Here is a 224,554-nt window from a genome sequence, read left to right as displayed (position 1 = left end):
TCGTCCATGAGGTAGATCGACGGATTGCGTACCAGGGCGCGCCCGATTGCCACGCGCTGCATCTGGCCGCCCGAGAGGCGGGTCGCCGGGTTCTTCAGTTTGTCGTGGATCCGCAGCATTCGAGCCACTTCCTCCACCTTGCGGCGCACTTCGTTCTCCGGAAGGGGACGCAACGGAGAGCGGAGCGGAAAGGCAAGGTTGTCATAGACGTTCAGGTGCGGATAAAGCGAATACTGCTGGAAGACAAACGCCACGTCGCGCAGCGCTGGCGCGATAGCCGTGGCGTCGCGCCCGCCGATCGAGATGCGGCCCGCATCCGGCGTTTCGAGGCCGGACACCAGCCGCAGCGTGGTGGTCTTGCCCGCGCCGCTGGGGCCGAGCAGCACGAAGAACTCGCCGCTTGGCATGTCGAGCGTCAGCCCTTCGATGGCCCGCACGGCGCCGAAGCGCTTTTCGACGTTGGCGAGGCGAAGCTCAGCCATGGCGTGCTCCCTGCCGGCCGCGCTGCGGCGTCTCGTCGCGGGCGGTGCGCAAGGCTCGGCCCGATGCGGCGTCGAAGAGCGATATCACCGATGCGTCGAAGGCGAGCCCGACATGATCGCCGCGCGCGACCGGCAGCGTGACATCCACTTTGGCGCGCACCGTGGCGCCTTGTGCGGTGGCGAGCGTGACGACGGTGCGGGTGCCGAGGTATTCGGTCCCGAGCACCTCCGCGCGCAAGGTCGAAGCATCTTCGAGACGCAGATGCTCCGGCCGTATGCCGCAGAGCAGCGGGCGCGGTGCGACGTCTTCACGCAGTGTGGGCACTTCGATCTGCGTGGGTCCGATGCGGATCGCCTGTTCGCCGCTCGCGAGCCCCGCCTCGAAGGGCAGGAAGTTCATCGAAGGCGCGCCGATGAAGTCCGCGACGAAGACACTCGCGGGCCGCTCATACACCTCCAGAGGCGCACCGAGCTGCTCGATCACGCCTTCGTTCATGACGGCGATCACGTCGGCCATCGCCATCGCTTCCATCTGGTCATGCGTGACATACACGGTGGTGGCGTGCAGCCTGTCGTGCAGTGCGCGCAGCTCCTGGCACATCACTTCGCGGAATTCGGCATCGAGCGCGCCGAGCGGTTCGTCCATGAGAAAGGCCTTTGGCTGGCGCACGATCGCACGGCCGAGTGCCACGCGTTGCCGATCGCCGCTCGACAACTGCGACACCGGCTTGTCCAGAAGATGCGTGATGCGCAGCGTGCGTGCCGCCTTCTCGACCTCGCGGCGGACCTCCGCGCGCGCCATGCCTTGCGACACCAGCGGAAAACCGATGTTGCGACGCACGTTCATGTGCGGATAGAGGGCGAACATCTGGAACACGAAAGCAATGTCGCGTGCCGATGCCCGCTTGAAGCTGACGTCTTCGTCGCCGAGGAAGATTCGGCCCGAGGTCGGCAGCTCGAGGCCCGCGATCATCCGCAGCGTGGTGGTTTTGCCGCAGCCCGATGGGCCGAGGAGGCAGAAGAAATCGCCGTCCCGCACGGTGAAGCTGGAGTTCTTCACCGCCGTGAAGTCGGCGAAGGCTTTATGCAGCTGATGAACGCGTATCTCTGCCATGGCTCACTCGGGAAACTTGGAGACGACCATGAACAGCGCGGTGCCGAACAGCGTCGTGGTGAACGACCACGTGAACAGCGCCATTGCCAGCGGTTGCAACATCATCACGAGCCCGGCGGTGATCACGAGGCAGGCGACGATTTCCATCGGTCCGCGGCGCAGCCAGCGCGGCCAGCGGCGCCGATCGGGTGAGGCGGGGGAGAGCGAAGAGGCGGTCGGCATGTCTGGCATTCGTGCACTCCTACTTGCGCACCGCGCCGAAGGTGATGCCGCGCAACAGGTGCTTGCGCAGAAGGATCGTGAAGACCAGGATCGGCACCAGGAACAGCGTGGTGCCGGCGGCAACGGCCGGCCAGTCCTGCCCACCTTCGCCAATGATGATCGGGATGAAAGGCGGCGCCGTCTGTGCGGTGCCCGAAGTCAGCAGCACCGCGAAGGCGTATTCGTTCCACGCGAAGATCAAGCAGAAGATCGACGTCGCAACAATGCCGGTGGTGGCTTGCGGCAACACCACCTTCCGAAAGGCCTGCAGGCGCGTGTAGCCGTCGACCATTGCCGCTTCTTCGTATTCGCGCGGGATCTCGTCGATGAAGCCTTTCAGCAGCCAGACCGCGAGCGACACGTTCACGGCGCTGTAGAGCAGGATCATCCCCAGCCGCGTGTCCGACAGCCCGAGTTCGCGGTACATCAGGAAGATGGGGATCGCCACCGCGATGGGCGGCATCATCCGCGTCGACAGGATGAAGAACAGGAGATCGTCCTTCAGCGGCACGTTGAAGCGCGAGAACGCATAGGCCGCCATCACGCCGATGCCGACCGACAGCACTGTCGAGCCGAAGGCGATGATCAGCGAGTTGACGAATCTCGGGATGTAGTTGGACCTGCCGGCGACCACCATGTTGTCGCCCCGCGCGACTTTGTCGCACACATCGCTCGGCGGTGGCAGCGCGGCGATGTATTCGGGCGTCTGGCGCGAGCGCGTCGTGAAGAGGTTGCAATAGCCCTGCGGCGAAGGCGTGAACAGGATCTTCGGCGGATAGCTGATCGAATCCGTCGGCGTCTTGAAGCCGGTCAGGATGATCCACACCAGCGGGATCATCGTGACGAGCGCGTACAGGACGACGACGGCGCCCGCGACCCGCCGTGTGCGCGAACTCGGCTCAACGACCGAGTGCGCTGTGCTGATGCCCATGCTGGTGCTGGTGCTCATGTGCGTCCTTCAGCGGTTCTTCACGTGGTTGAGGGCCTTGACGTAGATGTTGGCAAGGCCGAACACCGCAACGAAAAGGATGATGGCGAAGGCCGACGAATACCCGGTGCGCCATTTCTCGAAAGCCTCGCGCTTGAGCGTGATCGAGGCAAGCTCGGTCGCCGAGCCGGGCCCGCCCGAGGTCAGCAGGTTGACCATGTCGAACATCTTGAAGTTCTCGATGCCGCGGAAGAGCACCGCCAACATGATGAAGGGCAGCACCATCGGCAGCGTGATCGACCAGAACTGACGCCACTTGGAGGCGCGGTCGACCTCTGCGGCCTCGTAGATGTAGTCCGGAATGGAGCGCAGACCCGCAAGGCAGATCAGCATCACGTAGGGCGTCCACATCCAGGTGTCGACGATGACGATGGCCCAGGGCGCAAGCTTGACGGAGCCGATCATCTCGAAAGACGACGCCGGCACGCCCGACAGGTACGAGACGGCGTAGTTGAACAAGCCGGTCTGCGGTTGGTAAAGGAAGGCCCAGAAGTTGCCAACCACTGCGGGCGACAGCATCATCGGGATCAGGATCATCGTGGTCCAGAAGCCATGGCCGCGAAACTTGCGATCGATCAGGTAAGCCAGTGAGAAGCCAATGAGCACCTGCAGGAAGATGGTCCAGAAGAGAAAGTGCGCCGTTGCCTGCATCGCCAGCCAGATGTCGGGATCGGTCAGCACCGACACATAGTTGTCGATGCCGACGTCGACCACGGCTGCGTTGGGCCGGTTGGCCCGGTAGTTGGTGAACGACAGCTTGATCGTCCAGATCAGCGGAAAGATGTTGATCGCCAGCAGCAGCAGCATCGTCGGGCCGACGAACAGCCATGCGATGGCGCGGTCGGAGAGCCCGCGCATCCGCACCGCCACGCTGGGCGGTGTGGCTTGCGCGGCGCGCACGACGATGAAGGGCGGGTTTTGCATGCCGGTTCCGCGTGTGCTTCCCGTACTACTTGGCCTTGCCGTCGTCCTTGAAGACCTTCTTCCAATCGACCACCAGTGCATCGAGCGCCTCCTTGGCAGTACCCTTGTCGGCGACCACATAGTCGTGCACGCGCTTTTGCATCGACAGCAGCAGTTGCGCATACGAAGGCTCGGCCCAGAAGTCGACGACCATGTTCATCGAGTCGAGGAACGGCTGCGCGAACGGCGAGCTCTTCGGGTATGCCGGGTCGTTCAGCACGGCCTTGGCAGCCGAAGAGCCGCCGATGGCCTGCCACTTCTTCTGCACGTCAGGGTTCGCGAACCACTTGATGTATTGCAGTGCCTCATTGCGATTGGGCGAGTATGAAACCACCGAGATCCCCTGGCCGCCGAGCTGCACGCCCTTGGTCTTGTCGGACGGATTGACGAAGAAGCCGATCTTTTCGCCGCCGACGTTCGGGTCCTTGTAGAGGCCCGGGAAGAAGGCGAACCAGTTCATCATCATCGCAACCTGGCCCGATTTGAAGGCGTCGAGCCCTTCGGTCATGTAGGCATTGGTCAGCCCGGGCGGCGTGCTTCCCTTGTAGAGCGCCTTGTAGAACTCCAGGCCGCGCACCGCGTCGGGCGAGTTGACGAAGCCGTCCATGGCATACGGCTTCTTCGGGTCTTCGTACTTGAAGCCCATCGGGTAGAGAACGTTGGTCACGCCCATCGTGATGCCCTCCGAACCGCGCTCGGTGAACAGGTAGGCGCCATAGACCTTCTTGCCGTCGATCATCCGGCCCTGGAAGAACTCCGCCACTTCCTTGAACTCGCCCCAGGTTTTCGGCGGCGCGAGGTCGCGGTTGTACTTCTTCTTGAACTCGGCCTGCAACTCGGGCTTGGCGAACCAGTCCTTGCGATAGGTCCAGCCCACCGCATCTGCCATGGCGGGCAGGGCCCAGTAGTTGGGCGTGTTCTTCGGCCACTCCGCATAGCCCACCACGGTGGCGGGCGCGAAGTCGGTCATCTTGATGCCTTCCTTGTCGAAGAACTCGTTGAGCTTGACGTACTGGCCCTGCTCGGCCGCGCCGCCAATCCACTGGCTGTCGCCGATGATGAGATCGCACAGCTTGCCCTTGGAGTTGAGCTCGTTGAGCATGCGGTCGGCAAAGCTCGTCCACGGCACGAACTCGAACTTCATCTTGATGCCGGTCTTGGTAGTGAAGTCCTTCGAGAGTTCGACCAGCGCATTGGCCGGGTCCCACGCGGCCCAGCAAAGGGTGATGGTCTTGTCCTGGGCACGGACGTCCACGGGGGTCAGGCTGAGCACGGTGGCAGCGGCGAGGGCGATCACCCCCGGGAGCATCTTCGACATCGATTTCATGAGCTGTCTCCAAAGATTTGGGTTCAGGGGCACATACCGGGCGTCCGCTCAATGAAGGTTCTCGGCCGTCAGGATCTCGATGCGCGGCTGCACCACGTTGAGTGCACCGCGAACGTTCTCGCACAGCGCGCGCAGAACGCGCGCCGCCGTCAACACGCAGTAATGGATGTCCTGGTGCAGGACGTAGGAAAGGGCGTCCGCGCTCAGCAAAGAGGCGTGCGCGTCCGTGAAGTCATGGGCGACCACGCCAACCTGCGGCGCGAGGCCGCTTTGCGCCATGGCCCGCGCAACCCCGGCGGTGCCGGAGCCGACGTTGTAGATGCCCGCCACCCGTGCCGGATCGATGTCGTCCTTCAGTGCTTGCAGCAGTGCGTCGCAAGCGCCATCGTCGTCGGCCGGCAGATCGGGCGTGCGCATCAGGCGCAGCCTGGGAAAGCGCTCTTCGAGGACATGCGCGAATCCGATGCGCCGTTCGATTTCCGCCGAAAGGCGCGTTGCCTGCGAGGACAGCAGCAGCGTGTCGCGGCGGCTGTCGTTCGACATCCGTCCGAGCAGCAAGCCCGCGGTGCGGCCGGCGGCGCGGTTGTCGGCTCCGATGCAGGTTTCGCGCATCGAGCCGGCGACGTCCGAGAAGAGGGTCACGACATGGACGCCGGCGCGCACCAGTTCGTTGATCGCGCGTTTGATCGGCGGCAAGTCCGGCGCCAGCACGGCAACCCCCTCGCAATTGCCGACTTGCGCCAACTCGTCGGCAAAGCGCGCGGGATCGGTAGCGTCGATGCGATGCGTGACCTCAGTGATATGGGCATGCCGGAAATCGCCTGCCGCCTGGGCAATCTGCCTCTCGACCAAGTCCAGGAACGGTGAGGCATCGGCCGGCAGCACATAGGCGAAGCGCGAATTCGCGGCCCGTCGCGGCCGTCCCGGTTGCTGCGGCGCGCCGAGTTCTTCGACCACCTGCATCACGCGCTGAACGGTTTCGGCATTGACGCCCGGGCGCCGGTTGAGCACGCGATCGACAGTGGCCGTCCCCACACCAGCGGTGCGTGCGATGTCTGCGATGGTGGGCGCGGAGGACATGGGCGATGTCTTTATGACGGAGTTGATCGTATTTACATCTCTAATTAAATCAATCAGGGTTTTGGAGCATCCAAGACAGCCCCGAGCCGACGCCTCGGATGCCGCCCAGCGCCTCTGGCAGAGCGTCCGCGCTGTCCTGCAACAAAATGACATGGTTTCCGGCAGCCATTCAACTGGCACCTTCTCGATAAAGAACACAGTTGAAGAGAAGAAGAAGGAGATCCCGATGCACTTGCCGGTCAACAGAATGCCGACCGTGATCGGTGCGTCCGCCGCGATGGCTGCGATTGCGCTCGCTTCGGTCACCGCGGCGCAGTGGCTGCGGGTGCGGCACTCACTTCGCACGGCCCGCACCACGTGGGCGGTCGATCACCCCTACCAGTGCAAGCCCGAGCAGCCGTCGGCGCGAGTCCTGGTGCTGGGCGACAGCACCGGTGTGGGGCTCGGCGCCAATCTGCCGGACGAATCGATCCCGGGAATGCTCAGCGCGGACCATCCGCAGGTCGAGATCACGAACCTGGCCGTCAGCGGCGCGCGATTGGAGGACGTTCGCAATCAACTCGACGCGCTGCCGGCCGGCGCTGCGGAGCCTGCCTACGACCTGATCCTCTTGATGGTGGGCGGCAACGACGTGCTGCGCCTGACGCCCACGGCGCGCCTTGCCCTGGATGCCGATATCCTGCTGCCCGAACTGACCCGGCGCGGCACGAAGGTGCTCTGGCTGTGCAGCGCCAACCTGGGACTTGCACCGGTCTTCATGGCGCCGTGGTCATGGTGGGCGAGTTCGCGGACCTATCGGGTGTGCATGCTCTTCGAGCGAATGGCCGCGCGGCACGGCGTGCGCTTCATCAGCGTCTTCGGTGAGCGGCGAAAGGAACCGTTCTCGAGCGAGCCTTCGATCTATTTCTCGCCCGATGGCGTCCATCCCAGCAGTGCCGGATATCGCGCCTGCTATGAGCACCTGCGGGAGGCGGCCTGCCTGAATGAACTGATTCAGGATGCGCAAAGGCGCAACGCCGCCACATCCATGCTCGATGTGACTGCGCCTGTCGCCGCCACGCATGCAGCGTCTTTGCGCGTGGCGTGCGACGGGGGCGCCGTGTGAGTCAGCTTGCCGAAAGGCAACGGCTCATACTTGCAGCACGGCCTGCAGAGCCGACAGGAGACAAGCCCATGAGCCGCTATGCGGAGTTCTATCGCCGTTCCATCGATGCGCCCGAAGCGTTCTGGGCCGAGCAGGCCGAGTTGATCGACTGGAAGACGCCGCCGAAACAGATCCTCGATGCGAGTTACCCGCCTTTCGCGCGATGGTTCGCAGGCGGCACGACGAACCTTTGCCACAACGCGGTCGACCGGCATCTTCCTGAGCGCGGCGATCAACGGGCGTTGATCTTCGTGTCGACCGAAACCGGCGTCGAAAAAAGCTACACCTTCCGCGAACTGCACTCTGAAGTGCAGAGGATGGCCGCAAGCCTGATCGAACTCGGTGTCGGCAAAGGCGATCGCGTGCTGATCTACATGCCGATGATTCCGGAGGCCGCCTTCGCGATGCTGGCGTGCGCACGCATCGGGGCCATCCATTGCGTCGTCTTCGGCGGCTTTGCGAGCGGGTCGCTGGCATCGCGCATCGATGACGCCGCGCCAAAGGTCATCGTCAGCGCCGACGGAGGATCGCGCGGCAACAAAGTGCTGGCCTACAAGCCGCTGCTGGATGAGGCGATCCGCCTGTCGGCGCACAAGCCGTCCGCCGTGTTGCTGGTCGACCGCGGCCTCGCGCCGATGGCACTCACCGAAGGGCGCGACCATCTTGCGGCGCCGCTCCTCGAAAAACTCCGTGACACGGCTGTGCCATGCACCTGGCTGGACGCCACCGACATCAGCTACACCATCTATACCAGCGGCACCACCGGCAAGCCCAAGGGCGTGCAGCGCGACACCGGGGGCTATGCGGTGGCGCTTGCCGCGAGCATGAAGCACATCTTCGACGGCCGCGCCGGCGAGACGTATTTCTCGACCAGCGATATCGGCTGGGTCGTCGGCCACAGCTACATCGTCTATGGCCCGCTGATCGCCGGCATGGCAACCATCATGTACGAAGGCCTGCCAACGCAAGGCATCGACCGGCAACCTGATGGCGGAATCTGGTGGCGGCTGGTCGAGAAATACAAAGTCACGGTGATGTTCAGCGCGCCGACCGCGGTTCGCGTGCTCAAGAAGCAAGACCCCGCATTGCTCAAAAAATACGATTTGTCGAGCCTCCGGGCGCTTTTCCTGGCCGGCGAGCCACTGGACGAACCCACCGGCCGCTGGATCGGCGAGGGCCTCGGCGTGCCGATCATCGACAACTATTGGCAAACCGAGTCCGGTTGGCCGATCCTCACCGTGGCGAATGGCGTCGAGCCCACACCCAGCAAGCCGGGCAGCCCCGGCATCCCCATGTACGGGTTCAAGGTCAAGATCGTCCACGAAACCACCGGGGAAGAGCTTGTCGGCGCAGGCGAAAAGGGCGTCGTCGTCATCGAGGGCCCCACGCCCCCAGGTTTCATGCAGACCATCTGGAAAGACGATGCCCGCTTCATCGATACCTACTGGAAAAGCATTCCCGGAAAGATGGTCTATTCGACCTTCGACTGGGGCATCAAAGACGAGGACGGCTATTTCTACATCCTCGGCCGCACCGACGATGTCATCAACGTCGCCGGCCATCGCCTGGGCACCCGCGAAATCGAAGAAAGCATCTCCGGCCACCCCAACGTCGCCGAAGTCGCCGTGGTCGGCGTCGCCGACCCCCTCAAAGGCCAAGTCGCCATGGCCTTCGTCGTCCCAAGGAACGCGGCCGCCGATGCCGATTCCGCATTGCGTCTCGAAGGAGAAATCATGAAACGCGTCTCCGACGACCTCGGCGCACTCGCCCGTCCCGCCAGAGTCCGTTTCGTCACCGCCTTGCCCAAGACCCGCAGCGGCAAGCTCCTCCGCAGAGCCATTCAGGCCGTCTGCGAACACCGCGACCCCGGCGACCTCACCACCATCGACGACCCCTCAGCCCTCCACCAAATCACCAACTCCCTTTAACCGCCCGCCGCCCCAATTCGCGAAGTACCGCGGAACCGGCTTAGCCGGGCCGCTGGTATTGCCCCCGGTGGGGGGGGCTGAGCGACACGAAGTGCGCGAGCCTGGGGGCGAGCAACAGTGAACAGTGGCACAATGCGGCGGTACTCAGGCCCTTCCCCAGCCACAGTCGCATCCGCCAACCGGTTCAGCCGTGTCGCGGAAGGTTTCTTAAACCAGCTAGTGCTTCCTTCAGGGAAGCGAAGGTCAGCGGAATATGAGCGATTCCTCGTCGACGTCTTCGTCCGTCTACAGCGCCTATCAAGGCAACACCTACCTCTTCGGCGGCAACGCGCCCTATGTCGAAGAGATGTACGAAAACTACCTCACCAATCCCGGCAGCGTGCCCGACAACTGGCGCTCGTACTTCGACGCGCTGCAAAACGTCCCGGCCACCGACGGAACCAATGCCAAGGACGTACCGCATCTGCCGGTCGTCAATGCTTTCGCGGAACGCGCCAAGCAGGGCACGTCGAAGGTCGTCGTCGCCACTGGCGCTGATTCCGAACTCGGCCGCCAGCGCACCGCCGTCCAGCAACTGATTGCCGCCTACCGCAACGTCGGCGCCCGCTGGGCAGACCTCGATCCCCTCAAGCGCACCGAGCGCCCAGCCATCCCTGAACTCGAACCATCGTTCTACGGTTTCTCCGACGGTGACCTCGAGACGGTGTTCAACACGAGCAACACCTTCTTCGGCAAGGACACAATGTCCCTGCGCGACCTGCTCAACGCCCTGCGCGAAACCTACTGCGGCACCATCGGCGCCGAGTACATGTACATGACCGACCAGGCGCAAAAGCGCTGGTGGCAGCAGAAGCTCGAAAGCGCCCGCACCAATCCGAAGCTCACCCCGGACGAGAAGAAGCGCGTGCTGGAGCGCCTCACCGCGGCCGAAGGCCTCGAACGCTTCCTGCACACCAAGTACGTCGGCCAGAAGCGCTTTTCGCTCGAAGGCGGCGAAAGCTTCATCGTCTCGATGGACGAACTCATCGACCAGGCCGGACGGCGTGGCGTGCAGGAAATCGTCATCGGCATGGCGCACCGCGGCCGCTTGAACGTGCTGGTCAATTCGCTGGGCAAGCTGCCCGCGGACCTCTTCGCCGAGTTCGACCACACGGCCCCCGAGGACCTGCCAAGCGGCGACGTCAAGTACCACCAGGGCTTCAGTTCCGACGTGTCGACGTCGGGTGGCCCGGTTCATTTGAGCCTGGCCTTCAATCCTTCGCACCTCGAAATCGTCAATCCCGTCGTCGAAGGCTCGGTGCGCGCGCGCATGGACCGCCGCGCCGATCCGCTCGGCAAACAGGTTTTGCCCGTCATCGTGCACGGCGATGCGGCCTTTGCAGGGCAGGGCGTCGTCATGGAAACGCTGGCGCTGGCGGAGACGCGTGGCTACTCCACGGGCGGCACGGTTCACATCGTGATCAACAACCAGATCGGCTTCACGACCAGCGATCCGCGCGACAGCCGCTCGACGCTGTATTGCACCGACATCGTCAAGATGATCGAAGCCCCCGTGCTGCACGTGAACGGTGACGATCCCGAAGCGGTGGTGCTCGCCACGCAACTCGCGCTCGACTTCCGCATGGAATTCCAGAAGGACGTGGTCGTCGACATCATCTGCTTCCGCAAGCTCGGCCACAACGAGCAGGACACGCCGGCGCTCACGCAGCCGCTGATGTACAAGAAGATCGCGCAGCACCCCGGCACGCGCAAGCTGTATGCCGACAAGCTCGCCGCCCAAGGCATGGGCGAGACGCTCGGCGACGACATGGTCAAGGCGCAGCGCGCCGCATTCGACGCCGGCAAGAACACGTCGGACCCGGTGCTCACCAACTTCAAGAGCAAGTACGCGGTCGACTGGAGCCCCTTCCTCAACAAGAAGTGGACCGACGCCGGCGATACGGCGATCCCCACCGCGGAGTGGAAGCGCCTCGCGGAACGCATCACCAAGGCGCCGGACAACTTCACCGTGCACCCGCTCGTCAAGAAGGTGCTCGACGACCGCGCCGCGATGGGTCGCGGCGACGTCAACGTCGACTGGGGCATGGGCGAACACATGGCTTTCGCCTCGCTGGTCGCCAGCGGCTATCCGGTCCGCCTGTCCGGCGAAGACAGCGGGCGCGGCACCTTCACGCACCGTCACGCGGTGCTGCATGACCAGAACCGCGAGAAGTTCGACGAGGGCACCTATGTGCCGCTCCAGAACGTGGCCGAGAACCAGGCGCCGTTCGTCGTCATCGACTCCATCCTGTCGGAAGAGGCGGTGCTTGCGTTCGAATACGGCTACGCCTCGAATGACCCGAACACGCTCGTGATCTGGGAAGCGCAGTTCGGCGACTTCGTCAACGGTGCGCAAGTCGTGCTCGACCAGTTCATCGCATCGGGCGAAGTCAAGTGGGGCCGCGTCAACGGCATCACGCTGATGCTGCCGCATGGGTACGAAGGCCAGGGCCCGGAACACAGCTCGGCCCGCCTCGAGCGCTTCATGCAGCTGTCCGCCGACACCAACATGCAGGTCGTGCAACCCACCACGGCCAGCCAGATCTTCCACGTGCTGCGCCGCCAGATGGTGCGCAGCCTGCGCAAGCCGCTGATCATCATGACGCCGAAGTCGCTGCTTCGTAACAAGGATGCGACTTCGCCGCTGTCCGAGTTCACCAAGGGCGGTTTCCAGACGGTCATTCCGGACACCAAGGACCTGAAGGCCGACAAGGTCAAGCGCGTGATCGCGTGCTCGGGCAAGGTCTACTACGACCTGGCGAAGAAGCGCGAGGAGAAGGGCACCGACGACGTGGCGATCATTCGCGTCGAGCAGCTCTACCCGTTCCCGCACAAGGCTTTCGCCGCCGAACTGAAGAAGTACCCGAACCTCGTGGACGTCGTGTGGTGCCAGGACGAGCCGCAGAACCAGGGCGCCTGGTTCTTCGTGCAGCACTACATCCACGAGAACATGCTGGAAGGCCAGAAGCTGGGCTATGCCGGCCGTGCCGCCTCGGCGTCGCCTGCGGTGGGCTATTCGCACCTGCACCAGGAACAGCAGAAGGCACTCGTCGACGCCGCCTTCGCAAAACTCAAGGGCTTCGTGCTGACCAAGTAAGAAGAACTCGATTCATTCACAAGAAACACGAAGCTGGAACTACATAAAAATGTCCATCGTTGAAGTCAAAGTCCCCCAACTGTCCGAGTCCGTGGCCGAGGCCACCATGTTGCAGTGGAAGAAGAAGGCCGGTGAGGCCGTCGCCGTCGATGAAATCCTGATCGAGATCGAAACCGACAAGGTCGTGCTGGAAGTGCCCGCACCTTCGGCGGGCGTGCTGGCCGAAATCGTCGTGGGAGACGGCGCCACCGTCGTGGCCGATCAGTTGATCGCCAAGATCGACACCGAAGGCAAGGCTGGTGCTGCTGCGCCTGCGCCGGCTGCCGCTCCGGCGGCGGCTCCCGCGGCGGCTGCAGCCCCGGCCGCTGCTGCGGCAGCGACCGGCACCTCGAAGTCCGACGTCGCCATGCCCGCTGCAGCCAAGCTCCTGGCGGACAACAAGCTGAGCACCGGCGACGTGACCGGCACCGGCAAGGACGGGCGCGTGACCAAGGGCGACGTGCTCGGCGCAGTCGCTGGCGGCGCGACCGCCAAGGTGGCGGCGCCCGTGCCTGTCTCCACTGGCGCACCGAAGACGGCGTTGCCGCAAGTCGCAATGCCGGCCGGCCTGTCGAATCTTGGCGACCGCCCTGAACAGCGCGTGCCGATGAGCCGCCTGCGTGCACGCATTGCCGAACGCCTGCTGCAGTCGCAATCGACCAACGCCATCCTGACCACCTTCAACGAAGTGAACATGGCGCCCGTGATGGAAATGCGCAAGCGCTTCCAGGAAAAGTTCGAAAAGGAGCACGGCGTCAAGATCGGCTTCATGAGCTTCTTCGTGAAGGCCGCGGTGCACGCGCTCAAGAAGTACCCGGTGATCAACGCATCAGTGGACGGCACCGACATCGTCTACCACGGCTACTTCGACATCGGTATTGCCGTGGGCTCGCCCCGCGGACTGGTGGTGCCGATCTTGCGCAATGCCGATCAGATGAGTTTTGCCGACATCGAGAAGAAGATCGCCGAATACGGCGCCAAGGCGCGCGACGGCAAGCTGGGCATCGAAGAGATGACCGGCGGGACCTTCTCCATCTCCAACGGCGGCGTGTTCGGTTCGATGCTGTCGACCCCCATCATCAACCCGCCGCAATCTGCGATTCTGGGCGTGCACGCCACCAAGGACCGCGCGGTCGTGGAAAACGGTCAGATCGTTGTTCGCCCGATGAACTACCTCGCGATGAGCTACGACCACCGCATCATCGACGGCCGCGAAGCGGTGCTTGGCCTGGTAGCCATGAAGGAAGCGCTGGAAGACCCGGCGCGCCTCCTGTTCGATATCTAGCTCGCCCCCAGGCTGCGCGCACTTCGTGTCGCTTCGCCTTCCCCCTGCCGGGGGCAACACCGGCGGCCCGGCAAAGCCGGTTCCGCGGTGTTCGCGGATGAGATGCGAAGGCCGCGCGCTTCAAAAATGAAACGGAATAATCAATGAGCAAACAATTTGACGTCATCGTCATCGGTGGCGGCCCCGGCGGCTACATTGCCGCCATCCGAGCGGCGCAGCTTGGCTTCAACGTGGCCTGCATCGACGAATGGAAAAACGCCAAGGGCGGTCCGGCATTGGGCGGCACCTGCACCAATATCGGCTGCATTCCCTCGAAGGCGCTGCTGCAATCGTCCGAGCACTACGAGCATGCCGGGCACAGCTTTGCCGACCACGGCATCAAGGTCGAAGGCCTCGGTCTCGACCTGGCGAAGATGCTGTCGCGCAAGGACACGGTCGTGAAGCAGAACAACGACGGCATCGTGTATCTGTTCAAGAAGAACAAGGTCGCGTTCTTCCACGGCCGCGGCTCGTTCTCCAAGGCTGCGGACGGCGGCTACGAGATCAAGGTCGCGGGCGCTGCCGAAGAGAGCATCGTCGGCAAGCACATCATCGTGGCGACCGGCTCGAATGCCCGTCCGTTGCCGGGCGCGCCTTTCGACGAGGAACTGGTCCTTTCGAACGACGGCGCATTGCGTATCGGCGGCGTGCCCAAGAAGCTCGCGCTGATCGGCTCCGGCGTGATCGGCCTTGAAATGGGGTCGGTGTGGCGCCGCCTCGGTGCCGAAGTCACTGTGCTTGAAGCATTGCCGACCTTCCTCGGCGCCGTCGACGAGCAGATAGCCAAGGAAGCCAAGAAGGCTTTCGACAAGCAGGGCTTGAAGATCCAGCTCGGCGTCAATGTCGGCGAAGTCAAGCCAGGCAAGAACGGCGTCAGCATTGCCTACACCGACGCCAAGGGCGAAGCGCAGACGCTCGAAGTGGACAAGCTGATCGTCTCGATCGGGCGCGTGCCGAACACCAACGGCCTGAACGCCGAAGCCGTGGGCCTGAATCTCGACGAGCGCGGCGCGATCGTGGTGGACGACGACTGCAAGACCAGTCTTCCCAATGTCTGGGCCATCGGCGACGTGGTGCGCGGCCCGATGCTCGCGCACAAGGCCGAGGAAGAGGGCGTTGCCGTGGCCGAGCGCATCGCCGGCCAGCATGGGCACGTCAACTTCAACACGATCCCGTGGGTGATCTACACCTCGCCCGAAATCGCCTGGGTCGGCGAGACCGAACAACAGCTCAAGGCGAGCGGCCGTGCCTACAAGGCCGGCACCTTCCCCTTCCTGGCGAACGGGCGCGCCCGTGCGCTGGGCGATACGACCGGAATGGTCAAATTCCTGGCGGACGCGGCGACGGACGAGATCCTCGGCGTCCACATGGTGGGCCCGATGGTGAGCGAATTGATCTCCGAAGCCGTGGTTGCCATGGAATTCAAGGCCAGCGCCGAAGACATCGCCCGCATCTGCCATGCGCACCCGTCGCTGTCGGAGGCGACCAAGGAAGCGGCTCTGGCCGTCGACAAGCGCACGCTGAACTTCTGACCAGTGGGAGTCGTCAGGCAGGCCTATGACGCGGAGTTGGCCTCCCGGGGTTTCGCGAGCGACCCCGCGCAGCTCCGCGCCATCGATGCGCTCGATCGCTGCGCGAGCGAATGGGCGGACTTCAAGGCCCAGCGCTCGAACGCGTTCAAGAAGCTGATCAATCGGCCAGAAATCCCGCGCGGGGTCTACATGTATGGCGGCGTCGGACGCGGCAAGAGCTTCCTGATGGATTGCTTCTTCAACGCCGTGCCGCTGCGCCGAAAGACACGCCTGCACTTTCACGAGTTCATGCGCGAGGTGCATCGCGAGTTGGCCGAACTGCAGGGCACCGTCAATCCGCTGGATGAACTCGGACTGCGCATCTCCAAGCGATATCGGTTGATCTGCTTCGACGAGTTTCACGTCGCGGACATCACCGACGCCATGATCCTGCACCGGCTCCTGGTGGCGCTGTTCGAAAACGGCGTGGGCTTCGTCACGACGTCGAACTTCAAGCCCGACGACCTGTATCCCGGCGGTCTGCACCGAGATCGCATCCTGCCGGCCATTGCCTTGCTGAACGAGCGGCTCGAAGTCATCAGCGTCGACAACGGCACGGACTACCGGCGCCGCACGCTGGAGCAGGTCCGCCTGTATCTCACGCCCAACGGCGCCGCCGCCGACAAGGAGATGCGCAAGGCTTTCGAGCGCTTGGCCGAAAGTGCCGACGAGAATCCGGTGCTGCACATCGAGTCGCGAGAAATCCATGCGCTTCGCAAAGCCGGCGGAGTCGTCTGGTTCGATTTCAAGACGCTGTGCGGCGGACCGAGATCGCAGAACGACTACCTCGAGATTGCCAGCCAGTTCCACACGGTGCTGCTGTCCGACGTGCCCTACATGCCGGTGCGCATGGCCTCGGAAGCACGCCGTTTCACCTGGTTGGTCGACGTGTTTTACGATCGACGCGTGAAGCTGATCATGTCCGCCGAAGTCCCCCCCGAGGCGTTGTATACCGAAGGCCCGCTGGCCCATGAATTTCCGCGCACGGTTTCCCGGCTCAACGAGATGCAATCGGCGGAATTCCTGGCGCTCGATCGCCGCGTCGTGGACACACGCCTGACATGAAGAACACTGTCGCCGCCATGTTGCTCGGATTGGCTGTCTTGCCGCTCTGGGCGCAGACATCCGCCACAACCGCCAACGCCGACCTCGACGCCGAACGCGCACGCCTCAGTGACGAGCGAAAGGCCGTGGAGACCCGATTCGCGGCGGAACAGGCCGCTTGCTACAAGAAGTTCGCGGTCGAAGGTTGCCTTCAGGACAGTCGCCGCCGTCGCCGTGCCGATACTGAAGACATCAAGCGGCAGGAAATGGCGATCAACGACTTCGAGCGCAAGCGCCGCGGCGCGGCCGAACTCGACAAGCTCGAGCAGCAAAAGTCGCCTCAGCAAGCGAAGGACGCGGACGCGAAGCGCGAGCAATCGCTGGAGTCGCAAAAGGGACGCGAGCAACGTGCCGCAGAGCATTCCGAGAGCCGCGCCCAGACGGCCGCTGGCGAAGCGGAGCAGAAGCGGCAGTTCGAGAACAAGCAGCGCGCCCATGCCGAGGAGCAGGCCAAGGCGGCAAATCGGAGGGCTCAGGCTCCGGCCGAGCGAGCCGACTACGAGGCCAAGTTGAAGAAGGCCGAAGAGCATCGCGCCGACCTGGAGCGGCAGAACGCAGCAAAGACCAAGCCGAGATCGGCGCCGTTGCCGGCACCCGGCGCGGCGGCACCAGCGCCTGCTGCCCCTGGCACTCCGACTAGGCCTTGAGGCGAGGCGCCGCGGAGCCTTGGCGCTTCAATGCTCAGGCTTCGACCGGAAGCGGCTCGAGTTTCAGCACGACGATGGAGATGTTGTCCCCCGTTCCTCGTGCACGGCGGCGCGCTTCGGCCACCAGCAATTCGACAGCGGCCCGCGGAGGCTGATCGGACAGCAGCGCACCCATCTCTTCGGGCGTGAAGTAGTGCCACAGGCCGTCGCTGCACGCCATCAGCACGTCGCCGGTCACCATGCGCGGGATGAAGTGGATATCGACCGGCGGCGGCGTCGACTTCATGCCAAGGCACCCTAGGAGGATGTTGCTCTGCGGGTGCAGATTCGCTTCTTCATCGTTGATCTCGCCGCGGTCGACCAGCACCTGCACATACGAATGGTCCTTGGTGCGCTTGACCAGCCGACCTTTGTGAAAGTGATAGATGCGCGAATCGCCGGCATGGACCCACGCGCAGTCGCCTTCGGGATTCATGAGGAAAGCCGCCAGCGTGCTGTGCGGTTCCTGTTCGCTCGACACTGCGGTGAGCTTGATCACCGTGTGGGCGTCGTCGAGTATTTGCCGCAACACGGCGACAGGTTCGTCCCGGCCCGGCTTGTAGCGTCCAAAGAGCTGGCGCGCCGTCATCAGGACCTGGTCGGAGGCCTTGCGCCCACCGCTGCGGCCGCCCATGCCGTCCGCGACGACGCCCAGCACGCAGCCGGACACCCGCGGATGGGTCATGATGAGGACTTGGTCTTGCTGGTAGGGGCGATCGCCTTGGTGGAGGCCGGTAGCGGCGGCGAGTCGAAAGCTTCGGGTCATGTGGGCGCTGAGGCGCCGACGGCGCGATCTCTCATGTTTTCGTGCGAGCTGGACGAAGACGTATTATCGAGTGAACGCAAGCAGCGGAAGAGCCGCGAAAATGCGCCGTTTGTGAATTGCGCACGTTGGACTCCAATCTTCACTCTATTTCGCGACAGTTGATCGAGCTTCGGATCGAACACGCCGACCTCGACGCCTCTATCGACAGGCTTGGGGATGCAGTTCCGCGCGACGAACTGCTGTTGCGACGCCTCAAAAAGCGGCGACTGGGGCTGCGTGACGAGATCGCGCGCCTGGAACGCGCTCTAGATCCCCAAGAGCCAGCCTGATGTCCCTCGAGCAAGAAGTGCGCGAGGCCTTCGCGCAGGATGGCGTGCTCTCGCAGGCGGCCGAACAATTCCGCGAGCGCGAAGGGCAGACGCAAATGGCGCTCGCGGTTTCGCGGACCATCGAAGAAGGCGGCGTGCTCGTGGTCGAGGCGGGGACCGGCGTGGGCAAGACATTTTCATATCTCGTGCCTGCGCTGCTGAGCGGAGAGAGGGTGCTCTTGTCGACCGCCACCAAGACGCTCCAGGACCAATTGTTCGGCCGTGATCTGCCCCGGCTTGTTGCGTCGCTCGGGTTGCCGGTGCGCACCGCCTTGCTCAAGGGACGCGCAAGCTATTTATGTCTGCACCGGCTCGACCTCGCGCGCCATGACGCATCCATGCCTGAACGCGCCACCTTGCGCACCCTTGCGAAGATCGAACAGTGGTCCAAGTCGACTCGCACGGGTGACCTGGCTGAACTTCCGGGCCTGGATGAGCGCTCGCCATTGATTCCCCTGGTGACTTCCACGCGTGAAAACTGCTTGGGCGCGCAATGTCCCCAGTTCAAGCCGTGTCACGTGAATCTCGCGCGACGCGAGGCCATGGCGGCTGACGTCGTGGTCATCAATCACCACTTGTTTTTTGCCGATCTGGCCGTGCGCGAGTCGGGCATGGCGGAGTTGTTGCCAACCGTTCGGGTCGTGGTTTTCGATGAAGCCCATCAGTTGAACGAGACGGGCGTCCAGTTCCTGGGTGTGCAACTCGGTAGCGGACAGGCGCTCGATTTCGCCCGCGATTTACTGGCCGCAGGACTCCAGCATGCGCGCGGGCTGGTCGACTGGCAGCAAGTGGTGGCCGCGGTCGAGCATGGCTCGCGCGAGTTGAGGTTGTCCGTCGGCAAGCAATACCCGGGCACCAAGCTGCGCTGGTCCGCCGAATCGCCTGAAGGCGTCGGTGTGGACGCCTGGCAGGGCGCGCTCGATGCTTTGCAGCAAGCTTTCGAGGCGGCTGCGCGTGCGCTTGATACCGTGAGCGAGCTTTCCCCCGACTTCGTGCGTCTGCATGACCGCGCGCAGCAACTTTCCGAGCGCGCAAAACGCTTTGCCAAGGTTTGTCCCACAGGCTCCGTGCGATGGGTTGACGTCGGCTCGCAGTTGCGGCTGGTCGAATCCCCGCTGGACATTGCCGAGGCGGTGCGCACGCGCGTGCTCAAGACCGACGCGGCCAGCCCGGAGGACGATGGGCGTGCGTGGATATTCACATCCGCCACGCTCGGCGACGATCCCAGGCTGAAATGGTTCACCGAGCCTTGTGGCCTTGACGATGCCGAAGTCCTGCGTGTTCAAAGCCCGTTCGACTACGCACGCCAGGCGGCTCTGTATGTGCCGCGCGCTTTTCCCAAGCCCAACGACCCCGCTCATGGCCAACGCGTCGCCGGTCTTGCCGCTCGGGGTGCCATTCAACTGGGTGGCCGCACCTTGGTCCTGACGACGACCCTGCGCGCATTGCGCACCATCGGCGACGTGATCCGCCAGGAATTCGAGACCGTGGAGCCGGCGCTGCGACCTGAAGTGCTGGTGCAAGGCGAGCTGCCAAAGCGCACGTTGATGGATCGATTCCGAGAGGGCGCCACCGAGGGCCGAAGTGGTTGCGTGCTGGTCGCATCGGCGTCGTTCTGGGAAGGATTCGATGCCCCTGGCGATGCCCTGCAGCTCGTCGTCATCGACAAATTGCCCTTCCCGCCGCCCAACGATCCATTGGTAGAGGCCCGTTCCCAACGCCTTGAATCTCAGGGACGAAGCGCCTTCAGCGACTATTCGCTACCCGAAGCAGCCGTCGCCCTCAAGCAGGGCGCCGGCCGCCTGATCCGTCGGGAGACAGACATGGGCGTCCTCGCCATCTGCGACACACGACTCATCGCCATGGGCTACGGCCGTCGTCTGCTGGCTGCGCTCCCGCCCATGCGAAGAATCGAAACCGAAGAAGATTTCGACACCGCCGTAGCCAACCTGGCAAGCAGCCGACAAGTTTGATCCACCACCGCCGTCCCGCCGCAAGGCGCCGTACCTTCCCCTCGGGGGGTGGAGTTACATGAAGCGAAGCGAAGTGAAAAGCCGGGGGGCCAATCCACCGGCCGCCGCCGGGCCGCCCCAAGGCGGCCGGGCCTCCCCCTTGGGGGGTGGAGTTACACGAAGCGATAGCGGAGTGAAAAGCCGGGGGGCTTACGAGCTACCAAAGCTTCCACCAAGGATCATCCTTGGAGCGGAAGCCGCGCGCCATGTATGTGCTCTGAGGGTAATTCTTGGTCAGCACGCGCTTCGCGTCGTCACGAAGATCGGTGAGCCCGAGCTTGTCGTAGGACATGACCATGATGTAGAGGGCTTCTTCGAGTGCGGGAGCGTCCCGGTAATCCGCCACCGCCGCTTGAGCGCGGTTGATGGCCGCGAGATAGGCGCCTCGTTCGTAGTAGTACCTGGCGACGTGCACTTCATACTGCGCGAGCGAATTCACGATGTAATTCATGCGCGCACGCGAATCCGGCGCATAGCGCGACTCAGGGAAGCGGGTCACCAGATCCTTGAAGGACGCGAACGATTCCTTGGCTGCCTTCTGGTCGCGTTCGGACAAGTCCTGGCGCGTCATGAAAGAGAAGAGGCCAAGGTCGTCGTTGAAGTTGATCACACCCTTGAGATACAGCGCGTAGTCGAACGCCGGACTCGCGGGGTGGAGCTTCATGAAGCGGTCGAGCGTTGCAACCGCCTGCACCTTGTCGCCAGCCTTGTACTGGGCATAGGCCTTGTCGACCTGGGCTTGCTGCGCCAGCGGCGTCCCGGCGGCGCGGCCTTCGAGCTTTTCGTAGAGCGGCACGGCCTTGTCGTACGCGCCGGAGTCGGCCTCATCCTTGGCTTCGGAGTAAATCTTGTTGGGACTCCAGTTCGCCGTCTTATCTTCCTTGGTGGATGAGCAGCCGGCCACCAGCCATACCGCTGCACACAAGGCCAGCCAACCAGGGACAACCGATAATTTGGCGCGAAACATCAAAGAAGGCTTTCGTGAAACAGTTGCCGTCAATTATATCGGCCGGCCCCTCGGGCAACCCCTCGGAGGCGGCCGAGCACGAGGAGGCCGGTGACCTGTCCGAAGCCAGCGAGATTCGCAATTTCCTGATCGGCGAAGCCCAGCACGGGCAGCGACTCGACCGTGCGCTCGCGGCGCTGGTGCCCGAGTTTTCACGCAGCTACCTGCAGCAATTGATCGAGGCCGGTGTCGTCGAACTCCAGGGACGGGTGATCACCAAGCCGTCCGCTTCCGTTCATGCCGGCGAATCGGGGCGCGTCGAACTGCGGCCAACGCCGCAAAGCCAGGCGTTTCGGCCTGAGGCCATTGATATCGAAGTCCTTTTCGAGGACGAGCACCTCCGGATCATCGACAAGCCGGCAGGATTGGTCGTTCATCCGGCTCCGGGAAATTGGAGCGGCACTTTGCTCAACGGGCTTCTGGCGCTCGATCCGAAAGCTGCATTGCTTCCGCGTGCCGGCATCGTCCACCGGCTCGACCGGGACACGAGCGGCTTGATGGTGGTCGCGCGCAGTAGGGCAGCCATGGACGCCCTGGTGGCGTTGATTGCCGCGCGCGAAGTGAAGCGCCAGTACCTTGCGCTCGCGCACCGGAGCTGGCAGGGCACCCGGGCACGGCACGTGGACAGCGCAATCGGCCGCGATCCGCGCAACCGCCTTCGAATGGCGGTCGTCGACCTGGAGCGGCATTCGGGCAAACCGGCGCGCACGCTGATCGAGTTGCTCGACACGAACGATATCGGCTGTGCAGTGCGGTGTACCCTGGAGACGGGGCGCACGCACCAGATTCGCGTGCACATGGCGTCCATAGGGCATCCCCTCGTCGGCGACGGGCTTTACGGCGGGGCCGATGCGGCCGGGTTGACGCGGCAGGCGCTTCATGCGTTCAGGCTCGGATTCGTGCACCCGATGACCGGCGAAGCGATGGAGTTTCTGTCGCCGCCGCCGCCGGATCTCGTGCACGGTCTGTCGGACTGGGGGCTGGATTACAATCGCGCCTGACGGTCCCGAGGGCCGCGCCGGCGACCTGATGCCGGCCTCGCGCTGCGAATGCCGCGTGCCTGCAGCGCCTTCTTCCATCCATCTGAACAAGCGTCCTCGAGGCGCCTTTTCCCGGATAACGCGAACCATGAATACGGCGGATGCCAAGCGCATTCTCGAAACCGCCTTGATCTGTTCGACCCAGCCGTTGCCGGTGCGCGAACTGCGCGTGCTGTTCGACGACGAACTGGGCGCCGACACGATCAAGTCGCTGTTGATCGAATTGCAGGAAGACTGGTCGCAGCGCGGCCTTGAACTCGTGAGTGTCGGCAGCGGCTGGCGCTTCCAGAGTCGCCCCGAAATGCGCGACCACCTTGACCGCATGCATCCCGAGAAGCCGCCGCGCTATACGCGAGCCGCCCTCGAGACGCTGGCGATCATTGCCTATCGCCAGCCCGTGACGCGCGGAGACATGGAAGACATCCGAGGCGTCACCATCAACTCCCAGATCCTGAAGCAACTCGAAGATCGCAACTGGATCGAAGTCATCGGCCACCGCGAGACTGTCGGGCGGCCGGGGCTCTACGCGACCACCCGGCAGTTTCTCGACGATCTCGGCCTCGCCTCTCTCGATCAGTTGCCGGTGATCGAATCTCCAGCACAGCAAGGCACGCTCATCGATGCCCTGCAGCAGGCGGCTCGCGGCGACGGCGACCAGCCGGCCTTGCCGATCGAAGAGCCCTTGGCCGATCCCGAGCCGGCCCCAACGGCGGAAGCCGAAGTTGCCGTTGTTGCCGATCCTGCAGAGCAGCCGCAGCCCGAGACCGTAGCCCGCGAAATCCGCGAGCTCGACGACACGTTCGTCAGCTTCGGCGAGGCCGCGCAGACAAGTGCCGAGCCCGAAACGTCCCCATCCTCCTCTCCCGTCGACGCAGAAGCAGCGCCCGATGAGGCCGACACCACCGCCGTCCCTTCCGGAACCCGACCATGAGCCCCAAGAATCCCGAAGACGCAGCCACTCTGCCGACCGAACCCGCTATCGAGGAGCGAGGGGATGTCGCGCCAAGCCAACCTGCGGAAGGAGCGGCCATCCCCACGACCGACGAAGCCGCCGAGGCCCCGCGCAAGCGGCGACCACGCCGGCGGAAACCGGTTGGCGAAACGCCCGTTGAAGCCGTATCCGACGAGGCTGTGACGTCCGGCGAGTTGCCGGTGCAGGTTGCCGAGGAGCGTCCGGCAGAGCAGGCCGAGGAAGCGAAGCCAGCGAGGCCAGCAAAGCAAGCAGAGAGGGAACTCCCTGCAGCAGCGGATGAATCCTCGTCTCATGACGAAGTGGAAGAGGATGAAGATTACGAGCCGGACGAGGAAGAGGACGATCTCGACCGCGCCCGCCGTGCTGCCGAGCGTGAGCAGCGGAATGCGCCACCCCCCGAACCCATCCGCTTTGCGGACGTGATTTCGGGCCAGTTCGACGCTGATGAGGAAAGCCCCGAGGTTCCGCCGCTCAAGCGAGTGCTCTTGCCGGAAGCCGATTCGCCGAAGCTGCACAAGGTGTTGGCGCAGGCCGGACTGGGTTCGCGTCTGGAAATGGAGCAACTCATTCTCCAGGGTCGCATTTCGGTCAATAACGAGCCGGCCCACATCGGTCAGCGTATTCAATATGGCGATCAGGTCAAGCTCAACGGCAAGCCGATTCGCTACCGCATCGCGCCACCCCCGGCGCGCGTGATCGCCTATCACAAGCCCGTGGGCGAAGTCGTCACCCACGACGATCCGCAAAACCGTCCGACAGTATTTCGCAAGCTGCCGCGCCTGCAGCAGGGCAAGTGGCAGTCCGTCGGCCGGTTGGATCTCAACACGGAAGGTTTGCTGCTTTTCACGAGCTCAGGCGAGTTGGCCAACCAGCTCATGCATCCCCGCTTCGGCCTCGAACGCGAATATGCCGTTCGGGTGCTCGGCGCGCTGAGCAGCGAAGAGAAGCAGCGCCTGCTCGACGGAGTTCGGCTCGACGACGGCATGGCGCAGTTCGGCACCATCGAAGAAGGTGGCGGCGAAGGCTCCAACTGCTGGTATCGGGTGACGATTTCCGAGGGGCGCAATCGTGAAGTGCGACGGCTTTTCGAGTCCGTCGGACATGCGGTCAGCCGCCTGATTCGTATCCGCTACGGCGCCATGGTGTTGCCGCGCGGTCTCAAGCGGGGCGCCTGGATGGAGCTCGACGAACGCGACATCCGAGCCTTGTTCCAGGCCGCCGGCGGCGCTGCGGAGCGGCCCGGACGCGCCAACGGAAACGGGAGCGGCAAGGGCCCCAGCCAGGACGGCGGCGGGCGCAACGGCCGCAATCGCAAGCGGCGCGGCAACCGCAACGGCGGCAGTCCACAGGGAAATGACCGCGACACGCCGATCCCGAATCCGCTGGCACATGGTCCTGGCGCGAGATCCGAGCGGGCTGACCGGGGAATGGGCGGAGGCAAGGGGCCACCGCAAGGACGTCGCAATCGCGGCGACCAGCAAGGGCAGGGGCAAGGCCAGCAGGGCCGGAATCGCCCAGGTGAGGATCGCCATCCCAGCGGTGCCAATCAGCCCGACCCGATGAAGACATCACTCGGCTATATCGGCGCCGACAGCTTTTCGCGCCAGCGCAAGGAGCAACGCCAGGGGCCGCGCCGTGGCGGTCCATCGGGCGGCGGCTTCGGCGGGCAGGGCGGCGGTGGCGGCGGTCGCCGTCGCGGTCGCTGATATTCGATTCGGCGGCAGTCTTTCGCTCGCTACTCGCGGGTTGATGCTGTCTCGCCGGCTAAAATCATGGGCTTTGTCAAGCGCCGCAATGTCAGCATTTCGGCACTGATGAATTCCATTCAAATTCAAGCACTCAGGAAAGCACTTCAATGGCCATCGAACGCACCCTCTCCATCATCAAGCCCGACGCCGTTGCAAAGAACGTCATCGGCAAGATCGTTTCCCGCTTCGAGGCCGCCGGCCTCAAGATCGTGGCCGCCAAGCTCGTGCACCTGTCGCGCAGCGAAGCTGAGCAGTTCTACGCTGTCCACAAGGAGCGCCCCTTCTTCAAGGACCTCGTCGAATTCATGATCTCGGGCCCGGTATTCGTTCAAGTGCTCGAAGGCGAAGACGCCATCGCCAAGAACCGCGACCTGATGGGTGCCACGGACCCCAAGAAGGCAGCCGCCGGCACCATTCGCGCCGACTTCGCCGACAGCATCGACGCCAACGCCGTGCATGGCTCGGACGCTCCTGAAACAGCCAAGAACGAAGTCGCCTTCTTCTTCGCCGGCCTCAACGTCTACGCGCGCTGAAGGTCGCCCCACGCCCCGACGCAATGACTACGGCCAATCTGCTCGACTTCGATCTGGAGGGGTTGGCCGCGTTTTGCGAACGGCTGGGTGAAAAGCGCTTCCGCGCGACGCAGCTGTTCCGTTGGATCCACCAACGGGGCGCCAGCGACTTCGCGCAAATGACCGACCTCGCCAAGACGCTGCGCGAGAAACTCGCGACCACCGCACGCGTCGAGGCGCTCCCGGTGATCACGCAGCATGAATCAACCGACGGGACCATCAAGTGGCTCTTCGATGTCGGCGACGGCAATGCGGTCGAGGCCGTGTTCATTCCCGAGGACGATCGGGGAACGCTGTGCGTTTCGTCGCAGGCTGGCTGCGCCGTAGGCTGTCGCTTTTGTTCGACGGGCCATCAGGGCTTCAGCCGCAACCTCACGACCGGCGAGATCGTTGCCCAATTGTGGTTTGCTGAGCATTTCCTGCGAAAGCATCTCGTGCGCGGCGAGCGAGTCATCTCGAATGTCGTGATGATGGGTATGGGCGAACCCCTGCAGAACTACTCTGCGCTGGTGCCGTCCTTGCGCACCATGCTCGACGACAACGGCTATGGCCTCTCGCGCCGGCGTGTCACGGTTTCGACTTCGGGCGTGGTGCCGATGATCGACCGCCTGGGGGCGGATTGTCCCGTTGCCCTCGCCGTATCGCTGCACGCGCCGAATGATCCGTTGCGCAATGACTTGGTGCCGCTCAACCGAAAGTACCCCATCGCCGAACTGCTGGACGCCTGCAAGCGCTATCTGGCGCATGCGCCGCGAGATTTCATTACCTTCGAATACTGCATGCTCGATGGCGTGAACGACCAGCCTGAGCATGCCCGTCAACTGATTGAGGTTGTGCGGTCGCAGGGCGTTTCATGCAAGTTCAACCTGATTCCTTTCAATCCTTTTCCCGCGTCCGGGTTGCTGCGTTCGCCGCAGCCCCGTGTGCTGACTTTCGCGAAGATCCTCAGCGAAGCCGGCATCGTGACCACGGTGCGGAAGACCCGTGGTGATGACATCGACGCCGCCTGCGGCCAACTGGCCGGCGACGTGAAGGACCGCACCCATGCCGCGGAGCGCATGGCGCAGCGGCGCACGGTCATCTTGCATCCGGCCCGGGCCGGAGCATCCAAATCCAAAGCCGAGGAGCAATGACCCGATGAGCAAGGCCTTTCCGACACTGCACGGACGAGCAATGCGAGCGCTCCTGGGCCTCGCCGCCGTCTTCGTGCTGGCATCCTGCGTAAGCACCAAGAACGCGAGCTTGCCATCGAATTCCACGGCCAATGCTGCAGCCATCGTGACGGAGTCCGACGAAACCAACGCCCGCAAGCGCGCCAAATTGCGCGTCGAACTCGCGATCGGGTATTACCAGCAAGGGCAGACGACGGTCGCTCTGGACGAAATCAAACAGGCGGTCGCGGCGGACCCCACCTTTGCCGACGCCTACAACCTCCGCGGCCTGATTTACATGCGGCTCGATGATCCGGCCGGCGCGGAGGACAGCTTCCGCCGTGCCATTGCCTTGGATCCGCGAGATCCGAACGTGCTTCACAACTACGGGTGGCTGCTTTGCCAGCAGAACCGCTATGCCGACGCCCAGCAGCAGTTCACGGCGGCCTTGTCCGTCCCGTCCTATACCGAACGCCCCAAGACGCTCATGACCCAGGGCCTGTGCCAGCTCAGGGCCGGCCAGAAGGCCGAAGCAGAGCGCAGCCTGACGCAGGCTTACGAACTCGAAGCCGGCAACCCTGTGGTTGCCTACAACCTGGCAGCACTTCTGGCGGGGCGCGGCGAATGGTCGAGGGCGCAGTTCTACATCCGACGCGTCAACAACAGTCCAGCGGCCAGCGCCGAGACGCTGTGGCTGGGCATCAAGATCGAACGCCAACTGAACAACCGCGAGGCGAGCACTCAGTTGGGCGGGCAATTGCAGCGTCGTTTCCCTGACTCCAAGGAAGCGTCGGCATACGACCGCGGGAATTTCAATGATTGAGCGTGCGAGCGAGTTCGGGGCATCCGCGGCGGTGCCCCTGGTGGGTGGCGACAGTACGCACATGACTGCCGGGGACATGCTGCGCGAAGCAAGGGAAGCGCACGGCCTGCATATCGACATGGTCGCCGCTGCCCTGAAGGTGTCGCCGCAAAAGCTGGTCGCGCTCGAAGCCGACGACATCGAGTCGTTGCCCGATCCGGTGTTCGCCCGTGCTCTTGCGGCCAGCGTCTGCCGGGCGTTGCGCATCGATCCCGCCCCGGTGCTGGCAAAGCTTCCAGGCGCACAACGCCCCGGGCTGGCCGACGCGGACCGCGTCATCAGCAAAAGCCTGCGTTCTTCGTCACCGCGTTCGGGTGGCGGTGCCGGGGGACTGCCGTCTCGCGCCTTGTTGACGGTGGTTGTATTGCTGTTGATTGGTGCCGCGGTTCTGTTCTGGCTTCCGCAGTCGCTTTTCGACGAACTCGGCGCATCGATTTCCCGCTGGACGACACGCGACACGGCGACCGAACAGGCCGCCGTGGCGCCCAAGGCGGAGCCCGCCGCGCCAGGCGCGGTGAACGAAGCCGCCCCCCCGCCGACGGCGATGGTCGTCCAACCTCCCGCCGAACCCGCGGTGGTGGAGGAGCCCGCTCCCGCGGCTGCCGTCCCGAGCAATGACCTGATCGTCTTCGTCGCGCGCGACGACACCTGGGTCAGCGTGACCGAAGCTGGCGGCAAGCAATTGCTACATCGCACGGTCAAGGCCGGCGAAACGGTCGGATTGAACGGCAAGTTGCCACTGACCGTGGTGGTGGGGCGCGCAGCCGGCCTGCAGGTTCAAGTGCGCGGCAAACCTTTCGACCTTGCGCCGCTCACGCGTTCCGGAGGTGTGGCACGCTTCGACGTCAAACCTTGAGCGACACATCATGACTGAAGCCCTCAGCACCATCGGCTGCCTGCCGATCGAACCCGCCGCGCCCAAGGCAAGGCGCTCCCGTCAAGCCAGCGTGACCTGGGGGGCTCGCACGGTCACCGTTGGCGGTGATGCGCCGGTGCGTGTCCAGTCGATGACGAACACCGACACGGTCGACGCGATCGGCACCGCCATCCAGGTCAAGGAACTGGCGCTCGCCGGCTCCGAGATGGTCCGGATCACCGTCAATACGCCCGAGGCCGCCGCGCAGGTGCCGTACATCCGTGAGCAGCTCGATCGCATGGGCGTCGATGTTCCGCTCATCGGCGACTTCCATTACAACGGCCACCGCTTGTTGACTGATTACCCGGCCTGCGCCGAAGCGCTCAGCAAGTACCGCATCAATCCCGGCAACGTCGGCAAGGGCGACAAGCACGACCGTCAGTTCGGCCAGATGATCGATGCGGCGATGCGGTGGAACAAGCCGGTTCGCATCGGCGTCAACTGGGGCAGTCTCGACCAGGAACTGCTCGCCAGCCTCATGGACATCAACAGCCAGCGCGCCGAGCCATGGGACGCGAAGCTGGTCATGTACGAAGCGCTCGTGACGTCTGCCATCGAATCCGCGCGGCTCGCCGAATCGATGGGGATGGACGGGCGCCAGATCATCCTCAGCTGCAAGGTCAGCGGCGTGCAGGACCTGATCTCGGTCTACCGCGAACTCGCGAAGCGATGCGACTATGCCTTGCACCTGGGCTTGACCGAAGCCGGCATGGGAACGAAAGGCACCGTCGCTTCGGCCACCGCGCTTTCAATCCTGCTGCAGGAAGGCATCGGCGACACCATCCGCGTTTCTCTCACGCCCCAGCCCGGTGAATCGCGTACCCAGGAAGTGATCATCGCCAACGAGATCCTGCAGGCACTGGGGCTGCGGGTTTTCGTCCCGAGCGTCACAGCGTGCCCAGGCTGCGGCCGAACCACCAGCACCACGTTCCAGGAACTCGCCAAGCAAATCGACGACTATCTGCGCATGCAGATGCCGGTGTGGCGCACGAAGTATCCCGGCGTCGAGACCATGAAGGTCGCGGTGATGGGATGCATCGTCAATGGCCCAGGCGAAAGCAAGCATGCCGACATCGGCATCAGTCTGCCCGGCACCGGCGAAGCCCCTGCTGCCCCCGTCTTCATCGACGGCGAAAAGGCGCTCACGCTGCGCGGCGACAACATCGCCAACGAGTTCCATCAACTGGTCGAAAAATACATTGAAAAGCGTTTTGGCAGCGCCGATGCTGCGCAACTCGCCTGATCTCATCCATGGCTGAAAAACTCAATGCCGTCAAAGGCATGAACGACATATTGCCGCCCGAATCGGCGCGCTGGGAGTGGCTCGAATCCACGGTCCGCGAACTGATGGGGCGCTATGCCTATCGCAACATCCGCACGCCGGTCCTCGAACACACGGCGCTGTTCGTGCGGGGCATTGGTGAGGTGACCGATATTGTCGAGAAGGAGATGTACTCCTTTCACGACCGCTCGGACAAGTATGGCGACAACGATCACCTGACGCTCCGGCCCGAGAACACGGCCGGCGTGGTGCGCGCCGTGATCGAGCACAACATGCTGTATGACGGCGGCAAGCGCCTCTGGTACATCGGCCCGATGTTTCGTCGCGAGAAGCCGCAGCGCGGCCGTTTTCGGCAGTTTCACCAGATCGGCGCAGAGGCGCTCGGATTTGCCGGCCCCGATGTTGATGCCGAACTCATCCTCCTCGCGAATGCGCTATGGAAAGTCATCGGCCTGACGGACGTCCGCCTTGAACTCAACAGCTTGGGGCAGCCCTCCGAGCGCGCGCTGCACAGGGCCGAGTTGATCGCGCACTTCGAAAAGCACGCCGACCAATTGGACGAAGACGCCAAGCGCCGTCTGCACAGCAATCCGCTGCGCATCCTCGATACCAAGAACCCCACCATGAAAGCCGTCGTCGAATCGGCTCCGAAGCTGATTGACTTTCTTGGCGCCGAATCGCTCGCGCACTTCGATGGACTCAGGGCCATCCTCGATGCCAACGGCGTCGCCTACACCATCAATCCCCGCCTGGTGCGCGGGCTCGACTACTACAACCTGAGCGTGTTCGAGTTCGTGACCGATCGGCTGGGCTCTCAGGGCACCGTGTGTGCCGGCGGCCGCTATGACGACCTGATCGTGCAGATCGGCGGCAAGCCTGCGCCCGCTGTCGGTTGGGCCATTGGCGTGGAGCGAGTGCTCGACCTCATGAAGGAGCAGGGCACGCCTATCCCGGCTTCCGTGCCCGACGTCTATGCCGTGGTTTCTGATGCCGCGGCAATGCCGATCGCCCTGCGCACGCTGCAACAGTTGCGTGACGCAGGCGTGCGTGCCCAGATGCATGCGGCCACCGCAGATGGGCTGGGGAGCTTCAAGTCCCAGTTCAAGAAGGCCGATGCCAGCGGTGCCACGTTCGCCCTGATCTTCGGAGCCGACGAACTCGCCCGTGGCGAGGTCACCGTGAAGGCGCTGCGCGACGGGACCGGTGCCCAGTCGACCCGCTCTTTGACCGATCCGGCCGCTTGGGCCGCCACCCTACAATCCTCCGCTCCCAACAACTGACAGCGCATGGCCACCCATCTCGATCTCGAAGAACAGGAACAGCTCGACCAGCTCAAGCATTTCTGGAACACCTATGGCACCTTGATCACCTGGGTCGTGCTTCTCGCGGCCGGTGCCTTCGTGGCATGGAACGGCTGGCAATACTTCCAGCGCAACAAGGCCGCCCAGGCGTCCGCGCTCTATGACGAGGTCGAACGCAGCGCGCAGGCGGGCGACACTGCCCGCATCGAACGGACCTTGGCCGACATGAAGGACAAGTTTTCCGGCACCGCGTACGCCCAACAGGCTGGCTTGCTGGCTGCGAGGGCGCTCTACGAAAAGGGCAACGCCGATGCATCGCGCTCCGCGCTGGGCTGGGTGGCCGAACATGCAGTCGACCCCGGTTACCAGGCGGTCGCCAGACTGCGGCTTGCTGCCGAGTTGCTTGACGCAAAGTCCTATGACGAAGCCCTCAAGCAGCTCTCCGGCGATTTCCCGAAGCAGTTCGAAGCGCTGGTCGCGGACCGCAAGGGCGATATCTATCTCGCTCAAGGCAAACGCGATGAAGCCAAGGCCGAGTACCAGAAAGCCTGGACGGCTTTTGATCCGCGCACCGAGTACCGCCGCCTCGTCGAGATCAAGCTCAACGCTGTCGGCGTCGACCCGAAGAGCCTGGCTTCCACCGCCAGCGCTGCATCCCCTGCGAAGACCACACCATGAATTTCAAGCGTTTCCTGCCTTCAGCGCCCATCCTGCGCACCGGGGCTGCCGTGGTTCTGATTGCCGCATTGGCGGCGTGCTCCGGCACATCGAGGCCGAAGCCCGCCGAACTGGGCGCCAATCCTGGGCTGATGAGTGTTCGCCAGGCGTGGAACGTCAAGATCCCGGCCGTCGAGTTCCCGTTGTCGGTGGCTGTGAGCGGCGATCTTGTCGCTGTCGCTGCGAGTGACGGCACGGTCGCCATGATCGATGCACGAGCTGGGCGCGAGGTCTGGCGCGCGAGCGTCGGCGAGCCTCTGCTGGCTGGCGTCGGCACTGATGGTTCCGTGGCCGCCGTGGTGACGGCCAACAGCGAACTCGTTGCGCTCCAGAGCGGCAAGGTCCTGTGGAAGCAGCGCCTGACGGCGCAGTCCTTCACGGCGCCGCTGGTCGCTGGCCGCCGGGTGTTCGTGCAGACAGCCGACCGCACCACCAGTGCCTGGGACGGCCAAAGCGGCCGTCGCCTCTGGTCCCAGCAGCGCACTGCCGAAAACCTCGTGCTGAAGCGCTCCGGCGTCATGCTGGCCGTGGGTGACACGCTGGTCGTCGGCGTCGGCGGGCGGCTCGTCGGCATGAATCCCGCCAATGGAACGTCGCGCTGGGAGGCGCCGATCGCAGCCCCGCGCGGCACCAATGATGTGGAACGCCTCGTCGATTTGACCGGCAGCGTGAGCAGGGTGGGCGACAGTGTCTGCGCCCGTGCGTATTCGGCCACCGTTGGCTGTGTCGATACGACCCGCGGTTCGCTGGTCTGGAGCAAGCCCGCGGCTGGCAATGATGGCGTAGGCGGAGACGATCGCTTCGTCTATGGCACCGAAGAAAACGGCGCCGTGATCGCTTGGCGCCGCTCCGATGGCGAGCGCGCCTGGCAGCAAGCCGACCTGTTCAAGTACCGCACCCTGACGGCACCGCTCGCCGTGGGCCGGTCGCTGATCATCGGCGACACCGCAGGACTGCTGCACTTCCTGTCGCGCGACGACGGCTCCGCACTGAACCGCGTCACGCCCGATGGATCCGCCATCGTCGCAACGCCGGTCCTGGCCGGCAACACGGTCGTGGTCGTCACCCGCAATGGCGGCGTGTTCGGCTACCGGCCGGAATAACGTGATGGAAGGACGCCTTCGATGAAGCCGGTCATTGCGCTGGTCGGGCGTCCCAACGTGGGCAAGTCGACCTTGTTCAATCGGTTGACGCAGACGCGCGACGCCATCGTCGCCGACTTCGCCGGGCTCACGCGCGATCGCCACTACGGCAACGGCCGCCAAGGCAAGCATGAGTTCATCGTGATTGACACCGGTGGTTTCGAACCCGACGCGGGCAGCGGCATCTTCAAGGAAATGGCCAAGCAGACCCGGCAGGCCGTTGCCGAGGCCGACGTGGTCATTTTCGTCGTCGACGCGCGCGAAGGTTTGTCGGCCCAGGATCACGACATCGCCAACGAATTGCGGCGCCTCGGGAAGCCTTGTGTGCTGGTCGCCAACAAGGCCGAAGGCATGCACGACGGCACGAAGCTGGTCGACTTCTACGAACTCGGGTTCGGCGAGGTATACGGCATCTCCGCGGCCCACGGACAGGGAATTCGTGGCCTCGTCGAGTTGGCACTCGAACCGCTCCAACTGCCGGAGCCGGAGGACGACGGGGAAGACGACGTCAACAAGCCGATCAAGCTCGCAGTCGCAGGCCGTCCCAACGTCGGCAAATCGACACTGATCAACACCTGGCTCGGCGAGGAGCGGCTGGTCGCCTTCGACCTGCCCGGAACTACGCGTGATGCCATCGTGGTTCCCTTCGAGCGCAACGGCCAGCGCTTCGAGCTCATCGATACGGCCGGGCTGCGCCGCAAGGGCAAGGTGTTCGAAGCCATCGAGAAATTCTCGGTCGTCAAGACGCTGCAGGCCATCGAATCGGCCAACGTGGTGCTGCTGTTGCTGGACGCGACGCAGGGCATCACCGACCAGGACGCCCACATCGCAGGCTACATTCTCGAGAGCGGCCGTGCGGTGGTGATCGGGGTCAACAAGTGGGACGCGGTGGACAGCTACCAGCGGGAGCAATTGCAGCGGCAGATCGAAACGCGCCTGCCCTTCCTGAAGTTCGCTTCATTGCATTTCATCTCAGCCGCCAAGCGCCAGGGGCTTGGGCCGCTGTGGCAATCGATCGTGCAGGCTCACAAGTCGGCAACACGGAAGATGTCGACGCCTGTCCTTACGCGCCTGCTGCTCGAAGCCGTGCAATTCCAGGCGCCCAAGCGATCCGGGATGTATCGACCCAAGATGCGCTACGCCCACCAGGGTGGGATGAATCCGCCGGTGATCGTGATCCACGGCAATTCGCTTGAGCACGTCACCGATGCGTACAAGCGCTTTCTCGAAGGACGATTTCGCAAGGAGTTCGATTTGGTCGGCACGCCCTTGCGTATCGAGCTCAAGACCTCGCACAATCCATACGTGGACAAGGACAATTGATCACGCCGTTCCGGTCTTTGAGAATCGTTATTTTTCCAAGGCCATTGGCGTTTTTTGCTGCAGCGCAGAATCGCTGTGTTAAGGTGACCGGCTCAACAACAACTCTTGAACACGGAGAATATCGTGAGCAATAAAGGGCAACTTTTACAAGACCCATTTCTGAACACCTTGCGTCGTGAGCACGTGCCGGTTTCGATCTATCTGGTCAACGGCATCAAGCTGCAAGGTCAGATCGAGTCGTTCGACCAGTACGTCGTGTTGCTTCGCAATACGGTGACCCAGATGGTCTACAAGCATGCCATCTCCACCATCGTGCCTGGGCGGGCCGTCAACTTCTCGGCTGCCGAGAACGAAGACGCAGCCGCCTGAACGGCACGGAGCGCGGTGGTTCGTCCACCGCGCTTTTCCCAATGTGATACCGATTGTCTGAACCCATTCCCCGCAAGGAAGGCGCCGTCGTTCTTGTCGGCGTGGATTTTGGCCTGCCCCATTTCGACGGCGAACTCGAGGAACTCGGCCTCCTTGCACAAACCGCCGGACTCGAACCCGTCGCGCGTCTCGTGTGCAAACGCAAGGCGCCTGATGCCGCCCTTTTTGTGGGAAGCGGCAAGGCCGACGAAATCCGAGAACTCGCCGAACTGCATCGCGCCAGCGAAGTCATCTTCGACCAGGCGTTGAGCCCGGCGCAGCAGCGCAACCTCGAGCGTCAACTCGGTGTAGCGGTCTATGACCGCACCTTTCTCATACTGGAAATCTTCGCCCAGCGCGCCCGATCGCATGAAGGCAAGCTGCAGGTCGAGCTTGCCAGGCTGCAGTACCTGAGCACTCGGCTGGTGCGCCGCTGGTCGCACCTTGAGCGTCAGCGCGGCGGCATCGGAACGCGCGGCGGCCCAGGCGAAACGCAGATCGAGTTGGACCGCCGAATGATCGGCGAGGCGATCAAGCGCACGCGCGAGCGGCTCGGCAAGGTGCAGCGCCAGCGCGGCACCCAGCGGCGCCAGCGCGAGCGCCGCGACACATTCAACATTTCTCTGGTCGGCTACACGAATGCCGGCAAGTCCTCATTGTTCAATGCACTGGTCAAGGCGCGAGCCTATGCGGCCGACCAGTTGTTCGCGACGCTCGACACGACCACTCGCCAGCTTTACCTGGGCGATGCGAGGCGCAAGGTCTCGCTGTCCGACACCGTCGGCTTCATCCGCGAACTCCCGCACGGCCTGGTCGATGCCTTCAAGGCCACGCTGCAGGAGGCCGTCGACGCCGATCTGCTGCTCCACGTCGTCGACGTCTCCAATCCCAACCACCCTGAGCAGATGGCCGAAGTGCAGACCGTGCTCGAGGAGATCGGCGCCGACACGGTGCCTCAGCTTTTGGTCTTCAACAAGCTGGATGCTCTTGAAACCGGCCAACGACCCCTGCAGATGTGCGATGAGATGAACGTCGACGGGGTCCAAGTGCCCCGCATTTTCGTGAGCGCCCACACGGGGGAGGGCATCCCTGCATTGCGAGCCGAGCTGGCACGCAGATCCGGTCCGCCCGATGAGGGCATGACCCCAGACACCGCCGCCGAATTGCACAATGCCGCGAATTGAATTGGGCACAATCACCTTCACTGACTAAAGAACAGAACCGAATGAATGCAAAGCCAGTGTGGAGACGGTTTTCCGGCATGTTCAACCTGAACGACGGCCGATGGGGCCGGGGCGACGATTCCTCGTCAAACGGTGATCGACCCTCCGGTAACCGGCCGGACGGCGAGCCTCCCTCGCCACCCCCGGGAAACAACAACAACCGTCCGCGCGGCCAAGGTCCCAACCAAGGACCACCGGACCTCGACGAACTCTGGCGTGACTTCAATCGCAAGCTGGGCGGTCTGTTCGGCGGCGGGCGCGGTGGCGACAACCGCCCTGGCGGCGGCAACGGCGGTGGCCTCAAGCCCGACATGAAGAACGCGGGCTTCGGCATCGGCCTCGTAGCCGCGGTCGCTGTCCTGATCTGGCTGGGCACTGGCTTCTTCATCGTCAATGAAGGCCAGCAGGCAGTGATCACGCAATTCGGTCGATACAAGACGACCGTCGGGGCGGGCTTCAACTGGCGCCTGCCTTATCCGATCCAGCGCCACGAGCTGGTGGTGGTCACGCAGATCCGCTCCGTGGATGTGGGCCGAGACACCATCGTTCGTTCCACGGGCCTTCGCGAGTCGGCCATGCTGACCGAAGACGAAAACATCGTCGAGATCAAGTTTGCCGTGCAGTACCGCCTGAGCGATGCGCGGGCGTTCCTGTATGAAAGCAAGTCGCCCAGCGACACTGTGGTGCAGGTCGCCGAAACCGCGGTCCGCGAAGTGGTCGGCAAGATGCGCATGGATGCGGCACTCGCCGACGAACGCGACCAGATCGCACCGCGCGTGCGTACCCTGATGCAAACCATTCTCGACCGCTACAAGGTCGGGGTCGAGATCGTGGGCATCAATCTTCAGCAGGGCGGCGTTCGACCCCCTGAGCAAGTGCAGGCCGCTTTCGACGACGTCCTCAAGGCTGGACAGGAACGCGAGCGCACCAAGAACGAAGCGCAGGCTTACGCGAACGACGTGGTGCCGCGCGCCACCGGTACGGGCTCGCGCTTGAAGGAAGAATCCGAAGCCTACAAGGCCCGGATCATTGCGCAGGCGCAGGGCGATGCGCAGCGCTTCAGCTCGGTGCTGACCGAATACCAGAAGGCGCCGCAAGTTACGCGCGACCGCATGTATACCGATGCGATGCAGCAGATCTACAGCAGCACGACCAAGGTGCTGATCGACTCCAAGCAAAACTCCAATCTGCTCTATCTTCCGCTGGACAAGCTGGTACAGCAAAGCGCCCAGAACAACGCAGCCACTCCGTCTGATGCCGCGAGCCCCAACGTCGCAGGCACGGCACCGCCGCAGTCGTCGGTCATTCCCGTTGCGCCCAACATAGGCGATGCCCGTGCACGCGATGGCCGCTCACGTGACCGCGACGTGCGCTGAGGACAGAACCCATGAACAGAATCGGATTCATCGTCTCTACGATCCTCGTGGTGCTTGCACTGGCGAGCTCGACACTCTTTGTCGTTGACCAGCGCCAATTCGGTGTGGTCTACGCCCTCGGGCAGATCAAGGAAGTCATTACCGAGCCGGGCTTGAATTTCAAGCTGCCGCCGCCTTTCCAGAACGTGTCGTACATCGACAAGCGCCTGCTGACCTTGTCGAGCATCGATCCCGAGCCCATGCTGACGGCCGAGAAGCAGCGCGTCGTCATCGATTGGTACGTACGCTGGCGCATCACCAACCCTTCGGAATACATCCGCAACGTCGGCCTCGACGAGAACGCCGGCGCGGTGCAGCTCAACCGGGTCGTGCGCAATGCGTTCCAGGAAAACATCAACAAGCGCACGGTGCGCGACCTGATTTCCGTGCGTCGCGAAGCCCTGATGGCTGACGTCCAGCGCGAGGTCCTGGCGGTGGTGAAGGGTGCCAAGCCATGGGGCGTCGACGTCGTCGACGTCCGGATCACGCGCGTGGACTATGTCGAGGCGATCACCGAGTCGGTCTATCGCCGCATGGAAGCCGAGCGCAAGCGTGTCGCCAACGAGCTGCGCTCCACGGGCGTTGCCGAGGGCGAGAAGATCCGCGCAGATGCCGATCGTCAGCGCGAAGTGATCGTGGCAAACGCCTATCGCGACGCACAGAAAATCAAGGGCGAGGGCGATGCCCGTGCCGCAAGCCTGTATGCCGAGGCCTTCGGGCGCGATCCGCAATTTGCGTTGTTCTACCGAAGCCTCGATGCCTACAAGCAAAGCTTCAACAAGAAGAGCGACGTGATGGTGCTGGATCCGTCCTCCGATTTCTTCCGATCGATGCAGAGTTCGGGATCGACCTCGAGCGCACCGCGTCGGTAGCTGAGACGCGCGCCCCGCTTGACCGAAATCTGGGTTCCACGTGGACACTGACACGTTCTGGAGTGCGCTGGCGCTCGTCCTGGTGATCGAAGGGTTGCTGCCCTTTCTTTCGCCAGGCGGCTGGCGGCGTGGCTTCAGCCAGTTGATGCAGTTGCGAGACGGGCAACTGCGCTTCTTCGGGCTCTGCAGCATTCTCCTTGGCCTGTTTCTGCTCTGGGTTTTGGGCTGACGCGCTGCCGGTAGAATCCCGGTTTAACCACGCCCCCGATCCCCATGTCCGCCTGGGTCCTTCCGGATCACATTGCCGATGTGCTGCCTTCCGAGGCCCGCCACATCGAAGAACTTCGACGCGAACTGCTCGATACCGCCCGTGGCTACGGGTACGAGTTGGTCATGCCGCCGTTGCTCGAACACCTCGAATCGCTGCTTTCCGGTACCGGGGAGGCGCTCGATCTTCAAACCTTCAAGCTGGTCGACCAGCTCTCGGGCCGCAGCATGGGTTTGCGCGCGGACACCACGCCCCAGGTGGCGCGCATCGATGCACACCTTCTCAATCGGGCCGGGGTGACACGCCTTTGCTATTGCGGCCCCGTCCTCCACACGCGCCCTGATCGCCCGCACGCCACTCGGGAGCCGCTTCAGTTCGGCGCCGAAATCTACGGCCACGCAAGGCTCGAGGCCGATACGGAAATCCTTCACCTGGCGCTGGACTGCCTGTGCGCCGCCGGGTTGGCGGGCCATGCGCAGGCGCCTGTCATCGTCGACATGGCGGACGCGCGCATCGTTCGTTCATTGTTTGCTGGTGTGTCGGTCGACGCTGCCGCCATCGCCCGCGTGCATGCGGCGCTGGCCGCCAAGGATTCGAGCACCCTGCGCAGTCTCACGGCCGCATTTCCAGCGTCCGCGCGCGAAGGCCTCCTGGCGCTCGTCCAGTTGTATGGCGATGCCGCAGTTCTCGACGAAGCCGCCAAGGTTTTGCCCGACAGCGCAGGCGTGCGCGCGGCCTTGTCCGACCTGAAGCAACTCGCCGCTCACATTGAAGGGCCTGAAGGGGCGCGCGTGACCTTCGACCTCGCGGATCTGCGCGGCTACGCTTACTACAGCGGCATGCGCTTTGGCATCTACACCGAAGGTGCCAGCGACGCCCTGGTGCGCGGTGGCCGTTACGACGAAGTCGGCGCCGTTTTCGGGCGCAACCGTCCGGCTGTTGGCTTCAGCCTCGATGTGCGTGAACTGGTCGGGGTGCTGCCGGCGAGGCCCTTGCGTGCCGCAATTCGCGCGCCTTGGAGCGATGCCGAGGTGCTCAACAAAACCATTGCCGAATTGCGCAGCAAAGGCGAAACCGTGGTGTGCGTATTGCCTGGCCATGACAGCGAGATCGACGAATTCCATTGCGACCGCGAGCTCGTCGAGCACGGCGGGCAATGGCGCGTGCAACCCATCTGAATCCTCTGAAGCGAAACATCATGAGCGTAACCACCGGAAGAAACGTGGTCGTCGTCGGCACCCAGTGGGGCGACGAAGGCAAAGGCAAGTTGGTCGACTGGCTGACCGAGAGCGCGCAGGGAGTCGTCCGATTCCAGGGCGGGCACAACGCGGGCCACACACTGGTGATCAATGGCGTGAAGACAGCCTTGCACCTGATCCCGAGCGGCATCATGCGGCCAGGCGTCAAGTGCTACATCGGCAACGGCGTGGTGCTTTCGGCTGCCAAGCTCTTCGAAGAGATCGAAGGACTTGAAAAGGCAGGCGTCGAGGTGCGTTCGCGCCTTCGTATCAGCGAAGCGTGTCCGCTCATCCTGCCCTTCCACGCGGCCCTCGACATCGCTCGCGAGGCCTATCGCGAGAAGGGCGGCATCGAGAAGATCGGCACGACCGGCCGGGGCATCGGCCCCGCCTATGAAGACAAGATCGCCCGTCGCGCCTTGCGTGTGCAGGACCTGAAGCATCCTGATCGTTTCGCCACCAAGCTGCGCGTTCTGCTTGACCTGCACAACCATGTGCTGACCCAGGTGCTCGGTGCTTCCGCCATCGACTTCGACGTGGTCTATGACGAAGCCATGCGCCATGCCGAACTCCTCAAGCCGATGATGGCGGACGTGTCGCGCGAACTCAACGACGCGAACAAGGCGGGGGCCAATCTGCTGTTCGAAGGCGCGCAAGGCACGCTGCTCGACGTCGACCACGGCACCTATCCCTACGTCACCTCGAGCAACTGCGTGGCGGGCAACGCGGCCGCAGGTTCGGGCGTCGGGCCGGGCATGCTGCACTACGTGCTCGGCATCACCAAGGCCTATTGCACGCGCGTTGGCGGTGGGCCGTTCCCCACCGAACTCGACTGGGAAAAGCCCGGCACGGTGGGCTACCACCTGAGCACGGTCGGGGCCGAAAGAGGTGTGACCACCGGACGCAGCCGTCGCTGCGGCTGGTTCGACGCGGCGCTGCTGAAGCGCTCGGCGCAGGTCAACGGCCTGAGCGGACTCTGCATCACCAAGCTCGATGTGCTGGACGGGCTGGAAGAATTGCAGCTGTGCACCGGCTATGAGCTGGACGGCGAATACACGGACATCCTGCCGATGGGCGCCGACGAGATCGAACGCTGCACACCGGTCTATGAAAAGCTCGAAGGCTGGAGCGAAAGCACGGTGGGCGTGACGCAATACGACAAGCTGCCGATCAACGCGCGGCTGTACTTGCAGCGCATCGAGCAGGTCACGGGCGTGCCAATCCACATGGTGTCGACGAGTCCCGATCGCGATCACACGATCATGATGCGCCATCCCTATCTGGCTGATTGACCCACCCGCAGGAGACGATTTTCATGTTGACCGAAGACGGCAAACACCTTTACGTGAGCTATGACGAGTATCACAACCTGATCGAGAAGCTCGCGATCAAGGTGTACCAGTCGGGCTGGCAGTTCGACACCATCCTGTGCCTTGCTCGCGGCGGCATGCGCCCCGGCGATGTGCTGTCGCGCATCTTCGACAAGCCGCTGGCGATCATGTCGACCAGTTCCTATCGCGCGGACGCCGGCACCATCCAGGGCCATCTCGACATTGCTCGCTACATCACGACGCCCAAGGGCGAGATCGCCGGCAAGGTGCTGCTGGTCGACGACCTTGCGGATTCGGGCCACACGCTGCATGCCGTGGTTGAAATGCTCAAGAGCAGCTACAAGCCCATCACCGAACTGCGAAGCGCCGTGCTCTGGACCAAGGCGCTGTCGACCTTCACGCCCGACTATTCGGTCGAATTCCTGCACACGAATCCCTGGATTCACCAGCCCTTCGAAGGCTACGACTCCATGGGCGCCGAGAAGCTGATGGAGAAGTGGTCGGTCTGACCGGCCAAGGTCTCCTGGCGGCTAGCCGCTCAGTCGCACGTAGGTCGACAGCAGGGCGCTCTTCGTCACCACGCCGAGCAGCACGGGTCGTTCCTCGCTCTCGATCACCGGCAGCCGCTCGCCGCGGTGCTGCAGAAAGCGTTCGAGAGAAGCGCTCAGGCCCATGTCCGCAGTGATCGCCTGGATCGACTCCGACAGCAAGTCTGCCGCGCGTGGCTGTCGGTTCGCCTGGCTCTCGGGCAACGCTCCCAGCGCCGACAAGGGGACGACCCCGAGATAGCGCTGCTCCACGTCGACGACATAGAGATACTTGACCGGGTATTGCAGAAACAGACGACTCATCGTTTCCCGGTCCGCATCCGGGCTGATGACTGTATCAGCAGGCTCGACCAGATCGCGTGCGCACAGGGCGCGCAGCCGAAGCTGTTCGTCGTGCTGCTCGCGGCGATGCACGGTGATCTCGTACATGGAGCCGGCATCGGCCGAGCGGGCCACGAAGTACGCAATGACGCTGGCGGCCATCAACGGCAACATCACCTGGTAGCTCAGCGTCATCTCGAAGATCATCAGGATCGCCATCAGGGGAGCCTGGCTGGCCGCCGCCAGGAACGCGCCCATGCCGACGATCGCGTAGGCAAAAGGTGCCGAAGTGGCAAGCGGCCAAAGCGCGTGGGCGGCTTGGCCGAAAAGCGCGCCGATCATGCAGCCGACAAACAGTGACGGTGTGAACACGCCGCCGACCGCGCCGGAGCCTGCCGTCGCCAAGGTTGCGATCGTCTTGCCCGCCAGCACCAGCGCGATCGTGACCCAGGGCCAAGGCGAGTGCAGCACCGCGTTGACCACGCTGTAGCCATTGCCCCAAGCCTCCGGCAATGGCACCGAAATCAGCCCCACGACAAGGCCGCCCAGCGCCATCCGCCAGGGCAGCGCCATGGGCAGGCGCGCAAAGAGCGCACGCGATGCGCCGAGCGAACGCAGGAAGCCGACGGAGGCAAAGCCGAGAAGCACGCCCAGCAGCGCGAAGAGCAACACCTCCGCGCCATGGACGAGGGGGAAGGGCGGCATTTCGTACGGAGCTTGATAGCCCGGCAGCGCCCGCATCGTGATGTTGGCAACCACCGATGCAATGATGATCGGGCCAACGCTTTCCATGGCAATCGAGCCCAGGACGATCTCGGCCACGAAGAAAGCGCCGGCGATCGGCGCGCTGTAGGCGGCCGTGAGCCCCGCCGCAGCGCCGCAGGCGACCAGCAGCCGCAACCGCTCCACCGGGAGCCGCAAGGCGCTGCCCAGGAGAGACGCGCTCAGGGCGGCAAGCTGGACCATCGATCCTTCACGACCAATCGATCCGCCGCTGGCGATGCTGACCAGCGATGACGCGCTGCGCGTCAAGGTTTGTCTTGCCGGGATGCGCCCATCTCCCAGGACGATGGCCTCCATGTAATCGGAGGTCGACTTCTGCACCGCCGCTCGACGCGCCCAGACCAGCAGCAGCCCAGCGACGAGGCCGCCGGCGGTGGGCGTGAGGATGCGCGCCCACCAGGGCAGGCTGTGCGCGATCTTCACCAGCCCGCCGCTCTGCCCGAGCAGCAGAAGTTCCAGACCGTAGAAGGCCGCGCGGAAGAGTTCGGTGGCGAGCGCGCCCAGTAGTCCGGCCACGATGGACCACAGGAGCATGGACTGCCAGGCGGTGACGCCGAAGGCGCGTTGCAGGGCCGCGCGGGCGCTCAAGAGGACAGTCGCGACACGGGTCATGCGGATGCTGGCTTCAGTGGACAAAGGGACGATGTTAGCCACGCGCAGCTGGGTCGTGCGCAGCCTGACCCAGTCGACTAGCATGGCGGGATGCGAAAGCCCATCACCGACCTGATCCACCATCCGTACATCCCGCCCGCGAATTTCGCGGCGCCGCAAGCGGGTGTCTACAAGGCGTCGACTGTGTTCTTTGCCGATGTCGCCGCCATGCGCGCGCGCGACTGGAAGACCAAGGCCGGCTACACCTACGGTCTGCACGGCACGCCGACCACCTTCACTCTCGAAGAGCGTCTTGCCGCTCTCGAAGGCGGCACCGAATGCCTGCTGCTCCCGAGCGGGCTCGCGGCGATCTCGCTGGTGTGCTTTGCGCTTCTGAAGACCGGCGACGAGGTGCTCATCCCGGACAACGCCTACGGCCCGAACAAGGCGCTCGCGAATGGCGAACTCGCCAATTTCGGCATCACCCACAAGCTCTACGACGCGATGAATCCGGCGGACCTCGCGGCCAAGTTGTCCAACCGCACCAAGCTCGTATGGGTGGAGGCGGCCGGCTCGGTCACGATGGAATTCCCCGATTTGCCGGCCCTGGCCGGCGTCTGCCGTGCGCGCGGGATCGATGTCGCGCTCGACAACACCTGGGGCGCCGGACTCGCCTTCGCGCCCTTCGACTTCAACGGCAGCGGACAGGGCGTCGACATTTCCGTGCATGCGCTTACCAAATATCCGAGCGGTGGCGGCGACGTGCTGATGGGCAGCGTGATCACCCGCGACGAGCGCCTGCACAGGGCGCTCAAGCTGACCCACATGCGGATGGGCATCGGCATCGGCGTCGGCGACGTCGAGACGCTGCTGCGATCGCTCCCGAGCATTGCATTGCGCTATGCAGCTCACGACCGCAGCGCGAGAGAGTTGGCCCGCTGGTTCCAAGACCGTGCCGAGATCGTGCAGGTGCTGCATCCTGCCCTCGAAGGCTCGCCAGGGCACGAGCATTGGCTGCGCCTCTGCGGTGCATCCGACCTCGCGGCCGGCCTGTTTTCGGTGGTTTTCGATGCACGCTACGGCACGGAACAGATCGATCGCTTTTGCGACAGCCTGGCACTTTTCCGGCTCGGCTACTCGTGGGGAGGCCCCATCAGCCTGGTGGTGCCGTACGACATCGGCCTGATGCGCGATCCCGCGGTTGCGCCGTGGCCGCACAAGGGAACACTGGTGCGCTTCTCCATCGGCCTGGAGGACGTCGAAGACCTGCGCGCCGACCTGGAACAGGCTCTCGGGGCACTCTGAACCGGCGCGGATATCGCGTACAGTCCGATCAAGCGCAGTCAACCTGACTGCCTCGCCCGAAGGAGAAGCAGTGGCAACACCCAACTATGGCTATGAAAAGCGCCAGAAGGAACTGGCAAAGAAAAAGAAGAAGGAAGAAAAGGCAAGGGAAAAAGCCAGCCGCAAGCTTTCGCCCAGCAGCGATGGGTTGGCCCCGGGTGATCCGGAAACCGACGTGGCCTCGCTTGAACGCGACCCACCGACCATTCCCGAACTGCCCACCAAGAACGGCTGAGTCGATTGCCACCACCCAACAGAAAGCCGCCGCAGGCAAGCGCCCGCGGCGGCTTTCTTGCTTTTTCGTTTACTTCGGCAGCATCTTCCGCAAGGGCGTCCACACGTTGTCGAGCATGCGGGGCTGCGCAACCGCTGTCGGATGAATGCGGTCCGCCTGGAACAGCATGGCCGCGTCGGGACTGTCCGCCACCCCTTTCAGCAGGAAGGGCACGATGGGTGCCTTCGTTGCGCTGGCGATCTTCGTGAAGATCGCCTCGAAGCGCCGCGTGTAGTCGCTGCCATAGTTGGGCGGCACCTGGATGCCCACGATCAGCACCTGCGCGCCGGTGGCCTGCGCGGCCTTGGTCATCTGCAGCAGGTTGTCTTCAGTGCTTGCGAGCGGCAGCCCCCGCAGCGCATCGTTGGCGCCCAGTTCCAGCACCACGAGCGTGGGTTGGTGCTGAGCGAGCAGCCCCGGCAACCTGGCGCGGCCGCCCGAGGTCGTGTCGCCGCTGATGCTGGCGTTGATCACCGTGGCGGGAATCTTCTGCTCGGCCAGGCGCTTCTCCATCAGCGGCACCCAGCCATCGCCACGCTTGAGTCCGTATTCCGCAGAAAGCGAGTCGCCGACCACCAGGATCACGGGTTGTTTGCCCGTCGCGGCCAGCGCTTCGAGCGACAGGGATGCCCCCGCAGTGCCGGCCAGCGTGCCGCTCAAGATAAAGTGACGTCGATTCACTTCGCGAAATCCTTTCAATGTCCTCAATCCGAACCGATGGTCCACCCGAAGCAATTGTTGCGGTCGAACATGTCTACAAGTCAGTCACCGATTCAACCGGAACGCTGGACATTCTGCAGGACATCGATTTCACGCTGGGCGCGAAGGAGACTGCCGCCATCGTCGGCGCGTCGGGTTCGGGCAAGAGCACGCTGCTGTCGATCGTCGCGGGCCTGGACACGCCCACCCGTGGCACCGTGAAGCTGGCCGGGGAGGATCTTTTCGCCATCGACGAAGACGATCGTGCGGCCCTGCGCGCCCAGAAGGTCGGGTTCGTGTTCCAGAGTTTCCAGCTGCTCGGCAACCTGAGCGCGCTCGAGAACGTGATGCTGCCACTCGAACTCGCCGACCGCAAGGACGCCCGCAAGGCCGCGACCGAAATGCTCGGCAGGGTCGGTCTCGGCCAGCGGCTGGGCCACTACCCCAAGGTGCTGTCCGGCGGCGAACAGCAGCGCGTGGCGCTCGCCCGTGCGTTTGTCGTGCAGCCGGCATTGCTGCTGGCCGACGAGCCCACGGGGAGCCTCGACTTTGCGACGGGCGAGCAAGTCATGAAGCTGATGTTCGATCTCAATCGCGAACTCGGCACGACGCTGGTGCTCGTCACGCATGACCGCAGCATCGCCGATCGTTGCGAACGGCGGATCACCATCGAGGCAGGCCGCGTGGCGCTCGACGGACACGCGCCCGAGCGCACGTCGTTGGCGGCTCGATAATCGCCCGATGTCTTCTCCCAAAGTGATCTTCGGCTTTCATGCCGTGGGCGTGCGCATCAAGACCGCACCCAAGTCGGTGATCGAGGTGCTCTTCGATGCAAGCCGGCGCGACGCGCGAATGCGGCAGTTCATCGCGCGCGCGCAGGAAGCCGGCGTGCGGCTGATCGAGGCTGACGGTCTGCGCCTTTCAAAGCTGGCCGGCAGCCACGGCCACCAGGGCGTGGCCGCGCGCGTGGAGCCGGTCGCCCAGACGCATTCGCTGGACGAACTGCTCGAAGGCCTCGAAGCCGCCGGCACCATGCCGCTGCTGCTGGTGCTCGACGGCGTGACCGACCCCCATAACCTGGGTGCCTGCCTGCGCGTTGCAGACGGCGCGGGCGCCCACGCGGTGATTGCTCCGAAGGACCATGCAGCCGGCATCAACGCCACCGTCGCCAAGGTTGCGAGCGGTGCGGCCGAGACGGTGCCGTACTTCATGGTGACCAATCTTGCGCGAACCCTGGGCGAACTCAAGGAACGCAACATCTGGTGCGTAGGCACGAGCGACGATGCCCCCGGCACGCTCTACCAGTGCGACTTGAAGCGTCCGCTCGCGATGGTGCTGGGCGCCGAAGGCGAGGGCATGCGACAGCTCACGCGCAAGACCTGCGACGAGCTGGTCAGCATTCCGATGGCGGGCACGGTCGAGAGCCTCAATGTGTCGGTCGCAAGCGGCGTGTGTCTCTACGAGGCCATGCGCCAGCGGCTCGTCTGACGCTTTTCTCCCAGCAATCCGTGCAGCCGACGCTCACGTACAACCCCGAGCCTTCCACGCCGAAGCTGCGCCTGCCGCCTGGCGCTTGTGACGCGCATGTGCACGTGTTCGGCCCGGCAGCGCGCTTCCCGTTTGCGGCGCGCCGCAGCTTCACGCCGGCCGATGCGCCCAAGGAGACGCTGTTCGCGTTGCATCGCCGCCTTGGTGTCGATCGCTGCGTCATCGTGCAGTCGCTGTGCCACGGCCATGACAACCGCGTGGTCGAAGACGCGATCGCGGCGGGCGGCGGACGCTACCTGGGCGTGGCCCTGCTGCCGCTCGATGTGGACGATGAAGAGCTTTCGCGGCTTGCCGATGCGGGCTTCAGGGGCGTGCGCTTCAATTTCACCAAGGATTCGCAGGACGATTTCGATGCCCGGCGTGTCGTTGATTTCACTCATCGGCTGGCGCCTCTGGGTATGCACCTGCAGGTGCATTTCGATCGCGGGCTAATTCATGCGTTGGAGGCGCCGCTTGCGGAAAGTGCAGTTCCCGTCGTGGTCGACCACATGGCGCGCGTCGATGCCTCTGCGGGAACGGCGCACGCCGACTTCGTTGCGCTCCACACGCTGATGAAGAACCCGCTGTTCCGCGTCAAGGTCAGCGGCATCGACCGCATTTCGCGCATTTCGCGCGAACTCGGCTACACCGACGGCATCGCCATCGCCCGCGCGCTCGTGCATGACTTTCCGGATCGCTGCTTCTGGGGCACCGACTGGCCGCATCCGCTGCACGATCATGTGCCGGACGACGGCGTGCTGGTCGACGCGCTGTCGCAGATCGCGCCTGAAAAGGCATTGCGAGAGCGCCTGTTGGTCCACAACCCACAAGCCTTCTACCGCTTCGATGCCTGATCCGGCAACGCCAGCTATTTGGCGGGCCGGCTGACGGTCGCACCCGGATTGTTCTGCGCACCTTCAGGACTGGCGTGCTCCTGGCCCGTCGGATCGGCAATTTGCATGACCTTGCCCTGCTGCCAGGCGCCGGCGCCTTCGGCAATCTCGGGCGCACCGATCGATTCACGGTCTTTCTTCTTCTCCGCGCTGTCGATGCCGAAACGCTTGTCACGCCCCGCGACCATGTCAGCGTTCGTCTGCCCGTCGGCAGTGAATCCCATCATGAGCTGCGGCACACCAAGCGGCAGTTCCTTGTGGCGGTCCGTGTGCCAGGTATGCCAGGTCTTGCCGTAGGTGCTGATGATCTTCTTCATCAGTTCGTGCTCCGCAGCCTGCGGAATCCCGGGAGCGATGAGCTGGCCTGACTTCACTTCATGGACGTGGCTGTGCCAAAGGGACTTTTCCTCAGCCGGGAGGGTCTTGAAAAGCCGCTCGCTGATGATGTATTCGACCCCCATGATCTTTGCGTCCTTGACGTTGCCGTCATAGATTACGCACTGGATCAACTCATCATTGAGGATCGTGCAGTAGTGATGGGCCTCCATCTGGCCCTGCGGATTTCCGTTGTAGAAGTGAAATCCGTCTAGGTAGGTGTTGATCGCTTCGATCGGCGGCCTGTCCTGCATGGCGGCGGCGCCTGCCTCCAGCGCCTTGGTCTTGCCGGCCTCTTTGGCGCCTGGCGAATCAACGTTTGACGCGGTGTTGCTTCCACCGCATCCCGCGGCAATGGTCGTCGCGGCAAGGACAGCGAGAAAAGCGGTGCGCATGGGACTCTCTCATGGCCCGACGCGCTGGTAGGTGCCCTTCGGCAGGCATTTGCTGGCTCCGGTCACTTCGAGCTTCGTGAACTGGAAGTCGGATTCGATGGTGTAGTCCTTGCCCTTGTCCTTGCCCTTTTTCGAGTGACTGGCGTGAGTACGGGGCCTGAATTTCTTGTCCGGACAGAGGCTCGACACGAATTCGTTCCCCAGGCGCCCGCCCGCACGCCATTCGATACTGACGGGTCCGCTCGCGTAGGTGCCTTCGAAGTCATCGAACGCCAAGGCGCCGAAAGATGTGGCACAGAGCAGGATCGCAAGAACTGGTCTCTTCATGTGGCTCCTTGAGCAAGAAGGAAACTCGGCCAAAATATTTTGCCCTTTTTTCGGGATGGCAAGCCTGCCACTTTTCTTTGAGAATCGCGGGCTCTACCACTGCGGTCAGCGAGCACGATGATGGTCCCATTGCAAGGTTGCTTTCGGCGAGCATTGCTGCCGTCCCTTGAGATGGGCATGGCAATGGTCATGCTGCTGGCCCTCGGCGCCTGTACGACCTATGGTGTGGTCCAGAACGTGCCGCTCAATCCGGCCGACCCGAGCCCCGTCTATGCCTTGAGTGGATTCGCCAAGAATCCGCGCCTTCACTCCTCCGAATTGATGCTGGCCGTTGCCTTCTCGGGCGGCGGCACGCGCGCCGCGGCGTTGTCCTATGGCGTCTTGCAGGAACTGCGCGACACGCGAGTGCGGATGAACGGCAAGGACCAGAGCCTGCTGGACGCCATCACCGTCATCAGTTCGGTTTCGGGCGGCAGCTTTACGTCGGCCTACTACGGCCTCTATGGCAATCGCATCTTCGCGGACTATGAAGATCGGTTTCTGCGCAGCGACGTCGAGGGCGCACTGGTGCGCGGGTTCATGGATCCCGCCCGCTGGTTCAGCAATCAAGGCCGCACCGAAATGGCGGTGACCTACTACCAACAGACGCTTTTCGGCAACGCAACCTTCGGCGACCTGATCAAGGGTGACGGCCCGATGATCCTCATCAACAGTTCCGACCTGAGTTCGGGTGGCCGCTTTTCCTTTGTCCAGGAATATTTCGACCTGATGTGTTCGGACCTGACGAAGTTTCCGCTGGCGCGCGCGGTTGCTGCGTCCAGTGCCGTGCCTGTGCTGTTCGGGCCCGTGGTGCTGGAGAACTACAGCGGCTGTGCCCCGGGAATCCCCCCGTGGTTGGCGGCCGCGCAGGCACGGGATCGGGATAGCGACTACCTGACCATGGTCGTACACGACGACCTCTCCTACCGGAACAAGGTGGCCCACAAATACGCGCAACTGGTGGACGGCGGCATCACCGACAACCTGGGTCTGCGCGCGTTGCTGGCGGCGGTGGACCTGGCAGGCGGTGCGGAGAAGTACATCCAGTCGCAAGGCATGGCAACGCCGCGACGCCTCGCCATCATTTCCGTCAATGCTGCGGCCGATGCCGTCGGTGGCATCGGAGAGACCAGCCGGGCGCCGACCTTCGAGCAGACGATGAACGCCGTGACCAACGTGCAATTGCATCGCTACAACGTGGCGACCCTCGAGCAGACGCGGCAAAGCCTGATTGAATGGACGCGCGATCTCTCGACGCCCCAGCGACCGGTGAGTTCGTATTTCATCCCGCTGAGCTTCGAAGACGTGCCGAACGTGCAACTGCGCCGTTTCCTGAATGAGATCCCGACCAGCTTCGTGCTGGACAAGGAACAGGTGGCGCGCTTGATCCAGACCGGACGTGAATTGCTGCGCAGCAATGCCGACTATCAGCGCCTGCTCGCCGGACTGCGTGAGTAGAAGAAAAAAAGCGCGCAGGACTCTCGACCCGCGCGCTTTTCCAACGTCTACAGGCGTTCAGGCGGCTCAGGCGACTTTCACGTCGATGCGTCGCGGTTGTGCATGCTCCGCCTTCGGAATGCGCAGCGTCAGCACGCCTTGCGCCAGTTCCGCGGTGACCTTCTGCGTGTCCAGCTCCTTGCTCAGCGTGAAGCGGCGGTGAAAGCGGCCGAGGCCGACTTCCGTGTGGTGCGACTGCAAGCCCTCGGGCACGGTCAGCGCCGATTCGGCATCGATGGTGAGCGTGTCGGCCTCCACTTGCAGGTGCAGCTTGTCTCTCGAAACGCCCGGCAAGTCGGCGTAGAGCGTGATGCCGCTCGCATCCTCGATCACGTCCACGGGCGGCGTGAGCGCCGCGTCGGCATAGTTCGCTTCGTCCTTGCGGGCCATGGCCTTGCCGGAATCGGACTTCACGGTGTCGATGTCGTTCATGGTCGTAGCTCCTTCTGTCACTGGATGGCGATGCGTCGCGGCTGCGCGGAGGCGCGGCGCTTGATGGAGATGTGCAGCATGCCGTCGGTGTACTTCGCGTCCACAGCGTCGGGATCGGCATCGTCCGTCAGGGTCAGCACGCGGCGGAAGCTGCCTGCGAAGCGCTCGTTGATGTGCACGCTCGATTGCTCGTTGTCGGGCAGTCGGCTCTCGCGCTTGCCGGCGATGGTCAACAGGCCGCGGTCGAGATTGACTTCAAGCGTGGACGGATCGATGCCGGGTGCAAAGGCATAGATTTCGACCGATTGGGGCGTGCCGCCCACATTGAGGGCCGGAAAGCCGCTGCGGCCGATGCCGCGGATGGTGGGAGACAGATCGAAAGCCTGCTGCATTTCGCGTTGCAGGCGATCCATCTCGGCGAAGATGTCGCGCGGGAACAAGGATCGATACATGGCGAATACCTCCATTCGGTTGAATAGAGCGCCGGAGACGCCTCCGGCGCTTCCGAGACGAAATTAGGAGCGCCGAAAGCGAATTCAAGAGTGGCGACGAGCACCCGAACGGGTGTCGGCCCACGCCCTACACGAGCGTGAAGAAGCGCATCACCACCTGGGCCGGGTGCCGCACGCCGACGCCGACGAACATGCGTTCGCCGATCCATTTCAGCGCGGGCGAGGCGGTCTCCATCCGCGGGCTGCAGCGGAAGTAGATCTGCGCCGGATTGACCGGCTCGCCGCGCAGGAGCTTGGCCATGACCTTGGCCGGCGCGGCGCGCACGGCGTGGTTCTGCACGTAGATCAAGTCACCGGCGTCTGTCTCGAGGCCGTAACGCGCATCGAGTTCGGACAACGTGTCGCTCACGATCAGCTGGAGATCCGTGCCGCCCGGCAACACCCGCGCCGTCCAGCCATTGCCCTTAGCCGTGCCCCCCGTGATCGGCACCAGCCGCCGCATGCCGCGCGGCCCGGTGCTCAGCACTTGCGGCACGCCGACTTCGACTTGCAGGTCAGCGAAGTATTCGAGAGAGGGCGGGGCGAGCGGATCGGTCGAACTCATCCTCAAGCTTCCGCGCTGGCTGCGTCGAGCGCGGCGATGATTTCCGGCGGCAGCTGGAGGTTGGCAGCGGCGGTCAGTTCGTCCAGCTGCTTGACCGAAGTGGCACTCGCGATGGGTGCGGTGATCGAGGGTCGGGCAATTTGCCATGCGATTGCCACCTGCCCCTGGGTTGCGTCGGTGGCCTTGGCTGCCTTGTCGAGCGCATCCAGAATGCGCAGGCCGCGCGGATTCAGGTACTTTTTGGTCGTGTTGCCACCGCGTGCGCTCTTCGCCGCATCGGCCTCACTGCGGTATTTGCCCGTGAGAAAGCCGGCCGCAAGCGCGTAGAAGTTGATCACGCCGATGCCGCGCTCGACGCACAGCGGCTCCAGGTCTTTCTCGAAGACGGCGCGGTCATACAGGTTATAGAGCGGCTGAAGGCTCTCATAGCGCGGCAGCCCCTGCTTTTCGGCCACGTCCAGCGCCTCGGCCAGCCGGGGGGCGGTGAAGTTCGATGCGCCAATCGCTCGCACCTTTCCTGCCTTGATGAGTGCGGCAAAAGCCTCGGCCGTGTCGGACAGCGGTGTTTCAGGATCATCGTCATGCGACTGGTACAGGTCGATGTGATCGGTCTTCAGGCGCTTGAGCGAAGCGTCGACGGCTTCCTTGATGTAAGCGGGAGCCAACCCCTTCTTGCCTTCGCCCATCGGCTTGCCGACCTTGGTCGCCAGCACCACCCGGTTGCGCTTGCCGGTCTGCCGCAGCCACTTGCCGATGATGGTTTCGGATTCGCCGCCGCTGTGGCCGGGCACCCAGCTTGAATAGACGTCGGCGGTGTCGATGAAGTTGAAGCCGGCGTCCAGCCATGCATCGAGCAGGCGGAACGACAGGGTTTCATCGACGGTCCAGCCGAAGACGTTGCCGCCGAAGGCCAGGGGCGAGACTTGCAGGCCGGAACGGCCGAGGGGTCGAAGTTGCATGGATGTTTTCCGTAAGGTCGGAGGGTCAGACGAAGCCGACGGCGCCGAGGATGGCACCGGCACCGAGCAGCCACAGCAAATGGAAGCGCGTGCGCCATACGATAAAGGCCGCTGCGGCCGTGAGCAGCCACAGATGCCATGCAGGCGCGCTGCCGGTGTGGTTACCTGTTGCCAGCACCCAGCCGGTGGCGATCAGCAGGCCCACCACCACCGGCGCCATGCCTTGCTTGAAAGCACGCACTTCGCGCCTTTGGCGATTGCGATGGCCCCAGCGCGTGGCGAAGTAGGTGAGCGTGGTGCTGGGCAGCATGATGCCGATCATCGTCACCGCCAATCCGAGCAAGCCGAGCAGCCAGGCCTGCGGTCCCGCGCCGATGCCGCCGCCCGCATTGAGGCCCACGTTCCAGCCCATGAGCGCCACGAACAGCACGTTGGGTCCCGGCGCCGCCTGGGCGATGGCGATCGACGAAGTGAACTGTGCATCGGTCAGGAGGCCGTGCTGGCCGACGAGATAACGGTGCATGTCGGGCACGGTGGTGATGGCACCGCTGATCGACAGCAGCGAAAGCAGGAGGTATTGACCGAAGAGCGACAGCCAGTCGTGCCAGTTCATCACGACCGTCATGGCGCGATCCTTCGCCACGTGCGGACGCAGGCGGTGCCGCCCACGACCAGCAACACCCATCCGAGCGGAACCCGGCCCAGCGCGATGGCGGAGAACACCAGCGCGACGATGACGAGGCATGCGGTGAAGCCCAGCGGGTGCCTGCGAAGCGGCGGGATCAGCTTGATGCCCGTTGCCGCGATCAGCCCGCCGGCCACTGCCCCCATGCCGCGCAGCGCGCCGGCCACCAGTGGGTTGGCGGCGTATTGGGCATAGAGCACCGCGAGCACGAGGATCACGCAAAGCGGCACGGCCAGCATGCCGGCCAGCGCCGCCATCGCGCCACGCAGTCCGAAGGCGCGGTCGCCGATCATGAGCGCGAGATTGATGACGTTCGGGCCCGGCAGGACCTGCGCGACCGCCCAGTCTTCGAGGAACTCGTCAGGCGTCAGCCATTGCTTCTTTTCGACGACCTCTCGCTGGACCACGGCCAGCACACCGCCGAATCCCTGGAGCGCCAGCCAGGTGAATGAAAGGAACAGATCTCGGGGGGACTTGGGACGCGGTCGGTCGGTGTCCGACGCCGCGCTGTGAAGGGGCGGATGCATTGCGGCCGATTATCGTAGGCCGCTGCATGGCGCGCACAGCACGCCGTCCGACTTGCGAAGCCGCGGCATGCTGCGAAACTCCGCGCATGAATGCCGTCCGCGCGCTTTTGGATCTCTGCAAGCAAACCTTCGCCTCGTGGCGCGCCGACTACGCTCCGAGCATGGGTGCGGCGTTGGCCTACTACACGGTGTTCTCCGTGGCGCCGCTGATCCTGATCGTGATCTCTGTCGTGGGCCTGGTGTTCGGGCGCGACGAGGCACGCGGCGAAATCTTCGAGCAGATCTCCGGCCTCATGGGCGCAGACGGCGCGCGCGCCGTGCAGGGAATGCTTGAAGCCCTCAACAAGCCAAGACAGGGCATCGTCGCGACCGTGGTCGGCCTGGCGCTGCTGGTCGTGGGCGCGACGACGGTGTTCGGCGAGCTTCAGGATGCCTTCGACCGCATCTGGCGAGCGCCCGCGCGACTGACCAACAACGGCATCATCGATTTGTTGCGCGCGAGGCTGCTCTCATTCAGCATGATCATGGGCATCGGCTTCCTGCTGATGGTGTCCTTGATCGTCAATGCGGCGCTGGCGGCGCTCGGCGAATGGTGGGCCCCCTTCTTTGGAGGCTGGGCCGTGATCGCTCAGGAGGTCAATTCGGTACTGGGCTTCGTGATCGTGACCGTCGGGTTCGCGATGATCTTCAAGATCATGCCGCGCGTGAGGGTGCAATGGCGCGACGTGTGGATCGGCGCCGCGGTGACGGCGGTGCTGTTCACGGTCGGCAAATACTTGATCGGCCTTTACATCGGCAAGACCGGCATCGCCTCGGGCTACGGCGCGGCCGGGTCGCTGGTGGTGGTGCTGGTGTGGGTCTACTACTCGGCGCAAATCTTCTTGCTGGGTGTCGAGTTCACCTGGGTGTATGCCCATGAATACGGATCGTTGAAGCACTCGCCTCGCCCGGGTGCACAGGCTTCACCAACGCGTCCCGATCAGCCGGCCGCGTTCAAGCCTAACCCTTGAAGCCCCCCGCATCGAGGAACTCGCGTTCCTCAGGCGTGGTGTCTCGCTTCAAGACCGCATTGCGATGCGGAAAGCGCCCGAAGCGCGCGATGATCTCGCGATGATGCGCCGCAAAACGCCGTGTATCGGCGTCGAGTTCGGCGTTGAGGGCGACCGATCGCTCCTGCTGGGCCAGTGATTCGGCGTGCATGAACGGCAGATAGAAGAAGCGCCGGAGCGCCGGGTCAACCTGGCGGTCCAGTCCGGCGTCGACGGCGGCCGATGCGACCGCCAGCGCCTTGGCGTCGGTCGCATACGTGCGTGCGCTGTCGCGCCAGGCGTTTCGCGGGAACTGGTCGAGCAGCACCAGCAACGCCAGTGCGCCCTCGGCGTGGGCGGCCCACGCGTCTAGCGCGCCGGTCGCCGCGGCATCGTGCGCCGCTTCGAAGCGCGATTTGAATTGGGCATCGAAGGCCTCGTCCTTGGCGAACCAGCGTTCAGGGCCCGCTTGCGTCCAGAAATCGACGACTTCTCGTGAGGAGGGCAGGGTGTTCATGTGTGGAAATGATGCCACTGCCATCCGCAAAACGGGTTGGTGGCCGACAGCGTGCGGCCTCGAGGCTGCCTATGCTGGGGAATTCACGAACTGCTGGAGATTCCATGAACCGATATGGCACCAACTTGCGCATGGCCCTCGTGGCCGGCGTGGCGACCGCGGCCCTTGCAGGCTGCGGAATGATGTCCAAGTCCAACACCGCCAGCTTCAGCGGCGCGATGAATGCGGCCAGCGAAGTGCCGCCGAACATGACGCGCGGCAGCGGCTTGGCTGAAGCGTCGCTGAACAAAGAGACGAACGTCCTCAAGTACAAGATCACGTACGACGGCTTGAGCGGTCCGGCCACCGCGGCGCACTTCCATGGACCGGCTGCGTCGGGCACCAATGCGCCCGTGGTGCTGCCTTTCTCGTCGACGGCCAGCCCCATCGAGGGACAAGCGACCCTGACACCGGCGCAGGCCGCCGATCTCATGGCGGGGAGGTGGTATGCCAACGTGCACACCGCGGCAAACCCGGGCGGGGAGATCCGCGGACAGATGCTGCCGAAGATGTAGCCGGCGGCCGTCACTCGCATGGTGTCCAATGGCGCGATGCGAGACCCCCGGAAAACGACGCTTTCAACCGCCCACACCACCGTTCCCCGAGTCGACATCGCCAGCGTCAAGAAGGCGCTGGTGCTGCAGGGAGGCGGTGCGCTGGGCGCCTATCAAGCCGGCGTGTATGCCGGCGTCTTCGAACGACATCGGGCGCTCGACTGGGTTGCCGGCGTATCGATCGGGGCCGTCAATGCCGCGCTGATCGCCGGCAACGCCCCGGAGATGCGGGTGCAGCGCCTGCGCGAGTTCTGGAACCTGGTCTCTTCGGGCCCTGCGCAGCGCGTGCCTGCATGGTGTTTCGACCGGTCCGCGTTCAACCAGTGGAGCGCGGCCACCACGGCACTGTGCGGAGTGCCCGGCTTCTTCGAGCCGCGCCGCACGCCCGCGCTGCTTCTGGGGCTGGCCGCACCGGTGCCGAGCTACTACGACACCGCACCGCTGAAGGCCACCCTGGAACGGCTGGTGGATTTCGACCGCATCAATCATCCCTCCGTGCGCTTCAGTGTCGGCGCGGTGAATGTGCGCACCGGCAATTCGATCTACTTCGACAACACAGTGCAGCGCATCGGGCCGGAGCACATCATGGCCAGCGGCGCGCTGCCTCCGGGCTTTGCGCCGGTGCACATCGACGGCGAAGACTACTGGGACGGCGGCATCGTCTCCAACACGCCCCTGCAATACGTGCTGGACACCCATCCGCGCAGCGAGCCGCTGCTGGTGCTGCAAGTGGACTTGTTCTGCTCACGCGGCGCCATGCCGGGCACCATCGCCGAAACGCTGGAGCGACAGAAGGACATCACCTATTCGAGCCGCACCCGCATGAACACCGACGCGCTGGCGTCGAACTTGAACCTGCAGCAGGCCATCGCGGACCTGATCAAGAAGCTGCCGCCGGCGCTGCGCAACGACCCGAGCGTGGCCTCGGTCAGCGCCCAGCTCTCGCACAAGCCCATCGAGATCGTGCACCTGATCTACCGCGACAAGCCCTATGAACTCGAATCGAAGGACTACGAGTTTTCGCGCGCGTCAGTCGACGAGCACTGGGAGGCCGGTCTTCGCGACATCCGCAACACGCTCGATCACCCCGAATGGCTGCAGAGCGCGTCTCAGACCAATGGCGTCACCACCTTCGACCTGACCGACCCCAATGCTCGGCGTGTCCGCCGCCCGATGAAGCTGCCGACGATTCCCGCTGGCCAATAGCCGCGCCATCAGGTTTGCCTTAAGTCGCGGCACGCAGATTGCACTCTCCTCTCACTCATCCCCCTTCAAGCAAAGGAAACTTCATGCAGCTCAAGGACAAGGTCGCTTTCATCACTGGTTCTGCCAGCGGTATCGGCAAGGAAATCGCCATCGTGTTCGCCCAGGAAGGCGCAAAGATCGTCATTGCCGACCTCAACAAGGAAGCCGCCGACGCGACCGCCGCCGAACTCAAGGCGACCGGCGCGCAAGCCATCGGCGTTGGCGTCGACGTCACCAATGAAGACCAGGTCAACGCGTCCGTCGAAGAGGCCGCGAAGGCTTTCGGCGGCATCGACATCCTGATCAGCAACGCGGGCATCCAGATCGTCCACCCGGTGGAGGAATTCACTTTCGCGGACTGGAAGAAGATGCTGGCGATCCATCTCGACGGCGCCTTTCTCACCACCAAGGCTTGCCTCAAGCACATGTACGCGCAGGGCCGTGGCGGCAGCGTGATCTACATGGGTTCGGTGCATTCGAAGGAGGCGTCGCTGCTCAAGGCGCCCTACGTCACCGCCAAGCACGGCCTCATCGGGCTGGCAAAGACCGTGGCCAAGGAAGGCGCCAAGCATGGCGTGCGTGCCAATGTGATCTGCCCGGGTTTCGTGCGCACGCCGCTGGTCGAAAAGCAGATCCCCGAGCAGGCAAAGACGCTGGGCATCACCGAAGAGCAGGTCGTGAAGAACGTGATGCTCAAGGACACGGTGGACGGCGAGTTCACCACCACCGACGACGTCGCCCGCGTCGCGCTGATGTTTGCGGCTTTTCCAACCAACGCGCTCACTGGCCAGTCGCTGGTCGTGAGCCACGGCTGGTTCATGCAGTAGTCAGCTTGAGCTCCCAGGTTTCGCCCACAAGCTTCTGGCCGAAACCTTCGTAAGGCTCCGACTTGACGAGCTTGAAGCCGCGCGCTGCGTAGATGCGGCGCGCGGCGGTCAGGCAACTGTTGGTCCAGAGAACCATCTTCTTGTAGCCCTTGTTGCGCGCGAAGGCAATGCATTCGTCCGTCAGGCGGGCTCCAAGGCCCATGCCCCGCGCCTTGGGGCTCAGGATCAGCATGCGAAGCTGCGCGGTCGCGGCCGATTTGCGAACGAGAAAGACGGCGCCCACCCGCTCGCCGTCCAGTTCGGCGATCCAGCAGCGTTCCCAGCCTGGCTGGAACTTGCGCAGGAACTGGCCGGCAATCTCGGCGACGAGGGCTTCGAAATCGCTGTTCCATCCGTATTCGCGCGCGTAGATTTCCCCGTGCTGCTGGACGACCCAGCCGATGTCGCCAGGACCGGGGTCGCGCAGCACGACCGTGCGTTGCGGACGAGGCTCGGCGCCGGGATCGAGCAGCGCCTGGACCGTGCTCATCGCGTCGATCAGCTTGTGCCGCTCCGATGCGGCCAGCGGTGCGAGCAGGGCGGCAGCTTCGTCGCGGGACTTCTGCTGCAGCGGCGCGAACGCCCGGTAGCCCGCCTCGGTCAGCCGCAGAAGGCTTTGCCGAGCATCCCGCGCGTGGGGCTCGCGCGTGAGCCAGCCCCGTGCCTCGAAGCGGCGCAGGATGCGGCTGAGATAGCCGCCATCCAAATGCAGGTCTTTTCCAATTTCGCTGGCCACAGGCGTTTGGCGATGCGCCAACTCGTAGAGAACGCGCACGTCGGTCAACGAAAGATCGCTGTCCAGATACGGGTCGAGCACGCCGATGCGACGCGTGTAGAAGCGATTGAATTGGCGGATTGCCTTCACCGCCGCTGCCTCGTGACCGAGGGAGGAAGTCGAAGCGGGAGCCGATGCGGGAGAGATTGTTTCGGTCGACATGCTTGCCATTGTCATCAAAGTACTTGACCAAAGCAATCAAATGCCTCGCTCGAACCAGACAGTTCGCATTGCCTTTGAGGCGACAAACCTACTCGGAAACCCTAAAATCGCGGGTTGCCCACAACGGGCCCACCCGGCCCGTAGGCCTCCAAGGCGGCATTGCCACCCATCGCCGCCCATACCCTGATGAATGCCCCCGTCGACGTCTCCTTTTTCACGCGCGCCGCCAAGCCGCTGACCAGCTACCGCAAATATTGGGCGGCACGATTCGGCACGGCCAAGTTTCTGCCGACTTCGCGCGCCGAAATGGACGCCCTCGGCTGGGACAGCTGCGACATCATCGTGGTCACCGGCGACGCCTATGTCGACCATCCCAGCTTCGGCATGGCCGTGATCGGCCGCATGCTGGAGGCTCAGGGCTTCCGTGTGGGCATCATTGCGCAGCCCGACTGGCAAAGCGCGGATCCCTTCAAGGTGCTCGGCAAGCCGAACCTGTTCTTCGGCGTCACGGCCGGCAACATGGATTCGATGATCAATCGCTACACGGCCGATCGCAAAATCCGCAGCGACGACGCCTACACGCCTGGCGACGTGGGCGGCAAGCGGCCCGACCGCGCGGCCATCGTCTATTCGCAGCGCTGCAAGGAAGCCTGGAGCGACGTGCCGATCGTTCTCGGCGGCATCGAAGGGTCGCTGCGCCGCATCGCGCATTACGACTACTGGCAGGACAAGGTTCGCCGCTCGATCGTGGTGGACGCCAAGTGCAACCTGCTGCTCTACGGCAATGCCGAGCGCGCCATCGTCGAGATCGCCCATCGCCTCGCCGCGCGCGAGCCGGTGCACCAGATCACCGACGTGCGCGGCACCGCCTACGTCCGCCGCGAAACGCCCGAAGGTTGGTTCGAGATCGACTCGACCAGCGTCGACGAGCCGGGCCGCGTCGAGGCGCACGTCAATCCCTACTTGATGGTGTCCGAACAGGCCAAAGCCAACGGCGCGACCTGTGCCAGGGAAGACGAGGCCGAAGCCGTGGCAGCGGCTGCCGAAGCGGCGGTTTCGGTCAACACGGCCGTCAATCCGGCCATCAAGCCGCTGACTTTCGTCCCCAATCCCGCGTTGCAGAGCCGCTCGCGTGTCAAGGTTCCGCCGCGCGACCGATCGGTGATCAGGTTGCCCTCGTACGAGCAGGTACGCGCCGATCCGGTGCTCTACGCCCATGCCAACCGCGTGCTGCACCTTGAAACCAACCCCGGCAACGCACGCGCGCTGGTGCAGGCTCACGGTGAAGGCACCACCGCACGCGACGTGTGGATCAACCCGCCGCCGATCCCGCTGACGACGGCCGAGATGGACCATGTATTCGATCTGCCCTACGCGCGCAGTCCGCATCCGCGCTATGCCGACGAGCATGGAAGCCACGACGGCGCGACCAAGATCCCTGCCTGGGAAATGATCCGCTTCAGCGTCAACATCATGCGTGGCTGCTTTGGCGGCTGCACCTTCTGCTCGATCACCGAGCACGAAGGCCGCATCATCCAGAGCCGCTCGGAAGATTCGATCATCAAGGAAGTCGAGGCGATCCGCGACAGCGTGAAGGGCTTCACGGGCACCATTTCCGACCTCGGCGGCCCGACGGCCAACATGTACCGCATCGGCTGCAAGTCGCCCGAGATCGAGGCGGCCTGTCGCAAGCCGAGCTGCGTATACCCAGGCATCTGCCAGAACCTGAACACCAACCACGATCCGCTGATCAAGATCTATCGCCGCGCGCGTGCGCTCAGGGGCATCAAGAAGATCCTGATCGGCTCCGGCCTGCGCTATGACTTGGCCGTGCAGTCGCCCGAATACGTCAAGGAACTGGTGCAACATCACGTCGGCGGCTATCTCAAGATCGCGCCCGAGCACACCGAACAAGGTCCGCTCACGAAGATGATGAAGCCCGGCATCGGCAGCTATGACAAGTTCAAGCAGATGTTCGAGAAGTTCAGCGCTGAGGCGGGCAAGAAGCAGTACCTGATCCCGTACTTCATTGCCGCGCACCCGGGCACAAGCGACGAGGACATGATGAACCTCGCGGTCTGGCTCAAGAAGAACGGCTTCCGTGCCGACCAGGTGCAGACCTTCTATCCGTCGCCCATGGCGACCGCGACGGCCATGTATCACACCAACAGGAATCCGCTGCGCAAGATCACTCGCGAGAGCGAGACGGTCGACATCGTGCGCGGCGACAAGCGCCGCCGCCTGCACAAGGCGTTCTTGCGCTATCACGATGCCAACAACTGGCCGCTGCTGCGCGAAGCCTTGAAAGCCATGGGCCGCGCCGACCTGATCGGCAACGGCAAGCATCACCTGATCCCGACATGGCAGCCACTGACCGACGGCACCTACCAGAGCGCGCGCCGCAAGAACTCGACGCCGGTCGCATTGACGCCAGTGAAGCCTGCCAAGGGCCGCATCCTCACGCAGCACACAGGGCTGCCGCCGCGCGATACCGGGGCAGGGCGCCCGAAGCCTTCCGCCGGCAAGCCGATTCGCAAGGGGCGATAGAAGCGCATCGAGGGGCGAAGGCGCGGCGGTTGTTGTAGGGTGTTGCCCATGAACAAACTGCCGGCAGCGATTCTTCTCCGCATCGGACTTTGGCTCTTTCTCAGTGTCATCTCGATGGGCGCGCACGCTGCGCTCGATGCGGGGTCGGCAGAGGCCATGCGCGAACTTCATCGCAGGCTCGGCGACCAGCTGGCCAACAGCCCCTTGAAACGCCCGATCGTCCTCGATTCGAAGGAAACCGACGGCGGCCTTCAAGGCGACGTCTACGGCGTCATCGATGACTCCATCGACGATGTTCGTCGCGCGCTGGAGCGGTCTTCACAGTGGTGCGACATGCTGGTGCTGCACATCAACAATCGTCGCTGCCGAGCGGCTCGCACGCCGGGCGGCGAGACAGTCACGCTGAGCGTTGTGCCGAGCTACGACAAGCCCATCGACCAGGCCTTCGAACTGTCATTCATGCATCGGGTCGTGCACGACTCGCGAGACTATCTGTTGGTCGACCTTTCCGCAGAGTCAGGGCCCATGGGCACCAGCCACTACCGCGTCCTGCTCGAAGCCATTCCCCTCGGCGAGCACCAGACCTTCCTGCACTTTGCGTATGCCTACGACCACAACATGATGGCGAAGCTCGCCACACAGGCCTATCTCGCCACCTTCGGCAGCAACAAGGTCGGATTCACGGTCGTCGGCAAGACAGCGGATGGCACGCCCGAGTACATCCGGGGGCTGCGCGGGCTGGTGGAGCGGAACGCGATGCGCTATTTCTTCACCCTTGATGCCTACCTCGACGGCCTTTCGGTGCCCGGGCCGGAGCGCGAGCAAAAGCGCCTGAACAGCTGGTTCCAATCGGTCGAGCAGTACCCGACCCAACTTCACGAAATCGACCTCGCCACTTATCTTGCGATCAAGCGCGAAGATCGCCAGCGCGACGCGCAGACTCCACGCTAGGGCCGCAGGATCAGCACCGGCGTGTGCGAATGCGTCAACACATGCAGCGTTTCGCTGCCCATCAGCACCCGCGTGATTCCACGCCGGCCGTGCGAGGCCATCACGATCAGATTGCAGTCGTGAACGCGGGCGCACTCGATGATGGCTTCGGACACCAGCTCCGACTGCATCACGACGGCTCGCGCGCTCTTGACGCCCCGCGCCTCGGCCTTGAGCTTGACCGCGTCGACCACGCGCTGCGCCTCGGCATCGGCCTCGTCTCGCAGCCGGGAGACTTCTGGCTGACTCAGAAGGAGCGAGCCTTCGAAATAGCTGGCCGGGTAGTGGTGAACCACCTTGACGACGGTGAGTTGCGCGCCCGTGAGGACGGCCAGCTCGATGGCGCCGTGGACGGCCAATTCCGACAGATCGGAGCCGTCGGTGGCAACGAGGATGCGTTCATACATGGCGAACTTCCTTGGGCGGGAGACGCCCGCCCCGCAATGATCAGATTAGTTCGCCGCGAGCCGGCCGGCAAGGTGCGCAGATACGTCTAGACGCAATTGCCTAGCGGCTTGGCGGCAACTCCGGCGGTGCACGGCCCCGGTCTGGTGCGAACCCGGTGCAAACCCGGTATCTCGATGCACCGAAATTAAGTAGTCTCTCCATGAAAATGTAGAAGTGACTTACTTATCGCTGGCATGGTTTCTGCACATCACTGCCGTCCAGCGACCTGCCGAAGAAATTTCGAGGACAGTACATGACCGCCTACGCCTACAACGCCTGGTACCCCCTTGCATGGTCTCGCGACGTCGGACGCGACATCGTCGCGCGTCGGGTTCTCGAGGAGGATCTCGCCGTCTATCGCACCGAGGACGGCATCGTCGCCGCGCTGGACGACGCGTGCCCGCACCGGCTCGCACCGCTGTCGATCGGCCGGCTGCGCGGCAATGCCATCGAATGCGCCTACCACGGGCTCACTTTCGACTGCGCCGGTCAGTGCGTCGCCGCGCCGGGGATGGCACGCATACCGCCCAGCTTTCACGTGCGCAGCTATCCGACTGCGGAGAGCATGGGCATGGTCTGGGTGTGGATGGGAGACCCGGAGCGCGCCGACCGCAGCCAGGTCTTTCATCTGCCGGAGTACGACGACCCCCACTACAGCGTGGTTGAAGGCGATGCGCTGCTGGTACAGGCCAACTACCTGAGCCTGGCCGACAACCTGTGCGACCCGACGCACGTCGTCTATGTGCATCAGACCACTTTGGCGAGCGCCGGCCGCGAGGAAACGCGGGTACAGCACGAGCGCCAGGGCAACAAGGTCGTGACCTGGCGCTGGGTGATCGATGGTCCGCTGATCCCACTGTTCGAAGGCCTGAAGGATTTCGGCGGGAACGTCGACCGCTGGCACTACTACCACTATCACGCGCCGAGCATCGCCGTCATCGACTTCGGCTCCGCGAAGACCGGCACCGGTGCACCCGAGGGCAAACGCGAGGACTGCATCCAGATGTTCGCGTGCCACTTCATCACGCCCGTCGATCAACGCACTTGTGTGCAGCATTGGCTCTGCTTGAAGAACTCACCCTCGGACCCCGTCATCGACGAGCGCCTGCGCAGCAACCTGCGGCTCGCCTTCAATGAAGACAAGCACGTGCTGGAAGCCATCCAGCGCAACGAAGACAAGCCGCGCCAGTGGCACCGCATCCAACTCGGCCTGGACGGATCGTCCATCAAGATGCGGCGCATCGTCGAGGAAATGGCTGCCGGAGACCGTTGAGCCGCGCAGCGTTCTGCTTTACGTCCTGCTTCATGTCCTGAATTCCCCCCCGAAAGGATCCCGCGATGAAATCCGTCATTTCCGCCGCAGCACGCGTCGTGGCTGCCAGTATCTGCATCGTCGGTGCGCAGGCCGGCGCCCAAGGGACGATCAAGATCGGCGAGATCAACAGCTACAAGGCGCTGCCGCAGAATCTGGTGCCCTACAAGCAGGGCTGGCAGCTGGCGCAGGACGAGATCAACGCGGCCGGCGGCGTGCTCGGCAAGAAGCTTGAGACAGTGTTCCGGGACGACAACGCCAACCCGGGCGATGCGGTTCGCGTAGCCGAAGAACTCCTCGCGCGGGAGAACGTGGACATCCTCGCCGGCGTGACCTTGTCCCACGTCGGGCTCGCGTTGACCGACTTCGCCAAGCAGAAGAAGGTCTTCTTCCTGGCGTCAGGGCCGCTGAGCGACAAGGTCGTCTGGGACAACGGCAACCGCTACACGTATCGCCTGCGCTCCGGCACCTACGCGCTCGCTACCTCGGTGATCGGCGAGGCAGTGAAGCTGCACAAGAAGCGCTGGGCGCTGGTCTACCCCAACTATGAGTACGGCCAGGCGGCAGTAGCGGCGTTCAAGGAGAACATGAAGAAGGCGCAGCCTGACATCGAGTTCGTCGCGGAGCAGGCGCCGCCGCTCGGCAAGGTGGACGCCGGCGCGGTTGTGCAGGCTCTCGCGGATTCAAAGCCAGACGCGATCTTCAACGTGCTGTTCGGCAGTGATCTCACGAAGCTGGCCAGAGAAGGCAAGACGCGGGGCCTCTTCGACGGGGTCGAAGTGGTGAGCCTCCTCACGGGCGAGCCCGAGTACCTCGATCCACTCAAGGGCGACGCGCCGGACAACTGGATCGTGACGGGCTACCCCTACGCCAACATCGATACACCCGAGCACAAGGCCTTTCTTGCGGCCTACCAGAAGAAGTACAACGACTATCCGCGTCTGAATTCGATCGTCGGCTATGCGACAGTGAAGGCCATCGCAGCCGGCGTTCAGAAGGCGGGCTCGACGGATACCGAGAAGCTCGTCGCGGCTTTCAAGGGACTGCAGTTCACATCGCCTTTCGGGCCCGTCGTGTTCCGGCCGCAGGACAACCAGTCGACATTGGGCATCTACGTGGGGCGCACGGCGGTCAAGGACGGCAAGGGCGTGATGCCTTCGGGCACTTACTTCGATGGCGCGAAGCTGCAGCCGTCCGACGAGCAGATCAAAAAGCTGCGCAATCCCTCATGAGCGCAGTGCTTCCACCGATCGGCTGCAATGGTCGGGGCGCGCAGGCGTCATCGATGGACGCGCCTGTTTCGCTCATGGAGGCATCCGTCGAAGAGCAGTTCAGGCTCGTGCGGGAGGCTGGCGCTTTCGACTTTTTCGATCGGCTCCCAATGCCAGGGCAGATCGACGAGTATCTGCGCTGCGCCGAGCGCTATCGGCTGCCGGTTCATACCGCCAGTTGGTTCTATGCGTTGGAGCGCGACGAGCCGCTGCTGGCGGAAAAGCTTCGGCTTGCGGCGGCGGTGGGCGCAAACACGCACAACATCATGCTGTATTGGCACGATGCGAACGGCCGTCCGATCGACAACGCTCGGGTGGTCGACTTCTATCTGCGAGCCTACGACGAAGGCATGAGGCTGGGGATCGAACCGGCTTTCGAGTTTCACGTCAACATGTGGAGCGAAGACCCGCGGCGGGTCGCGCCGGTTGCACGTGCGGTGAAGGACCGAGGCATTCCGTTCAACTTCACGCTCGACTACAGCCATGCCATTTTCAAGATGGGAAATGCTGAGGAATTGGCGATCTGCGGGTTGACTGACGATGTCGCTGCCGGACACGCAGTGCTCGACCCATTTCAACCCGGCAACTTCGTCGACCAGTGGCTCGAGATGGGCATCGTGCGTTGGCTCCAGGTGCGCAGCGTGGCGCCGAACGGGCCGCGCAACCGATGGTCGATCAGTGATCCGGCCGAAATGGTGGCGGCGGTGCCCGATCACTCGATCTTTCCTTATCGAAGTGGCGAGCCCGGGCGCGGCATTCTCTATCCTTTCACCGCGCCGGCCGAAGGCGAATGGCATTCGCCGTGGGACGAGAAGCAGCTCGACTGCACCAAGGAGGTCGTGCGCAAGGTGTTGGCCTACCACCGCAGTCATGAAGACTCGCCGCTGCGCTGGATCACGACCGAGATGATCAACCTGCCCGACTACGCGCACAACGCGCGCTTCTCGTTGATCGGCCAGAACGCCGCGATCGCGCGTTTTGTTCGCGAAGCCTGGGCGCAGTCGGACGCCTGATTACTTTGCGTCCGACGCCGGCTTCTTCTTCGGCTTCGCGGTCTTCTTGGGCTCTGGTGAGGCGCCGTCGGCAGGCGCCAACGTCGCGAGTGCGGGCTGAGATGCCAGCATGGTCAGCACCACGTCGCAGATGTGCGTTCGCCAAGCGGTGCGGCGCGGGCGGCTCATCAAGTCCGCGCCGAGCCACGCCGAACAGGTGTACTGGTTCGACAGATAGAAAAAGCCGAGCGACATGATCGTCATCAGCACGTGTTCGGATGACACGTCGCGGCGAAACACGCCCTTGGCTTGTCCACTCTCGAGCAGGGTCTGAACCGTTTCGACGAGAGGGAGGGTGACGCGTTCGACCTGAAGCCACTGGCGGATGTGCTTGCCGCGCAGCAGGTTTTCGTTCATGAGCAAACGCACCAGGTTCGGGTGCGACAGGTAGTGGTCCCACGAGTGAAGAACCAGTTGGCGAATCCCTTCCACGGGGTCTTCGGGGGAGACGAACTCGCGTTGCGCGCCGATCATGCCTTCGTAGATCTTGGCGAGCACCGCCTGGTAGAGCCGCTCCTTGTTGCCGTAGTAGTAGTACAGCATGCGGTCGACCGTGCCTGCGGCGGCGCTGACACGCTCGATGCGCGCGCCCGCGAAGCCATGCTCGGCGAATTCCTCGATGGCCGCATCGAGGATGCGCGTCTCCAGGAGATCGGTGCGCTCGCGGCGCAGGCGCCGGCGGGTGGGTCCGCCTTCCGCGGCGGGAGGCGCATCGTCCGCCCGCACTGCGCGGCGGCCGCTGCGAGCGGCTGAAGGTGATCGATCTGACACGCTGGGTTGCTCCCGTCGTCAAGGCACATGCACATGCACGGCGCTCATTCTCTCGCATGCATGCGACCGTACCCCACCTTCGGCATACATCGCAATTTAAGGTTTGCTGAAGGATTGCTTAAGCATTTCTTAGCGGCGCGCCAAGGCTTGGATTCCTAGACTTCTTTCCCAGCAGGAGGGCGCATGGGGCGCCTCCGCTGAACCGGAATGAAGGACTCTCATGAACATCGATCCGCGCGAAATGCGCCAGGTCGCGGCGGTCTCGGAACCCCGCGTCGATCTCTACGTCGGCATCCACAAGGCATTGCGTGCGCTGATGGCCGACAACCTCCTTGCACTCGGCCGCATGGACTGCGACGATGATCTGGAGCTTGCGCAAACCACACAGCGCCTCCTGCAACTGCTGGAGATCTGCCGTTCGCATCTGCAGCACGAGAACGATTTCGTGCATGCCGCTCTCGAAGCCCGCGCGGCCGGCTCCAGCGCTCAGATCGCGCACGAGCACGAAGAACACGTTCAAGCCATCCACGCACTGGCTCGGCAGACCACCGCACTGCTGCAATGCGACCCGGCCCGCCGCGCCGAAGGCACGCTTGCGCTGTATCGCGCGCTGTCGGTTTTCATCGCGCACAACTTCGAGCACATGCACGTGGAAGAAACAGCGCACAACGCCGTGCTCTGGGCGCGCTACACGGACGCCGAACTCGAGCAGATCCACGGCGCGCTCGTCGCCTCCATTCCGCCCGAAGAGATGATGTTCATCGTGCGCTGGATGGTCCCCTACATGAACCCTCGCGAGCGCGTCGTGATGCTGAGCGACATGCGCGCGCACGCGCCGGCACCCGCCTTTGCCGCAGTGCTCGACGTGGTGCGCCCGCACCTGACCGAGCGCGAGTGGGCGAAGCTCGGCGCCGGCCTCGGCTTGCCGGCCTGAATGTCAGCCGGCGATCTCCGTGAGCGCAACCGGCCGCTCGATCCGCAGGCTGAAGCGGCCGCGGCCGGTTTTCTCGATCCGCAGGTGAGGGCTGTTTTCCGCAAGCCGGCGTTGAAGCAGGACCAACCGCGCTTCGAGGTTGTCGGAAAGATCAGGCAGCTTGATGGCGGGATCGAGGCGGAGCTCGCGATTGGTGAAGTCGGTGCGGCCCTGCTGCGCATATTCGCGCAGCAGCTTGCCGAGGATGGCGCCCGCCACGCCCTTGATGAGATAGCTGTCGCCGATGAAGACGCTGTTGTTGGCCAGGTAGTGGCGCACGGGCGTGGGCGCGCCGCTGGCGGAAGGCGAAGGGGCGGGCACGGGCTCTTCCGAGGCAGCGGCCGGCTCGTCCGCGGCGCGCAAGAGTTCCAGTGCCGCGCCGAGATGGCAGGCGATGGCGACCAGCGCGTCTTCGTCGTCGAAGCCGAAGCGCATGTCCAGCGGGCTTTCGACGAACAACGCCCCCAGCAGCCGCCCGCCCGAGACGATCGGAACAGCAAGCTGGCTGTGCGGCTCGGCCAGGCCCGGAAACGGAATCTCCGTGTCAAGCACGATGCCCGGCTCGATTTCGCGCATGCTGCTGCGCACGGCATGGCTGTAGCTGGCCGCATGGGTCACGTGGCTGATGCGAACCGGTGTGCGCTCACGCGCGGCCACCCCGATCACACCATGACCGACCTCGATTTCCGAGCCGACGCCGGAAGTCGCGTAGCCGCAACTCGCCACGGTGTAGAGGCGCTGGGTTGCAGCGTCCAGCATGAGCACCATGGCGTGGCGCACGTCCAGGTTATCGTTCAGCGCCGCCAGTGCGGTCTGCAGCAAGTCATCGGTGGCGCTGCAGGCGGCGAGCCGCTCGGCCGCCCGGCGAACTCCGGCCAGAAGTCCGGGCCTCGGCGGCGAGGCCGCCACACGTTCGCCTTCAAGGCTTTCGATGGCTTCGACTTCGTACACGTCGGACCCGCGCAACTGGAAGACGCCCGCCATGCCCGAATGCGACGCGATGCCCGCGAGTTGTGCCTTCATGCGCTCGAACAGCGGACCGCTGGTTTCGGTTCGCAGGTAATGCAGGTGCAGCCGGTGGTATCTGGCAGTTGCAGGGTCGATCAGCAGTACGCTCGCGTACGGGTTCGCGAGGATGTTCTGCCTCGTCTTGTTGAAGAATTGAAAAGACAGCGCGACATGTCGCTCGTCCACGTAATAGACCTGCGAGATGTACGCGACATTGGGTGTGCCGTCCTCCGCGCACGTCGACATGATGGCCGGGATCGCCCCTTCGAAGCACGATCGGATCGCATGCAGCGACGGTGAAGGATTCACCGCGTTCATGGCGTGGCGGTCCCGGGCAGTGCGGTACCAGCCTTCGGGCCGGGCGTCTGGTCGAAGGCTGCATCGGGGCTGAACTGCACCGCCACCAGCTCGTCGAGCTTGAACGCCAGAAGCGTATGCACGAAGGGCAGGTCGCAGCCGACCAGGCTCAGCTCGTGTTCCATGGATTGCCCATAGCGCCGAAGCACCGGCAAATCGCGTTCCTCTGCGGCGCGGAGTTCAGCCTTGCTTGCCTTCACCTGCACGGTCCGGTGACTCACCGGCTCGCTGAAGACAACGGCGACTTCGCCGGTTGCCGCGATGTCCTGCAGAAGCTGCCGCGCATGACTGCGCGACACGAACACGGTAATTTCGGTCCCGTCCTGGGAAATGCTGGCGCCGACCGCGCGCATCACGCTGGGGCGAAGTGCGGCGTTGCGCGACGCGACGTTGGCTGATATGCCCTTGTCGATCAGCGCGATGTGCTCGGGGCTCAGCAGCGGACGGGAAAGTATGTCGGCCATGGGAGAGGATCGGCGGAGACCGGCATTTTGATGCAAAAGTTTGCGTTCCGGCGGAAGATGATGGGTCGCGAGCCAGCCCGGTTCGTCAACGCAGGAGGCTTCGATGGTCAGGCATCACTCCCTCGATCGCACCCGCCGCTCGCTGCTGGGCGCCGGCGGCGCATGGGTCGCTCTCGCGGCGTTGAAACCGCATGCCGCGTCGGCGCAGGCCGCGGCCGGCCTGCGCATTGGTGTCATCGGCTCGGGGCACATCGGCGGAACGATCGGCGGGCTCTGGGTCAAGGCAGGCCATCCGGTGATGTTCTCCTCGCGCCATCCGGAGGAACTCAAGGGCCTCGTCGGGGAGCTCGGTTCGCGCGCCAGCGCGGGCACGGTCGAGCAGGCGATCGCCTTCGGGGACGTGCTCTTCATCGCGGTGCCCTATGGTGCGCTGCCGCAAATCGGCAAGGACTATGGCGCTGCGCTCAAGGGCAAGGTCATGCTCGACGCCTGCAACGCCGTGTCGTCGCGCGACGGCACCGTGGCTGACGAGGTGGAGCAGGAAGGCATTGGTGTGGTGTCGCAAAAATACCTGTCGGGCGCTCGCCTGGTGCGTGCGTTCAACACCATGTCCTACATGATCTTCGCGCGCGAAGCCCATCGCCCTGATCCGAAGCTGGCGGTCCCGATTGCGGGCGACGATCCCGAGGCAGTGAAGATTGCTGCCGGACTGGTGCGCGATGCGGGCTTCGATCCGGTCGTGGTCGGCAAGCTGGCCGACGCCCGGAAGTTCCAGCGCGGCGGCCCCGGCTACGGCCAGTCGGTCACGGCGGCCGAACTCAAGCAGAAGCTGTCGCTGGCGCCATGACGCCGCTCCAGCGCTGGCTGCGGCGGGCGGTTCCTGCGACCCCGCAGGAACTGGCGGCGGCGCTCTGGTCCTTCGGCTATTTCTTTGCGCTGTTGGCGGGCTACTACGTGTTGCGGCCGTTGCGCGACCAGATGGGCATCGCCGGCGGCACGCGCGCGCTGCCATGGCTCTTCACGGCGACCTTCGTGACGCTGCTGGCCGCGCAGCCGCTCTACGGCGCCTTGGTGGCCCGGCTGCCGCGGGCGCGCTTCATCCCGATCGTCTATCACTTCTTCGTACTCAACCTGGCGGTTTTCTGGCTGCTGCTGGAGCTTGGCATCGCACCGGTGATCGTGGCGCGCGTGTTCTTCGTGTGGGTCAGCGTCTTCAATCTTTTCGCGGTGGCGGTGTTCTGGTCGTTCATGGCGGACCTGTTCACCAGCGAGCAGGGCAAGCGGCTCTTCGGCTTCATCGGCGCTGGGGGCACTGCCGGGGGATTGCTGGGGCCGGTGATTACCATCCTGCTGTCGGTACCGCTCGGCCCGCACAACCTGTTGATCGCGGCCATCGTCTTCATCGAGGTCGCCGTGTTCTGTGCCTACCGGCTGGAACGCAGCGCGGGTTCGCCGCAAGGGGCCCGGCGTGAAGATCGTCGCGTGGGTGGGAGCGCCTTCGCTGCGCTCTCGGGGCTGGTGCGGTCGCCGTACCTGCTGGGCGTTGGAGCGTGGGTCAGCCTGCTGTCTTTCGGCGCGACCATCCTGTATTTCGTGCAGGCCAACGTGGTCTCGGCGGCCGTACACGGGGCGGGCGCGCAAACACGGATCTTTGCCAGCATCGATCTCATCGTCGGCCTCCTGACGCTGGCCACGCAGGTCTTTGCTACGGGCCGGTTCATGCAACGATTCGGCACCGGGATCGCGGCGGCCGCATTGCCGGCGGTGTATGTCGTCGGCTTTCTCGTGCTGGCCTGGATGCCGGGCCTGATGGTGGTGATCGTCTTCCAGGTCGCCCAGCGGTGGATGAATTTCGCCATCGCCAACCCGGCGCGCCAGGTGTTCTTCACCGTGGTCGGCCGGGAGGAAAAATACAAGGCGAAGAACATGATCGACGTGGTGATCTATCGAGGCTCCGACGCGCTCTACGGCTGGGTCTTCGACAGCTTGCAGGCGATCGGACTCAAGATCGGCGCCATCGCGTTGTGCGCGGTACCGGTGGTGCTCGCGTGGCTGCTTCTGTCGACGGCGCTGGGCCGTACGCAGGAGCGGCGCGCATCCTTGCAGGGCATCCGCGCGCAAGGGGATCTGCAATGACGACAGGACTGACACGGCGAGGTTTTTCGGCGCTTGCAGCGGCGGGTCTGCTGCCTGAGGCCACATTTGCGCAGGACAAGCAGGGTCCAATCATCGAGAGGGCCATTCCGAGCACGGGTGAACGGCTCCCGGCGGTGGGCCTCGGCACCGCAAATGTGTTCGACAGCGACGACGCCCGCACGCGCGACGCCGCAACGCAGGTCGTTCGGACTTTGCTCGACGCTGGCGGAAGGCTCGTCGATACGTCTTCTGTCTACGGAGATGCCGAGCAGGTGCTGGGGCAAGTCATGTCGTCCGGCAGCTGGCGCGACAAGATATTCGTCGCGACCAAGCTCGAAGAACCGGACGCGGCGGAGCTCGAGCGCTCGCAAAATCGCCTCGCGACGCGAAAGATCGATCTGCTTCAGCTGCACAACGTGCGCGATCCGCGCCAGTCGCTCGCCCGGTTCAAGGCGTGGAAGGCGCAGGGCGTTTGCCGCTACATCGGCATCACATCGACTTCACACCGCGACTTTGCGGCCATCGAAGCGGTGCTGCGGCGCGAAAGGCCGGACTTCGTTCAGATCGGCTATTCGCTCGATGACCGCGAAGCCGAAGTGCGCATCCTGCCGCTGGCGGCGGAGGTCCAAGCTGGCGTGCTGACCGCGCTGCCATTCGGCCGCGCGCGGCTGTTCCGGGCAGTTCGCGGCAAGCCGGTTCCCGACTGGGCGGCGGAGTTCGCGGGCAGTTGGGCGCAGTTCTTTCTCAAATACCTGCTTGGCGACGAGCGCGTCACGGCAGTGATTCCGGGCACTTCCGATCCGGCGCACATGGCTGACAACCTCGGCGCCATGCGGGGGCGGCTTCCCACTGCCGAGCAGCGTCAACGAATGGTTGCTTTTGTCCAGAACCTCTGACGTGAAATCCTGAAACTCGCAGGCGTCAGCCGAAGTCGAACATGGACTTTCGGCGGAGGTTCGCCATGAAGCGTCTCGCACAGGCCTTGATGATCGTCGCCATGGCTGGCGTCACGACGACGAGTCTTGCCTTCAACGGCATGCAAGCAGGCGGTGGATTTCACGGCGGCGGCCGGGGCTGGGCGCCGGCTCGTGCTGCGCCGGGGGGCTTCGCCGGTGGTAACTTTGGCGGACAACGCGCTGTCGTCGTGCGCCCCGGCTTTTCGGGTCACCCTGGGTTCGCTCATCCGGGTTTTGCGCGCCCAGGCTTTGCCCGCCCGGGCTTCGTTCGTCCTGGTTTTGCTCATCCCGGGTTCGTTCATCCAGGCTTCGTTCACCGCGGCTATCCGTTCCGGGGCGCAGTGATCGTCGGCGGTCCGGTGTTCTTCGGCCCGCCACCCGTGGTTTTCGTGAGCGGTGTCCCCGCTCTCTGGTATTGCCAGAACCCCCCCGGCTATTACCCGACCCTTCAGGACTGCCCGGTGGGCTGGATCCGGGTGCAGTAGTCAGCCCGATCGCGACCGAGCACTTCTCTTCGGCGGGGCTTCCGCGCCCATCGCATTCGCCTGGTCGAGCCATGACAAGGTGTCGACGTACGCCATGAAGCGGTTCAGGTACTCCGGCGACAGATCGCGCATCAGGGTGAGCGATCGATGCACCAGGTGATGCGAGTTGAGGGGTCCGGCGTTTTCCGGCACCTTTGCCAGTGATTGCGTGAGTCGCCGATCGGCGCTCAGCTTCGACCAGGTGCTCCTGAAGTAGCTGAGGGTCTTCAGTTCGGAGGAAGCAGGAATACCGTGCAGCGTTTGGGCGTCACCTTCGCCTTGCGATGCCGCATGCCGTGCGATGTGCTCGACTAGGGCCGCAAGAGGGCCGCGGGCGGGGTGGTGCTTGTCCGCCGGTGGCGCAATGTCCTCTGCAGGAGCTCGCGCCTTTTCGACGTCGTCGCCGTACGCTGCCAGCAGTTTCGCAATCTTGTCGTCAAGGATTTGCCGAGCATCACCTTCGTGCGCCGCCGAGCGCTTGACCATCGCTTCGATGAGCCGGAAGCGCACGGGGTCGAGGCGATCGTCGCCTCGCTGCCGCCATGTATCGATCATCGCGATGGGATCGCTCACGGTGCCTTCGCGCTAAGGCTTGCGTTGGTCCGCTTGGGCGTCGGCGCCATCTCCACGCGGCGATTTTTCGAGCGCCCCTCGGGGTCGGAATTCGAGGCCACTGCCTGCTCGGAACCAAACGCCGCGGCAAAGACGGAGGACGATGGAATGCCTTCCTCGATCAATGCGCGCGTCACGGTGAGCGCCCGTTGCGCCGAGAGCTCCCAGTTGTCCGCGAACTGGCGGTTGCCGCCCCGTACCTGACGATCGTCCGTGAAGCCGCTCACCATCAGGATTTCTTCGCGAGACTGTAGATAGGCGGCGAGCGGCCCCGTGAGGGTCTTCAACAGTTGCCGTCCCTCCGGCTGCAATTCGGCGGAGTTGACCGCAAACAGCACGCTGCCGCTGATGCCGATGCGCCCGTTGTTCAGCGTGACCCGGCCTGCCGCCAAGGGGCCGGCCAGGGCCTTTTCGAGCGCCTGCAGCCGTTGCGCTTCCACCTGCTTCTGCTTGAGTTCGGCTTGCAGCCTGGACGTGAATTCAAGCTGCATGCCGATCGCGCAGACGAGGATCAACACGAAGGCGCCCAGCAACCCCGACATCAGGTCGCCGAAGACGGCCCACACGGGCACCGTCGGCTCCGCGCCGGCGTCGAGATCGTCCACCATCACGCTTCGCTGCCCACGGCCGAGCGGCTGCTCGCGATCTGCTGCAGGTCCTCGACGATCTGCTTCTGCGACATGATGCTCAGGTCGATGACTTCGCGCGCTTGCGCCACGTAGTAGTCGAGCTGTTCGTCACTGCGCGCAATCGACTTGCCGAGGGCGCCTTCGATGCGCTGCAGATGCGCCACCAGCTTGTCGTTCGACTGGCTGAACAGTTGCACCGCGAGCCCGAACGCCTCCCCCAGGCTCGCCACTTCGACGGCGCTGCCGGTGATCTGCGCGGCGACGCCGGTCATCTTGTCGGTCTCGGCTTCGATCTTGTCGGTGAAGCGGGTGCCGACGCGTTCCAGCAGATCGGCTGATGCGCCGACCAGCGCGTCGATGGCCGCGCGCTGTTCGGTGGAAGCGTGGTTCACGGCGCCGAGCAGCGTCTCCAGCGTTTCGAGGATGCGGCTGCGTTCGTCCAGCATCGCGTTGTCACGGGCCATGCTGTCCGACAGCTTCTGGCGCAATTCGGCGATCACCTCCGCTGCGGCGCGAGGCGCTTCCGAAGCGGCTTGCATGAGCTGGGCGATTTCGGCGATGGTGTTTTTCGCGTGGGCTTCGGTCTGAGCGGAGATGCCGATGGCGGTGTCGGCCAGCGTCTTGGAGATATCTTGTTGCTGGCGTTCGGTGCGCGCGCCCGCTTGCTGCCACTCTTCCTTCAGCGACACGGCAATGGCTTCGAGTGCATCGCTCCAGGCGGACAGCCGTTGCTGGTCGTGCGACGCCACTTCCGTCTGCAAAGCCGTGTGCGCCTGCGCGACGGTTTGCAGGAGTGAAGCCGAATGCTGCTCGAAGGTGGCCGCCGCCGTGGTCAGCGCGCGCCGCGTCTCGCTCGACACATCCTGGCTGACGCGCTCGTGTTGTTCGAGAGCGCTTCGCCAGTTGTTGGAGACGCCGTCGACCGCGGCTTCGAGGCGGGCGGAGACACCTTCGACCAGCGACGCCGAGCGCTGCTCGAAAGTCTCGGCGAACTGATCGAGCGAGATGCGCAGATCCTTCGATTGGGCCTCGCTCGCTCGCTGATGCTCGACGAGCGCCGATTTCCAGATGTCGGCGACAGTGGTCGTGCTGGTTTCGAAGCGGCTCGACAGCCCGTCGAGCTGACGCTGGACGCTTTGCTCGATGGTCGCGTGCAACGAAGCCGCTTCACGCGCGATGCCCGCCATGGCCGCTTCGACGACAGGTTGAAACGTCGCTCCGGCCACGCGAGCGCTTTCGGTCAGGCTCTGCTCCAGAGAGCGGCCCACCGACGACGCCAAGCCTGCATACGCAAGCTCTGCCTTGCCATGGAAATCGTCCTGCCCTGAGATGAGGCGCTCGTTCAGGGCCTGGCTTTGCCTTTCCATCGTCGCCATCATCAGTTGCAGCCGATCGACGAGTGCCGGCATCGCATGGCTCTGCTGCTGCAAGAGCTTGAACGACTCCTCGCGTTGATGCGCCAGCGAGAACGCACGCAGCGTGGTCGCGATGCGAGTGTCGAGAATTTGCGCGGCTTGCAGGCGATCGCGTCGGCAGAGCGCAGACAGAAGGCCCAGCATCGCGGATGCGGCCACGCCGGCGACTGAAGTGCCGAACGCCAGCCCCAGGCCCTTGACGGGCGCGGCTAGCGAAGAGCGGATGGCTTCGAGGTCCGTCGCGCTTTCCAGGGCCGAGCCGGTGCCGTTGAGCGTCACCACCATCCCGAGAAAGGTACCCAGCATGCCCAGCAGGACGAGCAGGCCGGCGAGGTAGGGCGTCAGCGCAGGGCCGGGCAAGCCGACGCGCTCGCCTTCGATGCGCAGCCGTACCGCGTTGCGCAGGGAGGGGTGCAGCGTGCCGAGCCACTCGCCGAGGTCGGTCGGCGCTTGCGGCATCTCGGTCACGGCATGCGTCAGCGTGGCTGTTGCTTGATGAAAACGGCGCAATTCGAGCGCGCCCATGAGGTAGAACGCGCCGACCAGCAACGTGATCGCCAGGGCCAAGGGATTGGTTCCGATGTACCCGGCGCCGACCCAGCACACGGCGGCCAGGCCCACGAGGAAGACGGCGTAAGAAAGATATCTGTTCATGTCGGCTTGGTTAGCTCGATCGAAGGGCTTCCAGCAGCCCTTCGATCGGTTGAAATCGAATTTCCAGTTCGGCGAGCAGCACGGCTTGCATGTTCTTGCGGAAGGCGTCCTGCCACGCGTCCGGCTGCGCTTCGTCCTCGGAAACCGGCGCCTGTGCCTGTGACTGTGCAAACTGCCGCAAGCGCTTGAAGTGCTTTTCGAGCAGTCCCGGCACCGTTGCCAGCAAACGGTGCTCGTGTGGATCCAGGGCTTGCTCCATGACGGCGTCCACGGCGGCGAGCCGGGAGAGTGACGGTGACCTGGCTGCCAGCTTGGCGCGCAAACGGCCACGCAAAGGGCCGATGGCGACTTCCATGGCCTGCTGCCTTGAGAGATACCGCTGCTTGTACGGCGGGAAGTCGGCCCCGCTTGCGCCGCCTTCAGTGATCGCGTTGACCAACGACGCGCGAATGCGGGCGCATTCCGCTTCTTCGGCGCTGGACGATCCGGAGGCTTTCGCAGGCGCTGCCGCGGGAGCACCATTGAGCACTGCGGAGAGCGAGATGGCGTCGGTCCAGCTGACCCAATGACTCAATCGATCCGCGAAGGCTTGTCGGGATTCAGGAACGTCGATGTCGGTCAGTCGAGCGAGCAAGCGAGTGAGCGCCGAGCCGGTGAAACCTGTGCGCCGGGACACTTGCACTTGCACCATGCTGCCAATTGGAAAAACCGAGCAGTCTACACTGCCGCGTCACCCGGGAAGGGCCGCCCAGAGTGCCAGCACGGCGAATTTCTGTATCAATTCTGTTGCGGTTCAATCGCCCAGGGTGAGCAGCGGAACATCGCGTTCGCGGGCCATGGTTTCGAGGTCGGCGCGCGTGCGAGAGCCGATCCAGCGGGTAATGGCTTGGTGCGTTTCGGCGGCGGCCATGTCGGACGAAGCGGGCAGCCCGGCGGCTTCGCTCAAGCGTGCCGCGAAGTGCGGTTCGAGCGCGGCGACAGCCACGCGTCCGTCGGCGCAGCGATAGACGCGATAGCCAGCGTGAGCGCCGCCGACCGCGCCAGTCGGCTTCGTCAGCCCCCAGGTGTGCGGCAGCGCCAGCCAATCGGCAGCGGCGTTGAGGGCCACTTCCAGGCAGATTCCCGGCGCGTGCGGGCCGCCGGCGCGCAATGCGGATTTCAGCACGGCCTCGCTCGCCAGGAGCGCGCCGCCCATGTCCGCGTACAGCGTCGGCGGCAACTCGGTGCCGGTGACCAGGCCGGCTTCAGCGAGGTAGGTGAGGTCGTGGCCGGGCTCTTCGGCGCGTTCGCCCGGTGCGCCGACGATCGCGACCTGCGACAGCCGCGGATGGCGTGCGTGCAGCGTGGTCCAGGCCAATCCGAGCTTGGCGAGCGCGGAGGGCCTGAACGATGTGAGCAGGACGTCGGTGTTCTCGAGCGCCGCGTGCAGGTGTTGCTGCCCGGCTTCGGTCTTGAGGTCGGCGACTTCGACCGCGACGCCTTCATGCAGCGCCGCATAGGCCGTGGGGTTGTAGTGGCCCATCGGATCGCCCGATGGCGGCTCGAGCTTGGTGCAAGTGGCGCCCATCGCACGGCACCGCATCAGCGCGGCCGGCCCGGGGAGGTTGAGCGCAAGGCTCAGCACGCGAACGCCGGCCAGCGGCGCGAAGGCTTCGGGGGATTCGGGGGACGAGTTGTTGGACATGGATTGATCCTTGATGGGTCCTCGGCAAGCCTTGGTGATGTCGCATTGGAGCTTACCGGCTTGTCGCGTCCGTTCTACGATGCGCGTGGCACAGCCCGTTTCGATTCAATCCCTAAGGAGACACGCATGTACCAGTCCGATCTCATGGCCGGCCAGCGCATTCTGGTGACCGGCGGCGGCACGGGCCTCGGCCGCGCCATGGCCGAGCGCTTTCTGGGTCTCGGCGCCGACGTGGCGATCTGCGGCCGACGGCAGAGCGTCTGCGAAGAAACCGCCGCCGAATGGCGCACGCAGTTTCCGGGGCGGCGCATCGACACCTTCGGCGTCGACATCCGCAATGCGCAGGTGGTGGACGAGATGGTCGAGAGCCTTTGGCAGTCCGGCGGGCTGACGGGGCTCATCAACAACGCCGCGGGCAACTTCGTCTCGCCGACAGAGGCTCTTTCGCCGCGCGCTTTCGATGCGGTCGCGAACATCGTTTTTCATGGCAGTTTCTATGTCACCCAAGCCGTGGGCAAGCGCTGGGTTGCCGAAGCGAAGGAAGGCAAGTGGAAGGCCGGCGATCCGTACCGCAGCGTGATGAGCATCATCGTGACCTGGGTCGACAACGGCAGCCCCTATGTCGTGCCGTCGGCGATGAGCAAGGCAGGGATCGAGGTGATGACGAAATCACTGGCCGTCGAGTGGGCGCGCTACGGCATTCGGCTCAACGCCGTCGGCCCTGGCGAGATCCCGACCGAAGGCATGAGCAAGCGCCTGAATCCCGGTGAAGAGCCCGGCGCACGCAGCAAGGCGCACAGCCCGATGGCGCGCACCGGCCGAATGAGCGAACTGCAGAACCTCGCTGCGTTCCTGATGGCGCGCGGCCAGTGCGATTGGCTGACCGGCCAGAGCATCATGATGGACGGCGGCAACGCGCTCGCGACCGGTGGCAACTTCTACGAGTTGAGGCAGTGGAGCGATGCCGACTGGCAATCGGCGCGGGAACGCATCGAGGCGCAGAACCAGAAGGACAAGGCGCAGCGCTAGCGTTCGCCTTGCGAGGCATCTTCAGGCAGGGCGGGGGCCTCGCAACCGGCCGAACAGGCGCGTCGCCAATCCCTGGTTGATCACCAGTCCCAGCAGCACGCCTGCCGTGCCGATCCACTGCGCCGGGCTCGGATGCTCGCCGAAGCTGATGGCAGCAGCGACCAGCCCGACGACCGGCACCAGCAGCGAGAACGGCACGACACGGCCTGCCGGATGGCGCTGCAGGAGGCGCGTCCACATCGTGTAGGCCAGCAGGGTTGCAAACCATGCGAGGAACAGCACCGAGAGCACTGCGGCCACGTCGAGCCCGGCGAGTTGGTGCACCACGGTCGACGGACTGCTCATTGCCGCTGCAAGCAGCAAGAAAGGAATGATCGGCACCAGGCTGCTCCACACAATGAAGCCGAATGGGTCGTAGCCCGGTGCCGCGCGCACCGCGAAACGCACCACGATGTTTGATGTCGCCCACATCAATGCAGCCGACAGCGTGAGCACGAAGCCGATCAAGGTCATCTGGCCCGGACCTTCTCCGTGCGCGGCAGCGATCAGCAGAAGTCCCGCAAGCGCGACGCCGAGGCCGAGCCATTGGCTGGCCCTTGCCTTTTCGCCCAGCAGAGGCGCCGCCAGCAGCAGCGTGAAGAAGGCTTGCGTCTGCATCACGACGGAGGCCATGCCCGCAGTCATGCCCAACTGCAATCCCAGGAACAGAAGTCCGAACTGACCCAGCCCTTGCGCGAGTCCGTAGGCGATGAAGTAGCGCCACGGCAGGGGCGGGCGGCGCACGAACATGAAGAGCGGCAACGACGCCGCGCCGAAGCGCAGTGCGCCCAGCAGCATGGGGTTCAAGTCCCGCAGCCCGATCTTCATGGCGACGAAGTTCACGCCCCAGATCAGCACCACGCCCAGGGCGCGTCCGAAGTCGCCGCGGCTGAGTCCGGCAGCGGCGGTCATGCGCTGACCTGCCGCTGTGCCTGCTCGTGCGCCGTGCGTGCGGCCTTGAAGGCAAGGAAGGCTTCCAGGCTCGTCTTGCGAGGCACATAGCCGAATTCGGATTTCAGCCGTGCATTGCACAAGACGGGCCTGTAGCGCAGGAAGTCCAGTTGCTCGGGTCCATAGCGCGTGATGCCCAGCCGCGATCCGATCGAAAGTGCGAGCCGCAGCAACGGCGCGGGCAGAACCAGCATCGGCTTGTGCAGGATCGAAGCGATCTGCGACAGCGTGAGCGCACCATCGCCGGCCACGTTGAAGCAGCCTGCGCGGCCGGTAGTGATCGCGTGGACCACGCAGCCGGTGACGTCCTCGTCCCAGATGAAGACGAAGGGGCTGTCGCTGCCGCGGATCGCGAGGATGCGCGGCTTTTCGAACAGCGCGGTGATCTGGTTGCGCACGCTCGCGCCCAGGATCGTGCCGATGCGAAGCACCGTCTGGCGCAGCGCCGGATGCGAAGTGCGATAGGCGGCGAGCATCTCTTCGACTAGCCGCTTGTGGTGCGCATAGGCGAAGGCGTGATTGCCGCGCAGCGCCGTGTCTTCGTCGATCCACGCGGGGTTGTCCGCGTGGTAGCCGTAGGCGGCGCCGCTGGAGGACACGACGATGTGCCCGACGCCATTGGCAACGCAGGCTTCGAGCACGTTGCGGGTGCCCAGCACGTCCACCGAATACTCGAACTGCCGTGTGCTGTCGGGCCCCGGCGTCACGATCGAGGCGAGATGGACGACCGTGTCGATCGCGTGTTCGCCGAGCGTGGTGCTGATCTGCGGCGCGCGCACGTCCTGCACGGCATAGACCACGCCAGGCACCTGGCGCGGCTTTGGCACTTCGCGGACATCCAGCGCGACCACGTGCTGGATGTCGGGCAGTTTTGCAAGCGCGGCAATCACCGTGCGGCCGAGAAAACCGTCGGCGCCGGTGACGAGCACGCGCCGTGCCGCGATGGGCTGGGAGACTTCCATGGATCGATTCAGATTCAGGCCGAGCGCGCGGCCACAGTAGACAGGGGGCGACGCGCCCACCAGGCGGCGAGCGAAAGGCCCGCGACGATATCCCAGATGCCCCAGACCCCAGCGACGACCGCCATGCCGCCGAGTCCGCCGAAGAAGCTGAAGATCAGCACCAGCCCCAGGCCCGAGTTGCGGATGCCGACCTCGAAGGTGATGGCGCGGCGGTCGTGTTCCGAAACACCTGCAGCCGTCGCACAGGCATAGCCCGTGCCGAACGCCAGGGTATCGTGCAGCACGACGGCGAGCAGCACCAGGCCCACATAGTCGAGGAAGTAGCGCCAGTTGCCGGCCACGGCCGCGGCGATGAATCCGATGAGGCACACGAAGCTGATGATCCGCACCGATTTCTTGATGCGCTCGGTAAGGCGTGGCAGCCAGTGTCCGAATGCGAGTCCGACCAAGAAGGGTGCGCCGATGATCGACACGATGTGCAGAACCATGTCCAGGGGATCGAGCGCGATGGTCTTCAGCAGCGGCGCCGCCGTCTCATGCATCCCGCCCCAGAAGGCGAAGTTCAGAGGCATCACGATGATCGCGATCAAGTTCGAGATGGCCGTCATCGAAACGGAAAGGGCCACATTGCCGCCTGCCCGATGCGTGAGGATGTTCGACACATTCCCCGGCGGACAGCAGGCGACCAGGATCATGCCGAGCGCGATGCTCGGCGACGGCTTGAGAAGCAGCGTCAAACCGTAGGTCACTGCGGGCAGCACGATGAATTGCGCCGCGATGCCGCTCGCCATGGCCACGGGCATGCGCAGCACGCGCTTGAAATCGGCGACCCGCGTGTCGAGCGCGATGCCGAACATCAGGAAGCCGAGCACCGCATTCAGCAGCATCAGCGACGCAGGATTGAAGTTGAGGCGCACCTCGTCGACGGGGAGCATCGGCGGTTCGTCCGGATTACGCCAGTGCCGCCGAGGCTTCGCGCACCGCGCGGCGGTAGCTGTCCTTGTGGACGTAGTACGCCATGCGCTCGAGCTTCAGGTATTTGTAGCCACCGGAGAGATCCGGGCTCGGCCCTGCCTTGGCCTGCTTGAGCGCAATCGCTTTGGGGCTCCCCTGCGATTGCGCCTTGAAATAACGGGCCACGAGTTCGGCCTGCTCATAGCGGCCCTGCCAGCCGATGCCGCTCGCCTCGATCATTCCGAGCACTGCCAGGTTGTCGAATCCCGGCGCGAAGATGTTCAGGTACAGGCGCGGCGCCATGCCTTGCCAGTTGAGCCATGCGCGATCGATGAAGGGGTAGTGAAGCTTGTAGCCGGTCGCGCAAAGGACGATGTCGTAGTCGCGAGCGCTGCCATCCTTGAAGTGCACCGTGTCGCCGTCGAGCCGGGCGATGTCGGCCCTGACGTCGATGTCGCCGTGGCCGATGTGATGCAGCACCAGCGAGTTGACCACCGGGTGCGATTCATACATGCGGTAGTCCGGTTTCGGAAACCCGAACCGCACCGGGTCGCCGGTGAACCACTGCAGCACCTTGGCGTCCATTCGCTGCTTGATCCACGCCGGCAACGGGCGCTTGCCCCCGATCGTGTCCGCCGGCTTGCCGAAGATGTACTTGGGCACGAAGTAGTAGCCGCGCCGCACCGAGATGTCGACGCTCCTGGCGTAGTGCACGGCGTCGACCGCGATGTCGCAGCCGCTGTTGCCGGCACCGACCACCAGCACGCGTTGGTCCTTGAAGAGGCTCGCATGCTTGTAGGCCGACGTGTGGAGGAGTTGGCCGTTGAAGCGCCCCTCGAAGCGCGGCATGCTCGGCTCGGACAGCGTGCCGTTGGCGATGATCACGCCCTTGTAGTCGGCAGTCTCGATGCGGCCATCGCCCGCGTCGACACTCACGCGCCACAGTGTCGAGGCAGTTTCGGTCACAGGCTCGACGCGGATCACCTTGGTGCTGAAGCGAAAGTGCTGCCGCAGATCGAAGCGATCGGCAAAGTCGCTGAAATAGCGTCGCAGTTCAGCGTGGCTCGGATAGTCGGCCACGGCGTCCGCCATTGGAAATTCAGCGAACTCGGTGGTCCGCTTCGACGAGATCAAGTGCGCCGATTGGTAGACCGTGCTGCGCGGGTTGTCGATGTTCCAGAGGCCGCCGACGTCATCGTAAGACTCGAATCCCTGGAACGGGATGCCCAGCTTTTGCAGGTTGCGCGCGCCGGCGAGTCCCGAGGGGCCGGCGCCGATCAAGGCGATTTGCTGATGAGTAGGCACGGGTGCAGACACAGGGATGGCTCGCGGGAAAGGAAAGACGAACAACGAAAGACTGAAAAAGCGGGGAAGCGAAAAATGCGTGTGCCCGTTCGTTTAGGGCTTGCAGCTTAGCGAGGTTCAGTCAAAATCTCGAATTAATTCGAACATTCGTCTCGTATTTTGAGATTTGTCAGGGATTTTTCATGGATCATTCCGCCCCCGCGCCCGGGGAAGAAGCCGAGTCGGCCGCCACGCCGGGCCTGCGCCTGCTCCAGTTGCTCGAACTCGTGGCTGGCGAGGGCGAGCCCCAGGCGCTCAGCGATGTCGTTCGCATCAGCGGCCAGCCCAAGCCTTCCGTGCACCGCATGCTCCAGCAACTCGAACAAGGCGGTTTGCTCGCGCGGGGCAGCGACGGGCGCCGCTACGCCATCACGCCCCGGCTGATGCGTTTTGCTGAAACAGTGCTTCGCGGAAGCACCGCGACGGGCGTGCGCCATGCAGTCCTGCGGCAACTCGTCGCAGACGTGGGCGAGACCTGCAACCTCACGGCGCTGTCGGGTGCGGAGGTGATCTACCTCGACCGGGTGGAGACGGCGTTTCCCCTGCGGCTCGATCTTCGGCCCGGATCGCGCGTGCCGCTGCATTGCTCTGCCAGCGGCAAGCTGTTTCTGGCGAACCTGCCCCGCGTGCAGCGGGATCGGCTCCTCGATGGGCTTCACTACCAGCGCCATACGCCTCACACGCTTTGCACACGCGAGGCGCTGGAAGGCGAACTCGACCGCATCCGCCGCGAAGGCCACTCGGTCGACGCCGAGGAATTCATCGAAGGGCTGGTGTGCGTTGCGGTGCCGGTGCGCGATGAGCCGCGCGGACATGTGCGATGCGCCGTCGCGCTGCAGGCTCCGGCGGTCCGCATGTCGCTCCCGGACGCCTTGCAGCAGTTGGACAAGCTGCGCTCGGCCGCGCAGGGCATCGCCAGGGCAACGCGCTGAAGGCGAATGCTCAGTCTGCGCGGCTAGCCCGCGATGTCCGCGCCGCGGTCCGCCAGCAGCGCGCGCAGGAACGACCGATGGCAGTGCGCCTCGTCCTCGCAATAGCAGCCGACGGACAGGTTGGTCTGATGCGACAGCGCTGCGAGCAGGTCCAGACTGCGGCTCGCGTCCGGCTCGGCCATTTCACTCTTGAACTTGCGGCCGAACGCGGCCCACTGCGCCGGCACCCCTGAAGCCTGGGCGGCTTGCGCCATCTTCATCGTCTCCACCGAAGGCGCGAGATTGGGGTACCAGACGTCATACCAGTTGTGGGAGGCAAATTCAGTCTTCGGCACGCCGCGCGGCGGGCGGCGCACCGTGCCGATTCGAAGACCCTCGCCGGGTGCTCGCTCAGTACCGAGCCTGACGATTCGGATGGCCATTTTTTTCTCCTCAGGTGCCGACGATACCGCCGTCCCGCCGCCGCACCACCACCGTGGCCGACCTCGGACGCGCGCTGCCGGGCGCGGCGCCATCGGGCCACGCGCTGTTGGGCACGTTGCTGCCGGATATGCGTGTCTCGCCCGGATGCTGGATGTTGACGAAGAGACTGCGGCGGTCGGGTGTCACGACGCAGCCGGTGATCTCGCAGCCGCCCGGGCCGACCAGGAAGCGCTTGATGCGCCCGCTCGCAGGGTCGGCGCAGAGCATCTGGTTGTTGCCGAATGCGGCCATCGGTCCCTTGCCGATGGTGCGGCCACCCATGTCGGTCTGTATCCACAGCAGGCCGCCGGCGTCAAAGTGCAGTCCGTCAGGGCAGCCGAAGATATCCGCGTCATCGTTGGGGTAGCGTGCGCCGGCACCGGGCACTTCGGGATCGCCCGCCAGCGCGAAATGGTCCCAGGCGAAGGTCGTACTGGCGGCATCGTGGCCGTCTTCGCGCCAGCGCAGGATGCCGCCGAAGATGTTGTTCGCGCGCGGGTTGGCGGCATCCGGCGCCGGCTGGCCAGGCCGGCCTCGCTGGCTGTTGTGGGTGAGGGTGACGTACACCTCGCCGGTGGCCGGATGCACGGCGATCCATTCGGGGCGGTCCATCTTCGTCGCGCCGACGATGTCGCCTGCAAGCCGCGCGTGGATCAGAACCTCGGCCTGGTCAGCGAAACCGCTCTCCCGGTCGACGCCATGGGCGCCGTGCCGCAGTTCGAGCCATCGGCCGCGCCCATCGGGGTCGAAACGCGCGACGTAGAGGCTGCCTTCATCGAGCAAACGGCTGTTTGCCGCGCTGCCGCCAGGGCGCACCTTATCGCGGCTCACGAACTTGTAGATGTATTCGAAGGCCGAGTCGTCGCCCATGTACACGGCGACCCGGCCGTCCTTCGTCACCGTGCAGGTTGCGCTTTCCTGGTGCTTGCGGCCCAGGGCGGTGCGCTTGACAGGCGTGGAGGTCGGATCGAACGGGTCGATTTCCACCACCCAGCCGAAGCGGTTGGCCTCGTTGGGATGGCGCGTGAGATCGAAGCGTTCTTCGAAACGCCAATACTCGGTCCACGAGTTTCCGCTCACGGTGCCGTAGCGGCGTTGCGCTGGCGTGGCCCGATTTGCCGACGCCTTCGGCCCGCCGAAGTAGGCCTGGAAGTTTTCCTCGCAAGTCAGATAGGTGCCCCATGGCGTGACGCCCATCGCGCAGTTGGCGAAGGTGCCGGACACGCGATCGCCCCCGGCGTTGTAGTCGGTGCGCATCAGCGGAGCACCCGCCGCCGGCCCGGCGATGCGCATGGGCGTCGCGCCGTGCACGCGCCTGGCGTACCGCGACGGAAGCACCTGGCGCCAGCCTGCGGGCGTGAGTTCGACTTCGATCACCGAGACACCCATCGCATGCAGCGACTTGCGCACTTTCTCAGCCGTCCATGGCTGCGCGCCGTCGGTATGGAGCAACTGGTCGTCGGTGTACTCGTGGTTCATCACGACCAGCCCGCGATCGGTGCGGCCTTCGAGCGCGAAGAAGTGCATTCCGTCGTGATGCATGCCCGCCTGCACTGCCTGATCGGCGGCGCTGTTGGAGGCGTCGGGCGCAAACGCCGGCATGGAGCCGGCGATGCCGGTCGGCGCTCCCCAGGGATAAAGCACCTGCGCCTCGTATTCAGGCGGCACGGTCACGGCATCGCGCAACGTGGCCTCCACCGCGGTGAAACCCAGCCGGCCGTCGCCCGGCGTCGCCGAGGCGCGTGCTTCGCCCAGCAGCGAAACAACGGCGGCTGCAGCGCCCGACTGGAGGAACCGGCGACGATCGAAAGGCATGGCAGAACTGTTGGCTGAGCGACACCGCGATCATCGCCGAGCGCCCATACTTCAGGCAAAACCTCAGGCAAAACCCAGGAGACTTCCCCATGAACGATCGCATCGAATCCATCCGCCACGCCGATGGCGTCGTCGAACTGCACTTGGCCCGCGCCGACAAGATGAACGCGCTCGACCCGGCAATGTTCGACGCACTCATCGACGCCGGCAGCCGCCTGCGGGACGACACCAGCGTGCGCGCCGTAGTCATCGCCGGCCGCGGCAAGGCGTTCTGCGCGGGGCTCGACATGGAATCATTTGCAAAGATGCAAGGGCAAGGCGGCGGCATCGTGGGTGAATCCTCGGCCGGCAAGGACCTGATCGAGCGAACGCATGGCATATCCAATGCCGCGCAGTACGTCGCCATGGTCTGGCGCGACATGCCGGTCCCGGTGATTGCGGCGGTGCACGGCGTCGCCTTCGGGGGCGGCTTGCAAGTGGCGCTGGGCGCCGACCTGAGGCTGGTCGCGGCGGACACCCGGATGTCCGTGATGGAAATCAAGTGGGGCCTGGTCCCGGACATGGCCGGCATGGTGCTGATGCGCGAGCTGGCCCGCAACGACGTTCTGCGCGAACTCACCTTCACCGGCCGCATCTTCTCCGGCGAAGAAGCGGTGCGGCTCGGCCTTGCCACACGCGTGGCGGCCGACCCGCTGGCCGAGGCGCTCGAAATGGCGCGCGAGATCGCCCGGAAGAGCCCCGATGCGATTCGTGCAGGCAAGCGCCTGCTCAACGCGGCCATGAGCCACAGTGCCGCGGACCTTCTGCTCGCCGAGTCCGTGGAGCAGAAGGCGCTGATCGGCAGCCCGAACCAGGGCGAAGCCGTGCGCGCCAACATGGAGCGTCGCGCACCGGTTTTCAGCAACGCGCAAGCGCTCTGAAGAAGCCGGAAAGCGCACGGCGCGCAGGCATACTCCGTCCGTGCCCATGCATCTTCTTCATCGCCTGGCAGCGCAGGAGCTGCCCGTAGCCGTCACGTCCGGCGCGCAGGTCGACGCCGTTCGCGTGCTGAGCCTTGCCGGCCATGTGAGGGCGAGCATTCCCAAACCGATTCGCACGCTGGAGGGCTACCAGCAGCCGCCGGCCGTCGTCAACGAGATCACGTCGCTCGGCCGAAGCATGCTCAGGCGCTTCCCGCTCCGCTAAGGGTTTGCCCGAACGGGGCGCGAGGCCGCGGCTGCGCTGGCAGACAGTTCGGCTGCAAATGTCCTATTGACGGAACAAAGGAACGCCGTGACGATTGGGGCCCATGTCCCAGATGCCACTGCCGAAGTACCACCAGATCTATCTGCTGTTGTGCGAGCAGCTCGCTGAGGGGCGCTTCGCCGACGGCTTGCCGGGCGAGTTCGCGCTGATGGAGGAATTCGGCGTCTCGCGCGTCACCGTGCGGCGGGCCCTCGAGAAGATGGCTGCCGATGGCCTGATTTCGCGCGAGCCTGGGCGCGGCACGCGACCGATCCGCACGGCGACGCCGTCAATGGGCGAGGGCGGCCAGGGCATCAGCGTGCAACGGGCCAACTTGGGCGGCCTGCTCGAAAACCTCGTCAGCATGGGGCTGCGAACCTCGGTCAAGGTGATCGATGTGCAGACCGTCACGGCTTCGGCGAGCGTCGCTGCCGCACTGCAGCTGAATCTGGGCGATGCCGTGCAGAAGGCGGTGCGCGTGCGATCGACACGCGAAGGCCCGCTTTCGCACATCACCACTTACGTGCCTGCCGAAGTCGCGCGCCAGTTCGGCCGGCGCGAGCTGGCACGCAAGCCGATCCTGGTGCTGCTCGAGGAGGCCGGCGTGCAGGTCGGGCGTGCGCACCAGACCATCAGCGCCAAGCTGGCCGACGCCACGCTGGCCCAGCACCTGGACGTATCCGTCGGCTCCGCGCTGCTGGCCGTCCGGCGGCTCGTCTACGACGCCAATGAGCGGCCCGTGCAGTGGCTGCACGGCCTCTACCGGCCCGATCGCTACACCTACGAGATGCAGTTGTCCCGCGTCGGCGGCATCGACGCCAAGGTGTGGGTCAGCAAAGAGCTTTCCGCGCAATTCATTTAACCAACGAGGAGTCCCCATGGAAAACCGCCGCCGCTTTCTGTCGCAGACCGCCGCCCTCGGCACGTCGCTCGCGTTTCCGCTCGTGGGGGGCGCGCAGCCCAAGCCCGTGCGCGTCGGCGTGTTGCACCCGGTCACGGGCGCGCTCGCCTATTCGGGCCAGCAATGCCGGCTTGGCGCGCTGATGGCGATCGAGGACATCAACCAGGCCGGCGGCATCAAGTCGCTGGGTGGCGCCAAGCTCGAAGCGATGCTCGGCGACGCGCAATCGCAGCCGCAGGCCGGCGCGGCCGAAGTCGAGAAGATGAACGAAGCCGGCGTTTCGGCCATCGTCGGCGCTTTCGCGTCTGCGATCTGCCTCGCGACCACCCAGGCCGCCGCCAAATACAACCTGCCGCACGTGGTCGACGTCGGCGTGGCCGACCAGATCGTCGAGCGCGGCCTGAAGAACACCTTCCGCTTCGGCCCGGGCTACAAGAAGTCGACCGAAGTGGCGATGGCGAATCTGCTGGTGCTCAACAAGGCTGCGGGCAATCCGGCCAAGACGGTGATGATCATTCACGAAGACTCGCTCTTCGGCACCGGCACGGCCCAGTTGCTCTCGCGCGAACTGCCGGGCTACGGGTTCGAGGTGAAGGAAGTCGTGAAGCACGCGAACCCGACGCGGGACTTCAACAACATCGTGCTGCGCATGAAGTCCGTCAATCCGGACATCGTCATACCGGCCAACTATTACAACGAATACGCGTTGCTGGTGCGCACGATGCAGCAGCAGAAAGTGCAGCCCAAGGCGATCTTCTCGGTGCTGGGCGGCGCCGCATCGAGCTACAAGTTCGTCAAGGAATTTCCGGAAGCGGCCAACGGCATCATCGATTGCAACCACTGGTTCAACCCCAAGGACAAGCGCTCGCAGGAACTGCGCAAGCGCGTCGAGGCCAAGGGCCAGTTCTTCAGCTACGAGGTCTTCATGACCTACACCGCGATGGGGCTGCTGGCCGATGCGCTCGAGCGTGCCAAGTCGAGCGACCGCGCCGCAATCATCGACGCGCTGGAGAAGAGCACCTTCTCCAATCACATCATGCCGTACGGCCCGACCCAATTCGTCAATGGCCAGAACGGAGGGGCACAACCGCTCATGACGCAGGTCGCGAAGAACGACATCAAGGTCATCATCCCGCGCGAGTTCCGCGAAGTGGAGCCCTTGTTCCCGCTGCGCTCGGCCTGAAGAAGACGAGGCAAGATGCTCGACTTCGGCATTCTTTTTCCGTCGGTGCTCAACGGCCTGACGACCGGCGCGGTCTACGCCTTGATCGCGCTGGGGCTCACGCTGATCTACGGAGTCTTGCACATCATCAACTTCGCGCACGGCGCCTGCCTGATGCTGGCGCTCTACGCGGTTTACTTCCTCAAGGAAAACTGGGGCATCGACCCTTACCTGGCGTTGCCGATTGTGGTGCCGGGCATGTTCGCGCTCGGCTATGCGCTGCAGCGCATCGTCATCAACCGCGCCGGACACGGCAAGGACGAGAACATCCTGCTCGCGACGCTCGGCATCGCGATCGTGATGGAGAACCTTGCGCTGATCTTCTTCAAGTCGGACACGCGCAATATCGACACCGCGTATTCGCTGAGTACGGTGGCGATCGGCCCCGCGATGATCGCCGTGCCCAAGCTGGTGGCCTTCGCGGGGGCGCTGGTGGTGTCGGCGGTGCTGTTCTGGATCATGGGCCGCACCGATCTCGGGCGGGCCATCCGTGCGGTGGCGAAGGAGAAAGAGGGCGCCAAGCTCATGGGCATCGACGTCGACCATGTCTATGCGGTGAGCTTCGGCATCGGCCTGGCCTGCCTCGGTGCCGCGGCGTGCTTTCTGCTGCCGGCCTACTACGTGAATCCGCAAGTCGGCAGCGGCTTCGTGCTTGTGGCCTTCACCATCGTGGTGCTGGGCGGCATGGGCAGTTTCGTCGGTGCGCTCGTCGGTGGGTTTCTTGTCGGGATCGTCGAATCGTTGGGCGGTCTTTACCTCGGTGAATCGCTGGGGCAGATCGGCATCTTCGCGATCTTCATCGGTGTGGTGCTGTTCCGCCCTGAAGGCATGTTCGGAGCCAAGGCATGAGCGGCACCAACGTATCTGCTGCGGGTTTGCGCCAGTTGGGCGGCATCGCGCTTTTCACCGTGGTCGTCGCGTGCATCCCGCTGGTGACTTCGTCGGGCGTGGCACTCAACTTCGTGATGATGGCGCTCTATGCGACCCTGATCGCGCAGGCCTGGAACATCCTCGGCGGCTTCGGCGGGCAGTTCTCGTTCGGGCATGCGCTCTTCTTCGGAACGGGTGCGTATATCCAGGCGATTGCGCAACTGCAGGGCGGCATCAATGCCTGGGCCGCACTGCCGATGGCGGTACTGGGCAGTGCGCTGGTGGGGCTCTTCGTGGGCGCGCTCACTTTCCGATACGGGCTCAAGGGCTCCTACTTTGCGCTCGTCACGTTGGCCTTCGCCGAAGTGTTTCGCATCCTGGCGTCGTCGGTTCCTTTCACCGGGGGCGGCGTCGGCCTGATGGTCCCGTTGCGGGAATCGGCGGCCAACCTTCAGTTCGCATCGCGCAGTGGCTACCTCTGGGTCGTGCTCGCCTTCGTGACGGCCGCGTTGCTGGTGACCTGGTGGCTGCGCAACGGGCGATTCGGCGCCTATCTGCAGGCGGTTCGCGACAACGAGGACGCGGCGCGTGCGGTCGGTGTCGATCCGTTCCGCGTCAAGCTGGCGGCCATCGGCATCTCCGGTGCGTTCATGGGCGCTGCGGGTGCGTTCTACGTGCAGGTGTTCCAGTACATCGATCCGGGCATTGCCTACGGTTCAGGCACGTCGGTCGAAGCGCTGGTGGCGGCGATCGTCGGCGGCATGGGCACGCTCTGGGGGCCGGTGCTCGGCGCGGCGGTGCTGCATGTGCTGTCGGACTTCACGCGCAATCTCTTCGGCGAATTGCCGGGGATCAACATGGTCATTTACGGCACGGTGCTGGTGTTGATCGTGATCTTCCTACCGCGCGGAATCGCCGGCATGGGGCTGTCGGTGCGTCAATTGTGGGCAGGGAAGGGGAGCCGTCATGACTGAGCCTTTGCTGGCCCTGAGTGGCATTTCGCGATCCTTCGGTGGATTGAAGGCGGTGCAGGATGTGAGCCTCGCAGTGCGTGAGGGAAGCCTCAGTGCCTTGATCGGGCCGAATGGCGCGGGCAAGACCACGTTGTTCGCACTCATGTCGGGCTTCCTCAAGCCCGACTCCGGCACCGTTCTTTTCGCGGGGCAGGACATCACAGGCCGCGATCCGCATCGGAACGCACTGCTGGGCATGACGCGCACGTTCCAGATCGTCAAGCCTTTCGCAGCGCAGACGGTGCGCGAGAACATCGCCGTTGGCGCTCACCTGCACGTGCGCAACCGGACCGAAGCGTTGCGGCGCGCGGAAGAGGTCGCGCACCGGGTGGGCCTGGGCGCCCAACTCGACAAGCCGGCGTCCGATCTCACGGTCGCGGGTCGCAAGCGTCTCGAGTTGGCGCGCGCCCTGGCGACGCAGCCGCGACTGCTGCTGCTCGATGAGGTACTCGCGGGCCTCAACCCCCAAGAGATCGCGGAGATGATGCCGGTGGTGCGCGGCATTGCCGAGGGCGGAGTGACCGTGCTGATGATCGAGCACGTGATGCAGGCCGTGATGAATCTCGCCTCGCATGTCTGGGTGCTCGCGCAAGGGCAACTCATCGCAGAAGGCAGCCCCGCACAGGTGACTTCGAACGACAAGGTGGTCGAGGCGTATCTGGGCCACGGCACCGCGGCGCGGCTGCGCAAGGCCGCGGCAGCCAATGCCGTGCATGGAGTCATCGCATGACGTCGCTGCTCGATATTCGCGCGCTGCGCGGCGGCTATGGCCGCGTCGAAGTGCTGCGCGGCGTGGATCTGCAGGTCAACGCCGGAGAGATGGTCGCGCTGCTCGGCAGCAATGGGGCCGGCAAGTCGACGCTGAACAAGATGGTCTGCGGCCTTTGCCCCGCCTGGAGCGGCACCGTGCGCTTCGACGGCCACGACCTGAGTGGCGCGCACTATCGCGAAGTGGTCAAGGCCGGGCTCATCCAGGTGCCTGAGGGACGGAAGGTTTTCCCGAACCTCAGCGTGCTGGAGAACCTCGAGCTCGGCTCGTTCACCCGCGCCCGCGAGCGCCGCGCTGCCAATCTCGACAAGGTCTTCGACATCTTTCCGCGGCTGAAGGAGCGCATCAAGCAGCACGCCGGCACCATGAGCGGCGGCGAGCAGCAGATGCTCGCCATCGGCCGGGGCCTGATGGCGGAGCCGGTGCTGTTGATCCTCGACGAGCCTTCGTTGGGCTTGTCACCGCTGCTGGTCGAAGAGATGTTCTCGCTGATCCGCCAGCTTCGCGACGGCGGGCTCGCCGTGCTGCTGGTCGAGCAGAACGTCGGCCAGTCGCTGGAGATCGCGGACCGCGCCTACGTGCTCGAAAACGGCAGCGTGCGGTTCTCCGGCCTTCCGCAGGATTTGCTGGGCAGCGACGAACTGCGCCGCGCCTATCTCGGCCTTTGAGCCGCAAGACATCGTTCATCGTTCACGCACAAGGAGGCACGAAGATCGTGAAACGCAGAGACATCCTGATTTCGTCCGTCGCCGCCGCACTCGGAAGCGGCGCGCTCGCGCAGGTGGGCAAGGTGCCGGTTCGAATCCTCGTCGGCGCACCTGCCGGCGGATCGACCGACACACTGGCCCGCACACTCGCCGCCAGCATGGGGCCGGCGCTCGACAGGACAGTGATCGTCGAGAACCGCGCCGGTGCCGGCGGCAACATCGCCGCCGAGGCGGTCGCCAAGGCCGCGCCCGACGGCAACACACTGTTGATGAGCTTCACCAGCCATGCGATCAACGCGACGCTCTATCCGAAGCTGCCGTTTGATCCGGTCAAGGACTTCACCGCGCTGACCTGCGTTGCGACGTCGCCGTCGATCCTGGTCGCTCATCCGTCGGTGCAGGCGAACAACGTGAAGGAGCTGATCGCGCTCGCCAAGGCCAAGCCGGGCGAACTCAACTTCGCGATCGGCTCCGTGGGTTCATCGCTGCACATGGCAGGCGAAGCCTTCAAGATGCAGTCGGGCGTGGACATCGTGAACATTCCTTACCGCGGTACTGCGCCTGCCGTGCAAGATCTGCTGGCTGGCCAGGTGCAGTTGATGTTCGCGGCAGTCGGCAATGTGCAGCAGCACATCCAGGCCGGAAAGCTGAAGGCGCTGGGCGTCACTTCGGCCAAGCGGCTGCCCGCTTTTCCCGATGTCCAGGCCATCGCGGAAGTGCTGCCCGGGTACGAATCGAGCGCGTGGTTCGGCCTCTTCGGCCCCGCGCACATGGCGCCGGACGTCGTCAAGAAGATCAGCGACGCGGCCCGGCATGCCATCAAGCAGCCTGACATGCAGCGTCGCCTGGAAGCCGAAGGCGCGATCCCCGTCGGCAATTCGCCCGAAGAATTCGGCGCTTTCGTGCAGAGCGAGATCAAGCGCTGGGCAAAGGTCGTGAAGTTTTCGGGCGCCAAGCCGGAGTGATCGCCATGGCATCCGAACGAATTCCAGCCCGGACATTGGCGCAGAAGCTCATCGCACGTGCGAGCGGACGCGAGCAAGTGGCCGTGGGCGAGATCGTGACCTGCGCGGTCGACATGGCGATGTTTCACGATTCCTCGGGCCCGCGCAGGCTCCAGCCGATGCTCGAGGAACTCGGCGCCCAGATATGGGACCGCTCGCGCGTCGTGCTCGTGATGGACCACTACGTGCCCGAGCGCGACGAGGATTCGCGCCGCATCGTGCGCATTGCACGCGACTGGGCCCGCGACCAGCAACTGCCTCACGTCTACGACAGCCAGGGCATCTGCCACGTGGTGGTGCCGCAGCACGGCCACATTCGGCCGGGCATGCTGTGCGTCGGCGGCGATTCGCACTCGCCTACGGGCGGTGCCTTCGGGGCCTACATGTTCGGCGTGGGCAGCACCGAGATGCTCGGCGTGGTGGTCACCGGCAGCATCTGGCTGCGCGTGCCCGAGACCATCCAGATGTGGTGGGATGGCGCATTGACTCCTGGCGTTACGGCCAAGGACATGATGCTGCACATGATCGGCCGCTTCGGCATGAACGGCGGGCGCTATCAGGCGGTCGAGTTCGCCGGGCCGGCGGTGAAGGCGCTGTCGATGCAGGAGCGGATGACGCTGTCGAACATGAGCGCCGAACTCGGCGCCCAGGCCGGGCTGATCGCACCCGATGCCACCACTGCCGCCTTTCTCGCGGAAGCCGGCGCGCCCGAAGTGGACATGGCGCCCTGGTTCACGGACGACGGTGCCGAGTTGACGCGTCATCGTTTCGACGCGGCCACGCTGGAGCCGCATGTTGCCGCGCCACACAGCCCGGCCAATTCGCAAGGCGTGAGCCACTACGCCGATACGCCCATCGATGTGGCCTACATCGGCGCATGTACCGGCGCGAAGCTCGAAGACTTGCGTGCCGCTGCGCAGGTGCTGCGCGGGCACAAGGTTGCTTCGGGCGTTCGCTTGATCGTCGCGCCCGCCAGTATTCGTGACCAGGAGCAGGCGCGCGAGGAGGGTGTCTTGCAGGTGCTGATGGATGCCGGGGCCGAACTGTTTCCGACCGCGTGCGGCGCCTGTTCGGGCTACGGCGATCCGATGGGGGACGACATCACTGTCATCTCCACCACTGCCCGCAACTTCAAGGGACGCATGGGGTCGCCGACGGCGCAGGTCTATCTGGCCTCGCCCTACACCGTGGCTGCAGCGGCTTTGCGTGGCCGAGTGACCGATCCTCGCGAGGTGCTGCAATGACCGCCGGAACCAAGCACCGCGTCTGGCGCCTTGGTGCCGACATCGACACCGACGTGCTCGCGCCCGGCCACGCGATGAAACACGGCATCGACCGCATCGCGCAGTACTGCCTCGAATCGGTCCGGCCGGAATTCGCCCGCGAGGTGCGGCCGGGCGACGTGATCGTGGCGGGCCCTAACTTCGGCATCGGCTCTTCACGGGAGCAGGCCGCTGCCGTGCTGGTCCAGCTCGGCGTGGCTGCGGTGATCGCCCCGTCCTACAGCGGGCTGTATTTCCGCAACGCGTTCAATGTCGGGCTGCTGCTGCTGACCTGCGCCGAAGCCGAATCGCTGCAGGACGGCGATCGCATCGAACTCGACACCCGCACGCCTGCCGTGCGCACCGCTGATGCGCGCACGCTCGCCTGTGAACCGGTTCCAGGATTCCTGATGGACATGGTCGATGCCGGTGGCTTGCTGCGGCTGCTGCGCCGACAGATGGCGGACGGAAGGAGAGCCGATGCGCACTGAGGACGACGATCCGCAACGCGCCGTCCTGCAGGCCACGGTGGCGCTGCACGCGGCGCAGCCGGCCACGGCAGAGGCTGCGTTGCAGGCTCGGCGCCTGCTCGTCGATACGGTCGGCTGCGCGCTCGCGGGCCGGCATGCGGATGAAGTTCGGCGCCTCGAAGCTGCGCTGGCCGCCTGCGAGCCGGGCGATTTTGCGTTTCCCGGCGGCCGGTTGCTGAGCGTGCAGTCCGCCGCGCAGGTCGTGGCCATGGCCGCGACCTGGGACGAAGCCTGCGAAGGCCACGCGCTCGCGCACGGCCGGCCCGGAGTGCCGCTGGTGGCGGCGCTGCTGCCGCTCGCGCTGCGGCGCGGCGCCAGTCTTGGCGAGTTCATCGACGCCTTCGTGCTCGGCTACGAAATCGGTGCGCGCTGCGGCGCGTGGATGCGCATCCTGCCCGGCATGCATGTCGACGCAAACTGGCCCGCGCTCGGCGTGGCTGCGGGTGTCGCGCGGCTGCTGGGCCTGCCTCCGGCGGGCATCACGCAGGCTGTCGACATCGCGGCCTGCCAACTGGCGACCAGCCTCTACCTGCCGGTGCGGGAGGGCCGCACTGCGCGCAATACCTACCTCGGCCACAGTGCATCGCTGGGGCTGCAAGCGGCCTTCGCGAGCCTGGCCGGGATCGACGCACCGGCCGGTGCGCTGACGCACTACGCGCTCGAGCATTCGGCCGCGGCTGCGCAGCCGTTGCCGGACGCGGCGACGCTGCTGCTGCGCGACGCCTACCTCAAGCCTTTCGCGGCCGTGCGTCACGTGCACTATGGCGCGACTGCCGCGCGCCGCATCCGCGAACAACTGGTCCACGGCACCGCCGGCATCCGTCGCATCGTGCTGAAGGTGTACGAGGAAGCCATCGTCTATTGCGGCAACCGCGCACCGCGCACGCCGATCCAGGCGCAGTTCAGCCTGTCGTTCGGGATCGCAGGGATGCTGTGCTTCGGTGATGTCGATCCGTCGCTCTACGCCGCGCCGCGTTTTGAAGACCCCGAGCTCCGCCGCCTCGAAGCGCTTGTGGTGCTGGAGCCCGATGCCGAACTCACCGCGCGCAAGCAGCGCGGCGCCACGCTCACGGTGACGCACGACAGCGGCACGTTCGAAGAAGCCGTCGGCGTCATCGCGGGCGACGCCGCCAGCCCGCTCGACCGCGCGGCGCTCGCCGCCAAGTTCACTCACTACGCCGCGCACAGCGTGGCCGGCCCGCTGGCCGCTCGCTTCTGCGACGGCGTGCTCGACGCTTCCGCCGACACCCCTCTCGGCGCACTGTGGCGGCAGCTCGCCGCCTGACCCGATCCACTCTCCCTGCCCACCACCATGAAACTTCTGCGCCACCTTGCCAGCACGCTGCTCATCTGTCTGCCGCTCCTCGCGGCGGCGCAGGCGGGCGACTTCCCGAACAAGCCGATCCGGCTGGTCGTGCCCTTCCCACCGGGCGGGGCCACCGACGCGGCGGCACGCCTCGTCGCGGTGAAGATGAGCGAGCACTGGGGACAGCCGGTGGTGGTCGACAACCGAGCGGGTGCGGGCGGCAACGTGGGCTCCGACCTCGTCGCCAAGTCGGCGCCGGACGGCTACACGCTGGTGATGGGCGTGACCGGCTCGCATGCCATCAACACCTCGCTCTACAGCAAGATGCCCTATGACCCCGTGACCGACTTCGTCGCCATCAGCCAGGTTGCGGTGGTGCCCAACGTGCTGGTGGTGCATCCGTCGGTGCCGGCCCACAACCTCGCCGAACTCGTGGCGCTTGCGAAGAAAGAACCCGGCAAGCTCAACTACGCGTCGCTCGGTAACGGCACGGCAGCGCACCTCGGCATGGAGATGCTCAAGGCCGACGCCGGCGTCGACATCACGCACGTGCCCTACAAAGGCAGCGCGCCGGCCGTGGCCGACCTGCTCGCGGGCCAGGTGCAGATGATGGTCGACGGCCTGCCGTCGGCGCTACCGCACGTCAAGGCCGGCAAGCTGCGCGCCATTGCGCTCACCAGCCTGCACCGTGCGCCCGCGTTGCCGGACCTGCCGACCATCGCGGAAACCTACCCGGGCTTCTATGCCGATGCCTGGTCGGGCCTGTTCGTGCCCAAGGGCACGCCGCAGCCCGTGGTCGACAAGCTCTCCGCGGAAGTGCAACGCATCCTGAAGCTGCCCGACGTGCGCGAGAAACTCGCCGGGCTGGGCGCCGAGCCCGTTGGCTCCACGCAGGCGGAATTCAGCGCGCACGTCAAGCGCGAGATCGACAAATGGGCCAAGGTCGTGAAGACCAGCGGCGCCAAGGTGGACTGAACCATGAACGACACACTCGACCCCGTCACGCTCGCAGTCCTGCGCGGCCGCCTCGAACAGGTGGCCGATGAAATGGACGCGACGCTTTATCGCAGCGCCTTCAATCCGATCATTGCCGAGGCGCACGATGCCTGCCATGGGCTCTATGACGCCACCACGGGCGACACGCTCGTGCAGGGCAAGTCGGGGCTGCCGGTGTTCGTCGGTGCGATGGCTTTCGCGGTGCGCGCGACCATGGCGGCAGCCGAGCCGCGCGGCGGCATGCGAGACGGCGACATATGGATCAGCAACGACGCCTACGACGGCGGCACGCACGCCAACGACTTCAAGCTGGTGCGGCCCTTCTTTCGCAATGGCAAGCTGTATTGCCACATGGCTTCGGCCGCGCATTGGCACGATGTCGGCGGCGCGGTGCCCGGCAACTACAACCCCGCCGCGACCGAATGCTGGCAGGAGGCGGTGCAGATTCCGCCGGTGCGCATCGTGCGCGGTGGTGAACTCGATCGCGACGTGCTTGCCATCCTGCAGGCCAACACGCGCCTGCCGGACAGCCTCTGGGGCGACCTCAACGGCCAGCTCGCCGCGCTGGAGCTGGGCGCGCGGCGGCTCAACGGTTTGCTCGACGAGTACGGCGATGACCTCGTGCTGGAGGCCCTGCGCGAGTTGCGCAGCCGTGCATTGCGCCTGATGCGCTCGCACATTGCGTCGTTGCCCGACGGCCGCTACAGCTTCGAGGACGTGCTCGACAACGACGGCATCACCAACGACCCGCTGACGATTGCGCTGGACATGACCGTCGCGGGCGACCGGCTGCTGCTCGACTTTTCCCGCACCTCACCGCAGTGCGCGGGGCCTGTGAACATCTCGCGCGCGACCGCCATTGCGGCTTGCTACGTCGCGCTCAAGCATCTCTTCCCCGATGTGCCGGCGAACGCGGGCGTGCTCGATGCGGTGGACTTCGTCATTCCCGACCGGCTGGTGATCAGCGCGGAGAGGCCGCGGCCGGTCGGCGGCTACACGGAAACCATCCTGCGCATGATCGACGTGATCTTCAGCGCCGCGGCCAAGGCCGATCCGACGCGCGCCGTGGCGCAGGCCTACGGCACCATCAATGCGCTTTCCATCGCAGGGCATCGCAGCGACAAGGGGCGCGAGGGCCAGCGCTGGGTGATGTTCAGCTTCTTCGGCGGCGGCCATGGCGGGCATTCGGGCGGGGACGGGCTTTCGCACGGCAACGCGCCGATTTCCACCGCGACGATTCCGCCGCTGGAGATTCTGGAAGCCGCGTATCCGGTGCGCTTCACCGAATGGTCGCTGCGCGCCGACTCCGGCGGCGACGGTCAGTACCGTGGCGGGCTCGGCGCGGTCTATGAAATCGAACTGCTCGAAAAGGATGCCGAAGTGTTCGTCTTCGGCGAACGCGGCACCTCGCCACCGAAGGGAATCGCGGGCGGCGGGTCGGGCGCGGTCAATGTCTTTCGCTATGAAAACGAAGGTGCCTGGCATGAACCGCCGATGGTCTCCAAGATGCGCGGAATCCAGCTTGCGCGCGGCGAACGCGTGCGGCTCGAAACGCCAGGCGGAGGCGGTTGGGGCAGTGCGGCCGAGCGCCGTCCTGAACAGCGAGAACAGGATCGGGCCTTGGGCTACGTGACCCACGACACCGCGACCACCCCCATCTCTCCGCAGAAGAAGGCTTCCGAATGATACCCACAGGCAAATCCAGCGAATCCCTTGTCGTGGGCGTCGACGTCGGCGGCACGTTCACTGATCTTTTCGTGCTCGACGAGGCAAGCGGCACGGCGCGCATCGTCAAGGTGCCGTCCACGCGCGGCGAAGAGGCACGCGGCTTCATGAACGGTGTGGCGCGCGTGGCCGACTCGGCTGCCGCCATTGCCACCATCGTGCATGGCACCACGGTCGGCACCAACGCGCTGCTGGAACGAAAGGTCGCGCGCACCGGCATCATCACCACGCGCGGCTTTCGCGATGTGCTCGAAATGCGCCGCCGCGACCGCCCTCAGACCTGGGGCCTGCGCGGCAGCTTCCTGCCAGTCGTGCCGCGCGACCTGCGGCGCGAAGTGGACGAACGCGTGCTGGCCGATGGCACGCTGCATACCCCCGTCGACCTCGATCAGATTCGGGCAGAGGCGCGAGCGTTGCTGTCCGAAGGCTGCGAGGCGGTTTGCGTGTTCTTCATCAACACCTACGCGAACCCGGAAAACGAACGGCTCGCAGTGGCGGCCGTGCGCGAGATCTGGCCCAACGCGCACGTGACGTCCGCCAGCGAAGTGCTGCCGGAGATCCGCGAGTTCGAGCGATGCTCGACTGCAACGCTCAACGCCGCACTGCAGCCTGTGGTGGGCAGCTATCTCTCCCGGCTTGAATCGGATCTGCGCAATCAGGGCTTCGCGGGCGAATTGCTGGTGGTGCAGAGCAACGGCGGCGTGATGTCCCGCCAGACGGCGAGCGACTTGCCCGTGCGCACGGCGCTATCGGGCCCCGCGGCGGGCGTGATTGCATGCGCGGCGATTGCGCGCGCGGCGGGCTTTCCGAATGCGATCACGGGCGACATGGGCGGGACATCGTTCGACGTCTCGCTGGTCGCCAATGGCGAGGCCGCGCTGGCCGCGCAGACGGCCATCGAATTCGGCATGGTGATTCGCTCGCCGATGATCCAGATCGAGACGATCGGCGCAGGCGGCGGTTCCATCGCATCCGTCGATGCGAGCGGCATGCTTCAGGTCGGCCCCGAGTCAGCGGGCAGCGTGCCGGGGCCGGCCTGCTATGGGCGGGGCAACATGCGCCCGACCGTGACGGATGCCAATGTGCTGCTCGGCCGGATCGCAGCCGATCGGCCACTCGGTGGTGGACTGCTTGCGGCGCTCGACGCCGAGAAGTCACGCCAGGCCATCGATGAACAAGTGGCGCAACCGCTGGGTCTCGACGTGTACGCGGCAGCAGAGGCGATCCTGACGGTTGCGAATGCGCGCATGGCGGGTGCGATCCGGCTGGTGTCGATCGAGCGCGGCCATGATCCGCGTCGTTTTGCCTACATGCCATTCGGTGGCGGCGGCGCCCTGCATGTGTGCGCCATGATGCGCGAGGTCGGCGTCGGCACAGGCATCGTGCCGCGCTACCCGGGAGTGACGTCGGCGCTGGGTTGCGTGATTGCAGACATGCGCCACGACGCCGTACAGACCATCAATCGACCGCTTGCCGAACTCGACGTGGGCGAACTGCAACGCCGCATCGACGAACTGGCGGCCAACTGCCAGCGACGGCTGGATTCGTCGGGCGTGCGCTTCGACGAAGTCCGCGAGATCGTCGCGCTGGACATGCTCTATGCGGGCCAGACGCACACACTGCCGGTGGAACTGCCCGATGCGCGCAGCAAGCCGCTGACGACCGTTTCGATCCGTGCGGCGTTCGAGGCGGCTTATGCGTCCGCCTTCGGCCGTGTGCTCGACGGCATTCCGATCCGCGTGATGAACCTGCGCTATGCCCGCATCGGCGTTCGGCCCAAGTTCGATCTTGCGGTGCTGGCGCCCGAAGGTGCTGGCAGCATAGAGCCGCTCGGCACGCAGCGCGTGTTCCACCACAAACAATGGCACGACGCGCTGCGCTATGCACGACTCGACTTGCCGGTCGGGACGCGCATCGACGGACCCGCGATCCTCGAACAAGCTGACACGACCGTGTGGCTGGAGCCCGGCTTCCATGGAGAGGTCGATGCGCACGGCAACCTGTTGGTGAGGCCTTCATGAGCAGCGGCGAACCGACCGCAGGGGCGAAGACGGCGCTGGTCATCATCGATCTGCAGAACGACTTCCTGGATCCGAACGGGGCCTATGCGCGCGGCGGTGACACCAATCCGCCTGCGCTGCTCTTGCCTACGCGGGTCGCCGAAGTCGCAGGCGCGCTGAAAGCCGCAGGCGGCATGGTGGTGGCGAGCCAGTTCACGCTGTGGCCCGATGCCAAAGGCGAGCCGATGGTGTCGCCCCACCTCAAGGCCCTGCGGCCGTACCTCCGCAAGGGCGATTTCGCGCCCGGCAGTTGGGGGCAGGCAAATGTCGACGCCCTGAAGGGACTGATCGACGTCACGGTCAGCAAGGTGGCCTATTCGGCTTTCTTCAACACTCAGCTCGACTGGGTGCTCCGCCGCGCCGGCATCGACACCGTGGCGGTCTGCGGCATCGTGACGAATGGCGGGGTCGCCAGCACCGTGCGCGATGCGCACATGCGCGACTACCGCACGCTGGTGCTCTCCGACGGCTGCGCGGCTTTCGGCGAAGAGCGGCATCAGACTTCGCTGGCCGACATGCGCAACGTGGCCGAGGTCACGGATTGCGCAGCTTTCGTGCATGCACTGCGATGACCATGGATGAATCTTCGCGGCGCATTCGGCGGGCGACCGCCATCGATGCGGATGTGCACGTCAGCGTGGCCATCGTCGGCGGCGGCGCGTGCGGACTCACTGCGGCGCTGATGCTGAGCGACGCCGGCGTCGACTGCGTGGTGCTTGAACGCGACGCTGCGCCAACCGGATCGACGGCCTTGTCCTCAGGCTTCATTCCCGCGCCCGCGACGCGTGTGCAGCGTGCGCATGGGGTGCCGGACGACAGCCCTGCGCGCTTTGCCGCGGACATCCAGGCCAAAGCGCATGGGCGAGCGGCGCCGGTGTTGGTCGAAGCGTACGCAAACGCCGTCGGGCCGGCCATCGACGCACTGCAGGAGCGGCACGGACTGAACTGGATCCTGCTCGATGGATTCCTGTACCCGGGCCACAGCGTGCATCGAATGCATGCGCTGCCGCAGAAGACGGGTGCCGCACTGATGGCGAGCTTGCAGGCCGCAGTGCAAGCGGCAGGCATCCCGGTCTTGACGCAGGCAGTCGTCGACACACTGGTGCTCGACAACGCCGAGCGCGTGATCGGCGTCGACTACCAGAGGCCCGATGGACATCGCGAATCGCTGGCTTGTGATGCACTGCTGCTCGCCTGCAATGGTTTTGGTGGCAATCCGGCGATGGTGCGATCGTTGCTGCCCGAGATGGCGGAGGCCAGCTTTGGCGGCCACGTCGGCAACGACGGCAGTGCGATCCAGTGGGGCGTCGGGTTGGGTGCTCGGTTGCGCGACCTTGGCGGCTATCAGGGGCACGGTTCGTGGGTGACGCCGCAGGGCGCGCTGATGTCATGGGCCGTGATGATGGAAGGCGGCGTGCAGATCAACCGCGAAGGCCGGCGCTTTCACGACGAGACGCAGGGGTATTCAGAGGCGGCCGTGCACGTGCTCGCGCAGCCGGGCGGCATTGCGTGGAACGTCTTCGATACGCCGCTGCTGGCACTTGCGCACGGCTTTCCGGATTTCTGCGAAGCGGAGGCAGCGGGAGCGCTTCGGCGTTGCGAGACGGTGGCCGATCTCGCGGCGTGCATCGGCTGCGAGGCTTCCGTAGTCGAACACACGCTGGCGACGTTGCAAGACAAGTCACCCCAGCCGGACGGGCGTGTCTTCAGCCGCCCGCTCACGGCGCCATTTTTCGCCGTCAAGGTGACGGGCGCGTTGTTCCACACCCAGGGCGGCCTGGACGTGGACGGCGATATGCGCGTGCTTCGGCAGGACGGTACTCCGTTCAGCAATCTGTTGGCGGCAGGCGGTGCCGCGGGCGGCGTCTCGGGCGACGAGGTCTGGGGCTATCTCTCCGGCAATGGGCTCCTGAGCGCCGTGGCCGGCGGGTACATCGCGGCGCATACGGCTGTTGCGCTCGTTCATTCAAGGGATTCATCCACATGACAAACAAGACATTGAGGGCACGCCTTGGCTCCAAGGACATCGTGCTGGCGCCAGGCGTCTATGACGCGCTGAGCGCGTTGATTGCCGAGCAGGCCGGGTTCGAGGCCTTGTACCTCTCCGGCGCCTCGATTGCCTACACGCGCCTGGGCCGGTCTGACATCGGGCTCACCACCTTTACCGAGGTCGCCGATACGCTGGCGCGCATCACCGAGCGCGTGAGTCTGCCCGTGATCGTCGATGCAGACACCGGCTTCGGCAATGCGCTCAATACCCAGCGGACCGTGCGCGGCTTCGAACGTGCCGGTGCGGCGATGGTGCAGATCGAGGACCAGACCTTTCCGAAGCGCTGCGGTCATCTGGACGGCAAGGCGGTCGTGCCCGAGCGCGAGATGGTCGGCAAGCTGAAGGCGGCGCTCGATGCGCGCACCTCGAGCGACACGCTCATCCTCGCGCGCACGGACGCAGTCGCGGTCGAGGGGCTGGACGCTGCGCTCGACCGGGCCGAGGCTTATCTGGCTTGCGGTGCAGACGCGCTCTTCATCGAAGCACTGCGCTCCCCCGAGCAGATGGATGCGGCCTGCGGACGCTTCGCGGAGCGGGTGCCATTGCTCGCCAACATGGTCGAAGGCGGCAAGACGCCCATTCAGGACGCGGACGCGCTGCAGGCGCACGGCTTCCGCATCGCGATCTTTCCCGGCGGGACCGCGCGGGCCGTCGCGCATACCTTGCAGGGCTACTACGCCAGCCTCCATGCGCACCGGACCACACAGCCCTGGCGCTCGCAGATGCTCGACTTCGATGCGCTGAACGAAGTCATCGGAACGCCGGAACTCATGCTGGCCGGCAAGAAGTACGAATAGCGCTCGGCGCTCGGCGCTCGGCGCTCGGCGCTCGGCGCCGGCCTCAGGCGCAGCGCTCGTACACCAGCGCGAGATAGTCCGCGTGCCTGCGCAGCGCTTCGAGCTGCTGAAGCGTGGTTCCGGTGACTCGATCGTTCGGGTCGAACTTCACGGTCCCATCCGGCAGGAGGACGAAGTGGGTCTTGCCATGGGGCGCGCCGGGGATGCTGGCGGCATTGACGTAGCCGCAACCGGCGCCTGTGGCCCGGTTGAACTTCACCCCGGAAAAGCTCGCGAAGCCGTCTGGAAGCTGCTTTCGGACGTTCGTCTCGACGTTCCAGACCGGCATGTAGAACCACCACACAGCGATCGAGCTGACGAAAAGCGCGACGCTGACCAGGATCGATACAAGGGCTCGCATGGGCAACTCTCCTTCCCACCCGGATGCAAAAGCTGTAGCGTATTAGTACTTTGGTTTCTTTTCAATACCTTTGGTCCGGTTGCTATCCGCGCGCAACCATGTAGGCGCCCAGCAGCGCAAGCCCGATGAAGAAGCAGCGCCTGAAGATCTGCATCGAAAGCCGCGAACGCACCCGTAGGCCCACCGCCATGCCGCAGAGCGCAGGCACCAGCATGGCCAGGGACGCGCCTGCAAGCGGCGCCGAATAGCCGTGCTGGCCAGCCAGGGCGACCGCAAGCGCGACGGTGGACGTCGTGAATGACAGGCCCATCGCCTGGATCAATTCATCGCGCGACAGGTCCAAGGCTTGCAGGTAGACCACCGCCGGGAGCACGAAGACGCCGGTGAGCGCTGTCACGGCACCGGTCAGCGCCCCCGTCACCGGGCCGAGCCAGCGTTGGCTTTGCTTCGACACATGGACACTGCGACCCAGCAGCCCCCATGCCGCATAGGCTGCGAGGGCCACTCCGAGCGCAATGGTTGCTCCCGCGCCCGCCGGTGCTCCGAACCACCACCCGCCTGCCAGCGTGCCAGCGACGATGCCCAGTTGCATTCCGCACAGGCGCCGCGCGACCGGCACCACGGACCGCCAGGGTCGCAGTTGCCATACGTTGGTCACCAGAGAAGGCACGATCAGCAACGCCGCGGCTTCGGCGGGCGGCATCCAGAGCGCGAGCAGCGCCATCGAGAGCGTCGGCAGCCCGAGGCCGATCACGCCCTTGACCACCCCCGCGAAGACGAAGACCGCAGCGACGAGCGCCCACACGGAAAGACTGTGAGGGGAGAACACGGACAACATGGAATGCATGGAGAGCATCGAGAACATGGTTGCGAGTCTCGCGAAAACGGCCGCTGCCGAAAATGCGGAACTCGCGGACGCATCCTCAGCCGTGGACTGAGGATGCTGTGCTAACTTGCTGCGCATGCGATTCGACCTCACCGACCTGCGGCTCTTCGTCAACATCATCGAGAGCGGCACCATCACCGGCGGCGCCGCGCAGACGCACATGACGCTGGCGTCGGCCAGCCAGCGCGTGATCGGCATGGAAGATTCGCTCGGCACGCCGTTGCTGCTCCGCGCCAAGCAAGGCGTGAAGCCGACCGAAGCCGGCCGCACGCTGGTGCACCATGCGCGGCTCGTGTTGCTGCAGACAGAGCGCTTGCGCGGCGAGCTGAGCGAATACGGCGCCGGTCTGCAAGGGCACGTGCGCTTGCTGTGCAACACCTCGGCGATCACCGAGCACCTGCCCGAGGCGCTCAGCGATTTTCTGGCGCGCAACCCTCGTGTCTCCGTCGACCTCGAAGAGCAGCCCAGCACCGACATCGTCGATGCGGTGCGAGCAGGGCTGTGCGACATCGGCATCGTCTCTGATGCCGCCGACGTCGAAGGCTTGCAGCACTTCGTATTCCGGCGCGACGACCTCGTTGTGGTGGTTCCACGCGGACACAAGCTGGCACGACGCCGCCGCGTGACCTTGGCCGAACTGGTCGACTGCGAATTCGTCGGCCTGGCGGAAGGCAGCCCGCTCGAGTCGCACATCGCGCTGCATGCCAGGCGACTCGGCAAGCGCCTTTTCTATCGCGTGCGCGTGCGCAGTTTCGAGGGAGTGTGCCGCATGGTCGAACAGGGCGTCGGCGTCGGCATCGTGCCGAAGCTTGCTGCCGAACGCTGCGCTGCGCCGACGAAGACAAGCCGAATCGCCATCACCGACGCGTGGGCGGCGCGGCATCTGCTGGCATGCGTGCGCCGTGAGGAAGAACTACCGCTGAACGCCCGAAGGATGTTGGCCCATCTGCTGGTGGATGCGCCTCAGGAAAGAAAGTGAACGTCGGCGATCCAGTTTCGCTTTCGGCGTTGGAGCCGCAACTCGACGCTCTCTCCGTCGAACGAGACAGGCGTGTGTCGAAGGAGGGACGGGGCCACGTTGTCGAACGCGTTCACGTTCACCACGGCATAAGTGTGTTCATCGATCGTGCTGGTCACCAAGGGCACGACGCCGCAGCGGGAACAGACATGGAAATCGGCCGTCCGCGTTCCGAAAGAATAGCTGGAGACCAGTGACCGATCGGCAATCGAAACCCGGAGCGCGCCGCCCGGGTTCGACGTCCAGATGCCGCCGTGCCGGACGCAGAAGGAGCAGCCGCATGCACGCGCCGGAATTTCAGCGGGGTCGGGCTGCCACGTAAGCTCGAAGGAAATGTTGCCGCAGTGGCACCCACCTTTGACGATCATCGCCTTGCCCTCCTGCCCTAGAGTGACATCGACGCGCGCTGTGCCAGTGCCGAACGCCAGCGCAGCAGGTGAGGGTGCTCTTCTCCGGGCTTGACCTTGATGACGCGCGCGAAGTCCACCGCGACCACGGCCGTGATGTCGGCGATGCTCAGCCGGTCCGTGGCGATGAATTCCCGTTGTGCCAGTCGCTCATTCAGGTTGATCAGGAACTGCTGCGCCTTGGCAAACCCACGCTGCGCCAGTTCAGGGATCTGCGGATAGTCCACCGGCCCGGGCAGCGCCCGATTGGCCATGGCGGGCGCGCTGTTGCGCAACCCCTCTGCGATCGACAGAAGCCCCTCGAATTCGACGCGCCAGTTCCAGCTTGCAATCTCGGCCTTTTCCTCGGGCGTGCGTCCCAGCAGAGGTGGTTCGGGGTAGCGAGCTTCGATGTAGGCCGTGATGGCGGCGTTGTCGGTCAGTCGCAATCCATCCTCCGTGAGCAGCACCGGCACCGTGCATTGCGGGTTGACGCGCCGGAAGGCGTCGCCGAACTGCTCGCCGCTTCTCAGGTCGACCTGGATCGTTTCGCAGGTGACGCCTTTCTCGGCCAGCAGGATCCGAGCCCTGCGCGGGCTCGGCGCAGTGGCGCAGTCGTAGAGGGTGATCATGTTTGTTTGTCCTGCGTGCGGGTGTCGAAGTCTGCGGCGTCGTGGCGCTCATGCAGTTGGCTTGTAGGTTGGCCCCAGGTGCGGTTGACCATTCGGCCTCGCTGCACGGCGGGCCGCCGGGCGATCTGGTCGGTCCAGCGCAGCACGTTCTTGTATTCGTGCACCTGAAGAAACTCGCCGGCCTCGTACAACTGGCCTTTGGCGAGCGTGCCGTACCAGGGCCAGATGGCCATGTCGGCGATCGAATAGTCGTCGCCGCCGAGGTATGCGCTCTCGGACAGCCGCCGGTCCAGCACGTCGAGCTGGCGCTTGACTTCCATGGCGTAGCGGTCGATGGCGTATTCGATCTTGGTCGGCGCGTAGGCATAGAAGTGGCCGAAGCCGCCTCCGAGAAAGGGCGCGCTTCCCATCTGCCAGAACAACCATGAAAGGCATTCGGCGCGCTTGGCTGTGTCGGTCGGGAGGAAGGCGCCGAACTTTTCGGCCAGGTGCATCAGGATGGCGCCGGATTCGAAGACGCGAACGGGCGTCGGCCCGCTGTGATCGATCAGTGCCGGAATCTTGGAATTCGGGTTGGCCGCCACGAAGCCGCTGCCGAACTGTTCGCCTTCATTGATGCGGATCAGCCAGGCGTCGTATTCGGCGCCCTTGTGGCCGAGTTCCAGCAATTCCTCCAGCATCACCGTCACCTTGACGCCGTTCGGAGTGGCGAGCGAGTAGAGCTGCAATGGATGGCGGCCGACCGGCAGATCCTTGTCATGGGTCGGGCCCGCGATCGGTCGGTTGATGTTGGCGAAGCGTCCGCCGCTTTCCTTGTTCCAGGTCCAGACGGTCGGCGGCGTGTAGGGCTTGTCGGGCGTGTTTGTTGTGTCGGGCGTATCGGTCGATTCATTCATGCGGTGATCTCCGGGAAAGCCTGAGGACTGTAGCGGCTAGTCCAAAAAAAAGCCCGCACGAGGCGGGCTTTCGGGTTGGGCCAAAGAGGCCGGTCAGATGGCAAGCATCAAGGCACGTTCGAGGTCGTGATCTGGAACGGCTTGCCGGGGACCGTCATGCCGCCGCCGTATTCCGCGGCTCCGCTGGTCGGGCATCCGCTGGGCTGCGGGCAAGCGCCGCCGTCAGAGAAGATCACCGGACCGTAGCGGTAGTTGCGAACCGCCTTGCCGCCGTAGTCGGTCACGCTCACCACGTTGTTCGCGTTGGCGAAGTTGTCGGCATCTTCCACGGCGATCAGGTCCGTCAGCTGGTTGTGCTGGATGGTCCGCACAATGCTGCCGCTGTTGCCGCCGGAGGCAAACCGTACCCAGGAGATCTTGTTGTCGCCGCGCGATCCTACGATCACCTGCTGATTCAGGAAATCTCCACCCCAGCCGCCCGGTTCACCCTTGGAGGTGGCCAGCGAGGTCGGATTCCGGCCGATGCCGCCGACCGTGCCCACTTCAGCGATCGCGCTTGCCGACCCGGTGGAAACCGAGGCGCCGGGTGCATAACCATCCAGGCTGTAGATGTGCAGCGTCCCGTCCTGCGTGGCAATCCAGGCGCGAGGCGAGCCGCCGAACAGCGTGGTCTTCACGGCCGTCGGGCGGTTGCCCAGCGACACGGTCTTAATCACGGTCGGCATCTGCGACGACACCTTGTCGAAGGTGTACGGCCACTGGTCGGCGCCTTGGCCGTAGTTGCTCGTGGCCCCCACGTTGGAGCTGAAGTACATGCTGTTGATGTAGCTGAAGAGTGGCTTCAGGTCGATGAAGGCCGCCTTCTGCTCCGACTTGGAAACCACCACCGCAACGCCGCCCTTGGCATAGCGGCCGTAATTGCCGCCGCCGCTCGCGAAGCTCTGCCAGTTGCTCGCCAGAGGCGAGTTGGGGGCGCCCATGAAGATGCCGCCGGGCAGGACGCTGCTGAACGGGTCCAGGCCGGTAGTGACCGCGATTTCGGTCGGTGCCGTCATTCCGGGAATGTCGACGTAGCCCAGCACCTTCATGAAGGCGGTGTTGCCCATGTTGGGCAGGCCCGGATAGACGCCGATCCAGTCGTTCCACCAGTTGTGCCAGGCCGAGTACGAGACGCCGTTGGACGTGTGGGCCGACGAATTCGATGCATCGCAGCCGTCGCACAATCCGGCCAGCGCCACGACGGCGACCTGGCCCTTGAGGGCGACCGTGTCCCACACCGTGACGAGTGCGAACTCGTTGCCGTTGGTCACTGCGACGCCCGTAGGCACCTTGTTGGCCGCCAGCTTGGTCGTGGCGTTGTTGCTGGCCGTGTTGCTGCCGACGGTGCCGAGCGTGCCGTTCTGGAACGCCACCACGCCTTCGGCACAGAAGCCGGCGCGACCCGAGCAGCGGCCGATGGCTACTGGATCACCAGTTGCGATGCCCGCCGCCTTGTAGTTCATGACGTTGGGCGAGTCGATGCCTTGGCCTGCCTGGTAGATCTGCCAGGGAAGCTGCGGCATCTGCGCGAACACGTTGTACATGTACCCGGAGACCTGCAGCAGGCTCACGCCGACGCGCTTGCTCGTGTCGTCGGCCGCGAACAGCATGTTGGCCTGGTTCGTGGAGAAAAGCCCCGCGTTGCCCGACACAGGTCCGCCCACCGACCAGAAGAAGGGAACGTTCTGTGCCGGAGCATTGAGCTGGGTATCCGGCCGCTTGATCAGGGAAGGACCGGAGTTGGCGGTGCCGTAGCTCGGCGCATCGGGACCGTAGCGATAGGCAATACCTGCATCCTTGCTGAGCTGGGCCGCCATCTGCACGTAGGAAGACGGATTGACCGCAAGGTTGGAATCGACGATGTCGCCGCTGGCGGCAGGAGCCGGTGCTGGGGCCGGAGCAGGCGCGGGGGCCGGAGCCGGCGCCGGTGCCGGTGCCGGTGCCGGTGCTGGAGCGGGCGCCGGGGCAGGTGCCGGTGCTGGAGCAGGCGCCGGTGCTGGTGCTGGTGCTGGTGCTGGTGCAGGCGCAGGCGCCGGAGCAGGTGCCGTCGAATTCCGGCGACGCCATTTCTCCAAATCGGTGTCTTTTGCATCCGGTGCGGTGCCATCTGCAGCGATCGTCGAACCGGCGTCTGCGACGACGGTTCCGCTTGCGTCTGTCGGCGCTGCAGCCACTGTGCCGGTGGTGCCGGTTCCGGCGAACGCGCCCATACCGCCACCACTCCCTCCACCCCCGCATCCCGCGAGTGTTCCTGCTGCAATAAGCAGCAGAAGCGAACTTTTATCTAAAGTTTTCAAGAAAAAGACCTAAAGATTGAGAAGAGCCCGGTTTGTACGTGGGACGCTTCCTACCCGGCAAGCTTTCTTGCAATTCCTTTCCTGATGTGTTTTGTGGACTGGGGAGCTTGTTACAACGGTATTGCTCAGTGACGACTTTGGTGGGAACCTCCTCATTAGATGCAGGTATTGCATGTAACAGCAGGCAAGTAGCTTCCATCATGCGAGATCGAAAATGGCAGCTTTGCGACCGCTGTTTTGCGCGCTCGGCCTACAGCGCGTTGAGGTCGCTTCGGCGCGTCGCGCGGCATGGCGGCGCCTAGATTGGGGTCGCGGGGCGCGTCCTCGTCGTGCAATCAACAGGAGTGATCCCAATGAGAAACAAGAGCTGGAGCAGGAAGCCAAGTCCGCTGGTGGCGCTGTTTGCGATTTTTTCGGCGACGTGGGTGCTGACGCTCGCCGCCTGCACCGATCGGTCGGCCAACGATCCCGCCAGCGGATCAGCCAATCAGCAACTCGATTCCGCCGTCGCCGAAACCAGGAAAGCCGCCGCCGCAGGTGCCGAAAAGGCTGCGGAGTTGGCGGACACCGCCCGCGACAAGACCAGGGCCTATTTCGAATCCCCCGAGGTGAAGCAAGATGCCAAAGCGGTGAAGAACGCGCTGGAGAACCTGGGAAGTTCCGCCGCATCGGCGACCGACGATGCGGCCATCACGACCTCGGTTTCATCGGCGCTTTCAAAGGACCCCGAACTGAACGCCGCCCGCATCGACGTGCAGACCAAAGGCGGCACGGTTCGCCTGGCTGGCGCCGCGCCCACCGCTTCCGCGAAAGCGCGCGCGGGGGAAATCGCCAAGGGTGTGAAGGGCGTCGGAACCGTCGACAACGAAATTGAAGTCAAGTCGATGTAATCGCCAGCACGGGCGCTGCCTCCTTGAGCTGCAGCCACTGCCGCGCCTGTTCGCGCAAAGCTTCAATCTGCAGTGCGACGAGCCCGAGTTCGGTTCGCACCAGATGCACGGTCGCTTCCGCCGCTTCGCCCGGTTCGCCCGGTTCAGCGGCTTCGGCAGCCGGGAGCGGCGCCAGCGTCGTGTGCGCGGAGAGCTTGGCCGCCGCTTCATCGGGATCGGACGCTGCGCGTTCCACCCCGGCGGCCAGCATCTCGAGCACGCTTGCCGTTTCGTCGGCGGCGACCTTCATGGCGGCGGCCTGCGCCGGGTCCTTCAGCGCCACGCGATGCGCTCCAAGGGCCGACAAATAGCTCAGAAGGGTGTGCGAGTGGATCAGGAACCGCAGCGCAAGCCCCGCTCGCGGCCGCACGAAGCCCGGTTCCCTAAACATCTCCGACACCGCAATCGCCAGCGTGGCGTCGGCGTTATGGGCATTCCGCCTCGCCAGCCGGTAAGGCAGGTCGTCGTGCGGACCTGCACGGTATTGGGAGGCGATCTCGCGCAGGTAACCCGCATGGTTGCGCAGGGCCGTGGCGGCGAGTTCGTTGAAGCGCCGCGCCTGCCAGTGCGGCAAGACCAGCAGCATCGCCAGGCCCGCAATCAGGCTGCCGATCGCGGTATCGATCAGCCTCGGAACGATCAGCATCCCGCCGTCGCCCACCTGGTTGAAGCACATCAGGACCAGCACCGTCATGCATGCGGTCGCGATGAGATAGCGCGTTCCGCGCGTGGCAAAGAAGAGCACGCCCGTCGCAACGGCAAGCAACGACTGAAGCCAATGCTGCGGAAACAGCCCCAACAGCGCCCATCCGGCGACCACGCCGACGGCAGTGCCTGCCATCCGCTGGCCCATCCGCGAAACGGTGTCGCCCCAGGTCTGCTGGCACACGAAGAGGGTGGTCAGCAAGATCCAATACCCGTGCATCGGGTGAATCAGGCGCATGACGCACCAACCAGCGAAAAGCGCAATGGCGAGCCGCGTCGCATGGCGGAACAGCGGCGACTGCGGCGTGAGTTGCCTCCGCACCCGCTCCACGACGTCGTGGGTGGAGCGCGGCGTTCGGTCGAGCAGGCCCATGTCGTTTCGTCCGGCGCTTGCCGACGGCTGCGTCGCGCCTGCGAGCTGCCCATCGAGTCGAGCAAGATTGCGCGCCAGCGCTTCGACCGACGCCAGCAGTGAAGTGCGACCCGGTTCCTGTGCGTGAATGCGCTCATGCTCGATGGCCCCGCGCAGTTCGGCCAGTGCCTGAACGGTCGCGGCGTCAGTGGTGAAGGGCTCGCGCCGCGCGATCGACTGCGCGAGCCGCAAGCACGACTGGCCCTGCAAATCGAGCACGCGCTGGCAGCGGTAGAGCAGGTCGCTGTGGAAGAAGGCGTCCGCCAGAGCGTTGTGGTCGCCGTGCGACGAACTCGCACGTTCGTGGATGTCCTGCGCGATCAGATAGAGGCCGCGATAGCGCGCGATGCGGCCGGTCGGCGCACGCTTGCCGAGGCGGCGAAAGATGGCTTCCTTCGCAGCGTTGAGTTCGCTCACGACTTCGGCATTGAGCTGCGACAGCGAAAGCCGCTTGCGCTCGAAGTCGATGCCCCGCAGCGGCTCGAACAGCGAAGCCTTGAAGCGCACGTAGTTTCCGAGCACCGAGAACAGCCGCACCAGGCGAGCCTGGACCGGTTGCGCCGGGAAAGCAGCACTCCACGCGACGGAGAAAACGCCATACCAGGCGGCGCCGGCCAGCAGCAGAACGATCTCCTGCTGCCTCCGGGTGGCGCCGGCGCCTTGATTTTCGATCCCCAGCGTGGTGTACATCGCGAGGATGAGCGTGGCGTAGCCGACGGCCTTGTAGCGCGCATCGACAGCGCCCAGCATCGTCAGCACGAACGCCGCGACGGCGAGGCCGATGATGAACAGGAGGGGTGTTCGGATCGATGCCTCCACCGCCGCCGCGGCGGCGGCGAAGCAGGCGAGCGTCACGATCTGCGCGCGAAGGCGCCCGCGCCCGCTGTCGTCAGTTTCAGCCAGCGCGCTGGCGATAGCGCCCAGGAAAAGCGGCGTGACCGCGTCCGGATGCCCGAGCAGCGCACAAGTCGCCATCAGGCTTCCAAGGGTGAGAAATACGCGCAAGGCTTGTGCGCGGCTGAGAACCTGGCGCAGCGCTTGGCGCAGTTTTTCGACGGTGGAGGAGACCATCGACAGGGTTGTGCACGATGCGTGCCACGGCAGTGTCAGGAAAAGTAGGCAACGCGCCTGGGCCGGTTCCCACGCCCGCCACCCGATCCTGGGTTCAGCGACCCTGGTTCAGGCGCTGGAGACCCTGTTCGGTCACGAATTTGCAGCCTTGCGGGTCCGACGACACGAGCCCGTTGGACCGCAGTCGCTCGGAAACCTTGATGGTGTGGGTCGGCTGCCGCTGCGTGTTCGCCTCCAGCAGCGTTTGCAGGGTCTTCCACTGTTCGTCATTGAGCTGGATCTTCTTGACCACCGGGGTCTCCGCCTTGTCATCAAGGGCGAAGTTTGAAACAAGCTTCTTGCGGGCGCCTCATCAAAACGATTCTTGCCTTTCGGTCGATTTCGGGTTATCAAAGCAGGTTTTGCCCTGGTCCATGACGACTTCCACGAATCTTTCAACCACCGCGCCTTCAGCGATGGCCACGGCATCAGCGGCCGTGCGCCCTGTGCGTTTCGCCGCCACGCTGATCGTGCTGCGTGACGGCCCCTCGGGGATGGAGGTGCTGATGCTGCGCCGCGCCGAAAAAGAAGCGGATCAGAACAGCGGCGCGGCAGTCTTTCCCGGCGGAACGCTCGATGTGGGCGACCGTGCACTGCGGACGCTGTGCGCTGGCGTCGACGACTTTGCCGCCAGCCAGTGTCTCTCCGTGTCGGCGAACGGGCTCGACTACTACGCCGCCGCCATTCGCGAGTGCTTCGAAGAAGCTGGATTGCTGTTCGCGAACGACGCGCACGATTCGGACGACCGGCTCGTGCCGCTGGTCGACATGCCGGCGCAGGAAGTTGCAGCAATGCGGCTCGCGGTGGAAGAGGGCGGCGACGCATTCCTGCGCCTCTGCGAGAGCCGGGGATGGCGGCTTGCTGTCGATCGCCTCGCCTATTTCAGCCACTGGCTCACGCCGCCGGGCATGCCGCGCCGCTTCGATACGCGTTTTTTCGTGGCCTTGGCGCCACCCGCGCAAAGTGCGCGACCCGATGGGCGCGAAACCGTCGAGCATCTGTGGCTTCGCCCGGCCGAGGCGCTGGAAGCCGCCCGGGGACTGCGTCTGATGAACGTGCAGCGGCGCATCCTGGAGCAGCTCGCGGCCTTCGGCAGCGCCGCCGAGTGCGTCGACCACGCGCGCGGGTTGCGCAAAGTCCCCATGGTCATGCCGCGCCTCGCGGACGGCCCGGCCGGTCGCAAGCCCGTGAATCCGGGCGAGGCGGCCTACGATGAGCTCTCGCGCATCGACCCGGACGGACAGGGCCACGGCCGCTATCAACTCACGCACGGCGTTGCCATGCGGCTTTCGCCCCGCGTGCTGCGGGTGACCGGGCACAGCGGCGGCGTGCTGGTCAACAGCTATTTCATTGGGGGCGAGCGGGACGAATGGGCGCTGATCGATGCGTCTCCCGACGACGAGGCTCATGCGGCAATGCTGCTCGCGTCGGCGCCGGGTCCGATCCGCCGGACGCTCGCATTGCATTCGCCCGATTCGGCACACGGCGAGCAAGTCGAAATCGGCGGGTGCGTCCTCCGCATGGTGCGCACGTCGCAGGCGCCCGATGCGTACCCGTGCTGGCTGCTGGAGGAGGAGAAGCTGCTCTTCGTCCGCGATGCGGATCAGCTTTCGGGATTGGCCGTGGATGACGTCGAATGGCTGGCGCCGGGCAGCGGCTTTCTCAGGCGCGTCTGAGCCGCGGCTTCATCTTGGGCGAGTTCGACGCGTTCTTCCAGATCGCGCGCCAGCACGCGGCAATCCAGCGAAGAGGCGTCATGGTCGCCTTGCCGGATTCGGACGTCCAGCAGGCATCGGCGAAGCAGGGCCATCGGTAGTGAGTCGGAACGAGCCGTCAGACAAAGCGGGCGATTTTCGGGCGCAGGGCGGGGCGAAACCTCCGCGCTGCACGGAAGGGCTGTTCACGCCGCTGAAACAATGAACTGCTAGGCATCCGGTGCGGCGATTATGGTCGAGCGTGGCTAACATGACGCCCATCGACTTGACGGAGACCCGGCATGGACTCATTGGCAAGGCAGGCAGCAGCGACGCAGGCGTGGCCCGCGCTGCCGCTCGAAGGGTGGCGCGACACTTATGCCACCCTGCACATGTGGACGCAGATCGTCGGCAAGACGCGTCTGGCGCTGTCGCCGGTGGAGAACCATTGGTGGCAGGTCGCTTTCTACGTCACTGCGCGCGGACTGACGACATCGGCCATGCCTTATGGTGAGCGGACCATCGAGGTCGAATTCGATTTCATCTCGCATGCGATCGCCATGCGCAACAGCGATGGTGCGACGCACGGATTTGCACTCGCGCCCTGCTGCGTTGCCGACTGGTTCGCGCAGTATCAGTCCGGGTTGCGGGCGCTTGGGGTCGAGCACGAGATCTGGGCTGCGCCGGTGGAAGTCGACCCGGCCGTTCCGTTTGCGCAAGATCGCGAACACGCGGCCTACGATGCTGATGCCGTGAACCGCTGGTGGCGCATTCTTGCAAGCACCGATCGGGTGCTGAAGCGCTTTCGGGGTGGTTTCAACGGCAAACAGAGCCCGGTGCATTTCTTCTGGGGCGCTTTCGACTTGGCGGCGACGCGGTTTTCCGGACGCACGGCGCCGGTACATCCGGGCGGTGTGCCCAATTGCCCGGACCGCGTGATGGTGGAGGCGTATTCGCATGAATGCGCCAGTTGCGGGTTCTGGCCTGGCGGCGGTGTAGTCGCGGAGCCTTCGTTCTATGCCTATTCATATCCGGAACCACCCGGCTATGCCGCACATGCAGTGTTGCCCGCAGCGGCGCGTTACGACCCGCAGTTGCGGGAGTTCGTGCTGCCGTATGAGGCTGTGCGCAACGATCCCGATCCGGAGGGGGTCTTGCTGGCGTTCTTTCAATCCGCTTTCGAGGCTGCCTCGGAGAACGGGCAGTGGAGCAAGGCCCCGCTCGAACGCAGCGCTCGCGATCTCAATTGACGATCTCGGCGATCAGCGGCACGTCGGCAATGCCCGTCGCCGGCAACGCGTGCGCGGCCTGGTATTGCCTGACGCACTTGAATGAGGCTTGCCCGAAGACGCCATCGGCCTTGATGTCTGCTCCAAGGTCCGACAAACCAAGCTGCAGCAGGCGCACGTCGAGCCCGCGGGCGAGCGGCGACTGAACTGCGAGGACGCGAGAACCGGGGAGGGGGCCGTCGTAGCAGCCCGGCGGCGTCGCCGAGAGCGTCGCCATCGAGATCTCCTGGCCGCGCACGACGAGCGGCAACGCCAGACCCCAGAAGCCCTGGTCGATCAAGCGCTGGAATGCGTCCATGCGGTAGACGGTCGCGCGGAGGTCGGGGCGTTTGTTGGTCGCCATCCAGTTGCGGCGTGCCGAAACATAGGCCTGGATCCACGCCTTCTCGCCTGCCGATTGAACGGTGCCCACCGCGGCGACGGCCTTGTCGCGAATGGGTGCCCATGAGCCATGCACGCTGCTGTCGTACACCACCGCCACACCGAGCGGCGAGACGATGCCGAGCTTGCCGGCCGTGGCGTAGGCAGGTCGCCAGTACGCATCTTCGAAGAAGGCGTCCTGGGTATCGCGCATCACGGGATCGTCGGCACATGCGCGCAGCACGTTCTGCAGCCTGGCATCCGCATCGAGCGTGAGGTCGCGCTTCGCAAATCGGGGCAGCGATTCGACCAGCCGCGGGCCGAACCGCGCGCCGTGGTTGGCGCAGTAACGCTGCAGCAGCGTCGCCAGGTTGCCGGAGCCGAGCGTCGTCTGAGACCGGCCATAAGTGAGGTGCCCGGTATCGCCTTCGATCAAGGTCACCTGGCCGTAGTCGCCCCGCACCGTGCCCGTCTCGAATAGGTTGACGATCGCCCGTGCGCTCTTGATCTGGGTCGAGGTGAGCAGTGGGCCCACCGCCTGGACATCGGTCATGGCGATCCCTCCTCTGGCGAGTTCTTGTCGCTGGCGATTGCAGCAGAAAGCATGCGGGCGGGCTATCTCTCTTTCAGTGGATGGCGTTCGACGGAGGGGGCGCGCAACATCGGCCTCCAGCCGACGCTTCCGGAGGGAGGACATCATGCTCGGGTCCGCGACGCTCGATCTCGCAGTAGGAATGGTCTTTATCTTCCTCATGCTGAGCCTGGTGGTGTCCGCGGTGCGCGAGGCAATTGAAGCTCGCCTGAAGGCGCGCGCCAAACACCTCGCGCACGGACTGCTGGAGCTGCTCGGAGATGCGCGACTGGTCGAGGCGGTGTATCGGCATCCGCTTGTGTCGGCGCTCTATAACGGCGAGTACGACCCGAAGACGGTGCACTACCGCGGGCTCAAGTTCTTCAGCTGGATCCCGGCCATCGTGGGCAGCTACTTTCGCGCGCCGACCAACATGCCTTCGTACATCCCTTCGCGCACCTTCGCGCTGGCACTGGTCGATCTGGCGCGCACCGGCAAGCTCGATGTTGCGCCGCCCGACGCGGCGCCAGGTGCCACCGCCGTACCGGCTCCGGTGCTTGGCGCTGGCAATCCGAATGCAGACGCGCACGCGAATGCGATGTCGATCCATGAACTTCGCGCAGCGCTGGCAAGGTCGAGGGGCACGCTGCCGGCGGGTGTCCTCGCCGCGCTTGCGCCTGTGGGCGACGACGTCGAGCAAGGGTTGGACGCAGTCCAGAAGTGGTACGACGCCGCGATGGATCGCGTCTCCGGCTGGTTCAAGCGCGACACGCAGCACATCCTGTTCTGGCTCGGCGTCATCATTGCGATGGCCCTGCACGTCGACACCATCTACCTCGCAAAATTCTTGGCGGCGAATCCAAATGCGAGGCAACAGCTCGCGGACAGTGCGGCGAAGGCATCTGCGGACAGTGGCATGACGCGTGCGGTGGATGCATTGCGCGCTCCACACAAGGCGCCCCAGGCCGCTCCGGCAGGCGCGTTGGAGCCGACCCCCGCCGAAATCGAAGCTGCGTTGCGCGAGGCGGACGTGAAAGTCGCCGATGCAATCCACGCCGTGACCGATCTCAATCTGCCGATCGGCTGGACCCACATGCGCTGGAACGATTTCCGCGTTTTCGACATGCGCAGCGTGCTGACGGTGTTCGGTTGGCTGATCACCGCTTTCGGCGTTTCGTTCGGCGCGCCGTTCTGGTTCGATCTGCTGAACAAGATGATGGTCATCCGCTCGACCGTGAAGCCGCACGAGAAGAGCCCGGAGGAAGGCTCCGAGGATCGCGGCAAGCTTTCGAAATGAGAGTGGCCGCGCCTGCGATGTGGAGACGCGATCGGGCAGGCCACGCATATACTCGACGAGTTTTTCGCCCTCCAACAAACTCGGCAGCCGCAGCATGAGTTTCGAGTCCGTCCTGGATGCCGTCGCCGAGTTTCTCAAGACCCGAAAGAGGGTCACCTACGGCCTGCTGCAACGCGAATTCCACCTCGATCGCGAGGCACTGGCCGACCTCAAGAACGAACTGATCCTGGGCCGACGCGTGGCTGTCGACGAAGACGGTCTCGTGCTTGTCTGGCGCCCGCCGGTGGAAGAAGCGCCGGCCGAGCGCCGCCAGCTCACCGTGATGTTTTGCGACCTCGTCGGCTCGACGATGCTGTCGTCCCGCCTCGATCCCGAAGACCTGCGCGACATCGTGCGCAGCTATCACGACGAATGCGCCGCGGTCCTGCGTCCGCTCGGGGGCCATGTGGCGCAGTTCCTGGGCGACGGCATCCTGACCTATTTCGGCTACCCAGTGACCAACGAGGACGACGCAGAGCGTGCCGTGCAAGCGGGCTTGTCGATCGTGCAAACGGTGCTTCGTCTCAGCAACCGGCTCGGACCGCGCGTGGCGGGCGGTCTGGCGGTGCGGGTCGGTATTCATACCGGGCTCGTGGTGGTCGGCGGGCTCGGCGATGCACGCAATCCAAGCAGATTGGCTTTGGGCGAGGCGCCGAACCTTGCCGCTCACATTCAGGGCGTGGCCGAACCAAACACGGTGCTGGTGAGCCAGGCCACGCTCGATCTGTTGCCGTTGCGCTTTGTCATCGACGATCTCGGCCCTGTGGTTCTCAAGGACCCGGCGAATCCCGTGCGACTGGCCCGGGTCGTCGGCCAGCTCGACGCGAACAATCGACGCTTCGCTCGTCCGCAACTCGAAGATCCGGCCGGGCACCTGAGCACCTTGCAGGATGCGTGGAAGACCGTGTGCGGCGGCCAAGGGTATTCGATCAGCTTGATCGGAGAGGCCGGCCTTGGAAAGACGCGTCTGGCGGATGAACTCTGCGCCCATGTGGAGGCGAACGGAGGCAGCGTGCAAGTGTTGCGCTGCTCGGCCTTCCATCGTCAAAGCGCGCTGCATCCGGTGGCTCGTCAACTGCTGCTGCGCGCGGGGCTGAACCCCGACGCGCCCGGCGACGACGTGCTGCCTCGGCTCGATGTCCTGCTCAAGGCAGACGGCATCGACCGCCCCGACGCCATGAGACTGCTGGCCGCTTTGACGGGGCCGGGATTCTCCACCGCGGCGAATGCTCCGGAAACGGCGCCTCCGGTGCTCATGCGATCGCTGCAGACGCTGCTGCTCGATGCGTTGCGTGCCGCCGCTCGGGAACGCGCAGCCCTGATGGTCTGGGAAGACGTCCACTGGGCCGATCCCTCGACCCTCGCGGTATTGAAGCTGTTGCTGGAAGGGCCGCCGCAACCCGGCTTGCTGATCCTCCTGACGGCCCGGCCGGACTTCGTGCCGGCGTGGAGCGATTCGACCACCTCGGCCACTGTGACCCTCGATCGCATGGATGGCCCTCATATCCGCCATCTGATCGAGCAGGTGGCCGAAAACCATGCGTTGCCGCCTGCGCTGGTCGAACGCATTGCCGGCATCGCGGAGGGTGTTCCGCTGTACGCGGAGCAAATCACGCGTTCGGTGATCGATTCGGTCATCAGCACGATGAGCATCGAGGTTCCGGCGAGCCTGCATGCGTCGCTGATGGCTCGCCTGGATCGCATGGGCCCGGCGAAGTCGGTGGCACAGACTGCTGCGCTGCTCGGGCGCGAATTCTCGACCGACCTGCTGGGCGCCGTCTGCGGCATCAGCCCTGCGGACATGACGCGGGTGCTCGCGCATCTGACGGCAGGTGACATCCTGCAGGCCATACCGGACTCGGTGCCCCAGCGCTACACGTTCCGCCATGCGCTCTTGCAGGCGGAGGCTGGCGATTCGCTGCTGCGAAGTGCCCGGCAGGAGGTACATCGACGCATTGCCGAGGTGCTGCAGGAGCGTTTTGCGAACACCGTCGAGGTCGAGCCCGAGACCCTTGCCCGCCATCTCACGGGCGCCGGCCAGATCCGCCCGGCGATCGCGCAATGGCAGCTTGCAGGCGAACATTCGCTCGCGTGCTCGGCGGTGCGTGAAGGGTTGTCGCATCTGCAGGAAGGCATGAATCTGTTGTCGGCGCTGGAGCCTGGGCTGGAACGCGACAAGCTCGAATTGAAGCTGCAGATTCCGCTGGCCAGCGCCTTGCGTGCGTTGCAAGGCGTCGGCGCACCGGCGACGGGCGCGGCCTACGAGAGGGCGAGTGCGCTGGCGCGCCAGCTCGGCGACCAGCGCCGGCTGATTCCTGCGCTCAACGGTTTGTATTCATACCACCTGGTGAGCGCGCAGTACGTGGCCGCGCTCGATTCCGCACGGTCGCTCCTCGACGTGGCGCGCGCGAACGGCGATGGCATGTTCGAGATGATTGGTCTGCGTGCAGTGGGTGCGGTGGCCTTGCACGTCGGTGATCCGGCGACGGCTGCGACCCATCTTGAACGATCGCTGGCGCTGTACGAGCCTGAAAGGCATGCGTCGATCGCGATGCAACTCGGCATCGATCACAAGGTCATGACGTCGAACTTCCTGGCGCTCACGCGACTGGTGCAGGGGCACTCCGATGCCGCGCTTCAGGTGCAGCGCGAAGGGCTCGAGTGGGCCGACCACATCGATCATGCCCACAGCATCGCGCAAGCCCTTGTTTTCTATTGCCTGTTGCTGTCGGTGCACGAGGACTGGACCCATGTTCCGGCGCTTGCGGAGCGCACGATCGAGGTGGGCGTCAAGCGCGGCTTTCCGGTGATGGAAAGCGGCGGGCGTTTCTTCCTCGGTGCGGCGCGTGCCTTTGACGGCGATCTCGAAGCAGGGTTGAAAACCATGCGCGAAAGTTCGGTGCAATGGTGGGCCAGCGGTATTCGCAACTACCGGCCTTTCTCCGAACTGCTGCTTGCGCGAGCGCACGCCAAGTGCGGCGAGACGGATGCGGCGCGAACGTTCCTGGATGCTGCGCGCAGCGGTATCGAATCGACAGGCGAGCGCTGGATCGAAGCTGAAATGTGGCGCGTGCGGGGTGAACTGCTTCCCGACGCGCCCGAGTCGGATTTGAAACGCGCGCTCGCCGTGGCGCGAGCGCAGAAAGCGACGGCTTTCGAGCAGCGCGCGCTGCGCTCACTGGCCGCCTGCGGATTCGCTTGATCGCTCGCCCGCGGGCACGATCAGGCCCTGCCGCCAGAGCATCGGCCAGACCGTCGTCGTGCTGTTCTCTCCAAAGCGCCGATGCCATGTGTCGAGCAGATCGCGCAGCAGCGGCTTCGATGCCAGCGGTGAGAGCCAGTCTGTCACGGGTTGCCCGGCCAGGAAGGCGATCGGCGAATCCAGCGTTGGATGCTGCAAGGCGTCGGCCGGGCTGATCCAGCCGTCCACCAGCGCGGGCTCGCGGGCGCAGCGGGCGTGCGCATCGAGTGCGAGGCGTTCGTCGAGCCCTGGCCAGGGGCGTTTCGCTTCATACGTGGCGCGGGCCGGTGCGGCGCGGCTCGTCCAGAAGGCGTCCGGGTGCCGCTCGGCTGCTTCGGCGTAGTAGCCTCCTGCGAGCCGCGCATGCCAGCGCATCGCCCGCTGTGCCTGCACGCGATGAAAGGCCCACGCGATGGCCGCATCGTCGGGTCGCCGTAGCGCGGTCCGCACGCACGCGGCCGCTTGCACGGCAGAGCGCATTGCTGCAGCGACGCCTTGCGAAGACAGAGGATCGATCGTGAATGCGGCTTCGCCGATGCGCAGCAGTCCGGGCTCCGGTGCCGCATCGGCCGTCGCGCCGGGCGTCGCATCGCAGGCCGTCACCGCTGCGTGTTCGCGGGCGGCGAGCAGGTCCGCCAGGAGGGGCGAGGCGGCGATCAAGCGTCGATAAAGCTGCATGCGTTCCGCGGGGTGGAGTCCGGCGCATCGCCGCGCGTCGACGAACGCTGCGGCGGTGATGCTGCCGTCGGACAAGGGAAGAGCCCAGCACCATGACGATGCGCTCGCTTGCACGCGAGTGCGCGGATCCGCTGGCAGGGCGCCGGCCCAGTTGGCGCACAGGGCCACCGTGCGCGGGCTTTCGATCGAATGACGATGAGCCCGGCGCCCGCGCGCATCGATCACCACCGCGCATCGGACAACGCCACCTCCGCGCAACGGCACGTGCCAGTGTGAATCAACGCGAATGGGCGCCTCGGCAGTGGCAGGGATGACCTGCACACCGACCGCTCGGGCGCCGTCGAGCAGCAGCGCATCGAAGCGCTCGCGGTCTGCCTGGAGGCCGGGCTCTGCGGCTTGGCTCTGCGCCATTGGCGGTGCACTGTCGTCCCAATGAACGAGAGCGCCGCGCGTGCGGAGAAAGCCGGCATTTTCGATCCGGGTGTGCAACCCGAGCGAGGCGAGCAACGGCAGCACCGACGGCGGCAAGGATTCGCCGCGCCGCATCGGCAACCGGCTTTGCACTGGTCGATTCACGAGCACTACACGATGCCCCACCTGGGCCAGGCGCAGCGCAGCGGCCGACCCCGCAGGACCGCCGCCGATCACGCAGACCTCAGCGGAAAAAGCCGGGTCGTTGCTCTGAGATACGTACATACGCTCGCAGGCAGTGGTCGAGCCAGCCGCGAATGAAATCGCAGGCCACTCGTCCGCGATGCAGCACTTCATGATGGCAGCCGCCGCCGCACAGATAGCGCGCCCAGCAACTGCGACAGGGTTCCTGCCGATCGACGTGGCGCGTGGCCAGCCAGTGGCTGCGCGCCTCGTCGTCGACAACGTCGTAGACGCTGCCCATCGCCGCGCGCGGATCATCGACGAAGCGGTGGCACGCGCTCAGTTCGCCATCGGCCGCGACGCCGAGATAGCCCGCGCCGGCACCGCAGGGCAACGGTCGGTGCGTTCCGCGGTGGATTTCCTGCATGGCCGACAGCATGTTGGAGAACGGGTAGTGGTCGCCCGCCAGTGAGCGCCGCTCGAACTCGTCGGCACAGTCGATCATCTGCGCGAGCAGTGCATCGAGGTCGCCGGCACTCAGTTGCAATGAAGGGTCGCGTGCGCTCAGGCTCGGCGAGACACCGACGGTATGGAATCCGAGGGCCATCAGATGCTCGATCGTCGCGCGCAAGGCGTGATGCCGCGGCGTGACCGTCACGCGCGCCGTCACCTGCATGGGCGAACGACCGTGCAACGGCTTTTCACCCTGCCGTGCAAGCAGCGTCGGCAGGCGCGCCACGATGCGGTCGTAGCTGCCGGCGCCGCCCAGCGTGGGGCGCAATGCATCGTGCAGGTCTTTTTCGCCGTCGATGCTGACGGTCACCGCAAACCCGTGGGCGGCAAGGAAAGCGGCATCTTCGGCATTCAGCATTGTCGCATTGGTCGTGAGCGCGAGGCGCAGCGTTTGACCTTTTGCGGCAGTGCGCTCCGTCGCGTACTCCGTGGCTTGGCGTAGCACCGCGCGATTGAGCAGCGGCTCACCGCCGAGAAAGGCGATCTTGGCGGTCGCGCCTGGCGCCACGCCTTCGAGGAGTTGATCGATGGCGGCGCGCGCCGTCTCCCAGGGCATGTGCTTGGCTTCGCCGCCGAAGCTGCCGCCGTCGGCATAGCAGTAGCCGCAACCGAGGTTGCAGTGCTCCGAAACGGCGAGCGCGATCGCATTGACCGGTGGCGTGTCGATGGTGTCGGTGATGGCTTGGGGTTGTTCCAGTCCGTAGGCCGCGAGGAACCGGTGTTCGGCTGGCGCACCACCTTGCCGTGCCGCATCCATAAGCCTTGCGGCGAAATCCGCCGGCACATCGTAGACACGCGATGCGTCCACCACAAGGGCATGTGTGCCGTGCTCGGTCTCGAAGCAGTGCGCCTCGGCCGGCCCCGTCTGCGCGCGAGCGCGTCGGCCGATTGCGGACACGGGCACGGTGATGGTGGTCATGGCACGTCGAAGAAGGGAATGCCGATGCCGCGCGCCGCCAGTGCCAAGGCTTCGGTGCGCAGGTTGTCCATGGCCAGGCGTGATCGGTTGATTGCGCCTTGCGCTTCGTCGAATCGCCTGTCCGCCTCGGCGATGTAGGCGGTGCGCAGCTCGCTCAGCAAGGCAGCGAGCAAGTCCAGCGCCACGCGGGCTTCGTCACGTGTGCCTGTCCTGACATCCAGCAGGTAGGGCGACGGGCCGGATGCATTGCGATAGGTCTGCAGCGTCGACCGCACGTCGCGGAAGCGTGCGTAATGCTGTGTGCCGTCGGTATCGATTCGGACGGCGAGTTCGTACAGCTCGCGCGGGTAGATGTCCTGTTCTAGGGTCGCGACGCAGCGTGCGTAGGCGGTGTCCAGCGGCCCGCCCGGTCGTTCGATGCGGACGAAGTCGTCCAGTGCCTGCATGTCGAGCGGGCGCAGCGCCGGCAGCTCGATGCCGAGAATCCGGGTCGGCGACGCGAACGGTTCGAGAACGGGCTCGTAGTGCTCGCCTTGCGGGTAGAAGCCGGCTCGGTCGAGTTCCCAGAGCAACTGGTTGGCCCAGCGCAGATGGGTCATTTCGCTCACCGCGACGAGCGTGACGAACTGGCGTGCAGTGTTCAGGTCTGCAGCCAGCGTGGGCCAGGGTGCCTGCGGCGTGCCGGGCTTCGGCGCTGCAGGCGGGTCCTTCAGCGAGAAGAGGCCGTAGAGGTATTGGTAGGCGAGCGTCAGCTCCAGAGGCGCGAGCCGCGTGCGCAGGTCGGCGACCATCTCCTGCGGGGTGGCATAGGGCTTTGCGGCCGGGGCGATGGGCGGGTGGTATGAATCGCCCACTTCGCGGCCACCGATGACGTACGCGAGGTCTTGCCATCGATGGTTGATTTCGAAGTGATCGAGTTGCGCCGGCCGCGCCGCAGCGCGGGATGCCGGCGCGCCGACCGCCCCCGCCGGACTGCGATCGCGCCGCAGCCAGTCGAGCCAAAGCACTGAATCGGTCGCGCCCGTTGGCGAGCCGTCCGGCAGGCTTTGGCCGTCGCCTTCGCCGAGCACCACGTCCGGATGATTGGAGGCCCAGTAGTAGCAGGCGCAATCGCGGAAGTCGTGCTGCCAGGGATTGCACATTGCGCCGGTCAACTCGCCAGGCGGGTATGCGGCATCGATCACGCCGTTTTGCGTGGTGTAGCGGCGGCGATATCCCTCGAGTTCGACGGGTGCCTGGCCGGCCGGGCCGTCCCGCTGCACCAGCGCAATCTTCAATGGCTCGTCGGGTGCAAGGCAGCGGATAAAGCGCCAGATCAGTTCGCCGTCGTAGGCGTTGCCTTGTGCGTCGTGGCATGCGATGCGTGTGCCGCCCTGCTCGATCCAGTGCAGATACCAGCGTCCCGCGCTCAATGCGATGCCGGTGTCGCCCTGGTATGTGTCGAGCAGCTTTTGCACCCAGGGCTCGTCGCTGCGCTCCGGCAGCATCGGGTCGGCTTCGTAGTCCAGGTACTTCAGGTGGATGCCGGCCTGGTTGGGAATGGCGCCCGCCACGGGAGCGACGGGCGCCGCGACCACCCAGAAGAGCAGGCCGGGGAAGAAGCGTCCTTCAAGTGCGCGCACGTCCAGTTCGAGCCCTGGAAAGCAGTTGGCGACCGCCGAATCGATGCGAGAGGTCGCCGGGTTGCCAATCACGGCTGCACGGGCGGTGCGATTGCGGGGCTGGATGGAATCGCTCATGGGGTCGTCTCCTCAGCCGCAAGCAGATCGAGGAAGTCGATCATCATGTGGTACTGCCGCCGCGAGAGCGACAAGGGCACGTAGTAGGCGTCGCGCATGTACGGAGGCATGCGCATGTCATGCAGCACGTCGCGAAGCACGCGCGGGTCTCGGAACTCGGGATGGGGCTGGGGGCCGGGCGCTTCGTCCCATTGGGACAGAAGCCCGAAGGGCGGCCGCAGCAGTTTGCGAACATGGTCGTGGCGGCGGCGCAGGAAGTCGAGCAGCACGACCTCGTCCATCAACTGCCCATGCACGAACGGAACGACCTCGGTGTAGGTCAGCCGATCGCCCCGAACGCTGGTGGTGAACACCGAGACCGCCTGTCCGGGCGTCAGGTCCGGCACGCGATCGACGTAGGGCTTGTCTTCGCGCGTCATGCTTTCCTTGCCGACGGCGGGCAGTCCTTGCTTGGGGACATCCGTTGATCCGATCCTGGCCTGGTTGTCCTGCAAGGCCTCTGTGCGCGCGGCATCGAGGTTGAGCGAACTTGCCGTCTCGAAAACGCGCCGGAACAACTCGACGACTTCGGCCTTCACCGCATCGAAGTTCTCGCGAGTGACCTTCATCAAGGGGAGGTCACGGTCGGCGAGGTCTGACGCGACGTCGTAGAACGGCCGACGGTCAGGTGCGTATTGGGGTGGTCCGACGAACACGCGCGCCGCCGCTCCGTAGCGGGTGCCGCGCCATGCGACCGAGGCTGTGATCAGCGCATCGCAGGTGTCGTCCACCACGCCCCAGGCCACGCTGTCGCCTTCGTCCGCACCGTCGTAGCCGTCCTGCGGCTGAGGATCTTCGAACAGCCCATTGGTCATCTGATAGCGCGAGAAGACGGTGGCTCCGCTCAGGATGCGGTTCTTCGCCTTGACGATCATGTGAACCCGGCCGTCTTCCTTTTTGGAGAACTCTTCCACGTCGAGCGGCCCGGTCACAGTCTGGCGGTCGGGCCCGTAGGCTGCCTGTGGCGGTCCGTAGACCTCGCCGGTCGCGGGTGTGAAGCGCAGCCGCAAGGTCGACAGGTCGACCCCGTCGATCGCTTGTTCGATGGGCCGTATCCATTGCACCTTGCCGACGGGAATCGGCTTGTCGTGAAGCACCAGCGGTTGCTGGCCAGACGTATGGCGGCTGAAGGCGAGCAGCGCGCGTTCGCTGTGATCGCGTCCGGCGATCTCGACGCGGGCGGTGAATCCGCAGGCATCGTCGCCGGTGCGCCGGGCAGCCTTGAGGTTTGAGGCCGTCACTTCGAGCGCGAGGTGGTCCAAACCGATGCCGAGTTCTTTCAGCAAGCACAGGGTCAACGGGTGCTCTTCGAGTTCTCCATCGTCAGGGCGCATCAGCGTCGCCCACAACTCGAAGAAGGGAGCGACCGGACGAATAGAGCCATCCACCTCTCTGAAGCGAATTTCGCTGGGCATGTATGGGCGCAGGCTTCCGTCAGGGGCGATGTCGAAGCTCAGCGCGGGCTCAATGACCGTCTGCGTGCCGCCGTGCGCAGTCTTGGCCGTGGCCCATTCGAAGGCGGCCATCGGCGTCGGGCTGGCGCCAACGCGGGCGACTGCCATGGGTGGGTTGAAGAAGATCTTGACCAGGGTGCGCATCGCATGCTCCTTCGAGTCTCAAGTCGACGATGGCGGAATCGGTGGAGGCCCCCATGGCACCGGCACGATCGGACCGCCCGCCGGGGCAGGCCAGCGGCTGCCCGGCTCGGGGCTGACACTCTGCGCGTATCGGAACGTGTTGTCAGGATCGTACTTTCGCTTGATCGAAAGCAGACGCGGAAACTGCTCTGCCCAATAGCGTTGGCGGTAGTCGGTCTGGCTCAGGCGCGGATAGTTCTGGTAGGACTCTCCGTTGCCCATTGGGTCGAGCAGCGCCATGAAGTCGTCCAGATAAGGCTGCACCTTCAGACGCTGCGGCTCGTCCATCCAGAAAACGTCGACGAAGAGGTTCATGTCCGCCTGGCGATGCACGAAAGCCGTGGCGTCGCGGGCGACCCGGTTGATGGCACCGCCATAAGGCTCGATGGCGACTGCGGTCCACGGATTCGGGCTCTCGGTGAAGCGCTTGCAGATCCTGCGCCATTCCGCAATCGTGAGACGTCGCGCAATGTTGGTGGATTGCTTGTCCTCGCGCGCCAGATCGGGGCAGGGTGGGACGTTCTCGAACAGCCAGTCGTTGAGTTCGAAATAGCTGCCGACCTTCTGAAGCTTGAGCGTGGCACCCGTGTTGTCCAGCAGGGGCTTGAGCGCCTTCTTGCCCTGAGCCGCCGAGCCCCAGTAGGTGCCTCGCATCACCAGCACGGGGTCGAGTTTGGCGCCCAGGCGAACCAACGCGCCCATGTAGCCGAGCTCGGGCGGGGCGCCGCTTTGCATGTAGCCGTCCTGCAGTGCGGCCAGGGCGGCAGGCGCCTTGTCGATCGGCCATTCCAGGCCAAACCCCCATAGCGGCGGCAGGTCACGCAATTGATAGGTCACCTGAAGCAGGATGCCGAAGTTGTTGCCCGTCCCGCCGCGCATGGCCCAGAACAGATCGGGATTGCTATCGTCTGCCGCGCGCACGATGCGCCCGTCGGCCAGCATGACGAGCATCTCCAGCACGTTGTCGCAGTTCATCCCGAAGAGCCGCGAAGTCAACCCGAAGCCGCCGCCCTGCATGAAGCCCGCCACGCAGACATCGCCACAGATGCCGGTCGGCACGTGAAGCTTGTAGTCCGCCAACGTCGCGTTGAGATGCCCCCAGTTGGTGCCCGGCCCGACCACCGCAATCTTTCGATCGGGGTCGACGTAGATCCCGTTCAAGTGGCTGGTGTCGATGACCATGCCGTCGTTCATGCTGAAGCCAGCCGTGCTGTGGCCGCCTGAACGAGTGGTGGTCCACAAGCCGTATTTACGCGCGAATTGCAGGCATTCCCAGACGTCCTGGAACACCTCGCAATACGCGATCAGTTGTGGAAAGCTCTGGAATGCCAGGTTCGAAAGTTGCCTGGACGCCGCATAGGGCGAGTCGGACGGCAGCACGATCTGCCCCTGCAGCCTTGCCTGCAGTTCCTTCGCGGCGCTGCTGTCGAACGGGGCCGGATAGGCGGACATCGCCTCGGCCCAGCCATGAATTCGCTCTCGCCGAGCGACTTGCTTGCGACTCATTCGCCACATGGAATTCTCCTCGTCGGCCGGCGGGCGGCGCGATTGTGTTTATGTTCTTGCGCGTTTGTTGCGAAAAGGCTTGTAGCAGCGAAGCGGAGGGCAGGCAAGCTCCGCTTTGGGGTTGTCGTGGCGGCCACGTCCGAGCAATGGCAGAGCGCAGTAGTATTCCGCGCAGAGGAGTTTCGTGACCCACCGATGAGTTCCGCCAATGAACGCTTGCCGCAAGGCCTGCTCGACGCCATTTCCCCGCACGGATTGATCCGGGCCTTTCCGCCGCAGGCGATCCTGATCAACGAAGGGGACACCACCGATTCGCTCTATATCGTGCTGAGCGGTCGCGTGAAGGTCTACGCGAGTTCGGAGGACGGGCGCGAGGTCGTCCTGACGGAGTACGGGCCGGGTGAATACTTCGGCGAACTCGCGATCGACGGTGAGAAGCGTTCGGCGTCGATCAAGGCGCTGGAAGCCTGCACGTGTCGCGTGGTGCAAGGGACCGAGTTGCGACAGTTTCTGGCAGAGCACCCGGATTTCGCGCTGCACCTCACCCGCAAGCTCATCCGCATGGTGCGTCGCCTGACCGAACAGGTGCGCAGCATGGCGCTGCAGGATGTCTATGGACGGATGGTTCGCGTATTGACAGATCTTTCGGACGAACTCGGAGAAGAACGCGTGATGCGCCGCAAGCTGACCCAGCAGGACATCGCCGATCGCGTGGGTTCGTCGCGCGAGATGGTGAACCGTGTCATGAAGGAACTCACCGCCGGGGGCTACGTGGGGCAGCGCGACGGCCGGATCGTGATCTTGCGCAAGCTGCCGGCGGCCTGGTAGATGAGCATGTCGATTCTTGTTGCCGGCCTTGTTCTCTTTCTTGGCGTGCATTCGGTGTCCATCTTTGCGCCTGGCTGGCGCCAGGCGCGGATCGCACAGTTCGGCGAGCGCGCCTGGAAAGGTCTGTACGCGCTGGTCTCTCTCGCGGGTTTGCTGGTGCTCATCTACGGTTACGGTTTGGCCCGTCACTCGCCCGTGGTCTTGTACGCGCCACCTTTGGCACTGCGGCATGTGGCGCTCGTGCTGATGATTCCGGTGTTTCCGCTCTTCCTGGCGGCGTACCTGCCGGGCCGAATCCAGCGCACGGCCAAGCACCCCATGCTGCTTGCCGTAAAGCTCTGGGCCACGGCGCATCTGCTGGCCAATGGCACGCTCGCGGACGTGCTTCTATTCGGCGGCTTTCTGGTGTGGGCGGTGGCAGACCGGATTTCCGTCAAGCGACGCCCAATGCCGCATGCCGTGCCAACAGCTCCTTCGGGACCACTCAACGACGTCATCGCCGTCGTTGGTGGTCTTGCCGTCTATGTCGCTTTCCTGTTCTGGCTCCACGCCTGGATCACCGGCGTCTCACCGCTCGGCTAGCAAATTGCTGCAGGCCCGTCACTAGGCTCGCACGGCCTGCGCGCCATGTTCAGCCCGCTTGTCGTGACCGACAAGCAACACCAGCGCGAATGCCACCACCGACAAGAGCGCGAGGAAAAGCACCGCGTAGAAGTCGTTGCCCATCCGGTCCTTCAGGATGCCGAAGATCGTCGGGCCGATGTAGCCGCCGAGATTGCCGATCGAATTGATCCACGCGATACCGGCCGCTGCGGCAACACCGCTCAGCAATGCCGTCGGGACGGTCCAGAACACCGGCAGCGCCGTGAAGATGCCGAACGCGGCCACCGTGACGGCGGCCATTTTCGGAATTGGTGCGCTGAACTGCGCCGCAGCGACGAGGCCGAAGAAGATGCATGCAAGCGGGATCAGCAGAAACAGTTTTCGCTCACGCCGCGCATCGGACCAACGCGTCCAGAACACCATCGCGATCGCACCGACCAAGTAGGGGAACGCGTTGATGAATCCGATCTCCACATTGCTCAGGCCGCCGAAGCCCTTGATGATCTGCGGCAGGAAAAATCCCAACCCGTACAGCGGCACGGTGATGCCCATGTACACAATGCCCAGCGAAATGACCTTCCAGTTGAGCAGTGCCTGCTTCCACGAGATGTTGTGAATCGACTCGCGATGGCGTTGTTCGGCATTGAGCGTGGTCTGCAGCCAGTCGCGTTCTTCAGGCGTCAGCCACTTTGCGTCCTTGGGGCGGTCGGGCAGGTAGAACAGCACGAAGAAGGTCAACACAACTGCGGGCACCGCTTCAATGATGAAGAGCCATTGCCAGCCGTGCATGCCCCAAAAGCCGTCCATGTTGAGGATGTAGCCTGAGATGGGGGAGCCGATCACCGTCGAGATCGGAACGGCAAACATGAACCAGCCCACGATGCGGGCGCGGTAGGCGGCGGGAAACCAAAGGGTGAGATAGAAGATGACGCCGGGGAAGAAACCGGCCTCGGCCATCCCGAGCAGAAAGCGGACGACGTTGAAGCTCGTCGCACCGCCCACCCATGCCTGCGCCATGGAAAGCACGCCCCAACTCAGCATGATGCGAGCGATCCATCGACGGGCGCCGAAGCGTTCGAGCGCCAGATTGCTCGGCACTTCGAACAGGAAGTAGGCGATGAAGAAGATGCCCGCCGCGTTGCCGAAGACGGTGCTCGTGAACCCCAGGTCCTTGGACATCGAGGCCCCGGCAAAGCCCAGGTTCACCCGGTCGAGATAGGCAACGAAGTAACTGACCATCAGAAGCGGCAACAGCCGCCAGCTGATTTTCGAAATGGTTCTCTGCTCCAGGGATTCCACGTTGTCTCCAGATGTTGTTGTGATGGGGCGCATCGGTGCGCGCCCGATGTTTATACATCGTCGCGGATGCACGCACTGTCTCCGCAAAGCAATCGAAGTCTTTGCCGCAGCTTTGCGATGTTTCTCATGTACTGGGATTGACGCCGTCCCTAGGATTTCGGTCGAGCGCTTGCTGAGGGAGGGAATCCGCTAACGCTCGATTGGCGCCATCAAAACATCGTGCGATTCACATCGCACCGGAGGATTCATCATGACGGCCTTCAATGCCGTAGCCCTCTCCTTGGGCTGTTTGCTTTCGCGCGCTGACAAGCGTTTTCTGCTCACGCTGCGCGTCTCCCCTCAGATGCCGCAACTCGACCTTGGTCGCACAAAACCATGAATCGTTCAGTTCGGAGGAGACGAATCGGTGTGCTTGCGTACTCATCGGGGGAACGTGAATATGCCCGCCGCGTACTGCGCTCACTCGGCTACGCGCCGCTTGTTTTCACCAACCTCGATGAACTGGCGGAGATGGGTGTCGGCGCGACTACTCTCGATATGCTTTATCTCGGCAACATGCCTGTGACGGATAGCAAAGGCCGGGAAGTTCTAGAAGGCGTTCGTGCCTCCATCGGCCCTGATGTCCCCGTACTTCACGCGGGGTTGCACCAGGACATTCGCCCCAAGAGCCGAGGAGTCTCCGCGAGTCCGCCGCGCTCCTTCAGTGACTACTACCGGCTCATCCTTTCGTTTCTGAATGCTTGCAGGTTCGAAGGCGCCCGGTCTCATCTGTCCTGGGGGAGCTATGCGTTCGATCCCTTGGGGAGAACAGTAGCTTTTGCCGGTCGAACGGTGCGGCTGGAGCCCGCTGCCTTCGACGTCGCCCTCGAGTTCTTCTTCTATGCCGGCAGGACGTTGACGACCAAGCGGTTGAAGCAGGTGATGCACTTTGAAAAAGCTGCGCTCAGGCTGAAGGACGACTATCTCGCAGGCACCATCGCTATCCTGACTACCGAGCTGTGGCTGTCTGGAGCCCATGGATGGGCTTTGGAGACGGTTGAATCGGTCGGCTATCGGCTGATCCCAGTGGATCCCGCCTCGAGCACCCCGGCCACTGAAGCAAGCTCTCGTCCACTCGCCGGCGCTGAGCTTGAAAGCCAATAGTGATATTCGGCAGAGGCCAAGTCTGAAGAATCAGGGAGAACGACTTGAACGGAAAAGAGCCATATGCCGGTCTGAAGGCGCTGTGCGGTGGAAAGCCGGAACACATCGCGGAACTGATGGACGTATTCATCCTCTCGACTTCGGACGATTTGAAGGAGATGCACCTGGCGGTCCAAATGCGACGCTACGTCGAACTGCAGCGGTTGGCGCACCGCGTGAGTTCGGCGTGTCTTCAGCTTGGCGAAATGACTGGAGTAGCCGCTCTGCGGGCAATCGAATACCTGCCCGAGGTCGAGGGGGACGGCCCTGAAAAGGTTGTTCAGCTTTTGTTTGCTTTTGCAGAATCTGAGTTGTCGGCCGTGCTTGTCCGTGCATCGGAGTTCCATTCTTCTCTACGCCCCCTGCAGGACTGATTGGATGCTGCGAACGACGGTATCAATTTGCGAAACTGAAGCGGTGTAAGCTGCCGGCGTGAAACCCCTCCAGAAACTGATCCTCTCCGGTGCTGTTGCGGTTGCCGGCCTTTGCGCCTTCGCGCCTGCAATCGCGGCGGGAGATGCGCCAACCAAGGCCAGATCCTGCCATTGGGATCGGCAAACGGGTCGCATGATTTGTCAGCGCGCCCGTTCGCCCCGCACCAACGCGCCCGCACCGGCAACAAAGCCGAAAGAAGTTGGCGCTCCAGATTCTGTTTCTCCCACATAGACAAGCACAATGCACTAGCAGGCCGATAGGTTCTCGGCGGCGGTAGAGTTTCGCCTTGAACTGGATCACGGCCAGGAGGAAAAGATGGAACCGGAAGAAGTCAATGCTCGGCTGCGTGCCCTGGAACTGAGGGCAGTCGCCCAAACAGCGGCGATCGCGGTTCTGCTCCAGGAGCAGCCCAACGCCTCCGCGAAGCTGCACTTGGTTGCGGAGCACCTCGTCGACGCGCCACCGCTGCCCTTGTCTGATGAGGATCTCGTCAAGGTGGCAGCGTACATCCAGGCCATGCTGGGCGGCCCCTGGATCGACTGACCGCGCCGGATCTTGACGGCTACCACCGCGACACGACACGACGCGGCAGTTGGCAAGGTTTGCAGCAAATGTTGCGGATGGATGCGACCATCCCTTCACCCATCGCTCTATGGCGCACGCGGGGAAGCTTTTTTTTCACAGTATTCTCGGCATGCTTCCACGAAGCGGCGCGCTGCTTGTGCGTCCGGGTCCCCGTCCGTCCAACGCACCGTCACGGTGGCGTCAGCATCGCATGACGAGAGGGCGACGCCCAGCGATCGACGGAGCGGTTCAGGTACCTGTGGCTCATCGATGAGCAGGAACGCGGCAATGCGCGCGGCCTTTGGACTCAAGGCGACGGCCTGTTCATAAAGCGAACCCATCTTCATACCGATCCGTTGCAACATGCGTGCCGGACCGCCCTCAGTCGCACATGCGCCAACCACCCATCTCCAGATGGAAATGGTTCTGATGGGCGGTGTTGTAGTCCGGCCCGAGCACGCCCTCGAAGTACGTGCATGCGCTCGAATGGACGTCGCTCAAGAACGCCGTTGGGCCGGTGCGGGATTTGGAAATTCCCGACTCCCAATCCCGTCCGACAAGAATCCGACGCCCGTGGATGGTGACGAAGCCGGATACGTCCAGCGCATCGGCTGTCGCATGGCGGCTGCGCCGTCCGCTCGCGCCGTCCTTTTCGCCGGTGTTGATGTCGCGACATGCGTAGCTTCCAAGATGCTCCAAGGACGCGATGGTGGACTGAAGATCCTTGCGCGCCGCCGGCTGGACGCCGTGGCGCTCCCACATCGCAAAGGAGAGGGCGGCGCGGCAACTCAGGATCAGTGGCGAACTCAACTTGATCTCTCGACCTTGCCGCAGACGTAGGGCGTTGTGAAAGCCGCATTCGGGACCGGTCACTTGGTCGGGCACGCGCTCATAGCGCATGCCACTTCGGCCGAGCGCTGCGAAGCAGGCTGGCGCCGAGGCACCCGCCCGGCGCAATTTGAACCCGGTCAGGAAATTCGGCGGCGCGTCGACGTCCAGTTCAGCCCAGGGGTTGAATCGGTCTGGCACTGACACAAGACCGCGATAGAGCGCGAAGCCCGCCGCAACCAGCGCAGCGACGGCGACCACAGCAATCCAGCGCGCACCGCGTGGCCTTCCTTGCTTGCCGTTCATGGTTCAGCCGGGCGAGCACGCAGCGGCCTCACGTAGTCAGGCTGAAAACATCGCTGACTGCCATCTGCGAATTCGATCGTGACCGAGATCGCATCCGCGCTGACCACCATTCCCTTGCCGTACCGCGCCACGCGCGCCGGCGTGCGCGGCGAAAAGTTCGAGTGGTGCGACTGAGCCGACGACGACGCAGGCGCCGCGGAGTCGCTGGCGGAGAGGGCGCGCTCATGGGCGGCGATCCGCAGGCAGTTGTCGCAGGTGCCGCATCGCTCGGCCAGTTCATCGCTTGCCAGTTCACGAAGCAGCACTTGCCAGCGGCACAGTCCGGTCGTTGCATAGAAGACCATTTTTTCAAGGTCGATGCGCTCCTGCTCGCGTTTGTCGCGGTAGCCGCTGAGCAGTGCGTTCACGCCGGCCTCATCGAGCAGCGGCCTCTCGCCCCAGCGCAACGAACCGTCTTCGGAACTCGCCACGAGTTCGCTGGATTTCAGCAAGCCGAGCAGCACCCGCAGTTTGCCGCCCGAAAGGTGCGCCTCTTGCTGGAGTGCCGTCGGCGACCAACCCGGCGCTTCCGCAGGCGGCGCTGCAAGAACCCGCTGAAGCATGCGCAGTTCCCCAGCTTCCGGCCATGCGCCAGCCAGGAAGAATTGCTGCACGGCTTTGTCGCGCCGCAGGTACAGCAAGGTGCAGTTTGCGGGCTGCCCGTCGCGGCCTGCGCGTCCCGACTCCTGGTAATAGGCGTCGAGGCTCGAAGGCATCTGGAAGTGCAATACGAAGCGGATATCCGGCTTGTCGATGCCCATGCCGAATGCGTTCGTCGCGACCATGACGCGCACTTCGCCCGACATGAAAGCATCCTGTGCGGCGCGCCGCTCCGGGGCGCGGCGCCTGCCGTGATACAGACCCACCGACTCGCCGGCCTCCGAGAGCGCCACGAACAGTGCTTCGGCCGCCTTGACAGTTGCCGTGTAGACGATCCCGCTTCCGCTCAGCCGTGCGACGAGTTCCAGCGCGCGCTCCAGTTTTTCCGGTTCGCTCGTCGATGCGTGGACCGAATAGCGCAGGTTGGCTCGGTATGCGCCGGTGTCGACGAGGCCTGCCCGCGGAATGTCGAGCTTTTCCATGATCTCGGAAGCCACCTCGGGCTTCGCGGTAGCCGTCAAAGCCAGCACGACCGGTTGACCGAGTGCCCGCGCCGCCGCACCGATCTCCAGATAAGCAGGCCGAAAATCATGCCCCCATTGCGAAATGCAGTGAGCTTCGTCGACAACGAGCAGCGATGTCGGGCGCTTCTGCAGCAGAGCCACGAACGATGCATCGGCCAGGCGCTCGGGCGTGCTGAAAATCACGCGCGCTTTGCCGGATTCGATCGCCAACTCCGCTGCCTCGATCTCTGACGCGCTGCATTGGCTATTCAGTTGCACGGCATGTACCCCGTGATCTCCGAGCTTTTCGCACTGATCCTTCATCAGCGCGATCAATGGCGAGATCACGACTGTCTGGCCGGGAAGAAGCAGCGCCGGCAGTTGGTAGCAAAGGGACTTGCCCGCTCCGGTCGGCATGACGGCAAGCGTTGAAAGTCCCGCCATGACGCGGTCGATCACGAGGCGTTGCCCGAGGCGCAATCTCCGATGCCCGAATGTCTCGCGCAACGCTCGTTCAAGTCGATCGTCCGTGGTGCTTCGGCGAGGCCTGGACGCTGCAGGCTTGGGTCGCGTCTTGGCTTGCGTCTTGGCTCGGGTCGACATGGCGGTCAGTGTGCGCGCCGGCGCATCGCAACTTGTGAGAGCGCGTCGATGGGCCCTGTCGGTCGGCGGCCTCCTCAAGACTTGCGGCAATGGCGGCCGACCTGAAGACTTCCTCGGGTCTCCGAACGCGGAAGTCTCCTACGCGGGCAGCACGGACGGCGGGCGAATTTGGCGCGCTCACCAGACGGGATCACGACTGAATGAACTGGCTTGCCGCCGTTGAAGGACTTGCGCGACCACGCCGCCATGGGTCCTTGCGGCGCTGGAGTGGCTTTGCCATCGTGATCGGTGGCTTGTCGATATTCGCCTGGCAGGCGTTCGAAGCGGGGATGGGGCACGATCCGCGCTTGCGGGGCGCTTTGCTCGGCGGGTTGGTCGCCGCCCTGGCAACTGCTCTCGGGACGGTCCCCGTGCTGCTGTCGCAGCAGTTTTCCCAACGGGCCTACGACACGATGCTCGGGCGCCGGCGTGATGCTGGCGGCCAGCTCGTTTTCATTGGTCATTCCGGCGCTGGCGGCGGCCAAGTCCCAGGGAGCGAGCGGTTGGGGCGCGGGCAGCATCGTGGCTGCCGGGATATTGCTCGGTGCCCTGATGCTGCTTGGCATCGATCGGGCGGTGCCTCATGAGCACTTCGTGAAGGGCGTCGAAGGCCCGGAGGCGCGCAGTCTCAAGCGCGTCTGGCTCTTCGTCCTGGCCATCGTTCTTCACAACCTTCCCGAGGGTTTGGCGATCGGGGTTGCGTTTGCCGGCACGGACACCGTCGGCGCGGTAGCGCTGACCACCGGCATTTCAATTCAGGACGTACCAGAGGGCCTGGTCGTGGCGCTCGCGCTGCGGGGCGTCGGCTATGGGCGCCTCCTCTCGGTAGTCCTCGGGGTGCTGTCCGGGTTGGTGGAGCCCGTCATGGCCGTTCTGGGCGCCGCCGTGGTCGGCGTATCGGCAAGCATGCTGCCCTGGGGCCTTGCCATGGCAGCGGGTGCCATGCTCTACGTGATCAGCCACGAGATCATTCCAGAGTCCCATCGCAAGGGGCATGAGGCCTTTGCGACGGGTGGTCTCATGCTGGGCTTTGTCGTCATGATGCTGCTGGACACGGCCCTGAGTTGAAAGAGACTATTCGTGCGACTCTCCGCCTGAGTCCACCCCGAAAGCGCGGCGAATCTCGTCCAGGGCATGTTGCGCGATGCGAACTGCCTCGTCGAGCTGCGGTACATCCTCTGCAGGCATGTCGGGCCGCGGATGCAGCGCAAACGCCAGCCTCTCGCAGGCTGCCTCCCACCGCAACTTCGCTTGCAGTTTCGCCGGCTCTCTGTCCATCGTCTTCATCTAGTTGATAGAGAAACCATCCTACTGCGCCGTGTGCTCGCTGCCCACTGATATGACGGCGCGTCCGTCTACGCTTGGGCACAGCCAGTGGATGGGACATGCCTCTTACAGTTTTCTTGGTGGAAGACAACCCTGCAATCAGGGACGTCCTCATTCCCGCGCTGCGGGATCTCGGGCAATCCGATGTTCTCGCCTCTGCGGAGTCGCAAGGCGAGGCCATCGATTGGCTCGCGAGCCACAAGGGCTGCTGGAACCTGGCGATCGTCGATTTCTATCTCAAGGAAGGCTCGGGCCTCGGCGTCGTGCAATGGTGCAAGGAGCGTGATCGCGGTCAGCATGTGGTTGTGCTGACCAACTCCGCAACACCCGCCCGGCGCTCGGCTTGTGAACAAGCGGGTGCCGACGCAGTCTTCGACAAGGCGAACGAACTGGAAGAGTTCTTCGACTATTGCCTGGAACTGGCGGAACAATCGCAATGACCTATTCGTCCTCGCGGAGCGGAAGGCGCACGGCAAATGCGGCGCCTTTGCCCTTGCCGTCGCACTGCACCTCGATGAAGCCGTGGTGCGCATCGACGAGGTCCTTGACCAGCGACAGGCCCACCCCAAAGCCGCCCTCCGATTGATTCGGGTTCTCTTGCGTGAAGAGGTCGAAGATGACCGGCAGCAGCTCCGGGGCGATGCCCACACCCGTGTCCTCGATCTTGACGACCGCATAGTCGACTTCGACGGTGCAGTGCGCCCAGACCTGTCCTCCCTCTGGCGTGTACTTGATGGCGTTGTGGAGAAGATTGAAGATGATCTGATGCACCCGCTGCCGGTCCGCCCAGATCATGACGGGGGTTGAAGGAACCATGACGTCCAGTTCCTGCCGTTTCGCCTTGGCCTGGCTGCGGATGCTTTCGGTAATTTCGATCAGGTCTGCGCCGAGATCGAACTGCTCCTTGATGAGTTGAAGCTTGCCGGCGCCGAGCTTGGCGACGTCGGTCAGGTCGCGCATCATCCGTTCCATCTGGGCGACCTGCCTCCTGATGACGGCAAGGGGAAGCCGGGCATGTTCGTCCTTGCCCGAATGCTCCAGCAAGCTTGCGACATTGAGGATGGGCGCGAGTGCGTTGCGGACTTCGTGACTCAGCCTTGCAAAGAACACGTCCCGGGCCTGCAGGTCGCGCTTGGCGGCGTCGAGCCGGTTTTGCATGGTCTCGATCTGCGCTCGCTTGTTCGTCCTTTCGCTGATCACCTTGGCGAAGCCGGCGATCTCGCCGTCGCTCTGAAGGGCCACGAGAGAGCCGAACACCCAGATCTGCGCACCATCCTTTCGCACGTGCCAGCGGTTGTCCTCCGAGCGGCCGGCCGAAACTGCTACGTCGCGCTCGTGCTGCGGCATGCCGCGCGCGCGGTCCTGCTCTGTGAAAAGGAAGTCCAAGGATCGACCCAGCACCTCCTCTTCGGCATAGCCCAGCATCGCCTGCGATGCGCCACGCCAACTGATGATCTTGCTCGCCCTGTCCAACATGATGAAGGCGTGGTCCGGTGCCTGGTCCCACAGGAGATGCAAAAGACGCTCCGGGCGTTCCGGCTCCCTGTCCTCGGGTGCGTTGGCAGTGGCATTGCTTTGGTTCATGAGGTCATCGAACGAAGGATCGAACCGGAGGGTCCATGGCAGGCATGCAGGTGGCGCGGGTGTCGCGGGTGTGTTGACCATCGACCCGAGCTTGGGCGAGATCGCGTAGGAAGAAGCCCGGCGAGGCGAGGGGCGTTCACTGACAAGCGCCCCCAACAGGGCTCCGCCGTAGCTTGCGTCGGCCAATGCTCTCAAGGGAAGGTTGTGCCGACCGGCCCGGACGCCAAGGTGATCGCGGTAGCTTTGCTCTCGTGTGCGAGGCGGTGGCGCCGCGCACAAACCTGCAAGGAGAGCTGCATGCCGAAGCCGAAGCTGGAATGGGAGGTCCTCCCGCACGGGCCGCTCAGGGAAATCGATCGCGACATCCAAGTCGTCGAGGGCGAGATCCCGATGCCGCTGTTGGACCTTCCGCGACGAATGACGATCGTTCGCCTGGCCAATCGCGACTTGCTGATCTGGAGCGCCATTTGCCTGGACGAAGCAGAGATGGAAGCGATCGAAGGCTACGGTCGGCCCGCGTTCCTGGTGGTGCCGAGCGACCATCATCGCCTCGACGCCGGAGCCTGGAAGCACCGCTTTCCGGACCTGAAGGTGGTCACGCCACCCGGCTCGCGCGACAGGACCGAAAAGGTGGTGGAGGTCGATTCCACCGCACCCGACTTCGGCGACCCGGACGTCCGCCTGATCGCCGTGCCCGGCACGCGCGAGGAAGAAGCGGCCTTGATGGTGCGGCGCGCGAGCGGCATCACGCTGGTTCTGAACGATCTGATCGGGAACATCCGCCATTCGTCAGGCTTCAGCGGCTGGGTGCTTCGGACGATGGGGCTTGCCGGCGACAAGGCTCAAGTGCCCAAGTCGGTCGAGCTCATGATCATCGAGAGCAAGAAGGCTTTGAGCGCCCAGCTCAGCGAATGGGCCGCGCTTCCGGACCTGAAGCGCATCATCGTTTCCCACGGCGACATCATCGATGAGTCGCCGCAAGCCGTATTGAGGGAACTCGCCTCGTCGCTGCTCGAGTGAAGCATCGCGCAGGCGTCGGCTCAGCCGCGTGATCGCCGCGCCGGCCCGAAATCGACCGGCAGGCTTCCTTCCGACTTCACTTCGCGCAGCACGATGGCCGATCGCACGTGGGTGACGCCGGCTTGGTCGAACAAGGTCGTGTGCAGGAATTTGTCGTAGTGCTTGATGTCCGGGACGAGCACCGTGAGGATGTAATCGGCTGGGCCGGTGGCCGACACGCAGCGCACGATCTCCGGGCTCGCCTCAACGGCCTTTTCGAAATCGCGCACCTTCGATTCATTGTGGCGGTCCAGATTCACCTCCGTCACGGCTGCGAGGTTGAGCCCGACCTTCTCGCGGTCAATGACGACCGTGTAGCCGCGGATCACGCCGGCCGCTTCCATTTCCTTGATGCGGCGCCAGCAGGGCGTCGACGACAGGCCGACCTTGTCGGCAATTTGCTGCACGGTCTGACGCGCATCGCGCTGCAATTCCAGCAGGATCTGGAGCGAGTAGTTGTCTAGAGGAATGGAATCGTCGTTCATGGCGCTTTGTGAGGAGGAAATTCTTGGAATCAGGGTCGGTGGGGGTACATTGAAGAGGATATTCCTCTTGATTGCGAAGAACAATCCTCGGATGAACTCGCCAGCAGTCTCCTCTTCCGTCGCGCCCATCCAGCGGCCTGCCTATCAGCTTTCCGACAGCCTCTGGGCCGGGTCCGGCGCCGTCTTTCTCACGGGAACGCAAGCGCTGGTGCGCATCATGCTGATGCAGCGCCAACGCGATGCCGCTCGGGGCTTCAATACGCAGGGCTTCGTCAGTGGCTATCGCGGCTCGCCGCTCGGCATGGTCGACCAGGCGATCTGGAAAGCCGGACCTGGTTTCAAGGATGCGGGCATCCGCTTCGTGCCAGCGATCAACGAGGAGCTTGCCGCCACGCAGGTGCTCGGCACGCAAAGGGTGGAGTCGGACCCCGAACGCACGGTCGAAGGCGTCTTCGCGATGTGGTACGGCAAGGGCCCGGGCGTAGACCGTGCCGGCGATGCGCTCAAGCATGGCAACGCATACGGCTCATCGCCACACGGCGGTGTGCTGGTGGTGGCGGGCGACGACCACGGCTGCGTCTCGTCATCGATGCCGCACCAGAGCGACCACGCATTCGTCGCCTGGAGCATGCCCGTCATGCAGCCGGCCAGCGTGGCGGAGTACCTGGAATTCGGCTTGTATGCCTACGAACTCTCGCGCTTCTCGGGTGCGTGGGTCGGCATGGCGGCACTGTCGGAGGTGGTCGAAAGCGCGGGCACGGTGGATCTCGACCTGATCGAGGCGCGCATCGCCCGGTGGGCCGATGCCGACGCTGTGCGTGCAGCCACGGGCCATCGCGCGCCGGCAGACGGATTGCACTACCGCTGGCCCGATCTGCCTTCGTTGCGCATCGAATCGCGCCTGGCCGACAAGCTCGAAGCCGTGGCCGCGTTCGCGCGCGTCAACAGCATCGACCGCCACGTCATCGAGAGCCCGCATGCCAAGGTGGGCATCGTGACCTGCGGCAAGGCGCACTACGACTTGATGGAAGTGCTCCGCCGTCTTGAAGTAACGCCAGAAAGCCTCGCCCGGGTCGGCGTCAGGCTCTACAAGGTCGGCCTGAGCTTTCCCGTCGAGCAGACGCGCATCAAGGCCTTTGCTGAAGGGCTGCAAGAGATCCTGATCGTGGAGGAGAAGGGCGGAGTGGTCGAGAGTCAATTGCGCGACATCTTCTACAACGCGCCGGCCGGTGCACGGCCCGCACTCGTGGGCAAGCACGATCGAGACGGCCGCCCGCTGGTATCCGCGCTTGGCGAGCTGCGGCCGTCGCGCCTGATTGAACTGGTGGCCCATTGGCTGTCTGTGCACTTTCCCGACAACGCCGGTCTTGGTGATCACTTCCAGCACGTGCGCGACTTCACGCTGCCGGAGCTGTTGAGCAACGATGGCGACTCCGTCAAGCGACTGCCGTATTTCTGCGCCGGGTGCCCGCACAACACCAGCACGAAGGTGCCGGAAGGCTCGACCGCCCGAGCCGGAATCGGCTGCCATTTCATGGCTAACTGGATGGACCGGAGCACGGCCGGCCTGATCCAGATGGGTGGTGAGGGCGTCGACTGGGTTTCGCATTCGATGTTCACGCGGACGCCGCATGTTTTCCAGAACCTCGGCGACGGCACCTACTACCACTCGGGCTATCTGGCGATTCGCCAGGCTGTCGCGGCCAAGGCGACGCTGACCTACAAAATCCTCTTCAACGACGCCGTGGCGATGACCGGCGGGCAGCCGGTCGACGGCATCATCAGCGTCGATGCGATTGCGCGACAAGTCGAATCCGAAGGCGTGAAGCAGGTGGTGGTCGTCAGCGACGCGATCGACAAATACGCGCAAATCAAGAACAAGTTTCCGGCCGGCACTGAGTTCCACGACCGAAGCGAACTCGATGCGGTGCAGCGCCGCTTGCGCGAAGTCCCCGGCGTGACGGTGCTGATCTACGAACAGACCTGCGCGGCCGAAAAGCGCCGGCGCCGCAAGAAGGGCGAGATGGTCGATCCACCCAAGCGCCTGTTCATCAACGAGGCAGTGTGCGAAGGCTGCGGCGATTGCAGCGTTCAGAGCAACTGCGTGGCGGTGCTGCCGCACGAAACCGACCTGGGCCGCAAGCGCAAGATCGACCAGACGAGCTGCAACAAGGACTATTCGTGCGCCAAGGGCTTCTGCCCCAGCTTCGTCGGCGTGACCGGCGGCGCGCTGCGCAAGAAGAGCGGCGCACTGGCCGCTGGGCGCGATGCCTTTCTTCAGCATGTGGGGGCGTTGCCGCTCCCGGCGCCACGCACGTGGAACGCGCCCTATGACCTGCTCGTTACCGGCGTTGGCGGCACGGGCGTGGTGACCGTCGGCGCCATCATCGCAATGGCCGCACACCTGGAAGGCAAGTCGGCGAGCGTGCTGGACTTCATGGGTTTTGCGCAGAAGGGCGGGGCGGTGCTGAGCTTCGTGCGGCTGGCCGACACGCCCGAGCGTCTGAACCAGGTGCGCATCGACACCCAGCAGGCCGACGCAATCCTGGCCTGCGACATCGTGGTGGGCGCTTCACCCGACGCTTTGCAGACGGTGCGACATGGACGCACCCGCATCCTCGCGAACATGCACGAGATACCCGTCGCAGAGTCGCTGCGCAATCCCGATGCGGACCTGAAAGTCGAACTGCTGCTGGAGAAGATGCGCTTCGTCGCTGGCAGGAATCAGGTCGAAACTTTCGACGCGCAGACGATGGCGGAGGAATTCCTCGGCGATACGCTGGCGTCGAACATCCTCGCGACTGGCTACGCATGGCAGCGCGGGTTGATCCCGCTGAGCCTCGAGGCGCTGACGCGCGCGATTGAACTCAATGGGGTCGCGGTTGCTGCGAACCTGATGGCCTTCTCGCTCGGCCGGCTCGCTGCAGGCGCACCGCAAGCCATCGAGGGTCTGCGCGATTCAACGGCGACGCCTGTGCAGGACGACTCGCTCGATGCCTTGATCGCGCGCGGACGCAAGCATCTTTCCGCCTACCAGAACGCGGCCTGGGCGCAGCGTTTCGAGGCTCGCGTACGCGCGGTGCAGCAGCGCGAAGAGAAACTCGTCGGCGGCGATGCGAGCTTGCCGGTCACGCGCAATGCGGCCAGCAGCTTGCTCAAGCTCATGAGCTACAAGGATGAGTACGAAGTCGCGCGGCTCTACAGCGATGGCACCTTCCGCGAAAGGCTCGCCGAGCAGTTCGAAGGAGACATCAAGCTTGAGTTTCATATGGCCCCGCCCATGCTGTCGCGTCCGAAGAACGGGCAGCCGCCCGCCAAGGTTCGGCTCGGCGCCTGGATGCTGCCGGCCATGAAGTGGCTGGCGCACGGCAAGCGCGTGCGCGGCACCGTTTTCGACGTGTTCGGCCACACCGCGGAGCGCCGGCTGGAGCGCTCGCTCATCGAGCAGTTCGACGCGCGGCTGCAGGAGCTGACGGCCGAACTGACGCCCGACAACCAGAAGCTCGCTGCGCAGATCGCCGCAGTGCCGCTCACGATCCGCGGCTATGGGCATGTGAAGCTCGCCAACCTCGCGTTGGCGCGTGGCCGCGAAGCCGAATTGCTGCACCGCTTTTCGCCCAGCCGCTACCCACGGCCGGCCGCGGAACCGAAGGCCGGGCAGATTCGCGGCATTGCGGTCGTTGCGACGCACTGAGGCGGTCGGCGGTTGAAAGAAAGGGCGTTGCGCTACGGCGACATCGCCTCGAAGCCGGGTAGCGACCGAAGCAGCGCCGTCATCGACTTGGCCGCATGTGCGGGTATGTCCACGACATCCACCCACTTGAATCGGTCGACTTCGGGCGTCATCGCGCCTGAGGCATGGTGAGGAAAGAAGCTCGTGCATTTGCAACTCGCGATCTCGCAGTCGCGTGTGTGCAGGGTGACTCGAAAAAGGTGGAGATCCTTGGCAGGCAGATACCGCATCCGACCGACTTCCGCCAGTGAATCCGGCGCCAATTCGATGCCCGTCTCCTCACGCACTTCTCGCACTGCGGCATCGCGCGCCGACTCGCCTTCTTCAGCACCACCCTTGGGAATGTCCCAGTGCTTGCGGCCCGTCGCGTGCGCCATCAGCAGTTGACCCTGCTCGTTGGTGATCAGCACGCCGTAGGACGTCGTCTTCATGCCTCGGCACCGATCACGACACCTTCGTAGGGGCCCAGCACCAATGGGCCTTGGATGGATTTGGCGCGTGCGGGATCGGTCGAAGCCAGGACGATAGGTCGGCTGGGCATCAAGGCCGCTGCCGGCGTTGCCGTGGTGCCGCTGAAATTCAAAAGAATCAGCAGCCGCTGGTCGTCGGCGTTGCGCGCATAGGCAAGCACGTGGTCTTGGCATCCAAGCGCTTCATAGTCGCCCTGGTTCAGCGCCGGGTGCGCACCGCGCAGCGCGATGAGGCTCCGATAGAGTGCCAGCATCGAGCCTGGGTCGCGCGACTGCGTTTCCACGTTGTGCTTTTGCCAGTCGGCTGCGAGGCGCAGCCATGGGGCGCCCGTCGTGAAGCCAGCGTGCGCCGCGGCACTCCATTGCATGGGCGTTCGCTGCGGGTCTCGCCCCAGGCCCTTGCCGGGCTCGTTCTTCTCGAACGGGTCTTGCACTTCATCGGCGGGAATGGGCACGTCGGTCATGCCGATCTCGTCACCGTAGTAGAGCGTCGGCGTGCCGCGCAGCGTGAGCAGAAGCATGCCCGCAAGCCGTGCCATCTGCGGTCCGATGCGGCTCGCGATGCGCGGCTTGTCGTGATTGCCGAGCACCCAGTTTGGCGCAGCGCCAGGGGGTAGCGCGGCTTCATAGTCGCGCACCAGGCTGTCGATGCGCTCGGCGTTCCACTCGGCCGCGATCAACTGGAAGTTGAAAGGCAACTGCACGCCTTCGAGCACCCCTTCGGCGTTGAGCCCGTAGTAGGCAACCAGGCGCGAGAGCGGCAGGTAGAGCTCGCCGATCAGCACGCGGGAGGACCGGGCGTCGCTGAATGCATCGACCACGCGGCGCATTTCGGCGACGATCTGCTGCATCTCGGGACGATCGGTCGTGTAGAGGGGCAACCAGCGGTGGGCCGGATCCTGGCCTTCGACGAAGGCCGGGTTCGGCGGGTTGTCCCGAAACTCCGCATCCTTGATGAGGTGATAAAGCACGTCGATGCGAAAACCATCGACGCCGCGCCGAAGCCAGAAGCGCAGCACGTCGTACATCGCGGCGCGCACGTCCGGGTTGCGCCAGTTGAGATCGGGTTGCTCCTTCAGGAATGAATGGCAGTAGTACTGGCCCGTGGTCTCATCGAAGGTCCATGCCGGCCCTCCGAAGTTGCTGAGCCAGTTGTTGGGCGGGCCGCCGCCGGGCGCCGGGTCGTGCCATAGATACCAGTCGCGGCGAGGGCTGTCGCGACCCTTGCGGCTCTGCACAAACCAGGGGTGCTGGTCGGACGTATGGTTCGGCACGAAGTCCAGGATGACCTTGAGCCCCCGCGCATGGGCGTCATGCACCAAGGCGTCGAACCCGGCCAGCGTGCCGAAGCGCGGATCGATGTCACAAAAATCGGAAATGTCGTACCCGAAATCCGCCATTGGCGACGGATAAATCGGCGAGATCCAGATGGCGTCGATGCCGAGCGAGACAAGGTAGTCCAGCCGGCTGCGAATTCCGTCGAGGTCGCCGATTCCATCGCCATTGCTGTCCTGGAACGAACGCGGATAGATCTGATAAACGATTCCGTTCTTCCACCAAAAGTCGGCTGACATGCCGTTCCTTTCAACGTTGAGCGCGTCCAACATTTTGTACAAGAAAGCGCCCCTGCATGATCAAAGACCTTTGGTACAAGAACGCCGTCGTGTACTGCCTGGCAGTGGAAACTTTCATGGATTCCAATGGCGACGGCTGCGGTGATTTCGAAGGGCTGACACGAAGGCTCGATTACCTGCACGGGCTCGGCATCACCACCTTGTGGCTGATGCCGTTTCAGACCTCGCCCGGCCGTGATGATGGCTACGACGTCTCGGACTACTACAGCATCGATCCGCGATACGGCACGCTCGGCGACTTCGTCGAGTTCACGCACGCGGCCGAGGAGCGTGGCATGCGGGTGCTGATCGATCTGGTCGTCAATCACACGTCCGATCAACATCCGTGGTTCAAGGCGGCGAGGTCCGACCCCGACTCACCTTATCGCGACTGGTACGTCTGGGCCGACAAGAAGCCGGCCAACGCGGACGAGGGCATGGTCTTTCCGGGCGTGCAGAAGTCCACCTGGAGCTTCGACAAGGTGGCCAGGCGCTGGTACTTTCATCGCTTCTACGACTTTCAGCCGGACCTGAACACCAGCCACCCGCAGGTGCAAGCCGAGATACTGAAGATCATGGGCTTCTGGACGCAGCTCGGCGTCTCGGGATTCCGCATGGACGCCGTGCCATTCGTGATCTCCACCAAGGGGGCCGACGTCGCCAGGCCGAGGCTGCAATACGACATGCTGCGCGAGTTTCGGGAGCTCCTGCAATGGCGCCAGGGCCAGGCCATCATCCTCGGCGAAGCCAACGTGATGCCTCGCACGAACATGCATTACTTCGGCCATGCGGGCGAGCGCATTCACATGATGTTCAACTTTCATTTGAACCAGCATCTGTTCTATGCGCTCGCAAGTGGGGACAGTCGCACATTGGCCAAGGCGCTGGAAGACACCCGCTCGCGGCCTTCGACGTCGCAATGGGGCGTGTTCCTGCGAAACCACGATGAGCTCGACCTGGGCCGGCTGACACCAGCACAACGAGCCGAGGTCTTCGCCGAGTTCGCTCCGGACAAGGACATGCAACTCTATAACCGGGGCATCCGCCGCCGGCTTGCTCCGATGCTCGCGAGCGACCGGCGGCGCCTCGAACTTGCCTACAGCTTGCTGCTGACCTTGCCTGGGACGCCGGTGCTGCGTTACGGCGATGAAATCGGCATGGGCGACGATCTTTCGCTGCCAGAGCGCAACTGCACTCGCACACCGATGCAATGGTCAACCGAGCCGCACGCCGGTTTCACCGTCGCCAAAAAGCCCGTGCGGCCCGTCATTTCCGGCGGAGCCTATGGGTTCGAGCATGTCAACGTCGCCGCGCAGCGCAGGGATCCGGATTCGCTGCTCAACTGGACGGAACGCACGCTGCGCATGCGCCAGGAGATTCCCGAAGTCGGCTGGGGCGATTTCAAGGTGCTGCCGCAAGCGCAGCCGTGCGTGTTCGTGGTGCGCTATGAATGGCGCAACAACACGGTGGTGTTCGTGCACAACTTGGTGGCGGATCCTCAGGAACTCGAACTCGTTGCCAGCGCGATGGGTGAAGGCGGCGAGCAGTTGACGAACGTGCTGTCGGAAGACCACAGCGTGGCCGGTGCCGACGGGCGGCATTGCTTCTTGCTGGAGCCGTATGGGTATCGGTGGTTCCGGGTGGGGGGGCTTGACTATTTGCTGAAGCGCAGTCGCGCTTGAGAGATGGCCGGGCGTGCACGTCGTGTGCAGTACGGAGTTGACGTCAAACCGGCGCGTAGGCCCCTGTGCCTCTTGGCCAACGCGTAAGCACTTCATACCCCTCGGGTGTGACAGCCACCATGTGTTCCCACTGGGCGGACAGAGACCTGTCCTTTGTCACGACTGTCCACCCGTCGGCCAGTTGCCTGGTTTCGCGCTTGCCTGCATTGAGCATCGGCTCGATGGTGAAAACCATTCCCGGTTCCAGCTTGAGTCCTTCCCCGCGCTGTCCGTAGTGCAGCACGTCTGGTTTCTCGTGGTAGACCTGCCCGATGCCGTGCCCACAGTATTCGCGCACGACGCTGAAGTGTTCCCGGTGAGCAACCGACTGGATGGCATGGCCAATATCGCCAAGAGTCGCGCCGGGCTTGACCTGCCGGATTCCTGCCAACATGGCTTCGTAGGTCGTCTCCACCAAGCGCCGAGCCAGCACACTGGGGGCTCCGACGAAGTACATGCGACTGGTGTCGCCGAACCAGCCATCCTTGATGACGGCGACATCGATGTTGACGATGTCGCCCTTCTTCAGAATCTTGTCGGGGGAGGGGATGCCGTGACAAACAACCTGGTTGACGGACGTGAGGATGGTCTTCGGATACCCGAGATACCCCACATTGGCCGGAATGGCACCTTGGACATTCACGATATGGTGGTGGCACATTCGGTCGAGCGCCTCCGTGCTCACCCCGGGCACCACATAGGGCTCGATCATGCTGAGAACCTCTGCGGCAAGCCCGCCGGCCCGCCGCGCCATCGCTATGTCCTCGGCGGACTTGATTGAAGGGCCGCGCGCCACTAGCGTTTTCCGGTGGAGGAAGCGCGAGGCTTGCCAAGTTGCGCTGTGACAGCCCCGGCGATGTCCAGCCCGCCCGCAAGTTCAGCGCGGATCAGGAGCTGGCAGATTTCTCGGTGATCCAACTCCGGATGCATCTCGGTCAGCATGCCGACTCGCATCCAGTGCTCTGCCTGTGCATTGATGGACCTGCTCAGGGCGTTTCCTGCCACTCGCAGGTTCTCATGCATCAGGTCCGAAATCTTGACGATACCCATCAGTGTCTCTCTTATACGAAATGTGCGCGAAGTATATATGTTCCGTATCACCCTGTGCCGTGTAGATCCCGCGTCTGCAAGAACACTACTGCCGGTGCCAAAGGAGGGTTTCGCTTGAAGTCCGCCCCCACCACCGGCGAGCATCGAATGCATCGCTGGTATGCCAGTCGCCCGCGACCCTCTCTTTCAAGCCTCACTCGTTGTGGCGTTGAATTCGTCCGGCATCTATCTGGGCATGTCGATCGATACGATGATCGGCAGTCAAGCCATCGGGCAAGGTGCGGCCGTGCTCTTGTGGCACGGCGCCGGCCTTGCCGGCCTCTCGCTTCTCTATCTCCTGATGACAGTCTCGCGAGCCCAGGTGGTAGTCAAATACTGGAAGGAGCGTAGCCAACGATGGAAGAGAGACTCATGAACGACATTGACGACATTGCCTTGGCTCCCGCGCCTGTGCCCGCGCCGATCCTGGAGCGGCTGATGGCGCTCACCATGGACGAAGTGCTGTCCAAGGAATATGCCTGCATCTGCGCGACGCGCGAGCACGGCGTGCGATCGGCGGACATCGACCAGCCGACTTTCGGTGTGGTGCTGCGTGGTCGCAAGCGCCTTCGAGGCGAGGGCAGCGAGGTCTCGCTCGTCGCGGGGGACATGTTCGTGATCACGCGACCCTGCCAGCTCGATGCCTTCAACTGGCCGGACGAAGCCGGCCTGTACCTCACCATCACCATGCCGATCTGTGACGAGGTGATAGCCGCGGCGCGCATGCTGTGGGCCCAACCGGTGGCGAAGGGCGGCCCACCTGTAGTGGGGCTGCCAGCGCAGCGCATGGGCACGCAACTGGCCGCCTGGGGCGATTCGTTGCGTTCAGGCGCTTATGGGCCCGCACGTGCAGCCTTGGCCGACATGGCCGTGCAACTGTGCGAGATGGGGCACACAGCGATGTTGGCTCCGCCACCGCCCACCCTGGCTGCACAGATCCGCTCGCTGGTGGCCGCGCACCCGGAACGTGCCTGGCGCTCGCGCGACTTCGAGGATGAGCTGGGCCTGAGCGGTGCCACGCTGCGCCGCCGGCTGGCTCTCGAGGGGCGCTCGCTGCTGGACGTGATCACCGATGCGCGACTGGCCTGCGCGATGCAACTTCTCTACACCACGCGCTGGCCGGTGAAGACGGTGGCGGCACGGGTCGGCTACCAGTCTGCACCCACCTTCGCGCGGCGCTTTGCCCAGCGCTACGGCCTCGAACCGGCGCAGATCGGCAACGGTAGCTGAGAACTCCGACGCAGCGAGCGGATCGCGCAATGAATTGAGCGATTCGCGCAGGCACATGGGAAGAAGATGAAAGGGCACTGCGGCCACTCAAGGCCGCAGGGGCAACAAGTTCATCAACCAGAAGAAGTCTCCATGCCTGCAATCACCTTGATCCATTCCCGTCCCGGCGTCGTCCTTCGCCGCCTCGCGCTGCTCGCAACTGCGCTTGTCATCGGTACCGGTCACGCAATGGCACAACAACCGCAACCAACGAAATCACCTGCCTTGCAGCAGGTGCCGGGCTACTACCACCAGGCCATCGGCTCTCTGCGCGTCACGGCTCTCTTCGATGGGGTGGTGCAGCTGCCGCGCGCGCAGATCGCCGGCCTCACACCTGCTCATGTCGACGCGCTGCTGAGCCGGCGTTACGTGCCCGAGAACAAGGCAGGCCTGCAGACGGCCATCAACGCCTACCTGGTGCAGCTTCAGGGCCGCCTCGTGATGATCGACGCCGGCACGGCCGACTGCTTCGGGGCCGGCTTGGGGCACGTGGCGGAGAACCTCAGGGCCGCCGGCTTCCAACCTGAACGAGTCGACGACGTGCTGCTGACGCACGCCCATCCCGATCATCTGTGCGGCGTGCTCACCACCGACGGCAAGCAGGCCTTCCCCAACGCCACAGTGTGGGTGGATCGCACTGAGGCTGAGTACTGGCAGAGCCCCGAGGCCGAGTCCCGCACGCCCAAGGACTTGCGCTTCGTCGTCGGTCAGGCGCGCCGCGCGCTCGATGCCTACGCATCAACGGGTCGCCTCAAGACCTTCACGCCGGGAGACGGCAGCCTGCCGGCAGGCATCGACGCCGTGGCAACGCATGGCCATACGCCAGGTCACACTTCGTACCTCGTCTCCGGCGGCGTCAACCCGCAGGACAAGCTGCTCGTGTGGGGCGATCTGGTGCACTACCACGTCGTGCAGTTCGCGCGGCCCACGGCCAGCTATGAAGTCGACGTGGATCGTGCCGAGGCCATCCAGGCACGCCGCGCCATGCTGCAGCGCTCGGCGGCGGGCGGGTGGTGGGTGGCCGGTGCGCACCTTCCTTTCCCGGGGCTGGGCCATGTGAGGCCCGAGGGCAAGGCTTATGCGTGGGTGCCAGCAGAGTATTCGCCGCTGCCGGCATCCGCGCCTTGATGGAGGCGAATTCAAGGAGCAGGAAGACCCGCGGGCAGGCTGCTTCGTCGCACCTGGCGCTTTCGATCATTCCGCGACCATGTCGAGGTCCTTCGCCATCTTGCCCAAGCGAGCGGTCTCGCCGTCTACGAAGGCGGTGAACTGAGGGCGGTTGCCGAGCATGGGCTCCGAGTTGCGGGCGGCCATGTTGGCGCGCTCGGAGGGCGAATTGATGAACGATTGCGCCGCGGCATTGATTTTGTCGAGCACCGCGGGCGGCGTGCCCTTGGGCGCGAACAACCCCAGCCAATGGATCATGCGGATCGAGGGAAAGCCGGCCTCGGCCGTGGTCGGGACATCTGGCAGTTGTGGCATTCGCTTGTCCGAGGCGACGGCCAGCATGCGCACCTTGCCGGCCTTGCCGAGGTTCGCGAGCGTCACACTGGGCACATCGGAAATCAGCTGCACCTGGTGCGAGCTGAGCGCCAGGCTGGTTTCGCCGCTGCCCTTGTACTGGACGAAGGTGAACGGCACGCCGAGCGCCGCCTTGATCATTTCGCCCGAGAAGTGTCCCGTGCTGCCGATGCCCGTGGTGCCGAAGAAGATGCCGTTGCGATCCGCCTTGGCGCGGGCCTGCAACTCCGCCAGAGTGCTCACGTTGATGGCGGGATCGGCCACGATCAGCGAGGGCGAGAAGGACACGCCGGTCACTGGCGCGAGGTCACGGGCTGCATAGGGCAGCTTGCGGTGGATCAGTGGGTTGATCAACGTGCCGTTGGCACCTGCCAGCAGTGTGTAGCCGTCCGCGGGCGACTTGGCGACGATGTCGGCGCCGATCACGCCCCCGGCGCCTGGCTTGTTGTCCACCACCACAGGCTGGCCCAGGGCTTTCGAGAGGCCATCGGCGATAGCGCGTGCGCTTTCGTCCCCTGCGCCGCCTGCCGCATAGGGCGCCACGATGCGGATCGGCTTGGTCGGCCAATCGCCCTGCGCCAGGGCAGGGGTACCCAGCGCCAGACCGGCGAGGGCCGCGATGCTCCATTGTTGGAAGGCTTGCATGTCTCGTCTCCTGATTTCGCTTTTGAATGAAGGGCGCTCAGTCGAACGCGGGGCGAACCACCGGCGCAAGCAGCGCCATCAACTCGCGCACGTCGGGCAAGTCTTCCACGCCAAGCGCCATCTCCTCGATGGCGCGCTGGCGAGGCGCATCGATCAGCCCGTCTGTGAGGCTGCGGAACTTGGCGGCCACGCCGGCGGTGTCCTGCGGCTTCTCGATCACGGGCGAGCTGGCACGCTCGGCCACGATGCGCTGCCCGTCGGTGAAGGTCACGGCGACGCGGGTCTGGCCGCGCTTGAGCATCCCGCCGGCATCGAAAGCTGGGTCGTGCCTCACCTCGACCCTGGGCAGCAGGGCCCAGACGTCATCAGCGTCGATGCGTGCGGGCGAGAACTGCCGCACCATCGCGGCGCCGTCGATGGCCGCCACCGCAAGGGCATAGCCGATGTTCATCTGCGCGCCGATGGGCGTGAGCGGCCGCTCGGGGACCCACCAGCCATGGTGGTACACGGCGTGCGACACATCGCATTCGATCCTGGCGATTTCATCGGGCCTGAGCGGGCGCTGCGCCGACACGTCGAAGAGCGCGTCCAGCGGCGAATGGATGCCGCCCATGGCCGCGTAGGGCTTGATGACAATGCGCTCCACCTCCCAGCGCTGGCCAAGGCCGCTGGTGATCTGCGAAGCGTCGGGCTCATGCCCTTCACCGAACGTGGAAAGAAAGCCGCCGTAGGGCCGCTCGAACACGCGCTTGATGCCTGTGTAGCCGCCCTCGGCCAGTACCGCGGCGTACAGACCGTTGCGGGCCGCGAAGCCGTGGTGCATGCGTTTGGACATGGCCTCGTACTGCGCCGCCATCAGGCCGGCCGACTGCGTGCCGGCCAGGCCCAGCGCATCTTCGAAGCGGGCACGGTCCAGGCCCATGAGCTTGCCCACTGCCGCGGCCGCCGCATGCGTGCCGAACACCGACCCCGAGTGCCAGCCGCGCGACAGCATCTGCGCACCATGCAGCGCCATGCCCACGCGCGGGCCCACCTCATAGCCTGCCAGCGCGGCTTCGATGAACTGCCGCCCGTTCACCTTCCTGCCTTCGCCCTCGGCCGCGGCCCACAAGGCGGGCAGCACGATGGACGCACTGTGCAGCGGACCCAGCGGGTGATAGTCGTCCAGCTCGAAGCCCTGGATGAAGGTGCCGTTGAGCAGCGCAGCGGCGGGCGCGCTGGTGGTCATGCCCCATCCGACGATGCTGCGCTCGCCCGCGCCCTCGAAGCGCCGCACGATCTCCACCGCGGTGCGGGACCAGGGCAGTTGCGCGCCGACGATGGCGCAGCCGATGCCATCCAGGGTCAGCGCCCTGGCACGCTCGCGGGCCGATGCCGGCGCCTGATCGAGGGAGAAGCCGGCGAGCCAGTCGCACAGCTGGCCGGTAGGACCGCCGGGGTCCGTGGGCAGCGCTGGGTGTGTCATTTGCAGTGAACCTTTCTCGTCGCTTTCTCAGTCGATCTGAACGCCGGCGTCGTTGACCGCCTGACCCCACTTGCGGATCTCGCTTTGCAGGAAGCGCCCGAATTCCGCCGGCGTGGTGACGGCGAGCTCACTGCCGGTGGCGCGAATGGATTCCTGGATTTCGGGGCTGGCTGAGGCCCGTTGGATGGCGTCGTGCAGCGCGTTCACCGTGGCTGGCGGCGTGCCGGCCGGCGCCAGGAAGCCGACCCAGGAACTGATGTCGAAGCCCTTCAGACCCTGCTCGTCGACGGTGGCCACCTCCGGCAGCTGCGGGTTGCGCTTCGGACTGGAGATGGCGAGCGGCTTGAGCCTGCCGGCCTTGACCTGCGGCAGGGTTGCAGCGAGAGCGTCGAACATGATCGGTACCTGGCCGCCGATCACGTCATTGATAGCAGCCGGCGAGCCCTTGTATGGGATGTGATTGAGCTGCAGGCCGGCCTGGCGTTCCAGCACCACCATCGCCAGATGGGCCGTGATGCCGTTGCCGCCGGAAGCGAAGTCCACCTTGCCTGGACGTGCCTTGGCGTAGTCGATCAGCTCCTTCAGGTTGTTGGGGCCGAAGGACGGCGAGGCCACCAGCAGCAGCGCGCCGGTGCTGACCTGGGCGATCGGCGCGAAGTCCTTCAGCGTGTCGTAGGGCAGCTTCTTGTAAAGCGTGGGGTTGATGGTCATCTGGCCCAGGGTGCCCAGGAGAATCGTGGTGCCGTCGGGCGCGCTCTTCTTCACTTCCTGTGCGCCCAGGCTGCCGTTGGCCCCCGGCCGGTTGTCGACGATGACCGGCTGGCCGATCTCTCTGCTGAGAGCCGCGGCGAAGTTGCGCGCGACGATGTCGACCGTCTGGCCGGCGGGATAGCCGACGACGATGCGCATCGGCTTGGCGGGCAAGGCGTTCTGCGCGAAGGCAAAGGTGGGGGCGGCCAGCGCCAGGCCGGCCAAGGCTGCGCAGGCGCGGCGGCGCGTAGAGGTTGCGGGCATGTCTGTCTCCGTCGTTCTTGAAATCGTCTGAGCGTTCAGGCCGAGTCGCGCGGCACGTACACGGTGCCATCCATCAGGCGGCGTGCGGTGCGCTGCAGGCCCAGTGCATCGAAGCGTGTGGAAGCGGCTGTGTCGCCGGAGCGCGCAACCACCTTCACCGTCATGACGCCCAGGGGATGACCGATGCGCAGCGTGTCAGTGCCGGCACGCGCGCCCACGGCAATGTTCACCAGCGTGCCGGGCACGCGCGAGGCCGCGGCGGTGCACATCGATCCGGTGCCGGCCATGCTGTCGTGGCACTTGCCGAGGAATACGAGCCGCGCACGCAGGTCGCAGTCGCCGACCTTCACGCTTTGGTGGTTCGTATCGATGTAGTCGGCCGGCGGCGCCACCATCACGGCCAGCGGCAGCCCGGGCAGGTGCACTTCCTTCCAGTGCTTGTAAAGGCCAATGCGCTCACCTGCCTTGGACTGGATCTCGCCGATGGTCTCGATCAAGGCGCGGTCGGCGCTGATGGCTGGCGGCAGCTCGCTGCCGGTCAAGCCCAAGGCGCCGGCGGCAATGAACACGCAAGGCGTGGCGGCCTCGACGATCGAGACCTCGATGCGACGCCCGTCTTCGAGCTCGATCTTGTCCACCGGTTGGCCGGTTGGGAGCAGCCTTCCGGTCTTGGCGCCCAGCGTGTCGGTGTAGTCCATCAGGATTTCGGCACCGGTGCCCGGAACGCCGGCGATGGCGCAGTCGCCTTTGATCCGCGCCTTCCCGTTCTTCACCTGCACCTTCGACACCAGCAGAGTGCCGGTGTTGGTGTTGTGGATGCGCACGGTGGTCACCGGCTCGACCGCCGTGACCAGGCCCTCGTCGATGGCAAAGGGCGCGACCGCCGAGGAGATGTTGCCGCAGTTGGCGTCATACCCGATGCGGTCACGCTCCACATCGGCTTGCGCGAAGGTGTAGTCCACATCCGCATCGCCGCGTTCGGACTTCTTGATGAGCGCGATCTTCGAAGTGACGAGGCGCGAGCCGCCCATGCCATCGATCTGCAGCACGTCGGGCGTGCCCATCGCGCGCTTGAGCACGCGGTCGCGCGCCGGACCGGGCGGAGGTACATCGGCTTCGTGGAAGAAGAGGGCCTTGCTGGTGCCGCCGCGCATCAGCACGCAGCGGATGCCGACCTGTTCGCTTTCGTCGTCGCCCTGCTGCTGGTAGGCGGCGGTGGGTGCCAGTGTCATCGTTCGCCTCCCTTCATTCGAGTGGGTAGAGCTTCACAAGCGCATCCATGCGCTCGCTGTCTTCGCGGATCTGCGCGGCGAACTCGGCAGGCGTGTTCACCAGCGGTTCGGCGCCTGCGGCGGCAATGGTCTTCTGGACCTCGGGGTCCTTCACCGCTTCGCGCATCGCACTGACAATGCCTTGCGTCACATGGGCCGGCGTGCCCTGGGGCGCAAACAGGCCATACCAGGTGACCGACTGGAATTGGGGGTAGCCGGCCTCCGCGGTGGTGGGCACATCGGGCAGTGCGGCTGCGCGCTTCTTGCCTTGCGTGGCGAAGATCCTGAGCGTGCCCGCTTTGTAGTGCGGCAGCGCGGCGGTGATGCCCGTGAAGGCCATGTTCACGTTGTTGGCGATCATGTCCGTCACGATCGCGCCTGTGCCCTTGTAGTTGACGACGATGAGATTCGGAATGCCAGTCTCTGCCGCCAACTGCTTGGCTGACACACGCGCCAGGTTTTCGCCGCTGGCCAGCGAGCAGGGCGTGCTCGCGGTCTTGCAGTAGCTGATGAATTCGCCGAGCGTCTTCGCCGGCAGCTTGGCGCTGGCCACGATGGCAGCGGGCGAGATCGAAACAGCCGTGACCGGTGTCAGGCGCGCGAGCGGATCCACGCCCTTCAGGCCGGGCACATGCTTGGTGACCACGATGGAAGGCACCTGCAGCAGAAGCGTGTAGCCGTCCGGCCTGGCCTCCATCACCCTGCGCGTGCCGATCAGGCCGTCGGCGCCGGCCATGTTCTCCACCACCACCGGCTGACCCCACAGTTCGCCCAGGCGGCGCGCCACGGCCCGCGCAGTGGCGTCGGTGCCGCCGCCAGGCGTATAGGGCACCACGAGTGAAACCGCATGCTCGGGCTTCCATGCGGCCTGCGCGTGGGCCAAGGGGCTGGCAAGCATCGCCGCTACGGCGAGTGCCGCTATTGCGATGGACGTCGGTGGATGTGTTCGTGCCTTGCTTCCTGCTTTCATTCGTGTGTCTCCATGTCTTGTGTTTTCTTTGTTCCCGAGGCCTTGGCTCAAGGTGCTACCGGTGCTATCGGCCCGGCGCTGATAGCGGCCAAGCCCAGGGCCTGCGCTGCCGGTCGGCTGACTGCCAGGCGCGGATCAAAGCGTCGTCCTTGAGCGTGAGACCGATGTCGTCCAGGCCAAGCAGCAGGGCTTCGCGCCGCAGCGGATCGACGGTGAAGGTCTGCGTCCCGACGGCCTCGTGCCTGAGCGTGCAGCCCTGCAGGTCCACGGTGAGCGACGAGCCGTCCGCGCACGCTGCGGCGAGCGCGTCGATCTCCGAGGCCGGCAGGCGAAGCGCGAGCACCCCGTTCTGATAGCAGTTGTTGAAGAAGATGTCGCCGAAGCTGGGCGCGATCACGCAGCGGATGCCCATCCCCATCAGCGCCCACACCGCGCCTTCGCGCGACGAACCGCAGCCGAAGTTCTCTCCGGCCAGCAGGATGGGCGCGCCGCGGAAGGGGGAGCGGTTGAGCACGAAGCCGGGGTCTTCGCTGCCGTCCTCCAGGTAGCGCAGCGCCTCCAGTGCATAGGGACCGAGCTGGTCGCGCGTGAGCGTGGTCAGACGCTCGATGCGGACGATCACGTCGGTATCGACATTGGCGCGCGGCAGGTGCGCAGCGGCGCCGTTGATGCGGACAAAGGGTTGCATGCTCATGCAGCCTCCAACGATCCGACGTCGCAGATGGCGCCCGCGATCGCGGCTGCGGCGGCCATCGCCGGGCTGGCGAGGTGGGTACGCGCACCGGGCCCCTGGCGGCCGACGAAGTTGCGATTGGAGGTGGAGACCGAGCGCTGCTGAGGCGGCACCTGCTCGCCATTGGCCGCGACGCACATGCTGCAGCCGGGTTCGCGCCAGGAGAAGCCGGCGGCCTCGAACACTTCGCGCAGGCCTTCGGCCTCCGCTTCACGCTTCACGTTCTCGGAGCCGGGCACGATCCACGCATTCACACCCGGTGCAATCCTGCGGCCACGCACCACCTCGGCGGCAGCGCGCAGGTCCGACAGACGCGCGTTGGCGCAGGAGCCGATGAAGACCCAGTCCACGGGCGTGCCGGCGATCTTCTGTCCCGGCGCAAGTCCCATGTAGTCCAGCGCGGCGCGGATGTTGTCGCGCTGCGCATCGCTGCCGGCGGTCTGCGGGTCGGGCACGCATCCGTCGACGGCGATGGCGTGTTCAGGACTCGTGCCCCATGTGATGGTGGGACGTACCGCGTCCGCGTCGATCACTACCTCGCGGTCGAAGCGTGCGTCCTGGTCGCTGTGCAGCTCGCGCCACTGCGCGACGGCCGCGTCGAAATCGGCGCCTTGCGGTGCGAATGGGCGGCCGCGCAGATAGTCGAAGGTGCGCTCGTCAGGCGCCACCAGCCCGAAGCGCGCACCGAGTTCCACCGACAGGTTGCACAGGGTCAGCCGCGCCTCCACTTCCATCGCCTCGATCGCCGGACCGGCGAACTCGATGGCGTGGGCCACGCCCGCAGCTGCGCCGAGCCTGCCGATGATGTGCAGCCCGAGATCCTTGGCACTGACGAGTGCGCGCAATCGACCTTCGACGTGCACGCGCATCTGCCGAGGCTTCTGCTGGCGCAGCGTCTGGGTTGTCAGCGCGTGCGTGCTTTCGGAAGAACCCACGCCGAAGGCCATCGCGCCCAGGCCGCCATTGGTGCATGTATGGCTGTCGCCGCAGATCACGGTGAGGCCGGGCAGCACGATGCCCAGTTCCGGTCCCATGACATGCACGATCCCTTGGCCGCGCTCGCCCAGATCGAACATGCGCACCTGCATCTTGTGGCTGAGCTGCTTGAGCGCGCCATGCAGCCGCCCGCCGAGCGGAAATGTGGTCGCAACCCGGCCGGGCTGGCTGGAGACGGCGTGATCCGGCGTGGCAAAGACCAACTCGGGGTTGTGCAGGGCCAGGCCGCGCGCAGCGACCTCGCCCAACGCGGGCGGTCCCGAGAGGTCGTGCAGCAGATGGCGGTCGATGTGCAGCAGAGCCCAGCCGTCGCCCAGGTCGCGCACCACATGCGCGTCCCAGAGTTTGTCGAACAGGGTGCGCGCGGTCATTTCTGCTGCTCCATGGTGGCGCCGGCGTTGAAGCGGGTTCGCAGCGCGTCCCACTCGTCGGCGCCGAACCGGCGGAAGGTCTGGGCCACGCTCTGCGTTACAGCAGGCGCCTGATGGGTACGCTTGAGTTCGGCCAGCGCTGCGTCACCGGCCTCGATGGCCGCCTTGAGCATTAGTCCCGGAAGGATCGCGAGCTTGTAGCCCATCTCTTGCGCTTGCCGCAGGTCGAAGATGGGCGTGCGGCCGCCGGGCACCACGTTGAGCAGGCAAGGGCCTTTTACCTGCCTCGGCACCGCGGCGACTTCCTCGATCGTCTGCGTGGCTTCGACGAAGGCCATGTCGGCGCCGGCGTCGAGCGCCGCGTTGGCGCGCCACACCGCTTCGTCCAGCGACAACACGGCCCGCGCGTCGGTGCGGGCAATGACGATGAAGTACTTGGTGCTTCGTGCCTCTACGGCGGCGCGGATCTTGGAGATGAAGTCTTCACGCGAGACCACCTCCTTGCCGGCGAGATGGCCGCAACGCTTGGGCGAGACCTGGTCCTCGATGTGGATGGCAGCCACACCCCGCGACTCGTATTCGCGCACCGTGCGCGTGACGTTCAGCTCGTTGCCATAGCCAGTGTCGGCATCGGCGATGAGCGGCACCGAGATGGAGCGCGCGATCGTGGCGGCATTGCCGACCATCTCGCTCATGTCCAGCAGGCCGAAGTCGGGAAAGCCGCGCGCTGCGGAAGTGCCGGCTCCGGTCATGTAGACCGCCTGGAACCCTGCCTGCTCGATCAGCCGCGCGCCGATGCCGTCGTAGGCACCAGGGGCAATCACCATGCCGGGGGCGGCCAGCAGTTGTCGAAGAAGCGAGGCGGGATGGCTCATGGGTCGTCTTGTGTCGTTCTAGTTGTATTGAGAATATCACAACATAACGACAAGTCAACAGGCTATGCTCGCGCCTCATGAACACCGAGACGGCGGCAAACCCCATGAACAGCGCACGCGGCACGGCGCTGCACCGGCAAATCTTCCTGGTACTGCGTGACGAGATTTCCCGAGGTCTGTTCGCCAGTGGCGCACTGCCGGGCGAGGAGCAGTTGTGCGAGCGTTTCGGTGTCTCCCGCATCACAGTGCGGCGTGCGCTGAGTGACTTGGCCGCGCTCGGGCTGGTGGAGCGACGCCACGGCCGCGGTACCTTCGTGCGGGGAGGCGCTGGCGCGTCGTGGCGGCCGGCGCCGAGCCTGGGCGTGATCGACAGTCTGCGCAAGACGGCGATCGAGACGGTGGTGCGCGTGTTGGACGTGGTGCAGACCGTGCCGCCAGCCGACGTGGCGCGGCTCCTCGAACTGGTACCCGCCGAGAAGGCGGTGCATGCGCTGCGCGTGCGCTCCAACCGCGACGGCATGCCTGCGATGCTGACCGATGCCTGGGTGCCCGTGGCCATTGGCCGCCGCGCGACCGAGGCCGCGCTGAAGAAACGTGCGCTCTACGAGATCCTGATGGCCCAGGGCGTGAAGTTCGGCCGAGTGGTGCAGGAGATCAGTGCCACCGTGGCCGACCCTCAGCGTGCCGCGCTGCTACAGACCGAGGTGGGCGGCCCCTTGCTCAAGCTGGTGCGGCTGATGCACGACCTGGAGGAGCGCCCGGTGCTGCATCTCACGGCGCACATGGTGGCCGAGCGGGCGACCATCCTCATGGAGATACCGGCCGCCACTGTCAACACGCTCACGGCCGGGCGCATCGTGCTGGATGCGCCAGGCTCGGGCACTGCGGATTGAGGCAGCCACAGCGGTGGCTGCGGGTTCCTACACATCCGCCAAGCCAGCGTCCGACTCGGAGCGGCTGGCGGAATGCGTTTCCAAATTCAGAGAGGCATCCTTTTTGACTATCAAAACCGCCATTTACAGTTTGGTTGTCGCCAGCCGTGTGTAGGATCTCTGAGCTTGTTTAAAAAGCTCTCATGAAGCCAAAAATATTCATTGGATCCTCCAGGGAGGGTCTTGCAATTGCCAACGCGATTCACTCGAATCTCACCTCCGAGACTGAATGCACCGTTTGGAAAGACGGAGTGTTTCAGCCATCGTCCTCCACGCTCATTGACTTGATGCGGATATTGCGAACGTCCGATTTCGCGATCTTCGTGTTTAGTCCGGACGATGTCTCGATGATGCGAGACAACACAGACAAGGTCGTCAGGGACAACGTCCTTTTTGAGCTTGGCTTGTTCATCGGTCGACTCGGCCCGGAGCGTTGCTTTTTCCTCGTGCCCGATCTGGAGAAGATGCGGCTGCCTACCGATCTTTTCGGTGTGAATCCGACAAAGTATGAGTCTGGCCGGAGCGATTCGAATTGGGAAGCAGCGGTAAATCCGGCCTGTATGCAGATTCTTCGGCTAATTAATCAGCTGAAATCATTTCAGGACAGCGTCGAAGAAGTCGAACCGGAGCACGTGCCGATTGCAAAAGCTTCTGCAGTTGCACGCAGCCGCAAAGCGCCGAAGCCTTCGCAAACGGCGGATGCCGCCAAGTTGACCCTTGAGCCGTATAAAAGATCGTTTCTGCTGAAGGGCAACTCAGATCCGCACCGCGCTCGCCTGCTGGGCTTGGGCTATCTGTCTTTCAACGGGACTTTGCAAGCCTGGGTCATTCCCTGGTCGAGGGAAGAAGAAGCTCGGGCTGATCTTGCCGATCTCTTGTGATCGGAAGCGGAGGCTGTGAGATGTGGAGCGGGCGAAGGGAATCGAACCCTCGTATGAAGCTTGGGAAGCTGCCGTTCTGCCATTGAACTACGCCCGCAGCGGCGTGGATTCTACAGTCGGTCTGGGTCGAAATATGCCGCTTCGGGTTGTTCGCGCCAAGCTCAGGGAGTCAGCGCATAACGCCCCAGCACCTCGTGCTGCACAGGGTAGGGCGGCAACCACGATCGCACGAACAAGAACTCCCGCACGTGCCAGCGCACAGGGGCCATCGGCGGGGCCTCCGCGCCCTGAGCGCGCCGGGCGATCGTGATGTGCGGCTTCCATGCAGCGGGCCGCGCCCAAGGCGAGATGGCCTGGCCGACGGCAGCATGCAGCTGCATCAATCCCGCATGCTCGGCAGGACAAACCACGACGATGCCGCGCGACCACACGGCCGGCCTGTCGAGCGTGAGTTCAAGGCTGCTCTCCTGCAGGCCAGCCAGTGCTTTGCCGATGTCCTCGATCTCGTCGGCGGTGCGTGTGCCGAGCAAGGACAACGTGAGGTGCATGCGATGCGACTTGGGCAGGCGACTTCCCTGGGGCGACGTCCATTGATGCCGATAGGCGTCCAGCGCAGCCTGCACTGCGGCATCTGGCGCGAGCCAGACGTACAGCTCCGGCGCTTGGCGGATCACACGATGGTCGGGCGCGCCGCCGAGCGGGCGTTCAGGTAGACGGCGTAAAGCGAGGTCGTCGCGCAAATGAACAAGCGGTTGAGCTTGCGCCCGCCAAAGCAAACGTTGGCGACGGCTTCGGGCAGGTGGATTTTTCCGATCAGTTCGCCATCGGGTGTGTAGCAGTGCACGCCGGCACCCGCGCTGGTCCACAGGTTGCCGTTCGTGTCCACTCTGAAGCCGTCGAAAAGGCCGTCCTCGCATTGCGCGAACACGTCGCCTCCGGTCACGGTGCGGCCGTCGTCCCGGACGCGAAAACGCCGGATGTGACGCGGTCCGTCCGGCACGTGCGTGGCGCCTGTGTCGGCGACATACAGCCATTGTTCGTCCGGCGAGAAAGCCAATCCGTTGGGCTGCACGAAGCCATCGGCGACGCGTGTGATGGCGCTGAGGTCGGCTTCGATGCGATAGATGCAGCGGTCGCCGATCTCGCTTGGCGCGGCATCGCCTTCGTAGTCGCTGTCGATGCCGTAGCTCGGGTCGGAAAACCAGATGCTGCCGTCCGATTTGACGACCACGTCGTTGGGCGAGTTGAAGCGCTTGCCCTCGAAATGCGAAGCGAGCACGGTGCGCGTGCCGTCGTGCTCGGTGCGCGACACGCAGCGTCCGCGGTGCTCGCACGAGACGAGGCGTCCCTGCTGATCGACGGTGTGGCCGTTGGTGTTCATCGCGGGTTGGCGGAAGACCGACACGGAGCCGTCCGTTTCGTCCCAGCGCATCATGCGGTCGTTGGGGATGTCTGACCACACGAGGTAGCGGCCCGCCGCGAACCATGCCGGCCCTTCGGACCATCGGCAGCCGGTGTAGAGCTTTTCGATCTGTGCGTTGGGAAAAACGAGCTTGCGGAATCGAGGGTCGATCATCTCGACGCCGGGTGCGATTTCGATGGTCATGTGGCGCTCCTCTGTTTGATTGCGGGTCTGGTCAGTTCGATTGGCGGCGGCCGCGTCCGTACACCAGCAGCATCGCGATGATCACCACGCCATAGGTGACCTGGCGGCCCATCTCAGGAATCTGCATCACCGACAGAATGGATTGCAGCAGGGTAATGAGTATGACGCCGACGACGGTCCCGAGATACGAGCCTTGGCCGCCCAGGATGTTCGTGCCGCCGAGCACGACCGCGGCGATGGCGGGCAGCTGATAGGCATCGCCCATGGCCTGATAAGCCTTGGTCGAATAGCCGGTCAGCAGCACGCCGCACGCGGCCGAGCAGGCGCCGGCAATGACGAAGCACAGCAGGGTCACGCGGCGCGTGTCGATGCCCGACAGGTACGCGGCACGCTCGCGATTGCCGACGGCATAGATCGCCCGGCCCAGCGTCGTGCGATGCAGCATGAACATCGTGGCTGCACCAACGGCGATCCACACCAGCAGTGCGTTCGGAATGCCGAGCAGCGATCGGCCCGTGGCGATCAGGTGCATGGCAGGCGTCGCGCGGTCCTGCGGCGCGAAGCCGCCGGTCTGCACCACGATCAGGCCTTGCGCGACCGCGTTGATGCCGAGCGTGAAGATCATCGACGGCACGCGCAGGTAGGCCACGCCGATGCCGTTGAGCAACCCGAGCGCGGCACCACACAGAATGCCGAAGGGAATCGCAAGCACCTCACCCGCGCCGCCCCACCAGCCTGCCGCGGCCGCCGACATCATTCCGCCCACGGTGACCAGCCATGGCACCGAAAGATCGATACCGCCCAAGAGGATGACCAGCATGGCGCCCGTCGCGATCACGCCGAGGAACGATGCGATCTGCAACTGCAGCAGCAGGTAGTCGACCGACAGGAAGTTCTTCGAATAGAGACTCCCGATCAGCAGCAGCGCGACCGTACACAAGGCACCCGCCAGCACCGGAAGATGCCCTGAACGCCTGAGTCGAACCGCCAGCGTCGTCATAGCCTCGTCGGGAAATACCGCGGAACCGGCTTTGCCGGGCCGCTGGTATTGCCCCCTGCAAGGGGGTGTGCGGCCACACGAAGTGGGCAAGCCTGGGGGTGTTTCATGGCTATTTGAAGAGATCGAGCCGGTTGTTGATCTTGAGCAGGCGAATCGATCCGAAGCTCACGGCCGTCAGCAGGATGACACCCTGGAAGAGCGGCTGCCAGAGCGGCTCGAGGTCGAAGACGAACAGAAGATCGCCGATGGTGCGGAGCACGAAGGCGCCGAAGATCGAGCCGATGGCGCTGCCCGCACCCCCTGAAAGCACCGTGCCGCCAATGACGACGGCCGCGATCGAGTTCAGCGTATAGACGCCGCCGATGGCCGAAGACGCTTCTCCCGAATAGGTCACGAAGGTCAGCAGCAGCCCACCGATCGCCGCCAGAAGGCTCGCGAGCGTGTAGGTGACGATCTTCGTGCGGCCGATCGCCACGCCCGACATGTAGCTTGCGTTCTCCGACGATCCGATCGCCATGGCTGCGCGGCCAGTGGCCGAGTGCCGATAAGGCACCCATATCAACAACACGACACCCACGAGCACGACCAGCATGGTGGGGATACCGCCCGGCAATGCGCCGGTCAGTGCGTCGGCGAGGTCGGCTTGCACGTCGCCGCCGGGCACCGGACGCAGGCCCAGCGCAAGCCCGAAGTACACGATGCCCGTGGCCAGCGTCGTGATGATCGGCTGCAAGCGCCCGTACACGATGATGACGCCGTTGATGAAGCCGCACAGCGCGCCGCTCGCCAGCACCGCCACGATGCCCATCCCCGCCTGCAGCGGCGTCCCGATCACGAGATGCGACGCCAGGCAGTTGGCAAGAACGAACACCATTCCGACCGAGAGATCGATGCCCGCGGTGAGCACCGGCAGTGTCTGCGCCATTGCGACGATGGCGAGCAGCACGCCCTTGTTTGCCGCCGTGGTCAGGACCGCCGCATTCCAGCCGACCGGATGCTTGGTGATGTACAGCGCAAAGATCACGACGAACATCGCCATCGTCGCGAAGGTGGCGCGGTGTTCGCGCAGATGAAAGTGCCAGTCAGGACGCATCATGCCGCCGCCGTTTCGAGGTTGAGGGCGCTCGACACCAGCGCCCGTTCGGTCAGCTCGGCACCCGCCAGCCAACGCACGATGCGGCCGTCGAAGAACACGGCGACCCGATCGCAGCAGCCGATCAGCTCGGCGTAGTCGGTCGAATAGAGCACCACCGCCGCGCCCTCATCGGCGAGATTGCGAATCAGCGCGTACATCTCCTGCTTCGTGCCGACGTCGATGCCACGGGTCGGATCGCTCAGCAGCAGGATGCGCGGGGAGTTGATCAGCCATTTGCCGATCACCACCTTCTGCTGGTTGCCACCGGACAGATTGCCGACGGCGTCGCCCGTCTCGGCCACCTTGATCGACAGGCGCCGCACCATGCCCGAAACGGCCTTGTCTTCTTCCGCCGGCAGCAGCACGCCGACGCGGCTGAGCCGATCGAGCGCAGCAAGGCTCAGGTTGTCATTGACCGACATGGGCAGCATGAGCCCATCGGTCTTGCGGTCTTCCGGCACCAGCGCCAAGCCCAGCTCCCGGCTCTTGGCTTGGCGCGGGTCACGCACCCGAACCGGCTTGCCGTCGAGCAGGACTTCACCGCTCACTCCGCGAAGCACGCCGAAGAGCGCGAGAAAGAGTTCGCGCTGGCCTTGGCCGTCCAGCCCACCGAGCCCGACGATCTCGCCAGGCCAGACCTTGAGGTCGATGTCGTGCAGCTTCGAACTCCACGAAAGGCCGCGTGTTTCCAGCGCCGGGGGACCGGTCGCGGTCACTGCGCGCGGCGGCGGTTTGGGCGGGAACGCATGCTCGATGTCCCGGCCGATCATCATCTCGATCGTCTCGGCATTGCTGCGCGTGCCGGCCTCGAAGGTCGCGACGTGGCTGCCGTTGCGAAACACCGAGCAATCGTCCGCCAGCTCGGTGATCTCGTTCATGCGGTGCGAGATATAGACGATCGCCAGTCCCTCGCTGCGCAGCCGCTTGAGCAGCGTGAACACGCGCCGGACGTCGGCCGCGGTCAGCGCTGAAGTCGCTTCGTCGAGGATCAGGATCTTCGGGTCGCGAGCCAGCGCCTTCGAGATCTCCACCATCTGCCGCCGCGACAAGGTCAGGCTCTCGACCGGCGCGAGTGGATGAATGTCCTCGGCCCCGGCACGCGCCAGCGCCGCTTCGGCAATGCGCCGTTGCGCGGCGCGGTCGATGAGGCCGAGCCGCCGCGGTGGGTTGGTGATGCAGATGTTGTCGGCCACGCTCAGGTCGGGCATCAACGACAGCTCCTGGAAGATGCACGCGATGCCCGCCGAGACCGCTTCTTGCGGATGCGCGAAACGGCGCTCCACGCCCTCCAGCACGATGCGGCCTTCGTCGGGCCGCACCACGCCCGCCATCATCTTGATCAGCGTCGACTTGCCCGCGCCGTTTTCGCCGAGCACCGCATGAATGCGCCCCGGCGCGCAGGAAAAACTCGCGTGCTCCAGCGCTCGCACGCCGCCGTAGCGCTTCGAGACGTCGATCAGGCGAAGGATCGGTTCCAAGGCGGAATCAGTTGTTCTTCTCGTCCTTGGACATGATGTCGGTCGCCTTCAGGTTCACATCGCAAGGCGGGAAGTCGTTGGTGGTGAAGAAGTTGTCCGTCAGGTCGGGGAAGTAGTTCTGGCCGGCCTTGAAATTCGGGTGCGTCGCCACCGGGATCGGCACCGAGATCATCTGCGGCATCACCTTGCCTTGCAGCGCTGCCACAGCCGCCTTCATCGAAATAGCGACCAGGCCCGGGGACTGCCCGAGCGAGGCGCAGAGCAGGCCTTCCTTGGCGTGCTCCACGCACAGCTTGCGGAAGCCGTTCTCGGCCTCGCCAGCGACCGGAATCATCTTGTGCTTCGCGTCGATCAGCGCGCGCACCGCGCCGGTCGATCCGCCCTGCACGAACATCCCGTCGAAGTTCTTGTGGACTGCCACGGCATCCGCCACGGCCTTCTGGGCGGTGCCGTCGTCCCAGTTGCCGACCACCTCGACGACCTCGAACTTGTTGCCGGGCGCCTCCACCACCTTGCGGAACCCGAGGTGGCGGTCACGGTCCACCGAATTGCCCGGCACGCCGCGCACTTCAAGCAGCTTGCCGCTCTTGCTCGGGATGTTCTTTACCAGCCATTCTCCGGATTGCTGGCCGATCGCGAGCTGGTCTTCGTTGACCATCATGACCTGATCGCTGTCGAGCACGTTGTCGAAAGGCACGACCACAACGCCCGCCGCGTTGGCGCGCTTGATGACTGGCGCGAAAGCCGTTGGATTGACCGCGATCGTCACGATGGCGTCGTAGCCCGAGTTGATGAAGTTGTCGATCGCAGCGATCTGTGCGGCCACGTCCGTGCCGGTCGAGACGATCTTGAATTCCTTGATCTGCGATTTCATCTCCGGCGTCGCCGCGTAGGCCTTTGCCATCTTGATCATCTGGATGCGCCAGGTGTTGCCGACGAAGCCGTTCGCAAGAGCGATCCGATACGGCCCTTTCTTGGCGGGCCACTGGAAGTACTTCGTGTTGGCGTCCCATGGTTTGAAGCACGCCGGGTTCTCGCCAGGCCCGCTGACGACCGAAGGGCCGGCCGCGAGCGCGGAAGTTGCAACCAATGCCGCAGCCGCGGCCACCATGCCAAAGCGTAAAGTCATTGCCGTCTCCTGTTGTATCGGATCTGGGCCTGGTTGCGCGGTACCGGCCACGGGCATCACAACGCCGCGCATACCCGCGCACCGGGCGGTGCGCGAGTTGCCCGATCATCATATGAATTCGTTGCCTTTTGACCGGCTTGGGACATACCCTTGCACGCACCGAAGTAACCTCTGCTTGCAGGTTGCGGCAGAATTCAGCGATGAAGAAACTTCCTGTCGAAGCGAGCTTGCTTCTCGTCGATGACGATCCTTCCGTCATCCAGGTTTTGAGTCGGATACTTTCGGATTACACGACCGTCCGGTTCGCGACCTGCGGTACCGATGCGCTGTTGCTCAGCAAGCAGGCACGGCCCGATCTGATCCTGCTGGACGCGCAGATGGGCGACATGAGCGGCCTTCAAGTCTGCGAGGCCCTGAAGGCCGATCCTTCGCTCGCCGATGTGCCCGTGATCTTCGTGAGCAGCCACCAGGAATCGGCGCTCGAAGTCGCCGTCCTGGAAATGGGCGCCGTCGATTTCATCCGCAAGCCTTTCAACGCCCAGCAGGTGCTCGCGCGCGTGAACACGCAGCTCAAGCTGAAGCGGCTTTCAGACGACTTGCGCCGTCTTTCGCGCGTCGATGCGCTCACGGGATTGCCCAACGAGCGTGCCTTTGCGGAGACCATGGCACGCGAGATCGCCCGCGCGGAAGAGGCCGGGAAGGACATCGCGCTGGTGCTGTTCGAAGCCGATTTCTTCCAGTCCTTCGAGGCCCTGTACGACCGCAAGGCGGCGGACGCTTGTCTCGCCGCGATCGGCGACGCATTGCGACGCAGCGTGCGCCGTCCCGGCGACTTCGCGATGAAGCTCGATCGCGAACGATTCGCGCTGGTTCTTCCCGATTCATCGGCCAAGGATGCGCTGCACGTCGCCAACCGCGTCCTGCGCGCGGTGGAAGTGCTGGACATCAGCCACCAGGGCTCCGCGGTGTCGCGGCATGTGACCTGCAGTGCAGGCGCGGCATGCCTCGACGCTGCTGCCCGAGGCGCGCTCTCCGCGGCAGGTGCGGCCCCCGGAGAAGCGCTGGCGGCCGCAGCCGGCGCTGCGCTCGCAGCGGCGGCAAGCGCAGGGCGCGCACAAGCCGCTTTGCAGGCGCCGGCGGCCGCGCCAGAGCCAGGCGCCGAGGCGGACTGAGCCTCGCTGTGGGCCTTCGCCACTCCGCTCGATCGCTGATCTGGCTTGTCGTCGGCCTTTGCGGGGCAGGGGGCGCCGCGCTGTGGCAGGCCAACTACAACGAAACACTGTCGCAGGAGCGCTTCGATGCGCTCTCGCGCCGTGCCGTCGAGCAGGTGAGTTCGCGCATGCATGCCTATGAGACCGGCCTGCTGGGTGTGCGCGGTGCCGTCATTGCGGCGGGCGGCGAGACCGGCATTGCCCGGCTGCGCTTTGCGCAGTCCATAGCCTCGCGCGACCTGGGGCGGGAATTTCCCGGTTCGGGCGGCTTCGGATTCATCCGCCGTGTGCCCGTCGCCCAGGAAGCTGCATTCGTCGCCGCCGCGCGCCTGGACGGCAAGCCCGATTTCCAGATCCGGCAGTTGGGCACGAACGATGGCGAGCGCTTCGTCATCCAGTATCTCGAACCTCTCGATGCATCGAGCCCCGCAATCGGACTCGACATCGCGTCCGAGCCGCACCGGCGCGCAGCGGCAGAGGGTGCCATGCGCAGCGGCGAGATGACGCTGACCGCGCCGATCACATTGGTGCAGGCGCCGAATGCGCCTCGTGTGGAGCGCTCGGTCGCACTGCTGCTGCCGGTCTATCGCGCCGATGCGCAACTTGGAAGGCTCCAGCAGCGCCAGCGCCGTTCCGCCGCCGCGCGCGGAGGACCGGATGACGTGATCGGCTGGGTCTACTCGCCGCTGCTGATCAATGAAGTGTTGAAGGGGTTCGATTACCAGGACGGCGAATTCGCGATGACCTTGGTCGACGCGACGCCCGGCGCCACGCCCGAGCGCTTCTTCATGTCGCCGGGGCGGATCGGTGCGCAGCCCGAAGCGCTCAAGCGCGCGCTCCCGCTGCAGCTTTATGGCAGAACGTGGATGGTGGAGGTGAGCGCGCAACCGCCGTTCGTCACGGCACTGAACCTGCGCAGTCCCTTGGCTGTCTTCCTGATCGGCGCGATGCTGGCGCTGCTTCTGGCGCTCGTGTCTTTCATCGAGCAGTTGAACCGGCGCCGCAGCGCGCTCGCCGGCGTGCAGCAGTCACGGCTCGCGGCCATCGTGACCAGTTCGAACGACGCTGTCATCGGGCTGCGCCTCGACGGCACGATCACCGACTGGAACGCCGCCGCCAGCAAGATCTTCGGCTACAGCATCGAGGAAGCCCTGGGCAAACCCATACAGGCGCTGCTGCTGCCGCCCGATCATGTCGGAGAAGAAGAGACGCTGCTGCGCCATATGGCGGAAGGCAAGTCGGTTGCCGCGTTCGAGACCTTCCGGCGCCACCGTGACGGCTCCCCCGTGGCGGTCTCTGTCGCGGCGGCGCCGATCCGCTCGGCGCGAGGCCACGTCGTGGGCGCGGCCGAAACGGTGCGCGACATCACGCACGAGAAGGCGAGCAAGGCGCACATCCTCGAACTCAATGCGACGCTCGAACAGCAGGTGCTCGAACGCACCGCGCAGCTGGTGGCGCTGTCGACGCGCGAGCGCGCGATCCTCGAAGGCGCGGCCAGCGCGATCATCGCAACCGACGTCAAGGGCATGGTGACGCTGTTCAACCCCGCCGCGGAGGCACTGCTGGGCTATTCGGCTGCCGAGGTGGTCGATCGCATGGAGATGAACAGCTTCCATGACGCGATCGAAATCCATGGACGCTCCGTTGCGCTCACCACCGAACTGGGCCGTCCGCTGGAAGTGTGCGAGGTGTTCGCGCCGGCAGCGGGCACGGGCCGCGCACAGCCGAGGGAGTGGACCTATGTGCGCAAGGACCGCACCCGCGTCCTTGTGCATCTGAACGTGAGCCCGCTGCGGGATGCCGCCGGCACGGTGATCGGCTTCATCGCCATCGCGACCGATCTCTCCCAGCGCAAGGCCGCCGAAGAAAGAGTGCGCAACAACGAGCGCTTCATGCGCATCGTGACCGACAACATCCCTGGTGTCGTCGCCTACTGGACGCGCGACCTGCGCTGTACCTTCGCCAACAGTGCGCATCTGCGATGGATGGGGCACACGGCGAGGCAGATGATCGGCATGACGTGGACCGAATTGCTCGGGCCGGAAATCTCCCGCATCAACGAGCCCTATGTGCGCTCGGCACTTGCCGGAAAGGACCAGCGCGTGATGCGCACGCGCACGGTGGCTGATGGCTCGCTCCTGCACTACTGGCTGCATTTCGTGCCAGACCGCGACGATCAAGGCGTCGTGCAGGGCTTCATTACCGTCGCCGTGGATGTCACTGACATGCGCGAGGCGCAGGAGCAATTGGAGCGACTGAATCTGGCGCTGAACGAGCGCAGCGCGCAGGCGGAGTCGGCGAGCAAGGCGAAGAGCGAGTTCCTGGCGAACATGAGCCATGAAATCCGCTCGCCGCTCAATACCGTCATCGGATTGGCGTACCTGCTGCGGCAGACGGAACTGGACGATCGGCAGCGCGATTTCCTGCAGAAGATCGACACCGCGGGCAATGCGCTGCTGGGCGTCATCAACGACATCCTGGACATCTCGAAGATCGAAGCCGGCGAGATGGTGCTGGACCAGTCCGACTTCGGCTTGCGCGGACTGCTCGAAGACGTGATCGCCATGACGACGATGGGCGCCGCCAGCAAGGGGATCGCGCTGCAGCTGAATGGGGAACCCGATCTGCCGGCATGCCTGCATGGCGACGTCACGCGCATCCGGCAGATTCTCGTCAACCTGCTGAGCAACGCCGTCAAGTTCACCGCCAAGGGGACGGTGCGGCTTTCCGCGAGCGTGCAAGAAGGATTGCAGGACGGAGTGCCGGACCGAGTGCGCCTGCGGCTTGCCGTCACGGACACAGGCATCGGTATCGAGCCCGAGGTTCTCGACCGGCTCTTCATGCCTTTCACGCAGGCCGACACATCGACGACACGGCGCTTCGGCGGCACGGGGCTCGGCTTGTCGATCGTCAAGCAACTCACCGAACTGATGGGCGGCGAGTTCGGCGTGGAGAGCATGCCGGGAAGTGGAAGCACGTTCTGGGTGGTCCTGCCGCTGGACGTCGTGAGTGAAGACGCCATGGCGCCAGCTGCATCGGGCGGCGGCCTGCAAGAGCGGCGGCTTTCGGGAATGCGCATCCTCGTCGTGGACGACAGTCCTGTCAACCTGGAGGTATGCCAGCACATCCTCGAACGCGAAGGCGCTCGCATCGGCGTTGCATCGGACGGTCGCGAGGCGGTCGAGCGGCTGCGCATGGAGCCGCACGGATTCGATGCGGTGCTGATGGACGTCCACATGCCGATCCTCGATGGCAACGAGGCCACGCGGCTGATTCGCGGCGAACTCGGCCTGCATGCGCTGCCGGTGATTGCGCTGACGGCGAGTGCGCTCATCGCGGACAGAGAGCGTGTGCTGGAAGCCGGCATGAATGACTTTGTGACCAAACCCTTCGATGTCGACGCCTTGGTGCGCACGGTGCGTCGTTGCGCAGGGTGGGGCAATGCCGCTTCTGCACCGGCGACGCGAGCAACGGCGGTCGCGGCCCCACTGCCCTCGGATTGGCCCGCGATCGAAGGCGTCGATGCGGCGGATGCTTTTCGCCGCCTGGGCGGTGACCGGGCGCTTTTTCTCAGCGTCTTGCGCGGCCTGCTGGGCGAGTTCCGGGACTTGGCGGGCGAGACGATCGCGCTGCCGGCCGGCCAGGCGGAGGCGTTGGCCGCGCGGCTGCACAAGCTGCAGGGCAGCGCCGGGCTGATCGGCATCGACCGCGTGCGCCAATCGGCCAGTGCGGGCGAGGCGGCGTTGAAGTCCGGTGACGCCGATCGGGCCGAGCAGGCGCTTCGCGACTTGGGCGCTGCGCTGCGGAGGGTCGATGCATCCGCGCGGCCCTATCTCGAGTCGGCAGAAGCGGACGAAGTCGACGGACCCGACGAAGCCGATGTCACGGACGCACCGCCAGTCGACCCGGAAGGACTCGCGCGGCTGACCGACACCCTGGAAAGTCAGGACTTCGCGGCCATGACCTGCTTCGAGGAGGTGGGCCCGTCGCTGCGTGCCGCGCTAGGGGCGGAACGCTTCGCGGAACTGGACGGCGCGGTCAAGACGCTCCAGTTCAAGAGAGCGGTCGAGATCCTGCGCGCACACGCTGGCGATTTCATGCCCAAACCTATAATCGAATGTTCAAGCAGATCAAGCAGTTAGGTGGGTTCGATGCAGGGGCTGCCCGCAACCGGCCGCCTTAGCAAAAAGCCAAATTCAAGATGAGCCAGCCCACCTTCAGCGTCGCCGACATCCGCAAGTCGTTCCTCGATTTCTTCGCGACCAAGGGCCACACCGTGGTGCCTTCCAGTTCGCTGGTGCCGGGCAACGATCCGACCCTGATGTTCACCAACTCCGGCATGGTGCAGTTCAAGGACGTGTTCCTCGGCAGCGACAAGCGCCCCTATGTGCGCGCCGCATCCGTCCAGGCCTGCCTCCGAGCCGGCGGCAAGCACAACGACCTCGAGAACGTCGGCTACACCGCCCGGCATCACACCTTCTTCGAGATGCTGGGCAACTGGAGCTTCGGCGACTACTTCAAGCGCGAGTCGCTCAAATGGGCATTCGAGCTGCTCACCCAGGTCTACAAGCTGCCGGCCGAGAAGCTCTGGGCCACCGTCTATATCGAAGACGACGAGGCCTACGACATCTGGACCAAGGACATCGGCCTGCCGCCCGAGCGCGTCGTGCGCATCGGCGACAACAAGGGCGGCCGCTATATGTCCGACAACTTCTGGATGATGGCGGACACCGGCCCCTGCGGCCCGTGCAGCGAGATCTTCTACGACCACGGCCCCGGAATCGCAGGCGGCCCGCCCGGCAGCCCCGATGAAGACGGCGACCGCTACATCGAGATCTGGAACAACGTGTTCATGCAGTTCGACATGCAGCCGGACGGCAGCGTCATCCCGCTGCCCGCGCCCTGCGTCGACACCGGCATGGGGCTCGAACGGCTCGCCGCGATCCTGCAGCACGTTCATAGCAACTACGAAATCGATCTGTTCGATGCGCTCATCAAGGCCGCATCGCGCGAGACCGGCGAAAAAGACCTCGGCAACAAGAGCTTGCGCGTGATTGCCGACCATATTCGCGCCACTGCTTTCCTGGTGGCGGACGGCGTGATTCCGTCGAACGAAGGGCGGGGCTACGTGCAGCGCCGCATCGTTCGCCGTGCCATTCGCCACGGCTACAAGCTCGGCCAGAAGAAGCCTTTCTTCCACAAGCTGGTGCCGGATCTGGTCGCGCTGATGGGCGATGCCTATCCCAAGCTGCGCGCGGACGAAACGCGCATCACAGACACCCTGAAGGCCGAGGAAGAGCGCTTCTTCGAGACGCTCGCCAACGGCATGGAAATCCTCGACGCGGCCTTGGCGGACAACGCCAAGGTTCTGCCGGGCGAAGTAGCGTTCAAGCTGCACGACACCTACGGCTTTCCGCTCGATCTTTCGGCCGACGTGTGCCGCGAACGCGGCGTGGCGGTCGATGAGGCGGGCTTCAATGCCGCCATGGAAAAGCAGAAGGCGGCAGGCCGCGCGGCGGGCAAGTTCAAGATGGAGCGCGCCGTCGACTACAGCGGCGCGGCCAATGCCTTCACCGGCTACGAGCATCTCGAAGAGAAGGCGACCGTCGTCGCCTTGTACTTCGAAGGCGCACCGGTCCAGCAGCTGAACGAGGGCCAGCCGGGCATCGTCGTGCTCGACACCACGCCTTTCTATTCCGAGAGCGGCGGCCAGGTGGGCGACCAGGGCGTGATCGTCGCCGAGGGCGTGCAGTTCGGGGTCGACGACACCCAGAAGATCAAGGCGGACGTCTACGGCCACCACGGCGCGCAGACGCAGGGCACGCTCAAGATCGGCGACAAGGTCACGGCGCGCGTCGACACCGAGCGCCGTGCTGCCACCATGCGCAATCACAGCGTCACCCACTTGATGCACAAGGCACTGCGTGAAGTGCTCGGCGGCCATGTGCAGCAGAAGGGCTCGCTGGTCGATGCCGACAAGACGCGCTTCGACTTTGCGCACAACGCGCCCGTGACGGCCGAGCAGATCGTCGAGATCGAACGGCGCGTGAACGCTGAAATCCTCGCCAACGAGGCCACGCAGGCGCGCGTGATGGACATGGAGTCGGCTCAGAAGACCGGCGCCGTGATGCTCTTCGGCGAGAAGTACGGCGAAACCGTTCGCGTGCTCGACATCGGCAGCAGCCGCGAGCTTTGCGGCGGCACGCACGTTTCGCGCACGGGTGACATCGGTGTCTTCAAGATCGTGAGCGAAGGCGGCGTGGCTGCCGGCGTTCGGCGCATCGAAGCGGTGACCGGTGCCAATGCGCTGGCCTACCTGCAGCAGCTCGAATCCACGGTTCACAGTGCGGCGGCGACGCTGAAGGCGCCGGCCTCGGAGCTGCAGGCGCGTCTGGCGCAGGTGCTCGAACAGGTGCGCGCGCTGGAGCGCGAAGTGGGCTCGCTCAAAGGCAAGCTGGCTTCGTCGAAGGGCGACGAGCTCCTGGCGCAGGCGGTCGATGTCAATGGCGTCAAGGTGCTTGCGGCAAAGCTCGACGGCGCCGACGCCAAGACGCTGCGCGACACCATGGACAAGCTCAAGGACAAGCTCAAGTCGGCGGCCATCGTGCTCGCAGCGGTCGACGGTTCCAAGGTGCAGATCGCTGCCGGCGTCACGGCCGACGCCATGGCCAAGGTCAAGGCCGGCGAGCTGGTCAACTTTGTCGCCCAACAGGTTGGCGGCAAGGGCGGCGGCAAACCCGACATGGCGATGGCCGGCGGCACCGATGCGGCCGGCGTGCCCGCGGCGCTCAAATCGGTGCAAGCCTGGGTCGCCGAACGCCTGCAAGCGAAGGGATGAAGGGCGACGAACTGCCCGTCGATGTCCTCGTGATGGGGGCCGGCACCATCGGGTGTTTCATCGGGGGCAGTTTGGCGGCAGCCGGCGTGCGCGTCGCATTGGTTGGGCGCCCCCGGGTGCTGGGCGCGCTGGCGTCACGCGGCATCACGCTGACGGATCTGGATGGCGCCAGCCGCCACGTCTCGCCGGACATGATCCAGCTTGCCGAGGCGGTACCGCCCGGCATTCGTCCGGGGCTGGTGCTGCTGACAGTGAAAAGCGGCGCGACCGCAGACGCCGCGGCCGAACTTGCCACGCGGCTTCCGGTGAACACCACAGTGCTTTCCCTGCAGAACGGCATCTCGAACGCGGCCGTGGCATTGGAGGCTGCGCCTTCACTCAACATCCTGCCGGCGATGGTGCCCTACAACGTCGCGCAAATCGGACCGGGCGAATTCCATCGCGGAACCGTGGGCCGGCTCGCTGCCAAGGACGACCTGGCGCTTCGACGCTGGGTTGCGGTGTTCGAGCAAGCCGGCGTTCCGATCGATCTGCACGCCAATCTCCTGCCGATCCAGTGGGGCAAGCTGCTGCTCAACCTGAACAATCCGATCAACGCCTTGTCCGGGCTCCCTCTGCGCGAAGAGTTGCTTCAGCGGGGTTATCGCCGCTGCCTCGCCGCGCTGATGGATGAAGCGCTCGCCGAACTCGCGAGGGCCGGCATTCAACCGGCGCAGTTGGCCGCTGTCCCTGCGGCCAAGCTGCCGGGCATCCTGCGGCTGCCGACACCGCTTTTTCGCATCGTCGCAGCCCGCATGTTGCGCATCGACGCGAAGGCGCGTTCGAGCATGGCGGACGATCTGGCGCTGGGCCGCCGCACGGAAATCGATGCGCTGTGCGGCGAGGTCGTGCGGCTCGCCGCTTCGAACAAGTCAAACGCGTCTCGCAACGCAAAGATGGTCGAACTGCTCGAAGCATGGCCGGAGCGCAAGGAGCGCTGGCCGGCTTCACGGCTGATGGCAGAGCTCGGGTTGTAGCCGGGCCAAACCTGTTTCTAGGCGCCTCGGCCGGCCGGCGCGACGCTCGCGCCCTGGATACGATGCCGCGCGAGCGCCTCGGCCACGAATCCGCTGGCCTTCATCTCTTCAACAAACGCCGCGAGCGCCGCGCCGGCCTCGGCGCCGCGCGAAGCGGGCGTCCCCATCGCCTGCTGGATCACCATGAACCGGCCAGGTAGCAGGCGAAGACCTCCGACACGTGCCGCTTCCGTTTCGAGCACTTGCCGGATGCCCGCGGCAACATCGGCCTGGCCTGCATGAAGACTTTCCATGACTCCCTTGGCGCCTTGCACGCGCACGATCTGCGCCTGCTTGATCTCGCGCGTCAGAAAGAGGTCGTACGCGCTGCCTGTGCCGACGGCGATGCGGTGTGTATCGCGGTCCACCTCCTCGTTGCGCGTGACGGGCGACGCCTCCGCGACCAGGTAGCTGCCTTCGATCAGCACATACGGCGCGGTGAACTGCATGCCTTCGCTGCGCAATGGGTCGATCGCGAAGAAGCCGATGTCCGCCTGTTCGTTGCGCACCGCGTCAACCGAGGCGGCGGCCTTTTCGGAGACGACGAGTTCCGCGGAAACGCCGAGCCGCCGTGCGAATTCATGGGCCAGATCGATCGACACGCCAACCGGCTCTCCGGTGGCGACATCCCGGTTCGCGAGGATGGGATTGCCGAGATTGATCGAGGCGCGCAGCGCGCCGGTGGGTGCGAAGGCCGAAACCACGGCCACGGGGAGGGTGGTGCTCATTCCGCGATTCTGCCGCGGGATGGCTTTTCAGCCGCATCCGGCAGGGTCGCCGTCTGACATCGCCAGTCCGGATCGCGCCCTAGCGTTGGATGACATCTTCCGAGCGGAGTCATCCAATGGCCACACAGAATGACACGACACCAAAGCGCCCCTTCCGACTGATGGCAGTGCTGCTGGCCATATTTATAGTCGGCGGCATTGTTCTGGTGCTGATCTGGAAAGAAAAGCCGGTCGAGCCCGCTTCGTCGTCACCGGCTGCCCAGCAGCCGATGCACAACTCGAACGCGTCTCCCACCGCTGGCAAACCTTGATGCGGCGGGCGTGCGGTGACGACATAATTCGCGCCTCATCCACTTGAGAGCTGCCGAACGGCGCCCGCTGCCGTCACTTGCTCCCGCCATGACTGCCTTTGCTCAATATCCCAGCCTTGTCGACAGAACAGTCCTCATCACCGGCGGTGCCACGGGCATCGGTGCCTGCCTCGTCGAACGCTTCGTCGCGCAAGGCGCGAAGGTCGGCTTCATCGATATCGATGCTTCCGCCGGAGCCACGCTGGCGCAAACGCTCGCCGGCGCGCGCCATCCGCCGTTGTTCGTCGCGGCGGACCTGACCGACATCGCGGCGCTCGAGGCCGCCATTGCGTCGGTACGCCAGCGCTTCGGCCCCATCACCGGGCTGCTGAACAATGCCGCCAACGATCGCCGCCACCGCATCGAGGACACCACGCCGGAGTCGTGGGACGCCGGCGTCGGCGTGAACCTCAAGCACCAGTTCTTTGCGGCACGCAACGTGATGGACGACATGCGCGCGGCTGGCGGCGGATCGATCGTGAATTTCGGCTCGATCAGCTGGAAGCTCAAGCAGGGCGGCATGCCGGTCTACACCACCTCCAAGGCAGCGGTGCAGGGGCTGACGCGCAGCCTGGCGCGGGATCTCGGTGCATTCAACATCCGCGTCAACACACTGGTGCCGGGTTGGGTCATGACCGACAAGCAACTGCGCATGTGGGTGGACGACCAGGCACGTGTGGACATCGCGCGGGGCCAGTGCATCGACAAGCCGCTCATGGCCGATCACATCGCCAGCATGGCGCTTTTTCTCGTCGCGGACGAGAGCGCAATGTGTACCGCGCAGGATTTCATCGTCGACGGAGGCTGGACGTGAGGGCAGGGCGCTCGCGATTCCTCACGACCCATTCATCTGAAAGCACGACATGACCGCAACCTCCACAACTTCCAAGACACCCACCAAGACCGCTCGTTACCAGGGCCTTTTTCCGGTGGTGCCGACCACATTCGATGAGCAAGGCAATCTCGATATCGCCAGCCAGAAGCGCTGCATCGATTTCATGATCGACGCCGGCTCCGAAGGGCTGTGCATCCTGGCCAATTTTTCAGAGCAGTTCTTGCTGTCCGACGATGAACGCGAGGTGCTCACGCGCACGATCCTCGAACACGTCGCCGGCCGCGTTCCGGTGATCGTCACCACTACGCATTTCAGCACCAAAGTCTGCGCCGAACGCAGCCGCCGCGCGCAGGACATGGGGGCCGCGATGCTGATGGTAATGCCGCCCTATCACGGTGCCACCTTCCGCGTCTCCGAGCCGCAGGCCCACGAGTTCTATGCGCAGTTGTCGGACGCGGTGGGCATCCCGATCATGATCCAGGACGCTCCCGCCGCCGGCACGCCGTTGTCGGCCGCCTTCCTCGCGCGCATGGCCAAGGAGATCGAGCATGTGGCGTACTTCAAGATCGAAACGGCGGGCGCCGCGGCCAAGCTGCGAGAACTGATCCGCCTCGGCGGCGATGCGATCGAAGGACCGTGGGACGGCGAAGAAGCCATCACGCTGCTGCCGGACCTCGAAGCGGGTGCGACCGGTTCGATGACCGGCGGCGGCTTTCCGGACGGCATTCGCCCGATCCTCGATGCCTATCGCGCGGGTCGGCGCGACGAAGCCATTGCCGCATACGAGCGGTGGCTGCCGCTCATCAACCTCGAAAACCGGCAGTGCGGCCTTCTCGCGGCCAAGTCGCTGATGAAGGAAGGCGGCGTGATCGCCTGCGAGGCGCCGCGCCATCCGTTCCCTGCGATCCATCCTGCGAGCCGGTCGCTCTTGATCGAGACTGCGCGCCGCCTCGACGCGCTGGTCCTGCGCTGGGGGCGCTGAGGCCGGCTATGCCACTGCGGGCTGGCGACCCTTGCGATAGAGCGCCAGGGTGGCGCCCAGTCCGCACACGGCTGCCACGCTCAGCCAGTAGGCCGGCGCCGCCTTGTCGCCGGTAGTCTCGATCAGCCAAGTCGAGATCGCCGGTGTGAAGCCGCCGAACACGGCGGTTGCGAGACTGTAGGCCAGCGAGAAGCCGACGACGCGCACTTCGACCGGCATCACTTCGGTCAGCGCCACGACCATGGCGCCGTTGTACATGCCGAACAGGAACGAGAACCACAGCAGCACGTCGAGCATGCGGCCGAAGCTCGGCGCCGCCGCGAGCCAGTGCATGGCCGGATAGGCGCTCACGATGGCGAGGATCGTCACGGCCAGCAGCAGGGGCTTGCGGCCGATGCGGTCCGAAATCGCACCGCCTATCGGAAGCCAGATGAAGTTGGTCATGGCCACCAGCAGTGTGACGATCAGGCTGTCTCGCGCGCTCAGGTGCAGCACGGTCTTGCCGAAAGTCGGCGTGTAGACCGTGATCAGGTAGAAGGTCGTGGTGGTCATCGCCACCAGCAGCATGCCGGCAAGGACGATGCGCCAATTGCGCGCCATCGACTGGAACACCTCGCGCGTGGTCGGATGGTGCTTGCGCGCCTGGAAGGCTTCGGTCTCCTGCAGCGAGCGACGCAGCACGAAGATGCACGGGATGATCATGCAGCCGACGAAGAACGGAATGCGCCATCCCCAGGCTGCGAGCGCGGCCGGGTCGAGCATTTCGTTGAGTGCGAAGCCGAGCGCAGCGGCGAGCACGATCGCGACTTGCTGGCTCGCCGATTGCCAAGAGGTGTAGAAGCCCTTGTGCCCGGGCGTCGCCATCTCCGACAGATAGACCGACACGCCACCCAGCTCGGCGCCCGCCGAGAAGCCCTGCAGCAGACGGCCCAGCAGCACGAGCAACGGTGCAATGACGCCGATGCTTGCGTAGCCCGGCACGAAAGCGATCAGTACGGTGCCGCTCGCCATGATTCCGAGCGTCACGATCAGGCCCTTGCGGCGACCCACTTCATCGATATAGGCACCGAGCACGATCGCGCCCAGCGGACGCATCAGGAAGCCTGCGCCGAACACCGCGAAGGTCAGCATCAACGAGGCGAAATCGCTGCTCGCGGGAAAGAAGGCCTTCGAGATGTAGGTCGCGTAGAAGCCGAAGAGAAAGAAGTCGAACTGCTCGAGGAAATTGCCACTCGTCACGCGCAGCACGGCGCCGAGCTTGGAGGTGCTTCGCGGCGGCGCCGTTTGGCTGGGGGCAAGGGTGGCAGTGGTCATGGTGCGTCTCCAGGTGATGGCCAGGGCCGCGGGTGCGGGTGTCCTCATCGTAGGGAGCGAAGCTGTCGAACGGCCGTCCGCGGCGTCGGGGTATGTCCCGGGCGTCGGAGTCAGGCGCCGTTCAGCGTGGTGGGTGTTGAGCGCCCCGGAGCCGCGCACTGAAGGAGCACTGAAGTCGTACGGCGTGTGCTTACAAAAGACTAGGGTTTGTACCTATCTTTGATGACAAGTTTGCGAATATTCTTCATAGATCGTTCCATTAATAAACCAGTGTTTAATTAGTGGAACGAACCAGCCAGAATCCGAACCTCGATTCCACCCTTGCACGGATCGCAACCACCATGACGAAGCAGACTCGCCGCCAAGCCCTCGCTCTTGCCCTGTCTCTCGCAAGCGCCGTTTGCGCAGGCCCCACGTGGGCGCAAGCCTTTCCGAGCAAGCCTGTGACGATCGTGGTGGCCTATCCGGCCGGCGGCGATACCGATGCGCTGGCCCGGCTCTTCGCTGAAAAGCTCTCCACACGCATCGGCCAGCCGGTGGTGGTCGACAACCGCCCGGGCGCAAGTGGCGTCATCGGCAGCAACTACGTCTCCAAGGCGTCTGCCGACGGCTACACCTTGCTGCTGGCGCCGAGCACCTTCTCGATCGCCCAACTGGTGCTCAAGACCAACGGTTCGGCCGGTTATGACGTGCTGAACGGCTTCACGCCGATCATCGAGACCGGCACCTTGCCGCTCGCACTCGTCGCGAGTTCCGCGTCCGGCATCAAGTCCTTCAAGGACGTTGCGGTCGCCGCCAAGGCGCAGCCGTTGACCTTCGCGAGCCCGGGCAGCGGCTCGCCCATGCACATCCTGGGCGAGATGGTCAACAAGGCGACCGGCACGGACATTCGCCACGTGCCGTATCGCGGCGTCGCGCCGGCCGTCAACGACGTGCTTGGCGGCCACGTGCCGCTGACCTACATCACGCTCGGCCCGGTCGAGCCCTACCTGCCGAACGGCAAGATGGTGGTGCTTGCGGTCGCAGACCAAAAGCGCTCGCCGCTCGCGCCCAACGTGCCGACTTTCCAGGAACTGGGCGTCAAGGGCGTTGAAGTGACGGCGTGGCACGGCCTCTTCGGACCCAAGGGCATGCAGCCGGAGACCGTGAAGATGCTCAATGCCCACTTCAACGAAATCCTGAAGATGCCGGACGTCGCGTCGCGCATGGCAACGCTGGGCGCGGTGCCGCTGGGCGGCTCGCCGGACGTGCTCGCCAAGACCAACGCCGCGGACTTCGAGCGCTTCGGCCGGATCATCAAGGAATTGGGCATTCAGGCCGACTGACACCGGAAACGACGCCATGACCTCAGTGAACACCACCGCCGACCCCGCCAGCCTGCAGGCGCTGCTTGCCGAACTGCCCGCCAATCTGCTCGCCGGCCGCCGCGTGCTCGTGACCGGCGCCGCCCGCGGACTGGGGCTGGCCTTTGCGAAGTGCATCGCGAAATCCGGCGCGAGCGTCGTGCTGGCCGACATCCTGTCGGACCTGGCCGAGACCGAGGCGCACGCCATGCGCGAGGCCGGCTTCACGGCGCACGCGCTCGCGATCGACCTGTCCGACCCGGCTTCGATCGAAAAGGGCGGCGCCGAAGCCGCCCGGCTGCTCGGCGGGCTCGATGGACTGGTCAACAACGCCGCCATTACCAACTCGGGCGGCCGCGACGCGCATGCCCTCGAAATCGACATGTGGGACCGCGTGATGAACGTCAACGTGCGCGGCACCTGGCTCGTGAGCCGCGCCTGCCAGCCTGCGCTCGCCAAGAGCGGCCGTGGCGCGATCGTCAATCTCGCGTCTGACACCGCGCTGTGGGGCGCGCCCAACCTGCTGGCCTATGCGTCCAGCAAAGGCGCGGTCATTTCGATGACGCGTTCGCTTTCGCGCGAGTGGGGCGGCGACGGCATCACGGTCAATGCCGTGGCGCCCGGCCTCACGCTCGTCGAAGCGACCGAATACGTGCCCATGGCGCGCCACCAGAAATACCTCGAAGGCCGCGCCATTCCGCGCGAACAGCAGGCGGTCGACGTCTGCGGCGCGGTGCTGTTTGCGCTCTCGGGCCTTTCGCGCTTCGTGACCGGCCAGTTGCTCGCCGTCAACGGCGGCTTCGTGATGCATTGATTTTTTCGAACCCATTTTTCGACCAAGGAGAACCCATGAGCGATCTGTCCGAACAAAAGAACATCGATGAAGCGCCAAGCTGGGCGCAGCCCGAAGGCGCGAGTCTCGAAGCGTGGATGAACACCCGCATCGCGCGCTATTCGACCCGCAAGTACGACTGGGATGCTCTCAAGTTCCAGGCCGACCTGGACCCCAAGTTCCGCCGCGCGCAGATGCGCTACGTGGGCACCGGCGGTACCGGCGTCGCCGCTGACATGAACACCGTGCCGGCCGAGAACTTCACCTTCTCGACCATGGTGATCCCGGCCGGCCATGAAGGCCCGCCGCATTTGCACACCGATGTGGAAGAAGTCTTCTTCCTCATCCGCGGCAAGCTCAAGGTGGTCATCGAGAAGGATGGCGAGCGCTTCGAAACCATCATGACCGACCGTGACCTGATCTCGGTTCCGCCTGGCGTTTATCGCGAGGAGATCAACATCGGCGATGAGGATGCGCTGATGTGCGTGATGCTGGGCGCGAAGAAGCCTGTGACGCCGACCTATCCGGCCGATCACCCCCTCGCAAAGATCAAGAGGTAGGCACTCCCCCAGGCTTGCCCACTTCGTGTGGCCGCCTACCCCCTCGCCGGGGGCAATACCGGCGGCCCGGCAGAGCCGGTTCCGCGGTATTTCTGGAACAAGACCCCTATGAACAACGATTCCGCCACTGATATGCAGAGCTTGCCGTCCTCCGAAGTCGCCCGGTTGAACGCGCGGTTTCCGGCGCGGAATGTGTCGGTGAATGGCGGCGTCATTTCTGTGCGGGAGTGCGGCCGGGGGCCTGCGCTGGTTTGTCTGCACGGCATTGGCTCGGGTGCGGCGTCCTGGCTCGATACGGCGCTGCTGTTGGCGCCGCATGCGCGCTTGGTTGCGTGGGACGCACCGGGGTACGGGGAATCGACGCCGGTGGATGCTCTCGTTCCGACTGCGGCCGACTACGCGCAGCGCCTGCATGCATTGCTGGATGCGCTGGAGATCGATTCCTGCGTGCTGGTGGGGCATTCGCTGGGTGCGCTGACGGCTGCTTCGGCAGCGCGTGCGGATTCGCCGATGGCCTCTCGCATCGATCGGCTCGTTCTCATCAGCCCGGCTGCCGGATATGGAGCGCCGGCGCGCGCCGATGCCCGTCAGCGCGTTCACACGGAGCGACTCGACACGCTCGCAAAGCTCGGCATCGCCGGCATGGCGGCGCAGCGTTCGGGGCGCCTCGTTTCTGAAAACGCCAGCGAACTCGCGCGGCAGTGGGTCCGCTGGAACATGGCGCGTCTCAATGACCACGGCTACCGGCAAGCGGTCGAGTTGCTTTGCGGCGGCGACCTGATGGCCGACCTGCCACCCGCGATGCCGGTGCGCGTGGCTTGCGGCGCGCTCGACGTCGTCACCACGCCCGCTGCATGCGAAGAGGTTGCGCGCCACTGCGGGGTTGCGCTCGAACTGATCGCAGGTGCCGGACACGCAAGCTATGTCGAACAGCCCGCGACCGTCGCCGCAATGCTGCGCGACGTGCTGTCGGTCTGAATCGACGTCGATCCACAAGCAATCAACAACAAGCAACAAGCAACAAACAACGGGAAGCAGAGACATGACCACCCCTGGCAATGAAGTGATCGAAGAGGGCGCGGACCGCTACAACGTTCCGGCACTGGAGCGTGGGCTGCGCGTGCTGTGCGAATTCAGCCGCGAGAACCGCACGCTGTCAGCGCCCGAACTGGCGCGCCGCTTCGAGCTGCCGCGCTCGACGGTGTTTCGTCTGCTGACGACCCTGGAGAGCATGGGATTCCTGGAGCGCACCGAAGGCGGCCGTGACTACCGCCTGGGCCTTGCCGTGCTGCGCCTGGGCTTCGAATATCTGGCTTCACTGGAGCTGACGCAACTCGGCACGCCGCTGTTGCAGCGCCTGTGCGAAGAGCTGCGCACGCCTTGCAACCTGGTGGTGCGCGACGGCCGCTCCATCGTCTATGTCGCGAAGGTCGCGCCGCCCACGCCTTTTGCCAGCTCGGTCACCGTCGGCACACGCCTGCCAGCGCATGCGACGGTGCTCGGCCGCATCCTGCTCGAAGACCTGAGCCTCGTGCAGTTGCGCGCGCTGTACCCGGAAGGCAAGCTCGAAACCTTCTCGCCGAGCACACCCAAGACCGTCGACGAGTTGTTCGAGATGGTCCAGAGCGACCGCGAGCGCGGCTACGTGCTGAGCGAAGGCTTCTTCGAATCGAACATCTCCACCATCGCAGCGCCGGTGCGCGACCACAGCGGCCATATCGTGGCTGCGCTGGGTGCCACCATCACCTCGGGCCACATCGAGGAAGTCCGCATGGAAGAGATGGTGCGGCGGGTGCGCGAGACGGCGGACGGCATCTCCAGCTTGCTGAACTACTCGCCCGCCTCCAAGGTGGTTCCGCTGCACGGCGGCAAGCGTGCCTGAAGCGCAGGGGATGACGGTCATGACGACGCCCGCGATTTCCACCTCGTTCTTCTCGTCCGACGCACTGGCGGGCCGCGTGGCCGTGGTCACGGGCGGCTCCTCGGGCATTGGCCTCGCGACGGTCGAGCTGTTGCTGGACTGCGGCGCAGCCGTGGCGCTGTGCGGCCGCAATGCCGAACGGCTCGATGCCGCCGTGGCGGGCCTGCAAGCCAGGCGTCCGCACGCCAAGCTCTTCGCGCGCGTCTGCGACGTGCTCGACCCTGCCGCCGTGGAGAGCTTCGCCGCCGAGAGTGAAGCTGCGCTCGGGCCGGCCTCGATGCTCATCAACAACGCCGGCCAAGGTCGCGTGTCGACGTTTGCCGACACCGAAGACAAGGCCTGGACCGAAGAGCTGAACTTGAAGTTCTTCTCGGTCATCCATCCCACGCGCGCCTTCCTGCCGCAGCTTGCGGCGCAGCGCGTGGTGCTCGGAGACGCGGCCATCGTCTGTGCCAATTCGCTGCTCGCGCGCCAACCCGAGCCGCACATGGTGGCGACGTCGGCCGCACGTGCCGGCCTGCTCAACCTCGTGCGCTCCATGGCCACGGAGTTCGCACCGCAAGGTGTGCGCGTCAACGGAATCCTCATCGGGCTGGTCGAGTCCGGCCAATGGCGCCGCCGCTTCGAGGCGCGCGAAGACAAATCGCTCGACTGGTCCGCCTGGAGCAGCCAGCTCGCGCAGAGCAAACACATTCCCCTCGGCCGTCTCGGACTTCCCGTCGAAGCCGCGCGCGCCATTCTCTTCCTCGCTTCGCCACTCGCTTCGTACACGACGGGTGCCCACATCGACATCTCCGGAGGCCATTCCCGCCATGCATAACCCCACCAACACCGTGACCGTCGGCGCTGTCGTCGCGGCCTTTCTCGAACAGTGCGGCGTGAAGGCTGCATTCGGTGTGATCTCGATCCACAACATGCCGATCCTGGACGCGTTCGCGCAGCGCGGTGCCATCCGCTTCATCTCGGCGCGCGGCGAGGCGGGTGCGGGCAACATGGCCGATGCCTATGCACGCTCCACCGCCAGCCTGGGGGTGTGTGTGACCAGCACCGGGCCGGCAGCGGGCAATATCGCGGGCAGCATGGTCGAGGCGCTGACGGCGGGTGCGCCCCTGTTGCACATCACGGGCCAGATCGAGACGCCCTACATCGACAAGGGCATGTCGTACATCCACGAGGCGCCCGACCAGCTCACCATGCTGAAAGCCATCTCCAAGGCCGCCTTTCGCGTGCGCAGCGTCGAGACCGTGCTCGGCACGCTCAAGCGCGCGGTGCAGGTCGCGATGACCGCGCCGACAGGTCCGGTGAGCATCGAGATCCCGATCGACATCCAGTCGGCGCTCATCACGATGCCGGCGGATCTGTCGCCGCTGCCCATCGACGCGGCCGTGCCTTCGAAGGCGGGTCTCGATGCGCTGGCCGCCAGCCTTGCCAAGGCCAAGCGCCCGATGCTGTGGGTCGGCGGCGGCGCACGCAATGCCGGTGCGGCGATCAAGCGCCTGCAGAAGCTCGGCTTCGGCGTCGTCACTACCACGCAGGGTCGCGGTATCGTGCCCGAGGACGATACCGGCTCGCTCGGCGCCTACAACATCCAGAAGCCGGTCGAGGAGCTCTACCAGACCTGCGACGCGATGCTTGTGGTGGGCTCGCGCCTGCGCGGCAACGAGACGCTCAAGTACGAACTGAAGCTGCCGCGCCCGCTTTACCGCATCGACGCCGACGCCGCAGTCGAAGGTCGCTGCTACGCCACCGACGCGTTCGTTTGCGGCGACTCGGCGTTGGCGCTCGATGGCTTGGCCGACCGCCTCGAAGCGATCGAGTACAAGGCCGATCCGAAGCTGCTGAGCGATCTGCGCGCCGCCCATGACCTGGCGGTGGCCACTCTGCGCGATGGCCTCGGCCCTTACGCCGAACTCGTGCGCCAGCTGCAAGCGGTGGCCGGCCGCAACTTCAACTGGGTGCGCGACGTGACTGTGTCCAACAGCACCTGGGGAAATCGCGAACTGCGTGTGTTCGAACCCAGCGCCGGCGTGCACGCCACGGGCGGCGGCATCGGGCAGGGCATGCCGATGGCGATCGGTGCGGCCATCGGCGCTGCCGTGACAGGCTCGGGCCGCAAGACCTTCTGCCTGGCCGGCGACGGCGGCTTCATCCTCAACCTGGGCGAACTCGCCTGCATGGTGCAGGAGAAGGCTCCGATGGTGATCGTGCTCATGAACGACAAGAGCTACGGCGTCATCAAGAACATTCAGGACGTGCAGTACGGCGGGCGCCGCTGCTACGCCGAACTGCACACGCCTGACTACGACCTGCTGTGCAAGTCGCTCGCGCTGCCGCACGCTCGCGTGCAGAGCCTGGACGACCTCCCCGCGCGATTGGACGAAGCGCTTTCGACCGACGGACCCTTCCTGCTGGAGATCGACATGCTGTCCATCGGCGGCTTCAAGAGCGCGTTCGCGGGCCCGCCGACCAACAAGATCACTCAGATCCCCGCGCTCGGCGTGCTGGGCAAGTGAGAGAGGGCATGAGCATGTCCGTGCTTCGTATCGCACTCATCGGCTGTGGCGCCATCGGCACTGCCGCGCTCGAATTGCTGCGCGGCGATGGCGACATCTCGGTCGCGGCGATCGTCGTGCCGGCGGATGGGCTGGAGGCAGCGCGTGCCGTCGCAGAGCGCCTCGCGCCGGGCGCGCAGGTCGTGTCTTCGGTGCCTGCGGTTGGCATCGACCTCGTGATCGAAGCCGCAGGCCATGCGGCGATCGAAGCGCATGTTCTCCCGGCGCTGCAACGCGGCACGCCATGCATCGTGGCCTCGGTGGGCGCTTTGTCGGCGCCGGGGTTGGCGGAGCAACTCGAAGCCGCGGCAACCGCCGGCAAGACGCAGGTGCAGCTGATCGCAGGCGCGATTGGCGCCATCGACGCGCTCGCAGCGGCTCGCATCGGCGGCCTCGACAACGTGCGCTACACCGGCCGCAAGCCGCCGCATGCGTGGAAGGGAACGCCCGCAGAGCAGGGCCGCGACCTCGCCGCGCTGAAGGGCGAAGCGGTGATCTTTGAAGGCAGCGCCCGCGAGGCTGCGACGCTTTATCCGAAGAACGCCAATGTGGCCGCGACGGTGTCACTGGCGGGCCTCGGTCTTGACCGCACGCACGTGCGCCTCATCGCCGATCCATCGATCGTCGAAAACGTGCACACGGTCGAGGCGACCGGTGCGTTCGGCAGCTTCGAGCTGACGATGCGCAATAAGGCGCTGGCGGCCAACCCCAAGACATCCGCATTGACGGTGTACAGCGCGGTGCGCGCGCTACGCAACCGCGTCGCCTCCCTCTCGATTTGAAACGAGACCCCCATGATTTCTTCTGAACTGCTCCCTCTCAATATCGCTGGCGAATGGCGCCTGGGCGGTGGCGAGACCTACGAGAGCCTTTATCCGGCGACCGGCGAACCCATCGCACGCCTGTGCGCCGCAAGCCTCGCTGATGTCGAAGAAGCGATCCAGCGCGCCGACCATGCCTTCCGCACGAGCGGGTGGGCGCAGAAGCTGCCGCACGAACGCGCCACAGTGCTGCATCGCGTCGCCCATCTGATCCGGGAACAGGCCGAGAGCCTGGCGCAGAAGCAGCGCCTGGACAACGGCAAGCCCATCAGCGAGACGCGCGCGCTGGTGGCGAGCGCCGCGGGCACCTTCCAGTTTTTCGCGGCCGCGCTGGAGACGCTCGAAGAAGCCATCACGCCTTCGCGCGGCGCCTTCGTGACGATGAGCGTGCACGAGCCGATGGGCGTCGTTGCAGCCATCACGCCGTGGAATTCACCCATCGCGAGCGAAGCACAGAAGCTCGCGCCTGCTCTGGCGGCAGGCAATGCAGTGGTCGTCAAGCCTGCGGAAGTCACGCCGCTGATGGCGCTCGAACTCGCACGCATCTGCGAAGAAGCCGGCGTGCCGAAGGGCATCGTCAGCGTGCTGCCGGGCAAAGGTTCGGTCATCGGCGATGCGATCACCAAGCATCCGCTGGTCAAGCGCGTGTCGTTCACCGGCGGCACGACGACCGGCAAGCACATCGCGCACATTGCCGCGGACAAGATGATGCCGGTGTCGCTCGAACTCGGCGGCAAGTCGCCGACGATGGTGCTGGAAGATGCCGACCTCGACCATGCGGTCAACGGCGTGCTCTACGGCATCTTCAGTTCGTCGGGCGAATCGTGCATCGCGGGCTCGCGTCTGTTTGTTGCGCGCTCGATCTACGACGAGTTCTTGACGCGGTTGGCAGAAGGAGCCAACGCATTGCGTGTGGGCGACCCGGCTTCGGAGCGCACGCAGATGGGCCCGCTGATCACGGCGCGTCATCGCGAAGGCATCGAACGCTACGTGGAGCTGGGCGTGCACGAAGGCGGCCGCATTCGGACCGGCGGCGTGCGTCCGCATGGCAACGGCCTGGACAAGGGCTACTTCTACACGCCGACCATCCTCGAAGGGCTCACCAACAGCGCGCGAATCAGCCAGGAAGAAATCTTCGGGCCGGTGCTCGTCGCGATGCCCTTCGACAACGAAGAAGAGCTGATCGCGCAGGCCAACGACAGCATCTATGCGCTGGCCGCAGGCGTGTGGAGTCGCGATTTCAAGCGCGCATGGCGCCTGGGCCGCGCGGTGCAGGCCGGCACGGTCTGGGTCAACACGTACAAGCAGTTCTCGGTGTCGACGCCATTCGGCGGCTGGCGCGACAGCGGCCTGGGCCGCGAGAAGGGCCGCGAAGGCATCTTCCAGTACATGGAGCAGAAGAGCATGTACTGGGGCACGAACGAACAACCCCTGCCATGGGTGGACCTATGAACACCCCCAGGCTTGAAGGTACGAACACCCCCAGGCTTGCCCACTTCGTGTGGCCGCCTACCCCCTCTAGGGGGCAATACCAGCGGCCCGGCGAAGCCGGTTCCGCGGTATTTCTGGAACTGGAAGGAGACTGAGATGAGTGTTTTGGGTATTGATCAGATTACTTATGGGGCGGATGACCTCGCTACGTGCCGCACGTTTTTTCTGGACTGGGGGCTGAGTCTCAAGTCGGAGGCGATGGATGAACTTGTCTTTGAATGCCTTAATGGGTGCCGCGTTATCGTTGCGGCGTTGGACAAAGCTGGGCTGCCACCTGCGATCGAAGAGGGGCCGACGGTGCGTGAGGTGGTCTGGGGTGTCGAGAGCGACGCCGATCTCGACCGCTACGCTGCAGCGATCGCCAAAGATGAAGGCTTCGTCGACGGCATGGTCGAAGGCGCACGGCGCATTGGCTGCACTGATCCGAACGGGCTCGCGGTGCGCCTGCAGGTCAGCCGCAAGCACGCGGTCGATATCGACTGCGGCGCGATGAACACCTGGAATGCGAAGCCGCGTGTGAACCAGGCTGCGCCGGTTTATGAGCACGGCACGCCGATCGAAGTCGGACACGTCGTGTTCTTCGTCAGCGACGTTCAGGCGACGAGCGCGTTCTATGGCGATCGCTTTGGCTTCGTTGCTTCCGACAGCTATCCCAATCGTGGGTCGTTCATGCGCTGCGCACCGAGCGGCGGTCATCACGATCTCTTCCTGCTGCAGTTGCCGTCGGGCAAGCGCGGGATCAATCACGTGGCTTTCACCGTGCGCGACATCCACGAAGTGTTCGGCGGTGGTCTGCACTTCTCGCGCAAGGGTTGGGAAACGCAGTTGGGGCCGGGACGGCATCCGGTGTCCTCCGCGTACTTCTGGTACTTCAAGAACCCGGCTGGGGGCTTGATCGAGTACTACGCCGATGAAGACCAACTCACCGCCGACTGGCAACCGCGCGAGTTCGAGCCGGGCCCGACCGTGTTCGCCGAATGGGCCGTCGATGGCGGACTCGATGGCAACACGCGTCGCCAAAAGAACGTCGAAGGCCCGCAGGGCAAGTTCCTCACTGAAAAGAAATGAACACACTGAACATGAATCGCCGCGTCTCCCTTGTCCGTGTTTTCGGCACGGCGCTCCTTTCCATCGCCGCCGTGATGTCAGCCCATGCACAGACCGATGCGCAGAAGCAGCTTGCGAGCAATCGCTTCACCATCATTTCGCCGTTTCCGCCCGGCGGGCCGGTCGACACGCTGGCGCGGATGCTTTCCGAAGGGCTCGGCAAGCGCTACGGGCAGGCAGCGGTGGTGGAGAACGATGCGGGCGCTGCCGGCAACATCGGCATGGACAAGGTCAAGCGCGCCAAGGCCGATGGGCACACGCTGCTGGTGGTGCCCGCGGGCAATCTCACGATCAACCCGACGCTGATGCCGAACTTCCCGTTCAACATCGAGAAGGACTTTGCGCCCATCACGATGCTCGCGAAGGCGCCGAACGTGCTGGTGGCTTCGCCGGCCTCGGGCATCAAGAGCGCGAAGGATCTCGTCGCGATGGCGAAGGCCAAGCCGAACACGCTGTCGTACGCATCGCCTGGTGTGGGCAGCGGCCTGCATCTCGCGGGCGAGCTATTCAAGCAGCAAGCGGGTGTCGATCTGCTGCACGTGCCATACAAGGGCACGGGGCCTGCGCTCAATGACGTGCTCGGTGGCGTGGTACCGCTGATGTTCAGCAACCTGCCCGCGACGCTGCCCTTCATCAAGAGCGGAAAGCTGATTGCGCTGGGCGTGACCGAAGCCAAGCGCACGCCTGTCGCGCCGGAAATCCCGACGCTGGCGGAGCAGGGCATCCAGGGCGTGAACGTGACTTCGTGGTACGGCTTGCTGGCGCCTGCCGGCACGCCGCAGGCGGTCATCGACCAACTGGCGAAGGACGCGGCCGAAATCCTGGCGGAGCCGCAAGCGCGCGAACGCCTGCAGACGCAGGGCATGACCACCGCAGCGATGAAGCCGGCCGAGTTTGCCGCCGCGATGCGTGATGAGACGGCCGTGTGGGCCAAGATCATCAAGGCTCGCAACATCGTCGCCGAATAACGAGAACAAGAAGAGGAGACGCACATGTCAACGAAGCAATCCACCAGCAGCACCGTCGACACCATCGGCATCGTCGGCGCCGGCATCGGCGGCCTGGTCGCTGCCATCGCACTGCGCCGTGCAGGGCACGACGTCATCGTGTTCGAGCAGGCGAAGGAATTCGCCCGCGTCGGCGCCGACATCAACCTGACGCCCAACGCTGTGCGGGCCCTCGACGGCCTCGGCGTGGGCGAAGCCGCCCGCGTGACGGCGGCGCGCCCTTCGCACCGCATCAGCCGGACCTACGACACGGGCGAGGAAACGTCGCGCCTCGAGATGGCCGACTCGGCCGAGCAACGCTATGGCGCGCCACAACTCACCATCCACCGCGCGGACCTGCTGGCGGCTCTGGCAGAGATGGTGCCTGCCGAATGCGTCGCGCTCGGCAAGCGCGCCAAGTCGATCGCGCCCGATGACAACGGTGTGAGCCTGAGCTTCGAAGACGGCACCAGCGCGCGCGTCGGTGTGTTGATCGGCGCGGACGGAATCCACTCGGCGGTGCGCACTGCCATGTTCGGTGCCGAGAGTCCACGTTTCACCGGCATCGTTGCCTACCGGGCCGTCGTGCCAGCCGAGCGTGTGGCCGCCGTGCCGAACCTGGGCGCCTTCACCAAGTGGTGGGGCCCGAATCCGCAGAGCCAGATCGTGACCTTCCCGCTGAACCGCGGCAAGGACATCTTCATCTTCGCGACCACGCCCCAAGACACCTGGCACCTCGAATCGTGGACCGCACCGGGCAGCGTCGATGAGCTGCGCGAGCAATACGTGGCTTATCACCCCGAAGCGCGCGCCTTGCTTGACGCTTGCGACACGGTGCTCAAGACCGCCTTGTATGAACGCGATCCGATGCAAGCCTGGGCCTCCGGCCGCATGGTGCTGCTCGGCGACGCGGCGCATCCCATGCTGCCCTTCATGGCGCAGGGCGCCGGCATGGCGATCGAAGACGCGGTGGTGCTGGCGCGCCATCTCGAAGGCGTGCTCGCCAGCGAGGCTCCCGAAGCGCTCAAGCGCTATGAGCAGGCCCGAATCGAGCGCGCCAGCAAGATCCAGCTCGGCTCGCGCGGCAACAACTGGTTGCGCGAAGGCGGCAACGCCGACTGGGTGTATGCCTACGACGCCTGGGCCGTTCCTGTGGCTGTCGATGCCACGAGCGCGAGCGTGCAATGAACACCACGCCCGTCGCTTCGCCGAGCATGCTTCTCACCATCGTGATGAAGCACCACCCCGGCCTCACGCTGGACGACGTGCAGTCGCGCATGAAGGCCAGCGACTGGTGGGAATCGTTCCCGCCCGAGGGCACGCGGGTGGTTTCGTGGACGGTGGCGATGGGCCTGGGTCAGATCCTCACCCTGGAGCTTCCGCCCGAGAAGCTGCCGTTGGTGAACCTCGAACTCGAACGTCGTGCGTGGGGCGTGTTCAGCACCGAGTGCTATGCGACCTACGACTTCGTTCCGGTGCGCGAACGCATCCGCGAGCGCGTACGCAACGGCGGCCAGTGAGGCCGCGACAACCGACCTCTGTTTTTTCCGCACGTCCAACCTACCTCGATGGAGCGAACCATGACTGACCGAAACCTCGACCCGCACCAGGCGCGCACGCGTACCCCCACCACTTATGAAGACCTGCTCGGCGACGCGATCGAGCGCGCCTTCGCGGCAGGCATCCATGACCTTCCGGGCCTCGTGGAGGCGCTGAACGGCAGCGGCCTGAGCAGCCCCAGCGGCAAGCTCTGGACCGAGGCCATCTACCGCGAAGAGATCGCCGCCCTGGGCGCCTGATTTCGCCCCGACCCCATTTCTTCCTTTCAAGAGGAACCATCATGACAACCACCCACGGTGACCCGGTCGATCAAGTGCTCGAAGCCGGTCTCAAGGATCTCTGGTATCCGATCTGCCCGTCGAGCTACATCAAGGAATCGCCTGTTTCGCTTCGCCGCCTCGGCCGCAAGTTCGCCTTCTGGCGCGATCACGCCGGCAAGCTGCATGCGCTCGAAGACCGCTGCCCGCACCGCGGCGCTCCGCTGTCGCAGGGCGTGATCCTCGGCGATCGCCTGTCGTGTCCCTATCACGGCGTCGAAGTACGCTGCGACGGCGTCGTGACCAAGGTGCCCGGCAGCCCCGGCTGCAAGCTCGAAGGCTCGCAGGCCACGCGCTTCTTCCATGTGGAAGAGAAGGCCGGCGCAGTCTGGCTCTACAACGGCAAGGAATCGGTCGATACGCCGCCGCCGCTGGTGCTGCCCGAGCAGCTGACCAATGACGATGAATACTCTTCCTTCCTCTGCTATGCGGAGTGGAAGGGCGACTACCGCTACGTGCTCGACAACGTGATGGACCCGATGCACGGCACCTTCCTGCACAAGCAGTCGCACTCGATGGCCGAAGGCGATTCGACCGCCAAGTTCGGCATCCGCCAGACCGACACCGGCTTCGTGTTCGAAAAGGAAGGCCAGCGCAACGTCAACTTCGACTGGACCGAATGGGCGGACACCGGCGTGCACTGGATGCGCCTGGAAATTCCCTATCCGAAGACTGGCGGCCCTGGCGGCAACTTCATCATCATCGGCAGCTACACGCCGGTTTCGCCGACGCTGTCGTGCGCCTTCCATTGGCGCGTGCGCAAGCTGCCGAAGGGCTGGGAACGCGACACCTGGCGCTTCCTCTACAAGAACCGCCTCGAAGCGCGCCACTGGCACGTGCTCGAACAGGACCGCGTGCTGATCGAGAACATGGAGCCCGATGCCAACCAGCACGAGCAGCTCTATCAGCACGACCTGGGCATCGTCCGCCTGCGCCGCCACATGCGCGGCCTGGCGACGCAGCAGCTCGAAGCCAGCGCGCAAGCCGCATGACCTCGCAAGCCGCCATGCCGGTCCGTCGCGTCGCTTGCGAAGCGGTGCCCGATCTGCCACACGCCACCTGGTCCAACGCGCTGGTCGTCGGGCAAGAGGTGGTGCTGTCCGGCCAGACCGCGCATCCCGCGACTCGCGATGCTGCGCAGGCTGGCGCGCCGCTCGGCGCCTATGAGCAGACGCTCGTGGTGCTTCGGAAGATCCAGCAGTTGCTGCAAGCGGCAGGCGGGGGCGTGCACAACATCGTCAAGCTCGTCGTGTACGTGACCGACATCGCGGACAAGGACGAAGTCGGGCGCGCGCGGCGCGAGTTCTTCGCGCAGGCGCCCGGATCGCCTTACCCGGCCTCCACGCTGCTGGCGGTGCAGGCGCTGGTCTTTCCTGAACTCCGCGTCGAGATCGACGCATTCGCGCGGCTCGACGTCGACCTGCGCGCCGCCCAATGAATTGAATCGCTTTTCCGAGGTTCCGCCATGTCATCCCCCACGCTGAACGCCCTGGTGCACACCATGCGCTATGAAGCCGACGGCATCGTCAGCGTCGAATTCCGCCCGGCCTCACCGGACGTGGATTTCCCCGCCTTCGAGGCCGGCTCGCACATCGATCTTCATCTGCCGAACGGGCTGGTTCGCAGCTATTCGCTGTGCAACCCGTCGACCGACCGGCAGCGCTATGTAGTCGGCGTGCTCAATGATCGCAAGAGCCGTGGCGGTTCGCGCTACGTGCACCAGCAGTTGCGCGTCGGCATGACGCTGCCGATCTCGGCGCCGCGCAACAACTTCAAGCTGGAAGAGGGCGCGGAGCGTTCCGTGCTGGTGGCCGGTGGCATCGGCGTGACGCCCATCTGGTGCATGCTGCAGCGCCTCGTGGCGATCGGCAAGCCGGTCGAAATGCTCTATTGCGCGCGCAATCGCAAGGAAGCCGCCTTCTGCGAAGCGATCGGCGCCTTGGCCGCCGAGAAGGGCGTGCCGCTGACCTGGCATTTCGATGAAGAGAAGGGCGGCCCGCCAGACCTGGCGGGGCTGCTGGCGGACAAGGGCGCCGACAGCCACTACTACTGCTGCGGCCCCACACCGATGCTCGACGGCTTCGAGAAGACTTGCGAGAAGCTCGGCTATCCGCACGCGCACATCGAGCGCTTTGCGGCTGTGCACGTCGAAGCGCCGAGCGCAACCCAGACCTACATGGTCGAGTGCGTAAAGAGCGGCAAGACCGTCGAAGTGCCGCCGGGCAAGTCCATCCTCGACAGCCTGATCGATGCCGGCCTGAACCCCGACCACAGCTGCAAGGAAGGCGTTTGCGGCGCCTGTGAAACAAGGGTCATCTCGGGAGAGATCGACCACCACGACGGCATCCTCAGCAAGCAGGAACGCGCGTCGAACAAGACCATGATGATTTGTGTCTCGGCATGCAAGCGCGGTCCGCTTGTGCTGGACATCTGAGTCCACTCGCCAGCTTTCCTCAACTCCCTGCAAACTCCATGAAGAAGAAAATTGTGGCCGTGGCCGCATGCACGGTCGCGTCCCTGGCCTGCGCGCAATCGAGCGTGACCCTCTTCGGCGTCGTCGACGCCGCGGTGACCTACACGACGGGTTCGGGACCGGTTTCGACCAGCAAATGGCAGCTGACCAACAGCGCCAACACCTTCAGCCGGCTGGGCTTTCGCGGCACGGAAGACCTGGGCGGCGGATATGCCGCCGGCTTCTGGCTCGAAGCCGGCCTGCAGAACGACACCGGCAGTGGCTTTTCGACCAACACCAACAACCAGGCGAGCGGCAACACACAGCCCGGCGGCCTGACTTTCAACCGCCGCTCGACGGTCAGCTTCCTGGGCCCCTTCGGCGAAGTGCGTCTGGGCCGTGACTACACGCCCACCTTCTGGAACACCGCGCTGTTCGATCCCTTCGGCACCGGCGGCGGCATCGGAGCGAACCAGATCTACTTCTCGGCCCTTGGCGGCCTCGTTTCGCCGACCGGCACGCGCGCATCGAACAGCGTCGGCTATTTCCTGCCGCCTGTGCTCGGTGGCTTCTATGGGCAGCTGATGTACGCGATGGGCGAGAACGACTCGAACGCGGTGCTGCCGGGCCCCGTGCCGCTTTCCACGAAGAACGACGGCGACTACGCCGGCGCGCGCGTGGGCTACCTCAACGGCCCGTTCAACATCGCACTGTCGACGGGCAAGACCCGCTACGCAATTGGCGACCTGCGCGTGACGAACCTCGGCGCCTACTACATCTTCGAGCCGCTGATGAGCCTGAAGCTAATGGCCGAGTACTACGAGGAGTCGCAAGGCTCCGTGGACGGCAAGGGGGCGCTCGTGGGCTTCATCCTGCCGATCGGTGCGAGCGAGATCAAGGTCTCGTACGCACGCTACAAGCGCGAGCCCGCGGGCAATCTGCCGGAGCCCACTTCTTCGAAGATCGCGCTGGGCTACATCTACAACCTGTCGAAGCGAAGCGCGGTCTACGCGACCGTCGCACGACTGACGAACAGCAACGGTGCATCGCAGGCGCTCGGCGGAGTGATGACTTCGCCGAACCACGCGTCGACCGGGACCGAATTCGGAATCCGCCACGCGTTCTAGCGCGGCTACCCAAGGAGCAATGCAATGCAAGCGAAACAGTTTCGTTGGTACGGCGTCATCACGTTGTTCGTGATCGTCGCGATCTCCTACATCGACCGGATCAACATCGCCGTGCTGATCACCGACGCCGGTTTCCTCGATCACGTCGGGATCGCCAGGAGCGATCGCGTCAGCCAGGGACTCCTCGCGACGGCGTTCATGGTCGGCTACGGTGTTTCGGCATTCGTGCTGACGCCGTTCTGCGCGGCGCTCTTCGGGGTACGCAAAAGCCTGATCTTCGGCTTGCTGCTTTGGGGGGTGGTCACCTTCATCACGCCCTGGTTCAGCGGCTACGGAATGTTGTTGGCGTCGCGCGTGCTGCTGGGTGTGTCCGAAGGGCCGTTGTTCTCGCTGGCTTCGTCCTACATCAAGGCGCATTTCGAGTCGCACGAGAACGGAAAGCCCAACTCCTTCGTCAACATGGGCACGGGGCTCGGCCTGGCGCTCGGCTATCCGATGATCGGCCTGCTGCTCGCCAGCTTCCATTGGGAAATGTCGTTCTATGCGCTGGGCTTGCTCAACATCGCCCTCGGGATTCCGCTGGTGATCGCCTTCGTTCGCATGCCCGCTTCATACGCCGACATGCGCAAGCCGGCTTCTTTCGGCGAGGCCATGTCGAAGGTGGGCGACATCGTGAAAGGTGCGCTGCACACGCGTTACCTGGTGCTGATCACCGTGCTGACTTCGGCCACGCTCGCCTATCTCTGGGGCAGCAGCAACTGGCTGCCGACCTACCTGAAGGAGGCGCGCGGTTTCTCGCTGCGCGAGATGGGCTGGCTCGCCTCGTTGCCGCAGTACGCCACGGTGGTTGCGGTGATGGTGGGCGGCATGCTCATCGACAAAATCGAGCGGCGGCGCGTGCCGTTCATCTTCATGGGGGCGAGCCTGGGCGTTGCATTGGCGGTGCTGTGGGCGATCAATGCGCAGGACCGCTACACGGCCGCCTACGCACTCATTGCGGCCAACTTCTGCTGGGGTCTTGCGAGCCCGGCGATTCCGAGCACGGTGCAGTATTGCTCGCGCCCCGAACACGTGGCCAGCGCATTCGGCGTTGTCAACGGAACCGGCAGCCTGGTTGCCGGCTTCATGCCGGCGGTGATGGGCGGCGTGATCAGCGCGGTCACTGCCGGCCAAGGCACTTCCGGCGGAGCGGCTTCGGGCTTCTTCGCGGGGTTCTCGCTGCTGATCGGCACGCAGGCGATCGTGTTCATCTGCGGCTTCATCCTTTGGCTCAGGGAGCGCCACGTGCCGATGTCCAGGGTGAGCGCCACGCCCGCCTGAGAGCCTAGAGACCGAGATAGGCACGGCGCACTCGATCGTCTTCGAGCAGCTCCGCGCCGGTCCCTTCGAGCGTCATCGATCCGTTTTCCAGGACGTACGCCCGCTGGCAGAGTTCGAGCGATTCGACGACGTTCTGCTCGACCAGCACCACGCTCAGGCCGCTTTGGTGCAGCGATGCGACGACATCGAACATCTGCCCCGTGAGCGCCGGTGAGAGTCCGAGCGAGGGCTCGTCGAACATGATCAGCGAGGGGTTCGCCATCAATGCGCGGCCGATGGCGAGCATCTGCTGCTCGCCGCCCGACAGCGTCCCCGCACTCTGGGTGCGACGTTCGGCAAGCTTTGGAAAACTGGCGTAGACACGCTCGAAATTGCGTGCCTTGTCCGCGCGCGCACGATTCAGCACGGCGCCGAGCCGCAGGTTCTCTTCGACCGAGAGGCTGGGGAAGATCTGCCGTCCTTCAGGCACCTGCGCAATGCCCAGCTCACAGACTGCCGGGCTCGATGAGCCGGCGATCTCCCGTCCATTGAATCGGATGCTGCCCGAGCGCACCGGCGTCATGGCGGCAATGGCGCGGATCAACGTCGTCTTGCCCGCGCCGTTGGCGCCGACGATGGAGACGATCTCGCCGGGCAGAATGTGGAAGCTGACGCCGCTGAGCGCCTGGGCCTCGCCATAGAAGGCTTGCAGGTCGGTGACTTCGAGCAGGGGTGCGGGACTGCTAGTGGTGCTCACGCTGAGCCTTTCGTCCGAGATAGCTTTCGATGACACGCGGGTCCTGCGTGACTTCGTCGGGTTTGCCTTGCGTGACCAGTTCGCCGTGATGCAGCACCACGACATGGCTCGCCACCGACATGAGGATGCGCATGACGTGCTCGACCAGCATGATCGTGAGCCCGCCTGCATTGAGTTCGCGCAGTACGTCGATGATGGCGTTGGCTTCGCTGGGACGCAGCCCCGCCATCACTTCGTCGAGCAGCAGAAGCTTGGGTTTCGTCGCCAGCGCCTTCGCGAGTTCGAGCATCTTGCGATCCGGCAGCGTGAGGTGAACCGCCAGCACGTCGAGCTTGCGGCCGAGTCCGACGCGCCGCAGTGTCTGCGCGGCGACTTCGCGCGCTTCGTTCAAGGTCGGCGCGTGCAGAAGTGCGCCCACGGTGGCGTTCTCCAGCACAGTCATCTCCAAAAGCGGGCGCACGACCTGGAAGGTGCGCGCCACGCCGCGTTTGCAGACCTGCTCCGGCACGAGCCCGGTGAGGCCCTGGCCTTCGAATAGGACCGAACCTGCAGTGGGAGCCTGTGCGCCCGCGATCATGCTGAAGCAGGTCGTCTTGCCGGCGCCGTTCGGACCGATGAGGCCGACGATAGAGCCGGGCTGGACGTCGAAGCTGACGTCGTTGACCGCAGTCAGCCCCGTGAAGCGCTTGGTGAGCCCGCGCACGCTCAGGAGTGCGTCGCTCATTGCGTGGCCTCCGCGGCTGCGGCAGGCGCTGCCGGCGCTGCCGGAATCTTGGCGCTCTGCGCATCGCGCCCGCTCAGGCGCCGCGCCAGCGATGCAATGGCCGGCGACATGCCGTTGGGCAAAAGCCCGATGACCACCAGCACCAGCACGCCATAGATCAGCGTGTTGAAGCCGAAGATGTTCATGTTCTGCGCCAGCTGGTTCGAGAATTCGGTGACCGGGATCACGAAAATCGCTCCAAGGATCGGACCCAGCAAAGTGCCGAGCCCGCCGAGGATCGGCCCGACGATCATTTCGATCGAGAAGTGCATGCCCATGATGGTTTCCGGGAACAGGCTGCCGTTGAAGAGGGCATAGAAGGAACCCCCGACGCTGGTCATTGCCGCGCTGATCATCACCGCGACGATCTTCAGGCGAAGCGCCGGCACGCCGATGGCACGCGCGGCATCCTCGTCTTCGCGGATGGCACGCCAGAGGTAACCCAGTCGCGAGCGCGTCAGGGCGGTGCACAGCGCCAGCGCGAGGGCGCACAGCGCCAGGAAGGCGAAGTAGTAGAAGGTCGTGCCGCCGCGCAGCGTCAGCAGCGGATGGCCATCACCCACGGTCTTCAGAAAGTACCCGCCGTTGCCGCCGACGAAGCTCCAGTTCTCGAACACCATGCGGCCCATTTCCGCAAAGGCGATCGTCAGCAGCGTGAAGTAGATGCCGCGCACCGCGAATCTGAAGCCGAGCCAGGCGACGATGGCGCCGGCTGCCGAGCTCAGCACGATGCCCACTGCAATGCCCAGCCAGGGCGATACGCCGAAGGTGCCGATGGCGACGGCTGCCGAATATGCGCCAATGCCCGCGTAGAGCGCATGGCCGAGTGATAGCTGGCCGACGAAGCCCATCATGAGATTCCATGCCTGTCCGAAGAATGCGCACATCAGCACGAGGGTCAGGAGCGACAGGTGCGAGTCGCCCACCACCAGCGGCAGCAGCGCGAGCGCGACAAAGCACAGCGCCACGGGCAGCAATGCGCGAAGGTGCCAGCGATTCATCGACGCCTCCCGCCGAAAAGGCCTTCAGGACGGACGAGCAGCATGACGATCAGCAGTCCATAGGAGATCATGGATTTCATGGCCGGGTTGATGAGCAATGCGGCCAGGCTTTCCGACACGCCGATGAGAATGCCGCCGACCAGCGCCCCGACCAGGCTACCGAGGCCGCCGATGATCACGGTGATGAAGGCCACCATCGTGAAGCCCTGTGCCAACGTGGGTTGCACGTCGAAGATGGGCGCCACGAGCGCGCCCGCTGCACCGGCGCAGGCGAGCCCGATGCCCGCGGTGACCGCGTAGACATGCTTGACCCGAAGACCGATCGCCTGCGCGCCCACCTGGTTGTCGGCCGCGGCGCGGATCGATGCGCCCGTGAGCGAGAAGCGCAGGTAGGCCAGCAGCAGCGCGATCAGCAACAGCGCCGCGGCGCCGCCCTGCAGCCGCACCATGTCCAGCCGCAGCGCACCGAGCTTGACCACTTCGAAGTTGGCCGGCGAACTGATGCTGCGTGTATCCGGACCGAAGACCATCAGGTGAATGCCCGTGATGACGAACGCCAGGCCGATGAAGAGGATGAACTGCACATGGTGCGGCCTGCGGATGAAGCGATTCACGAAGGTCGCCTGGAGCAGGTAGCCCAGTCCGAACATCGCCACCGCCGCGATGGGCATCGCGACCCACGGCGGCAGCGCGAACGCAGTCCACAGCGCATAGCCGAGGTACATGCCGATGACGACCATTTCGCCGTGCGCGAAATTCACGATCTTCATCACGCCGAACATGATGGTCAGCCCCAGCGCGACGAGCGCGTAGATGAGGCCGATGAGCACGCCGCCGGCCACGACGTTTGCATAGAGGTCGAACATGGGGCTTGCCGCGGGATCAGCGCTGGTCGAAAGGCCGCATCGGGAAGTTCGGCGCTGCGACGGCGATCTCCTTCGGGCCGACGACGATCGGCGCGCCATTGCGGTTCTGCAGCATCACGACGCCGATGTTCGGGTTCTGCCCCTTTTCGTTGAAAACGATCGGGCCGCCGAACATCACGTGATCGGTGATGTTCGTCGTCTTGAGTGCCGCATGCAGGGCGGCCGGCTCCGAGGACTTCGCGCGCTTGACTGCATCGGCGACGATCTCGACCGCTTCGAAGGAGAAGCCCACGTTGAGTTCGAAGCGCTGGCCCTTCTCGGTACGCTCGTAGCGCTCGACCAGCGCCTTGGCGCGCGGGTTCTGCGGGTTGTACCAGGGGACACAGATCATGTAGTCGTCGCCGTACTTGCCCACTGCATCCGTGAAGGCGCGCTCATAGGGGCCGGCGCTGCCCGGGCCGATGATCGCCATCGGATTGAAGCTCTGCTTGACGGCTTCGCGCACGATCATGATGGCGTCGTTCACGCGAGTGAGCGGCAGCAGCAGGTCCGCGCCGGTTGCCTTCGCCTTGGCGACTTCGACGGACAGGTCCTTGGCTTTGACGTCGTAGCCGATCTTGGCAACGATCTGGATCGGCACGCTCTGCTTTTCCCAGAGCGCGGAGACGCCTGCCAGCGCGGCCTGGCCGTAGGTGTCGTTCACATAGAGCAGCACGGCTGTCTTCGGCGGCTTGGCCGAGGAAGCGGCGAGTTCCTTGATGCGCACCACCGCGTTCTCGATCAGCGAGGTCACCGGGGTGAAGTTGCGAAAGACTTGCGTGAAGCCCTGCTCGGTGATCTGCGGCGCCGATCCGATGTTGATCACCAGCGGCACCTTTGCGGCTTCGGCGGCCTGAGCGGCGGAGATCGTAGCGCCGGTGTCCCATGCGCCGATGAGCACCGAGCAGCCGGCACGGATCAGCTTTTCAGCCGCGACCCGGCCGTTCTCCGGCTTGGATTCGGTGTCGGCGAACATCAGTTCGAGCTCCGGCCCGCCTTGCTCCTTGTTGATGAGCGCGCCGAACTCGATCCCCTTGCGCGCAGCCTGGCCTGAGGACGCGTAGACACCGCTGGTCGGGAGCAGTACGCCGACCTTCGTGGGGGTCGCGGCGCGTGCCGAAAGAATGGGCAGCGCGCCCGCGGCGGCCGTGGCGGCCGTCAACTGGACGACTTTTCTGCGGGTGAAGAGGGGAGCAGTCATTGGGGCTTTCTTGGGGCTGGGGGTTGAGGGGAGGGGGAAGGGGAGGGGCGTTGCGGCAGTGGCTTGCCGCCGTTTCACTTGAGGAGGTCGCGCAGCCAGGCCTGGCACTGGTCTGCACCTTCGAGGGGCCAGTCGACGCTGATCGTCCTGTCGGGCTGGCGCACCTCGATGCGGATGAAGCGGCCGGGGCCCGCGAGGGGGGCCGAACGATTTGGTTTGTTGCCAGTCAGGCGTGACCACCATGTCGATTCGTTGCGGGGCTGTGATTCGGCTGCTGCTACTGGCTCGCTGGCGAAACCGGGAGCCGGCTTTGCGGCCGACGTGACGGCTGCCGGTGCTGGTGTTGCAACCGATGCTGCTGTGGGTGCCTTTGCCACTACAGGCGCCGGCGAAACCCCGCCGTCGATTCGCGCGGCGAGATTGGCGCCGAACTCTTCCCACATGCGGTCGGCCTTGGTCTTCATCACGCTCAGGCCGAACGTGCCCAGACGGCCAAGCACGTCGACCTGCACCTTGGTGCGCAACTCCGTGCCGCCCTCGGCCGTCGGTGTCAGGAATATCTCGCTCTGCTGCTTCAGCGAACTCGCGACCGATGCGTCTTCGCCAGTGCCCTCGGCGCGCAGATAGGTCGGCGCGCGCTGTTCGACGATGGTGGTGCGCAGCTTGAACTTGGCGTTGATGAACGCGATCTTCACGTGCATCAGCGCCACGTATTCGACGTCGCTCACGACATCGATGGACTTCATGCCCGGCACGCAGCCGCCCATGACTTGCGGATCGAGCAGCAGCGCCCATACGCGCTGCGGCGATGCCGCAACGGTCAGTGTCTTTTCAATTTCCACGCATCTTCTCCGCGGCGGTCAGGATGGATTCGACGATCTGCGTGTAGCCCGTGCAGCGGCAGAGATTGCCGTTGAGGCCATGCCGCACTTCGTCGGAAGTTGGGTCGGGGTTGTTCTTCAGCATGGCGCACGAGGTCATGAGAAAGCCCGGCGTGCAGTAGCCGCACTGCAGGCCGCCGCATTGCATGAAGCTCTCCTGCAGCGGGTGCAATGGCGCGTCCTTGCCGTTCCCTCCGATATCTCCGGTGCCTCCGAGGCCCTCGACCGTGCTGATCTCGCGCCCCCGGACTTGCACCGCAAGCATCAGGCAGGACTTGACGACTTCGCCATCGACCAGAACGGAGCAGGCACCGCAGATACCGGTCTCGCAACCGCGCTTGGTGCCGGTCAGGTGGAGGTCGTCGCGCAGAAAGTCAGAGAGCAGCCGGCGTGCGGGAACGTCGACGCTGCAGGCCTCGCCATTGACGGTGCATTCGATGCGGTGCTGGCTCATTGCATGGCCCCTTCATGAAGATCGATGCCGAAGAGTTCGGCGACGGTGCGGCGCGCGACGACCCGCACCATGTCGCGGCGGAATTCCGCCGAGCCGCGCGCGTCGGACACGGGTTCGATGTCGCTGGCCACGATGTCCGCGACTTCGGCCGCGATGTCGGACGTGACCGTGCGGCCTTCCAGGAAAGCCTCCGCGCGACGCAACCGCGTCGGGATGGGCGTCGATGCACCCACGGCGATTCGCGCTTCGCGGCACAGAGCACCATCGCGCTGCGCTACGAAGGCGACGCTGGCAAGCGGCCGATGCTCGGCTGCCGTGCGAAGGAAGCGCGAGTACACGCCGGAGCTGTCCGCCACGAGCGGCGGCACACGAATTTCGACGACCATTTCGTCGGGCTCCAGTGCGGTCACGTAATAGTCGACAAGGAATTCCTCGATGCTGAGAACGCGCTCGCCGCGCGCGCTGCCCAGCACCACCTTGGCGTCGAGCGCCATCAGGCAGCCGGGCGGATCGGTCGAAGGATCGGCATAGCAGAGGTTGCCGCCGATGGTTCCCTGGTTGCGCACCTGCGGATTCGCGACGCGCGACGCCATGCTCGCGAGCATCGGAAAGTGCGCGCGCACGAGGGCCGAGTTGGCGACATCCGTGTGCCGCGAGAGGGCGCCGATGCGCAGGCCGTTCCGCTCATCGAAGGCGATGCCGCGGAGCTGCTCGATGCCGGCGAGCGAGACCAGGTGCGTAGGCGTCAGCATGCGCTGGCGCATGCCGAGCATCAGCGCGGTGCCGCCCGCAATCGCGCGGCAGTCGTCGCCGAGGTCGGCGAGCATGCGGCTGGCCTCCTCGACGGAGGCCGGTTCGAGGTAATCGAAATCACGCATGGCTGATTTCCTCCCTTGGGGTTTGTGCGCGCAGTGCGGCCAGGATCTTCTGGGGGGTGATGGGCAGATCGGTGATACGCACGCCGACAGCGTCGAAGACAGCGTTCGCAATGGCCGGTGCGCCGGGGAGGATGGCGGTCTCGCTCGCACCCTTGGCGCCGTAGGGCCCGTTCGGGTCGTTCGATTCGACGAAGCCGCCTCGCAGCAGCGGCACCGCGTCGGCCGTCGCCATCGTGTAGTCGGCGAAGTTGCCGTTCATCAAACGGCCGCCATCGAGCTGCATCTGTTCGTACAGCGTCCAGCCGATGGCCTGCGCCGTCGCTCCGTTGGTCTGGCCGTGGACGGCGATCGGGTTGAGCGCCTTGCCGCAGTCGTCGGCGACATAGCTGTCGACCACGGTGACCTGACCCGTCTCGGTGTCGACTTCGACTTCGACGGCTTGGGCAGCGAACGAATAGGCGGGGGCGATGTTGCCGTACACCTTGTCGTCGTGCATGACGGTCTTGGCGTCCCAGGTGCCGCTGACCTGGATGCCTTCGCCACCATGCGTCCAGACGTGGAGCTTGGCGAGTTCGGCAATGGTCGCGCGGCGCTCGGGTGCATCCGCGACGAACACGGCGCCGCCGGCGATCTTCAGTTGTTCAATGGGCACGCCCCATTTCTTCGATGCCAGCGCGAAGAGCTTGTCGCGTGCCATGCGGGCGGCGACGATGGCCGCGTTGCCCGCCGCAATGGTCACGCGTGAAGCGAGCGATCCGATGGCGATGGGCGATGTGTCGGTGTCCGGCGGCACCACGTACATATGGGCCAGCGGCAAATCCAGTTCGTGCGCGACCACCTGGCTCAACATGGTCATCGCGCCTTGGCCCATGTCGCACTCGCCGCTCATGATGAAGACGCGACCGTCCTCGTTGACTTTGACGATGACCGTCGAGCCGTCCCAGTTGCCGATGGTGCGGTTGCCGCTGACGTGCATCGCCGCCGCCATGCCGACGCCTCGGCGTTTCGGTCCGTTCGGTTTCGGTGCCGCACGCTTGGCTTCCCAGCCGATCGCCTGCGTCGCCTGGTCGATGCACTCCACGAGCCCGGTGCTGCCGATGTGCCAACCATGGACGGACACTTCGCCCGCGCCGATGGCGTTGCGCTTGTGAATGGCCACCGGGTCGAGACCCAGCATGCCGGCCATGGTGTGGATGTGGCTGTTGAGCGCGAACTGCATCTGCGTGCCGCCGAATCCGCGGAAGGCTCCGTGCGGCGGGTTGTTGGTGTAAACCAGCGTGGCATGCGAGCGCACATTGGGGTTGCGGTGCATGTTGTCGCTGCGCATGGCGCTCACGTGCATCACTTCGCCGGAGAGCCCGCTGTAGGCGCCGCATTCCGCGACGATGCGCACGTCCTTGGCCACGATCAGGCCGTCGCGGTCCATGCCCAGCTTGAGCGTGATGCGCTCCGGCACGCTCGAACAGGCCGCGAGGAAATCTTCGAGACGGTTGTTGACCACCCGCACCGGTTTGCCCGTCTTCACGGCCAGCAGTCCGGCGATGAGGTTGTTGGCGTCTTCGACCATCTTTCCGCCGAAGCCACCGCCCGTGGTCGCCTGGATCACGCGGATGCTGGAAATCGGGCGCTCCAGCGCGGCGGCCAATCGAAGACGCGCCTGCGTGATCGATTGCGTGGAAGTCAACACCACGAGGCGTCCGTCAGGATCGACGCTGGCGACGGTGCCCATCGGCTCCAGGTAGCCGGGGTACTGCGCGTGCGTGTCGTAGGTGGCTTCGTGGGTCACATGCGCTGCCGCGAAGCCGGCTTCGATGTCGCCGCGCTCGAAGCGGATCTCGTGGGCGATGTTGTCGCGGCCCGGATGCACGCCAGGGGCTTCTTCGTCCATCGCCTCTTCGGGCGTGAGGATCGCGGGCAGCTCTTCGTATTCGACGCGGATCAAGTCCAGCGCATCGCGAGCGATCTCCTCGCTCGTTGCCGCGACTGCAGCCACTTCCTCTCCCGCAAAGCGCACGATGCCTTCGGCCAGAATGCGTCGCTCCTTGTGATGGACGCCCCACATGGCGCGTGGCGCGTCGGCGCCGGTCAGTACAGCCTTTACGCCCGGCAACGCAAGCGCTGGGGAGGCGTCGACCGAGACGATGCGCGCATGGGGGTAGGGACTTCGAAGCACCGCACCGTGCAGCATGCCGGCCAGCTTGATGTCGCCCGCGTACATCGCCCGGCCCAGCACCTTGGAGCGCGCCGTCACCTGCGGAATATCGGTTCCGAGTGTCGATGCGCCGGAGGCGGAAAGATCAGGAGGATTGCGCATGGTGAAGGTCCTCGGACGTGGCGGGCCTGCACCTCGAACAGCGCAGATGGATTCATTAGTGAAACAGTGATTCGCTAATGAATGGATATTGTCCGGGAACGTGTTGACGCATCAACTTGCTGTAAACGCCGATTGACGTTAGAAAATAAAGTGGTATGGCAGATAACACGTGACGGTCCGCCGCCAGGCCGCTGCACTTGGACCACAATGCGCGCCACATGACAGAAGAAAGCAAGACCATTCCAGCTCCCCCTGCCGATCGCTCGGCCGTTCCCGACGCGCAGCCCACCCCTTGGACCGACGTCGACGAAGCCGGCACCACCCTTACGGTGGACGCCTTCATCACAACCATGATGAGTCAGGTGGGCAATGCCCTGAGGCGCACGATCACGCTGCCGTACGCCGATCAGTTCGGCTTGTCGGTGTCCGAATGGCGCGTGCTGGCGCTCGTCGCGCACGCAGGCACTGTGGCCTTCAGCGACCTCGTCGTTCAGTCGACTTCAGACAAGGCACTTGTCAGCCGCACCCTCAAGCTCCTGGAGAGCCGGGCCTTGGTTCAGCTGAGTTCAGAGGGAAACACGCCGCGCAAGAAAGTCTTCTGCGCGATCACCCCCGAGGGCAAGAAACTGCACGCAGAGGCCATCCCCCTCGCGCGCAAACGCCAAGCCGCCGCCCTCCGCGTGCTGGCGCCGCCGGAGCGCGACGCCATGTACCGCGCCCTCATCAAGCTGCGCGATTACTGCCGCCAGGAAGAACAGGGAAAAGCCCCCCCCGACCGCCGCAAAGACGACACCCCCGACACCGATATTTAGAGGAACAGGCCGCCGGCCAAAGTCGTGAGCCGCCACGGAACCGGCTCAGCCGGGCCGTCAGCGGCGCCCCCCTTAGAGGGGGGTAGGCGAAGCGACACGAAGTGCGCGCAGCCTGGGGGGTTAGCTCCTGTATGTGTTGTCAGTCCGATCCAGCTTCCGAATCAGCGAAGGCCAGACGAAGGCACCGCCCATTCCCCCTGTCTGCACCTTCATCGCATGACCGACGCCTTCGACGATGCGCGGATCGACCTGCGTCAACTCACCGCCGCCAGCCTGCGCGGCGATCTGGATCTGGCATGTGTTCTCGAACGTGTACATGCTCAGGAATGCATCGGCGATGGTCTTGCCTACCGTCAGCAGACCGTGGTTGCGCAGCAGGAGGAAGTTGGCGTCGCCCATGTCGGCCTGCAGGCGCGGCTTCTCGTCGTCGCGGAAGGCCACGCCTTCGTAGTTGTGATAGGCCAGTGAGGCCAGCACGAAGGTGGACTGCTGGCTGATCGGCAGCACGCCGTTCTTTTGCGCGCTCACTGCAATGCCGGCGCGTGTGTGGGTATGCAGCACGCACTGGATATCTTCACGCGCCGCATGCACGGCGCTGTGAATCACGAAGCCCGCCGGATTGACGGGGTAGGGCGAGTCGATCACCTTGTTGCAGCTCTGGTCGACCTTGACCAGGCTCGACGCAGTGATCTCGTCGAACATCAGCCCATACGGATTGATGAGGAAGTGGTGTTCCGGGCCCGGCACACGCGCGCTGATGTGCGTGAAGACGAGATCGCTCCAGCCGTACAGCGCAACCAGCCGATAGCAGGCGGCAAGGTCGACGCGCAGCTGCCATTCTTCGGCGCTGACGAGCTTCTGGACTTCGGAGGGGGAGGTGGCGTTCATGGTGAGTCTCCTGGCGGGATCGGGTGACGTTGTGGAAATGGGTGCGGAGCTGCGCGATGTGCTCAGGCAGCGGCGGGCTCGGCCGACTTGTAGATGCTCTGGCGCGGCTGCGCCATCACACGCCGGAGCATCGGCTCGAATTCGCTGATCGGCAAGGTCTCGGCCTTGGCGTCGAACGCCGGGTTGTCATAGAGCTCGCAGAATTCGGCGGTGCGATCGAAATTCGGATGGCTGCGAAAGCTCTCGCGCATGTCGCGATCCAGCCCGATGTGATGGAAAAAGTAGTGGCCCTGGAAGATGCCGTGGTGCTGCACCATCCAGTGGTTTTCATCGCTCACGAAAGGCTTGAGGATGGCCGCGGCGATGTCGGGATGATTCATGGTCCCGAGCGTGTCGCCGATGTCGTGCAACAGCGCGCACACCACGTATTCATCGTCGCGGCCATCGCGCAGGGCGCGCGTGGCGGTTTGCAGAGAGTGCGAATAACGGTCGATCGGAAAGCCGCCGTAGTCCCCTTCGAGAATCTGCAGGTGCTTGATCACGCGACCCGGCAATCCGCCCGCGAACTGCATGAATTCGCCGCCGATCAGTTGCCAGTCTTCCCGCGTGCTGTCTTGCATGCGGGTGAAATTCGCTCTTGCGTTCATCGTGTCGTCTCCAGTGGTGTGCAGCGTGTGTGAGGCACTGTAGACCTCGGCTTGCCGCCAAACTGTCGTAAATTTGACAGTCGAAGCCCCTGGTAAACCCCTTACGCCTGAACTCCTGACGTCCTGAACTCTCCCCATGCCTTCGAAAGCCCGTCCGCGCGCAGCAGTCGGAGATCGCTCCGCCATCGAAGCCAACCCATGGTTCGCATCGATGCCTCGGGCGCAGCGGGACGCGCTGCTCGGCGCGGCCGAACTGATCCACCTCCGGCGCGGCGCGATGGTGATACGCCAGGGCGACCCGGTGCATGTCGCGGGCGCGGGCTTCTATGGGCTGGTGTCCGGCACGATCAAGATTTCGACACTGCGGCAAGACGGCCGCGAAGCCATTCTTGCGGTGCTCGAACCGGGCAACTGGTTCGGCGAAATCAGCTTGATCGACGGCTCCCCGCGCACCCACGATGCGACGGCGCTTTCTGCCATCGATCTGCTCGTGGTGCCTTATGAGACCTTCGCGCGGCTGATGCAGGGCGCCGTCTTTGCAGGCGCGATCGCCGCATTGCTCGCAAGCCGCGTGCGGGGGCTTTACGCGCTGATGGAAGACGCCACGTTACGCGGCCTGCGTGCGCGTGTGGCGCGGCGGTTGGTGGCGTTCGCGCACGGCGACGCCACGCAGTCGCCCATCGCGCGGCGGCATTTGACGCTGCCTCAGGAGGCTTTCGCGATGATGCTGGGCGTCACGCGGCAGACGCTGTCGAAAGAACTCAACGCCCTGGCGCGCGACGGCGTGATCGCGCTGGGCTACGGCCGCATCGAACTGCTCTCGCTCGACGAACTGCAAAGGCTCGCCGGCAGCGTCTGAGCGCCTGAGCGTTTCTCGGCATCAACGCAGGATGCGGCCTTCTTTCGTGATGCTCACGAGATCGATGTTGCGCGCCGTGTCGTGCAATGCCGGGCGCAGGTTGATGCGGAAGCCGCCGACGTCGTAGTCGGTCATGCCGGCCATCACGCGCTGCAAGGTCGCGGGCGTGAAGCCCTTGCCGGCGCGGCGAACTGCCTCGCCCGCGGCCTTCGCGGCAATGAACCCTTCAAGCCCTTCGTAGGACGGCGACTGGTCCGAGTTGTCGACCGCGTCCAGGTACTCCTTGACAATCGGGATGGCCGAGGGGCGCGGCGACGGCACGACCTGGGAAATCACGATGCCGCTCACGTCCTTGCCGAGCGCCGTGTAGAGCGGGTCGATGCCGACGATCGAGAAGGCCATGAAGGTGCCGAAGTAGGAGCTCTTTCGCAGCTTGCGAACCACGTTGGCGGTGGTGCCCGAAAGCGATACCAGCACGATGGCTTGCGGCGTCTGCTTCTGCACCGCCTGGAGTCCCGCGTCGAGGTTATCGCCGTTCGGGTGTACCAGCGCGCTCGCGACCAGCGGAGGAAGCTTGAGATCGGCCAAAGCCTGCTGCACGGCGGCCAATCCGGCACGGCCCATCGCGTCGTCATCGCCGATCAGCGCAATGCGCGACTGTCCGACCGCGCCGCATTGACGCACGATCTTCACGGCCTCGTCGGCCATGCTGGGTCGGACATGAAAGACGTTGGGGAAGCTCGATCCGCGCAGGTTGTCGGCGGCGGCAAAGGGCGCGAAAAGCACCGCGCCTTGCTGGGTCGCGACGGCGGCTGCGGCGTCGCTGCTGGCCGTCCCGACGAAGCCGAAGAGCATGTCGGCCTTTTCGGTGGAGAGCAGCGTTTTGGCATTCGCGGCGGCGCGCGTGGCGTCGTAGCCGTCGTCCAGCTGGAGCAACTTGATCTGCAATCCGCTTGCCGCGTTGTTGTCGTTGAACTGATTCGCGTAGAGCTTGGACCCCGCAGCGAATGCCAGTCCGATCTCGTTGGCGGCGCCCGTCAGCGGAACCGATTGCCCAAGGATCACGGTGCGTGGCGCCGTGGCAGGAGCGGGAGGGCGCTGGCCCGCCTGCTGCGCGTGGCTTGCGCCCGCGGCCCAGACGCCGGAACCGAGCCAAAGCGTGGCGCCGGCCTTGCCTATCCAACTCCTGCGCGTGAGTGCCATGTGAAACCCTTTGTTGTAAGTCCTCGAAAAATGTAGCAATGTGTCTGTCGCATCCAAAGGGATTACTTCACGGGATTTGCCTCCGTTCAGACACCGGGCGCACCTGCGCGTCCAAATGTCCATAAGAACCGTCGGATGCTGTTAACTTTTGTATCGCTCCTGTGGCTTTTTGCACAGGGGTAAACAAGGCCCCGCTGTCAAGATTCGCAGTGGACCGGAATGCATCCGGCAAGACGAAATGAAGCCAAAGCTCACTGAGAATTCAGCAAACCCAACGGATGTCGCCCTGCTCGAAAGCGCGCTTCTTGCCATCGAGAAAGTCCTTGCGCATGCCGACAGCAACTCGCAAGAAGCCCCGTACGAAGCTGACGGCTCGCAAGCCGCGGCCAACGTCTGCCTGAGCGCCGCCGCAGCGCTCGTCGATGTGAGCCGCACGCTGATCAACGCGCGCCGCCAAAGCGTGTCGCAAGACAGCGAGCGCGAGTGGGAAGCGATGATCACCTACACCAAGATCGCCAGCCGATCGGCGCACCGCGCCGCGTTGATGATGGCGGCGCAGCAAAGCGCCCAGGCGGCGCACTATGCGGAATCTGCTGAACCTGGGGAACCTGCCGAGCCGGCAGACACCGGGGAGCATTCGGTGTTCGCCGCATTGAGCGGCTGAAAGACTTCGCTCAGACGCGCTCGAACACCACGTCCCAAACGCCATGGCCCAGCTTGAGGCCGCGGTTCTCGAATTTGGTCAGCGGGCGATAAACCGGCTTCGGCGCATAGGCTTGAGCCGTATTGCGCAGGAGCGGCTCTTGGGAGAGCACTTCGAGCATCTGCTCGGCATAGGGTTGCCAATCGGTGGCGCAATGCAGATAGCCGCCGGGCGCCAGCCGATCCGCCAGCTTGCGGACAAACGGCGGTTGAATCAGCCGTCGCTTGTTGTGCCGCGTCTTGTGCCATGGGTCCGGAAAGAACACATGCACACCGGCAAGCGTCGCTGGAGGCAGCATGTGGTCGATCACGTCGACAGCATCGTGCGCGCAGATGCGAATGTTTTGCAGGCCGTGCTCGCCGATGCGCTTGAGCAGCGCGCCGATCCCGGGCTCGTGCACTTCGCAGCACAGGAAGTTCTTCTCGGGCATCAGGCCGGCGATGTGCGCGGTGGCCTCGCCCATGCCGAAGCCGATCTCGAGGATGGTCGGTGCCTTGCGGCCGAAAGCGGCTTCGAAATCCAGCGGCTCTGCCTTGTACGGCAGCAGGAACTGCGGGCCGAACTGCTCGTACGCGCGCGCCTGGCCTTCCGTCGTGCGGCCGCCCCGCTTGACGAAGCTTTTGAGGCGGCGGTGCAGCGGGTGCGCTTCGCCAGTGGGTTTGTCGCCAGCGTTGTCGTCGGGCGAGTCGGGGGGGAGGTCGATGGAGGGGCTGATCACGGCCGCGCATTGTAGAGATCGCGCCACTGCGGGATCCAGAGCGCGAGCGCGACGGCCGGGGACGAGGCTGCCGTCGCGCGCAGGCCGAGCACGCGTGCTGCCGCATCCAGAGCTGCCAACGCATCTGCGGGCGTGTCGGTCCGCAGCGGCGCCGCACCGTTCTGCTTGGAGAGCTTGTCGCCGTCGGCACCGCGCACCAGCGGCGTGTGCAGATAGGTGGGCGTCGGCACGCCGAGTGCCCGCTGCAGCAGGATCTGGCGCGCCGTGTTGTCCGCAAGATCTTCGCCGCGCACGACGTCCGTCACGCCTTGGTCGGCATCGTCGACGACGACCGCGAGCTGATAGGCCCAGGGTCCGTCCGCTCGCTTGAGGACGAAGTCGCCTACTTCGCGCGTCACGTCCTGCTGCTGTGTGCCGAGGCGACGATCGCGCCAGCGCATGGGTTCGTGCGCGGGCGATCCCTCGAACTTGGCGGTCGCGAAGCGCCATGCGCGCGCCGGCTTTCCATGCAGGCTGCCGCGGCACGTGCCAGGGTAGACGCGCTCTGCATGGCGCGCATGCACGACGCCACGCCGCGCCAGCGCATCGTCGATGTCCTTTCGGGAGCAGCCGCACGGGTACACCAGGCCCGCTGCCTGCAACTGCTCGAACGCCCGTTGGTAAAGCGCCGTTCGCCGTGTCTGCCACACCGGAGGCTCGTCCGGCAGCAGGGCGCAGGCAGCCAGTTGCGACAGGATGACTTCGCCCACGCCCGGGAGACACCGCTCGGTGTCGGCGTCCTCGATGCGCACCAGCCAGCGCGCCTGCGGCCCGCGCGCTCGCACGTCGAGCCAGCTCGCGAGCGCGGCCACCAGTGAGCCGGCGTGCAAGGGTCCGGTGGGAGATGGGGCGAACCGGCCGATCCGGGTCATGACCTCGGCACGAGGATCAGGCCAGCTTCAGCGCCAGGGTGAGCCCCGACAGGAATGCATCTTCGACGCGATGGCCCGTGCACCAGTCGCCGGCCACGCCGATGCCGGCCTTGGCATCCCACAGGTGCGGCTTGCCCACTGGGACCTGGGTCTGTGCCTCGGGCCAGCAACGGGCTTGCGCATGCGAAGGCTCGGCGCGGATGCCGGTGATTTCGGCAAAGGCGCGAAGCAGCTTGGCTTCGACGCGCGAGGGTTCGTCTCGCAAATGCTCTTGCGACCACGCCGCGCTCGCCTGGACGGTCCAGCGCTCGATGCGGTCGCGGCCGGGCTTGGACGATTCGCGTGCCAGCCAGGCCACGCGATGGTGGTTGCTGCGCGCAGCATTCCACTGGGGGCCGAGGTGCGACAGCGTGGGCTGGTTGGCCTGCGGGAAAGCGATCATCAGCGTCCAGCACGGCGCGATGCGAACCGGGTCGATCTTCTGGCTCAGCTCGGAGGAGAGCCGGCCGTCGCTCAGCAACTCGCGAGCGCGGGCCGGCGGCACCGCCAGCAGCACCGCATCGAATCCGGAGTAAACGTGCTGCGAATCGTCGCTGCCCGAGGTCCGGAGCTGCCAGCGCTTCGCGTCCAGCGCGTCACGTTCGATGCGCGTGACCTGCGTCTGCGAGATGAGCGAGTCTCCCAGCGGCGCGGCCCAAGCGCTGGCGAGGGCGTCCATGCCGGGCTGCGCGACCCAGTGCTTTTCCATGCCGGGGAGGGCGGCTTCGGCGACGCGGCCGTGCGGATCGAGTACGCGCACGAGGTTGGCGCTCCAGGGCTTGCAGATCTTGGGCGCCGTCTCGAGCGCGCGCGCAAAACGCGGATCGCGCACGGTGAAGTACTGCGCGCCGCTGTCGAAGCGGCCGAAGGGCGTCGACACGCTCGCCATGCGGCCCCCGGCTCCTGCTTCTCGTTCGAAGAGGGTGACGCGGTGGCCCGCCTGCAGCAGCGTGCGGGCGCACGCCACGCCGGCAATGCCCGCGCCGACGATGGCGAAGTGGCGCGGTGTGGGTCGGTGGCGGTCGGCAATGGGTCGGATGGTCATGACAGTCTCATTGATGTGTGGCAGGCAAGGCACTCTAACCGGGTTGGCGGCCTCATCAGCGGGCGCCTTTCATTTGCTGCGATGGCGCTCGAGGAGCGCGACCCGGCTGCCTTCGTGTTCGAACTGTTCGAGCCACCATTGCAGCGCGCGCCCGGGCTTGCCGGCCGTGCGGACGCGCCAGGCGCAATGCATGGTGGCAAGCGGCGGGACGCGCTCGGTCTTTCGTTCGACCAGATGCCCGGCTTCGATGTAAGGCCGGGCCATCGGCTCGGGCAGAAAGCCTCCGCCCAACCCATGCAACTGGGCTGCCAGTTTGGCTTGCATGGTCGGCACGGTCAGTACGTCCTGCCCTCCGACCAGGTTGACGGTCATGCTCGGCCCGGCGCGCGACGAATCCGCAGCGGCCACGGCGCGGTGCTGGCGCAGCACCTCATCGCTCAAGGGCACTTCGATGCGCGCCAGCGGATGATGCGGAGCCACCGCATAGACGAATGGAAGCTCGCCCAACGGCCGACTGCGAATGCCCGTCGCCGTGAACGCGAGGCTCGCCGCATCGAGCACGGCGCCGACGGCGAGATCGGCTTCTCCGCTCGTCAGCGCTTCGATCGTGCCCAACAGCGTTTCGTCCCGCAGCTTCAGCCGTGTGGGCGGCTCGAGTGCATAGAAGGCGCCGACGAGGTCGAGCAGTGGATCACGCGCGATGACGCTGTCGACCGCAATCGTGAGCATCGGCTCCCAGCCTGTCGCGACCCGCTTGACGCGATTGGCGACGGCATCGATCTCGCCAAGCAGACGGGTGCCTTCGCGCAGCAACTCGACGCCGGCTTCAGTCACGCGGGCCTGGCGGGCGCTGCGGTCGAAAAGCAGCACATCGAGCGCGTCTTCGATCAGGCGCACCCGGTAGCTCAACGCGCTCGGAACCAGGTTGAGGGACCGCGCCGCTGCGGCGAAGCTCCCGGTGCTCGCCACCGTCTGCAGCATGGACAGCGCGTCGGGTGTCAGGACGTCACGGGCGGTAGGCATGATGGCCGATCGATCAAAAAAATTGAATGATGCCATCAAACGCCATTGCTTTTGGCCGCCATCGCGAGCCCTAAAGTTCTTCACATCCGCTGCGCACAGGGCGCGGCATGAAGAAGGCCCTTCAAGGGCAGGAGTCAAGCAAATGTTGCAAGTCCGTAAATCCCAGGAACGCGGTTATGCCGACCATGGCTGGCTGCGCTCCTTTCACAGTTTTTCGTTCGCCGGCTATTACGATCCCGAGCACATGGGCTTCGGCAACCTGCGTGTGATCAACGAAGACCGCGTGGCGGCCGGCGCCGGGTTCGGCACCCATGGTCACAAGGACATGGAAATCATCAGCTACGTGCTTTCAGGCGAGCTCGCACACAAGGACAGCATGGGGAACGTCGAGTCCATCCCGCCGGGCGATGTCCAGCGCATGAGCGCCGGACGCGGTGTGATGCACAGCGAGTTCAATCACAAGGCCGACGAGACGACGCACTTCCTGCAGATCTGGATCGAGCCGAACGTGCGCGGCATTGAACCGGCCTATGAGCAGAAGACATTCACGGAAGCGGAAAAGCGCGGCAAGCTGCGCCTGGTCGCTTCGCCGGATGGCGCGGAAGGTTCGGTGCTCGTGCATGCCGATGCGCGGCTGTTCGCAGGCCTGCTCGATGGCGAAGAAAAAGCAGGCCTGGCGCTCGACCCGAAGCGCAAGAGCTACGTGCACCTGGTGCGCGGCGAACTCGAAGCCAACGGCACGAAACTGACCACCGGCGATGCCGCTCTCATCCAGGGCGAATCGCAACTCACGCTCAGCGCTGGCAAGGACGCCGAAGTGCTGGTGTTCGATCTCGCAGCCTGAGCCGGCGAGTTTTCAGTCTCTCGATTTATCTTTCAGTTTTTCAACAGAGGAGTCTTCCGATGAATACCACCACCGCATCCACCTACGCCGCTCCGGCCTCCACGGCCGCCGCGCAAGACACGCTGGCGCTGATCGGCCGCGTGCTGATGGCGCTGCTTTTCATTCCGGCCGGCTTCGGCAAGCTCACTGGCTTTGCAGGCGCCGCCGGCTACATCGCTTCGGCCGGATTGCCGTTGCCGCAACTGGGCGCGGCAATTGCGATCGTGGTTGAACTTGGCTTGGGCATCATGCTGCTGGTCGGCTTCAAGTCTCGGCTTGCGGCGATCGTGATTGCTGTGTTCACCGTCGCGGCCGCGATCTTCTTTCACAACTACTGGGCCATGCCTGCCGAGAAGGCTTACGTGAACCAGCTGATGTTCTTCAAGAACCTCTCGATTGCCGGTGGCCTGCTGCTCATCGCCGCCTTCGGCCCGGGCCGTTTCAGCATCGACAAGCGCTGATCGGAGCTGCCCAGATGCCCGATATCGTCGTTGTCTTCCATTCGGGCTACGGCCACACGCAGCGCGTCGCGCAAGCGGTGGCCGACGGCGCTGGCGCGCACCTGCTCGCCATCGATGCCGACGGCAATCTCCCGGCCCAGGGCTGGGAAATGCTGGCCGCGGCGGACGCGATCATCATGGGATCGCCGACCTACATGGGCGGCGTCAGCTGGCAGTTCAAGAAGTTCGCGGATGCGTCGTCCAAGGTCTGGTACGTCCAGGGCTGGAAGGACAAGCTCTTCGCGGGCTTTACCAACAGCGGCACCATGAACGGCGACAAGGACGCCACGCTGACCTACCTGTGGCACCTTGCCATGCAACATGGCGGCTTGTGGGTCAGCCTCGGCATCATGCCCAGCAGCGACAAAGCCGCCAAGCGCGATTCGATCAACTATGTCGGCGGTTACAACGGCTTGCTGACGACTTCGCCCACCGACGCAAGCCCGGCTGAAATGGCGCGCGGCGATCTCGAAACCGCGATCAAGTTTGGCGAACGCGTGGCGGAAGTGGCAACATCACGCCGCTGAACAACCGCCCGAACCTGGAGAACTTTCGATGACCGCCACGCTGCTGCTGCAACCCCATGACAAGGATTTGGGCGGGGGCTTCAAGGTCCGGCGCCTGTTGCCGGCGGCAAAGCAACGGTCGGTCGGGCCTTTTGTGTTCTTCGATCATTTCGGTCCCGCGACCGAAGTGCCGGGTTCCGAGCACGATGTGCGGCCGCATCCGCATATCGGGCTGTCGACCGTCACCTATCTCTTCGAGGGCGCGATGATGCATCGCGACAGCCTCGGCAGCGTCCAGGAGATTCGCCCCGGCGCGATCAACTGGATGACGGCGGGGCGGGGCATCGTCCACTCCGAACGCAAGCCCGAGCGACTGCTCGGATCGACCTACGAAAACCACGGCCTGCAACTGTGGGCCGCGTTGCCGCAGGCCCACGAAGAAGTCGAGCCAAGCTTTGCGCACACGGCGGCGGAAGACATTCCTTCGCTCCATGTGCAAGGGGTGAAGGTCCGTGTGCTGGTGGGTGAGGCGTTCGGCGCACGTTCGCCCGTTGCGACTTTGTCGAAGACCATCTATCTCGATCTGGCATTGCCTGCTGGGGCGCGCTTCGAGTTGCCCGCTCTCGCGCCTGAACTTGCGATCTACCCGGTCGACGGCGACGTCTCCATCGATGGCGAACCGGTGGAGCAA

At 64.9% G+C, this 224,554-nt stretch carries 215 protein-coding genes, 1 tRNA gene and 1 pseudogene (2 of these 217 cut by a window edge); 125 read left to right on the top strand and 92 right to left on the bottom strand.

All coding sequences use genetic code 11. From position 1 onward, the window contains the following. The 7 genes in view from AC1DEK_RS03425 to AC1DEK_RS03395 are tightly spaced (at most 57 nt apart) and all read right to left on the bottom strand, a layout consistent with a single transcriptional unit that may run on beyond the window. Positions 1–482 carry the 5' portion of an ABC transporter ATP-binding protein gene (locus AC1DEK_RS03425; protein ID WP_478123778.1) on the bottom strand. 556 nt of this gene lie to the left of the window's left edge, so 482 of the gene's 1,038 nt are visible here — the first part of the coding sequence; it begins with the start codon at positions 480–482; its stop codon lies beyond the left edge, outside the window. Beyond that, positions 475–1,596 (bottom strand): ABC transporter ATP-binding protein, encoded by a 1,122-nt coding sequence (locus AC1DEK_RS03420; protein WP_478123777.1) that lies wholly within the window; start codon positions 1,594–1,596, stop codon positions 475–477. Before AC1DEK_RS03420 ends, AC1DEK_RS03425 begins: the two co-directional genes overlap by 8 nt. 3 nt (positions 1,597–1,599) lie before the next feature. Continuing rightward, on the bottom strand, positions 1,600–1,827 hold the full coding sequence (locus AC1DEK_RS03415) for a hypothetical protein (protein WP_478123776.1): 228 nt from the start codon (positions 1,825–1,827) through the stop codon (positions 1,600–1,602). 10 nt (positions 1,828–1,837) lie between these two features. Beyond that, positions 1,838–2,806, bottom strand: coding sequence for a carbohydrate ABC transporter permease (locus AC1DEK_RS03410; RefSeq protein ID WP_478123775.1), 969 nt, complete (start codon positions 2,804–2,806; stop codon positions 1,838–1,840). Positions 2,807–2,815: 9 nt separating this feature from the next. Then, the gene (locus AC1DEK_RS03405) at positions 2,816–3,769 is read right to left on the bottom strand and encodes a carbohydrate ABC transporter permease (protein ID WP_478123774.1); all 954 of its coding nucleotides are present in this window, start codon (positions 3,767–3,769) and stop codon (positions 2,816–2,818) included. A 25-nt stretch (positions 3,770–3,794) separates the two neighbouring features. Then, positions 3,795–5,126, bottom strand: coding sequence for an ABC transporter substrate-binding protein (locus AC1DEK_RS03400; protein WP_478123990.1), 1,332 nt, complete (start codon positions 5,124–5,126; stop codon positions 3,795–3,797). A 57-nt stretch (positions 5,127–5,183) separates the two neighbouring features. After that, positions 5,184–6,215 carry a LacI family DNA-binding transcriptional regulator gene (locus AC1DEK_RS03395; protein ID WP_478123773.1) on the bottom strand — a complete coding sequence of 344 codons (1,032 nt, stop codon included), beginning with the start codon at positions 6,213–6,215 and terminating at the stop codon, positions 5,184–5,186. 226 nt (positions 6,216–6,441) lie between these two features. Between AC1DEK_RS03395 and AC1DEK_RS03390 the strand changes: the two genes are divergently transcribed. The 7 genes from AC1DEK_RS03390 (at position 6,442) to AC1DEK_RS03360 (ending at position 17,108) form a co-directional block, all read left to right on the top strand. Beyond that, entirely contained in the window at positions 6,442–7,320 is an 879-nt protein-coding gene (locus tag AC1DEK_RS03390) for a GDSL-type esterase/lipase family protein (RefSeq protein ID WP_478123772.1), read from the top strand. 68 nt (positions 7,321–7,388) lie between these two features. Beyond that, complete coding sequence (locus tag AC1DEK_RS03385) at positions 7,389–9,287, top strand: propionate--CoA ligase (protein WP_478123771.1); 1,899 nt, start codon at positions 7,389–7,391, stop codon at positions 9,285–9,287. Between the two features lie 253 nt (positions 9,288–9,540). Next, entirely contained in the window at positions 9,541–12,423 is a 2,883-nt protein-coding gene (locus AC1DEK_RS03380; RefSeq protein WP_478123770.1) for a 2-oxoglutarate dehydrogenase E1 component, read from the top strand. A 49-nt stretch (positions 12,424–12,472) separates the two neighbouring features. Then, on the top strand, positions 12,473–13,747 hold the full coding sequence (gene odhB, locus AC1DEK_RS03375; RefSeq protein ID WP_478123769.1) for a 2-oxoglutarate dehydrogenase complex dihydrolipoyllysine-residue succinyltransferase: 1,275 nt from the start codon (positions 12,473–12,475) through the stop codon (positions 13,745–13,747). 143 nt (positions 13,748–13,890) lie between these two features. After that, positions 13,891–15,318, top strand: a complete 1,428-nt coding sequence (lpdA, locus tag AC1DEK_RS03370; protein WP_478123768.1) for a dihydrolipoyl dehydrogenase — start codon at positions 13,891–13,893, stop codon at positions 15,316–15,318. A gap of 3 nt (positions 15,319–15,321) precedes the next feature. Beyond that, positions 15,322–16,422, top strand: a complete 1,101-nt coding sequence (zapE, locus tag AC1DEK_RS03365) for a cell division protein ZapE (protein WP_478123767.1) — start codon at positions 15,322–15,324, stop codon at positions 16,420–16,422. Continuing rightward, positions 16,419–17,108, top strand: coding sequence for a hypothetical protein (locus AC1DEK_RS03360; RefSeq protein ID WP_478123766.1), 690 nt, complete (start codon positions 16,419–16,421; stop codon positions 17,106–17,108). The genes zapE and AC1DEK_RS03360 overlap by 4 nt, the downstream gene beginning before the upstream one ends. 34 nt (positions 17,109–17,142) lie before the next feature. On the opposite strand, the gene AC1DEK_RS03355 is transcribed toward AC1DEK_RS03360, so the two are convergent. Then, a complete protein-coding gene (locus tag AC1DEK_RS03355; protein WP_478123765.1) occupies positions 17,143–17,913 on the bottom strand; it encodes a PP2C family protein-serine/threonine phosphatase in 771 nt (256 codons plus the stop codon). A gap of 125 nt (positions 17,914–18,038) precedes the next feature. On the opposite strand from AC1DEK_RS03355, the gene AC1DEK_RS03350 reads away from it, so the two are divergent. Further along, a complete protein-coding gene (locus AC1DEK_RS03350) occupies positions 18,039–18,242 on the top strand; it encodes a DUF465 domain-containing protein (RefSeq protein WP_478123764.1) in 204 nt (67 codons plus the stop codon). Continuing rightward, positions 18,242–20,254, top strand: a complete 2,013-nt coding sequence (locus tag AC1DEK_RS03345) for an ATP-dependent DNA helicase (protein ID WP_478123763.1) — start codon at positions 18,242–18,244, stop codon at positions 20,252–20,254. The genes AC1DEK_RS03350 and AC1DEK_RS03345 overlap by 1 nt, the downstream gene beginning before the upstream one ends. Before the next feature lie 196 nt (positions 20,255–20,450). Here the strand turns inward: AC1DEK_RS03345 and AC1DEK_RS03340 are convergent, their stop codons facing one another. Further along, on the bottom strand, positions 20,451–21,260 hold the full coding sequence (locus AC1DEK_RS03340; protein WP_478123762.1) for an outer membrane protein assembly factor BamD: 810 nt from the start codon (positions 21,258–21,260) through the stop codon (positions 20,451–20,453). A 14-nt stretch (positions 21,261–21,274) separates the two neighbouring features. Between AC1DEK_RS03340 and AC1DEK_RS03335 the strand changes: the two genes are divergently transcribed. The 20 genes from AC1DEK_RS03335 (at position 21,275) to AC1DEK_RS03240 (ending at position 41,590) form a co-directional block, all read left to right on the top strand. Next, on the top strand, positions 21,275–22,300 hold the full coding sequence (locus tag AC1DEK_RS03335) for an RluA family pseudouridine synthase (protein WP_478123761.1): 1,026 nt from the start codon (positions 21,275–21,277) through the stop codon (positions 22,298–22,300). 127 nt (positions 22,301–22,427) lie between these two features. Then, complete coding sequence (scpB, locus tag AC1DEK_RS03330) at positions 22,428–23,270, top strand: SMC-Scp complex subunit ScpB (protein ID WP_478123760.1); 843 nt, start codon at positions 22,428–22,430, stop codon at positions 23,268–23,270. Further along, positions 23,267–25,018: a pseudouridine synthase gene (locus AC1DEK_RS03325; RefSeq protein ID WP_478123759.1), complete on the top strand. Its 1,752-nt coding sequence runs from the start codon at positions 23,267–23,269 to the stop codon at positions 25,016–25,018. The genes scpB and AC1DEK_RS03325 overlap by 4 nt, the downstream gene beginning before the upstream one ends. 149 nt (positions 25,019–25,167) lie before the next feature. Further along, a complete protein-coding gene (ndk, locus tag AC1DEK_RS03320; RefSeq protein ID WP_286568383.1) occupies positions 25,168–25,593 on the top strand; it encodes a nucleoside-diphosphate kinase in 426 nt (141 codons plus the stop codon). Positions 25,594–25,616: 23 nt separating this feature from the next. Continuing rightward, complete coding sequence (rlmN, locus tag AC1DEK_RS03315; RefSeq protein WP_478123758.1) at positions 25,617–26,765, top strand: dual-specificity RNA methyltransferase RlmN; 1,149 nt, start codon at positions 25,617–25,619, stop codon at positions 26,763–26,765. Positions 26,766–26,769: 4 nt separating this feature from the next. Beyond that, entirely contained in the window at positions 26,770–27,606 is an 837-nt protein-coding gene (gene pilW / locus AC1DEK_RS03310) for a type IV pilus biogenesis/stability protein PilW (protein WP_478123757.1), read from the top strand. Beyond that, complete coding sequence (locus tag AC1DEK_RS03305; protein WP_478123756.1) at positions 27,599–28,501, top strand: helix-turn-helix domain-containing protein; 903 nt, start codon at positions 27,599–27,601, stop codon at positions 28,499–28,501. The genes pilW and AC1DEK_RS03305 overlap by 8 nt, the downstream gene beginning before the upstream one ends. Positions 28,502–28,511: 10 nt before the next feature. Next, positions 28,512–29,804: a flavodoxin-dependent (E)-4-hydroxy-3-methylbut-2-enyl-diphosphate synthase gene (gene ispG, locus AC1DEK_RS03300; RefSeq protein ID WP_478123755.1), complete on the top strand. Its 1,293-nt coding sequence runs from the start codon at positions 28,512–28,514 to the stop codon at positions 29,802–29,804. A gap of 8 nt (positions 29,805–29,812) precedes the next feature. Continuing rightward, a complete protein-coding gene (hisS, locus tag AC1DEK_RS03295; RefSeq protein WP_478123754.1) occupies positions 29,813–31,123 on the top strand; it encodes a histidine--tRNA ligase in 1,311 nt (436 codons plus the stop codon). A 6-nt stretch (positions 31,124–31,129) separates the two neighbouring features. After that, on the top strand, positions 31,130–31,822 hold the full coding sequence (locus AC1DEK_RS03290; protein WP_478123753.1) for a YfgM family protein: 693 nt from the start codon (positions 31,130–31,132) through the stop codon (positions 31,820–31,822). Then, positions 31,819–32,964, top strand: a complete 1,146-nt coding sequence (bamB, locus tag AC1DEK_RS03285; RefSeq protein ID WP_478123752.1) for an outer membrane protein assembly factor BamB — start codon at positions 31,819–31,821, stop codon at positions 32,962–32,964. Before AC1DEK_RS03290 ends, bamB begins: the two co-directional genes overlap by 4 nt. 21 nt (positions 32,965–32,985) lie before the next feature. Continuing rightward, positions 32,986–34,326, top strand: a complete 1,341-nt coding sequence (der, locus tag AC1DEK_RS03280; RefSeq protein WP_478123751.1) for a ribosome biogenesis GTPase Der — start codon at positions 32,986–32,988, stop codon at positions 34,324–34,326. Between the two features lie 123 nt (positions 34,327–34,449). Continuing rightward, a complete protein-coding gene (gene hfq, locus AC1DEK_RS03275) occupies positions 34,450–34,695 on the top strand; it encodes an RNA chaperone Hfq (RefSeq protein WP_055796495.1) in 246 nt (81 codons plus the stop codon). Positions 34,696–34,748: 53 nt separating this feature from the next. Continuing rightward, positions 34,749–35,918 carry a GTPase HflX gene (hflX, locus tag AC1DEK_RS03270; protein ID WP_478123750.1) on the top strand — a complete coding sequence of 390 codons (1,170 nt, stop codon included), beginning with the start codon at positions 34,749–34,751 and terminating at the stop codon, positions 35,916–35,918. A 77-nt stretch (positions 35,919–35,995) separates the two neighbouring features. Further along, on the top strand, positions 35,996–37,333 hold the full coding sequence (gene hflK / locus AC1DEK_RS03265; RefSeq protein WP_478123749.1) for an FtsH protease activity modulator HflK: 1,338 nt from the start codon (positions 35,996–35,998) through the stop codon (positions 37,331–37,333). An 11-nt stretch (positions 37,334–37,344) separates the two neighbouring features. Continuing rightward, a complete protein-coding gene (gene hflC / locus AC1DEK_RS03260; RefSeq protein ID WP_478123748.1) occupies positions 37,345–38,244 on the top strand; it encodes a protease modulator HflC in 900 nt (299 codons plus the stop codon). 40 nt (positions 38,245–38,284) lie between these two features. After that, positions 38,285–38,473, top strand: coding sequence for a DUF2065 domain-containing protein (locus AC1DEK_RS03255; protein ID WP_478123747.1), 189 nt, complete (start codon positions 38,285–38,287; stop codon positions 38,471–38,473). Between the two features lie 44 nt (positions 38,474–38,517). Then, on the top strand, positions 38,518–39,690 hold the full coding sequence (locus AC1DEK_RS03250) for an ATP phosphoribosyltransferase regulatory subunit (RefSeq protein WP_478123746.1): 1,173 nt from the start codon (positions 38,518–38,520) through the stop codon (positions 39,688–39,690). Between the two features lie 20 nt (positions 39,691–39,710). Then, the gene (locus tag AC1DEK_RS03245; RefSeq protein WP_478123745.1) at positions 39,711–41,042 is read left to right on the top strand and encodes an adenylosuccinate synthase; all 1,332 of its coding nucleotides are present in this window, start codon (positions 39,711–39,713) and stop codon (positions 41,040–41,042) included. A gap of 23 nt (positions 41,043–41,065) precedes the next feature. Beyond that, positions 41,066–41,590, top strand: coding sequence for a phosphoribosyltransferase (locus AC1DEK_RS03240; protein WP_478123744.1), 525 nt, complete (start codon positions 41,066–41,068; stop codon positions 41,588–41,590). 21 nt (positions 41,591–41,611) lie between these two features. Here the strand turns inward: AC1DEK_RS03240 and AC1DEK_RS03235 are convergent, their stop codons facing one another. After that, the gene (locus AC1DEK_RS03235) at positions 41,612–43,345 is read right to left on the bottom strand and encodes a ClcB-like voltage-gated chloride channel protein (RefSeq protein WP_478123989.1); all 1,734 of its coding nucleotides are present in this window, start codon (positions 43,343–43,345) and stop codon (positions 41,612–41,614) included. A 90-nt stretch (positions 43,346–43,435) separates the two neighbouring features. Here AC1DEK_RS03235 and AC1DEK_RS03230 point away from each other — a divergent pair, with 90 nt between their 5' ends. Both AC1DEK_RS03230 and AC1DEK_RS03225 read left to right on the top strand, forming a co-directional pair. Then, positions 43,436–44,629: a PLP-dependent transferase gene (locus tag AC1DEK_RS03230; RefSeq protein WP_478123743.1), complete on the top strand. Its 1,194-nt coding sequence runs from the start codon at positions 43,436–43,438 to the stop codon at positions 44,627–44,629. Positions 44,630–44,699: 70 nt separating this feature from the next. Further along, on the top strand, positions 44,700–44,903 hold the full coding sequence (locus AC1DEK_RS03225; protein ID WP_478123742.1) for a hypothetical protein: 204 nt from the start codon (positions 44,700–44,702) through the stop codon (positions 44,901–44,903). A gap of 69 nt (positions 44,904–44,972) precedes the next feature. On the opposite strand, the gene AC1DEK_RS03220 is transcribed toward AC1DEK_RS03225, so the two are convergent. After that, positions 44,973–45,623, bottom strand: a complete 651-nt coding sequence (locus AC1DEK_RS03220; protein WP_478123741.1) for an arylesterase — start codon at positions 45,621–45,623, stop codon at positions 44,973–44,975. 17 nt (positions 45,624–45,640) lie between these two features. Between AC1DEK_RS03220 and AC1DEK_RS03215 the strand changes: the two genes are divergently transcribed. From AC1DEK_RS03215 to AC1DEK_RS03205, 3 genes are read left to right on the top strand one after another with little or no spacing between them, the layout of a single operon-like run. After that, positions 45,641–46,375 (top strand): ABC transporter ATP-binding protein, encoded by a 735-nt coding sequence (locus AC1DEK_RS03215; protein WP_478123740.1) that lies wholly within the window; start codon positions 45,641–45,643, stop codon positions 46,373–46,375. Positions 46,376–46,382: 7 nt separating this feature from the next. Continuing rightward, positions 46,383–47,129 carry a 23S rRNA (guanosine(2251)-2'-O)-methyltransferase RlmB gene (gene rlmB, locus AC1DEK_RS03210; RefSeq protein WP_478123739.1) on the top strand — a complete coding sequence of 249 codons (747 nt, stop codon included), beginning with the start codon at positions 46,383–46,385 and terminating at the stop codon, positions 47,127–47,129. A gap of 20 nt (positions 47,130–47,149) precedes the next feature. After that, a complete protein-coding gene (locus AC1DEK_RS03205) occupies positions 47,150–48,022 on the top strand; it encodes an amidohydrolase family protein (RefSeq protein WP_478123738.1) in 873 nt (290 codons plus the stop codon). Positions 48,023–48,036: 14 nt separating this feature from the next. On the opposite strand, the gene AC1DEK_RS03200 is transcribed toward AC1DEK_RS03205, so the two are convergent. Both AC1DEK_RS03200 and AC1DEK_RS03195 read right to left on the bottom strand, forming a co-directional pair. After that, the gene (locus tag AC1DEK_RS03200; RefSeq protein WP_478123737.1) at positions 48,037–48,831 is read right to left on the bottom strand and encodes an OBAP family protein; all 795 of its coding nucleotides are present in this window, start codon (positions 48,829–48,831) and stop codon (positions 48,037–48,039) included. A 9-nt stretch (positions 48,832–48,840) separates the two neighbouring features. After that, positions 48,841–49,158 (bottom strand): hypothetical protein, encoded by a 318-nt coding sequence (locus AC1DEK_RS03195; protein ID WP_478123736.1) that lies wholly within the window; start codon positions 49,156–49,158, stop codon positions 48,841–48,843. Positions 49,159–49,335: 177 nt separating this feature from the next. Between AC1DEK_RS03195 and AC1DEK_RS03190 the strand changes: the two genes are divergently transcribed. After that, a complete protein-coding gene (locus AC1DEK_RS03190; protein ID WP_478123735.1) occupies positions 49,336–50,655 on the top strand; it encodes a patatin-like phospholipase family protein in 1,320 nt (439 codons plus the stop codon). Positions 50,656–50,721: 66 nt separating this feature from the next. On the opposite strand, the gene AC1DEK_RS03185 is transcribed toward AC1DEK_RS03190, so the two are convergent. The 6 genes from AC1DEK_RS03185 to AC1DEK_RS03160 form a co-directional block, all read right to left on the bottom strand. Further along, positions 50,722–51,084, bottom strand: coding sequence for an Hsp20/alpha crystallin family protein (locus AC1DEK_RS03185; protein ID WP_478123988.1), 363 nt, complete (start codon positions 51,082–51,084; stop codon positions 50,722–50,724). Between the two features lie 59 nt (positions 51,085–51,143). Beyond that, positions 51,144–51,578: an Hsp20/alpha crystallin family protein gene (locus tag AC1DEK_RS03180; protein WP_478123734.1), complete on the bottom strand. Its 435-nt coding sequence runs from the start codon at positions 51,576–51,578 to the stop codon at positions 51,144–51,146. A 127-nt stretch (positions 51,579–51,705) separates the two neighbouring features. Next, a complete protein-coding gene (locus tag AC1DEK_RS03175; RefSeq protein WP_478123733.1) occupies positions 51,706–52,182 on the bottom strand; it encodes a DUF3237 domain-containing protein in 477 nt (158 codons plus the stop codon). A 2-nt stretch (positions 52,183–52,184) separates the two neighbouring features. Further along, positions 52,185–53,141, bottom strand: coding sequence for an aldo/keto reductase (locus AC1DEK_RS03170; RefSeq protein ID WP_478123732.1), 957 nt, complete (start codon positions 53,139–53,141; stop codon positions 52,185–52,187). 25 nt (positions 53,142–53,166) lie between these two features. Continuing rightward, positions 53,167–53,766, bottom strand: a complete 600-nt coding sequence (locus AC1DEK_RS03165) for a chromate transporter (RefSeq protein ID WP_478123731.1) — start codon at positions 53,764–53,766, stop codon at positions 53,167–53,169. Next, complete coding sequence (locus tag AC1DEK_RS03160) at positions 53,763–54,353, bottom strand: chromate transporter (RefSeq protein ID WP_478123730.1); 591 nt, start codon at positions 54,351–54,353, stop codon at positions 53,763–53,765. The genes AC1DEK_RS03165 and AC1DEK_RS03160 overlap by 4 nt, the downstream gene beginning before the upstream one ends. 86 nt (positions 54,354–54,439) lie before the next feature. On the opposite strand from AC1DEK_RS03160, the gene AC1DEK_RS03155 reads away from it, so the two are divergent. Then, the gene (locus AC1DEK_RS03155; RefSeq protein ID WP_478123729.1) at positions 54,440–55,363 is read left to right on the top strand and encodes a YihY/virulence factor BrkB family protein; all 924 of its coding nucleotides are present in this window, start codon (positions 54,440–54,442) and stop codon (positions 55,361–55,363) included. On the opposite strand, the gene AC1DEK_RS03150 is transcribed toward AC1DEK_RS03155, so the two are convergent. Beyond that, complete coding sequence (locus AC1DEK_RS03150) at positions 55,353–55,898, bottom strand: DUF924 family protein (protein WP_478123728.1); 546 nt, start codon at positions 55,896–55,898, stop codon at positions 55,353–55,355. The two genes, AC1DEK_RS03155 and AC1DEK_RS03150, sit on opposite strands and share 11 nt — an antisense overlap. A 104-nt stretch (positions 55,899–56,002) precedes the next feature. Here AC1DEK_RS03150 and AC1DEK_RS03145 point away from each other — a divergent pair, with 104 nt between their 5' ends. The 3 genes from AC1DEK_RS03145 to AC1DEK_RS03135 all read left to right on the top strand — a co-directional run bounded on the left by AC1DEK_RS03145 (position 56,003) and on the right by AC1DEK_RS03135 (position 58,563). Continuing rightward, positions 56,003–56,452, top strand: a complete 450-nt coding sequence (locus tag AC1DEK_RS03145; RefSeq protein WP_478123727.1) for a CHRD domain-containing protein — start codon at positions 56,003–56,005, stop codon at positions 56,450–56,452. 36 nt (positions 56,453–56,488) lie between these two features. Further along, on the top strand, positions 56,489–57,697 hold the full coding sequence (locus AC1DEK_RS03140) for a patatin-like phospholipase family protein (protein ID WP_478123726.1): 1,209 nt from the start codon (positions 56,489–56,491) through the stop codon (positions 57,695–57,697). An 83-nt stretch (positions 57,698–57,780) separates the two neighbouring features. Next, positions 57,781–58,563, top strand: a complete 783-nt coding sequence (locus tag AC1DEK_RS03135; RefSeq protein WP_478123725.1) for a 3-hydroxybutyrate dehydrogenase — start codon at positions 57,781–57,783, stop codon at positions 58,561–58,563. On the opposite strand, the gene AC1DEK_RS03130 is transcribed toward AC1DEK_RS03135, so the two are convergent. After that, entirely contained in the window at positions 58,553–59,539 is a 987-nt protein-coding gene (locus AC1DEK_RS03130; protein ID WP_478123724.1) for a bifunctional helix-turn-helix transcriptional regulator/GNAT family N-acetyltransferase, read from the bottom strand. The two genes, AC1DEK_RS03135 and AC1DEK_RS03130, sit on opposite strands and share 11 nt — an antisense overlap. Before the next feature lie 186 nt (positions 59,540–59,725). Here AC1DEK_RS03130 and AC1DEK_RS03125 point away from each other — a divergent pair, with 186 nt between their 5' ends. Both AC1DEK_RS03125 and AC1DEK_RS03120 read left to right on the top strand, forming a co-directional pair. Beyond that, positions 59,726–62,086 carry a YgiQ family radical SAM protein gene (locus tag AC1DEK_RS03125; protein ID WP_478123723.1) on the top strand — a complete coding sequence of 787 codons (2,361 nt, stop codon included), beginning with the start codon at positions 59,726–59,728 and terminating at the stop codon, positions 62,084–62,086. Positions 62,087–62,134: 48 nt separating this feature from the next. Further along, positions 62,135–63,037: a hypothetical protein gene (locus AC1DEK_RS03120; protein WP_478123722.1), complete on the top strand. Its 903-nt coding sequence runs from the start codon at positions 62,135–62,137 to the stop codon at positions 63,035–63,037. Here the strand turns inward: AC1DEK_RS03120 and AC1DEK_RS03115 are convergent. Then, positions 63,034–63,483: a universal stress protein gene (locus AC1DEK_RS03115; RefSeq protein WP_478123721.1), complete on the bottom strand. Its 450-nt coding sequence runs from the start codon at positions 63,481–63,483 to the stop codon at positions 63,034–63,036. The two genes, AC1DEK_RS03120 and AC1DEK_RS03115, sit on opposite strands and share 4 nt — an antisense overlap. A 293-nt stretch (positions 63,484–63,776) precedes the next feature. On the opposite strand from AC1DEK_RS03115, the gene AC1DEK_RS03110 reads away from it, so the two are divergent. The 3 genes from AC1DEK_RS03110 (at position 63,777) to AC1DEK_RS03100 (ending at position 67,119) form a co-directional block, all read left to right on the top strand. Next, a complete protein-coding gene (locus tag AC1DEK_RS03110; RefSeq protein ID WP_478123720.1) occupies positions 63,777–64,796 on the top strand; it encodes an aromatic ring-hydroxylating dioxygenase subunit alpha in 1,020 nt (339 codons plus the stop codon). Positions 64,797–64,861: 65 nt separating this feature from the next. Further along, positions 64,862–66,067 (top strand): ABC transporter substrate-binding protein, encoded by a 1,206-nt coding sequence (locus AC1DEK_RS03105; protein WP_478123719.1) that lies wholly within the window; start codon positions 64,862–64,864, stop codon positions 66,065–66,067. Further along, on the top strand, positions 66,064–67,119 hold the full coding sequence (locus tag AC1DEK_RS03100) for a sugar phosphate isomerase/epimerase family protein (RefSeq protein WP_478123718.1): 1,056 nt from the start codon (positions 66,064–66,066) through the stop codon (positions 67,117–67,119). Before AC1DEK_RS03105 ends, AC1DEK_RS03100 begins: the two co-directional genes overlap by 4 nt. Here the strand turns inward: AC1DEK_RS03100 and AC1DEK_RS03095 are convergent, their stop codons facing one another. Then, a complete protein-coding gene (locus AC1DEK_RS03095; RefSeq protein WP_478123717.1) occupies positions 67,120–67,929 on the bottom strand; it encodes a TetR/AcrR family transcriptional regulator in 810 nt (269 codons plus the stop codon). It lies immediately after the preceding gene. 220 nt (positions 67,930–68,149) lie between these two features. Between AC1DEK_RS03095 and AC1DEK_RS03090 the strand changes: the two genes are divergently transcribed. Next, a complete protein-coding gene (locus tag AC1DEK_RS03090; RefSeq protein WP_478123716.1) occupies positions 68,150–68,863 on the top strand; it encodes a hemerythrin domain-containing protein in 714 nt (237 codons plus the stop codon). A gap of 3 nt (positions 68,864–68,866) precedes the next feature. On the opposite strand, the gene AC1DEK_RS03085 is transcribed toward AC1DEK_RS03090, so the two are convergent. Together AC1DEK_RS03085 and AC1DEK_RS03080 are read right to left on the bottom strand one after the other, a co-directional pair. Further along, the gene (locus AC1DEK_RS03085; protein WP_478123715.1) at positions 68,867–70,228 is read right to left on the bottom strand and encodes a GAF domain-containing protein; all 1,362 of its coding nucleotides are present in this window, start codon (positions 70,226–70,228) and stop codon (positions 68,867–68,869) included. After that, the gene (locus AC1DEK_RS03080) at positions 70,225–70,731 is read right to left on the bottom strand and encodes a hypothetical protein (RefSeq protein ID WP_478123714.1); all 507 of its coding nucleotides are present in this window, start codon (positions 70,729–70,731) and stop codon (positions 70,225–70,227) included. Before AC1DEK_RS03080 ends, AC1DEK_RS03085 begins: the two co-directional genes overlap by 4 nt. Before the next feature lie 103 nt (positions 70,732–70,834). Here AC1DEK_RS03080 and AC1DEK_RS03075 point away from each other — a divergent pair, with 103 nt between their 5' ends. The 4 genes from AC1DEK_RS03075 (at position 70,835) to AC1DEK_RS03060 (ending at position 74,308) form a co-directional block, all read left to right on the top strand. Beyond that, a complete protein-coding gene (locus AC1DEK_RS03075; protein ID WP_478123713.1) occupies positions 70,835–71,578 on the top strand; it encodes an NADPH-dependent F420 reductase in 744 nt (247 codons plus the stop codon). After that, positions 71,575–72,867, top strand: coding sequence for an NTP/NDP exchange transporter (locus tag AC1DEK_RS03070; RefSeq protein ID WP_478123712.1), 1,293 nt, complete (start codon positions 71,575–71,577; stop codon positions 72,865–72,867). The genes AC1DEK_RS03075 and AC1DEK_RS03070 overlap by 4 nt, the downstream gene beginning before the upstream one ends. Then, positions 72,864–73,763 (top strand): aldo/keto reductase, encoded by a 900-nt coding sequence (locus AC1DEK_RS03065; protein WP_478123711.1) that lies wholly within the window; start codon positions 72,864–72,866, stop codon positions 73,761–73,763. Before AC1DEK_RS03070 ends, AC1DEK_RS03065 begins: the two co-directional genes overlap by 4 nt. Before the next feature lie 65 nt (positions 73,764–73,828). Further along, positions 73,829–74,308 (top strand): hypothetical protein, encoded by a 480-nt coding sequence (locus tag AC1DEK_RS03060; RefSeq protein WP_478123710.1) that lies wholly within the window; start codon positions 73,829–73,831, stop codon positions 74,306–74,308. On the opposite strand, the gene AC1DEK_RS03055 is transcribed toward AC1DEK_RS03060, so the two are convergent. The 5 genes from AC1DEK_RS03055 to AC1DEK_RS03035 all read right to left on the bottom strand — a co-directional run bounded on the left by AC1DEK_RS03055 (position 74,309) and on the right by AC1DEK_RS03035 (position 79,341). Further along, complete coding sequence (locus tag AC1DEK_RS03055) at positions 74,309–74,902, bottom strand: DUF2894 domain-containing protein (RefSeq protein ID WP_478123987.1); 594 nt, start codon at positions 74,900–74,902, stop codon at positions 74,309–74,311. It lies immediately after the preceding gene. A gap of 14 nt (positions 74,903–74,916) precedes the next feature. Then, complete coding sequence (locus AC1DEK_RS03050) at positions 74,917–75,567, bottom strand: OmpA family protein (protein WP_478123986.1); 651 nt, start codon at positions 75,565–75,567, stop codon at positions 74,917–74,919. Beyond that, on the bottom strand, positions 75,567–77,657 hold the full coding sequence (locus tag AC1DEK_RS03045; protein WP_478123709.1) for a DUF802 domain-containing protein: 2,091 nt from the start codon (positions 77,655–77,657) through the stop codon (positions 75,567–75,569). The genes AC1DEK_RS03050 and AC1DEK_RS03045 overlap by 1 nt, the downstream gene beginning before the upstream one ends. 10 nt (positions 77,658–77,667) lie before the next feature. Then, complete coding sequence (locus AC1DEK_RS03040; protein ID WP_478123708.1) at positions 77,668–78,348, bottom strand: DUF3348 domain-containing protein; 681 nt, start codon at positions 78,346–78,348, stop codon at positions 77,668–77,670. Positions 78,349–78,450: 102 nt separating this feature from the next. Then, complete coding sequence (locus AC1DEK_RS03035) at positions 78,451–79,341, bottom strand: CoA transferase (protein ID WP_478123707.1); 891 nt, start codon at positions 79,339–79,341, stop codon at positions 78,451–78,453. Between the two features lie 126 nt (positions 79,342–79,467). On the opposite strand from AC1DEK_RS03035, the gene AC1DEK_RS03030 reads away from it, so the two are divergent. Beyond that, positions 79,468–80,370 carry an SDR family oxidoreductase gene (locus tag AC1DEK_RS03030; protein ID WP_478123706.1) on the top strand — a complete coding sequence of 301 codons (903 nt, stop codon included), beginning with the start codon at positions 79,468–79,470 and terminating at the stop codon, positions 80,368–80,370. Positions 80,371–80,391: 21 nt separating this feature from the next. On the opposite strand, the gene AC1DEK_RS03025 is transcribed toward AC1DEK_RS03030, so the two are convergent. From AC1DEK_RS03025 to AC1DEK_RS03010, 4 genes are read right to left on the bottom strand one after another with little or no spacing between them, the layout of a single operon-like run. Next, a complete protein-coding gene (locus tag AC1DEK_RS03025; protein WP_478123705.1) occupies positions 80,392–81,321 on the bottom strand; it encodes an EamA family transporter in 930 nt (309 codons plus the stop codon). Then, the gene (locus AC1DEK_RS03020; protein ID WP_478123704.1) at positions 81,318–82,322 is read right to left on the bottom strand and encodes an SDR family oxidoreductase; all 1,005 of its coding nucleotides are present in this window, start codon (positions 82,320–82,322) and stop codon (positions 81,318–81,320) included. Before AC1DEK_RS03020 ends, AC1DEK_RS03025 begins: the two co-directional genes overlap by 4 nt. Positions 82,323–82,336: 14 nt before the next feature. Further along, positions 82,337–83,257, bottom strand: a complete 921-nt coding sequence (locus AC1DEK_RS03015; RefSeq protein WP_478123703.1) for a bile acid:sodium symporter family protein — start codon at positions 83,255–83,257, stop codon at positions 82,337–82,339. A 16-nt stretch (positions 83,258–83,273) separates the two neighbouring features. Further along, complete coding sequence (locus AC1DEK_RS03010) at positions 83,274–84,557, bottom strand: flavin-containing monooxygenase (protein ID WP_478123702.1); 1,284 nt, start codon at positions 84,555–84,557, stop codon at positions 83,274–83,276. 206 nt (positions 84,558–84,763) lie between these two features. Between AC1DEK_RS03010 and AC1DEK_RS03005 the strand changes: the two genes are divergently transcribed. Then, positions 84,764–85,552, top strand: coding sequence for an IclR family transcriptional regulator (locus tag AC1DEK_RS03005; protein WP_478123701.1), 789 nt, complete (start codon positions 84,764–84,766; stop codon positions 85,550–85,552). 23 nt (positions 85,553–85,575) lie between these two features. Here AC1DEK_RS03005 and AC1DEK_RS03000 read toward each other — a convergent pair whose 3' ends face one another. Both AC1DEK_RS03000 and AC1DEK_RS02995 read right to left on the bottom strand, forming a co-directional pair. Then, positions 85,576–85,974, bottom strand: coding sequence for a DUF488 domain-containing protein (locus AC1DEK_RS03000; RefSeq protein ID WP_478123700.1), 399 nt, complete (start codon positions 85,972–85,974; stop codon positions 85,576–85,578). 10 nt (positions 85,975–85,984) lie between these two features. Further along, positions 85,985–87,829 carry a PhoX family protein gene (locus tag AC1DEK_RS02995; RefSeq protein WP_478123699.1) on the bottom strand — a complete coding sequence of 615 codons (1,845 nt, stop codon included), beginning with the start codon at positions 87,827–87,829 and terminating at the stop codon, positions 85,985–85,987. 89 nt (positions 87,830–87,918) lie between these two features. Between AC1DEK_RS02995 and AC1DEK_RS02990 the strand changes: the two genes are divergently transcribed. The 18 genes from AC1DEK_RS02990 to AC1DEK_RS02905 all read left to right on the top strand — a co-directional run bounded on the left by AC1DEK_RS02990 (position 87,919) and on the right by AC1DEK_RS02905 (position 106,265). Then, on the top strand, positions 87,919–88,749 hold the full coding sequence (locus AC1DEK_RS02990; protein WP_478123698.1) for a crotonase/enoyl-CoA hydratase family protein: 831 nt from the start codon (positions 87,919–87,921) through the stop codon (positions 88,747–88,749). Between the two features lie 40 nt (positions 88,750–88,789). Further along, entirely contained in the window at positions 88,790–89,014 is a 225-nt protein-coding gene (locus AC1DEK_RS02985; RefSeq protein ID WP_478123697.1) for a hypothetical protein, read from the top strand. Positions 89,015–89,126: 112 nt separating this feature from the next. Beyond that, the gene (locus AC1DEK_RS02980) at positions 89,127–89,915 is read left to right on the top strand and encodes a GntR family transcriptional regulator (RefSeq protein ID WP_478123985.1); all 789 of its coding nucleotides are present in this window, start codon (positions 89,127–89,129) and stop codon (positions 89,913–89,915) included. 16 nt (positions 89,916–89,931) lie between these two features. Continuing rightward, a complete protein-coding gene (locus AC1DEK_RS02975; protein ID WP_478123696.1) occupies positions 89,932–91,137 on the top strand; it encodes an ABC transporter substrate-binding protein in 1,206 nt (401 codons plus the stop codon). A 15-nt stretch (positions 91,138–91,152) separates the two neighbouring features. Continuing rightward, positions 91,153–92,025, top strand: a complete 873-nt coding sequence (locus tag AC1DEK_RS02970; RefSeq protein WP_478123695.1) for a branched-chain amino acid ABC transporter permease — start codon at positions 91,153–91,155, stop codon at positions 92,023–92,025. Further along, complete coding sequence (locus AC1DEK_RS02965) at positions 92,022–93,020, top strand: branched-chain amino acid ABC transporter permease (RefSeq protein ID WP_478123694.1); 999 nt, start codon at positions 92,022–92,024, stop codon at positions 93,018–93,020. Before AC1DEK_RS02970 ends, AC1DEK_RS02965 begins: the two co-directional genes overlap by 4 nt. Continuing rightward, the gene (locus AC1DEK_RS02960) at positions 93,013–93,789 is read left to right on the top strand and encodes an ABC transporter ATP-binding protein (protein ID WP_478123693.1); all 777 of its coding nucleotides are present in this window, start codon (positions 93,013–93,015) and stop codon (positions 93,787–93,789) included. The genes AC1DEK_RS02965 and AC1DEK_RS02960 overlap by 8 nt, the downstream gene beginning before the upstream one ends. Beyond that, positions 93,786–94,496 carry an ABC transporter ATP-binding protein gene (locus AC1DEK_RS02955; RefSeq protein ID WP_478123692.1) on the top strand — a complete coding sequence of 237 codons (711 nt, stop codon included), beginning with the start codon at positions 93,786–93,788 and terminating at the stop codon, positions 94,494–94,496. The genes AC1DEK_RS02960 and AC1DEK_RS02955 overlap by 4 nt, the downstream gene beginning before the upstream one ends. Positions 94,497–94,543: 47 nt before the next feature. Beyond that, the gene (locus AC1DEK_RS02950) at positions 94,544–95,500 is read left to right on the top strand and encodes a tripartite tricarboxylate transporter substrate binding protein (RefSeq protein WP_478123691.1); all 957 of its coding nucleotides are present in this window, start codon (positions 94,544–94,546) and stop codon (positions 95,498–95,500) included. A gap of 5 nt (positions 95,501–95,505) precedes the next feature. After that, positions 95,506–96,783 (top strand): 3-isopropylmalate dehydratase large subunit, encoded by a 1,278-nt coding sequence (locus AC1DEK_RS02945; protein ID WP_478123690.1) that lies wholly within the window; start codon positions 95,506–95,508, stop codon positions 96,781–96,783. Further along, positions 96,780–97,292, top strand: coding sequence for a LeuD/DmdB family oxidoreductase small subunit (locus tag AC1DEK_RS02940; RefSeq protein ID WP_478123689.1), 513 nt, complete (start codon positions 96,780–96,782; stop codon positions 97,290–97,292). The genes AC1DEK_RS02945 and AC1DEK_RS02940 overlap by 4 nt, the downstream gene beginning before the upstream one ends. Then, positions 97,282–98,616: an MmgE/PrpD family protein gene (locus tag AC1DEK_RS02935; RefSeq protein ID WP_478123688.1), complete on the top strand. Its 1,335-nt coding sequence runs from the start codon at positions 97,282–97,284 to the stop codon at positions 98,614–98,616. The genes AC1DEK_RS02940 and AC1DEK_RS02935 overlap by 11 nt, the downstream gene beginning before the upstream one ends. Before the next feature lie 27 nt (positions 98,617–98,643). Further along, entirely contained in the window at positions 98,644–99,612 is a 969-nt protein-coding gene (locus AC1DEK_RS02930; protein WP_478123687.1) for a Bug family tripartite tricarboxylate transporter substrate binding protein, read from the top strand. A 3-nt stretch (positions 99,613–99,615) separates the two neighbouring features. After that, the gene (locus AC1DEK_RS02925) at positions 99,616–101,319 is read left to right on the top strand and encodes a hydantoinase B/oxoprolinase family protein (RefSeq protein WP_478123686.1); all 1,704 of its coding nucleotides are present in this window, start codon (positions 99,616–99,618) and stop codon (positions 101,317–101,319) included. Then, the gene (locus AC1DEK_RS02920) at positions 101,316–103,379 is read left to right on the top strand and encodes a hydantoinase/oxoprolinase family protein (protein WP_478123685.1); all 2,064 of its coding nucleotides are present in this window, start codon (positions 101,316–101,318) and stop codon (positions 103,377–103,379) included. Before AC1DEK_RS02925 ends, AC1DEK_RS02920 begins: the two co-directional genes overlap by 4 nt. Continuing rightward, positions 103,376–103,990, top strand: a complete 615-nt coding sequence (locus AC1DEK_RS02915) for a cysteine hydrolase family protein (RefSeq protein ID WP_478123684.1) — start codon at positions 103,376–103,378, stop codon at positions 103,988–103,990. The genes AC1DEK_RS02920 and AC1DEK_RS02915 overlap by 4 nt, the downstream gene beginning before the upstream one ends. Before the next feature lie 2 nt (positions 103,991–103,992). Continuing rightward, a complete protein-coding gene (locus tag AC1DEK_RS02910; protein WP_478123683.1) occupies positions 103,993–105,405 on the top strand; it encodes an FAD-dependent oxidoreductase in 1,413 nt (470 codons plus the stop codon). After that, a complete protein-coding gene (locus AC1DEK_RS02905) occupies positions 105,402–106,265 on the top strand; it encodes an isocitrate lyase/PEP mutase family protein (RefSeq protein WP_478123682.1) in 864 nt (287 codons plus the stop codon). Before AC1DEK_RS02910 ends, AC1DEK_RS02905 begins: the two co-directional genes overlap by 4 nt. Before the next feature lie 43 nt (positions 106,266–106,308). Here the strand turns inward: AC1DEK_RS02905 and AC1DEK_RS02900 are convergent, their stop codons facing one another. Both AC1DEK_RS02900 and AC1DEK_RS02895 read right to left on the bottom strand, forming a co-directional pair. Then, positions 106,309–106,665, bottom strand: a complete 357-nt coding sequence (locus AC1DEK_RS02900) for a hypothetical protein (RefSeq protein WP_478123681.1) — start codon at positions 106,663–106,665, stop codon at positions 106,309–106,311. 82 nt (positions 106,666–106,747) lie between these two features. Continuing rightward, positions 106,748–107,503 (bottom strand): sulfite exporter TauE/SafE family protein, encoded by a 756-nt coding sequence (locus AC1DEK_RS02895; RefSeq protein ID WP_478123984.1) that lies wholly within the window; start codon positions 107,501–107,503, stop codon positions 106,748–106,750. Positions 107,504–107,627: 124 nt separating this feature from the next. On the opposite strand from AC1DEK_RS02895, the gene AC1DEK_RS02890 reads away from it, so the two are divergent. Next, positions 107,628–108,530, top strand: coding sequence for a LysR substrate-binding domain-containing protein (locus tag AC1DEK_RS02890; protein WP_478123983.1), 903 nt, complete (start codon positions 107,628–107,630; stop codon positions 108,528–108,530). Here AC1DEK_RS02890 and AC1DEK_RS02885 read toward each other — a convergent pair. From AC1DEK_RS02885 to AC1DEK_RS02870, 4 genes are all read right to left on the bottom strand, one after another. After that, positions 108,515–108,937 (bottom strand): GFA family protein, encoded by a 423-nt coding sequence (locus AC1DEK_RS02885; protein WP_478123680.1) that lies wholly within the window; start codon positions 108,935–108,937, stop codon positions 108,515–108,517. The genes AC1DEK_RS02890 and AC1DEK_RS02885 overlap by 16 nt on opposite strands. 17 nt (positions 108,938–108,954) lie before the next feature. Then, complete coding sequence (locus tag AC1DEK_RS02880) at positions 108,955–109,587, bottom strand: glutathione S-transferase family protein (RefSeq protein WP_478123679.1); 633 nt, start codon at positions 109,585–109,587, stop codon at positions 108,955–108,957. After that, the gene (yghU, locus tag AC1DEK_RS02875) at positions 109,584–110,483 is read right to left on the bottom strand and encodes a glutathione-dependent disulfide-bond oxidoreductase (RefSeq protein ID WP_478123678.1); all 900 of its coding nucleotides are present in this window, start codon (positions 110,481–110,483) and stop codon (positions 109,584–109,586) included. The genes AC1DEK_RS02880 and yghU overlap by 4 nt, the downstream gene beginning before the upstream one ends. Before the next feature lie 107 nt (positions 110,484–110,590). Next, entirely contained in the window at positions 110,591–112,339 is a 1,749-nt protein-coding gene (locus AC1DEK_RS02870) for a hypothetical protein (protein WP_478123677.1), read from the bottom strand. 110 nt (positions 112,340–112,449) lie between these two features. Between AC1DEK_RS02870 and AC1DEK_RS02865 the strand changes: the two genes are divergently transcribed. Both AC1DEK_RS02865 and AC1DEK_RS02860 read left to right on the top strand, forming a co-directional pair. Continuing rightward, entirely contained in the window at positions 112,450–112,785 is a 336-nt protein-coding gene (locus AC1DEK_RS02865; RefSeq protein ID WP_478123676.1) for a hypothetical protein, read from the top strand. Positions 112,786–113,172: 387 nt separating this feature from the next. Continuing rightward, positions 113,173–113,709, top strand: a complete 537-nt coding sequence (locus AC1DEK_RS02860) for a BON domain-containing protein (RefSeq protein ID WP_478123675.1) — start codon at positions 113,173–113,175, stop codon at positions 113,707–113,709. On the opposite strand, the gene yccS is transcribed toward AC1DEK_RS02860, so the two are convergent. Further along, complete coding sequence (gene yccS, locus AC1DEK_RS02855; protein WP_478123674.1) at positions 113,696–115,936, bottom strand: YccS family putative transporter; 2,241 nt, start codon at positions 115,934–115,936, stop codon at positions 113,696–113,698. The two genes, AC1DEK_RS02860 and yccS, sit on opposite strands and share 14 nt — an antisense overlap. 94 nt (positions 115,937–116,030) lie before the next feature. Next, a complete protein-coding gene (locus tag AC1DEK_RS02850) occupies positions 116,031–116,228 on the bottom strand; it encodes a hypothetical protein (protein WP_478123673.1) in 198 nt (65 codons plus the stop codon). Between the two features lie 121 nt (positions 116,229–116,349). Between AC1DEK_RS02850 and AC1DEK_RS02845 the strand changes: the two genes are divergently transcribed. Both AC1DEK_RS02845 and AC1DEK_RS02840 read left to right on the top strand, forming a co-directional pair. Then, a complete protein-coding gene (locus AC1DEK_RS02845) occupies positions 116,350–117,651 on the top strand; it encodes an NUDIX hydrolase (RefSeq protein WP_478123672.1) in 1,302 nt (433 codons plus the stop codon). A 320-nt stretch (positions 117,652–117,971) separates the two neighbouring features. Then, positions 117,972–118,919 (top strand): DUF5996 family protein, encoded by a 948-nt coding sequence (locus AC1DEK_RS02840; RefSeq protein ID WP_478123671.1) that lies wholly within the window; start codon positions 117,972–117,974, stop codon positions 118,917–118,919. Here AC1DEK_RS02840 and AC1DEK_RS02835 read toward each other — a convergent pair. Next, a complete protein-coding gene (locus AC1DEK_RS02835; protein ID WP_478123670.1) occupies positions 118,912–119,871 on the bottom strand; it encodes a chitosanase in 960 nt (319 codons plus the stop codon). The genes AC1DEK_RS02840 and AC1DEK_RS02835 overlap by 8 nt on opposite strands. A gap of 145 nt (positions 119,872–120,016) precedes the next feature. Between AC1DEK_RS02835 and AC1DEK_RS02830 the strand changes: the two genes are divergently transcribed. Together AC1DEK_RS02830 and AC1DEK_RS02825 are read left to right on the top strand one after the other, a co-directional pair. Next, positions 120,017–121,186, top strand: a complete 1,170-nt coding sequence (locus AC1DEK_RS02830; RefSeq protein WP_478123669.1) for a hypothetical protein — start codon at positions 120,017–120,019, stop codon at positions 121,184–121,186. Between the two features lie 94 nt (positions 121,187–121,280). After that, entirely contained in the window at positions 121,281–124,427 is a 3,147-nt protein-coding gene (locus AC1DEK_RS02825) for an AAA family ATPase (protein ID WP_478123668.1), read from the top strand. On the opposite strand, the gene qhpG is transcribed toward AC1DEK_RS02825, so the two are convergent. Genes qhpG through AC1DEK_RS02800 form a run of 5 tightly spaced genes read right to left on the bottom strand, consistent with a single transcriptional unit; the run spans position 124,401 to position 132,100 of the window. Then, positions 124,401–125,840: a flavin-dependent monooxygenase QhpG gene (qhpG, locus tag AC1DEK_RS02820; protein ID WP_478123667.1), complete on the bottom strand. Its 1,440-nt coding sequence runs from the start codon at positions 125,838–125,840 to the stop codon at positions 124,401–124,403. The two genes, AC1DEK_RS02825 and qhpG, sit on opposite strands and share 27 nt — an antisense overlap. Continuing rightward, entirely contained in the window at positions 125,800–127,170 is a 1,371-nt protein-coding gene (locus AC1DEK_RS02815) for a radical SAM protein (RefSeq protein ID WP_478123666.1), read from the bottom strand. The genes qhpG and AC1DEK_RS02815 overlap by 41 nt, the downstream gene beginning before the upstream one ends. Then, positions 127,167–128,909 carry a ferritin-like domain-containing protein gene (locus AC1DEK_RS02810; RefSeq protein ID WP_478123665.1) on the bottom strand — a complete coding sequence of 581 codons (1,743 nt, stop codon included), beginning with the start codon at positions 128,907–128,909 and terminating at the stop codon, positions 127,167–127,169. The genes AC1DEK_RS02815 and AC1DEK_RS02810 overlap by 4 nt, the downstream gene beginning before the upstream one ends. Next, positions 128,906–130,546 carry a hypothetical protein gene (locus tag AC1DEK_RS02805; RefSeq protein ID WP_478123664.1) on the bottom strand — a complete coding sequence of 547 codons (1,641 nt, stop codon included), beginning with the start codon at positions 130,544–130,546 and terminating at the stop codon, positions 128,906–128,908. The genes AC1DEK_RS02810 and AC1DEK_RS02805 overlap by 4 nt, the downstream gene beginning before the upstream one ends. Before the next feature lie 18 nt (positions 130,547–130,564). Then, the gene (locus AC1DEK_RS02800) at positions 130,565–132,100 is read right to left on the bottom strand and encodes an FAD-binding oxidoreductase (RefSeq protein WP_478123663.1); all 1,536 of its coding nucleotides are present in this window, start codon (positions 132,098–132,100) and stop codon (positions 130,565–130,567) included. Between the two features lie 186 nt (positions 132,101–132,286). Here AC1DEK_RS02800 and AC1DEK_RS02795 point away from each other — a divergent pair, with 186 nt between their 5' ends. Then, positions 132,287–132,919, top strand: a complete 633-nt coding sequence (locus AC1DEK_RS02795) for a Crp/Fnr family transcriptional regulator (protein ID WP_478123662.1) — start codon at positions 132,287–132,289, stop codon at positions 132,917–132,919. A gap of 6 nt (positions 132,920–132,925) precedes the next feature. Next, the gene (locus AC1DEK_RS02790) at positions 132,926–133,501 is read left to right on the top strand and encodes an NnrU family protein (protein ID WP_478123661.1); all 576 of its coding nucleotides are present in this window, start codon (positions 132,926–132,928) and stop codon (positions 133,499–133,501) included. A 21-nt stretch (positions 133,502–133,522) separates the two neighbouring features. On the opposite strand, the gene AC1DEK_RS02785 is transcribed toward AC1DEK_RS02790, so the two are convergent. Further along, a complete protein-coding gene (locus tag AC1DEK_RS02785; protein ID WP_478123660.1) occupies positions 133,523–134,821 on the bottom strand; it encodes an MFS transporter in 1,299 nt (432 codons plus the stop codon). Positions 134,822–135,071: 250 nt separating this feature from the next. Between AC1DEK_RS02785 and AC1DEK_RS02780 the strand changes: the two genes are divergently transcribed. The 4 genes from AC1DEK_RS02780 to AC1DEK_RS02765 all read left to right on the top strand — a co-directional run bounded on the left by AC1DEK_RS02780 (position 135,072) and on the right by AC1DEK_RS02765 (position 136,981). Then, positions 135,072–135,200 carry a hypothetical protein gene (locus AC1DEK_RS02780; RefSeq protein WP_478123659.1) on the top strand — a complete coding sequence of 43 codons (129 nt, stop codon included), beginning with the start codon at positions 135,072–135,074 and terminating at the stop codon, positions 135,198–135,200. Then, the gene (locus AC1DEK_RS02775; RefSeq protein ID WP_478123658.1) at positions 135,197–135,964 is read left to right on the top strand and encodes a hypothetical protein; all 768 of its coding nucleotides are present in this window, start codon (positions 135,197–135,199) and stop codon (positions 135,962–135,964) included. Before AC1DEK_RS02780 ends, AC1DEK_RS02775 begins: the two co-directional genes overlap by 4 nt. Positions 135,965–136,008: 44 nt before the next feature. Continuing rightward, a complete protein-coding gene (locus AC1DEK_RS02770; RefSeq protein ID WP_478123657.1) occupies positions 136,009–136,377 on the top strand; it encodes a hypothetical protein in 369 nt (122 codons plus the stop codon). A gap of 376 nt (positions 136,378–136,753) precedes the next feature. After that, entirely contained in the window at positions 136,754–136,981 is a 228-nt protein-coding gene (locus tag AC1DEK_RS02765; protein ID WP_478123656.1) for a hypothetical protein, read from the top strand. 402 nt (positions 136,982–137,383) lie between these two features. On the opposite strand, the gene AC1DEK_RS02760 is transcribed toward AC1DEK_RS02765, so the two are convergent. Both AC1DEK_RS02760 and AC1DEK_RS02755 read right to left on the bottom strand, forming a co-directional pair. After that, positions 137,384–138,136, bottom strand: a complete 753-nt coding sequence (locus tag AC1DEK_RS02760) for an extensin-like domain-containing protein (protein WP_478123655.1) — start codon at positions 138,134–138,136, stop codon at positions 137,384–137,386. Further along, complete coding sequence (locus AC1DEK_RS02755) at positions 138,133–139,881, bottom strand: RecQ family ATP-dependent DNA helicase (protein ID WP_478123654.1); 1,749 nt, start codon at positions 139,879–139,881, stop codon at positions 138,133–138,135. Before AC1DEK_RS02755 ends, AC1DEK_RS02760 begins: the two co-directional genes overlap by 4 nt. 200 nt (positions 139,882–140,081) lie before the next feature. On the opposite strand from AC1DEK_RS02755, the pseudogene AC1DEK_RS02750 reads away from it, so the two are divergent. Both AC1DEK_RS02750 and AC1DEK_RS02745 read left to right on the top strand, forming a co-directional pair. Then, a pseudogene (locus tag AC1DEK_RS02750) lies at positions 140,082–140,988 on the top strand (ZIP family metal transporter). 317 nt (positions 140,989–141,305) lie between these two features. Beyond that, complete coding sequence (locus AC1DEK_RS02745; protein WP_478123653.1) at positions 141,306–141,686, top strand: response regulator; 381 nt, start codon at positions 141,306–141,308, stop codon at positions 141,684–141,686. Between the two features lies 1 nt (position 141,687). On the opposite strand, the gene AC1DEK_RS02740 is transcribed toward AC1DEK_RS02745, so the two are convergent. Then, on the bottom strand, positions 141,688–142,830 hold the full coding sequence (locus AC1DEK_RS02740) for a PAS domain-containing sensor histidine kinase (protein WP_478123652.1): 1,143 nt from the start codon (positions 142,828–142,830) through the stop codon (positions 141,688–141,690). Positions 142,831–143,127: 297 nt separating this feature from the next. Here AC1DEK_RS02740 and AC1DEK_RS02735 point away from each other — a divergent pair, with 297 nt between their 5' ends. Then, positions 143,128–143,850: a hypothetical protein gene (locus AC1DEK_RS02735; RefSeq protein WP_478123651.1), complete on the top strand. Its 723-nt coding sequence runs from the start codon at positions 143,128–143,130 to the stop codon at positions 143,848–143,850. 20 nt (positions 143,851–143,870) lie between these two features. Here the strand turns inward: AC1DEK_RS02735 and AC1DEK_RS02730 are convergent, their stop codons facing one another. Further along, complete coding sequence (locus AC1DEK_RS02730; RefSeq protein WP_478123650.1) at positions 143,871–144,374, bottom strand: Lrp/AsnC family transcriptional regulator; 504 nt, start codon at positions 144,372–144,374, stop codon at positions 143,871–143,873. Between the two features lie 91 nt (positions 144,375–144,465). Here AC1DEK_RS02730 and AC1DEK_RS02725 point away from each other — a divergent pair, with 91 nt between their 5' ends. Then, positions 144,466–148,068, top strand: coding sequence for an indolepyruvate ferredoxin oxidoreductase family protein (locus AC1DEK_RS02725; RefSeq protein ID WP_478123649.1), 3,603 nt, complete (start codon positions 144,466–144,468; stop codon positions 148,066–148,068). A gap of 32 nt (positions 148,069–148,100) precedes the next feature. On the opposite strand, the gene AC1DEK_RS02720 is transcribed toward AC1DEK_RS02725, so the two are convergent. Continuing rightward, entirely contained in the window at positions 148,101–148,538 is a 438-nt protein-coding gene (locus tag AC1DEK_RS02720; protein WP_478123648.1) for an NUDIX hydrolase, read from the bottom strand. After that, complete coding sequence (locus AC1DEK_RS02715; RefSeq protein WP_478123647.1) at positions 148,535–150,151, bottom strand: alpha-amylase family glycosyl hydrolase; 1,617 nt, start codon at positions 150,149–150,151, stop codon at positions 148,535–148,537. The genes AC1DEK_RS02720 and AC1DEK_RS02715 overlap by 4 nt, the downstream gene beginning before the upstream one ends. Before the next feature lie 56 nt (positions 150,152–150,207). Here AC1DEK_RS02715 and AC1DEK_RS02710 point away from each other — a divergent pair, with 56 nt between their 5' ends. Beyond that, a complete protein-coding gene (locus tag AC1DEK_RS02710) occupies positions 150,208–151,872 on the top strand; it encodes an alpha-amylase family protein (RefSeq protein ID WP_478123646.1) in 1,665 nt (554 codons plus the stop codon). A 43-nt stretch (positions 151,873–151,915) separates the two neighbouring features. On the opposite strand, the gene map is transcribed toward AC1DEK_RS02710, so the two are convergent. Continuing rightward, positions 151,916–152,707, bottom strand: a complete 792-nt coding sequence (gene map / locus AC1DEK_RS02705) for a type I methionyl aminopeptidase (protein ID WP_478123645.1) — start codon at positions 152,705–152,707, stop codon at positions 151,916–151,918. Further along, positions 152,707–152,961 (bottom strand): ParD-like family protein, encoded by a 255-nt coding sequence (locus AC1DEK_RS02700; RefSeq protein WP_478123644.1) that lies wholly within the window; start codon positions 152,959–152,961, stop codon positions 152,707–152,709. Before AC1DEK_RS02700 ends, map begins: the two co-directional genes overlap by 1 nt. Before the next feature lie 160 nt (positions 152,962–153,121). On the opposite strand from AC1DEK_RS02700, the gene AC1DEK_RS02695 reads away from it, so the two are divergent. The 3 genes from AC1DEK_RS02695 to AC1DEK_RS02685 all read left to right on the top strand — a co-directional run bounded on the left by AC1DEK_RS02695 (position 153,122) and on the right by AC1DEK_RS02685 (position 155,397). Further along, positions 153,122–153,376, top strand: coding sequence for a hypothetical protein (locus tag AC1DEK_RS02695; RefSeq protein WP_478123643.1), 255 nt, complete (start codon positions 153,122–153,124; stop codon positions 153,374–153,376). Next, positions 153,373–154,230 (top strand): helix-turn-helix transcriptional regulator, encoded by an 858-nt coding sequence (locus AC1DEK_RS02690; protein ID WP_478123642.1) that lies wholly within the window; start codon positions 153,373–153,375, stop codon positions 154,228–154,230. The genes AC1DEK_RS02695 and AC1DEK_RS02690 overlap by 4 nt, the downstream gene beginning before the upstream one ends. A 132-nt stretch (positions 154,231–154,362) precedes the next feature. Then, the gene (locus AC1DEK_RS02685; protein ID WP_478123641.1) at positions 154,363–155,397 is read left to right on the top strand and encodes an MBL fold metallo-hydrolase; all 1,035 of its coding nucleotides are present in this window, start codon (positions 154,363–154,365) and stop codon (positions 155,395–155,397) included. A 66-nt stretch (positions 155,398–155,463) separates the two neighbouring features. Here AC1DEK_RS02685 and AC1DEK_RS02680 read toward each other — a convergent pair whose 3' ends face one another. The 8 genes from AC1DEK_RS02680 to AC1DEK_RS02645 all read right to left on the bottom strand — a co-directional run bounded on the left by AC1DEK_RS02680 (position 155,464) and on the right by AC1DEK_RS02645 (position 164,130). Further along, positions 155,464–156,435 (bottom strand): Bug family tripartite tricarboxylate transporter substrate binding protein, encoded by a 972-nt coding sequence (locus AC1DEK_RS02680; protein ID WP_478123640.1) that lies wholly within the window; start codon positions 156,433–156,435, stop codon positions 155,464–155,466. A 37-nt stretch (positions 156,436–156,472) separates the two neighbouring features. After that, positions 156,473–157,900, bottom strand: a complete 1,428-nt coding sequence (locus tag AC1DEK_RS02675) for an MmgE/PrpD family protein (RefSeq protein WP_478123639.1) — start codon at positions 157,898–157,900, stop codon at positions 156,473–156,475. Between the two features lie 27 nt (positions 157,901–157,927). Beyond that, the gene (locus AC1DEK_RS02670; protein WP_478123638.1) at positions 157,928–158,875 is read right to left on the bottom strand and encodes a Bug family tripartite tricarboxylate transporter substrate binding protein; all 948 of its coding nucleotides are present in this window, start codon (positions 158,873–158,875) and stop codon (positions 157,928–157,930) included. A gap of 74 nt (positions 158,876–158,949) precedes the next feature. Further along, the gene (locus AC1DEK_RS02665; RefSeq protein ID WP_478123637.1) at positions 158,950–160,146 is read right to left on the bottom strand and encodes a PrpF domain-containing protein; all 1,197 of its coding nucleotides are present in this window, start codon (positions 160,144–160,146) and stop codon (positions 158,950–158,952) included. 13 nt (positions 160,147–160,159) lie between these two features. Then, positions 160,160–161,155 carry a Bug family tripartite tricarboxylate transporter substrate binding protein gene (locus AC1DEK_RS02660; RefSeq protein WP_478123636.1) on the bottom strand — a complete coding sequence of 332 codons (996 nt, stop codon included), beginning with the start codon at positions 161,153–161,155 and terminating at the stop codon, positions 160,160–160,162. A 64-nt stretch (positions 161,156–161,219) separates the two neighbouring features. Next, entirely contained in the window at positions 161,220–161,843 is a 624-nt protein-coding gene (leuD, locus tag AC1DEK_RS02655; RefSeq protein WP_478123982.1) for a 3-isopropylmalate dehydratase small subunit, read from the bottom strand. A 2-nt stretch (positions 161,844–161,845) separates the two neighbouring features. Further along, positions 161,846–163,255, bottom strand: coding sequence for a 3-isopropylmalate dehydratase large subunit (gene leuC / locus AC1DEK_RS02650; RefSeq protein WP_478123635.1), 1,410 nt, complete (start codon positions 163,253–163,255; stop codon positions 161,846–161,848). Continuing rightward, positions 163,252–164,130, bottom strand: coding sequence for an isocitrate lyase/PEP mutase family protein (locus AC1DEK_RS02645; protein WP_478123634.1), 879 nt, complete (start codon positions 164,128–164,130; stop codon positions 163,252–163,254). The genes leuC and AC1DEK_RS02645 overlap by 4 nt, the downstream gene beginning before the upstream one ends. 77 nt (positions 164,131–164,207) lie before the next feature. Between AC1DEK_RS02645 and AC1DEK_RS02640 the strand changes: the two genes are divergently transcribed. Beyond that, a complete protein-coding gene (locus tag AC1DEK_RS02640; protein WP_478123633.1) occupies positions 164,208–165,023 on the top strand; it encodes a GntR family transcriptional regulator in 816 nt (271 codons plus the stop codon). Positions 165,024–165,205: 182 nt separating this feature from the next. Further along, positions 165,206–165,943: a TIR domain-containing protein gene (locus AC1DEK_RS02635; RefSeq protein WP_478123632.1), complete on the top strand. Its 738-nt coding sequence runs from the start codon at positions 165,206–165,208 to the stop codon at positions 165,941–165,943. A gap of 23 nt (positions 165,944–165,966) precedes the next feature. On the opposite strand, the gene AC1DEK_RS02630 is transcribed toward AC1DEK_RS02635, so the two are convergent. From AC1DEK_RS02630 to AC1DEK_RS02600, 7 genes are all read right to left on the bottom strand, one after another. After that, positions 165,967–166,040: transfer RNA gene (locus tag AC1DEK_RS02630), tRNA-Gly, on the bottom strand. Between the two features lie 64 nt (positions 166,041–166,104). Then, a complete protein-coding gene (locus tag AC1DEK_RS02625; RefSeq protein ID WP_478123631.1) occupies positions 166,105–166,617 on the bottom strand; it encodes a 2'-5' RNA ligase family protein in 513 nt (170 codons plus the stop codon). Continuing rightward, positions 166,614–167,549: an SMP-30/gluconolactonase/LRE family protein gene (locus AC1DEK_RS02620; protein WP_478123630.1), complete on the bottom strand. Its 936-nt coding sequence runs from the start codon at positions 167,547–167,549 to the stop codon at positions 166,614–166,616. Before AC1DEK_RS02620 ends, AC1DEK_RS02625 begins: the two co-directional genes overlap by 4 nt. A gap of 31 nt (positions 167,550–167,580) precedes the next feature. After that, positions 167,581–168,549, bottom strand: coding sequence for an ABC transporter permease (locus tag AC1DEK_RS02615; RefSeq protein ID WP_478123629.1), 969 nt, complete (start codon positions 168,547–168,549; stop codon positions 167,581–167,583). 109 nt (positions 168,550–168,658) lie between these two features. Continuing rightward, the gene (locus tag AC1DEK_RS02610; RefSeq protein WP_478123628.1) at positions 168,659–169,645 is read right to left on the bottom strand and encodes an ABC transporter permease; all 987 of its coding nucleotides are present in this window, start codon (positions 169,643–169,645) and stop codon (positions 168,659–168,661) included. Further along, positions 169,642–171,162 (bottom strand): sugar ABC transporter ATP-binding protein, encoded by a 1,521-nt coding sequence (locus AC1DEK_RS02605; protein WP_478123627.1) that lies wholly within the window; start codon positions 171,160–171,162, stop codon positions 169,642–169,644. Before AC1DEK_RS02605 ends, AC1DEK_RS02610 begins: the two co-directional genes overlap by 4 nt. Positions 171,163–171,169: 7 nt before the next feature. Continuing rightward, entirely contained in the window at positions 171,170–172,291 is a 1,122-nt protein-coding gene (locus AC1DEK_RS02600) for a sugar ABC transporter substrate-binding protein (protein WP_478123626.1), read from the bottom strand. Positions 172,292–172,491: 200 nt separating this feature from the next. Between AC1DEK_RS02600 and AC1DEK_RS02595 the strand changes: the two genes are divergently transcribed. The 4 genes from AC1DEK_RS02595 to AC1DEK_RS02580 are packed head-to-tail and all read left to right on the top strand — an operon-like array spanning position 172,492 to position 181,356. Further along, a complete protein-coding gene (locus AC1DEK_RS02595; protein ID WP_478123625.1) occupies positions 172,492–173,463 on the top strand; it encodes a diguanylate cyclase domain-containing protein in 972 nt (323 codons plus the stop codon). An 8-nt stretch (positions 173,464–173,471) separates the two neighbouring features. Further along, the gene (locus AC1DEK_RS02590) at positions 173,472–177,644 is read left to right on the top strand and encodes a CHASE domain-containing hybrid sensor histidine kinase/response regulator (protein WP_478123624.1); all 4,173 of its coding nucleotides are present in this window, start codon (positions 173,472–173,474) and stop codon (positions 177,642–177,644) included. 59 nt (positions 177,645–177,703) lie between these two features. After that, positions 177,704–180,340, top strand: coding sequence for an alanine--tRNA ligase (gene alaS, locus AC1DEK_RS02585; protein WP_478123623.1), 2,637 nt, complete (start codon positions 177,704–177,706; stop codon positions 180,338–180,340). After that, positions 180,337–181,356: a 2-dehydropantoate 2-reductase gene (locus AC1DEK_RS02580; RefSeq protein ID WP_478123622.1), complete on the top strand. Its 1,020-nt coding sequence runs from the start codon at positions 180,337–180,339 to the stop codon at positions 181,354–181,356. Before alaS ends, AC1DEK_RS02580 begins: the two co-directional genes overlap by 4 nt. A 17-nt stretch (positions 181,357–181,373) precedes the next feature. Here the strand turns inward: AC1DEK_RS02580 and AC1DEK_RS02575 are convergent, their stop codons facing one another. Continuing rightward, positions 181,374–182,123 carry a transporter substrate-binding domain-containing protein gene (locus AC1DEK_RS02575; protein WP_478123621.1) on the bottom strand — a complete coding sequence of 250 codons (750 nt, stop codon included), beginning with the start codon at positions 182,121–182,123 and terminating at the stop codon, positions 181,374–181,376. Positions 182,124–182,239: 116 nt separating this feature from the next. On the opposite strand from AC1DEK_RS02575, the gene AC1DEK_RS02570 reads away from it, so the two are divergent. From AC1DEK_RS02570 to AC1DEK_RS02560, 3 genes are all read left to right on the top strand, one after another. Next, the gene (locus AC1DEK_RS02570) at positions 182,240–182,434 is read left to right on the top strand and encodes a hypothetical protein (RefSeq protein WP_478123620.1); all 195 of its coding nucleotides are present in this window, start codon (positions 182,240–182,242) and stop codon (positions 182,432–182,434) included. An 88-nt stretch (positions 182,435–182,522) separates the two neighbouring features. After that, positions 182,523–183,287: an SDR family NAD(P)-dependent oxidoreductase gene (locus tag AC1DEK_RS02565; protein WP_478123619.1), complete on the top strand. Its 765-nt coding sequence runs from the start codon at positions 182,523–182,525 to the stop codon at positions 183,285–183,287. Positions 183,288–183,336: 49 nt separating this feature from the next. Continuing rightward, the gene (locus tag AC1DEK_RS02560; protein WP_478123618.1) at positions 183,337–184,290 is read left to right on the top strand and encodes a dihydrodipicolinate synthase family protein; all 954 of its coding nucleotides are present in this window, start codon (positions 183,337–183,339) and stop codon (positions 184,288–184,290) included. 6 nt (positions 184,291–184,296) lie between these two features. On the opposite strand, the gene tcuC is transcribed toward AC1DEK_RS02560, so the two are convergent. Further along, positions 184,297–185,604 (bottom strand): tricarballylate/proton symporter TcuC, encoded by a 1,308-nt coding sequence (tcuC, locus tag AC1DEK_RS02555; protein WP_478123617.1) that lies wholly within the window; start codon positions 185,602–185,604, stop codon positions 184,297–184,299. A gap of 341 nt (positions 185,605–185,945) precedes the next feature. Here tcuC and AC1DEK_RS02550 point away from each other — a divergent pair, with 341 nt between their 5' ends. From AC1DEK_RS02550 to AC1DEK_RS02460, 19 genes are all read left to right on the top strand, one after another. After that, positions 185,946–186,929, top strand: a complete 984-nt coding sequence (locus tag AC1DEK_RS02550; RefSeq protein ID WP_478123616.1) for a Bug family tripartite tricarboxylate transporter substrate binding protein — start codon at positions 185,946–185,948, stop codon at positions 186,927–186,929. Positions 186,930–186,945: 16 nt separating this feature from the next. Next, positions 186,946–187,761, top strand: a complete 816-nt coding sequence (locus AC1DEK_RS02545) for an SDR family oxidoreductase (RefSeq protein ID WP_478123615.1) — start codon at positions 186,946–186,948, stop codon at positions 187,759–187,761. Between the two features lie 35 nt (positions 187,762–187,796). Next, on the top strand, positions 187,797–188,339 hold the full coding sequence (locus AC1DEK_RS02540) for a cupin domain-containing protein (RefSeq protein ID WP_478123614.1): 543 nt from the start codon (positions 187,797–187,799) through the stop codon (positions 188,337–188,339). 108 nt (positions 188,340–188,447) lie between these two features. Beyond that, positions 188,448–189,317: an alpha/beta fold hydrolase gene (locus tag AC1DEK_RS02535; RefSeq protein ID WP_478123613.1), complete on the top strand. Its 870-nt coding sequence runs from the start codon at positions 188,448–188,450 to the stop codon at positions 189,315–189,317. A 64-nt stretch (positions 189,318–189,381) separates the two neighbouring features. After that, entirely contained in the window at positions 189,382–190,221 is an 840-nt protein-coding gene (locus AC1DEK_RS02530; protein ID WP_478123612.1) for an IclR family transcriptional regulator, read from the top strand. A 19-nt stretch (positions 190,222–190,240) separates the two neighbouring features. Then, a complete protein-coding gene (locus AC1DEK_RS02525) occupies positions 190,241–191,080 on the top strand; it encodes an SDR family oxidoreductase (RefSeq protein WP_478123981.1) in 840 nt (279 codons plus the stop codon). After that, positions 191,073–192,773 carry a thiamine pyrophosphate-binding protein gene (locus AC1DEK_RS02520; RefSeq protein WP_478123611.1) on the top strand — a complete coding sequence of 567 codons (1,701 nt, stop codon included), beginning with the start codon at positions 191,073–191,075 and terminating at the stop codon, positions 192,771–192,773. The genes AC1DEK_RS02525 and AC1DEK_RS02520 overlap by 8 nt, the downstream gene beginning before the upstream one ends. Before the next feature lie 20 nt (positions 192,774–192,793). Next, a complete protein-coding gene (locus tag AC1DEK_RS02515) occupies positions 192,794–193,594 on the top strand; it encodes an aspartate dehydrogenase (protein ID WP_478123980.1) in 801 nt (266 codons plus the stop codon). Between the two features lie 12 nt (positions 193,595–193,606). Further along, positions 193,607–195,085 (top strand): aldehyde dehydrogenase, encoded by a 1,479-nt coding sequence (locus AC1DEK_RS02510; protein ID WP_478123609.1) that lies wholly within the window; start codon positions 193,607–193,609, stop codon positions 195,083–195,085. Between the two features lie 135 nt (positions 195,086–195,220). Further along, complete coding sequence (locus tag AC1DEK_RS02505) at positions 195,221–196,192, top strand: VOC family protein (RefSeq protein WP_478123608.1); 972 nt, start codon at positions 195,221–195,223, stop codon at positions 196,190–196,192. Next, entirely contained in the window at positions 196,189–197,199 is a 1,011-nt protein-coding gene (locus AC1DEK_RS02500) for a Bug family tripartite tricarboxylate transporter substrate binding protein (protein ID WP_478123607.1), read from the top strand. Before AC1DEK_RS02505 ends, AC1DEK_RS02500 begins: the two co-directional genes overlap by 4 nt. A gap of 24 nt (positions 197,200–197,223) precedes the next feature. Beyond that, positions 197,224–198,405, top strand: coding sequence for an FAD-dependent monooxygenase (locus tag AC1DEK_RS02495; RefSeq protein WP_478123606.1), 1,182 nt, complete (start codon positions 197,224–197,226; stop codon positions 198,403–198,405). Beyond that, entirely contained in the window at positions 198,402–198,737 is a 336-nt protein-coding gene (locus AC1DEK_RS02490; protein WP_478123605.1) for a hypothetical protein, read from the top strand. The genes AC1DEK_RS02495 and AC1DEK_RS02490 overlap by 4 nt, the downstream gene beginning before the upstream one ends. A 60-nt stretch (positions 198,738–198,797) precedes the next feature. Further along, positions 198,798–199,016 carry a recombinase-like helix-turn-helix domain-containing protein gene (locus AC1DEK_RS02485; protein ID WP_478123604.1) on the top strand — a complete coding sequence of 73 codons (219 nt, stop codon included), beginning with the start codon at positions 198,798–198,800 and terminating at the stop codon, positions 199,014–199,016. Between the two features lie 41 nt (positions 199,017–199,057). Next, entirely contained in the window at positions 199,058–200,086 is a 1,029-nt protein-coding gene (locus AC1DEK_RS02480; protein WP_478123603.1) for a Rieske 2Fe-2S domain-containing protein, read from the top strand. Further along, the gene (locus AC1DEK_RS02475) at positions 200,083–200,532 is read left to right on the top strand and encodes a RidA family protein (RefSeq protein WP_478123602.1); all 450 of its coding nucleotides are present in this window, start codon (positions 200,083–200,085) and stop codon (positions 200,530–200,532) included. The genes AC1DEK_RS02480 and AC1DEK_RS02475 overlap by 4 nt, the downstream gene beginning before the upstream one ends. 27 nt (positions 200,533–200,559) lie before the next feature. Further along, positions 200,560–201,528: a PDR/VanB family oxidoreductase gene (locus AC1DEK_RS02470; RefSeq protein ID WP_478123601.1), complete on the top strand. Its 969-nt coding sequence runs from the start codon at positions 200,560–200,562 to the stop codon at positions 201,526–201,528. 38 nt (positions 201,529–201,566) lie between these two features. Next, a complete protein-coding gene (locus AC1DEK_RS02465) occupies positions 201,567–202,673 on the top strand; it encodes a porin (protein WP_478123600.1) in 1,107 nt (368 codons plus the stop codon). A 24-nt stretch (positions 202,674–202,697) separates the two neighbouring features. After that, entirely contained in the window at positions 202,698–203,993 is a 1,296-nt protein-coding gene (locus tag AC1DEK_RS02460; RefSeq protein WP_478123599.1) for an MFS transporter, read from the top strand. A 4-nt stretch (positions 203,994–203,997) separates the two neighbouring features. Here the strand turns inward: AC1DEK_RS02460 and AC1DEK_RS02455 are convergent, their stop codons facing one another. From AC1DEK_RS02455 to AC1DEK_RS02415, 9 genes are all read right to left on the bottom strand, one after another. After that, positions 203,998–204,729, bottom strand: a complete 732-nt coding sequence (locus AC1DEK_RS02455; protein WP_478123598.1) for an ABC transporter ATP-binding protein — start codon at positions 204,727–204,729, stop codon at positions 203,998–204,000. Then, positions 204,716–205,453, bottom strand: a complete 738-nt coding sequence (locus tag AC1DEK_RS02450) for an ABC transporter ATP-binding protein (protein ID WP_478123597.1) — start codon at positions 205,451–205,453, stop codon at positions 204,716–204,718. Before AC1DEK_RS02450 ends, AC1DEK_RS02455 begins: the two co-directional genes overlap by 14 nt. Beyond that, the gene (locus tag AC1DEK_RS02445; RefSeq protein WP_478123596.1) at positions 205,450–206,493 is read right to left on the bottom strand and encodes a branched-chain amino acid ABC transporter permease; all 1,044 of its coding nucleotides are present in this window, start codon (positions 206,491–206,493) and stop codon (positions 205,450–205,452) included. The genes AC1DEK_RS02450 and AC1DEK_RS02445 overlap by 4 nt, the downstream gene beginning before the upstream one ends. Beyond that, on the bottom strand, positions 206,490–207,359 hold the full coding sequence (locus AC1DEK_RS02440; RefSeq protein WP_478123595.1) for a branched-chain amino acid ABC transporter permease: 870 nt from the start codon (positions 207,357–207,359) through the stop codon (positions 206,490–206,492). The genes AC1DEK_RS02445 and AC1DEK_RS02440 overlap by 4 nt, the downstream gene beginning before the upstream one ends. A gap of 16 nt (positions 207,360–207,375) precedes the next feature. After that, on the bottom strand, positions 207,376–208,599 hold the full coding sequence (locus AC1DEK_RS02435) for an ABC transporter substrate-binding protein (RefSeq protein WP_478123594.1): 1,224 nt from the start codon (positions 208,597–208,599) through the stop codon (positions 207,376–207,378). A gap of 74 nt (positions 208,600–208,673) precedes the next feature. Continuing rightward, positions 208,674–209,441, bottom strand: a complete 768-nt coding sequence (locus tag AC1DEK_RS02430) for a CoxG family protein (RefSeq protein ID WP_478123593.1) — start codon at positions 209,439–209,441, stop codon at positions 208,674–208,676. Beyond that, entirely contained in the window at positions 209,431–209,934 is a 504-nt protein-coding gene (locus tag AC1DEK_RS02425; RefSeq protein ID WP_478123592.1) for a (2Fe-2S)-binding protein, read from the bottom strand. Before AC1DEK_RS02425 ends, AC1DEK_RS02430 begins: the two co-directional genes overlap by 11 nt. Beyond that, positions 209,931–210,812, bottom strand: a complete 882-nt coding sequence (locus tag AC1DEK_RS02420; protein ID WP_478123591.1) for an FAD binding domain-containing protein — start codon at positions 210,810–210,812, stop codon at positions 209,931–209,933. The genes AC1DEK_RS02425 and AC1DEK_RS02420 overlap by 4 nt, the downstream gene beginning before the upstream one ends. After that, entirely contained in the window at positions 210,805–213,126 is a 2,322-nt protein-coding gene (locus AC1DEK_RS02415) for a xanthine dehydrogenase family protein molybdopterin-binding subunit (protein ID WP_478123590.1), read from the bottom strand. Before AC1DEK_RS02415 ends, AC1DEK_RS02420 begins: the two co-directional genes overlap by 8 nt. Before the next feature lie 218 nt (positions 213,127–213,344). On the opposite strand from AC1DEK_RS02415, the gene AC1DEK_RS02410 reads away from it, so the two are divergent. Beyond that, positions 213,345–213,938: a MarR family winged helix-turn-helix transcriptional regulator gene (locus tag AC1DEK_RS02410; protein ID WP_478123589.1), complete on the top strand. Its 594-nt coding sequence runs from the start codon at positions 213,345–213,347 to the stop codon at positions 213,936–213,938. A 120-nt stretch (positions 213,939–214,058) separates the two neighbouring features. Here AC1DEK_RS02410 and AC1DEK_RS02405 read toward each other — a convergent pair whose 3' ends face one another. Then, positions 214,059–214,826 carry a class II aldolase/adducin family protein gene (locus AC1DEK_RS02405; RefSeq protein ID WP_478123588.1) on the bottom strand — a complete coding sequence of 256 codons (768 nt, stop codon included), beginning with the start codon at positions 214,824–214,826 and terminating at the stop codon, positions 214,059–214,061. A 62-nt stretch (positions 214,827–214,888) separates the two neighbouring features. Beyond that, positions 214,889–215,473, bottom strand: a complete 585-nt coding sequence (locus AC1DEK_RS02400) for an HD domain-containing protein (RefSeq protein ID WP_478123587.1) — start codon at positions 215,471–215,473, stop codon at positions 214,889–214,891. A gap of 136 nt (positions 215,474–215,609) precedes the next feature. Here AC1DEK_RS02400 and AC1DEK_RS02395 point away from each other — a divergent pair, with 136 nt between their 5' ends. Next, positions 215,610–216,332 (top strand): Crp/Fnr family transcriptional regulator, encoded by a 723-nt coding sequence (locus tag AC1DEK_RS02395; RefSeq protein WP_478123586.1) that lies wholly within the window; start codon positions 215,610–215,612, stop codon positions 216,330–216,332. Between the two features lie 21 nt (positions 216,333–216,353). On the opposite strand, the gene AC1DEK_RS02390 is transcribed toward AC1DEK_RS02395, so the two are convergent. Then, entirely contained in the window at positions 216,354–217,535 is a 1,182-nt protein-coding gene (locus tag AC1DEK_RS02390; RefSeq protein WP_478123585.1) for an ABC transporter substrate-binding protein, read from the bottom strand. A 238-nt stretch (positions 217,536–217,773) separates the two neighbouring features. Here AC1DEK_RS02390 and AC1DEK_RS02385 point away from each other — a divergent pair, with 238 nt between their 5' ends. Beyond that, positions 217,774–218,199 (top strand): hypothetical protein, encoded by a 426-nt coding sequence (locus AC1DEK_RS02385; RefSeq protein ID WP_478123584.1) that lies wholly within the window; start codon positions 217,774–217,776, stop codon positions 218,197–218,199. A 10-nt stretch (positions 218,200–218,209) separates the two neighbouring features. Here AC1DEK_RS02385 and trmB read toward each other — a convergent pair whose 3' ends face one another. The 4 genes from trmB to AC1DEK_RS02365 all read right to left on the bottom strand — a co-directional run bounded on the left by trmB (position 218,210) and on the right by AC1DEK_RS02365 (position 221,974). Further along, positions 218,210–218,956, bottom strand: coding sequence for a tRNA (guanosine(46)-N7)-methyltransferase TrmB (gene trmB, locus AC1DEK_RS02380; protein ID WP_478123583.1), 747 nt, complete (start codon positions 218,954–218,956; stop codon positions 218,210–218,212). Further along, a complete protein-coding gene (gene gluQRS, locus AC1DEK_RS02375) occupies positions 218,953–219,867 on the bottom strand; it encodes a tRNA glutamyl-Q(34) synthetase GluQRS (RefSeq protein ID WP_478123582.1) in 915 nt (304 codons plus the stop codon). Before gluQRS ends, trmB begins: the two co-directional genes overlap by 4 nt. Positions 219,868–219,883: 16 nt before the next feature. Further along, positions 219,884–220,951 (bottom strand): NAD(P)/FAD-dependent oxidoreductase, encoded by a 1,068-nt coding sequence (locus AC1DEK_RS02370; RefSeq protein ID WP_478123581.1) that lies wholly within the window; start codon positions 220,949–220,951, stop codon positions 219,884–219,886. A gap of 69 nt (positions 220,952–221,020) precedes the next feature. Then, positions 221,021–221,974, bottom strand: coding sequence for a LysR family transcriptional regulator (locus tag AC1DEK_RS02365; protein WP_478123580.1), 954 nt, complete (start codon positions 221,972–221,974; stop codon positions 221,021–221,023). Positions 221,975–222,116: 142 nt separating this feature from the next. Here AC1DEK_RS02365 and AC1DEK_RS02360 point away from each other — a divergent pair, with 142 nt between their 5' ends. The 4 genes in view from AC1DEK_RS02360 to AC1DEK_RS02345 are tightly spaced (at most 59 nt apart) and all read left to right on the top strand, a layout consistent with a single transcriptional unit that may run on beyond the window. After that, the gene (locus AC1DEK_RS02360) at positions 222,117–222,818 is read left to right on the top strand and encodes a pirin family protein (RefSeq protein WP_478123579.1); all 702 of its coding nucleotides are present in this window, start codon (positions 222,117–222,119) and stop codon (positions 222,816–222,818) included. A 59-nt stretch (positions 222,819–222,877) separates the two neighbouring features. Then, positions 222,878–223,318, top strand: a complete 441-nt coding sequence (locus AC1DEK_RS02355) for a DoxX family protein (protein ID WP_478123578.1) — start codon at positions 222,878–222,880, stop codon at positions 223,316–223,318. 14 nt (positions 223,319–223,332) lie between these two features. Next, on the top strand, positions 223,333–223,884 hold the full coding sequence (locus tag AC1DEK_RS02350) for a flavodoxin family protein (RefSeq protein WP_478123577.1): 552 nt from the start codon (positions 223,333–223,335) through the stop codon (positions 223,882–223,884). 28 nt (positions 223,885–223,912) lie between these two features. Next, a protein-coding gene (locus tag AC1DEK_RS02345) for a pirin family protein (protein WP_478123576.1) crosses the window boundary here: on the top strand, positions 223,913–224,554 show its 5' portion. The gene runs 273 nt beyond the window's last position; only the first 642 of its 915 coding nucleotides appear in the window; the start codon lies at positions 223,913–223,915; its stop codon lies beyond the right edge, outside the window.

The organism is Variovorax sp. 10N420 (genome assembly GCF_056394705.1).
This window is presented reverse-complemented; position numbering and strand designations above follow the sequence as displayed.

Bases quoted from the DNA above. Each gene is read 5' to 3' on its own strand.
- AC1DEK_RS03420 (WP_478123777.1), bottom strand. From the start codon at position 1,596: ATGGCAGAGATACGCGTTCATCAGCTGCATAAAGCCTTCGCCGACTTC.
- AC1DEK_RS03415 (WP_478123776.1), bottom strand. From the start codon at position 1,827: ATGCCAGACATGCCGACCGCCTCTTCGCTCTCCCCCGCCTCACCCGAT.
- AC1DEK_RS03410 (WP_478123775.1), bottom strand. From the start codon at position 2,806: ATGAGCACCAGCACCAGCATGGGCATCAGCACAGCGCACTCGGTCGTT.
- AC1DEK_RS03405 (WP_478123774.1), bottom strand. From the start codon at position 3,769: ATGCAAAACCCGCCCTTCATCGTCGTGCGCGCCGCGCAAGCCACACCG.
- AC1DEK_RS03400 (WP_478123990.1), bottom strand. From the start codon at position 5,126: ATGTCGAAGATGCTCCCGGGGGTGATCGCCCTCGCCGCTGCCACCGTG.
- AC1DEK_RS03395 (WP_478123773.1), bottom strand. From the start codon at position 6,215: ATGTCCTCCGCGCCCACCATCGCAGACATCGCACGCACCGCTGGTGTG.
- AC1DEK_RS03390 (WP_478123772.1), top strand. From the start codon at position 6,442: ATGCACTTGCCGGTCAACAGAATGCCGACCGTGATCGGTGCGTCCGCC.
- AC1DEK_RS03385 (WP_478123771.1), top strand. From the start codon at position 7,389: ATGAGCCGCTATGCGGAGTTCTATCGCCGTTCCATCGATGCGCCCGAA.
- AC1DEK_RS03380 (WP_478123770.1), top strand. From the start codon at position 9,541: ATGAGCGATTCCTCGTCGACGTCTTCGTCCGTCTACAGCGCCTATCAA.
- odhB (WP_478123769.1), top strand. From the start codon at position 12,473: ATGTCCATCGTTGAAGTCAAAGTCCCCCAACTGTCCGAGTCCGTGGCC.
- lpdA (WP_478123768.1), top strand. From the start codon at position 13,891: ATGAGCAAACAATTTGACGTCATCGTCATCGGTGGCGGCCCCGGCGGC.
- AC1DEK_RS03360 (WP_478123766.1), top strand. From the start codon at position 16,419: ATGAAGAACACTGTCGCCGCCATGTTGCTCGGATTGGCTGTCTTGCCG.
- AC1DEK_RS03355 (WP_478123765.1), bottom strand. From the start codon at position 17,913: ATGACCCGAAGCTTTCGACTCGCCGCCGCTACCGGCCTCCACCAAGGC.
- AC1DEK_RS03345 (WP_478123763.1), top strand. From the start codon at position 18,242: ATGTCCCTCGAGCAAGAAGTGCGCGAGGCCTTCGCGCAGGATGGCGTG.
- AC1DEK_RS03340 (WP_478123762.1), bottom strand. From the start codon at position 21,260: ATGTTTCGCGCCAAATTATCGGTTGTCCCTGGTTGGCTGGCCTTGTGT.
- scpB (WP_478123760.1), top strand. From the start codon at position 22,428: ATGAATACGGCGGATGCCAAGCGCATTCTCGAAACCGCCTTGATCTGT.
- AC1DEK_RS03325 (WP_478123759.1), top strand. From the start codon at position 23,267: ATGAGCCCCAAGAATCCCGAAGACGCAGCCACTCTGCCGACCGAACCC.
- ndk (WP_286568383.1), top strand. From the start codon at position 25,168: ATGGCCATCGAACGCACCCTCTCCATCATCAAGCCCGACGCCGTTGCA.
- rlmN (WP_478123758.1), top strand. From the start codon at position 25,617: ATGACTACGGCCAATCTGCTCGACTTCGATCTGGAGGGGTTGGCCGCG.
- pilW (WP_478123757.1), top strand. From the start codon at position 26,770: ATGAGCAAGGCCTTTCCGACACTGCACGGACGAGCAATGCGAGCGCTC.
- AC1DEK_RS03305 (WP_478123756.1), top strand. From the start codon at position 27,599: ATGATTGAGCGTGCGAGCGAGTTCGGGGCATCCGCGGCGGTGCCCCTG.
- ispG (WP_478123755.1), top strand. From the start codon at position 28,512: ATGACTGAAGCCCTCAGCACCATCGGCTGCCTGCCGATCGAACCCGCC.
- hisS (WP_478123754.1), top strand. From the start codon at position 29,813: ATGGCTGAAAAACTCAATGCCGTCAAAGGCATGAACGACATATTGCCG.
- AC1DEK_RS03290 (WP_478123753.1), top strand. From the start codon at position 31,130: ATGGCCACCCATCTCGATCTCGAAGAACAGGAACAGCTCGACCAGCTC.
- bamB (WP_478123752.1), top strand. From the start codon at position 31,819: ATGAATTTCAAGCGTTTCCTGCCTTCAGCGCCCATCCTGCGCACCGGG.
- der (WP_478123751.1), top strand. From the start codon at position 32,986: ATGAAGCCGGTCATTGCGCTGGTCGGGCGTCCCAACGTGGGCAAGTCG.
- hflK (WP_478123749.1), top strand. From the start codon at position 35,996: ATGTTCAACCTGAACGACGGCCGATGGGGCCGGGGCGACGATTCCTCG.
- hflC (WP_478123748.1), top strand. From the start codon at position 37,345: ATGAACAGAATCGGATTCATCGTCTCTACGATCCTCGTGGTGCTTGCA.
- AC1DEK_RS03250 (WP_478123746.1), top strand. From the start codon at position 38,518: ATGTCCGCCTGGGTCCTTCCGGATCACATTGCCGATGTGCTGCCTTCC.
- AC1DEK_RS03245 (WP_478123745.1), top strand. From the start codon at position 39,711: ATGAGCGTAACCACCGGAAGAAACGTGGTCGTCGTCGGCACCCAGTGG.
- AC1DEK_RS03240 (WP_478123744.1), top strand. From the start codon at position 41,066: ATGTTGACCGAAGACGGCAAACACCTTTACGTGAGCTATGACGAGTAT.
- AC1DEK_RS03235 (WP_478123989.1), bottom strand. From the start codon at position 43,345: ATGACCCGTGTCGCGACTGTCCTCTTGAGCGCCCGCGCGGCCCTGCAA.
- AC1DEK_RS03230 (WP_478123743.1), top strand. From the start codon at position 43,436: ATGCGAAAGCCCATCACCGACCTGATCCACCATCCGTACATCCCGCCC.
- AC1DEK_RS03215 (WP_478123740.1), top strand. From the start codon at position 45,641: ATGTCCTCAATCCGAACCGATGGTCCACCCGAAGCAATTGTTGCGGTC.
- rlmB (WP_478123739.1), top strand. From the start codon at position 46,383: ATGTCTTCTCCCAAAGTGATCTTCGGCTTTCATGCCGTGGGCGTGCGC.
- AC1DEK_RS03200 (WP_478123737.1), bottom strand. From the start codon at position 48,831: ATGCGCACCGCTTTTCTCGCTGTCCTTGCCGCGACGACCATTGCCGCG.
- AC1DEK_RS03195 (WP_478123736.1), bottom strand. From the start codon at position 49,158: ATGAAGAGACCAGTTCTTGCGATCCTGCTCTGTGCCACATCTTTCGGC.
- AC1DEK_RS03190 (WP_478123735.1), top strand. From the start codon at position 49,336: ATGGCAATGGTCATGCTGCTGGCCCTCGGCGCCTGTACGACCTATGGT.
- AC1DEK_RS03185 (WP_478123988.1), bottom strand. From the start codon at position 51,084: ATGGCCCGCAAGGACGAAGCGAACTATGCCGACGCGGCGCTCACGCCG.
- AC1DEK_RS03180 (WP_478123734.1), bottom strand. From the start codon at position 51,578: ATGTATCGATCCTTGTTCCCGCGCGACATCTTCGCCGAGATGGATCGC.
- AC1DEK_RS03175 (WP_478123733.1), bottom strand. From the start codon at position 52,182: ATGAGTTCGACCGATCCGCTCGCCCCGCCCTCTCTCGAATACTTCGCT.
- AC1DEK_RS03170 (WP_478123732.1), bottom strand. From the start codon at position 53,141: ATGCAACTTCGACCCCTCGGCCGTTCCGGCCTGCAAGTCTCGCCCCTG.
- AC1DEK_RS03165 (WP_478123731.1), bottom strand. From the start codon at position 53,766: ATGACGGTCGTGATGAACTGGCACGACTGGCTGTCGCTCTTCGGTCAA.
- AC1DEK_RS03160 (WP_478123730.1), bottom strand. From the start codon at position 54,353: ATGCATCCGCCCCTTCACAGCGCGGCGTCGGACACCGACCGACCGCGT.
- AC1DEK_RS03155 (WP_478123729.1), top strand. From the start codon at position 54,440: ATGAATGCCGTCCGCGCGCTTTTGGATCTCTGCAAGCAAACCTTCGCC.
- AC1DEK_RS03150 (WP_478123728.1), bottom strand. From the start codon at position 55,898: ATGAACACCCTGCCCTCCTCACGAGAAGTCGTCGATTTCTGGACGCAA.
- AC1DEK_RS03145 (WP_478123727.1), top strand. From the start codon at position 56,003: ATGAACCGATATGGCACCAACTTGCGCATGGCCCTCGTGGCCGGCGTG.
- AC1DEK_RS03140 (WP_478123726.1), top strand. From the start codon at position 56,489: ATGCGAGACCCCCGGAAAACGACGCTTTCAACCGCCCACACCACCGTT.
- AC1DEK_RS03135 (WP_478123725.1), top strand. From the start codon at position 57,781: ATGCAGCTCAAGGACAAGGTCGCTTTCATCACTGGTTCTGCCAGCGGT.
- AC1DEK_RS03130 (WP_478123724.1), bottom strand. From the start codon at position 59,539: ATGTCGACCGAAACAATCTCTCCCGCATCGGCTCCCGCTTCGACTTCC.
- AC1DEK_RS03125 (WP_478123723.1), top strand. From the start codon at position 59,726: ATGAATGCCCCCGTCGACGTCTCCTTTTTCACGCGCGCCGCCAAGCCG.
- AC1DEK_RS03120 (WP_478123722.1), top strand. From the start codon at position 62,135: ATGAACAAACTGCCGGCAGCGATTCTTCTCCGCATCGGACTTTGGCTC.
- AC1DEK_RS03115 (WP_478123721.1), bottom strand. From the start codon at position 63,483: ATGTATGAACGCATCCTCGTTGCCACCGACGGCTCCGATCTGTCGGAA.
- AC1DEK_RS03110 (WP_478123720.1), top strand. From the start codon at position 63,777: ATGACCGCCTACGCCTACAACGCCTGGTACCCCCTTGCATGGTCTCGC.
- AC1DEK_RS03105 (WP_478123719.1), top strand. From the start codon at position 64,862: ATGAAATCCGTCATTTCCGCCGCAGCACGCGTCGTGGCTGCCAGTATC.
- AC1DEK_RS03100 (WP_478123718.1), top strand. From the start codon at position 66,064: ATGAGCGCAGTGCTTCCACCGATCGGCTGCAATGGTCGGGGCGCGCAG.
- AC1DEK_RS03090 (WP_478123716.1), top strand. From the start codon at position 68,150: ATGAACATCGATCCGCGCGAAATGCGCCAGGTCGCGGCGGTCTCGGAA.
- AC1DEK_RS03085 (WP_478123715.1), bottom strand. From the start codon at position 70,228: ATGAACGCGGTGAATCCTTCACCGTCGCTGCATGCGATCCGATCGTGC.
- AC1DEK_RS03080 (WP_478123714.1), bottom strand. From the start codon at position 70,731: ATGGCCGACATACTTTCCCGTCCGCTGCTGAGCCCCGAGCACATCGCG.
- AC1DEK_RS03075 (WP_478123713.1), top strand. From the start codon at position 70,835: ATGGTCAGGCATCACTCCCTCGATCGCACCCGCCGCTCGCTGCTGGGC.
- AC1DEK_RS03070 (WP_478123712.1), top strand. From the start codon at position 71,575: ATGACGCCGCTCCAGCGCTGGCTGCGGCGGGCGGTTCCTGCGACCCCG.
- AC1DEK_RS03065 (WP_478123711.1), top strand. From the start codon at position 72,864: ATGACGACAGGACTGACACGGCGAGGTTTTTCGGCGCTTGCAGCGGCG.
- AC1DEK_RS03060 (WP_478123710.1), top strand. From the start codon at position 73,829: ATGAAGCGTCTCGCACAGGCCTTGATGATCGTCGCCATGGCTGGCGTC.
- AC1DEK_RS03055 (WP_478123987.1), bottom strand. From the start codon at position 74,902: ATGATCGATACATGGCGGCAGCGAGGCGACGATCGCCTCGACCCCGTG.
- AC1DEK_RS03050 (WP_478123986.1), bottom strand. From the start codon at position 75,567: ATGGTGGACGATCTCGACGCCGGCGCGGAGCCGACGGTGCCCGTGTGG.
- AC1DEK_RS03045 (WP_478123709.1), bottom strand. From the start codon at position 77,657: ATGAACAGATATCTTTCTTACGCCGTCTTCCTCGTGGGCCTGGCCGCC.
- AC1DEK_RS03040 (WP_478123708.1), bottom strand. From the start codon at position 78,348: ATGGTGCAAGTGCAAGTGTCCCGGCGCACAGGTTTCACCGGCTCGGCG.
- AC1DEK_RS03035 (WP_478123707.1), bottom strand. From the start codon at position 79,341: ATGTCCAACAACTCGTCCCCCGAATCCCCCGAAGCCTTCGCGCCGCTG.
- AC1DEK_RS03030 (WP_478123706.1), top strand. From the start codon at position 79,468: ATGTACCAGTCCGATCTCATGGCCGGCCAGCGCATTCTGGTGACCGGC.
- AC1DEK_RS03025 (WP_478123705.1), bottom strand. From the start codon at position 81,321: ATGACCGCCGCTGCCGGACTCAGCCGCGGCGACTTCGGACGCGCCCTG.
- AC1DEK_RS03020 (WP_478123704.1), bottom strand. From the start codon at position 82,322: ATGGAAGTCTCCCAGCCCATCGCGGCACGGCGCGTGCTCGTCACCGGC.
- AC1DEK_RS03015 (WP_478123703.1), bottom strand. From the start codon at position 83,257: ATGCTCCCCGTCGACGAGGTGCGCCTCAACTTCAATCCTGCGTCGCTG.
- AC1DEK_RS03005 (WP_478123701.1), top strand. From the start codon at position 84,764: ATGGATCATTCCGCCCCCGCGCCCGGGGAAGAAGCCGAGTCGGCCGCC.
- AC1DEK_RS03000 (WP_478123700.1), bottom strand. From the start codon at position 85,974: ATGGCCATCCGAATCGTCAGGCTCGGTACTGAGCGAGCACCCGGCGAG.
- AC1DEK_RS02995 (WP_478123699.1), bottom strand. From the start codon at position 87,829: ATGCCTTTCGATCGTCGCCGGTTCCTCCAGTCGGGCGCTGCAGCCGCC.
- AC1DEK_RS02990 (WP_478123698.1), top strand. From the start codon at position 87,919: ATGAACGATCGCATCGAATCCATCCGCCACGCCGATGGCGTCGTCGAA.
- AC1DEK_RS02980 (WP_478123985.1), top strand. From the start codon at position 89,127: ATGCCACTGCCGAAGTACCACCAGATCTATCTGCTGTTGTGCGAGCAG.
- AC1DEK_RS02975 (WP_478123696.1), top strand. From the start codon at position 89,932: ATGGAAAACCGCCGCCGCTTTCTGTCGCAGACCGCCGCCCTCGGCACG.
- AC1DEK_RS02970 (WP_478123695.1), top strand. From the start codon at position 91,153: ATGCTCGACTTCGGCATTCTTTTTCCGTCGGTGCTCAACGGCCTGACG.
- AC1DEK_RS02965 (WP_478123694.1), top strand. From the start codon at position 92,022: ATGAGCGGCACCAACGTATCTGCTGCGGGTTTGCGCCAGTTGGGCGGC.
- AC1DEK_RS02960 (WP_478123693.1), top strand. From the start codon at position 93,013: ATGACTGAGCCTTTGCTGGCCCTGAGTGGCATTTCGCGATCCTTCGGT.
- AC1DEK_RS02955 (WP_478123692.1), top strand. From the start codon at position 93,786: ATGACGTCGCTGCTCGATATTCGCGCGCTGCGCGGCGGCTATGGCCGC.
- AC1DEK_RS02945 (WP_478123690.1), top strand. From the start codon at position 95,506: ATGGCATCCGAACGAATTCCAGCCCGGACATTGGCGCAGAAGCTCATC.
- AC1DEK_RS02940 (WP_478123689.1), top strand. From the start codon at position 96,780: ATGACCGCCGGAACCAAGCACCGCGTCTGGCGCCTTGGTGCCGACATC.
- AC1DEK_RS02935 (WP_478123688.1), top strand. From the start codon at position 97,282: ATGCGCACTGAGGACGACGATCCGCAACGCGCCGTCCTGCAGGCCACG.
- AC1DEK_RS02930 (WP_478123687.1), top strand. From the start codon at position 98,644: ATGAAACTTCTGCGCCACCTTGCCAGCACGCTGCTCATCTGTCTGCCG.
- AC1DEK_RS02925 (WP_478123686.1), top strand. From the start codon at position 99,616: ATGAACGACACACTCGACCCCGTCACGCTCGCAGTCCTGCGCGGCCGC.
- AC1DEK_RS02920 (WP_478123685.1), top strand. From the start codon at position 101,316: ATGATACCCACAGGCAAATCCAGCGAATCCCTTGTCGTGGGCGTCGAC.
- AC1DEK_RS02915 (WP_478123684.1), top strand. From the start codon at position 103,376: ATGAGCAGCGGCGAACCGACCGCAGGGGCGAAGACGGCGCTGGTCATC.
- AC1DEK_RS02910 (WP_478123683.1), top strand. From the start codon at position 103,993: ATGGATGAATCTTCGCGGCGCATTCGGCGGGCGACCGCCATCGATGCG.
- AC1DEK_RS02905 (WP_478123682.1), top strand. From the start codon at position 105,402: ATGACAAACAAGACATTGAGGGCACGCCTTGGCTCCAAGGACATCGTG.
- AC1DEK_RS02900 (WP_478123681.1), bottom strand. From the start codon at position 106,665: ATGCGAGCCCTTGTATCGATCCTGGTCAGCGTCGCGCTTTTCGTCAGC.
- AC1DEK_RS02895 (WP_478123984.1), bottom strand. From the start codon at position 107,503: ATGTTGTCCGTGTTCTCCCCTCACAGTCTTTCCGTGTGGGCGCTCGTC.
- AC1DEK_RS02890 (WP_478123983.1), top strand. From the start codon at position 107,628: ATGCGATTCGACCTCACCGACCTGCGGCTCTTCGTCAACATCATCGAG.
- AC1DEK_RS02885 (WP_478123680.1), bottom strand. From the start codon at position 108,937: ATGATCGTCAAAGGTGGGTGCCACTGCGGCAACATTTCCTTCGAGCTT.
- AC1DEK_RS02880 (WP_478123679.1), bottom strand. From the start codon at position 109,587: ATGATCACCCTCTACGACTGCGCCACTGCGCCGAGCCCGCGCAGGGCT.
- yghU (WP_478123678.1), bottom strand. From the start codon at position 110,483: ATGAATGAATCGACCGATACGCCCGACACAACAAACACGCCCGACAAG.
- AC1DEK_RS02870 (WP_478123677.1), bottom strand. From the start codon at position 112,339: ATGGCGGCCCAGCTCAGCAAGGATGCAGGTATTGCCTATCGCTACGGT.
- AC1DEK_RS02860 (WP_478123675.1), top strand. From the start codon at position 113,173: ATGAGAAACAAGAGCTGGAGCAGGAAGCCAAGTCCGCTGGTGGCGCTG.
- yccS (WP_478123674.1), bottom strand. From the start codon at position 115,936: ATGGTCTCCTCCACCGTCGAAAAACTGCGCCAAGCGCTGCGCCAGGTT.
- AC1DEK_RS02845 (WP_478123672.1), top strand. From the start codon at position 116,350: ATGACGACTTCCACGAATCTTTCAACCACCGCGCCTTCAGCGATGGCC.
- AC1DEK_RS02840 (WP_478123671.1), top strand. From the start codon at position 117,972: ATGGACTCATTGGCAAGGCAGGCAGCAGCGACGCAGGCGTGGCCCGCG.
- AC1DEK_RS02835 (WP_478123670.1), bottom strand. From the start codon at position 119,871: ATGACCGATGTCCAGGCGGTGGGCCCACTGCTCACCTCGACCCAGATC.
- AC1DEK_RS02830 (WP_478123669.1), top strand. From the start codon at position 120,017: ATGCTCGGGTCCGCGACGCTCGATCTCGCAGTAGGAATGGTCTTTATC.
- AC1DEK_RS02825 (WP_478123668.1), top strand. From the start codon at position 121,281: ATGAGTTTCGAGTCCGTCCTGGATGCCGTCGCCGAGTTTCTCAAGACC.
- qhpG (WP_478123667.1), bottom strand. From the start codon at position 125,840: ATGTACGTATCTCAGAGCAACGACCCGGCTTTTTCCGCTGAGGTCTGC.
- AC1DEK_RS02815 (WP_478123666.1), bottom strand. From the start codon at position 127,170: ATGACCACCATCACCGTGCCCGTGTCCGCAATCGGCCGACGCGCTCGC.
- AC1DEK_RS02810 (WP_478123665.1), bottom strand. From the start codon at position 128,909: ATGAGCGATTCCATCCAGCCCCGCAATCGCACCGCCCGTGCAGCCGTG.
- AC1DEK_RS02805 (WP_478123664.1), bottom strand. From the start codon at position 130,546: ATGCGCACCCTGGTCAAGATCTTCTTCAACCCACCCATGGCAGTCGCC.
- AC1DEK_RS02800 (WP_478123663.1), bottom strand. From the start codon at position 132,100: ATGTGGCGAATGAGTCGCAAGCAAGTCGCTCGGCGAGAGCGAATTCAT.
- AC1DEK_RS02795 (WP_478123662.1), top strand. From the start codon at position 132,287: ATGAGTTCCGCCAATGAACGCTTGCCGCAAGGCCTGCTCGACGCCATT.
- AC1DEK_RS02790 (WP_478123661.1), top strand. From the start codon at position 132,926: ATGTCGATTCTTGTTGCCGGCCTTGTTCTCTTTCTTGGCGTGCATTCG.
- AC1DEK_RS02780 (WP_478123659.1), top strand. From the start codon at position 135,072: ATGACGGCCTTCAATGCCGTAGCCCTCTCCTTGGGCTGTTTGCTTTCG.
- AC1DEK_RS02775 (WP_478123658.1), top strand. From the start codon at position 135,197: ATGAATCGTTCAGTTCGGAGGAGACGAATCGGTGTGCTTGCGTACTCA.
- AC1DEK_RS02765 (WP_478123656.1), top strand. From the start codon at position 136,754: ATGGAACCGGAAGAAGTCAATGCTCGGCTGCGTGCCCTGGAACTGAGG.
- AC1DEK_RS02760 (WP_478123655.1), bottom strand. From the start codon at position 138,136: ATGAACGGCAAGCAAGGAAGGCCACGCGGTGCGCGCTGGATTGCTGTG.
- AC1DEK_RS02755 (WP_478123654.1), bottom strand. From the start codon at position 139,881: ATGTCGACCCGAGCCAAGACGCAAGCCAAGACGCGACCCAAGCCTGCA.
- AC1DEK_RS02745 (WP_478123653.1), top strand. From the start codon at position 141,306: ATGCCTCTTACAGTTTTCTTGGTGGAAGACAACCCTGCAATCAGGGAC.
- AC1DEK_RS02740 (WP_478123652.1), bottom strand. From the start codon at position 142,830: ATGAACCAAAGCAATGCCACTGCCAACGCACCCGAGGACAGGGAGCCG.
- AC1DEK_RS02735 (WP_478123651.1), top strand. From the start codon at position 143,128: ATGCCGAAGCCGAAGCTGGAATGGGAGGTCCTCCCGCACGGGCCGCTC.
- AC1DEK_RS02730 (WP_478123650.1), bottom strand. From the start codon at position 144,374: ATGAACGACGATTCCATTCCTCTAGACAACTACTCGCTCCAGATCCTG.
- AC1DEK_RS02725 (WP_478123649.1), top strand. From the start codon at position 144,466: ATGAACTCGCCAGCAGTCTCCTCTTCCGTCGCGCCCATCCAGCGGCCT.
- AC1DEK_RS02720 (WP_478123648.1), bottom strand. From the start codon at position 148,538: ATGAAGACGACGTCCTACGGCGTGCTGATCACCAACGAGCAGGGTCAA.
- AC1DEK_RS02715 (WP_478123647.1), bottom strand. From the start codon at position 150,151: ATGTCAGCCGACTTTTGGTGGAAGAACGGAATCGTTTATCAGATCTAT.
- AC1DEK_RS02710 (WP_478123646.1), top strand. From the start codon at position 150,208: ATGATCAAAGACCTTTGGTACAAGAACGCCGTCGTGTACTGCCTGGCA.
- AC1DEK_RS02700 (WP_478123644.1), bottom strand. From the start codon at position 152,961: ATGGGTATCGTCAAGATTTCGGACCTGATGCATGAGAACCTGCGAGTG.
- AC1DEK_RS02695 (WP_478123643.1), top strand. From the start codon at position 153,122: ATGCCAGTCGCCCGCGACCCTCTCTTTCAAGCCTCACTCGTTGTGGCG.
- AC1DEK_RS02690 (WP_478123642.1), top strand. From the start codon at position 153,373: ATGAACGACATTGACGACATTGCCTTGGCTCCCGCGCCTGTGCCCGCG.
- AC1DEK_RS02685 (WP_478123641.1), top strand. From the start codon at position 154,363: ATGCCTGCAATCACCTTGATCCATTCCCGTCCCGGCGTCGTCCTTCGC.
- AC1DEK_RS02680 (WP_478123640.1), bottom strand. From the start codon at position 156,435: ATGCAAGCCTTCCAACAATGGAGCATCGCGGCCCTCGCCGGTCTGGCG.
- AC1DEK_RS02675 (WP_478123639.1), bottom strand. From the start codon at position 157,900: ATGACACACCCAGCGCTGCCCACGGACCCCGGCGGTCCTACCGGCCAG.
- AC1DEK_RS02665 (WP_478123637.1), bottom strand. From the start codon at position 160,146: ATGACACTGGCACCCACCGCCGCCTACCAGCAGCAGGGCGACGACGAA.
- AC1DEK_RS02660 (WP_478123636.1), bottom strand. From the start codon at position 161,155: ATGAAAGCAGGAAGCAAGGCACGAACACATCCACCGACGTCCATCGCA.
- leuD (WP_478123982.1), bottom strand. From the start codon at position 161,843: ATGCAACCCTTTGTCCGCATCAACGGCGCCGCTGCGCACCTGCCGCGC.
- leuC (WP_478123635.1), bottom strand. From the start codon at position 163,255: ATGACCGCGCGCACCCTGTTCGACAAACTCTGGGACGCGCATGTGGTG.
- AC1DEK_RS02645 (WP_478123634.1), bottom strand. From the start codon at position 164,130: ATGAGCCATCCCGCCTCGCTTCTTCGACAACTGCTGGCCGCCCCCGGC.
- AC1DEK_RS02640 (WP_478123633.1), top strand. From the start codon at position 164,208: ATGAACACCGAGACGGCGGCAAACCCCATGAACAGCGCACGCGGCACG.
- AC1DEK_RS02635 (WP_478123632.1), top strand. From the start codon at position 165,206: ATGAAGCCAAAAATATTCATTGGATCCTCCAGGGAGGGTCTTGCAATT.
- AC1DEK_RS02620 (WP_478123630.1), bottom strand. From the start codon at position 167,549: ATGACCATCGAAATCGCACCCGGCGTCGAGATGATCGACCCTCGATTC.
- AC1DEK_RS02615 (WP_478123629.1), bottom strand. From the start codon at position 168,549: ATGACGACGCTGGCGGTTCGACTCAGGCGTTCAGGGCATCTTCCGGTG.
- AC1DEK_RS02610 (WP_478123628.1), bottom strand. From the start codon at position 169,645: ATGATGCGTCCTGACTGGCACTTTCATCTGCGCGAACACCGCGCCACC.
- AC1DEK_RS02600 (WP_478123626.1), bottom strand. From the start codon at position 172,291: ATGACTTTACGCTTTGGCATGGTGGCCGCGGCTGCGGCATTGGTTGCA.
- AC1DEK_RS02595 (WP_478123625.1), top strand. From the start codon at position 172,492: ATGAAGAAACTTCCTGTCGAAGCGAGCTTGCTTCTCGTCGATGACGAT.
- alaS (WP_478123623.1), top strand. From the start codon at position 177,704: ATGAGCCAGCCCACCTTCAGCGTCGCCGACATCCGCAAGTCGTTCCTC.
- AC1DEK_RS02580 (WP_478123622.1), top strand. From the start codon at position 180,337: ATGAAGGGCGACGAACTGCCCGTCGATGTCCTCGTGATGGGGGCCGGC.
- AC1DEK_RS02575 (WP_478123621.1), bottom strand. From the start codon at position 182,123: ATGAGCACCACCCTCCCCGTGGCCGTGGTTTCGGCCTTCGCACCCACC.
- AC1DEK_RS02570 (WP_478123620.1), top strand. From the start codon at position 182,240: ATGGCCACACAGAATGACACGACACCAAAGCGCCCCTTCCGACTGATG.
- AC1DEK_RS02565 (WP_478123619.1), top strand. From the start codon at position 182,523: ATGACTGCCTTTGCTCAATATCCCAGCCTTGTCGACAGAACAGTCCTC.
- AC1DEK_RS02560 (WP_478123618.1), top strand. From the start codon at position 183,337: ATGACCGCAACCTCCACAACTTCCAAGACACCCACCAAGACCGCTCGT.
- tcuC (WP_478123617.1), bottom strand. From the start codon at position 185,604: ATGACCACTGCCACCCTTGCCCCCAGCCAAACGGCGCCGCCGCGAAGC.
- AC1DEK_RS02550 (WP_478123616.1), top strand. From the start codon at position 185,946: ATGACGAAGCAGACTCGCCGCCAAGCCCTCGCTCTTGCCCTGTCTCTC.
- AC1DEK_RS02545 (WP_478123615.1), top strand. From the start codon at position 186,946: ATGACCTCAGTGAACACCACCGCCGACCCCGCCAGCCTGCAGGCGCTG.
- AC1DEK_RS02540 (WP_478123614.1), top strand. From the start codon at position 187,797: ATGAGCGATCTGTCCGAACAAAAGAACATCGATGAAGCGCCAAGCTGG.
- AC1DEK_RS02535 (WP_478123613.1), top strand. From the start codon at position 188,448: ATGAACAACGATTCCGCCACTGATATGCAGAGCTTGCCGTCCTCCGAA.
- AC1DEK_RS02530 (WP_478123612.1), top strand. From the start codon at position 189,382: ATGACCACCCCTGGCAATGAAGTGATCGAAGAGGGCGCGGACCGCTAC.
- AC1DEK_RS02525 (WP_478123981.1), top strand. From the start codon at position 190,241: ATGACGACGCCCGCGATTTCCACCTCGTTCTTCTCGTCCGACGCACTG.
- AC1DEK_RS02520 (WP_478123611.1), top strand. From the start codon at position 191,073: ATGCATAACCCCACCAACACCGTGACCGTCGGCGCTGTCGTCGCGGCC.
- AC1DEK_RS02510 (WP_478123609.1), top strand. From the start codon at position 193,607: ATGATTTCTTCTGAACTGCTCCCTCTCAATATCGCTGGCGAATGGCGC.
- AC1DEK_RS02505 (WP_478123608.1), top strand. From the start codon at position 195,221: ATGAGTGTTTTGGGTATTGATCAGATTACTTATGGGGCGGATGACCTC.
- AC1DEK_RS02500 (WP_478123607.1), top strand. From the start codon at position 196,189: ATGAACACACTGAACATGAATCGCCGCGTCTCCCTTGTCCGTGTTTTC.
- AC1DEK_RS02495 (WP_478123606.1), top strand. From the start codon at position 197,224: ATGTCAACGAAGCAATCCACCAGCAGCACCGTCGACACCATCGGCATC.
- AC1DEK_RS02490 (WP_478123605.1), top strand. From the start codon at position 198,402: ATGAACACCACGCCCGTCGCTTCGCCGAGCATGCTTCTCACCATCGTG.
- AC1DEK_RS02485 (WP_478123604.1), top strand. From the start codon at position 198,798: ATGACTGACCGAAACCTCGACCCGCACCAGGCGCGCACGCGTACCCCC.
- AC1DEK_RS02480 (WP_478123603.1), top strand. From the start codon at position 199,058: ATGACAACCACCCACGGTGACCCGGTCGATCAAGTGCTCGAAGCCGGT.
- AC1DEK_RS02475 (WP_478123602.1), top strand. From the start codon at position 200,083: ATGACCTCGCAAGCCGCCATGCCGGTCCGTCGCGTCGCTTGCGAAGCG.
- AC1DEK_RS02470 (WP_478123601.1), top strand. From the start codon at position 200,560: ATGTCATCCCCCACGCTGAACGCCCTGGTGCACACCATGCGCTATGAA.
- AC1DEK_RS02465 (WP_478123600.1), top strand. From the start codon at position 201,567: ATGAAGAAGAAAATTGTGGCCGTGGCCGCATGCACGGTCGCGTCCCTG.
- AC1DEK_RS02460 (WP_478123599.1), top strand. From the start codon at position 202,698: ATGCAAGCGAAACAGTTTCGTTGGTACGGCGTCATCACGTTGTTCGTG.
- AC1DEK_RS02450 (WP_478123597.1), bottom strand. From the start codon at position 205,453: ATGAGCGACGCACTCCTGAGCGTGCGCGGGCTCACCAAGCGCTTCACG.
- AC1DEK_RS02445 (WP_478123596.1), bottom strand. From the start codon at position 206,493: ATGAATCGCTGGCACCTTCGCGCATTGCTGCCCGTGGCGCTGTGCTTT.
- AC1DEK_RS02440 (WP_478123595.1), bottom strand. From the start codon at position 207,359: ATGTTCGACCTCTATGCAAACGTCGTGGCCGGCGGCGTGCTCATCGGC.
- AC1DEK_RS02435 (WP_478123594.1), bottom strand. From the start codon at position 208,599: ATGACTGCTCCCCTCTTCACCCGCAGAAAAGTCGTCCAGTTGACGGCC.
- AC1DEK_RS02425 (WP_478123592.1), bottom strand. From the start codon at position 209,934: ATGAGCCAGCACCGCATCGAATGCACCGTCAATGGCGAGGCCTGCAGC.
- AC1DEK_RS02420 (WP_478123591.1), bottom strand. From the start codon at position 210,812: ATGCGTGATTTCGATTACCTCGAACCGGCCTCCGTCGAGGAGGCCAGC.
- AC1DEK_RS02415 (WP_478123590.1), bottom strand. From the start codon at position 213,126: ATGCGCAATCCTCCTGATCTTTCCGCCTCCGGCGCATCGACACTCGGA.
- AC1DEK_RS02410 (WP_478123589.1), top strand. From the start codon at position 213,345: ATGACAGAAGAAAGCAAGACCATTCCAGCTCCCCCTGCCGATCGCTCG.
- AC1DEK_RS02405 (WP_478123588.1), bottom strand. From the start codon at position 214,826: ATGAACGCCACCTCCCCCTCCGAAGTCCAGAAGCTCGTCAGCGCCGAA.
- AC1DEK_RS02400 (WP_478123587.1), bottom strand. From the start codon at position 215,473: ATGAACGCAAGAGCGAATTTCACCCGCATGCAAGACAGCACGCGGGAA.
- AC1DEK_RS02395 (WP_478123586.1), top strand. From the start codon at position 215,610: ATGCCTTCGAAAGCCCGTCCGCGCGCAGCAGTCGGAGATCGCTCCGCC.
- AC1DEK_RS02390 (WP_478123585.1), bottom strand. From the start codon at position 217,535: ATGGCACTCACGCGCAGGAGTTGGATAGGCAAGGCCGGCGCCACGCTT.
- AC1DEK_RS02385 (WP_478123584.1), top strand. From the start codon at position 217,774: ATGAAGCCAAAGCTCACTGAGAATTCAGCAAACCCAACGGATGTCGCC.
- gluQRS (WP_478123582.1), bottom strand. From the start codon at position 219,867: ATGACCCGGATCGGCCGGTTCGCCCCATCTCCCACCGGACCCTTGCAC.
- AC1DEK_RS02370 (WP_478123581.1), bottom strand. From the start codon at position 220,951: ATGACCATCCGACCCATTGCCGACCGCCACCGACCCACACCGCGCCAC.
- AC1DEK_RS02365 (WP_478123580.1), bottom strand. From the start codon at position 221,974: ATGCCTACCGCCCGTGACGTCCTGACACCCGACGCGCTGTCCATGCTG.
- AC1DEK_RS02360 (WP_478123579.1), top strand. From the start codon at position 222,117: ATGTTGCAAGTCCGTAAATCCCAGGAACGCGGTTATGCCGACCATGGC.
- AC1DEK_RS02355 (WP_478123578.1), top strand. From the start codon at position 222,878: ATGAATACCACCACCGCATCCACCTACGCCGCTCCGGCCTCCACGGCC.
- AC1DEK_RS02350 (WP_478123577.1), top strand. From the start codon at position 223,333: ATGCCCGATATCGTCGTTGTCTTCCATTCGGGCTACGGCCACACGCAG.